201 protein-coding genes, 4 tRNA genes and 3 pseudogenes (1 of these 208 cut by a window edge) are annotated in these 230,686 nt (G+C 56.6%); 88 read left to right on the top strand and 120 right to left on the bottom strand.

Annotation, left to right across the window (positions count from 1 at the left end; genetic code table 11):
- Window positions 1–94: 94 nt before the first annotated feature.
- The 3 genes and pseudogenes from ACLIBF_RS18300 to ACLIBF_RS18310 all read right to left on the bottom strand — a co-directional run bounded on the left by ACLIBF_RS18300 (window position 95) and on the right by ACLIBF_RS18310 (window position 1,871).
- Window positions 95–1,124: pseudogene (locus ACLIBF_RS18300) on the bottom strand (IS3 family transposase).
- Window positions 1,125–1,282: 158 nt separating this feature from the next.
- Window positions 1,283–1,594 (bottom strand): P-loop NTPase fold protein, encoded by a 312-nt coding sequence (locus tag ACLIBF_RS18305; RefSeq protein WP_448310234.1) that lies wholly within the window; start codon window positions 1,592–1,594, stop codon window positions 1,283–1,285.
- 10 nt (window positions 1,595–1,604) lie between these two features.
- Window positions 1,605–1,871, bottom strand: coding sequence for a hypothetical protein (locus ACLIBF_RS18310; protein WP_448310235.1), 267 nt, complete (start codon window positions 1,869–1,871; stop codon window positions 1,605–1,607).
- 684 nt (window positions 1,872–2,555) lie between these two features.
- Between ACLIBF_RS18310 and ACLIBF_RS18315 the strand changes: the two genes are divergently transcribed.
- The gene (locus tag ACLIBF_RS18315) at window positions 2,556–3,161 is read left to right on the top strand and encodes a sce7726 family protein (RefSeq protein WP_448310236.1); all 606 of its coding nucleotides are present in this window, start codon (window positions 2,556–2,558) and stop codon (window positions 3,159–3,161) included.
- Here the strand turns inward: ACLIBF_RS18315 and ACLIBF_RS18320 are convergent.
- From ACLIBF_RS18320 to ACLIBF_RS18350, 7 genes and pseudogenes are all read right to left on the bottom strand, one after another.
- The gene (locus tag ACLIBF_RS18320) at window positions 3,147–4,217 is read right to left on the bottom strand and encodes a beta family protein (RefSeq protein ID WP_448310237.1); all 1,071 of its coding nucleotides are present in this window, start codon (window positions 4,215–4,217) and stop codon (window positions 3,147–3,149) included. The genes ACLIBF_RS18315 and ACLIBF_RS18320 overlap by 15 nt on opposite strands.
- On the bottom strand, window positions 4,207–4,752 hold the full coding sequence (locus tag ACLIBF_RS18325; RefSeq protein WP_448310239.1) for an ImmA/IrrE family metallo-endopeptidase: 546 nt from the start codon (window positions 4,750–4,752) through the stop codon (window positions 4,207–4,209). The genes ACLIBF_RS18320 and ACLIBF_RS18325 overlap by 11 nt, the downstream gene beginning before the upstream one ends.
- Window position 4,753: 1 nt before the next feature.
- The gene (locus ACLIBF_RS18330) at window positions 4,754–5,422 is read right to left on the bottom strand and encodes a hypothetical protein (RefSeq protein ID WP_448310241.1); all 669 of its coding nucleotides are present in this window, start codon (window positions 5,420–5,422) and stop codon (window positions 4,754–4,756) included.
- 324 nt (window positions 5,423–5,746) lie between these two features.
- A pseudogene (locus ACLIBF_RS18335) lies at window positions 5,747–7,010 on the bottom strand (tyrosine-type recombinase/integrase).
- 195 nt (window positions 7,011–7,205) lie between these two features.
- Window positions 7,206–7,290, bottom strand: a tRNA-Leu gene (locus ACLIBF_RS18340).
- Between the two features lie 424 nt (window positions 7,291–7,714).
- The gene (locus tag ACLIBF_RS18345; RefSeq protein ID WP_279809677.1) at window positions 7,715–8,743 is read right to left on the bottom strand and encodes a YsnF/AvaK domain-containing protein; all 1,029 of its coding nucleotides are present in this window, start codon (window positions 8,741–8,743) and stop codon (window positions 7,715–7,717) included.
- Window positions 8,744–8,771: 28 nt separating this feature from the next.
- Complete coding sequence (locus ACLIBF_RS18350) at window positions 8,772–9,167, bottom strand: DUF2382 domain-containing protein (protein WP_279809676.1); 396 nt, start codon at window positions 9,165–9,167, stop codon at window positions 8,772–8,774.
- A 561-nt stretch (window positions 9,168–9,728) separates the two neighbouring features.
- Between ACLIBF_RS18350 and ACLIBF_RS18355 the strand changes: the two genes are divergently transcribed.
- The 3 genes from ACLIBF_RS18355 to ACLIBF_RS18365 all read left to right on the top strand — a co-directional run bounded on the left by ACLIBF_RS18355 (window position 9,729) and on the right by ACLIBF_RS18365 (window position 11,731).
- The gene (locus ACLIBF_RS18355; protein ID WP_031375807.1) at window positions 9,729–10,250 is read left to right on the top strand and encodes a DUF2501 domain-containing protein; all 522 of its coding nucleotides are present in this window, start codon (window positions 9,729–9,731) and stop codon (window positions 10,248–10,250) included.
- A 156-nt stretch (window positions 10,251–10,406) separates the two neighbouring features.
- A complete protein-coding gene (locus tag ACLIBF_RS18360) occupies window positions 10,407–11,042 on the top strand; it encodes a hypothetical protein (protein ID WP_031375808.1) in 636 nt (211 codons plus the stop codon).
- A gap of 20 nt (window positions 11,043–11,062) precedes the next feature.
- Entirely contained in the window at window positions 11,063–11,731 is a 669-nt protein-coding gene (locus ACLIBF_RS18365; RefSeq protein WP_069728815.1) for a MarC family NAAT transporter, read from the top strand.
- Window positions 11,732–11,773: 42 nt separating this feature from the next.
- Here the strand turns inward: ACLIBF_RS18365 and ACLIBF_RS18370 are convergent, their stop codons facing one another.
- From ACLIBF_RS18370 to ACLIBF_RS18380, 3 genes are read right to left on the bottom strand one after another with little or no spacing between them, the layout of a single operon-like run.
- Window positions 11,774–13,036: a c-type cytochrome gene (locus tag ACLIBF_RS18370; protein WP_448310244.1), complete on the bottom strand. Its 1,263-nt coding sequence runs from the start codon at window positions 13,034–13,036 to the stop codon at window positions 11,774–11,776.
- A gap of 4 nt (window positions 13,037–13,040) precedes the next feature.
- The gene (locus ACLIBF_RS18375; protein WP_031375811.1) at window positions 13,041–14,810 is read right to left on the bottom strand and encodes a GMC family oxidoreductase; all 1,770 of its coding nucleotides are present in this window, start codon (window positions 14,808–14,810) and stop codon (window positions 13,041–13,043) included.
- A 37-nt stretch (window positions 14,811–14,847) separates the two neighbouring features.
- Window positions 14,848–15,576: a gluconate 2-dehydrogenase subunit 3 family protein gene (locus tag ACLIBF_RS18380; protein ID WP_031375812.1), complete on the bottom strand. Its 729-nt coding sequence runs from the start codon at window positions 15,574–15,576 to the stop codon at window positions 14,848–14,850.
- A gap of 703 nt (window positions 15,577–16,279) precedes the next feature.
- Between ACLIBF_RS18380 and ACLIBF_RS18385 the strand changes: the two genes are divergently transcribed.
- The 3 genes from ACLIBF_RS18385 (at window position 16,280) to ACLIBF_RS18395 (ending at window position 20,774) form a co-directional block, all read left to right on the top strand.
- Window positions 16,280–17,851 (top strand): ABC transporter substrate-binding protein, encoded by a 1,572-nt coding sequence (locus ACLIBF_RS18385; RefSeq protein ID WP_448310246.1) that lies wholly within the window; start codon window positions 16,280–16,282, stop codon window positions 17,849–17,851.
- 114 nt (window positions 17,852–17,965) lie between these two features.
- Window positions 17,966–19,468, top strand: coding sequence for a helicase HerA-like C-terminal domain-containing protein (locus ACLIBF_RS18390; RefSeq protein WP_279809672.1), 1,503 nt, complete (start codon window positions 17,966–17,968; stop codon window positions 19,466–19,468).
- Window positions 19,469–19,493: 25 nt separating this feature from the next.
- On the top strand, window positions 19,494–20,774 hold the full coding sequence (locus ACLIBF_RS18395; protein ID WP_069728811.1) for a DUF445 domain-containing protein: 1,281 nt from the start codon (window positions 19,494–19,496) through the stop codon (window positions 20,772–20,774).
- Here the strand turns inward: ACLIBF_RS18395 and ACLIBF_RS18400 are convergent.
- On the bottom strand, window positions 20,736–21,692 hold the full coding sequence (locus ACLIBF_RS18400) for a LysR family transcriptional regulator (protein ID WP_279809671.1): 957 nt from the start codon (window positions 21,690–21,692) through the stop codon (window positions 20,736–20,738). The genes ACLIBF_RS18395 and ACLIBF_RS18400 overlap by 39 nt on opposite strands.
- 101 nt (window positions 21,693–21,793) lie before the next feature.
- On the opposite strand from ACLIBF_RS18400, the gene ACLIBF_RS18405 reads away from it, so the two are divergent.
- Complete coding sequence (locus ACLIBF_RS18405; RefSeq protein WP_089561317.1) at window positions 21,794–22,423, top strand: NADPH-dependent F420 reductase; 630 nt, start codon at window positions 21,794–21,796, stop codon at window positions 22,421–22,423.
- A 780-nt stretch (window positions 22,424–23,203) separates the two neighbouring features.
- Here the strand turns inward: ACLIBF_RS18405 and lptG are convergent.
- Together lptG and lptF are read right to left on the bottom strand one after the other, a co-directional pair.
- Window positions 23,204–24,280: an LPS export ABC transporter permease LptG gene (gene lptG, locus ACLIBF_RS18410; protein WP_046289167.1), complete on the bottom strand. Its 1,077-nt coding sequence runs from the start codon at window positions 24,278–24,280 to the stop codon at window positions 23,204–23,206.
- Window positions 24,280–25,380, bottom strand: coding sequence for an LPS export ABC transporter permease LptF (gene lptF, locus ACLIBF_RS18415; protein WP_031375816.1), 1,101 nt, complete (start codon window positions 25,378–25,380; stop codon window positions 24,280–24,282). Before lptF ends, lptG begins: the two co-directional genes overlap by 1 nt.
- Window positions 25,381–25,648: 268 nt before the next feature.
- On the opposite strand from lptF, the gene pepA reads away from it, so the two are divergent.
- The 4 genes from pepA to ACLIBF_RS18435 all read left to right on the top strand — a co-directional run bounded on the left by pepA (window position 25,649) and on the right by ACLIBF_RS18435 (window position 31,133).
- Window positions 25,649–27,160, top strand: coding sequence for a leucyl aminopeptidase (pepA, locus tag ACLIBF_RS18420; protein WP_031375817.1), 1,512 nt, complete (start codon window positions 25,649–25,651; stop codon window positions 27,158–27,160).
- A 64-nt stretch (window positions 27,161–27,224) separates the two neighbouring features.
- Window positions 27,225–27,683, top strand: coding sequence for a DNA polymerase III subunit chi (locus tag ACLIBF_RS18425; protein WP_031375818.1), 459 nt, complete (start codon window positions 27,225–27,227; stop codon window positions 27,681–27,683).
- A 5-nt stretch (window positions 27,684–27,688) separates the two neighbouring features.
- Window positions 27,689–30,544 carry a valine--tRNA ligase gene (locus ACLIBF_RS18430; protein WP_031375819.1) on the top strand — a complete coding sequence of 952 codons (2,856 nt, stop codon included), beginning with the start codon at window positions 27,689–27,691 and terminating at the stop codon, window positions 30,542–30,544.
- A gap of 76 nt (window positions 30,545–30,620) precedes the next feature.
- A complete protein-coding gene (locus tag ACLIBF_RS18435) occupies window positions 30,621–31,133 on the top strand; it encodes a GNAT family N-acetyltransferase (RefSeq protein WP_371316231.1) in 513 nt (170 codons plus the stop codon).
- Here ACLIBF_RS18435 and ACLIBF_RS18440 read toward each other — a convergent pair.
- The 4 genes from ACLIBF_RS18440 to rraB form a co-directional block, all read right to left on the bottom strand.
- Complete coding sequence (locus ACLIBF_RS18440) at window positions 31,128–31,913, bottom strand: histidine phosphatase family protein (protein WP_031375821.1); 786 nt, start codon at window positions 31,911–31,913, stop codon at window positions 31,128–31,130. The genes ACLIBF_RS18435 and ACLIBF_RS18440 overlap by 6 nt on opposite strands.
- A gap of 10 nt (window positions 31,914–31,923) precedes the next feature.
- Entirely contained in the window at window positions 31,924–33,252 is a 1,329-nt protein-coding gene (locus ACLIBF_RS18445; protein ID WP_031375822.1) for an OprD family outer membrane porin, read from the bottom strand.
- A 372-nt stretch (window positions 33,253–33,624) separates the two neighbouring features.
- A complete protein-coding gene (gene miaE, locus ACLIBF_RS18450; protein WP_031375823.1) occupies window positions 33,625–34,386 on the bottom strand; it encodes a tRNA isopentenyl-2-thiomethyl-A-37 hydroxylase MiaE in 762 nt (253 codons plus the stop codon).
- A 57-nt stretch (window positions 34,387–34,443) separates the two neighbouring features.
- On the bottom strand, window positions 34,444–34,863 hold the full coding sequence (gene rraB / locus ACLIBF_RS18455; protein WP_069728807.1) for a ribonuclease E inhibitor RraB: 420 nt from the start codon (window positions 34,861–34,863) through the stop codon (window positions 34,444–34,446).
- Window positions 34,864–35,024: 161 nt separating this feature from the next.
- Here rraB and argF point away from each other — a divergent pair, with 161 nt between their 5' ends.
- The 4 genes from argF to ridA all read left to right on the top strand — a co-directional run bounded on the left by argF (window position 35,025) and on the right by ridA (window position 38,194).
- A complete protein-coding gene (gene argF, locus ACLIBF_RS18460) occupies window positions 35,025–36,032 on the top strand; it encodes an ornithine carbamoyltransferase (RefSeq protein WP_031375825.1) in 1,008 nt (335 codons plus the stop codon).
- Between the two features lie 290 nt (window positions 36,033–36,322).
- Window positions 36,323–37,258, top strand: coding sequence for an aspartate carbamoyltransferase (gene pyrB / locus ACLIBF_RS18465; protein WP_031375826.1), 936 nt, complete (start codon window positions 36,323–36,325; stop codon window positions 37,256–37,258).
- A gap of 12 nt (window positions 37,259–37,270) precedes the next feature.
- Entirely contained in the window at window positions 37,271–37,735 is a 465-nt protein-coding gene (gene pyrI / locus ACLIBF_RS18470; RefSeq protein ID WP_031375827.1) for an aspartate carbamoyltransferase regulatory subunit, read from the top strand.
- A 72-nt stretch (window positions 37,736–37,807) separates the two neighbouring features.
- A complete protein-coding gene (gene ridA, locus ACLIBF_RS18475; RefSeq protein ID WP_031375828.1) occupies window positions 37,808–38,194 on the top strand; it encodes a 2-iminobutanoate/2-iminopropanoate deaminase in 387 nt (128 codons plus the stop codon).
- Between the two features lie 57 nt (window positions 38,195–38,251).
- Here the strand turns inward: ridA and lplT are convergent, their stop codons facing one another.
- The 6 genes from lplT to ACLIBF_RS18505 form a co-directional block, all read right to left on the bottom strand.
- Window positions 38,252–39,442: a lysophospholipid transporter LplT gene (gene lplT, locus ACLIBF_RS18480; protein ID WP_279809670.1), complete on the bottom strand. Its 1,191-nt coding sequence runs from the start codon at window positions 39,440–39,442 to the stop codon at window positions 38,252–38,254.
- Window positions 39,439–41,589 (bottom strand): bifunctional acyl-ACP--phospholipid O-acyltransferase/long-chain-fatty-acid--ACP ligase, encoded by a 2,151-nt coding sequence (gene aas, locus ACLIBF_RS18485; RefSeq protein WP_448310251.1) that lies wholly within the window; start codon window positions 41,587–41,589, stop codon window positions 39,439–39,441. The genes lplT and aas overlap by 4 nt, the downstream gene beginning before the upstream one ends.
- Before the next feature lie 81 nt (window positions 41,590–41,670).
- Window positions 41,671–43,059 (bottom strand): efflux transporter outer membrane subunit, encoded by a 1,389-nt coding sequence (locus ACLIBF_RS18490; RefSeq protein WP_448310253.1) that lies wholly within the window; start codon window positions 43,057–43,059, stop codon window positions 41,671–41,673.
- Between the two features lie 3 nt (window positions 43,060–43,062).
- Entirely contained in the window at window positions 43,063–46,164 is a 3,102-nt protein-coding gene (locus tag ACLIBF_RS18495; protein WP_448310255.1) for a multidrug efflux RND transporter permease subunit, read from the bottom strand.
- On the bottom strand, window positions 46,161–49,361 hold the full coding sequence (locus ACLIBF_RS18500; RefSeq protein WP_069728805.1) for an efflux RND transporter permease subunit: 3,201 nt from the start codon (window positions 49,359–49,361) through the stop codon (window positions 46,161–46,163). The genes ACLIBF_RS18495 and ACLIBF_RS18500 overlap by 4 nt, the downstream gene beginning before the upstream one ends.
- Window positions 49,358–50,572 carry an efflux RND transporter periplasmic adaptor subunit gene (locus tag ACLIBF_RS18505; protein WP_159223201.1) on the bottom strand — a complete coding sequence of 405 codons (1,215 nt, stop codon included), beginning with the start codon at window positions 50,570–50,572 and terminating at the stop codon, window positions 49,358–49,360. The genes ACLIBF_RS18500 and ACLIBF_RS18505 overlap by 4 nt, the downstream gene beginning before the upstream one ends.
- 99 nt (window positions 50,573–50,671) lie before the next feature.
- Here ACLIBF_RS18505 and ACLIBF_RS18510 point away from each other — a divergent pair, with 99 nt between their 5' ends.
- Window positions 50,672–50,959 carry a hypothetical protein gene (locus ACLIBF_RS18510; RefSeq protein ID WP_279809666.1) on the top strand — a complete coding sequence of 96 codons (288 nt, stop codon included), beginning with the start codon at window positions 50,672–50,674 and terminating at the stop codon, window positions 50,957–50,959.
- Between the two features lie 89 nt (window positions 50,960–51,048).
- Here the strand turns inward: ACLIBF_RS18510 and ACLIBF_RS18515 are convergent, their stop codons facing one another.
- Window positions 51,049–52,776, bottom strand: coding sequence for a penicillin-binding transpeptidase domain-containing protein (locus ACLIBF_RS18515; RefSeq protein ID WP_031375393.1), 1,728 nt, complete (start codon window positions 52,774–52,776; stop codon window positions 51,049–51,051).
- A 279-nt stretch (window positions 52,777–53,055) separates the two neighbouring features.
- Window positions 53,056–55,329 carry a molybdopterin guanine dinucleotide-containing S/N-oxide reductase gene (locus ACLIBF_RS18520; RefSeq protein ID WP_448310258.1) on the bottom strand — a complete coding sequence of 758 codons (2,274 nt, stop codon included), beginning with the start codon at window positions 55,327–55,329 and terminating at the stop codon, window positions 53,056–53,058.
- 192 nt (window positions 55,330–55,521) lie between these two features.
- Between ACLIBF_RS18520 and galR the strand changes: the two genes are divergently transcribed.
- Window positions 55,522–56,526 (top strand): HTH-type transcriptional regulator GalR, encoded by a 1,005-nt coding sequence (galR, locus tag ACLIBF_RS18525; protein WP_069728801.1) that lies wholly within the window; start codon window positions 55,522–55,524, stop codon window positions 56,524–56,526.
- Between the two features lie 30 nt (window positions 56,527–56,556).
- On the opposite strand, the gene ACLIBF_RS18530 is transcribed toward galR, so the two are convergent.
- Window positions 56,557–58,962, bottom strand: coding sequence for a beta-N-acetylhexosaminidase (locus ACLIBF_RS18530; RefSeq protein WP_279809665.1), 2,406 nt, complete (start codon window positions 58,960–58,962; stop codon window positions 56,557–56,559).
- A 249-nt stretch (window positions 58,963–59,211) separates the two neighbouring features.
- Between ACLIBF_RS18530 and nrdD the strand changes: the two genes are divergently transcribed.
- Together nrdD and nrdG are read left to right on the top strand one after the other, a co-directional pair.
- Window positions 59,212–61,347, top strand: coding sequence for an anaerobic ribonucleoside-triphosphate reductase (gene nrdD / locus ACLIBF_RS18535; RefSeq protein ID WP_031375394.1), 2,136 nt, complete (start codon window positions 59,212–59,214; stop codon window positions 61,345–61,347).
- Window positions 61,344–61,811: an anaerobic ribonucleoside-triphosphate reductase-activating protein gene (nrdG, locus tag ACLIBF_RS18540; protein ID WP_046289161.1), complete on the top strand. Its 468-nt coding sequence runs from the start codon at window positions 61,344–61,346 to the stop codon at window positions 61,809–61,811. Before nrdD ends, nrdG begins: the two co-directional genes overlap by 4 nt.
- Here nrdG and ACLIBF_RS18545 read toward each other — a convergent pair.
- Window positions 61,803–62,438 carry an NAD-dependent epimerase/dehydratase family protein gene (locus ACLIBF_RS18545; RefSeq protein ID WP_089561311.1) on the bottom strand — a complete coding sequence of 212 codons (636 nt, stop codon included), beginning with the start codon at window positions 62,436–62,438 and terminating at the stop codon, window positions 61,803–61,805. The two genes, nrdG and ACLIBF_RS18545, sit on opposite strands and share 9 nt — an antisense overlap.
- 144 nt (window positions 62,439–62,582) lie before the next feature.
- Here ACLIBF_RS18545 and ACLIBF_RS18550 point away from each other — a divergent pair, with 144 nt between their 5' ends.
- A complete protein-coding gene (locus tag ACLIBF_RS18550) occupies window positions 62,583–63,104 on the top strand; it encodes a type 1 glutamine amidotransferase domain-containing protein (RefSeq protein ID WP_031375397.1) in 522 nt (173 codons plus the stop codon).
- A 34-nt stretch (window positions 63,105–63,138) separates the two neighbouring features.
- Here the strand turns inward: ACLIBF_RS18550 and ACLIBF_RS18555 are convergent, their stop codons facing one another.
- Window positions 63,139–63,579 carry a YhbP family protein gene (locus tag ACLIBF_RS18555; RefSeq protein WP_031375398.1) on the bottom strand — a complete coding sequence of 147 codons (441 nt, stop codon included), beginning with the start codon at window positions 63,577–63,579 and terminating at the stop codon, window positions 63,139–63,141.
- Between the two features lie 85 nt (window positions 63,580–63,664).
- Here ACLIBF_RS18555 and ACLIBF_RS18560 point away from each other — a divergent pair, with 85 nt between their 5' ends.
- Window positions 63,665–63,964 carry a GIY-YIG nuclease family protein gene (locus ACLIBF_RS18560; protein ID WP_031375399.1) on the top strand — a complete coding sequence of 100 codons (300 nt, stop codon included), beginning with the start codon at window positions 63,665–63,667 and terminating at the stop codon, window positions 63,962–63,964.
- On the opposite strand, the gene ACLIBF_RS18565 is transcribed toward ACLIBF_RS18560, so the two are convergent.
- Window positions 63,948–64,454 (bottom strand): GNAT family N-acetyltransferase, encoded by a 507-nt coding sequence (locus ACLIBF_RS18565; protein WP_031375400.1) that lies wholly within the window; start codon window positions 64,452–64,454, stop codon window positions 63,948–63,950. The two genes, ACLIBF_RS18560 and ACLIBF_RS18565, sit on opposite strands and share 17 nt — an antisense overlap.
- On the bottom strand, window positions 64,448–64,972 hold the full coding sequence (ubiT, locus tag ACLIBF_RS18570) for a ubiquinone anaerobic biosynthesis accessory factor UbiT (RefSeq protein ID WP_031375401.1): 525 nt from the start codon (window positions 64,970–64,972) through the stop codon (window positions 64,448–64,450). Before ubiT ends, ACLIBF_RS18565 begins: the two co-directional genes overlap by 7 nt.
- Before the next feature lie 204 nt (window positions 64,973–65,176).
- On the opposite strand from ubiT, the gene ubiU reads away from it, so the two are divergent.
- The 3 genes from ubiU to ACLIBF_RS18585 all read left to right on the top strand — a co-directional run bounded on the left by ubiU (window position 65,177) and on the right by ACLIBF_RS18585 (window position 68,186).
- Window positions 65,177–66,172 carry a ubiquinone anaerobic biosynthesis protein UbiU gene (gene ubiU / locus ACLIBF_RS18575; RefSeq protein WP_046289159.1) on the top strand — a complete coding sequence of 332 codons (996 nt, stop codon included), beginning with the start codon at window positions 65,177–65,179 and terminating at the stop codon, window positions 66,170–66,172.
- Between the two features lie 9 nt (window positions 66,173–66,181).
- Window positions 66,182–67,060 carry a U32 family peptidase gene (locus tag ACLIBF_RS18580; RefSeq protein ID WP_031375402.1) on the top strand — a complete coding sequence of 293 codons (879 nt, stop codon included), beginning with the start codon at window positions 66,182–66,184 and terminating at the stop codon, window positions 67,058–67,060.
- A gap of 115 nt (window positions 67,061–67,175) precedes the next feature.
- The gene (locus tag ACLIBF_RS18585) at window positions 67,176–68,186 is read left to right on the top strand and encodes a luciferase-like monooxygenase (protein ID WP_448310262.1); all 1,011 of its coding nucleotides are present in this window, start codon (window positions 67,176–67,178) and stop codon (window positions 68,184–68,186) included.
- Here the strand turns inward: ACLIBF_RS18585 and ACLIBF_RS18590 are convergent.
- Complete coding sequence (locus ACLIBF_RS18590; RefSeq protein WP_046289158.1) at window positions 68,148–69,107, bottom strand: AraC family transcriptional regulator; 960 nt, start codon at window positions 69,105–69,107, stop codon at window positions 68,148–68,150. The two genes, ACLIBF_RS18585 and ACLIBF_RS18590, sit on opposite strands and share 39 nt — an antisense overlap.
- Before the next feature lie 186 nt (window positions 69,108–69,293).
- Here ACLIBF_RS18590 and ACLIBF_RS18595 point away from each other — a divergent pair, with 186 nt between their 5' ends.
- The gene (locus ACLIBF_RS18595) at window positions 69,294–70,040 is read left to right on the top strand and encodes an SDR family NAD(P)-dependent oxidoreductase (RefSeq protein ID WP_031375405.1); all 747 of its coding nucleotides are present in this window, start codon (window positions 69,294–69,296) and stop codon (window positions 70,038–70,040) included.
- 57 nt (window positions 70,041–70,097) lie between these two features.
- Here the strand turns inward: ACLIBF_RS18595 and ACLIBF_RS18600 are convergent, their stop codons facing one another.
- From ACLIBF_RS18600 to rlmE, 17 genes are all read right to left on the bottom strand, one after another.
- On the bottom strand, window positions 70,098–72,011 hold the full coding sequence (locus ACLIBF_RS18600; RefSeq protein ID WP_031375406.1) for a DEAD/DEAH family ATP-dependent RNA helicase: 1,914 nt from the start codon (window positions 72,009–72,011) through the stop codon (window positions 70,098–70,100).
- Between the two features lie 16 nt (window positions 72,012–72,027).
- Window positions 72,028–72,084 carry a protein YrbN gene (yrbN, locus tag ACLIBF_RS18605; RefSeq protein ID WP_098053093.1) on the bottom strand — a complete coding sequence of 19 codons (57 nt, stop codon included), beginning with the start codon at window positions 72,082–72,084 and terminating at the stop codon, window positions 72,028–72,030.
- A gap of 105 nt (window positions 72,085–72,189) precedes the next feature.
- Window positions 72,190–73,074 carry a lipoprotein NlpI gene (gene nlpI / locus ACLIBF_RS18610; RefSeq protein WP_031375407.1) on the bottom strand — a complete coding sequence of 295 codons (885 nt, stop codon included), beginning with the start codon at window positions 73,072–73,074 and terminating at the stop codon, window positions 72,190–72,192.
- A 129-nt stretch (window positions 73,075–73,203) separates the two neighbouring features.
- On the bottom strand, window positions 73,204–75,339 hold the full coding sequence (gene pnp / locus ACLIBF_RS18615) for a polyribonucleotide nucleotidyltransferase (protein ID WP_069728795.1): 2,136 nt from the start codon (window positions 75,337–75,339) through the stop codon (window positions 73,204–73,206).
- 311 nt (window positions 75,340–75,650) lie between these two features.
- Entirely contained in the window at window positions 75,651–75,920 is a 270-nt protein-coding gene (gene rpsO, locus ACLIBF_RS18620) for a 30S ribosomal protein S15 (protein WP_003851063.1), read from the bottom strand.
- Between the two features lie 131 nt (window positions 75,921–76,051).
- Entirely contained in the window at window positions 76,052–76,996 is a 945-nt protein-coding gene (truB, locus tag ACLIBF_RS18625) for a tRNA pseudouridine(55) synthase TruB (protein ID WP_279809662.1), read from the bottom strand.
- Window positions 76,996–77,403, bottom strand: coding sequence for a 30S ribosome-binding factor RbfA (rbfA, locus tag ACLIBF_RS18630; protein ID WP_031375410.1), 408 nt, complete (start codon window positions 77,401–77,403; stop codon window positions 76,996–76,998). The genes truB and rbfA overlap by 1 nt, the downstream gene beginning before the upstream one ends.
- A 65-nt stretch (window positions 77,404–77,468) precedes the next feature.
- Window positions 77,469–80,162 (bottom strand): translation initiation factor IF-2, encoded by a 2,694-nt coding sequence (infB, locus tag ACLIBF_RS18635; protein WP_031375411.1) that lies wholly within the window; start codon window positions 80,160–80,162, stop codon window positions 77,469–77,471.
- Between the two features lie 17 nt (window positions 80,163–80,179).
- Window positions 80,180–81,667 (bottom strand): transcription termination factor NusA, encoded by a 1,488-nt coding sequence (gene nusA / locus ACLIBF_RS18640; RefSeq protein ID WP_031375412.1) that lies wholly within the window; start codon window positions 81,665–81,667, stop codon window positions 80,180–80,182.
- Window positions 81,668–81,691: 24 nt separating this feature from the next.
- The gene (gene rimP, locus ACLIBF_RS18645) at window positions 81,692–82,144 is read right to left on the bottom strand and encodes a ribosome maturation factor RimP (RefSeq protein WP_031375413.1); all 453 of its coding nucleotides are present in this window, start codon (window positions 82,142–82,144) and stop codon (window positions 81,692–81,694) included.
- A gap of 211 nt (window positions 82,145–82,355) precedes the next feature.
- Window positions 82,356–82,432 (bottom strand) — tRNA-Met (locus ACLIBF_RS18650).
- Window positions 82,433–82,491: 59 nt separating this feature from the next.
- Window positions 82,492–82,578: transfer RNA gene (locus ACLIBF_RS18655), tRNA-Leu, on the bottom strand.
- A gap of 37 nt (window positions 82,579–82,615) precedes the next feature.
- Window positions 82,616–82,954, bottom strand: a complete 339-nt coding sequence (gene secG / locus ACLIBF_RS18660) for a preprotein translocase subunit SecG (RefSeq protein WP_031375414.1) — start codon at window positions 82,952–82,954, stop codon at window positions 82,616–82,618.
- Window positions 82,955–83,171: 217 nt separating this feature from the next.
- A complete protein-coding gene (glmM, locus tag ACLIBF_RS18665) occupies window positions 83,172–84,506 on the bottom strand; it encodes a phosphoglucosamine mutase (protein ID WP_031375415.1) in 1,335 nt (444 codons plus the stop codon).
- Between the two features lie 2 nt (window positions 84,507–84,508).
- Window positions 84,509–85,342: a dihydropteroate synthase gene (folP, locus tag ACLIBF_RS18670; protein ID WP_031375416.1), complete on the bottom strand. Its 834-nt coding sequence runs from the start codon at window positions 85,340–85,342 to the stop codon at window positions 84,509–84,511.
- Between the two features lie 80 nt (window positions 85,343–85,422).
- On the bottom strand, window positions 85,423–87,351 hold the full coding sequence (ftsH, locus tag ACLIBF_RS18675) for an ATP-dependent zinc metalloprotease FtsH (protein ID WP_031375417.1): 1,929 nt from the start codon (window positions 87,349–87,351) through the stop codon (window positions 85,423–85,425).
- A 113-nt stretch (window positions 87,352–87,464) separates the two neighbouring features.
- Window positions 87,465–88,094, bottom strand: coding sequence for a 23S rRNA (uridine(2552)-2'-O)-methyltransferase RlmE (gene rlmE, locus ACLIBF_RS18680; protein WP_031375418.1), 630 nt, complete (start codon window positions 88,092–88,094; stop codon window positions 87,465–87,467).
- Window positions 88,095–88,221: 127 nt separating this feature from the next.
- Between rlmE and yhbY the strand changes: the two genes are divergently transcribed.
- Complete coding sequence (gene yhbY, locus ACLIBF_RS18685) at window positions 88,222–88,515, top strand: ribosome assembly RNA-binding protein YhbY (protein WP_010251809.1); 294 nt, start codon at window positions 88,222–88,224, stop codon at window positions 88,513–88,515.
- Window positions 88,516–88,621: 106 nt separating this feature from the next.
- Here yhbY and greA read toward each other — a convergent pair whose 3' ends face one another.
- Window positions 88,622–89,098: a transcription elongation factor GreA gene (greA, locus tag ACLIBF_RS18690; RefSeq protein WP_031375419.1), complete on the bottom strand. Its 477-nt coding sequence runs from the start codon at window positions 89,096–89,098 to the stop codon at window positions 88,622–88,624.
- Between the two features lie 248 nt (window positions 89,099–89,346).
- Here greA and dacB point away from each other — a divergent pair, with 248 nt between their 5' ends.
- On the top strand, window positions 89,347–90,780 hold the full coding sequence (gene dacB, locus ACLIBF_RS18695; RefSeq protein ID WP_031375420.1) for a serine-type D-Ala-D-Ala carboxypeptidase: 1,434 nt from the start codon (window positions 89,347–89,349) through the stop codon (window positions 90,778–90,780).
- 301 nt (window positions 90,781–91,081) lie between these two features.
- On the opposite strand, the gene ACLIBF_RS18700 is transcribed toward dacB, so the two are convergent.
- Complete coding sequence (locus ACLIBF_RS18700; protein WP_448310267.1) at window positions 91,082–93,343, bottom strand: TonB-dependent siderophore receptor; 2,262 nt, start codon at window positions 93,341–93,343, stop codon at window positions 91,082–91,084.
- 253 nt (window positions 93,344–93,596) lie between these two features.
- Here ACLIBF_RS18700 and fes point away from each other — a divergent pair, with 253 nt between their 5' ends.
- The 3 genes from fes to ACLIBF_RS18715 all read left to right on the top strand — a co-directional run bounded on the left by fes (window position 93,597) and on the right by ACLIBF_RS18715 (window position 99,064).
- Window positions 93,597–94,814: an enterochelin esterase gene (gene fes, locus ACLIBF_RS18705; RefSeq protein WP_279809660.1), complete on the top strand. Its 1,218-nt coding sequence runs from the start codon at window positions 93,597–93,599 to the stop codon at window positions 94,812–94,814.
- 103 nt (window positions 94,815–94,917) lie between these two features.
- Window positions 94,918–95,145 (top strand): MbtH family protein, encoded by a 228-nt coding sequence (locus ACLIBF_RS18710; protein ID WP_031375422.1) that lies wholly within the window; start codon window positions 94,918–94,920, stop codon window positions 95,143–95,145.
- Window positions 95,138–99,064, top strand: coding sequence for an enterobactin synthase subunit F (locus ACLIBF_RS18715; protein WP_279809659.1), 3,927 nt, complete (start codon window positions 95,138–95,140; stop codon window positions 99,062–99,064). Before ACLIBF_RS18710 ends, ACLIBF_RS18715 begins: the two co-directional genes overlap by 8 nt.
- 39 nt (window positions 99,065–99,103) lie before the next feature.
- On the opposite strand, the gene ACLIBF_RS18720 is transcribed toward ACLIBF_RS18715, so the two are convergent.
- From ACLIBF_RS18720 to fepD, 3 genes are read right to left on the bottom strand one after another with little or no spacing between them, the layout of a single operon-like run.
- The gene (locus ACLIBF_RS18720) at window positions 99,104–99,901 is read right to left on the bottom strand and encodes an ATP-binding cassette domain-containing protein (RefSeq protein ID WP_159223190.1); all 798 of its coding nucleotides are present in this window, start codon (window positions 99,899–99,901) and stop codon (window positions 99,104–99,106) included.
- Window positions 99,898–100,878, bottom strand: a complete 981-nt coding sequence (gene fepG, locus ACLIBF_RS18725; RefSeq protein WP_031375425.1) for an iron-enterobactin ABC transporter permease — start codon at window positions 100,876–100,878, stop codon at window positions 99,898–99,900. Before fepG ends, ACLIBF_RS18720 begins: the two co-directional genes overlap by 4 nt.
- Window positions 100,875–101,864 carry a Fe(3+)-siderophore ABC transporter permease gene (gene fepD / locus ACLIBF_RS18730; RefSeq protein ID WP_082097600.1) on the bottom strand — a complete coding sequence of 330 codons (990 nt, stop codon included), beginning with the start codon at window positions 101,862–101,864 and terminating at the stop codon, window positions 100,875–100,877. The genes fepG and fepD overlap by 4 nt, the downstream gene beginning before the upstream one ends.
- Window positions 101,865–102,009: 145 nt before the next feature.
- Here fepD and entS point away from each other — a divergent pair, with 145 nt between their 5' ends.
- Window positions 102,010–103,260 carry an enterobactin transporter EntS gene (gene entS / locus ACLIBF_RS18735; RefSeq protein WP_448310269.1) on the top strand — a complete coding sequence of 417 codons (1,251 nt, stop codon included), beginning with the start codon at window positions 102,010–102,012 and terminating at the stop codon, window positions 103,258–103,260.
- Here the strand turns inward: entS and fepB are convergent.
- Window positions 103,255–104,214: a Fe2+-enterobactin ABC transporter substrate-binding protein gene (gene fepB, locus ACLIBF_RS18740; protein WP_069728790.1), complete on the bottom strand. Its 960-nt coding sequence runs from the start codon at window positions 104,212–104,214 to the stop codon at window positions 103,255–103,257. The two genes, entS and fepB, sit on opposite strands and share 6 nt — an antisense overlap.
- A 177-nt stretch (window positions 104,215–104,391) precedes the next feature.
- Here fepB and ACLIBF_RS18745 point away from each other — a divergent pair, with 177 nt between their 5' ends.
- Genes ACLIBF_RS18745 through ACLIBF_RS18765 form a run of 5 tightly spaced genes read left to right on the top strand, consistent with a single transcriptional unit; the run spans window position 104,392 to window position 109,248 of the window.
- Window positions 104,392–105,570 carry an isochorismate synthase gene (locus ACLIBF_RS18745; RefSeq protein ID WP_031375429.1) on the top strand — a complete coding sequence of 393 codons (1,179 nt, stop codon included), beginning with the start codon at window positions 104,392–104,394 and terminating at the stop codon, window positions 105,568–105,570.
- A gap of 10 nt (window positions 105,571–105,580) precedes the next feature.
- Window positions 105,581–107,197, top strand: a complete 1,617-nt coding sequence (locus ACLIBF_RS18750) for a (2,3-dihydroxybenzoyl)adenylate synthase (protein WP_069728789.1) — start codon at window positions 105,581–105,583, stop codon at window positions 107,195–107,197.
- A 19-nt stretch (window positions 107,198–107,216) separates the two neighbouring features.
- A complete protein-coding gene (locus ACLIBF_RS18755; protein WP_031375431.1) occupies window positions 107,217–108,071 on the top strand; it encodes an isochorismatase family protein in 855 nt (284 codons plus the stop codon).
- Window positions 108,068–108,826, top strand: a complete 759-nt coding sequence (gene dhbA, locus ACLIBF_RS18760) for a 2,3-dihydro-2,3-dihydroxybenzoate dehydrogenase (RefSeq protein WP_031375432.1) — start codon at window positions 108,068–108,070, stop codon at window positions 108,824–108,826. Before ACLIBF_RS18755 ends, dhbA begins: the two co-directional genes overlap by 4 nt.
- Before the next feature lie 2 nt (window positions 108,827–108,828).
- On the top strand, window positions 108,829–109,248 hold the full coding sequence (locus ACLIBF_RS18765) for a hotdog fold thioesterase (protein ID WP_046289155.1): 420 nt from the start codon (window positions 108,829–108,831) through the stop codon (window positions 109,246–109,248).
- 78 nt (window positions 109,249–109,326) lie between these two features.
- Here ACLIBF_RS18765 and cgtA read toward each other — a convergent pair whose 3' ends face one another.
- The 3 genes from cgtA to rplU all read right to left on the bottom strand — a co-directional run bounded on the left by cgtA (window position 109,327) and on the right by rplU (window position 111,326).
- Window positions 109,327–110,499, bottom strand: a complete 1,173-nt coding sequence (gene cgtA, locus ACLIBF_RS18770) for an Obg family GTPase CgtA (protein WP_031375433.1) — start codon at window positions 110,497–110,499, stop codon at window positions 109,327–109,329.
- Between the two features lie 242 nt (window positions 110,500–110,741).
- The gene (rpmA, locus tag ACLIBF_RS18775) at window positions 110,742–110,999 is read right to left on the bottom strand and encodes a 50S ribosomal protein L27 (RefSeq protein ID WP_031375434.1); all 258 of its coding nucleotides are present in this window, start codon (window positions 110,997–110,999) and stop codon (window positions 110,742–110,744) included.
- A 15-nt stretch (window positions 111,000–111,014) separates the two neighbouring features.
- On the bottom strand, window positions 111,015–111,326 hold the full coding sequence (gene rplU, locus ACLIBF_RS18780) for a 50S ribosomal protein L21 (protein ID WP_031375435.1): 312 nt from the start codon (window positions 111,324–111,326) through the stop codon (window positions 111,015–111,017).
- A 256-nt stretch (window positions 111,327–111,582) separates the two neighbouring features.
- On the opposite strand from rplU, the gene ispB reads away from it, so the two are divergent.
- Both ispB and ACLIBF_RS18790 read left to right on the top strand, forming a co-directional pair.
- Window positions 111,583–112,554, top strand: a complete 972-nt coding sequence (gene ispB, locus ACLIBF_RS18785) for an octaprenyl diphosphate synthase (protein ID WP_031375436.1) — start codon at window positions 111,583–111,585, stop codon at window positions 112,552–112,554.
- A 242-nt stretch (window positions 112,555–112,796) separates the two neighbouring features.
- Window positions 112,797–113,090 (top strand): helix-turn-helix domain-containing protein, encoded by a 294-nt coding sequence (locus tag ACLIBF_RS18790; protein WP_031375437.1) that lies wholly within the window; start codon window positions 112,797–112,799, stop codon window positions 113,088–113,090.
- A 69-nt stretch (window positions 113,091–113,159) separates the two neighbouring features.
- Here ACLIBF_RS18790 and murA read toward each other — a convergent pair whose 3' ends face one another.
- From murA to mlaF, 7 genes are all read right to left on the bottom strand, one after another.
- Window positions 113,160–114,422: a UDP-N-acetylglucosamine 1-carboxyvinyltransferase gene (murA, locus tag ACLIBF_RS18795; RefSeq protein WP_031375438.1), complete on the bottom strand. Its 1,263-nt coding sequence runs from the start codon at window positions 114,420–114,422 to the stop codon at window positions 113,160–113,162.
- Between the two features lie 67 nt (window positions 114,423–114,489).
- Window positions 114,490–114,747: a BolA family iron metabolism protein IbaG gene (gene ibaG / locus ACLIBF_RS18800; RefSeq protein WP_010251880.1), complete on the bottom strand. Its 258-nt coding sequence runs from the start codon at window positions 114,745–114,747 to the stop codon at window positions 114,490–114,492.
- 113 nt (window positions 114,748–114,860) lie between these two features.
- A complete protein-coding gene (gene mlaB / locus ACLIBF_RS18805; protein ID WP_279809656.1) occupies window positions 114,861–115,166 on the bottom strand; it encodes a lipid asymmetry maintenance protein MlaB in 306 nt (101 codons plus the stop codon).
- Window positions 115,166–115,804 carry a phospholipid-binding protein MlaC gene (gene mlaC, locus ACLIBF_RS18810; protein ID WP_031375440.1) on the bottom strand — a complete coding sequence of 213 codons (639 nt, stop codon included), beginning with the start codon at window positions 115,802–115,804 and terminating at the stop codon, window positions 115,166–115,168. Before mlaC ends, mlaB begins: the two co-directional genes overlap by 1 nt.
- Before the next feature lie 16 nt (window positions 115,805–115,820).
- Window positions 115,821–116,366, bottom strand: a complete 546-nt coding sequence (gene mlaD / locus ACLIBF_RS18815) for an outer membrane lipid asymmetry maintenance protein MlaD (protein WP_031375441.1) — start codon at window positions 116,364–116,366, stop codon at window positions 115,821–115,823.
- Between the two features lie 4 nt (window positions 116,367–116,370).
- Complete coding sequence (gene mlaE, locus ACLIBF_RS18820; protein WP_031375442.1) at window positions 116,371–117,153, bottom strand: lipid asymmetry maintenance ABC transporter permease subunit MlaE; 783 nt, start codon at window positions 117,151–117,153, stop codon at window positions 116,371–116,373.
- Window positions 117,154–117,157: 4 nt separating this feature from the next.
- Window positions 117,158–117,973, bottom strand: coding sequence for a phospholipid ABC transporter ATP-binding protein MlaF (mlaF, locus tag ACLIBF_RS18825; protein WP_031375443.1), 816 nt, complete (start codon window positions 117,971–117,973; stop codon window positions 117,158–117,160).
- 227 nt (window positions 117,974–118,200) lie between these two features.
- Between mlaF and ACLIBF_RS18830 the strand changes: the two genes are divergently transcribed.
- The 11 genes from ACLIBF_RS18830 to npr all read left to right on the top strand — a co-directional run bounded on the left by ACLIBF_RS18830 (window position 118,201) and on the right by npr (window position 126,178).
- Window positions 118,201–119,181 carry a calcium/sodium antiporter gene (locus tag ACLIBF_RS18830; RefSeq protein WP_069728788.1) on the top strand — a complete coding sequence of 327 codons (981 nt, stop codon included), beginning with the start codon at window positions 118,201–118,203 and terminating at the stop codon, window positions 119,179–119,181.
- 16 nt (window positions 119,182–119,197) lie between these two features.
- Entirely contained in the window at window positions 119,198–120,181 is a 984-nt protein-coding gene (gene kdsD / locus ACLIBF_RS18835) for an arabinose-5-phosphate isomerase KdsD (protein ID WP_448310273.1), read from the top strand.
- A gap of 13 nt (window positions 120,182–120,194) precedes the next feature.
- Window positions 120,195–120,761: a 3-deoxy-manno-octulosonate-8-phosphatase KdsC gene (kdsC, locus tag ACLIBF_RS18840; protein ID WP_031375446.1), complete on the top strand. Its 567-nt coding sequence runs from the start codon at window positions 120,195–120,197 to the stop codon at window positions 120,759–120,761.
- Window positions 120,758–121,327: an LPS export ABC transporter periplasmic protein LptC gene (gene lptC / locus ACLIBF_RS18845; RefSeq protein WP_031375447.1), complete on the top strand. Its 570-nt coding sequence runs from the start codon at window positions 120,758–120,760 to the stop codon at window positions 121,325–121,327. Before kdsC ends, lptC begins: the two co-directional genes overlap by 4 nt.
- Window positions 121,302–121,853 (top strand): lipopolysaccharide ABC transporter substrate-binding protein LptA, encoded by a 552-nt coding sequence (lptA, locus tag ACLIBF_RS18850; protein WP_031375448.1) that lies wholly within the window; start codon window positions 121,302–121,304, stop codon window positions 121,851–121,853. The genes lptC and lptA overlap by 26 nt, the downstream gene beginning before the upstream one ends.
- A gap of 5 nt (window positions 121,854–121,858) precedes the next feature.
- On the top strand, window positions 121,859–122,584 hold the full coding sequence (lptB, locus tag ACLIBF_RS18855) for an LPS export ABC transporter ATP-binding protein (protein ID WP_031375449.1): 726 nt from the start codon (window positions 121,859–121,861) through the stop codon (window positions 122,582–122,584).
- 48 nt (window positions 122,585–122,632) lie between these two features.
- A complete protein-coding gene (gene rpoN / locus ACLIBF_RS18860) occupies window positions 122,633–124,066 on the top strand; it encodes an RNA polymerase factor sigma-54 (RefSeq protein WP_046289153.1) in 1,434 nt (477 codons plus the stop codon).
- A gap of 21 nt (window positions 124,067–124,087) precedes the next feature.
- On the top strand, window positions 124,088–124,375 hold the full coding sequence (gene hpf / locus ACLIBF_RS18865) for a ribosome hibernation promoting factor (protein ID WP_031375450.1): 288 nt from the start codon (window positions 124,088–124,090) through the stop codon (window positions 124,373–124,375).
- Between the two features lie 152 nt (window positions 124,376–124,527).
- Entirely contained in the window at window positions 124,528–125,007 is a 480-nt protein-coding gene (gene ptsN / locus ACLIBF_RS18870; protein WP_031375451.1) for a PTS IIA-like nitrogen regulatory protein PtsN, read from the top strand.
- Window positions 125,008–125,054: 47 nt separating this feature from the next.
- Window positions 125,055–125,909: an RNase adapter RapZ gene (gene rapZ, locus ACLIBF_RS18875; protein ID WP_003851114.1), complete on the top strand. Its 855-nt coding sequence runs from the start codon at window positions 125,055–125,057 to the stop codon at window positions 125,907–125,909.
- The gene (gene npr / locus ACLIBF_RS18880; protein ID WP_031375452.1) at window positions 125,906–126,178 is read left to right on the top strand and encodes a PTS phosphocarrier protein NPr; all 273 of its coding nucleotides are present in this window, start codon (window positions 125,906–125,908) and stop codon (window positions 126,176–126,178) included. Before rapZ ends, npr begins: the two co-directional genes overlap by 4 nt.
- Window positions 126,179–126,181: 3 nt before the next feature.
- Here npr and mtgA read toward each other — a convergent pair whose 3' ends face one another.
- Together mtgA and arcB are read right to left on the bottom strand one after the other, a co-directional pair.
- Window positions 126,182–126,901, bottom strand: a complete 720-nt coding sequence (gene mtgA, locus ACLIBF_RS18885; protein ID WP_089561298.1) for a monofunctional biosynthetic peptidoglycan transglycosylase — start codon at window positions 126,899–126,901, stop codon at window positions 126,182–126,184.
- A gap of 870 nt (window positions 126,902–127,771) precedes the next feature.
- Window positions 127,772–130,123, bottom strand: a complete 2,352-nt coding sequence (gene arcB, locus ACLIBF_RS18890) for an aerobic respiration two-component sensor histidine kinase ArcB (protein ID WP_031375454.1) — start codon at window positions 130,121–130,123, stop codon at window positions 127,772–127,774.
- Window positions 130,124–131,015: 892 nt separating this feature from the next.
- Here arcB and ACLIBF_RS18895 point away from each other — a divergent pair.
- Window positions 131,016–136,547, top strand: coding sequence for a glutamate synthase-related protein (locus tag ACLIBF_RS18895; RefSeq protein ID WP_448310277.1), 5,532 nt, complete (start codon window positions 131,016–131,018; stop codon window positions 136,545–136,547).
- A 184-nt stretch (window positions 136,548–136,731) separates the two neighbouring features.
- Window positions 136,732–138,489 carry a sulfite reductase subunit alpha gene (locus tag ACLIBF_RS18900; RefSeq protein ID WP_448310279.1) on the top strand — a complete coding sequence of 586 codons (1,758 nt, stop codon included), beginning with the start codon at window positions 136,732–136,734 and terminating at the stop codon, window positions 138,487–138,489.
- A 108-nt stretch (window positions 138,490–138,597) separates the two neighbouring features.
- Here ACLIBF_RS18900 and sspB read toward each other — a convergent pair whose 3' ends face one another.
- From sspB to zapE, 5 genes are all read right to left on the bottom strand, one after another.
- The gene (gene sspB, locus ACLIBF_RS18905) at window positions 138,598–139,083 is read right to left on the bottom strand and encodes a ClpXP protease specificity-enhancing factor (RefSeq protein WP_031375457.1); all 486 of its coding nucleotides are present in this window, start codon (window positions 139,081–139,083) and stop codon (window positions 138,598–138,600) included.
- A gap of 3 nt (window positions 139,084–139,086) precedes the next feature.
- Window positions 139,087–139,728 carry a stringent starvation protein SspA gene (sspA, locus tag ACLIBF_RS18910; protein WP_031375458.1) on the bottom strand — a complete coding sequence of 214 codons (642 nt, stop codon included), beginning with the start codon at window positions 139,726–139,728 and terminating at the stop codon, window positions 139,087–139,089.
- A 330-nt stretch (window positions 139,729–140,058) separates the two neighbouring features.
- Window positions 140,059–140,451: a 30S ribosomal protein S9 gene (gene rpsI, locus ACLIBF_RS18915; RefSeq protein WP_031375459.1), complete on the bottom strand. Its 393-nt coding sequence runs from the start codon at window positions 140,449–140,451 to the stop codon at window positions 140,059–140,061.
- A gap of 15 nt (window positions 140,452–140,466) precedes the next feature.
- On the bottom strand, window positions 140,467–140,895 hold the full coding sequence (gene rplM / locus ACLIBF_RS18920; RefSeq protein WP_008925400.1) for a 50S ribosomal protein L13: 429 nt from the start codon (window positions 140,893–140,895) through the stop codon (window positions 140,467–140,469).
- Between the two features lie 227 nt (window positions 140,896–141,122).
- Window positions 141,123–142,250 carry a cell division protein ZapE gene (gene zapE, locus ACLIBF_RS18925; RefSeq protein WP_448310282.1) on the bottom strand — a complete coding sequence of 376 codons (1,128 nt, stop codon included), beginning with the start codon at window positions 142,248–142,250 and terminating at the stop codon, window positions 141,123–141,125.
- A 178-nt stretch (window positions 142,251–142,428) separates the two neighbouring features.
- On the opposite strand from zapE, the gene zapG reads away from it, so the two are divergent.
- The 3 genes from zapG (at window position 142,429) to degS (ending at window position 145,465) form a co-directional block, all read left to right on the top strand.
- Window positions 142,429–142,830: a Z-ring associated protein ZapG gene (zapG, locus tag ACLIBF_RS18930; protein ID WP_031375461.1), complete on the top strand. Its 402-nt coding sequence runs from the start codon at window positions 142,429–142,431 to the stop codon at window positions 142,828–142,830.
- A 110-nt stretch (window positions 142,831–142,940) separates the two neighbouring features.
- Window positions 142,941–144,314, top strand: a complete 1,374-nt coding sequence (degQ, locus tag ACLIBF_RS18935) for a serine endoprotease DegQ (protein ID WP_031375462.1) — start codon at window positions 142,941–142,943, stop codon at window positions 144,312–144,314.
- Window positions 144,315–144,403: 89 nt separating this feature from the next.
- Entirely contained in the window at window positions 144,404–145,465 is a 1,062-nt protein-coding gene (gene degS, locus ACLIBF_RS18940; RefSeq protein ID WP_031375463.1) for an outer membrane-stress sensor serine endopeptidase DegS, read from the top strand.
- A gap of 170 nt (window positions 145,466–145,635) precedes the next feature.
- On the opposite strand, the gene epmA is transcribed toward degS, so the two are convergent.
- Window positions 145,636–146,613: an elongation factor P--(R)-beta-lysine ligase gene (gene epmA / locus ACLIBF_RS18945; RefSeq protein ID WP_031375464.1), complete on the bottom strand. Its 978-nt coding sequence runs from the start codon at window positions 146,611–146,613 to the stop codon at window positions 145,636–145,638.
- A gap of 135 nt (window positions 146,614–146,748) precedes the next feature.
- On the opposite strand from epmA, the gene ACLIBF_RS18950 reads away from it, so the two are divergent.
- Window positions 146,749–147,273: a lipocalin family protein gene (locus ACLIBF_RS18950; protein WP_031375465.1), complete on the top strand. Its 525-nt coding sequence runs from the start codon at window positions 146,749–146,751 to the stop codon at window positions 147,271–147,273.
- A gap of 54 nt (window positions 147,274–147,327) precedes the next feature.
- Here ACLIBF_RS18950 and ACLIBF_RS18955 read toward each other — a convergent pair whose 3' ends face one another.
- From ACLIBF_RS18955 to efp, 3 genes are all read right to left on the bottom strand, one after another.
- Window positions 147,328–147,462 carry an entericidin A/B family lipoprotein gene (locus tag ACLIBF_RS18955; protein ID WP_031375466.1) on the bottom strand — a complete coding sequence of 45 codons (135 nt, stop codon included), beginning with the start codon at window positions 147,460–147,462 and terminating at the stop codon, window positions 147,328–147,330.
- Window positions 147,463–147,565: 103 nt separating this feature from the next.
- A complete protein-coding gene (locus tag ACLIBF_RS18960; protein ID WP_031375467.1) occupies window positions 147,566–147,697 on the bottom strand; it encodes an entericidin A/B family lipoprotein in 132 nt (43 codons plus the stop codon).
- A gap of 49 nt (window positions 147,698–147,746) precedes the next feature.
- Window positions 147,747–148,313, bottom strand: coding sequence for an elongation factor P (gene efp, locus ACLIBF_RS18965; RefSeq protein WP_031375468.1), 567 nt, complete (start codon window positions 148,311–148,313; stop codon window positions 147,747–147,749).
- Between the two features lie 43 nt (window positions 148,314–148,356).
- Between efp and epmB the strand changes: the two genes are divergently transcribed.
- Entirely contained in the window at window positions 148,357–149,385 is a 1,029-nt protein-coding gene (gene epmB / locus ACLIBF_RS18970) for an EF-P beta-lysylation protein EpmB (protein ID WP_159223179.1), read from the top strand.
- 53 nt (window positions 149,386–149,438) lie between these two features.
- Here the strand turns inward: epmB and ACLIBF_RS18975 are convergent, their stop codons facing one another.
- The 4 genes from ACLIBF_RS18975 to ACLIBF_RS18990 all read right to left on the bottom strand — a co-directional run bounded on the left by ACLIBF_RS18975 (window position 149,439) and on the right by ACLIBF_RS18990 (window position 152,793).
- Window positions 149,439–149,786: a DUF4156 domain-containing protein gene (locus tag ACLIBF_RS18975; protein ID WP_031375470.1), complete on the bottom strand. Its 348-nt coding sequence runs from the start codon at window positions 149,784–149,786 to the stop codon at window positions 149,439–149,441.
- A 313-nt stretch (window positions 149,787–150,099) separates the two neighbouring features.
- On the bottom strand, window positions 150,100–151,749 hold the full coding sequence (gene groL, locus ACLIBF_RS18980) for a chaperonin GroEL (RefSeq protein ID WP_003848314.1): 1,650 nt from the start codon (window positions 151,747–151,749) through the stop codon (window positions 150,100–150,102).
- Window positions 151,750–151,797: 48 nt separating this feature from the next.
- The gene (locus ACLIBF_RS18985; protein ID WP_022625257.1) at window positions 151,798–152,091 is read right to left on the bottom strand and encodes a co-chaperone GroES; all 294 of its coding nucleotides are present in this window, start codon (window positions 152,089–152,091) and stop codon (window positions 151,798–151,800) included.
- 240 nt (window positions 152,092–152,331) lie between these two features.
- Entirely contained in the window at window positions 152,332–152,793 is a 462-nt protein-coding gene (locus ACLIBF_RS18990; RefSeq protein ID WP_031375471.1) for an FxsA family protein, read from the bottom strand.
- Window positions 152,794–153,121: 328 nt separating this feature from the next.
- On the opposite strand from ACLIBF_RS18990, the gene aspA reads away from it, so the two are divergent.
- The 6 genes from aspA to ACLIBF_RS19020 all read left to right on the top strand — a co-directional run bounded on the left by aspA (window position 153,122) and on the right by ACLIBF_RS19020 (window position 158,851).
- Complete coding sequence (gene aspA, locus ACLIBF_RS18995) at window positions 153,122–154,558, top strand: aspartate ammonia-lyase (RefSeq protein ID WP_031375472.1); 1,437 nt, start codon at window positions 153,122–153,124, stop codon at window positions 154,556–154,558.
- Window positions 154,559–154,669: 111 nt separating this feature from the next.
- Window positions 154,670–155,971 (top strand): anaerobic C4-dicarboxylate transporter, encoded by a 1,302-nt coding sequence (locus tag ACLIBF_RS19000; protein WP_031375473.1) that lies wholly within the window; start codon window positions 154,670–154,672, stop codon window positions 155,969–155,971.
- 64 nt (window positions 155,972–156,035) lie between these two features.
- The gene (cutA, locus tag ACLIBF_RS19005; protein WP_031375474.1) at window positions 156,036–156,350 is read left to right on the top strand and encodes a divalent cation tolerance protein CutA; all 315 of its coding nucleotides are present in this window, start codon (window positions 156,036–156,038) and stop codon (window positions 156,348–156,350) included.
- The gene (locus ACLIBF_RS19010) at window positions 156,326–158,026 is read left to right on the top strand and encodes a protein-disulfide reductase DsbD (protein ID WP_448310287.1); all 1,701 of its coding nucleotides are present in this window, start codon (window positions 156,326–156,328) and stop codon (window positions 158,024–158,026) included. Before cutA ends, ACLIBF_RS19010 begins: the two co-directional genes overlap by 25 nt.
- Window positions 158,027–158,089: 63 nt before the next feature.
- Entirely contained in the window at window positions 158,090–158,668 is a 579-nt protein-coding gene (dicD, locus tag ACLIBF_RS19015; RefSeq protein WP_448310288.1) for a division control transcriptional repressor DicD, read from the top strand.
- 107 nt (window positions 158,669–158,775) lie between these two features.
- A tRNA-Phe gene (locus ACLIBF_RS19020) sits at window positions 158,776–158,851 on the top strand.
- A 245-nt stretch (window positions 158,852–159,096) separates the two neighbouring features.
- On the opposite strand, the gene ACLIBF_RS19025 is transcribed toward ACLIBF_RS19020, so the two are convergent.
- From ACLIBF_RS19025 to ACLIBF_RS19035, 3 genes are all read right to left on the bottom strand, one after another.
- Window positions 159,097–160,266, bottom strand: a complete 1,170-nt coding sequence (locus ACLIBF_RS19025; RefSeq protein WP_448310290.1) for a Gfo/Idh/MocA family protein — start codon at window positions 160,264–160,266, stop codon at window positions 159,097–159,099.
- A 10-nt stretch (window positions 160,267–160,276) separates the two neighbouring features.
- Window positions 160,277–161,200 carry a TIM barrel protein gene (locus ACLIBF_RS19030; RefSeq protein ID WP_448310292.1) on the bottom strand — a complete coding sequence of 308 codons (924 nt, stop codon included), beginning with the start codon at window positions 161,198–161,200 and terminating at the stop codon, window positions 160,277–160,279.
- A 150-nt stretch (window positions 161,201–161,350) separates the two neighbouring features.
- On the bottom strand, window positions 161,351–162,376 hold the full coding sequence (locus ACLIBF_RS19035) for a LacI family DNA-binding transcriptional regulator (RefSeq protein ID WP_069728783.1): 1,026 nt from the start codon (window positions 162,374–162,376) through the stop codon (window positions 161,351–161,353).
- A 335-nt stretch (window positions 162,377–162,711) separates the two neighbouring features.
- Between ACLIBF_RS19035 and ACLIBF_RS19040 the strand changes: the two genes are divergently transcribed.
- From ACLIBF_RS19040 to ACLIBF_RS19055, 4 genes are all read left to right on the top strand, one after another.
- Entirely contained in the window at window positions 162,712–163,749 is a 1,038-nt protein-coding gene (locus ACLIBF_RS19040) for a Gfo/Idh/MocA family protein (protein ID WP_031375478.1), read from the top strand.
- Between the two features lie 24 nt (window positions 163,750–163,773).
- Entirely contained in the window at window positions 163,774–164,658 is an 885-nt protein-coding gene (locus ACLIBF_RS19045) for a sugar phosphate isomerase/epimerase family protein (RefSeq protein ID WP_031375479.1), read from the top strand.
- Between the two features lie 220 nt (window positions 164,659–164,878).
- Window positions 164,879–165,742: a glutathione-dependent disulfide-bond oxidoreductase gene (gene yghU, locus ACLIBF_RS19050; RefSeq protein ID WP_031375480.1), complete on the top strand. Its 864-nt coding sequence runs from the start codon at window positions 164,879–164,881 to the stop codon at window positions 165,740–165,742.
- Between the two features lie 11 nt (window positions 165,743–165,753).
- Window positions 165,754–166,047 carry a DUF1330 domain-containing protein gene (locus ACLIBF_RS19055; protein WP_069728781.1) on the top strand — a complete coding sequence of 98 codons (294 nt, stop codon included), beginning with the start codon at window positions 165,754–165,756 and terminating at the stop codon, window positions 166,045–166,047.
- 57 nt (window positions 166,048–166,104) lie between these two features.
- Here the strand turns inward: ACLIBF_RS19055 and ACLIBF_RS19060 are convergent, their stop codons facing one another.
- Together ACLIBF_RS19060 and ACLIBF_RS19065 are read right to left on the bottom strand one after the other, a co-directional pair.
- The gene (locus tag ACLIBF_RS19060) at window positions 166,105–167,199 is read right to left on the bottom strand and encodes a YncE family protein (RefSeq protein WP_069728780.1); all 1,095 of its coding nucleotides are present in this window, start codon (window positions 167,197–167,199) and stop codon (window positions 166,105–166,107) included.
- A gap of 184 nt (window positions 167,200–167,383) precedes the next feature.
- On the bottom strand, window positions 167,384–168,322 hold the full coding sequence (locus ACLIBF_RS19065) for a LysR family transcriptional regulator (protein WP_448310293.1): 939 nt from the start codon (window positions 168,320–168,322) through the stop codon (window positions 167,384–167,386).
- Between the two features lie 64 nt (window positions 168,323–168,386).
- On the opposite strand from ACLIBF_RS19065, the gene ACLIBF_RS19070 reads away from it, so the two are divergent.
- Entirely contained in the window at window positions 168,387–169,457 is a 1,071-nt protein-coding gene (locus ACLIBF_RS19070) for a tartrate dehydrogenase (RefSeq protein WP_031377778.1), read from the top strand.
- 1 nt (window position 169,458) lies between these two features.
- Here ACLIBF_RS19070 and ACLIBF_RS19075 read toward each other — a convergent pair whose 3' ends face one another.
- The 4 genes from ACLIBF_RS19075 to ACLIBF_RS19090 form a co-directional block, all read right to left on the bottom strand.
- Window positions 169,459–170,790, bottom strand: coding sequence for a glycoside hydrolase family 28 protein (locus ACLIBF_RS19075; protein WP_069728822.1), 1,332 nt, complete (start codon window positions 170,788–170,790; stop codon window positions 169,459–169,461).
- Between the two features lie 103 nt (window positions 170,791–170,893).
- A complete protein-coding gene (locus ACLIBF_RS19080) occupies window positions 170,894–171,709 on the bottom strand; it encodes a carbohydrate ABC transporter permease (RefSeq protein ID WP_031377780.1) in 816 nt (271 codons plus the stop codon).
- Window positions 171,709–172,581 (bottom strand): carbohydrate ABC transporter permease, encoded by an 873-nt coding sequence (locus ACLIBF_RS19085; protein ID WP_448310295.1) that lies wholly within the window; start codon window positions 172,579–172,581, stop codon window positions 171,709–171,711. The genes ACLIBF_RS19080 and ACLIBF_RS19085 overlap by 1 nt, the downstream gene beginning before the upstream one ends.
- Before the next feature lie 57 nt (window positions 172,582–172,638).
- The gene (locus tag ACLIBF_RS19090) at window positions 172,639–173,970 is read right to left on the bottom strand and encodes an extracellular solute-binding protein (protein ID WP_046288566.1); all 1,332 of its coding nucleotides are present in this window, start codon (window positions 173,968–173,970) and stop codon (window positions 172,639–172,641) included.
- 551 nt (window positions 173,971–174,521) lie between these two features.
- On the opposite strand from ACLIBF_RS19090, the gene ACLIBF_RS19095 reads away from it, so the two are divergent.
- Both ACLIBF_RS19095 and ACLIBF_RS19100 read left to right on the top strand, forming a co-directional pair.
- Window positions 174,522–175,121 (top strand): GNAT family N-acetyltransferase, encoded by a 600-nt coding sequence (locus ACLIBF_RS19095; RefSeq protein ID WP_031377783.1) that lies wholly within the window; start codon window positions 174,522–174,524, stop codon window positions 175,119–175,121.
- Window positions 175,122–175,134: 13 nt separating this feature from the next.
- Window positions 175,135–176,226 carry an ABC transporter ATP-binding protein gene (locus ACLIBF_RS19100; protein ID WP_279809648.1) on the top strand — a complete coding sequence of 364 codons (1,092 nt, stop codon included), beginning with the start codon at window positions 175,135–175,137 and terminating at the stop codon, window positions 176,224–176,226.
- A 56-nt stretch (window positions 176,227–176,282) separates the two neighbouring features.
- On the opposite strand, the gene ACLIBF_RS19105 is transcribed toward ACLIBF_RS19100, so the two are convergent.
- Both ACLIBF_RS19105 and ACLIBF_RS19110 read right to left on the bottom strand, forming a co-directional pair.
- Complete coding sequence (locus ACLIBF_RS19105; protein WP_448310297.1) at window positions 176,283–177,398, bottom strand: ROK family transcriptional regulator; 1,116 nt, start codon at window positions 177,396–177,398, stop codon at window positions 176,283–176,285.
- Window positions 177,399–177,443: 45 nt separating this feature from the next.
- Window positions 177,444–178,352, bottom strand: coding sequence for a BadF/BadG/BcrA/BcrD ATPase family protein (locus ACLIBF_RS19110; protein WP_069728775.1), 909 nt, complete (start codon window positions 178,350–178,352; stop codon window positions 177,444–177,446).
- Window positions 178,353–178,631: 279 nt separating this feature from the next.
- Here ACLIBF_RS19110 and ACLIBF_RS19115 point away from each other — a divergent pair, with 279 nt between their 5' ends.
- Complete coding sequence (locus ACLIBF_RS19115; RefSeq protein ID WP_046288564.1) at window positions 178,632–179,789, top strand: Gfo/Idh/MocA family protein; 1,158 nt, start codon at window positions 178,632–178,634, stop codon at window positions 179,787–179,789.
- Window positions 179,790–180,225: 436 nt separating this feature from the next.
- Here the strand turns inward: ACLIBF_RS19115 and ACLIBF_RS19120 are convergent, their stop codons facing one another.
- Complete coding sequence (locus ACLIBF_RS19120; protein ID WP_031377912.1) at window positions 180,226–181,467, bottom strand: MFS transporter; 1,242 nt, start codon at window positions 181,465–181,467, stop codon at window positions 180,226–180,228.
- 400 nt (window positions 181,468–181,867) lie between these two features.
- Between ACLIBF_RS19120 and ACLIBF_RS19125 the strand changes: the two genes are divergently transcribed.
- Entirely contained in the window at window positions 181,868–182,467 is a 600-nt protein-coding gene (locus tag ACLIBF_RS19125) for a hypothetical protein (RefSeq protein WP_279809645.1), read from the top strand.
- 276 nt (window positions 182,468–182,743) lie between these two features.
- Entirely contained in the window at window positions 182,744–185,134 is a 2,391-nt protein-coding gene (locus ACLIBF_RS19130) for a glucose/quinate/shikimate family membrane-bound PQQ-dependent dehydrogenase (protein ID WP_046288563.1), read from the top strand.
- 55 nt (window positions 185,135–185,189) lie between these two features.
- Here ACLIBF_RS19130 and ACLIBF_RS19135 read toward each other — a convergent pair whose 3' ends face one another.
- The 3 genes from ACLIBF_RS19135 to ACLIBF_RS19145 all read right to left on the bottom strand — a co-directional run bounded on the left by ACLIBF_RS19135 (window position 185,190) and on the right by ACLIBF_RS19145 (window position 187,932).
- Window positions 185,190–186,395, bottom strand: a complete 1,206-nt coding sequence (locus ACLIBF_RS19135) for an MFS transporter (protein WP_279809644.1) — start codon at window positions 186,393–186,395, stop codon at window positions 185,190–185,192.
- Between the two features lie 110 nt (window positions 186,396–186,505).
- Window positions 186,506–187,402 (bottom strand): LysR family transcriptional regulator, encoded by an 897-nt coding sequence (locus ACLIBF_RS19140; RefSeq protein ID WP_031377915.1) that lies wholly within the window; start codon window positions 187,400–187,402, stop codon window positions 186,506–186,508.
- A 161-nt stretch (window positions 187,403–187,563) separates the two neighbouring features.
- Window positions 187,564–187,932: a helix-turn-helix domain-containing protein gene (locus ACLIBF_RS19145; RefSeq protein ID WP_031377916.1), complete on the bottom strand. Its 369-nt coding sequence runs from the start codon at window positions 187,930–187,932 to the stop codon at window positions 187,564–187,566.
- Window positions 187,933–188,494: 562 nt separating this feature from the next.
- Here ACLIBF_RS19145 and ACLIBF_RS19150 point away from each other — a divergent pair.
- The 3 genes from ACLIBF_RS19150 (at window position 188,495) to ACLIBF_RS19160 (ending at window position 191,647) form a co-directional block, all read left to right on the top strand.
- Complete coding sequence (locus ACLIBF_RS19150) at window positions 188,495–189,154, top strand: response regulator (protein ID WP_046288562.1); 660 nt, start codon at window positions 188,495–188,497, stop codon at window positions 189,152–189,154.
- A complete protein-coding gene (locus ACLIBF_RS19155; RefSeq protein WP_069728772.1) occupies window positions 189,151–190,503 on the top strand; it encodes a sensor histidine kinase in 1,353 nt (450 codons plus the stop codon). The genes ACLIBF_RS19150 and ACLIBF_RS19155 overlap by 4 nt, the downstream gene beginning before the upstream one ends.
- A gap of 277 nt (window positions 190,504–190,780) precedes the next feature.
- Window positions 190,781–191,647 carry a nucleoside-specific channel-forming protein Tsx gene (locus ACLIBF_RS19160; RefSeq protein ID WP_031377761.1) on the top strand — a complete coding sequence of 289 codons (867 nt, stop codon included), beginning with the start codon at window positions 190,781–190,783 and terminating at the stop codon, window positions 191,645–191,647.
- Window positions 191,648–191,738: 91 nt separating this feature from the next.
- Here the strand turns inward: ACLIBF_RS19160 and yjdN are convergent, their stop codons facing one another.
- Both yjdN and ACLIBF_RS19170 read right to left on the bottom strand, forming a co-directional pair.
- Complete coding sequence (gene yjdN, locus ACLIBF_RS19165; RefSeq protein ID WP_031377762.1) at window positions 191,739–192,176, bottom strand: VOC family metalloprotein YjdN; 438 nt, start codon at window positions 192,174–192,176, stop codon at window positions 191,739–191,741.
- Window positions 192,177–192,251: 75 nt separating this feature from the next.
- On the bottom strand, window positions 192,252–193,151 hold the full coding sequence (locus ACLIBF_RS19170) for a LysR family transcriptional regulator (RefSeq protein WP_031377763.1): 900 nt from the start codon (window positions 193,149–193,151) through the stop codon (window positions 192,252–192,254).
- A gap of 115 nt (window positions 193,152–193,266) precedes the next feature.
- Here ACLIBF_RS19170 and ACLIBF_RS19175 point away from each other — a divergent pair, with 115 nt between their 5' ends.
- The 4 genes from ACLIBF_RS19175 to ACLIBF_RS19190 all read left to right on the top strand — a co-directional run bounded on the left by ACLIBF_RS19175 (window position 193,267) and on the right by ACLIBF_RS19190 (window position 199,294).
- Entirely contained in the window at window positions 193,267–194,580 is a 1,314-nt protein-coding gene (locus ACLIBF_RS19175) for an amidohydrolase (protein ID WP_279809643.1), read from the top strand.
- On the top strand, window positions 194,577–196,019 hold the full coding sequence (locus ACLIBF_RS19180; protein WP_279809642.1) for a M20 family metallopeptidase: 1,443 nt from the start codon (window positions 194,577–194,579) through the stop codon (window positions 196,017–196,019). Before ACLIBF_RS19175 ends, ACLIBF_RS19180 begins: the two co-directional genes overlap by 4 nt.
- 165 nt (window positions 196,020–196,184) lie before the next feature.
- Window positions 196,185–197,702, top strand: a complete 1,518-nt coding sequence (gene abgT / locus ACLIBF_RS19185; protein WP_031377434.1) for a p-aminobenzoyl-glutamate transporter — start codon at window positions 196,185–196,187, stop codon at window positions 197,700–197,702.
- A 179-nt stretch (window positions 197,703–197,881) separates the two neighbouring features.
- Window positions 197,882–199,294 (top strand): MFS transporter, encoded by a 1,413-nt coding sequence (locus ACLIBF_RS19190; RefSeq protein WP_448310303.1) that lies wholly within the window; start codon window positions 197,882–197,884, stop codon window positions 199,292–199,294.
- 51 nt (window positions 199,295–199,345) lie between these two features.
- Here ACLIBF_RS19190 and ACLIBF_RS19195 read toward each other — a convergent pair whose 3' ends face one another.
- Genes ACLIBF_RS19195 through ACLIBF_RS19205 form a run of 3 tightly spaced genes read right to left on the bottom strand, consistent with a single transcriptional unit; the run spans window position 199,346 to window position 203,189 of the window.
- A complete protein-coding gene (locus tag ACLIBF_RS19195; protein WP_031377436.1) occupies window positions 199,346–200,656 on the bottom strand; it encodes a c-type cytochrome in 1,311 nt (436 codons plus the stop codon).
- Between the two features lie 11 nt (window positions 200,657–200,667).
- Window positions 200,668–202,452 (bottom strand): GMC family oxidoreductase, encoded by a 1,785-nt coding sequence (locus ACLIBF_RS19200; RefSeq protein WP_031377437.1) that lies wholly within the window; start codon window positions 202,450–202,452, stop codon window positions 200,668–200,670.
- A gap of 2 nt (window positions 202,453–202,454) precedes the next feature.
- Window positions 202,455–203,189 carry a gluconate 2-dehydrogenase subunit 3 family protein gene (locus ACLIBF_RS19205; protein ID WP_046288559.1) on the bottom strand — a complete coding sequence of 245 codons (735 nt, stop codon included), beginning with the start codon at window positions 203,187–203,189 and terminating at the stop codon, window positions 202,455–202,457.
- A gap of 271 nt (window positions 203,190–203,460) precedes the next feature.
- Here ACLIBF_RS19205 and sbmA point away from each other — a divergent pair, with 271 nt between their 5' ends.
- The gene (sbmA, locus tag ACLIBF_RS19210; RefSeq protein ID WP_031375483.1) at window positions 203,461–204,702 is read left to right on the top strand and encodes a peptide antibiotic transporter SbmA; all 1,242 of its coding nucleotides are present in this window, start codon (window positions 203,461–203,463) and stop codon (window positions 204,700–204,702) included.
- 47 nt (window positions 204,703–204,749) lie between these two features.
- Here sbmA and ACLIBF_RS19215 read toward each other — a convergent pair whose 3' ends face one another.
- From ACLIBF_RS19215 to ACLIBF_RS19235, 5 genes and pseudogenes are all read right to left on the bottom strand, one after another.
- Complete coding sequence (locus ACLIBF_RS19215) at window positions 204,750–205,049, bottom strand: helix-turn-helix domain-containing protein (RefSeq protein WP_448310306.1); 300 nt, start codon at window positions 205,047–205,049, stop codon at window positions 204,750–204,752.
- A pseudogene (locus ACLIBF_RS19220) lies at window positions 205,042–205,394 on the bottom strand (type II toxin-antitoxin system RelE/ParE family toxin). Before ACLIBF_RS19220 ends, ACLIBF_RS19215 begins: the two are co-directional and overlap by 8 nt.
- A 182-nt stretch (window positions 205,395–205,576) precedes the next feature.
- On the bottom strand, window positions 205,577–206,629 hold the full coding sequence (gene yncE / locus ACLIBF_RS19225) for a 7-bladed beta-propeller protein YncE (RefSeq protein ID WP_031375485.1): 1,053 nt from the start codon (window positions 206,627–206,629) through the stop codon (window positions 205,577–205,579).
- 207 nt (window positions 206,630–206,836) lie between these two features.
- Window positions 206,837–207,046: a YdgH/BhsA/McbA family protein gene (locus tag ACLIBF_RS19230; protein ID WP_031375486.1), complete on the bottom strand. Its 210-nt coding sequence runs from the start codon at window positions 207,044–207,046 to the stop codon at window positions 206,837–206,839.
- 212 nt (window positions 207,047–207,258) lie between these two features.
- On the bottom strand, window positions 207,259–208,446 hold the full coding sequence (locus tag ACLIBF_RS19235; protein ID WP_031375487.1) for an MFS transporter: 1,188 nt from the start codon (window positions 208,444–208,446) through the stop codon (window positions 207,259–207,261).
- Between the two features lie 105 nt (window positions 208,447–208,551).
- Between ACLIBF_RS19235 and ACLIBF_RS19240 the strand changes: the two genes are divergently transcribed.
- Window positions 208,552–209,517 (top strand): AraC family transcriptional regulator, encoded by a 966-nt coding sequence (locus ACLIBF_RS19240; protein ID WP_069728763.1) that lies wholly within the window; start codon window positions 208,552–208,554, stop codon window positions 209,515–209,517.
- Here ACLIBF_RS19240 and ACLIBF_RS19245 read toward each other — a convergent pair.
- The 4 genes from ACLIBF_RS19245 to gltP all read right to left on the bottom strand — a co-directional run bounded on the left by ACLIBF_RS19245 (window position 209,514) and on the right by gltP (window position 215,471).
- Window positions 209,514–211,058, bottom strand: coding sequence for a methyl-accepting chemotaxis protein (locus ACLIBF_RS19245; RefSeq protein WP_031375489.1), 1,545 nt, complete (start codon window positions 211,056–211,058; stop codon window positions 209,514–209,516). The genes ACLIBF_RS19240 and ACLIBF_RS19245 overlap by 4 nt on opposite strands.
- 234 nt (window positions 211,059–211,292) lie before the next feature.
- A complete protein-coding gene (murP, locus tag ACLIBF_RS19250; RefSeq protein ID WP_316554510.1) occupies window positions 211,293–212,723 on the bottom strand; it encodes a PTS N-acetylmuramic acid transporter subunit IIBC in 1,431 nt (476 codons plus the stop codon).
- On the bottom strand, window positions 212,723–213,634 hold the full coding sequence (gene murQ / locus ACLIBF_RS19255; RefSeq protein WP_031375491.1) for an N-acetylmuramic acid 6-phosphate etherase: 912 nt from the start codon (window positions 213,632–213,634) through the stop codon (window positions 212,723–212,725). The genes murP and murQ overlap by 1 nt, the downstream gene beginning before the upstream one ends.
- 535 nt (window positions 213,635–214,169) lie before the next feature.
- Window positions 214,170–215,471, bottom strand: a complete 1,302-nt coding sequence (gene gltP, locus ACLIBF_RS19260; RefSeq protein ID WP_031375492.1) for a glutamate/aspartate:proton symporter GltP — start codon at window positions 215,469–215,471, stop codon at window positions 214,170–214,172.
- 585 nt (window positions 215,472–216,056) lie between these two features.
- Here gltP and acs point away from each other — a divergent pair.
- The 3 genes from acs (at window position 216,057) to actP (ending at window position 220,134) form a co-directional block, all read left to right on the top strand.
- A complete protein-coding gene (acs, locus tag ACLIBF_RS19265) occupies window positions 216,057–218,012 on the top strand; it encodes an acetate--CoA ligase (RefSeq protein WP_448310309.1) in 1,956 nt (651 codons plus the stop codon).
- Window positions 218,013–218,152: 140 nt separating this feature from the next.
- The gene (locus ACLIBF_RS19270; RefSeq protein ID WP_069729448.1) at window positions 218,153–218,482 is read left to right on the top strand and encodes a DUF485 domain-containing protein; all 330 of its coding nucleotides are present in this window, start codon (window positions 218,153–218,155) and stop codon (window positions 218,480–218,482) included.
- Window positions 218,479–220,134, top strand: a complete 1,656-nt coding sequence (gene actP / locus ACLIBF_RS19275; protein WP_122983640.1) for a cation/acetate symporter ActP — start codon at window positions 218,479–218,481, stop codon at window positions 220,132–220,134. The genes ACLIBF_RS19270 and actP overlap by 4 nt, the downstream gene beginning before the upstream one ends.
- A 73-nt stretch (window positions 220,135–220,207) precedes the next feature.
- Here actP and ACLIBF_RS19280 read toward each other — a convergent pair whose 3' ends face one another.
- The 3 genes from ACLIBF_RS19280 to ACLIBF_RS19290 all read right to left on the bottom strand — a co-directional run bounded on the left by ACLIBF_RS19280 (window position 220,208) and on the right by ACLIBF_RS19290 (window position 222,015).
- On the bottom strand, window positions 220,208–220,753 hold the full coding sequence (locus tag ACLIBF_RS19280) for a YfaZ family outer membrane protein (RefSeq protein WP_031375496.1): 546 nt from the start codon (window positions 220,751–220,753) through the stop codon (window positions 220,208–220,210).
- Between the two features lie 142 nt (window positions 220,754–220,895).
- Entirely contained in the window at window positions 220,896–221,597 is a 702-nt protein-coding gene (locus tag ACLIBF_RS19285; protein ID WP_031375497.1) for an LrgB family protein, read from the bottom strand.
- Window positions 221,590–222,015, bottom strand: a complete 426-nt coding sequence (locus ACLIBF_RS19290) for a CidA/LrgA family protein (protein WP_031375498.1) — start codon at window positions 222,013–222,015, stop codon at window positions 221,590–221,592. The genes ACLIBF_RS19285 and ACLIBF_RS19290 overlap by 8 nt, the downstream gene beginning before the upstream one ends.
- Before the next feature lie 103 nt (window positions 222,016–222,118).
- Here ACLIBF_RS19290 and ACLIBF_RS19295 point away from each other — a divergent pair, with 103 nt between their 5' ends.
- Window positions 222,119–223,021 carry a LysR family transcriptional regulator gene (locus tag ACLIBF_RS19295; RefSeq protein WP_031375499.1) on the top strand — a complete coding sequence of 301 codons (903 nt, stop codon included), beginning with the start codon at window positions 222,119–222,121 and terminating at the stop codon, window positions 223,019–223,021.
- A 44-nt stretch (window positions 223,022–223,065) separates the two neighbouring features.
- Here ACLIBF_RS19295 and ACLIBF_RS19300 read toward each other — a convergent pair whose 3' ends face one another.
- The 4 genes from ACLIBF_RS19300 to soxR form a co-directional block, all read right to left on the bottom strand.
- Window positions 223,066–224,715 carry a Na+/H+ antiporter gene (locus ACLIBF_RS19300; RefSeq protein ID WP_089561281.1) on the bottom strand — a complete coding sequence of 550 codons (1,650 nt, stop codon included), beginning with the start codon at window positions 224,713–224,715 and terminating at the stop codon, window positions 223,066–223,068.
- 147 nt (window positions 224,716–224,862) lie between these two features.
- Window positions 224,863–226,212 (bottom strand): NCS2 family permease, encoded by a 1,350-nt coding sequence (locus ACLIBF_RS19305; protein WP_069729447.1) that lies wholly within the window; start codon window positions 226,210–226,212, stop codon window positions 224,863–224,865.
- 361 nt (window positions 226,213–226,573) lie between these two features.
- On the bottom strand, window positions 226,574–227,239 hold the full coding sequence (locus ACLIBF_RS19310; protein WP_279810447.1) for a glutathione S-transferase family protein: 666 nt from the start codon (window positions 227,237–227,239) through the stop codon (window positions 226,574–226,576).
- 39 nt (window positions 227,240–227,278) lie between these two features.
- On the bottom strand, window positions 227,279–227,764 hold the full coding sequence (soxR, locus tag ACLIBF_RS19315; RefSeq protein WP_031375502.1) for a redox-sensitive transcriptional activator SoxR: 486 nt from the start codon (window positions 227,762–227,764) through the stop codon (window positions 227,279–227,281).
- A 100-nt stretch (window positions 227,765–227,864) separates the two neighbouring features.
- On the opposite strand from soxR, the gene soxS reads away from it, so the two are divergent.
- Window positions 227,865–228,290, top strand: coding sequence for a superoxide response transcriptional regulator SoxS (gene soxS, locus ACLIBF_RS19320; RefSeq protein ID WP_031375503.1), 426 nt, complete (start codon window positions 227,865–227,867; stop codon window positions 228,288–228,290).
- Window positions 228,291–228,543: 253 nt separating this feature from the next.
- Window positions 228,544–228,825: a YjcB family protein gene (locus ACLIBF_RS19325; protein WP_046288557.1), complete on the top strand. Its 282-nt coding sequence runs from the start codon at window positions 228,544–228,546 to the stop codon at window positions 228,823–228,825.
- Window positions 228,826–228,917: 92 nt separating this feature from the next.
- Here ACLIBF_RS19325 and ACLIBF_RS19330 read toward each other — a convergent pair whose 3' ends face one another.
- Together ACLIBF_RS19330 and ACLIBF_RS19335 are read right to left on the bottom strand one after the other, a co-directional pair.
- Window positions 228,918–229,868 carry an ATP-grasp fold amidoligase family protein gene (locus ACLIBF_RS19330; RefSeq protein ID WP_031375505.1) on the bottom strand — a complete coding sequence of 317 codons (951 nt, stop codon included), beginning with the start codon at window positions 229,866–229,868 and terminating at the stop codon, window positions 228,918–228,920.
- A gap of 8 nt (window positions 229,869–229,876) precedes the next feature.
- Window positions 229,877–230,686: the 3' portion of an oligosaccharide flippase family protein gene (locus tag ACLIBF_RS19335; RefSeq protein ID WP_031375506.1), read on the bottom strand. It continues 447 nt past the right edge of the window; 810 of the gene's 1,257 nt are visible here — the last part of the coding sequence; its start codon lies beyond the right edge, outside the window — the gene reads right to left on this strand; its stop codon occupies window positions 229,877–229,879.

A 230,686-nucleotide genomic window follows, 5' to 3' on the forward strand; every position in this document is an offset into this window, starting at 1 on the left:
GCTACTAAATTTTATTTTAGTGACCTACCCCCAGACTTAGATACAACGATTAGTTAGTAATGTCGGTTTGATTAACTTGTAATTTTCTATTTCTCTAGCCCGCTGCAAATTCAGATGGTGTCTGGTAATTCAGCGACGAATGTGGACGGCACTCGTTATAATACTGCCACCAGTTATTAATCGTTTTCATGGCGTGAACAATATCGCTGAACCAGTGCTCATTCAGGCATTCATCGCGAACGCGTCCGTTAAAACTCTCAATAAATCCGTTCTGTGTCGGCTTGCCGGGCTGGATAAGTCGCAGCTCCACTCCATGCTCAAAGGCCCACTGATCGAGCGCGCGGCAGGTAAACTCCGGGCCCTGATCGGTTCTTATCGTAGCCGGATAGCCGCGAAACAGCGCAATGCTGTCCAGAATACGCGTGACCTGCACGCCTGAAATCCCAAAGGCAACAGTGACAGTCAGGCATTCCTTTGTGAAATCATCCACGCAGGTCAAGCACTTGATCCTGCGACCGGTGGCCAGTGCGTCCATAATGAAATCCATCGACCAGGTCACATTCGGCGCATCCGGGCACAGAAGCGGAAACCGTTCGGTCGCCTACGTTTTACGCTTCGTCCGCTAACGTAGAAAAGGTGATATACCTGCTTGTGATTGACGTGAAGGCCCTTCTTACGCAGCAACTGCCAGATGCGCCGATAGCCAAAACGTCTGCGTTCAAGCGCCAGCTCAGTAATACGCCCTGACAAATGAGCATCAACAGATGGACGCTGAGCAGCATAACGGCAGGTCGACAGAGACAAATCGGTAAGTCTGCAGGCACGACGTTGCGACAGACCGATCGCATCACACATCAACACCACAACGTCCCCCTTCTGGTCTGTCGTCAGAACTTTCGACCCAGAGCCACCTGAAGCGCCTCCTTATCCAGCATGGCTTCAGCGAGCAGCTTCTAGAGTCTGGCGTTCTCTTCCTCAAGCGAATTCAAGCGCTTAACCTCAGGGACTTCCATGCCGCCAAACTTCTTGCGCCAGGTGTAGAAAGTAGCGTCTGAAATAGCATGCTTACGGCAGAGTTCCCAGGCAGAAACCTCGGCTTCAGCCTCGCGGAGAATATTGATGATCTGTTGGTCGGAAAACGCTTTTTCATAGGGTTGTCCTAATGTGGCTTATGAAGGCATTACTAAGATCGGGGTGTACTAATCAACGGGGAGCAGGTCAAATGAGCAATTTTGCCAAAGGTGAAGCCGGTGCCTTCCGGACTTTATGCCACATCTTTTGCTTAAATGTGTACGATCAGCAGCGCGGCGACCGATAACATTAGAGATTCCATCAACGGGCTACCCGGAGGGCTCAGCCACGGGGATATCGGCAGGATTTTAGTCTTCTCGCTTTTTCGTTCAGACAAGTGTTCCATTAGAAGGTTTAGGAGGCTGGTTTTACCTGCACCCCACCTGCCTTCAATACCGATAACGGTCCTATTCAGAGCTAGGATTCTTCTGGCAAGTCCAGCAGCCAGTGGTTCAAAACCATAGCGGTCATCTTGTCCTTCTTTTACTGGCCTATCATTTCCGGCGTGACTAACATTCTGCATGTTAATAATCTCAGAGCTCTCTGCACAGGTAGCGCAGGGTGTAAGTGGGGGCCGTGTCGAAGCTTTGACTAAGGGGCGGCTGTCGGTAAAGTTGCCCGATCGAAGCGTCCCTATCTCTGATCTGATCCAGATATTTATTCCCAGTAGTGGAGGTTTGCAGAGCGTCATCCAGAAAGCGCTCTGCCGGTGTGATGGAGGATAATTTTTCATCTGCCGCCCTGAGTTTGTGGGTTGCATTCTGTTTTTTTGAAAAGCGAAGAATCAACTCGCTAAACATAGTGATACATCCTGTATTTTATGTTTTTAGTATAATGCTAACGCAGCGTAAAAAATAAATGCAATTAGCCGAATTAAACCAAAGAAGAAAATTGCAACCAGATCACTGAATCTTGTACCTGCTTATAATTAAGATGAACACTTTCACTTCGTAGAAGTTAGCATGTATGTGTATCAACAACTGGGCACTGCGCTTCATAGCGGCTAGTTGAAACAGACAAATCTGTCATTTTACATGCCCGACGTTGGCATAGAGCACCTTCGTCTCACGCGTCTCATGTATCACGTATCACAACCATGGCTTTCTGTGCACGCTCGGTATTCTCTGGCAATACCCAGATTATTGGGCGCGGTTAAAAAACGTACAGATCATAAGAAACGGTAAACATGAAAATAGCGTGGCATTATGTTAAAGCGAATAATAACCATGTTATTATTCGCTTTATTTTTTACAGAGGATCTTTGAGTAAAGTGATTTGTATTTTTATATAGATGTCCCAGTGGTAACATGTATATAAATTTAATATGAAACCTTACATGGATGTAGAGTTAATTCATTTGTGCGCGTTTGCTAAACTATTTAAAATCATATAGTTAATTAAAAAATGGTGTTGCAGCCGTTGCTAGAACTGTATAAATAAACATGATATAATTGAGCTATTATTCTTAAATAGAAACACTAAAAATGGATGAGCTAAGTTTTAAAATAGAAATAATGAATTTTTTTGGGGGGACACCTCAGCGAATTATCAACTTCGAATTTCCCTTTGACTATAACAAAAGAAGATGTGATGTTCTCATATTAGATGATGAGGGCACAACCGCAATTGAGATAAAAAGTAATATTGATAAATTAACTAATTTGAAAGAGCAGCTTTTTTCTTATAATCAGGCATTTAACACAATTTATGTAGCCTGTGGGGAAAAACATATCAATGAAATAAAATCAATTAAAGGGCGGTTTGGGATTATTTTTGTTGATAAAATCAATACACGAATCGTTAGAAAGCCAAGATATAGAAAACTACTTAATAGCCACATGATATTAGATATGTTAGACAAGTCAATTTTGGAAAAAGAAACAGGTATCAAGCTTTTAAGCAAACAAGAACTAATAGACGATATTATAAAGAGGCTTTCACCATTAGAAATTCAAAGCATTTACTATAAGGTTTTAAGGAATAAGATTTCTCCCATCTACAATATTTTTTTGAAAGAGAAAGGAGCGCTTATAACTAGAGAAGATATAGCTCTCCTTACACTTAAAACAACTAAACTAACCATTAATTAATGCCATTCGTGACATGTGTATATTTGATCGCACGGAAATCCAATAGGATGGACTCTTACCTCCAGGGTCACCAATGCTTGTCTTTTTAATCTCGGTCATTCCCCAGCAACTAAGGTTATCACTCTTAAAACGACTAAGGGCACTAATTTTTTTTGCACACTCTATGTATCCTCCTTCTTCACGACGATTTCGCGAAAAATAGATTATATCTTGGGTAGGATAATCGATGCGTGGTATCCAGTTATATGCTTTGCTTTCATTCCTGTGAGGATGTATGCACGCATAATCACCAAAACAAATAGGGTTCTTTACTCCGGATATTATTAGTTCCTCTAAAACCCGTGTAAATAGAGGTAGTGTTTGAAGTCGAAAATTATTATCAAATTTATCCCCGGTTATTTTTTCTAAAGTAGATGCGGGGAATGATGATGAGGAAAATATAAGCTTTCCTTCATAATTTTGCGGGATCTCAGAATAAAAACTTGAGATAATCTGTACAAATGGTGATACATCAGTAATTTCATCGAAGATATATCCACTATCAAAAATGATATACCCTATATCATTATAGTTTTGTCTGATGAATTGACGAAGTATCGAAAATAGATCTTCAAGATCGGGTTCACATATTGGAATCCTCACTGCTATCTTTTTTGATACTGCGCATAATTGTTGTGATTCAAGTGTCAACTCCTCAATTCTGCTGTCTGGATAAGCGATAAGAACAGGAACAACATTAAGATTTTGATCACATACGTCAGAAATGAAATTACACCAATTTTCAAAACCATTTACATCGGATTGAAATGATTCAATTTGATCATTTGATAATGATTCAATACTCGTTAAATCTAAAATGAACTCATTTCCATTAACAATATCTTTTATCTCTTCTATTTTCCTATATACACAGCTTTCCTGGTTTTTTTTACTTTTTCTTGATTTCGTAAGCTCTAAGATTGGAGTAAAATAATTCCACGTTGAAGAATTCAAATTTTTCAACGCTCTCATTTCTGCTATTGTTGTTTTTAATATGGGGTAATAACTAGTAGGCATAATAATTCCTTTTTACCATCTCAACTCGGATTTTAGCAGCAAGAGCCGAAACATTAAAATGATCTGCAATAAAATCAATGTCGTTTGATTCATTCTTTAAGACAAGTAAAAGTGCATCTTTAGGCATTAATATCGCCCCAGCAAAGTTATTAGCCTCATATTCCATTGAGGACATTTCTTTACCACGGAAAAGAGCTTTGTCTGTAAAAATATTACTTTGATTTCTGTGCATAAAGTAATGCCCTAGCTCATGAGCTAGAGTGAATCGCTGTCTTCTTGGATGATGAAGAGCGTTAACACTAATTTCCCAAACCCCACTTTTATTCTTTTCTAATTTCCCTGATATCTCATTGTCCATAATTATTCTATTCAGAACAATTCCAAGCTTATGAATAAAAAGATCTAAATCAAATGGGACTGTCGTAATTCCCATGCTATTTGCTAATCTAATGACAGATTCAGGATTAGTTAAGTTAGCAGCCGCAATCGATTTTACATCATTAGGGTTAGCTGTTTTTCTTCTCAAAATAGCCATATTACCCCCTAGTTCCTGATTGATTATGTGCTTGAGCAATTTCATCTACAGTATTTTCTAGATCAGGATCGCTTTCAGGTGCCAATACTGAAACGGCCTCTTGTAAACTTTGTATTTGAGATATTAAAGACTCTATTTTCGTGTTTATCTCATTTTTAATATTTTCGATTGTTTCATCTAACATCATTGATTCTAATTCAGCGCTCACAGCATCTGTTGCAGATGAATTAGATACACGAGTCATTTCTTCAGAAAAACCCCGATCATTTGAGAAAAAATATGTGACCTTTTCTTTAATCGTTTGGTCAAATCGATCCTCAGTATTCATTTTTATATAAATAACTGCAAAAACACATGCGAAAGCGCAAAAGAAAATTAGTATGGTTATTGTGTTAGAGTAATAGCTTCCTACTCTTTCGAGAAGGTCGTTGCTACTAAAAATGTATCCTTTGGACATTAATTTTAATAGTAAACTCTTATCCTTGAGAGATGCAGAAGCTAAATTATCACTAAATAAAAAATGCTTACCAGCATTGAAATATTCCTTGAGAGGATTTTGGAATGCATAGGAGACAAGAAATAACACTATTGCAAAAATAAAAAAAACGACTAAAAATATACAGGAAAGTTTTAATCCTCTTTGAAATACGTCTTTAAACCAGTCGCTCATTTCAAACTCCAACACAAGATAAAAAAGCTCTTAAATTTTAACATGATATGTGAAATAATTCCATAAGATTTTTCGGACATTGATCATGATGTTTACCTGCATTCCTTTGTGAATTATAAAAGTCAAAACAACAAAAGTGTTTTGACTTCTTTTTCTAAGCGATCATAAGCGTTTTATTTAAATCGAGTTTTTCACGTTTAGAGTCAATATAATGGTGGTTTGACGCCGAATAAATCAGAACGATTGTTCTGGAAAAACTCTAAAGCGGTGGCCAATTTTAGTTGTCCACTACAATGTATACAATGCAGAAGAAAGCATGGTCGATCACTGCCTAAGCTTTGCAAAATCAAACGGACTAACCCCCTTCTCCCGATTCACATCCAGATAATCCGCCCACCACTGCACCATCAGCCTGCGCTCCCCTAGGTGCTCGGCCTTATGGATATAAGCCGCACGCACAGAGTTACGCTCCTGATGGCTCATCTGCCTTTTTACCGCATCCCTCGACCACAATCCTGACTCAATCAACGAACTACAAGCCATCGTTCTAAAACCATGACCACAAACTTTCGTATCGTAGCCCATCACTCGAAGTGCTTTATTCACCGTGTTCTCACTCATCGGCTTACGCGGATCGTGATCGCCAACGAAGATCAGCTCTCGGTTCCCATTCATGCTTTTGATCTTTTCCAGAATAGCTAAGGCCTGACGCGATAAGGGAACAAGATGGGGCGTCCGCATCTTTGAACCACGCTGCGAATGTTTAACACCGTCCAGCGGTTCACGCTCACCCGGAATCGTCCACATAGCAGTTTCGAAATCGACTTCTGATCAGCGCGCAAAACGCAGCTCGCTTGAACGGATGAAAACCAACAAAGTGAGTTCAACCGCCAGTCGGGTTAACGGCCTGCCAGAATAGCGATCGATGCGGTGAAGCAATTCAGGAATGCGATTAAGTTCCAGAGCCGCACGATGCTGTCTTTTCGCCGTAGCAACCGCACCGGCAATTTCTTGTGCAGGGTTGTAGTCGATTAAACCGCTCTGCACAGCAAAGCGCATAATCGCAGTAGTACGCTGCTGTAAACGGGCGGTGACTTCAAGACGCCCGGATGACTCCACAGCTTTGATGGGGACAACCAGATCTAGCGTCTTCAATTCAGCAATGTTCCGCTTATTAATAGCAGCGAAGAGATTATACTCCAGACTTTTCAATACACGAGCGCTATGCGATGCAGACCACTTCTGATTGCTGGCATGCCAATCTCTGGCGACTACTTCAAACGTTATCGCCTCTTGTTCCTGTTCTACCTTAACGGCTTTCTTGTTCTCACTGGGATCGATGCCATTAGCTATTAGCTATTAGCTATTAGCTTACGAGCTTCGTTCCGGCGCGCTCTGGCATCAGCCAGCGAAACTTCAGGATATTTTCCCAACGCCAGCATCTTCTCTTTGCCGCCAAAGCGATAACGAAGCCGCCAGTATTTAGAACCGCTAGGGTGAACCAGCAACACCATGTCTTAGCCATCAGTCAGTTTATAGGCTTTACTTCAGGTCTCTCAGAACGAATCTTCATATCACTTAGAGCCATGATGAGTATCCTTTCAAGGGTTCTTTGTGGGTACAAATACTATCGAACGGATATCAACTCGCAGACGCACGCACATCAGTCAGTTGATGCATATAGAATCAGGTTGGCTTAAATGACCGATTAAGTAAGCAGGCCCTGCAGACACCAAACCCCAGAAACAAAAAAAGCCACCCTTAGGTGACTTGATTGCATACTTGGTGCCGAAGGCCGGACTCGAACCGGCACATCTTTCGATGGTTGATTTTGAATCAACTGCGTCTACCGATTTCGCCACTTCGGCACTGAAGAGGATGCGGAAAACGTCGGGGATTATACCCTTACGGCCACCATGCGCAACACTATTCATCCGGGATGTGCATTAAGCGGCGAAAAAAACAGCGTAGCGTGACATGGCCGCGCGGTCAGACATCGGCCAGCGAGATGGTCTGCTCGCTGAACATTACTGCCCCCGCAGCTGCAACGCTGAATCATACTGAAACCGCTCCCGTCACATTCCTCTTGCTCACACACCTGTGTAATCCTTCTCCGACATTCTCCATACGAAAAACTCACAACAATCATTTAACCAGGCGTCCTGCTCCCGAACCCCGTTCTCAATCCCCGCCCAAAACAAAAGAGCCAACCTCACGGTTGACCCCTTTTGCATGCTCAGCATGGGGCATCAGCGATGCCCGTTAGCACTCATTGTTGACAGGATGAGCACCTCAATGCGAATGGTCGTAATCACGCTGTTTCAGCTTGTTCTCAACCTTGTCTTTCGCTTCGCTGGCTTTCTCACTCACCTTCTCAGTCAGGCCGGCTTTGTGATCGCGCTCGGTGGCTACGCCTGGCGACTGCGTGCCTACACCTGCTGCGGTAGCGGGTTTCACCCCTGCCGTTCCGGTTGGTGACAGTTCGTTATCCAGTCCAGCCCGCGCATGGTCGATGTCCACTTCCTGACGACGTACTGTGTCATTAATGGTCTCGGTACGTTCACTGCCGTCAGTACGCACCACCACTTCTTCTTTCACGTGGGTCGTTTTGTTGATCACCGGCTGCTCGTGGGTTTCAGCCACTTCGACGGTTTTCTCGGACCAGTCCACTTCACCTGCCAGCGCCGGTTCATTCACTGAACGACGGAAGATGTCAGCGTGCTGCTCGTGCAGCGAGATATCTTCAGAGACCTGATCCGTCACGGTGTAGCGGCGCACCCGGGTTGAGCCTTCACTCACCAGACGCTTACCGACTTCAATCTGTTCTTCCGCCAGACGCAGAATATCTTCTTCGCTCTCATCACCGGTCAGTGAGGTGCGTCGTGGCTCAACCTGTCGCTCGCTAACCAAACTATCGTTGGTCTCTCCGGCAAACTGCTTACCGGCAGTCGGATTAATACCTGCTGCAGGTGCGCCGTTCTCAACGGTGCTTTGCATCCGCGATGGCACATCCACCGAGTCATGCGAGTGCAGAATAGTCATGGCGCGCGCCAGCTTCTCTTCTTCAGTACGCAGCGTCAGTACCACGCCGCCTTTATCCATCGCTCTGGTGTAGACATCCGCCTGCTCTTTATCGACGGTGTGGCCAAACAGGCGCTGCCAGATGCTCGGGTGCTTAATCGACTGGCCTTCCTGCTGCAAACGTTCTCCACTGATAAGACTGATGTCCCGATCAGAAAAGCCTGCTTTCACGAGATTTCTTTTCGCGGCCTCTGCCTGAATCGCAGAATCGAACAGTGTTACGATTTTTTCTTGTGCCATGATAGATTCCTCTCTTGTTAGCTGTTTATTACCGATCGTCGTCTCTCTCTATTTTCACCTGCTGCTCACGTCGGGTAACCACATCCTGAAAAGGAACGCTGTCCTGCACTTTTCGGATGTGAATCTCCTCTTTAAGCACCAGTCTTCTGACTACTTCAATCTCTTCTTCTACTACCGGGATAATCAGTACACCGTTCTCTTCCCTGATTTCGGGCATCGTCTCGACGCGTTGTGCTTTCGCTACATGCTCAACCTCAACCTTCTCCCGGTAAAGCAGTGTACTGATCACCTCGTCATGCTCGGTTGTGGAACGGGTTACGCGGACATGTCCATCGACAACGGTTTGCTTTGTCAGCGCTATCTGCTCTTCAGCGAGCTTCAGCGTTACCTCAGCATCATTATTGTGTTCTGGCTGCCCCGCCATATATTCGCTCCCGTTAACTCAAGACTTTTAAATAATCGCCACAACTGCCTGACACAGTGATTAAGCATGAACACTCTCACGGATTTCGCAAGGCGGAATAAAACATTGATTGCAGTAAAAGTGATGATAAGGGCGTGCCGATCGGGTTATTTAACCGCATTCTCCGCCAGTCTCTGACATCAGATAAAAAATGAAAATAACCATAAAAACAGCATGTTGCCTGCATGCAACCTTCACCAAAAATAATAGCCTCACAAAAGCATTCAGCGTAAAAATAAAAATTTAAGCCCAGCGGTAAAATTTACGTTAACCAGGAATAATCCGGCGAAAAATAACAACGATATAAATAAATATTAAAGAATATTACAGAGAATGAAATGATATTATCTGAACCAGCCAGACTGGCAGATAAATAATCCATTCCTGTTTGTGAATTCTATTTAGACAGCAATTACAGAATATTCTCAAAGGTCTTATCAATGGATAAATTCAGGAACTTTCTCCTCGTCAGCTGCTCTTAGCAAGGCTGAATAAGCCATACAATTACAGACAGAGGTTGAGATGAAACTAGCACAACGCAGTGCGTGGGGATGGGGATTAGCGGCACTTCTGGTGGCGGGCAGTGCATCAGCCGCCAGCTGGCAGGATCAACTGAGCAGTGCAGCATCGCAGCTCAGCCAGCAGAACAACGGTAACACCTCCGGCACCACCACCGGGACCACCCAACAGAATGGCGGTCTGTCACTCTCTTCCCTGACCGGGTTGCTGAACGGTGGCGACAAAGCGGTCAGCGCTAACAGCATGACCAACGCGGCGGGCGTGATGCAGTATTGCGTCGAGCACAACGTGGTGAAAAACAATGTGCAGTCGGTTAAAGATCAGGTGCTGAGCAAACTCGGTCTGAACACCACCACCGCGCAGGAACAGAAGACTGACTACACCCAGGGTGTGGCGGGTCTGCTGAATACCGGCAACGGCCAGCAGCTCAACCTGCAGAGCCTGAGCAGCTCGCCGATGGGCGAGAAGCTGAAAACCAAAGCCTGTGACGTGGTATTAAAACAGGGCAAAAACTTTATCTCCTGATAAAGCCGTAACGCCGCTGCCTCCCCGCTTGAATCGACAAAGTGGGGAGCATTGGCCGGTCCAGTCCTCTCTGCACTTCACGCTGTGAACCCCGACACTCCCTTATCCGCACGTTGAGCGCTATAGTGTTGTTTTGATTTCTACAGGACAGCACGCATGAAAGGCATCAACATCGCACTTTACTTCGACCCCGATCGGATTCAGGCCTGCGTTCACGACCAGGACGACAGCTATTTCACCAAAAAATTCGAGTACGACGATGGCGTGATTGAGGAGATCTACCAGTGGCTGGATCAGTACGAGCCAAACCGCACTCATATCTGTCTGATTGAAAATGAAACCGCCGAGCTGCTGGCCGATGAGCTGGTCGACAGCGGCTTCCGCGTCCACCAGATCACCATGCACCAGCTGCTGAGCTGGTTTGCCGCCGAGCCACCGTCCACACCAGACGGCACCCCGATGCGCGCCATGCTGCGCTTCCTCGAAGATGAACATCCCCGTGAATATGAGTCACGCACGCCGCAAACCGAAGCGCTGATGGAGATGTTTGACGAGCTGGATGCGCTGGAGATGATCGACGATGCGGATGATGAAGATTCGCTGCCGGCTGATCTGCTGCGCGCGATGAAGAAACACAAAATCACCGCCAGCGCCGCGGCTCAGCGTCTGCTGCCGGACATCAACGAACGTATCCGCGAACATCTGATGCAGTACCCGGAACTGATGACGCCGGAAATCTTGCAGGATTTCTTCCCGGAATTAATCGAAGCGCTGGAGCGCCCGAAACACTAATCACTCACGGATGATTTAACATGCTGGAGTTAATCAAAGCGGTCAGTCTGGGGCTGGTGGTGCTGTTGCCGCTCGCCAATCCGCTCACCACCGTGGCGCTGTTTCTCGGCCTCGCAGGTGACATGAACTTTGAGGAGCGCAACCGCCAGTCCAGACAAGCCTCAATCTACGTCTTCGCCATCATGATGGTGGCGTGGTATGCCGGCAACGCGGTGCTGGATACCTTTGGCATCTCGATCCCTGGCCTGCGGATTGCCGGCGGGTTAATCGTGGCGTTTATTGGTTTTCGGATGCTGTTCCCGGTGAAGCCGGCCGGTCAGTCGGTGGAAGCAAAGCAAAAGCAGGATGAGCTGGATCACGCCAAAGAGCCGGTCAATATCGCTTTTGTGCCGCTGGCCATGCCGAGCACCGCCGGACCGGGCACCATCGCGATGATCATCTCTTCCGCCTCGACGGTGAGAAGCGGCATCGATTTTCCGGTCTGGGTGGTGAACACCGCGCCGGTGCTGACCTTTCTGCTGGTGAGCCTGATTTTATGGATTTCGCTGCGCAGTTCCGGGGCGATCATGAAAATCGTCGGCAAAAGCGGCATTGAAGCGATTTCGCGTTTGATGGGATTTTTGCTGGTCTGCATGGGCGTGCAGTTCGTGATTAATGGCGTGCTGGAAGTGGTACGCACTTTCCACTGAACATCAATAAAGGGTGCCCGTTGCGGGGTACCCTTTTCATTTTTACTTCAGCGTTTTCCGTACTTCAGCGACCTGATCTTTGCTCACTGCTGGCGCATTGTTGCTCCAGCCCTGACGGATAAAGGTTGCCAGCTGCGCCACCTCTTCGTCACTCAGACGCTGACCAAAGCCTGGCATCGCCAGTTTCGACGGCGCTTTCGCGGTCGAAGGCTGCTGCGCGCCGGCCAGGATGGTGTGGATCAATCCGGTTGGATCTTTGGCATTCACAATCGTCGCCTGATCCAGCTCCGGGAAGATCCCTGCTGCGCCCTTGCCGGTAACAAAGTGGCAGGCGCCACAGTTATCCAGATAGAGACGCTCGCCTTCGCTCAGGTTCTTCGCCGCGGTCAGCTTCGCTTCTGTTACCTGCTGGGCCTTAACGTCGTAGGCCTGCAACGGCGGGTTACCGCCGAGGAATTTCAGGTAGGCGGCAATCGCTTTCAGATCGACGTCGGTCATGTGCGAACTGCTGTGCTCAATCACCGAAGTCATCTCACCGCCGACCGCAGCTTTATCGTTGCGGCCGGTCTGCAGGTAATCCACCACTTCCTGCTCGCTCCAGCGCGGCAGACCGCGCAGTGACGGCACATCCCAGTTATTCAGGCTACCGCCCGCCAGGAATTTATCGTCACCGCTATCCAGCGCTTTCTCGTTCATGCCCAGACCGCGCGGCGTATGGCAGCTGCCGCAGTGGCCCAGACTTTCGACGATGTAAGCACCACGATTGATCTCGGCAGAGGCGCCGCCAATCGGCTGGAACGGTTTGTCCGAGGTGAACGCCCAGTTCCAGAAGCGCATGCCCCAGCGCTGGCTGAACGGGAAGCTCAGTTTGGTTTCCGGCGGCTGTTCCGCGCTCGGCTGGACGCCTTTCATAAAGTAGACATACAGCGCGTGCATATCGGCATCGCTGATTTTGGCGTAATCCGGGTATGGCATTGCCGGATAGAGCCGCGATCCGTCCGGTAATACCCCTTTACGCACTGCATCAGAGAACTGCTGTTCGCTGTAGTTGCCGATGCCGTGGGTTTTATCCGGCGTGATGTTGGTGGAGAAGATGGTGCCAAGATTCGACTCAATCGCCAGCCCGCCCGAATAATCCGGTTTGCCAGGTAACGAGTGGCACGCCATGCAATCGCCCAGCCGGGAGAGATATTCACCCTGCTTGATCAGTTGCGCCTCATCTTCAGCGTGCGCTGGCAGGGCAAAACCGCTGGCCAACAGCACTGCGTTGGCGAATAAAAAGGATGTCAGTTTCAGCTTGTTCATGCGCTTATGCCTGTACCAGTGGGCCGGGATTTTTCAGATACTGATCTTTGATCGCCTGTGCCGCCATCAGCGTAATGGCGCCGATGGTATCGGTCGGGTTCGCCTGGAAGTTCTGCGGGAAGGCGTTGCCGCCCGGCACAAACACGTTATGCACGTCCCAGCTCTGCAGGTACTTGTTCAGTGCCGAGGTTTTCGGGTTATCGCCCATCACCGCGCCGCCCACGTTGTGGGTAGAGACATATTTGGTCAGGTCGAAATCCGCGCCCATCGGCAGGAAGCTCATGCTCATGCTGTCCGGGTTCAGCTCTTTGGCGATGTTGCCGACAATGCCTTTCAGGTGCTGCTGTAGCTTCAACTCATTCTCTTTCCAGTTGAAGGTCATACGCAGCAGCGGCAGGCCACGGTGATCGTTATAGTTCGGATCGAGATCCAGATAGATATCGCGGTAAGACTGACAGGTGGTGGTGATGCTGATCTTCATCGAATGACCGTACCACTCTTCCAGCCCCTCTTTGTAACCCAGGCCCCAGGTTGGCGTGCCTTTTGGCAGCGCGGTGCTGATCGGCGTACCGGTCGCCTGTGAGCTGTGGATCTTCGCGCCGCCGAGGAAGCCGAGCGAGGGACCATCAAAGTTGCCTGGCGAGATATCGTTAAACATCTGGCCGGTCGCGCCAGCGGTGGCGTACGGGTTGAAGTTTTTATCCTTGAAGAACAGGGTCGCGCCGCCGTTCGACAGGAAGGCGTAGTTACGCCCTACCACACCTTCTTCGGTGATCGGGTTGTACGGTTTGCCAATGCCGGACAGCAGCATCAGGCGCACGTTGTAGAGCTGGAAGCTGCTCAGCACCACAATTTTGGCTGGCTGGAAGCACTCGTTGCCCTGTGCATCGATGTAGATCACCCCTTTGGCGGTTTTCTTATCATCGTTCAGCACTACCTTGATCACTTCCGCGTTCACTTCGTAAGAGAAGTTCGGCATACGCTTCAGCGAATCCATTACCGCGGTTTGTGGCGAGGCTTTGGAGTAGTTGAGGCACGGATATTTACTGCAGTAGCCGCAGTAGTTGCACGGCGCGATCTGGTTGCCGTACGGGTTTTTCCACGCGCGTGACACGCAGGCTGACGGGTTCGGGAACGGATGGTAACCGAGCTTTTTCGCCGCTTCTTTAAACATCACGTTGTTCAGCGTGTCATCCAGCGCCGGCAGCGGATAAGGCTCCGAACGCGGACCTTCAAACGGATCGCCGCCTTCGAGGATCTGGCCGCGCAGGTTGCCGGTGTTGCCCGACTGGCCGCAAATCAGTTCGAATTTATAGTAGTAAGGCTCGATCTCTTCCCAGCTGAACGGGAAGTCCATCACCCGCATATCATCCTGCAGAATGCCCGGCTTGTAAGCCTCATCGACATAGGTCTTCAGTTTGATATCGGTCGGTGTCGGACGGATCAGCACTGCCGTCCAGTGCAGGCCGGAACCGCCAACGCCGGTGCCGGGTGCAAACGCGCCCCATTTACGGGTTGGCAGCGCCGTCTGGCTGCTGTTGTAGCGGACGGTAACCGCCACTTCTGCCGGGGTAGCGAACACTTTGTTGCGCACCGCGTAGGCGTATTCATCCGCCGGTTTTGGATAGGCGAACTCGTCGTAATCACGATCGCCGCCGCGCTCCAGTGCGCGCACTTCAAGTCCTGCCAGTGCCAGTTCGATGCTCATCAGCGAGCCGGCCCAGCCGAGGCCGCAGACGACGACGTCGACTTCTTTTTTAGTAACCTGTGCCATGATAATCCTGTTTCAAAACCCTGATTCGGAATGCGTCTTACGCGCGCTCGCCTTTAACACTGACCGGACCCAGCGGATACGGAACGTTGTGCTGTTTCACCCATTCGGTGAAGCTGGCACGCGCGCCCGGGAAGCCGATGGCGATCCAGGCTTTCATGCCTTTATTGCCGCCGTACATCGGGTCCGCGAGGTAGCCGTGCTTGGTATCGGAAAGCAGCTGGCTGAAGAACTGAGACGCCTTCAGGTTGGGTTCGCCCAGTGCCGCAAAGTCGATGCCGTTTTTATTTACCTGAGTCAGCACCGCATCTTTCTCTTCCAGCGTCAGCGCATGGAACGCTTTCTGGTGAGTGCTCTGCGACCACTGATTAATCAGCCGGATACTGGTCTGATACATCTGTTGCGGACGGAACGGGATCTGATAGCCCATGGTGGCGGGCGCCTGGGTGTTGAACGGGCCCTGCAGGTAGATTTCGCTGCCAAACTCTTCGCTGTGCAGCTGCTGATCGATAAAGATCGGCACGTTGGTTTCCAGCGCGCCTGGCGCTTTACCTTTGCCGCCCGCCGGAATCAAACGATCGGTGGCCGCGAGGATAAACTGCCATTCATCGGCAGAGAAAAAGATCGGTTTATAGTCAGCTAATTCCGGGGCGGCCATCTCTGCGGCCTGCGCAGCAGTAATACCTTTAAAGACCAGCTCACTTAATGGCAGCGCCAGTAATGAGCCCAGCAAAAATTTACGCCTGGTGGTGGGTTTTTGTAACAGCATATCCGCACGACTCTCATCTGCTAAATACCCGACTGATACGCTATGCAACAGAAAGGCTGGCAGCGCGAGCGGCTGGCAGGTCACCAGTCACTTCAGAGAATTAACGCGCACAGCACAGACGCCTGCAGAACCTACGAGGTGGGTATAATAATTTTTATGTGAATAACGGAACATATCGGTTAATAACCTGGCAATCTTAGGGATATAAATGTGTCTGAATGTAAAAATTGAATTTAAGATGTGTTTTAGTGAAAATTTATCATGGTGTTGCGTTGAGGTTACAGGCAGGTAAAAGTTTTAGATCGAGGAAATTTATACTAAAACCACACAATCGTCGGGTAATAGCGGGTTTTTACCGCGTAACGACCGGCTATTATTTTCGGCTGGTCATCATCACGCCAAATAACCGATAAAAAAATATCATACTTCCATACAAGAGAATTATTCTCATTGGCAACATTATATTTACTTTCATTGCCAGACAATCAGCGCATGCGCAAATTGTGATCGGCAGCGCGTAAGCCGGATGATTTAAATAATGGACAAAATTACGCCAGAATAATCACGGCAGGTCATTATCGTTATTTGGTCATATGCCCGAGCTGGCGTGGCAATAATTGTGCAAAGCTCAGAACAAACCGGCATTTTGAGTTTTTACCGCGCCAGATAGAGTAGGTGAATCAACGACTCAGGATATCCTTTTATGCGCAAAACGCTCCTGTCACTGCTGACCGCAGTGGCGCTGGTTCACCCGGTGCACGCCGCCACGCCCGCCGATACGCTGGTGATTGCGGTGCCGCTCGATGGCATTATCAGCTTTGACCCGGCCGAAAGTTTTGAAACCATCAGCACCAGCAGCCTGCGTAACATTTATCAAACACTGCTGGAACCGAATCATCAGGATCCGCAGCAGTTATCTCCGCTGGCGGCCAGTCGCTGGCAGCCGGGCAATACCCCGCATAGCCTGGTATTCGATCTTAATCCGCAGGCCCGTTTCGCCAGCGGCAATCCGCTGACCGCCCAGGATGTGGTGTTTTCGTTAACCCGCGCGGTGAAGCTGAATAAAGCGCCCTCGTTTATTCTGGGCGAGTTTGGCTGGACGCCGGACAATATCGACCAGCAGTTTACGGTGATTAACGACCACCAGCTTGAGCTGCGCTGGCCGGCACAAATCGGCAGCGATCTGGCGCTACGGCTGCTCACCGCGCCGGTGGCGTCGCTGGTCGACAGCAAACTGGCGCAACAGCATGCCGCCAACAACGACTACGGCAATGGCTGGCTGAAAACGCATTCCGCCGGCAGTGCCGCCTATGCCATCAAACAGTTCGTGCCGCTGCAGGCGCTGGTGCTGGAAGCCAATCAGTACAGTACGCAACAGCCGCATCTGAAGCGGGTGCTGCTGAAAGGCGTCGCCGAACCGGGAACCCGCCGCCTGCTGATCCAGCAGGGGGATGTGGATGTCGCCTACCAGCTCGGGCCGGATCAGATCGCTGCCGTAAAAGGCGTGAAGGATGTCCGGGTCGATGCCTTCCCCTCCAGCCTGATCTACTACCTCGGCTTTAATACCCAAAGCCCGCAGCAACCGGCGCTGGCCAATCCGGCGTTATGGCAGGCAGCACGCTGGCTGGTCGATTATGACAGCCTGGCGAATCAGCTGTTAAAGGGGCAATACCGCATTCATCAGAGCTTCCTGCCGGAGGGCTTTGATGGCGCGATTACCCGCACGCCGTTCCATTACGATCTGAACAAAGCCCGGTCGATTCTGCAACAGGCCGGCATCAAGCCTGGCACCCACATTGCCCTGACGGTGGTCAATCAACCGCCGTATATCGACGTGGCGCAGGCGTTGCAGGCCAGCTTCGCGAAGGCGGAGGTGAATCTGGATATCCAGCCGGTGGCGGAATCGGAGCTGTGGAGCAAAATGCGCAGCCGTAACTTCCAGGCGATCTTCTCTTACTGGGGCGCGGACTACGTCGATCCTAATACCAACGCCAGCACCTTTGCCTATAACGTGCCGGGCGGCGGCAAAACGCTGGCGTGGCGCGTCGGCTGGACCATTCCTGAACTGAGCGCGGCCACCCGCGCTGCAGCCGGTGAGAGCGATGCGGTCAAACGCCGCAGCCGCTACCAACAGTTGCAAACCCAGCTGCAGCAGCAGTCGCCGTTTGTGGTGATGTTGCAGGGCGCCACTCAGGTGGCGGTGCGCAGCAACATCCGCAACGTGCAGCAGGGCATCGGTGTCAGCCTGCTCAATTTCGAAGAAGTGCAGAAGTAACCGGCTCCGTTGCTCTGCGGAGCAACGGGCTGCTTTTCGGTGAAATCTTCTCCGCTTTCCCCCGCCCCGCTTGCTATTCTTCAGGCATAACCCGTTGCCTGAGAGTGGAAAATCATGACTTCGCCCCTGTTGATTGCCCGGACGCCCGACGTTCAGCTCGATCTATTACCGCAAATGGCCAATCGCCACGGTCTGATTACCGGCGCGACCGGTACCGGTAAAACCGTCACCCTGCAAAAGCTGGCAGAATCGTTCTCGTCGATTGGCGTGCCGGTATTTATGGCCGATGTGAAAGGCGATTTGACCGGCGTCGCGATGGCAGGCGAGTCGGGCGAAAAGTTGCAGCAGCGGCTGGCGAAAATTGGCGTTACCGACTGGCAGCCGCAGGCCAATCCGGTGATGCTGTGGGATATCTTCGGTGAAAAAGGCCACCCGGTGCGGGCGACCATCTCCGATCTCGGCCCGCTGCTGCTGGCGCGCCTGCTGAACCTTAATGAAGTACAGAGCGGCGTGCTGCAGATCATTTTCCGCATCGCCGACGATCAGGGCTTACTGCTGCTGGATTTCAAAGATCTGCGCGCCATGACGCAGTACATCGGTGATAACGCCAAAAGCTTCCAGACCCAATACGGCAACATTAACAGCGCCTCGGTTGGGGCGATTCAGCGCGGACTGCTGGCGCTGGAGCAACAGGGCGCGGAGCACTTCTTCGGTGAACCGATGCTGGATATCGCCGACTGGATGCGGGTCGACGATCAGGGTAAAGGCTTCATCAATATTCTTTCGGCGGAGAAGCTCTACCAGATGCCGAAGCTCTACGCCACCAGCCTGCTGTGGCTGCTGTCTGAGCTGTATGAACATCTGCCGGAAGTCGGCGATCTCGATCAGCCGAAGCTGGTGTTTTTCTTCGATGAGGCACATCTGCTGTTTAACGACGCGCCGCCGGTGCTGCTGGAAAAAATCGAACAGGTGATGCGGCTGATTCGCTCCAAAGGCGTTGGCGTCTGGTTTGTCACCCAGAACCCGGCGGATATTCCGGATCGGGTGCTGGGACAGCTCGGTAACCGGGTGCAGCACGCCCTGCGCGCCTTCACGCCGAAAGATCAGAAAGCGGTCAAAACGGCGGCCGACACCCTGCGCGCCAATCCGGCGTTCAGCAGCGTGGAAGCGATTCAGGCGCTGGGCACTGGCGAAGCGCTGATCTCCTTTCTCGATGCTAAAGGCAGCCCGTCCGTGGTAGAGCGGGCGATGGTGATTGCGCCTGGCTCGCGCATGGGACCGGTGACCGCAGATGAACGCAACGGCCTGATTAACCACTCACCGCTGTACGGCAAATATGACAGCGGCGTCGATCGTGAATCGGCATTTGAACGGCTGCAACAGGGCTTTCAGGCCAGCAGCGAACAGAGCAACGCGCCGCCTGCCAAAGGCAACAGTGTGGCGGTCGACGAGGGAATTCTCGGTGGGCTGAAAGAGATTCTGTTTGGCCGCACCGGACCACGCGGCGGCAAGCACGATGGCGTGGTTCAGACCATGGCGAAAAGCGCGACCCGACAGATTACTCAACAGATCATTCGTGGCGTGCTCGGCAGCCTGCTGGGTGGCCGTCGCCGCTGATAACGCTCTCTGCTAAGATCAGGATATGGATAAACAACACGAACTGAAACGGACTAAACGTCTGGCGCTGCTGCTGCTGTTACTGGCTGCCGCGACCTTCATCATCACCCTGTTTCTGCCGCCCGGCTTTTGGGTCAGCGGCGTGAAAGCGATAGCGGAAGCGGCAATGGTCGGTGCGCTGGCTGACTGGTTCGCGGTAGTGGCGCTGTTTCGCCGGGTGCCGGTGCCCTTTATCTCGCGTCATACCGCGATTATCCCGCGTAACAAAGATCGTATCGGTGAGAATCTCGGCCGCTTCGTGCAGGAGAAGTTTCTCGATACCGATTCGCTGCTCAGCCTGATACGCCGTCACGATCCGTCGCACCTGCTGGCGCAATGGCTGAATGCGCCCGGCAATGCTGACCGAATCGGCCGACATCTGCTGCAGGTGATGCGCGGCTTCCTCGATCTGACCGATGACACGCGTATTCAGAACTTCATGCGCCGCGCAGTGCATCGCGCCATCGATAAGGTCGATCTGACGCAGACCAGCGCGCTGATCCTGGAGAGCCTGACCAAAAACAATCGGCATCAGGCGCTGCTGGACGCGGCGATCGAACAGTTGCTGGCGCTGCTGCATAAGCCCTCAACCCGCGAGTTCATTGCGCAGCAACTGGTGCGCTGGCTGAAGCGTGAACATCCGATCAAAGCCAAAATGCTGCCGACCGAGTGGCTGGGCGAGCACAGTGCTGAACTGGTGGCGAACGCGGTCGATTCGCTGCTGGATGATGTGGCGCTGGATCAGGGCCACGAGCTGCGTCTCGGCTTTAACCGGGCGGTGGATCGGCTGATCGTCAAACTGCAAACCGACCCGGAGATGGCGGAGCGCGCCGAGGTGATCAAGAGCTGGCTGAAAGAGGATGCCACGCTCAATCGCTACATCGGCGAGCTGTGGAACGATATGCGTAACTGGCTGAAAGCGGACCTCAGCAGCGACGATTCGCGGGTGCAGGAGAAAGTGCGCGGTGCGGCGCTGTGGCTGGGCGAAACCCTGGCCGCCGATCCGGCACTGCGCGACTCAATGAATCAGCACCTCGAACAGGCAGCGCGTAGCGTGGCACCGGAATTTGCTGGCTTCCTGACGCGCCATATCAGCGATACCGTGAAGAGCTGGGATGCACGCGATATGTCGCAGCAGATCGAATTGAATATCGGTAAAGACCTGCAGTTTATTCGCATCAACGGCACGCTGGTTGGCGGCACCATTGGCCTGATTCTCTATCTGCTGTCACAGCTGCCGCAGCTGATTCCGCTGCTGTCGCGCTGAGTCACCGGGCGAGCCGGCCGTCGGCGGGTAGCGGCCAAACTCAGCGAGGATGGCGTTCACAAAGCTGCGGATTTTCACCGTCTGCCGACGGCCAGCCGGGATCAGCAGATTCATCGGTCGCGCTGGCCCGGCATAATCGGGCAGCACCTGCACCAGCCGCCCCAGCCTGATCTCCTCAGCCAGAATGGTGGCCGGTCCGAGAGTAATGCCATAGCCTTCCAGCGCCGCATGCAGCAGCGCTTTCCAGTCATTCGATCGCATACGTCCCTGCGGATGCACCTCTTCGGTTTTACCCGCCCGGGTAAACACCCAGCGGCAGGGTTTCGACGGCGACCAGATGCCATACACCAGACAGGCATGTTTCACCAGTTCAGCCGGCGTGGCGGGCACCCCGTGCCGCGCCAGATAGGCCGGCGATGCGCAGGCAATCAGCTGATAAGGCTGCAACGGATGGGCGATGATCGAACTGTCGGCTAATTCACCAATCCGGATCACCACCTCATAGCCCTCTTCAAACGGATCAACCAGCCGATCGCTTAATTCAAGATCGACTTCCATCTCGGGAAACTGGCCCAGGTAGCGGGTGACAAACGGAGCGAGGCTAAAAGAACCAAAGGTGACCGGCGCGCTGACCTTCAGCGTCCCGGACGGTCGGCGCTGCATATCCAGCGCAATCGCATCGGCTTCCTGCGCTTCCGCCACCACAATTTTGCAGCGTTCGTAATAGTTGCGCCCTACATCCGTCAGGCTTTGTCGCCGGGTGGTGCGATGCAGCAGCAGCGTGCCGAGATGCTTTTCAAGCGTGGCGATGTGCTTTGCCACCATCTGCGGTGAGAGTTGCAACTGTCCGGCCGCGGCGGCGAAGGAGCCTGACTCGGCGACTTTGACAAACACGTTCATGCTGGTAAGCCGATCCATGATTCCCTCCTGTTGGTTGTTTATATTGCGTCTGTTTGTCGATTTATTCACCCATTGTTTTTAATTAAGGTCAGAGTGTGATCAACATTGAGGAGCACCCCATGAAAATAGGCATTATTGGCGCAGGCTTTGTTGGCCGGGCGATAGCGAAACTGGCGATTCAGGCGGGACATCAGGTGATGCTGAGCAATTCCCGCGATCCCCGTACGCTGTTCAGTCTGAAGCCGATGATTGGCTGCGAAACCGGCACCGCCGCTGAGGCTGCCCGCTTTGGCCAGGTGGTGGTGATTGCCGTGCCGCTCACCGCGCTTGAGCAGCTTCCGGCAGCGGAACTGCAGGGTAAAACCGTGCTGGATGCGGTCAATTACTATCCCGAACGCGATGGCGAAATTGAAGAACTGCTCACTGGCCGCATCAGCAGCAGCGAGCGGCTGGCTCGCCTGTTACCCAACAGCCGGATCACCAAGGCCTTCAATGCCATCCGTATGACCGATCTTGAAACCCAGGGCGTGCCCGCAGGCGATGCTCATCGTCGGGCGATACCGCTGGCAGGCGATGACCGCGAAGGCAAAGCCATCGCCATGGCGCTGTATGAAGCCTTTGGATTTGATGCGGTGGATGCAGGAGCCTTAGCGGAAGGCTGGCGTTTCGAGCGTGCCACCCCCGCCTACTGTGTCGCACTCAACAGAGAGCAACTCATCACGACACTGAAAGAGACTCCCCGGCCATAAGCCCTGAACAGACGGTCAGCGCGGCATAAAGTCGCTGCTACTGCCAGACCGCTGACAAACCTAAAGCGATGGCAGCATACGCCTGCAGCAAAGCATCGCGGGCCACGGATGGCCTGCGCTGAGCCCGCCACGGATGGCGTTTTTGTGTCTTTGCGAAAGGCGTATGTTCCCTGAGCCTGAGCCTGAGCCTGAGCCTGAGCCTGAGCCTGAGCCTGAGCCTGCAGGTTAAACAGATCAGCGCCGTAGCGTACAGGCAATCACAGCCGCTGAAACCGTAACATCCAGACCGCTGACAAACCTAAAGCGATGGCAGCATACGCCTGCAGCAAAGCATCGCGGGCCACGGATGGCCTGCGCTGAGCCCGCCACGGATGGCGTTTTTGTGTCTTTGCGAAAGGCGTATGTTCCCTGAGCCTGAGCCTGCAGGTTAAACAGATCAGCGCCGTAGCGTACAGGCAATTCCAGCCACTGAAACCGTAACGTCCAGACCGCTGACAAACCTAAATCGATGGGAACATACGCCGGTAGCAAAGCATCGCGGGCCACGGATGGCCTGCGCTGAGCCCGCCACGGATGGCGTTTTTGTGTCTTTGCGAAAGGCGTATGTTCCCTGAGCCTGAGCCTGCAGGTTAAACAGATCAGCGCCGTAGCGTACAGGCAATCACAGCCGCTGAAACCACTACTCCCAGACCGCTGAATCTAAAGCGATGGCAGCATTCGTCTGCAGCTTAAAAAACAAAAAAGGCCGCAAACGCGGCCTTTTTCAGTTGCGGTGCTCGCTTAGCGCCGCTTGATCAGCATAAACAAGCTGATGGCGAAGAAGGCGAAGCTCGGCAGAATTGCCCCCATGATCGGCGGCAGACCGTAAACCAGGCTCAGCGGGCCAAAGATCTGGTCGAGCACATAGAACAGAAAGCCAAAGCTGATGCCGGTTACCACCCGCACGCCCATCGACACACTGCGCAGCGGACCAAAGATAAACGACAGCGCCATCAGCATCATCACCGCCACCGACAGCGGCTGGAAGATTTTGCTCCACATATTCAGCAGATAACGCCCGGACTCCTGGCCGCTCTGCTTCAGATACTTGCTGTAGTTATACAAGCCGCGAATCGAAAGCGCATCCGGGTCGAGCGCCACCACGCCCAGCTTGTCCGGCGTCAGGTTGGTTTTCCACTCGCCGCCCAGGCTCTGCGAACCGGTGATTTGCTTCGGATCGGTCAGGTTCGACTCATCCACCTGTGACAGCGCCCAGTGCTTTTTCGCCGCATCCCAGGTCGCGGTCGCGGCATAGCGCACGCTCTGCAGCCGACGCTGATCGTTAAAGCTGTAGATGCTGACGCCATCAATCTCATTGTCGCCTTTGATGCGCTCAATGTAGATGAAGTTGTTGCCATCTTTCGCCCACAGGCCGTTTTGCGTCGACACCAGCGCCCCGCCATACAACTGCTGCGCCCGATAGTTACGCGCCAACTGCTCGCCCGACGGCGCAACAAATTCGCCAATCGCCATGGTCAGCAGCACCAGCGGAATCGCGGTTTTCATCACCGACAACGCCACCTGCATGCGGGTGAAACCGGCGGCCTGCATCACCACCAGCTCACTGCGCTGTGCCAGCGTCCCCAGCCCCAGCAGTGCGCCCAGCAGCGCCGCCATCGGGAAGAAGATCTCAATATCTTTCGGCACGCTGAGCAGGGTGTAATAACCGGCCGAGAGCGCGCTGTAGCTGCCCTGACCGGTTTTACGCAGCTGATCGACGAACTTGATGATGCCGGAGAGCGACACCAGCATGAACAGCGTCAGCATGATGGTATTGAAGATGGTTTTGCCGATATAGCGGTCAAGTACGCGAAACATCAGACCGATCCTCCGCGTGTGAAGCGGGCACGGACCCGACGCATCGGCACCGTATCCCACAGGTTAAGCAGCACCGCCAGCAGCAGATAGCCGATATTCACTACCCACATCCAGACCGCCGGATCGAGCCGCCCTTTCGCCCCGCTCGACTTCAGCGAGCTTTGCAGCAGGAAGAAGATCAGATAGAGCAGCATCGCGGGCAGCATCGACAACACCCGGCCCTGACGTGGATTGACCACGCTGAGCGGCACCACCATCAGCGCCATCACCAGCACCGAAAACACCAGCGTCATACGCCAGTGCAGTTCGGCGCGGAAAGTCGGCGAGTCGTTGCCGAACAGGCCGGTAAAGCTCGACTGTTCCGCATCGTTCGGGTCCAGCGTGGCCTCTTTGTAGCCCACCAGCGCCTGATAATTGGTGAAGTCAGTGATGCGGAAGTCGCGCAGCAGCGCGGTGCCCTCAAAGCGGGTACCTTTATCCAGCGTCACCACCTGCGAACCGTCTTTATGCTGTTCCATATGACCGCTGTCAGCCAGCACCACCGAAGGCCGCGCGTTGCCTTTCGGCCGTAACTGCGCCAGGAACACGTTGCCGAACTGGTTGCCTTTGACATCCTCAATGAACAGCACGGCGCTGCCATCGCTGGAGGTCTGGAACTGCCCGGCCGCCAGCGCCGCCGTGCCAGGGTTGGCTTTGGCGTTCTGGGTCACTTCATCCTGATAACGGGATGACCAGGGACCGAGCCAGATGACGTTCACCGCCGCCACCAGCGACGTAAACAGCATCAGGACCATCGCCGCCTTGACCAGCACCGCTTTACTCAGGCCGCAGGCGTGCATGACGGTAATTTCACTTTCCGTATAGAGTCGTCCCAGCGTCATCAGGATCGCCAGAAACAGACTTAAGGGCAGTATAAGTTGTGCCATTTCAGGCACGCCGAGTCCTAACAGTGTCAGAACGAGGTTTGTCGGCACTTCGCCATCCACCGCGGCTCCTAAAATCCTGACTAACTTCTGGCAAAAGAAGATCAATAGCAGGATGAAGAGGATAGCCAGCTGGCTTTTGAGCGTTTCCCGAACCAGATATCTAATGATGATCACGCTTAGTACGCCTGTGAAAACTTGTCTTTTTGCAGGAAAATCGCTAGTTTCAACGCTTATTTGCCATTTTTCTTCATCAATGGCCGTCATCGTAGCTAAAATTGTATGACAAACGCGCTTGGGTGGTGGAAAAACAACATCTTGTCACCCTGATTCATTATGACCTCCAGCGGCAGAATGTCATGCTGCCGTGATGAATAAATGGGTCATGAGCGCGCTACATTCTAGCGGCAGCAGCGGCCGTTGTCTTTAAGATTCAGGAGAGTGCATGGAGTTCAGTGTAAAAAGCGGAAGCCCGGAAAAACAGCGCAGTGCCTGCATTGTCGTTGGCGTTTTCGAACCGCGTCGTCTGTCACCGATTGCCGAACAGCTGGATAAAATCAGCGACGGCTATATCAGCGCCCTGCTGCGCCGTGGCGAGCTGGAAGGAAAAGTGGGCCAGACACTGCTGCTGCATCATGTGCCAAACATCCTGTCTGAGCGTATTCTGCTGATTGGCTGCGGCAAAGAGCGCGAGCTGGACGAGCGTCAGTACAAGCAGGTGATTCAGAAAACCATCAATACGCTGAACGATACCGGCTCAATGGAAGCGGTCTGCTTCCTGACTGAACTGCACGTCAAAGGCCGTAACACCTACTGGAAAGTGCGTCAGGCGGTCGAAACCTCAAAAGAGGCGCTGTATAACTTCGATCAGCTGAAGAGCAACAAGGCCGAGCCGCGCCGTCCGCTGCGTAAGCTGGTGTTTAACGTGCCGACCCGCCGTGAACTGACCAGCGGCGAGCGCGCCATTCAGCATGGCCTGGCGGTTGCTGCCGGCATGAAAGCGGCGAAAGATCTCGGCAATATGCCGCCAAACATCTGTAACGCCGCCTATCTTGCCTCGCAGGCGCGTCAGCTGGCGGATGCCTTCAGCAAAAATGTCACGACCCGCGTCATCGGCGAACAGCAGATGAAAGAGCTGGGCATGAATGCCTATCTGGCGGTAGGTGCCGGTTCGCAAAACGAATCGCTGATGTCGGTGATTGAGTACAAAGGCAACCCGGATGCCGACGCGCGGCCGATTGTGCTGGTCGGTAAAGGCCTGACCTTCGACTCCGGCGGCATCTCGATTAAGCCGTCCGACAGCATGGACGAAATGAAATATGATATGTGCGGCGCGGCCTCGGTGTATGGCGTGATGCGTATGGTCGCCGAGCTTAACCTGCCGCTCAACGTGGTCGGCGTGCTGGCCGGCTGTGAAAACATGCCGGATGGCCGGGCGATGCGTCCGGGCGACGTGCTGACCACCATGTCTGGCCAGACGGTGGAAGTGCTGAATACCGATGCCGAAGGCCGTCTGGTACTTTGCGATGCGCTGACCTACGTTGAACGTTTCGATCCGGAAGTGGTGATTGACGTCGCGACCCTGACCGGTGCCTGCGTGATTGCGCTGGGCCACCACGTCAGCGGTCTGCTGTCGAACCACAATCCGCTGGCGCATGAGCTGATCAGCGCCTCTGAGCAATCGGGCGACCGCGCCTGGCGTCTGCCGATGGCGGACGAGTATCAGGAGCAGCTGGAGTCCAACTTTGCCGACATGGCTAACATTGGCGGCCGGCCTGGCGGAGCGATTACCGCCGCCTGCTTCCTGGCGCGCTTTGCCCGCAAATATAACTGGGCGCACCTCGACATCGCGGGTACGGCCTGGCGTTCAGGCAAAGCCAAAGGCGCCACCGGCCGTCCGGTGCCGATGCTGTCGCAGTTTCTGTTGAATCGGGCAGGATTGAACGGCGACGACTGATCGCCGCAATGCTGACTACAAGGGCGGATGAGATTCCGCCCTTGATCTTCTGACGAGCAAGCTGATGAAAAACGCAACCTTCTACGTGCTGGAAACCGATGCACCGAGCGACGGCCTGAGCGCCATCGAAGCGCTGGTGTGCAATCTGGCGGAAACACGCTGGCGGGCCGGAAAGCGGGTGTTGATCGCCTGTGAAGATGAGCAGCAGGCGATTCGTCTCGACGAAGCGCTGTGGCAACGTCCGGCGAATGCCTTCGTGCCGCATAACCTCGCCGGTGAAGGCCCGCGCTACGGCGCGCCGGTTGAACTGGCCTGGCCGCAGCGTCGCGGCAGTTCGCCCCGCGACCTGTTAATTAGCCTGCTGCCACAGTTCGCAGATTTTGCTACTGCTTTCCATGAAGTGATAGACTTCGTTCCTTACGAAGAATCTCTCAAACAGCTGGCGCGCGACCGCTATAAAGCGTACCGCAGCGTTGGTTTCCAATTGAATACGGCAACGCCGCCACAGCCGCAAACGACATAGCAGAAATGGAAAAGACATATAACCCGCAAGATATCGAGCAGCCGCTTTACGAGCATTGGGAAAAGCAGGGCTACTTCAAACCGAATGGCGATACCAGCCAGGAAAGCTTTTGCATCATGATCCCGCCGCCGAACGTCACCGGTAGCTTGCACATGGGTCACGCCTTCCAGCAAACCATCATGGATACCATGATTCGCTACCAGCGCATGCAGGGGAAAAATACCCTGTGGCAGGCCGGTACCGACCACGCGGGCATCGCCACGCAGATGGTGGTTGAGCGCAAGATTGCGGCTGAAGAGGGCAAAACGCGCCAGGATTATGGCCGTGATGCGTTCATTGACAAAATCTGGCAGTGGAAAGCGGAATCCGGCGGCACCATCACCCGTCAGATGCGCCGTCTCGGCAACTCCGTTGACTGGGAGCGCGAGCGTTTCACCATGGACGAAGGTCTGTCCAACGCGGTGAAAGAGGTGTTCGTCCGCCTGTACAAAGAGAACCTGATTTACCGTGGCAAACGCCTGGTGAACTGGGATCCGAAGCTGCGCACTGCCATCTCTGACCTGGAAGTGGAAAACCGCGAGAGCAAAGGCTCTATGTGGCACATCCGCTATCCGCTGGCCGACGGTGCCAAAACGGCTGACGGTAAAGATTATCTGGTGGTCGCCACCACTCGTCCGGAAACCCTGCTGGGCGATACCGGCGTGGCGGTCAATCCGGAAGATCCGCGCTACAAAGATCTGATTGGCAAATTTGTCATGCTGCCGCTGGTTGGCCGTCTGATCCCGATTGTTGGCGATGAACATGCTGACATGGAAAAAGGCACCGGCTGCGTCAAGATCACCCCGGCACATGACTTTAACGACTACGAAGTCGGTCGTCGTCACAAGCTGCCGATGATCAACATTCTGACCTTTGACGGCGATATCCGCGAGCGCGCCCAGGTGTATGACACCAACGGCGAAGTCAGCGATGCCTGCTCAGATGAGATCCCGGCCGCGTTCCAGAAGATGGAGCGTTTTGCGGCACGTAAAGCGATCGTCGCTGCCGTCGATCAGCTTGGCCTGCTCGAAGAGATCAAACCGCACGACCTGACCGTACCTTATGGCGATCGGGGTGGCGTGGTGATTGAACCGATGCTGACTGACCAGTGGTACGTGCGCACCGCCCCGCTGGCGAAAGTGGCGGTCGAAGCGGTTGAAAACGGTGACATTCAGTTTGTGCCGAAGCAGTACGAAAACATGTACTTCTCCTGGATGCGTGATATTCAGGACTGGTGTATCTCTCGTCAGCTGTGGTGGGGTCACCGCATCCCGGCCTGGTACGACAACGACGGTCACGTCTATGTTGGCCGCACCGAAGATGAAGTCCGCGCTGAAAACAACCTGGCCGCCGATGTGGCGCTGCGTCAGGATGACGACGTGCTGGATACCTGGTTCTCCTCTGGCCTGTGGACGTTCTCCACTCTTGGCTGGCCGGAAAACACCGAAGCACTGCGCACCTTCCACCCGACCAGCGTGCTGGTGAGCGGCTTCGACATCATCTTCTTCTGGATTGCCCGCATGATCATGCTGACCATGCACTTCATCAAAGATGAAGATGGCAAACCGCAGGTGCCGTTTAAAACCGTCTACATGACCGGTCTGATTCGTGATGAAGAAGGCCAGAAGATGTCAAAATCCAAGGGCAACGTGATTGACCCGCTGGATATGGTTGACGGCATTTCGCTGGAAGCGCTGCTGGAAAAACGCACCGGCAACATGATGCAGCCGCAGCTGGCCGAGAAGATCCGCAAACGCACCGAGAAGCAGTTCCCGAACGGCATTGAGCCGTCAGGCACCGATGCGCTGCGTTTCACCCTCGCCGCCCTCGCCTCAACCGGTCGCGACATCAACTGGGACATGAAGCGCCTGGAAGGTTATCGCAACTTCTGTAACAAGCTGTGGAACGCCAGCCGCTTTGTGCTGATGAACACCGAAGATCAGGATTGCGGCCAGAACGGTGGCGAAATGACGCTGTCGCTGGCAGATCGCTGGATCCTGACCGAGTTCAACAGCACGGTGAAAGCCTACCGTGACGCGCTCGACAGCTACCGTTTCGATATCGCTGCTAACCTGCTGTATGACTTCACCTGGAACCAGTTCTGTGACTGGTACCTGGAGCTGACCAAGCCGGTGATGAACAGCGGTAACGAAGCGGAACTGCGTGGCACCCGCCATACGCTGGTAAACGTGCTGGAAGGCTTGCTGCGTCTGGCGCACCCGATTATTCCGTTTATCACTGAAACCATCTGGCAGCGCGTGAAGGGACTGAAAAACATCAGCGACGACACCATCATGCTGCAACCTTTCCCGCAGTTTGATGCGGCGAAAGAGGATGCCGAAGCGAAAGCGGATATTGAGTGGATGAAACAGGCGATCGTGGCGGTGCGTAATATTCGTGCCGAAATGAACATCGCGCTGAGTAAACCGCTGGATGTGTTGCTGCGTGACTGCTCACCAGCGGCACTGCGTCGGGTAGAAGCGAACCGTAACTTCCTGTCGCGCCTGGCGCGTCTGGAAAGCCTGACCATTCTGCCAGCTGGCGAGAAAGGCCCGGTCTCGGTGACCAAAATCGTTGAAGGCGCTGAGCTACTGATCCCGATGGCTGACCTGGTGGATAAAACTGCCGAACTGGAGCGACTGGCGAAAGAGCTGGTTAAACTGGAGGTCGAAATCGACAAGATTCAGGTCAAGCTGGCCAACGAAGGCTTTGTTTCCCGCGCGCCGGAAGCGGTAGTGGTGAAAGAGCGTGAACGCGTCGCCGAACTGCAACAATCAAAAGCAAAACTGATTGAACAGCAGGCAGTGATTGCGGCATTGTAAGCGTCGTAGCTGACAGCTTATTCATAAAGCCGGGCTCGCCCGGCTTTTTTATTGACCTCGTACAAATCCGGAAGAGATGATGACGACACCCACCACCACGCGCCTTGATCTGCAGGTGCGGCCGATTACTGCCGCCGACAATCCGCATATCGCCCAGGTCATCCGCGACGTTTCAGCGGAGTTCGGCCTGACGGCTGATAAGGGATACACCGTATCCGACCCGCAGCTCGACCACCTGTTCGAGTTGTACAGCGCCGAGCACAGCGCCTACTGGATTGTGGAGCATCAGGGTAAAGTGGTCGGTGGCGGCGGCGTCGCCCCGCTCGCCTGCAGCGCGCCCGATATCTGCGAGCTGCAGAAGATGTATTTCCTGCCAGAAGTGCGCGGCTTCGGCGTGGCGCGCGAACTGGCGCTAAGAGCGATGGAACATGCGCGCCAGCGCGGCTTCCGCCGCTGCTATCTGGAAACCACCAGTAGCCTGACGCGCGCCATCAGGCTCTATGAGTCGCTGGGCTTTGAGCTGATCGACAGCGCATTAGGCTGCACAGGCCATACAGACTGTGAAGTGCGCATGTTGCGAACGTTATGAGCCGCGCCCGACGTAACTCATGTCGTTGATGGATTCAATCACGAACTCCCCGCTGTCGGTATAGCGCAGCCGGGTCACGCTCGCATTTTGCAGCGGCTGGTTTAACGTGGTATCACCCAGCGCCATCAGCAGCGTCGCAATCGCCATGCCGTGCGTCACCACCAGAACGTTACCGCCGCCCTGCTGTTGTGCCTGCTGCGCTATCCGGGTCAGGCTATCCACCATACGCTTCGCCACCTGCTGATAGCTTTCGGCCATCCCTGCTGATTTAATGCCTGCCAGTGACGACGTGCCGGCTGCTTCCACCTGCCGGATCGTGTCGATCATCTGGTCGATATGAACCTTGCCTGCGGCAAATGCCTTCATTATTGCCGCTTCAGAGGCATAACCAGCCTGACGGGCGACGGCATCCCACATGTTCTTATCCAGATCGCCTTCATACAGTCCAAAGCCCACTTCCCGCAACCCTTTCAGCTCGTTTAACGGCAGCGGCGCTTTCCATCCGTGCATCACAAGCTGCGCGGTTTGTCTCGCCCTGCCTGCATCGCTGGACCAGACGGCGATAAACGGCACCGTCTGCAGGCCACGTCCCAGCTTTTCCGCTACCTCCACGCCCGCTGGCGTTAGCGGCGTATCTGCCCATCCCTGCACGCGCTGAACCGTGTTAAACATCGTTTTGCCATGCCGCGTAACAAAGATTGTCACATCGGCAGCGAAGGCTTCGCCTGCACCGGCCCCAATTGCCACAAAAATCAGCAATGCTTTAACTATTTTCTTCATGCTATTTTCCTTATTTGAACAGGTTTAATTTATACTCAATCGCGATTTCGGCCGAAAGACAGGGAGAACGCATAGCGTTTCCTTGCGCATTAAATAGCGGCGTTTCTTTATTATTCTTATATGACCAGCCATAACCGAACAGCGTAGAGATGGAGAGATTTTTCAGGGCTGGATGAGGTTCGATAAAGCGATTAATCAGCGCAATTTCTCCCGAACGTATATGCGCATTACGGTATTTAAACTGCCCATAGTTAATCTGAAACCCACTAAAAATGCCTTTTGAAATTTCAAACTCCGTCTGCGCCACCAGGGCCAGTTCTTTATCACGGGTATAATCTTTCCCGGCAGAGGTGAGTGAGGTAAAACGCCCGCGGGTATTTTTTGTCAGCGGCCGCGCATAATATCCCACCGCATTATGTTTGGGCGCCGAGGTCCAGGCGGCAGCCAGTTTTTGTGTCCATCCATCGTTAATCCAGTCAGCTTCGCCGACATAGTGCCAGGCACGATCGTCGAACGATCTTTTGCTGGCCGCCATATTTTTATAATTTTCCAGCCCCTGACTGCCATAAATTTGCGAGGAGAGACGCCAGTGCGGCGAGAGCGAGTAACTCGCTTCGATAACATGACGCCGCTGGTAATCCTGCGCTTCGCCAAATGCGTAGGCGAGCCGTCCACGGTCACCGGTATAGCTCAGTGCGCCAGTATAGATCGCCGCAATGGTTCGTTTATCCTGGGTTTGCAGGGCAATGCTGTCCGGCGAATCGTGGCGTATCGTTTTGGTCACATAAGCCAAATCCAGCCGCACATTCTGCAGGTTCAGCGCGCCGCTATAGCCTGAGTAACTGTTACGCGACAGGCGGTTAGTGTTGGTCAGCACGCCAATGTTTTTTAACTCCTGCCAGCCCGCTTTCCCTTCGAACCCCGCCTGCCTGTCGCCCAGTTTCACTTTCAGATAGCGCTGGCCAAACTTGCTAAAGCCGTGTGCGTCCGCTTTTTGCTGATTACCGCCGCTGTCGTAAAGCAGACCGCGCGAGGCAAAGTTGTCGCTGGCCCCCAGCCTGATTACGCGGGTATAGGTTGCATCGAAACCCAGCCAGTCCCACAGATAGCCGGAACGATAATCCAGACTTGCCGCCTGCCCCCAGGCGTTATGAACGGTGGTAGGGTGTGTTGCGTTTTCCTTGAGATATTTCCAGTAATTGCGCAGCCTGAGATCGAGCTGCGAATCGTGCAGGAAAGCATTGTCAGAGAGCGCAGGCGCATCGGAATAATCGGCCCACGCCACAGACGGCGGAAAAAACAGTGGAATAAATAACAGAATACAGGTCCTTCCCCTCATTTTAAGACTCCTTCCATTAAATGCGTGTTAGCAAAATTGGCAGTCCGGAATAAGGTGTCTGACCTGTTTTCCGTCTGTACCAGGCGCAAAAAAAAACCTGATTCACACTCCCTCTCTGGCAAAGAGAAAGTGTAAATCAGGTTTTGCTTAAAATAATAACAACCCTAATTCGGCAAGGGCAATATACTTATTCCGCAGAGAAAAAACAGCAGAGAAAAAACATTCTGTGAGGGATGACGCAAATAATATTTAGCGAAAGTTACTAAGCCGCATTAACTTAATAATTAACGTTTACATGATTATTATTAACTAAATCAAACCGGTTCAATTTAAAAAAATAAACGGCCGCCGTAACAGCGCCGTTTACTTTTATCAGAATGCCGGTAACCCGCTGTGAAAACGTAGTTCGCTGTCCGGTTCGCTGATTAAGCGCGCTTCGGTTGCCCCGATCGCCTGTACCCTGGGCGCGATATCCTTCGCGGATATTCGGGCCGCCAGGGTTAAATAGTCCTGATAGTGACGCGCTTCCGATCGCAGCAGTGAGATATAAAAGCTCTCCAGATCCGCATCCAGCCACGGCGCCAGACTGGCAAACCGCTCACAGGATCGCGCTTCAATATAGGCACCGCAAATCAGCTTATCCACCAGCGTCTCTGGCTCATGGGTGGTGACCTCACGCAGCAGCGATTTCGCGTAGCGGCTGGACGTGATCTTCTGATAGACCAGCCCGCGCGACTGCATAATTTCCCATACCTGATAAAAGTGATGCAGCTCTTCTTTAATCAGCAGCACCATCTTTTCCACCAGATCATCCGCCCACGGCAGTTCATTACGGACGATGATGCGTTTGGTGAGATTTTTATGCGCATTGATAAAGTCGCTGTCGCCATCTTCGCGGAAGATAAAATCTTCGTACGGTTTCAGCCAGCCGAGAATCGCCTCACCGCTGGGTTTGTCGGCCACATATTTGCGGATCAACCACACCGCGGTCTGCGCGGCTTTCAGCTCGCACACCAGGTGATCGGTTAATAACAGGGTCAGATTTTCCGGTTTACGCGCCTCATCAATCCAGGCCTGGGGCGTACGGCAGTGCAGAAACTGATAAATCGGTTCAAGTAACGGTGCGTAGTTCATGGTGTTAAAACGAGGCTGGAAAAGAAGAGAGGCGGAGAATTCCCCGCCCTGCGCGACTTAGTGGCGAATGCCGTTATCATCTTCATCGTCGATGGCGTCTTCGTCATCTTCATCTTCGGCGTCCGGGTCTTCGAAGTAGGTGCCCCAGCCGTCGTAGTCGACATTGTATTTACCGATCAGGTTCACCAGTTGCTCAACCTGCACATCAATCAGCTCTGGCTTGAGCGCCGATTCGCTGATGATGTCAACGCACATCACGGTGGTACCATCTTCCAGTTCCAGCTCTTCCGGCTCGGTCACTTCATAACCCAGCTTAAAGGCGTCAACCGCGGCCTTTTCCAGTGAATCGAAGTTGTTGCACGAGAGATGGTGCTCGATGGTATAAAGCGCATCGGGATCGCTGCCATCCTCCAGCAGCTCTTCAATGATCAGGCGCGTCTCTTCACGCTGCTCTTCCAATAATGCTTCATATGCCATGACGATGTCCTCTCTGAGTTCGGCAATAAACAATTATTTTCCCACACTGCCTGTCGCGCCACTACACAAAACGAAAAGTTTATTCTCATCGGGCTTGAAAATGCATATTCATACGGTTAGATTGAATTTTAATTCACTTTATATGGTTACCGGAGTGTTGTATGAGTCAGCTGTATCAGCGCCATTTCCTCAGGCTACTGGATTTTACCCCGGCCGAAATTGATTACCTGCTTAGCCTTGCGGCTGAATTAAAACACGCTAAAAAAAGTGGCAGTGAAGTCCCCTCCCTGAAAGGCAAAAACATCGCGCTCATCTTCGAAAAAGACTCGACCCGTACCCGATGCTCTTTCGAAGTTGCCGCTTACGATCAGGGCGCTAACGTTACTTATCTCGGCCCAAGCGGCAGCCAGATTGGCCATAAAGAGTCGATGCGCGATACCGCGCGGGTGCTGGGCCGGATGTACGATGGCATTCAGTATCGCGGTTACGGCCAGGCGCTGGTGGAAACCCTGGCTGAGCATGCTGGCGTGCCGGTGTGGAACGGCCTGACCACGGAGTTTCATCCGACCCAGTTACTGGCCGATCTGCTGACAATGCAGGAGCACCTGCCGGGTAAAAAGCTCAGCCAGATGACGCTGGTCTACGTCGGCGATGCGCGTAACAACATGGGCAACACCATGCTGGAAGCGGCGGCGCTGGTCGGGCTGGATCTGCGGCTGGTGGCACCGCAAAGCTGCTGGCCAGAGGCCGCGCTGGTAGAACAGTGTCGCAAAGTCGCGCAGCAGACCGGCGGTAAAATTACCCTCACCGATAATATTGCCGACGGCGTCAACGGCGCTGACTTCATCTACACCGACGTCTGGGTATCGATGGGCGAAGCCAAAGCAGTGTGGGAAGAGCGCATCGCCCTGCTGCGAAATTATCAGGTCAACCAGGCGATGCTCGATCTGACCCACAATCCTGAGGTGAAGTTCCTGCACTGTCTGCCCGCTTTCCATGACGATCAGACCACGCTGGGCCGGCAGATGGCGGAACAGTACGATCTGCATAATGGCATGGAAGTGAGCAACGAGGTGTTTGAGTCGCCGCACAGCATCGTGTTTGATCAGGCGGAAAACCGCATGCACACCATCAAAGCGGTGATGGTGGCGACGCTCGGTCAGCGCTGACCCGCTGCGTCAGATTGCCGGTCTGTCTGCGTGCCAGTCAGGCCGTGCCGGAGCGGGCGCAAACGATTCCCTCGGGCACGATTTTTCCTTGCTGCCCGGCCGCGAATGGGTATAATGCGCCACAATTTGCCGGAGGAAATATGCTACAGCGCAGCGGACAATTTGACGCTCAATCACGCCTGACCGCAGGCGGCGCCGCTGTTTCTTTCGGTCATCGACCCGATCATAAAAAAGCCCCTTAAGCAGGGGCTTTTTTTTGTCCGCAATCCGGCCGCGCAGAGGAGAAAGCTATGGCTAACCCGCTATATCGCAAGCACATTATTTCGATCAACGACCTCAGCCGTGACGAGCTGGAACTGGTGCTGCATACCGCTGCACAGCTCAAAGCGCATCCGCAGCCGGAACTGCTGAAGCACAACGTGATCGCCAGCTGCTTCTTTGAAGCCTCGACCCGCACCCGCTTGTCGTTTGAAACGGCGATTCATCGGCTCGGCGCATCGGCGGTAGGTTTTGCCGACGGCAGCAACACCTCGCTGGGGAAAAAGGGCGAAACTCTGGCCGACACCATTTCGGTGATCAGCACCTATGTCGATGCGATTGTGATGCGTCATCCGCAGGAGGGTGCGGCGCGGCTGGCGACCGAGTTCTCCGGCGGCGTGCCGGTTCTCAACGCCGGTGACGGTGCCAACCAGCATCCGACCCAGACGCTGCTCGATCTCTTCACCATTCAGGAGACCCAGAGTCGCCTGAACCAGCTGAATGTGGCGATGGTCGGCGACCTGAAATATGGCCGCACCGTCCATTCCCTGACCCAGGCGCTGGCGAAGTTTGACGGCAACCGCTTCTTCTTTATCGCCCCTGATGCGCTGGCGATGCCGGCTTACATCACCGATATGCTGGATGAGAAAAACATTGTCTGGTCACGGCACGACAGCTTTGAAGAGGTGATGCCGCAGCTCGACATTCTCTACATGACGCGGGTACAGAAAGAGCGTCTCGACCCGTCGGAATATGCCAACGTCAAAGCGCAGTTTATTCTGCGGGCGTCCGACCTGGCGACGGCACGTGACAACATGAAAGTGCTTCATCCGCTGCCGCGCATCGACGAAATCACTACCGATGTCGATAAAACCCCTTACGCCTGGTACTTCCAGCAGGCCGGGAACGGCATCTACGCCCGCCAGGCTCTGCTGGCGTTAGTATTAAACAGCGAACTCGCCCTGTAAGGAGATCCTCAGATGACACATGACAACAAATTGCAGGTCGAAGCGATCAAGCGCGGCACGGTCATCGACCATATCCCGGCGCAGGTCGGCTTTAAGCTGCTCTCCCTGTTCCGTCTGACCGAAACCGATCAGCGCATCACCATTGGCCTGAATCTGCCGTCAGGTGAGATGGGGCGTAAGGATCTGATCAAGATTGAAAACACCTTTCTGACCGACGATCAGGTCAATCAGCTGGCGGTCTATGCACCGCATGCCACGGTCAACCGCATCGACGATTATGAAGTGGTGGCGAAGATCGCCCCGACGCTGCCGGAGCACGTTGAGCGGGTGCTGACCTGCCCGAACAGCAACTGCATCAGCCGCAGCGAGCCGGTCTTCTCCAGTTTTGCGGTCAAGCAGCGCGCCGATGATGTCCACCTGAAGTGCAAATATTGTGAAAAAGAGTTCGCGCGCCATGTGGTGCTGGGTCACTGGTAATCGTTCCGGCCAACCCTATAATGGTCAGCACCGGCGGGCTCACCGCCCTACTGTCTTATTCAAGGAGCAATAATGTCTCGTGAAATCAGTACCGAAAAAGCCCCTGCCGCTATCGGCCCTTATGTTCAGGGTGTCGATCTCGGCAGCATGATCATCACCTCCGGCCAGATTCCGGTCGATCCCGCCACTGGCCTGGTGGCCGATGATGTGACCGCCCAGGCGCGTCAGTCACTGGATAACGTAAAAGCGATTGTTGAAGCGGCTGGCCTGCAGGTCGGAGATATCGTGAAAACCACGGTTTTCGTCAAGGATCTGAATGATTTCGCTACGGTGAATGCGGCCTATGAAGCGTTCTTCACCGAGCATCAGGCGGCGTTCCCGGCCCGGTCCTGTGTCGAAGTAGCGCGTCTGCCGAAAGATGTGAAGATTGAAATTGAGGCCATTGCCGTTCGTCGCTAACTGACAACGGCGGCGTAGCCGCCTCTCTGCCTGCGACGGCAGGAGGCGGCCAGCGGATTAGCGCTTAGCCGGTCGCCATAGCCACAACAGCGCGATGGCCAGCGCGAACAGCACGCCAAAACCGATACCGGTCGCCACCGCCGGCGCACCGGCTTTAATCGCCAGCGTATAGAGCCCCAGCATCAGCAGCATCGCGCTGTTCTCCCCGAGATTCTGCACCGCAATCGCATTTCCCGAGCCGACGCTCTCTTTACCGCGTGCCTGCAATAGCGCATTCAGCGGCACCACAAAGAAGCCCCCCAGCGCGCCAATCACCATCAGCAGCAGATAGGCATTCAGCAGGGTATGCTGCAGCGAGAAGACCACTACCATGACGCCAATCAGCACCCCGGCAGGCATACAGCGGCGCACCGTCTCCAGCGTCACCAGTTTTGCGGCCGCGGCCGCACCCAGCACGATACCGATCGCCACCATCGCATTCAGGGTGGTCGGCGTGGTGTTGTCATTGATGCCCAGCGCCACCGGCACCCACAGCACCAGCAGGAAACGCAGCGTGACGCCCGCGCCCCAGAACAGGCTGGTGCCGAGCAGTGAAAAGCGCGTTTCGGCGTCACGCCATAGCACCGCTGCCGCACGGAAAAAGCTGCGCAGCATGGCGGCGATCTGCCAGCTTTGCCCCGGACGCGCCGCCTGCAGTTTCGGGATAAACAGGTTGGCCACCACCGCGATGCCGTAGGTGACGGCGCAGAGTCCCAGCGCGGCCAGCAGGTGCCAGTCAGCCAGCATACCGCCCGCCACCGAGCCAAGCAGAATGGCGGCGATGGTTGAACCTTCCATCAGCCCGTTGGCTTTCACCAGCTTTCCGCCGTGGGTGATTTCACCGAGGATGCCATATTTCGCCGGTGAGTAGGCCGCAGCGCCGACTCCTACCAGGGTATAGCAAAGGAACGGGTTGAAGCCGAAGCAGATCGCCAGCGCGCCCAGCAGTTTCAGGCTGTTGGCGATCATCATCACCCGCCCTTTCGCCATGCTGTCGGCCATCTGCCCGACAAACGGGGCCAGCAGAATGTAGGTCGCGACAAACAGCATCTGCAACACCGGCTGGCTCCAGTCGGGATAGTACTGGCTTTTCAGCACCGCCAGCGTGGCAAACAGCAGCGCGTTATCGCCGAATGCCGAAAAGAACTGGGCTACGATCACCGCGATCATGCCGCGCGACATCAGCGGCGCATCCCGTTCGATGTTCATGCCTGCTCCTCTTCAGCCAGTTTTTTCAGCGTCACGTAATCCGGTTTGCCGCTGCCGAGCTGTGGCAACTGCTTCATCACGCGGATATCACGCGGCAATGCCAGCTCCGGCGCACCCAGCTCACGGGCGGCTTTTTGCAGGCCATCACGCGCCAGTTCGCTGTCGGTGGTAAACAGCACCAGCGCCTCGCCACGCTGACCATCCGGCCGCAGCGAGGCGGCATGTTGTTTGTCCGGCGACGCTTTCAGGGCGATCTGCTCGACGATCTCCAGCGACACCATCTCGCCAGCGATCTTGGCGAAGCGTTTGGCGCGTCCCTGAATCTGGCAGAAGCCCGCCTCATCAAAGCTGACGATATCGCCGGTGTCATACCAGCCCGCTTCCTGATTGCCTTCACCATCGTCGGCGACCGGCACTTCCAGCACGCCGGGATTTTCAACCCGCAGATAGCCTTTCATTACGTTCGGGCCGCGCAGCTGCAGCCGTCCGCCCTGCTCAATGCCCGGCACCGACATCAGTCGCGAATCCATCCCCGGCAGAATGCGTCCCACGGTGTGCGCTTTCGCCGCCATCGGCACGTTAATCGCCACCACTGGCGCGCATTCGGTTACCCCATAGCCTTCGAGGATGCGAATGCCATATTTTTCCATGTAGAGCTGGCGGGTGTTTTCCTGCAGCTTCTCGGCTCCGGCCACCACATAGCGCAGGCGGGCAAAGTCGTAAGGGGCAGCAAAGCGGGCATAGTTGCCAAGGAAGGTCGAAGTACCAAACAGTACGGTGCAGTTTCGGTCATAGACCAGCTCCGGCACGATGCGGTAGTGCAGCGGACTGGGATAGAGAAACACCTGCGCGCCGGTCATCAGCGGCGTAAACAGGCCGACGGTCAGGCCAAAGGCGTGGAACAGCGGCAGCGCCGACATAAAGCGGTCACGCGGGGTAAAGTCGGCCACGGTGCGAATCTGTTCGACGTTCGCCAGCAGGCTTTTATGCGAATGCACCACCCCTTTAGGGTTGCCTTCTGAGCCAGAGGTGAACAGCACCATCGCCGCGTCTTCCGGCTGCTGGGACAGCTGAGCGCGATGAGGCATCAGCAGATGGCCGACAATCCACAGTTTGTCCTGTAGCGTCACCGTATCTTTCAGATCTTCCAGATAGATCCACTGCACCTCGTCGAGTCCCTGCGGCAGATGCCACAAATTACCTTTGTCGAGGAACTGACGCGAGGTGAAGACGGTTTTAATCTGCGCCGCAGTCAGGGCAGCCCGCATGCCGTTGACGCCCGCGGTGTAGTTGAGCATCGCCGGTACCCGGCCACGCAGCGAGGCACCGAAAATCGCCGCCGCGGTGACGGTGGTGTTTGGCAGCAGCAACCCGACCACTTCGCGCGGCTGGCTGTAGCGTTCAAGAATACGGCCGACGCCGAGCGATTTCTTCAGCAAGCCGTTATAGCTGTCGGGCTTGAAATTGACATCTTCGATGCAGCGCCTGAAGGCACCGTAGCGTGAACGGGCCGCGAGAAAGGCTTCAAACAGAGTTTCACGCGGGCGTACCGCCATGCGGGCTTCCATCATCACATGATGCAGATGTTCGCCCGCCAGTATCCGCCGATCGCGGGCGCGTTTCGCTTCCGGCATCGGGATACGGGTCGCCGGCAGAATGCTGAGGGTGATGCGCGGAAACAGGCGGCGTTTGAATATACCCGCCAGCCGGCCAAACGGCGTAAACTCCGCCCCTTCAATCCGCATCGGTACCACGTTAGCGCCAGATCGCGCCGCGACAAATCCGGCCCCGCTGTAGATTTTCATCAGCGATCCGGTCACGGTGATCCGTCCTTCCGGGAAGATCACCACCGGGCGGCCGCTGTCGATCAGCCGCACCAGCTGTTTCAGCGCCATCGGCTTAGTGGGATCGAGCGGCACATAGTCGATAAAGGGTTTAACCAGCCGCATAAACCAGCTTTCGCTGATGGTTGAATAGACCGCGTAAACCGGCTTAATCGGCAAAAATAACGCCAGCAATATGCCGTCGAGAAACGACATATGGTTCGGCGTGATCAATACCTTCTGCTTATGCAGTTCGGCAACGTCGCCGCGCAGTTCGACCCGCCATAACAGGCGGAATACCAGACGCAATAATGTGAATACCATGCCTGCTCCTTAGCATCGTGAAAAATAGCCCCTCACGATGCAGGATTTGACGCAGTTCGACAACAGAATTATCCGCCGCAATCAGGGTGTCTGCCAGCCACCGCCCAGCGCGGCAATCAGCGCCACGCTGCTGACCCACTGGGTGCTTTGCAGCGTCAGTAAACTCTGTTGTTCGGTCAGGCTGCTGTTTTCGGTGGTGGCCACGTCGAGATAGTCGATCATCCCGGCCTCATACTGATTGCGCGTCACCCGCGCTGATGTCTGAGCCGCCACGGCTGCGCGCTGCTGGGCCGCAATCTCGCCCTGCAGGGTGTTGAGTTCCACCAGCTGATCTTCCACCTCCTGTAACGCTGCTAATACCGTCTGACGATAGCTGGCGACGCTGGCATCCCAGCTGGCACGTGCCTGATCAACCTGCGCCGAGGTGGCGCCAAAGTCGAGCAGCGTGCCGCTTAGCTCCGGCCCCAGCGACCAGACGCGGTTGGGCAATGAGAACAGCGAATGCAGTGCCGATGAACTGACGCCGCCGCTGGCGCTGAGGGTGAGATCCGGATAGTAACCAGCCACCGCCACGCCAACCGCGGCGTTAGCGGCCGCCATGTTACGTTCGGCATAGGCGATATCAGGACGGCGTTGCAACAGCTGGCTCGGCAGCCCGGCCGGCACCGTGGGCAGCGTGGCGTGCAACGGCGCGGCAGGCAGGCTGAAGTCCGCCGGCGCTTTGCCCACCAGCAGCGCGATGGCGTGTTCCATCTGGGCACGCTGCCACTGATAATCCTGCGCCGAGGCGCTGGCGCTCTCCAGCTGCATCTGCGCCTGTGCCTGGGTAGCGAGCGACGCCGTGCCAGCCTGATACTGGTTAGTGATCACCTTTAGGTAGCGCTGGTAGGCCGCCACGCTCTGCTGATAGAGCGCAATTTTCTGGTCGATAAAACGCAGCTGGAAATAGTCCTGCGCCAGTTCAGACTGGGCGCTAAGGGTGATATTGGCCAGTTCCGCCGCGCTGGCCGCCGCGCTGGCGCGATTCTCTTCCAGCGTGCGACGCAGTTTGCCCCACAGATCCAGCTCCCAGCTGGCACTCAGTTCGGCCTGATGGCTGCTGCTGGTGGTGCGGGCGCTGCTGCTGGTGGCGTGGCTGCCGCTGCGCGTCACGCTGCTGTCATAACCCAGTGACGGAAACAGCGCGGCGCGTGACTCGCTCGCCAGCGCCTGCGCCTGACGGTACTGCGCCGCATAATTGGCGACGTTCTGGTTCGAGATACTCACCTGGCTAAGCAGGCCGCTCAGGGTGGCGTCGTGATAAACCGCCCACCATTCGCCTTTGCCCTGCTGATCGCGCGGCGTCGCCTGCTGCCAGCCTTTGGCCTCTTTATAGTGAATCGGTATCGCCATCGCGGGGCGCTGGTAGTCGGGACCAACAGTACAGCCGCTCAGCAGCAGCATCAGAACAAGCGGGATAACGGGTTTCATCAATCAGGATTCCGCATGGCGCAGACGACGCCATTGACGTTGAGTGGCACGGCTCAGACGATCGAGCCACAGATAAATAACCGGGGTGGTGAACAGCGTCAGCAGCTGGCTGAGCGCCAGACCACCCGCGATAGCGATCCCGAGCGGACTGCGCAGATCGGCATCGCCGCCGCTGCCAAGTGCCAGCGGTAAGGCACCAAAAAAGGCCGCCAGCGTGGTCATCATGATCGGCCGGAAGCGCATCAGACAGGCCTGGGTAATCGCCTGCTGCGGCGTCATGCCCTGCTCTCTTTCGGCGCTGATGGCGAAGTCGATCATCATGATGGCGTTCTTTTTGACGATGCCGATCAGCAGAATGATGCCAATCAGCGCGATCACCGTCAGCTGGGTGTTAGTCAGCAGCAGCAGTAACAGCGCGCCGACGCCCGCTGACGGCAGGGTCGACAGAATGGTCAGCGGATGGATATAGCTCTCATACAGCACGCCGAGCACGATATAGACCGCCGCCAGCGCCGCCAGAATCAGCCACGGCATGGTGGCCGTGAGCTGAGAAAAGGCGGCGGCCGTCCCGGCAAAACCGGCCTGGATGGTGGCGGGCAGGCCCAGCTTCGCCATCGCCTGCTTGATCAACCCCTGCGCCTGCTCGAGCGAGACGCCATCATTGAGGTTAAAAGCCACGGTGCTGGTGGCGGACTGGCCCTGATGCGTCACGGCCAGCGGGGCGTTGCCGCCGCTGAAGCGGGTAAAGGCCGACAGCGGAATACGATCGCCGCTGTCGTTAATCACATACAGCTGTTGCAGCATCGCCGGATTGGCGGTGTCGCTATCCTGCAACGACATCACCACGTGATACTGATTCAGGGTGTGATAGAGCGTGGCGATCTGCCGCTGGCTGAAGGCATTATTCAGCAGCGTATCCAGCATCTGCACGTTGACCCCAAGCCGGGTGGCGCGATCACGATCGATGGTCAGTTCCACTTCCTGGCCGCCGGTCTGCGAATCCGAATCAACGCTGTTGAGCTGGGGGATCGCCGCCAGCGCCGCCTGCACTTTCGGCGTCCAGCTGCGCAGCAGATCGAGATCGTCAGCCTGTAAGCTGTACTGATAAGTGGCGTTGGCGCTGCGTCCGCCAATGTGCAGGTCCTGCGCCGCCATCAGGAACATCTGTGCGCCAGCCAGCTGGCTGGTTTTACGGCTCAGCCGGTTCGCCACTTCGGTGGCGGTGGCATCACGCTGATCGAAATCTTTCAGCCGGACAAAGAAGTTGGCGCTGTTGCGCGCACCGAACATCCCGCTGCCCATCGACGACATGACGCTCTCTACCGCCGGATCGGCCTCGATGATTTTGGTGAACATCTGCATCTTCGGCTTCATCGCCTGGAATGAGATGTTCTGGTCGGCGCGCAGTGCGCCCATCAACAGCCCGGTATCCTGATTCGGAAAGAAGCCCTTCTGTACCACCGAATAGAGAAACAGGTTGAGCAGCACGGTCAGCAGCAGGCTGAGCAGCGTCAGTTTCTGATGACGCATCACCCATGCCAGCCCGCGCGCGTAGGCGGCCAGCAGGCGATTCAGCAGGTTCTCAATCGCCTGGTAGAGCGGGTGCGGCCGCTGGCTGAGCGGCGGTTTCGGCTTCAGCAGCCGGGCACAGAGCATCGGGGTCAGGCTGAGTGAGACAAATAGCGAGATCAGCAGCGACACGGTGAGGGTAACGGCGAATTCGCGGAACAGTCGTCCGACGATGCTGCCCATCAGCAGGATCGGAATAAACACCGCGATCAGTGAGATGGTCATCGACAGTACGGTGAAACTCACCTCCTGCGCCCCACGCAACGCCGCCCGCAGCGGACTCAACCCGCGCTCAATGTGGCGGGTAATGTTCTCCAGCACCACGATCGCATCGTCAACCACGAAACCGGTGGCGATAATCAGCGCCATCAGCGACAGGTTATCGAGGCTGTAGCCAAGCAGATACATCACCGCGCAGGTGCCGATCAGCGATACCGGCAAGGCCAGCGCCGGAATGATCACCGCCTGCAGATTGCGCAGAAAAACAAACACCACCGCGATCACCAGCAATACCGCAATCAGCAGCGTCTCTTCGGTGTCATACAGCGAGGCGCGCACGCCGGGCGAGCGGTCGACGACGATGCGCAGTTGCGTATCCGCCGGCAGATCTTTTTCCAGCTGCGGCAACTGCGCTTTTATGGCGTCGATGGTGTCGAGCATGTTGGCGCCTGCCTGACGCTTGATGCCGATCATCACCGAGGGCGTGGCATTGAGAAAACCGGCCTGATAGCGATCTTCCACCGAGTCGTAAACCGTGGCGACATCGTGCAGCCGCACCGCTTTGCCCTGCTGATAGCTAACGATCAGATCGCGATAGCTGGCCGCCTTATCCAGTTGACCATTGCTGTCGACCAGCCATGACTGCCCGCTGCCCTGCAGCACGCCTTTGGGCAGATTGGTGGTGCTGTTCGCCACCGCGCTGCGCACCGTATCCAGCGAAATACCATAGTGGGTCAGCTTCAGCGGTTGCAGATCAATCCGCACCGCCGGCAGGGCACTGCCCATCAGCGAGACTTCGCCCACGCCGTTAACCTGGCCCATCGCCTGTTCGATTTTGCTCTCGGCCAGATCGTAGAGTTCACCGGGCGTGCGGGTGGCAGAGGTCAGCGCCAGCATCACAATCGGCGCATCGGACGGATTGGCTTTGCGGTAGGTCGGCAATGACGCCATCGCACTCGGCAGCAGGCTGCGCGCCGCGTTGATCGCCGCCTGCACGTCACGCGCCGCGCCGTTGATATCGCGATCCATTTCAAACTGCAGAATGATGCTGCTGGAACCCTGCGAGCTGCTGGAGGTCATCTCGGTGATACCGGCAATCTGTCCGAGTGAACGCTCCAGCGGCGTGGCGACGGTCGCCGCCATGGTTTCCGGACTGGCACCGGCCAGGCTGGCGCTGACCATGATGGTCGGGAAATCGACCTGCGGCAGCGGCGCGACCGGCAGCAGACGATAGCCGAGTACGCCGAGCAGCAGAATCGCCAGCGTCAGCAGCAGCGTCGCCACCGGGCGGAAGATAAACAGCCGGGTCAGATTCATTGTCCGCTCCGCGCCGGTTGCTGACGACGTTTCACCCAGCGCTTGCCGCGCTGTGCCAGCGCATCAAACCACAGGTAGATCACCGGCGTGGAGAACAGCGTCAGCACCTGACTGACGATCAGTCCGCCGACAATCACCAGCCCCAGCGGCTGACGCAGTTCTGCGCCAGACCCGGACGCCAGCATCAGCGGCAGTGCGCCGAGCAGCGCCGCCATGGTGGTCATCAGAATCGGCCGGAAGCGCAGCAGGCAGGCCTGGTGGATCGCCTCGCGCGGGCTGAGATGCTGCTGATGTTCCGCCTCCAGCGCAAAGTCGATCATCATAATCGCGTTCTTTTTGACGATGCCGATCAGCAGGATCACGCCAATCAGCGCAATCAGGCTGAATTCGGTGCCGGCCAGCAGCAGCGTCAACAGCGCCCCGACCGCCGCCGACGGCAGCGTCGAGAGGATGGTGACCGGATGGATAAAGCTTTCATACAGAATGCCGAGCACCACATACATGGTGATCAGCGCCGCCAGAATCAGCCACAGCGTGTTGCTGGTGGCACTCTGGAACGCCGAGGTTTCGCCCTGATAGCGCAGCGTAATGCTCTGCGGCAGCGCAAGCTGCTGCCGCACTGCCGCGATCGCCTGTTGCCCCTGCTCCAGCGAATAGCCGGGATTGAGGTTGAAGGAGATCATCACCGCCGGGAACTGGTTCAGCCGCATGTGCATCAGCGCGCCGGTTCGCTGGTGAATCGTGGCAATTGAGGTCAGTTTTACCATCCCGCTGCTGGCCGTGGTGCTGGTGGTCGAAGCGGTGCTGCTGCCGGAGGTTGTCGTGCTGCTGTCCGAACTATCCGAACTGTCCGAACTGTCCGTGCTGTCGGACGGTTGCAGATAGATATCATCAAACGATGCCGGACCCTGCTGCCAGGCGGGCGCGACTTCCAGCACCACCCGATATTGATTCGACTGGGTGAAGATGGTCGACACCAGCCGCTGACCGAAGGCGTTGTAAAGCGCAGTGTCCACGTCCGCCGCCGTGATGCCGTAGCGCGCCGCTTTGTCGCGGTTCAGCTCCACAAAGGCGACACGTCCCTGATCCTGCAGGTTGCTCACTACACCGTTAAACTCTGGCCGCTGCTGCAGGGCCGCCACCAGCGCAGGTGACCATTTCACCAGGTTCTCGCTGTCGGCGTCGTCAAGTGTGAACTGATACTGGCTCGGTGAGACCTGATCGTTAACCGTCAGATCCTGCGCCGGTTGCAGATAGAGCTGAATCCCGGTCACACCGGCGGTGGCCTGCTGCAGTTGTTTAATCACCTCATCCGCCTTGACGTCACGCGCGGCAAACGGCTTGAGGTTGATCTGCAGGCGGCCACTGTTAAGGCTGCTGTTGGTGCCATCAATGCCGATGATCGAGGAGACGCTTTCCACCGCCGGGTTTTTCATGATCAGCGCCGACAGCGCCTGCTGCCGGGTGGCCATCGCGCTGAAAGAGACATCCTGCGACGCGACGGTCACTCCCTGAATCAGACCGGTATCCTGAGTCGGGAAGAAGCCCTTCGGCACCACCAGATAGAGCAGTGCGGTCAGGGCTACCGTCGCCAGCGCCACCAGCAGCGTCAGTTTCTGGTGGTTCAGCACCACCGTCAGCAGCCGGTCATAGCCGCCAATCAGGCGATCAAACAGCACGCCGCCTTTGCGGGCAAAAGTGGACTGCCGCTCTGGTGGAATGTGGCGCAGCAGATAAGCACACAGCATCGGCGTCAGGGTCAGCGATACCACCATCGACACCAGAATCGCCACTGCCAGGGTGATGGCAAACTCGCGGAACAGCCGCCCGACCACGTCACCCATAAACAGCAGCGGGATCAGCACCGCAATCAGCGAAAAGGTCAGCGAGATGATGGTAAAACCAATCTGCTGTGATCCTTTCAGCGCCGCTTCCAGCGGGGATTCGCCCTGCTCCAGCCGCCGGGAGATGTTCTCGACCACCACAATCGCATCGTCGATGACAAAACCGGTGGCGATGGTCAGCGCCATCAGCGACAGATTGTTGAGGCTGAAGCCCGCCAGATACATCACGCCGAAGGTCCCAATCAGCGACAGCGGCACCGCCACGCTGGGGATCAGCGTCGCCGCCACGTTGCGCAGGAACAGGAATGTCACCATCACCACCAGCGCAATCGACAGCATCAATTCAAACTGCACGTCGCTGATCGAGGCGCGAATGGTCTGGGTACGATCGGACAGGATAGTCATCTTCACCCCATCCGGCAGCGCCGCCTGCAGCACCGGCAGCTGCGCCTTGATGTTGTCCACCACCTGAATCACGTTCGCGCCGGGCTGACGCTGCACGTTGATCACAATCGCTGGCCGATTATTGGCCCACGCCGACTGAAAACTGTTCTCCGGCCCCTGCTCAATGAGGGCAATATCCTTCAGCCGCAGCGCCGCGCCATTCTCATAGCTGAGGATCAGGTTGCCGTACTCAGCGGCGGTGCGCAGCTGATCGTTGGCATCAATGGTTACCGAGTGATATTTGCCGTCAAAGCCGCCTTTGGAGCCGTTGACGTTGCTGTTGCCAATCAGTGTGTTGACCGCTTCCAGCGTCAGATGGTGGGCAGCGAGCGCTTTCGGGTTGATCCGGACCCGAATCGCCGGCTGTTGTCCGCCCGCCAGCGTCACCATCCCGACGCCAGAAATCTGCGACAGCTTGAGCGCCACCCGGGTATTTACCAGATCCTGCACCTGCGTCAGCGGCAGCGTGTCGGAACTGGCCGCCAGCGTAATCACCGCGCTGTCCGCCGGGTTAACCTTTTTATAGGTTGGCGGATTGGGCAGATCGTCAGGCAGCAGGCTATCGGCGGCATTAATCGCAGCCTGCACCTCCTGCTCGGCGACATCCAGTGACAGATCGAGGCTGAATTTCAGCGTAATCACCGACGAGCCGCTGGCGCTGGCGGAGGTCATCTGACTCAGTCCGGCCATCTGGCCCAGCTGGCGCTCAAGCGGCGCGGTCACCGACGACGCCATCACATCCGGACTGGCACCGGGATAGAGCGTGGTGACCTGAATGGTCGGATAGTCGACCTGCGGCAGCGCCGAGGTGGAGAGAAACTTATAGGCAAAAATGCCGGCAATCAGCACGCCGACCATCAGCAGGATGGTGGCGACCGGACGCAGTATAAACAGCCGTGACGGATTCATTTGGCCTCAGCGCTTGCCGGTGCAGGCGTCTCATCCGCCAGTGAAACCTTGCTGCCGTTAGTCAGCCGATCGATTCCTTCGGTGACCAGCCGATCGCCCGGCGCAACGCCGCTGAGGATCGCCTGATGATCGTCGTCAACCGCCGGACCGGTGGTGACCGCTTTACGCGTGACGCTGTTGTCCTGATTGATGACGAAGACAAAGCTGCCATCGCTGCTTAACTGCAGTGCCTGGGCCGGGATCACCGTTACGCCTTTCAGCACCCGGGTCTGCAGCCGCAGATTGACGAACTGGTTGGCAAACAGCGACTCATCCTGGTTGGCGAACAGCGCTTTCAGTTCTACGGTGCCGGTGGCGGTATCGATCTGGTTACTGATGTACTTCACCTCGCCATTGGCGAGCAGATGCTGGTTATCCTGGTCAAACAGCGTAGCGGGCAGGCTCTGGCTCTGATGCAGGGCGCTCACCAGCGTCGGGATTTCGCTCTGCGGCACGCTAAAGGTGACCGCCGCTGGCTGCATCTGGGTGATGGTTACCAGGCCGGTGCTGCTGGAGGTCTGTACCATGTTGCCCGGGTCGACCTGACGCAGTCCGACCCGACCAGCGATCGGCGCGGTGATGCGGGCATATTCGATACTCAGTCTGGCGCTGGCGATCTGCGCCTGATCGGCGGCGACTGCCCCGCGATACTGCCCTACCGTGGCGATCTGGCTATCCAGATCCTGGCGCGACAGCGAGTCCTGCGCCGCCAGCTTGCGGTAGCGTGCCAGCGTCAGTTCGGCGCTTTTCAGCAGCGCCTGGTTCTGATTAAGTTCGCCCTGATACTGATTCAGCGTCGCCTGGTAGCTGCGCGGATCGATCTGCGCCAGCAGCTGACCAGCGCTGACCTTCTGACCTTCGGTGAAGAAGACCTGTTGCAGCTGACCATCGACCCGGCTGGTGACCGTCACGCTGGCGTTGGGGATCACCGTGCCGAGCGCATTCAGCCAGACCGGCACATCGGCACGGGTCGCGACGCCGCTGTGTACCAGGGTCGCGCCGCCGCCCATTCTGCCGGGCGCACCGCGTCCGCCAGGCGGCATCGCCCCGCCCGGTGCTTTGCCGAGGGGCAACAGACGCCAGGCCACGCCAGCGATGGTCGCCGCCACAATCAATAAAAGCAGCCATTTCAGCCAGCCGGAACGCGCGGAGCGTGAGTGGTGAGTCATCATCGAACTCTTCAGATAAACAGAAAATGAACATCCCGGAGGGTGCGGAATATGAAGTGAGCCACCTGCAGTGGCTGATGGCGCTGCCGCGAATTCGCCAGCATGAAAACCACCAGCCGGGGCTTCACGGCGGGCATTATCGGCGAAATGTTACGCGCCTTTCTATCGGCAAAAGGTAAGGGTTTCGTTAAGAACAATGATGATGTTGACGGCACGCGCAGGCGGGAAAATACGGACGACGCGCGCGGCCTGACGCAGGCAAAAAAAAACCCACGCATCTGCGTGGGTTGGTGCAATAACAGGGTAATCACTGCCGAAGCGGTGTTGTTTTCACACCCATCAATACCTCTGGGACCTCTATCCTCGCACTGTTTCGTGCCGCAGCAATAGAGGGAAAACGCAACCGAATTCGGGGAAATGCAACGAGGTGTGAATATCTCCCTCGCCGCACTTACACTCTGATTTGTCTAAGATTTATCTTAGTTGTTCGCTGCGGTAGCGCTGTAAATGGCATCCGGCGCGATGTTCATGTGCTTTAGTACCGGCCCCATGATGTTGCCGAATACCGGCGCCGCTACCGAGCCACCAAAGTGATCGCCAGCGGTCGGATGGTTAATCATCACCACCAGCGCCACTTCCGGATGACTGGCAGGCGCGATACCGGCGGTATAGTTGACGTAGCCGCCATCATATTTGCCGCTGTTGCCCATCTTCTCAGCGGTACCGGTTTTGGTCGCCAGACGATAGCCCGGCACCGCAGCTTTCACCCCGGTCCCGCCCGGCAACACGTCGCTCTCCAGCATGTGTACCACCTCTTTCACCGTTTCCGGATTCGCTACCTGCTTGCCCAGCACCGGCGGGGTGACCCGGGTAATCGACAGCGGACGGTAGACGCCGTAAGAGCCGAGGGTGGCGTATTCACGTGCAATCTGCAGCGGCGTGACGCGCAGGCCGTAACCAAAGGAGAAGGTCGCCCGTTCGATGTCCGCCCAGCGGGTGCGGTGCAGCGGGAAGTAACCGACGCTCTCGCCGGTTAAGCCCAGGCCGGTCGGTTTACCGAGGCCAAACGCATGATAGGTATTCACCAGCGCTTCAGCCGGCATGGCCAGCGCAATGTGCGACACGCCGATGTCACTCGACTTCTGCAGGATGCCGGTCATGGTCAGGCGCGGCCAGTGGCCAACGTCGCGGATCAGGTGGCCGTTGACCCGGTACGGCGTGGTATCAATCACCGAGTCCGGCCGCACCAGATGACGCTCCAGCCCTTCCATCACCACCAGCGGCTTCACCGTCGAACCGGGTTCGTAACTGTCGTTAATCGCCGCGTTTCGCATCTGGGCGGGCGTGGCGCCATCGTAGTTATTGGGGTTGAACGACGGATAGGAAGCCATCGCCAGAATCTCGCCGGTGTCGATTTTCACCAGCACCGCCGCACCGGAGTCCGCCTTGTTGATCAGCACGCCGTCGCGCAGTTTGCTGTACAGGGTGTATTGATCGTATTTGTCGATGCTGAGCTGCACCGTCGGCGGCTGCGTCGGCGGCTGATAGTTGATCATCGCGATGATATTGCCGGCAGCGTCCTGGCGATAAACCTCTTTACCCGGCTCGCCCTGCAACACCTTGTCAAAGCCCTTCTCCAGCCCGTTCAGGCCGACATTATCGGCACCGACGATGCCAATCAGCGGCGCAGACGCTTCACTCATCGGATAGAAACGGCTGTCGTCGTAGACCTCACTGATGCCTTTCAGCTTCAGCTCTTTAATATCTTTGGCGATACCCAGTTCGATTTTACGTCCCAGATAGAGGAAGCGGCGTTTTGGATTGGCGGTGATCTGCGCCGCCAGTAACTCCGGCCGGGTATTCAGGGCGGCAGCCAGATAGGCCCATTTTGCACTGGTGAAGTCGGGGTTGCTCTCCAGCACACGTAACGGATCGGCGATCACGTCGCGTGACGGTACGCTGAGCGCCAGTGCTTCGCCGTTGCGATCCAGCAATGTGCCACGGCTGGTTGGCAGCGTGACGGTGCGCAGCGAGCGCTGATCGGCTTCGTGCTCCAGCATCGGCTGGTTGAGAAATTGCAGGTCCGCGACGCGCGCCAGCAATACCACCATGCAGGCCAGCACACCAAGGCAGATAAGACGGAAGCGAAAAGGGTTAAACGGGGCTTTAATCTGGTCTTTTCCCAGTAGTTTTTTAATCCGGGGCATGGCAATCCGCTGCGCTAAAGAGATAAAAGAGGGCTTAATTGAGCAGTTATAAAGAAAGCGCTGACCGGTTAACAGGAAAACTGTGTATCAGTTCGTTATCGGCCGCTAAATGCCGGGCAAAAAAAACCTGCGCATCTGCGCAGGTTGGTGTAATCAAGAAAATCTATTGATGTTCACCCATCAATACCTCTGGGACCCTGACTGTAGCAAGCGGGCTCGATCGGCTGCCATCGCTCAAACGCAACAGTTACCGGCAAAGTGTAACCAGCCATGAGATCCTTACGCTATTTTGCAATCCGGATGTTTTTTGATTTCTACCAGACAACTCATGGCGTTAGGTCCCTGGGTCAGTGACGAAGTGCCGATATCGAGCGTCAGGACGTTGGGATTACCGGCGCGATCGTAGGGCTGCCATGCCTGACCGAAACCGGGATCAAACCAGGCGCCGGTGGCGATAATCACCACGCCCTGGGTCAGCCCCTCGGTCAGCCGGACGCCGGCCAGCATCACGCCGCGTGCATTGCTCACCTCAATTTCGTCACCGTCCACGATGCCACGCGCCGCCGCATCCAGCGGATGCATATACAGCGTTTCGTGACCGGCGGTTTTATTGCCTTGTACGGTGCCGGTGCCATCCAGCTGGCTGTGCAGCCGGTCAGCAGGCTGGATCGAGATCATATGCAGCGGATAGTCGCGGCTGATCGGCGCACCCAGCCACTCCTGCGGCTCGCGCCACTCCGGATGGCCGGCAAAATCGTCAAGCTGGTAGTCGGCAATCGTCTGGCTGAACAGCTCGATTTTGCCGCTGGCGGTGTTGATCGAATTGGCCTGCGGATCGGCGCGGAAAGCATCCATAAACACGTAAGGTTTGCCGCCCTCGGGGATCTCAACAAAGCCGCGCTGCCAGAACGCCTCAAACTCAGGGAAGCGGATGCCTTTGCGCTGGTGCGCCACGGCACATTGCTGATAGAGATGCGCAATCCACTGCATCTCGTTGCGTCCTTCGGTAAAGGTGTCGCGGTAGCCAAGACGCTCCGCCAGATCGGCAAAGATATCGAAGTCGTTGCGCGCCTGATGTTGCGGTTTGATCGCCTGATGCATCGCCAGCACAAAGCGGTCGCGTGACGATCCACCAATGTCGTTGCGCTCCAGCGTCGTGGTGGCGGGCAGCACGATATCGGCCATCTGCGCCGCCGGGGTCCAGACAATGTCCTGCACCACTACGGTGTCAGGCCGCTGCCAGCCCGCCACCAGCCGGTTGAGCTGCTGATGGTGATGGAACGGATTCCCGCCCGCCCAGTGCACCATATGGATGTCAGGATAGTGCAGCGTCTCGCCCTGGAAGGTGTAAGGCTGGCCGGGATTGAGCAGCATATCGCTGATACGCGCCACCGGAATCGACAGGCCGGACGGGTTGGGTCCGGTACTCATCATCGGTGCCGGGCCGTCCTGGCGCGGATTGCCAACGCTGTTCATCGACCCGTGACCGAAGGAGAAGCCCGCGCCCGGCAGCCCTGGCTGACCAAGCATCGATGACAGGGCGATCATCATCCAGTACGGCTGCTCACCGCGATGGGCGCGCTGAACCGAATAGGAACAGGTGATAAAGCTGCGTTTACCGATCAGCTGCTGCGCCAGTTGCACGATGCGATCGGCCGGGATGCCGGTGATACGGCTGGCCCAGCCGGCGGTTTTCGCCACGCCATCCGCTTCGCCCAGCAGGTAAGCGCGCAGTTGCGGCCAGCCGGTGCAGTGGCTGGCGAGAAACGCCTCGTCCACCGCGCCGCGCTGGGTAATCTCATAACCCAGCGCCAGCATCAGCGCCACGTCGGTATTCGGGCGAATCGGGATCCACTCGGCGTTGAGGAAGGCCGGGCAGTCATCGCGCATCGGGCTGATATTAATCACCGGCGTGCCTTTGGCCGCCAGTTGCTGCAGCGCCGGTTTCAGGCTGTGCTGCCCGGCTCCGCCCGACGCGACCTGGGCGTTCTTCAGCGCCAGTCCGCCAAAGGCGACAAAAATCTCTGCATGTTCCACCACTTCCGGCCAGTCAGTAACGCGACCGGTCAGCGGCATATAGGTGCCAATGACATAAGGCAGGAAAAATTGTGCCGCGCCCCAGCTGTAGTTGCCCTGCTGGTCGACGCCGCCACCGCCCTGAAAATAGAAGCGGCGGATCAGGGTGCGGGCATGGTTAACCCGTCCGGCTGATGACCAGCCGTATGAGCCATTGAAAATGCCCGATGCGCCGTAGCGCTCGCGGATACGGCGGTTTTCATCCGCCACCAGGTCGAGCGCGGTGTCCCAGTCGACCGCCACAAAATCTTCCCGGCCCCGCAGCGTGCGATCGCTGTTTTCACGTGACTTCAGCCACGAGCGACGCACCATCGGCTGGCGGATACGCTTATCGGAGTAGACCAGTTCAGGAAGGGTGTGGATCATCGGGGACGGATCGGCATCGGCGAAAAAAGGCTCGCAGCCAATCAGGCGATCGTTTTCAGTGACGGCGGTGAAGGCGCCCCAGTGCGCCAGGTGTGGCACTTTGGTTTTCATCGTTGTTTTTCACGGCAGAGATTTGGGGATAATCAGCATAGCATGGCGTGCCACTTCAGCAGAAGGCGTGCCGGACGGCCCGATTTCGCCCTCTTTTGCGACGACGCTGGCATTCTGCTGGCTTGATGTGGCGGCCCTTTTCCGTAACACTGATGCGATGTGTAAACGTTTTCCCCGGAAGCAGGTAAACGCATGGCTACCATAAAGGATGTTGCCCGACTGGCTGGCGTTTCTGTCGCCACAGTCTCCCGTGTAATCAATAATTCTCCCAAGGCCAGCGACAGCTCGCGCCAGGCCGTCGGCCAGGCAATGGAGCAACTTCAGTATCATCCAAACGCCAATGCACGCGCGCTGGCGCAGCAGTCGACCGAAACCCTCGGGCTGATTGTCGGTGATGTGTCGGACCCGTTTTTTGGCGCGATGGTCAAAGCGGTCGATGAAGTTGCAGGAAAAACCGGCAACTTTTTGCTGATTGGTAACGGTTACCACAATGAGCAAAAAGAGCGGCAGGCGATTGAACAACTGATGCGCCACCGTTGCGCAGCGCTGGTGGTGCACGCCAAGAAAATCCCGGATGCAGAACTGGAACTGTTAATGAAACAGGTGCCAGGTATGGTGCTGCTTAACCGGCTGATCAAAGGCTTCGAAAAGCGCTGTATTGCGCTCGACGATCGCTACGGCGCCTGGCTGGCGACCCGCCATCTGATCCAACTGGGTCACCAGAATATCGCCTTTATCTGCTCGACCCACACCATTTCCGATGCCGAAGATCGCCTGCAGGGTTACTACGATGCGCTGAAAGAGCACGGCCTGCCGTGCAGCGATCGGCTGGTGACCTGGGGTGAACCGGATGAGGTGGGCGGCGAAACCGCGATGACCGAACTGCTGGGACGCGGTAAAAATTTCACTGCGGTCGCCTGCTACAACGACTCAATGGCCGCCGGCGCGCTGGCGGTGCTGAGCGATAATGGCGTCCGCGTGCCAGAGGAGATGTCGCTGATCGGTTTCGACGATGTGCTGGTATCACGCTACGTGCGTCCGCGCCTTACCACCGTGCGCTATCCCATCGTCACCATGGCGCAGCAGGCCGCCGAACTGGCGCTGGCGCTGGCCAATGACCAGCCACTGCCGGAAGTAACCCACATGTTCAGCCCGACGCTGGTGCGCCGCCATTCGGTCAGCGGTCCGGCATCATAATGGGTCGCGGCCGGTTCAGGCCGCGCCCGTCTACTTAAAGGCGCGCAGCAGCGTTTCCAGCGGCCTGACCAGCGCAATCACCGTCTCATCCTGCACCTCTGCCGCCGCGTCCAGCGTGGCGTGCATCTGTGCCACTTCGCTGGCCCCAAAGGCCTGGTTGCGGGCCCAGGCATTCACCAGCGAAATCCCCATCCGACTCAACGCGTCCACCTGTTGCGCACTGTGGGCCAGCGGCTTCAGCAGGTAGTTAGCATTAAGCAGTGGCATCACCTGGGCGGTATTAGCCTGCCAGCGCTGGAGCTGATGTTGAATCGCCGCTGCCGCCGTTGGATCGGTGCGATTGGCGATCAGCGCGGTAACCTGATGTTCCAGCTGACGCACCGCCTCACTCTCGGCGGGCAACACATCCGCTAGCCGGTTTAACGGCTCATGGTAATCATAATGGCCGGCCTGAAACTTCAAATGCTGGCGGGTATAGTACTGCGCCGGTTCCAGCACCTCGGCCAGCACCTGCAGCGGCGCGATATCACTGCGGTTGGCCAGCCGCATCATCTGACGTTCCGCCTGGGCGTGTTGCTGAGTGCCGACAGAGACGCTGCTCCAGCGATCCATCGCCGCCAGCCGCTGATACATCTCATCGCTATCGGTAACATCCTGAGCGGACCACAAACGCTCGGCGACCACAAAGGCGCGCGGCCACAGTTTGGTATCGATAATCTGGCTGTTGATATTCTCGGCCCACAGCGCCGCCTCACCGCCCAGCAGGTTTTGCTGCATCTGCTGCGGTGTCGGCAGCGTGGGCGCAATCCCGGCCGGTGCCTGCGCCAGCTTTTTGCCGCTGACCGGATACCGCACGTTCCCCACCAGCACATAGCCGCTGAGCGCCTGCGTATGCGGTTGCAGCGTCACCACCGGCTGCAACGGCCCCATCCAGCTGTCGACCTGAAAACGCACCTGTTGCGTCGATAGCCAGTCGATCTGGCTGACCATCCGCCGCGCTTTGCCGGCAAAGTCGATAAAGCCACGCCAGCCCTGCTGCCCCTCAATCAGGGTAAAACTGCCCTGCACCGGACTGCCTTTCAGTCGCGGCAGAGTGAATGCCCAGCTTTGCGCCTGCTCGCCCGGCTGCAGCTTATCCTGGCCGTTGAGTCCCTGCGGATAGATTTCGTTGCGGTAGTGATAGCTGGCGGGCTGCGGCTGATCGAGATAGAAGCCGGTGGAAAGGATGCCGCGCATGTTCTCTTTGGCGACCTCGCTCAACGCATCCTGGCCCTGCCACGACTGGATCAGAATGCTGCGCGGCAGATCGGGATGGGCGATCTCATCCCAGCCGACCATCTGACGCTGGTGCTTCTCAAGGATCTTCTCAACCCGCTGGTTGAACCAGGCCTGCAGAGCATGGGCATCTTTCAGCCCGCGATCGCGCATAAATTGCTGGATGTGCGGAGACTGGTTCCACTGGGTCGGATCGACCTCATCGCCGCCAATATGCAGCCACGGATCGGGAAAGATCGCCGCCATTTCGCCCACCAGGGTGTCGATCACCTGATAGACCTGCTCATTGCTGGGATCGAGCAGCGGTTTAAACACCCCCCAGCCACGCTCCATCTGATAGGGACCCGGCGCGCTGATCAGTTCCGGCATCGCCACCGCCAGCGCCGAGGCGTGGCCCGGCAGATCCAGCTCCGGCACCACCCGCACGCCGCGATCGGCGGCATACTGCACCAGTTCACGCATCTGTTGCTGGCTGTAATAGCGGCCATCGCTGGCTTTTTGCTGGAGCTGGGGATAGTGGCTGGAAGCAAAGCGCCAGCCCTGATCGTCGGTCAGATGCCAGTGAAAGACGTTCATCCGGGCGGCAGCGATGCCATCGATTTGCCGCCTGAGGGTTTCAATCGGCATAAAGTGACGAGCACTGTCGATTAATATTCCACGCCAGGGGAATCGCGGCTGATCATCAATGGTCACGTAAGGAAGGGTGGTGCCCCGATCGCCGTTCTGAATCAGCTGCAACAGGGTTTCCATGCCGCGCATCGCGCCGAACCGGCTGGGGGCGCTGAGCAGCACGCCGTTGCCATCAATTTGCAGGTGATAACGTTCATCACTGTCGGGCTGCGGCAGCGGATCGACCGCTTTATCAATCACGATACGGATGGTTGGCTGTGCCACCGGCTGGCGGGCGGGCAACAGCGGCCAGCCGGTCTGATTAGCGATGCGTTCCAGCCAGCGCGCCTCGGCCCCCGCCAGATGATCGCCGGTAATCTGCAGTGTCAGCTGCGGCGTCAGGCTCAGCGTCCCGCCGCTGGCTGGCTGTTCAACCCGCTGCGGCCAGGGCATTAAGGGAAGCTTTTCAGCCAGCGCGGGTGAGACCAGCGCCACACTCATCACGCAACTTATCGCACCATAACCAGCAATCAGAGAACGGCGTAACCACATTGGCGGGCATCCTTGTAGAGTCAATGACTTATCACGGACAAACCCTGATTAAAGTTGTTTCGCGCAGTTAAGCAAGTTAATCCGTTAAGAAATTTGAACTGAAGGCGAAATAGTTAACATCCGACGCTTTTTTCTGCCCGCTTCGCCCTTCCTTGTTTCAGGTCAAAATTCGGTGGAATAATTCGCAACAATCACTACATGTAGGGATTAGAATCCTTCAAATACCCATATGTAGTCTCTGGAGGGATAATGGCGACGGTAGTGATTAAGCGTGATGGATGCCGGACAGGCTTTGATGCACAACGTATTCAGCAAGCTGTGGCCGCTGCCGCGCGCGCGGCAGAGGTGGACGATGCGGCCTGGTGCGCGCAGGTGGCGCAGCGCGTCAGTACGCTGCTGGCCGACCGTCAGGAAGTCGACATCCGCGAGATCCAGTGTGCGGTTGAAGAGACGCTGATGGCCGGTCCCTATCCGCAGCTGGCCCGGACCTATATCGAATATCGCCACGATCGTGACGTCGCACGCGATCGCCAGAGCCAGTTGCATCACGCCATTCGCGGGCTGGTCGATCAGACCAATGCTGCTCTGCTGAACGAAAATGCCAATAAAGACAGCAAAGTGATCCCGACCCAGCGCGATCTGCTGGCCGGGATCGTGGCGAAGCACTATGCACAGCAGCAGATCCTGCCGCGTGATGTGGTGCTGGCCCACGAGCGCGGCGAGATCCACTATCACGATCTCGACTATTCACCCTTCTTCCCGATGTTTAACTGCATGCTGATCGATCTGAAAGGGATGCTGACCAACGGCTTTAAAATGGGCAATGCCGAGATTGAGCCGCCAAAATCGATCGCCACCGCGACCGCCGTTACTGCGCAGATCATCGCTCAGGTCGCCAGCCATATCTACGGCGGCACCACCATTAACCGGATTGATGAGGTGCTCGCCCCGTTTGTTGAACTGAGCTACCGCCGGCATCACGCCATCGCCGTGGAGTGGCAGATCGCTGAGGCGGAGCAATACGCGCAGCAGCGCACCGAAAAAGAGTGTTACGACGCCTTCCAGTCGCTGGAGTACGAGGTCAATACCCTGCATACCGCCAACGGTCAGACGCCGTTTGTCACCTTTGGCTTTGGGCTGGGCACGGACTGGGCGGCCCGGCTGATCCAGCAGTCGATTCTGCGTAACCGGCTGGCCGGTCTGGGCAAGAACCGCAAAACCGCGGTGTTCCCTAAACTGGTGTTCAGCATTCGTGAAGGGGTCAACCGGCGCGCAGGCGACATTAACTACGACATCAAGCAGCTGGCACTGGAATGCGCCAGTAAGCGCATGTATCCCGATATTCTCAATTACGATCAGGTAGTAAAGGTCACCGGTTCATTCAAGACGCCAATGGGCTGCCGCAGCTTCCTCGGCGTGTATGAAGAGGATGGCGAGCAAATCCATGAAGGCCGCAACAATATCGGGGTAATCAGCCTCAATCTGCCGCGTATCGCCCTGGAGGCGGCGGGTGACGAGACGCGCTTCTGGTCACTGCTGGATCAACGTCTGCTGCTGGCGAAACGGGCATTAATGACCCGCGTGGCGCGCCTGGAGAAAACCAAAGCGCGGGTGGCACCGATCCTTTATATGGAAGGGGCCTGTGGCGTTCGCCTGAACGCCGATGATGAAATCGGACCGATTTTCCGCAACGGCCGCGCCTCACTGTCGCTGGGTTATATCGGCCTGCATGAAACCCTGAACGCGCTAAGCGGCGGCCAGCATCATCCGTATGATGATGCGGCTCTGCGCGCCAAAGGGGTGGAGATTATCGCCCATCTGCGCGCCGCGACCGATCGCTGGAAAGACGAGACCGGTTACGGCTTCAGCCTCTACAGCACCCCAAGTGAAAATCTGTGCGATCGCTTCTGCCGGCTTGATGCAGCGGAATTTGGCGTGGTGCCCGGCGTCACCGACAAAGGCTACTACACCAACAGCTTTCATCTCGACGTCGAGAAGAAGGTGAATCCGTACGACAAAATTGACTTTGAAGCGCCCTATCCGCCGCTGGCGAATGGCGGTTTCATCTGTTACGGCGAATACCCCAACATCCAGCACAACCTGAAGGCGCTGGAAGATGTCTGGGATTACAGTTATGACCGCGTGCCCTATTACGGCACCAACACCCCGATTGACGAGTGCTACGACTGCGGGTTCAACGGCGAGTTTACCTGCACCAGCCGCGGCTTTACCTGTCCGCAGTGCGGCAACCACGATCCGGCCCGCGTCTCGGTCACCCGCCGGGTCTGCGGCTATCTCGGCAGCCCGGACGCGCGACCTTTCAACGCCGGTAAACAGCAGGAAGTGCAGCGCCGGGTGAAACATCTCGAGGGCCCGCTGGGATGATGCGTATCCATCGCTATTACGATGTGGATATTGTGAACGGGCCGGGCACGCGCTGTACCCTGTTTGTCGCAGGCTGCGAACATCAGTGTCGCGGCTGCTACAACCAGAGTACCTGGCGGCTCGATTCGGGCGTTCCCTTTACCCTGGCGATGGAAGAGCAACTGCTGGCAGATTTGCAGGATACCCGCATCCCGCGTCAGGGACTGTCCCTGAGCGGCGGCGATCCGCTGCATCCGCATAACGTGCCGCACATTCGCCGGCTGGTGAAACGGGTGCGGCAGGCGTGCCCCGATAAAGATATCTGGCTGTGGACCGGTTACCGGATGCAGGAGCTGAATGGTGCCCAGCGCGAGGTGCTGGACTATCTCGACGTGCTGATTGATGGCCGCTTTGTCGAGGCCGAAAAAGATCTCCGGCTGCTGTGGCGTGGCAGCCGCAATCAGCGTATCTGGCAGCTACGCTGAGTGACGTGGAATATCTCCTGACTCGATGATAGTCACGCTGTCGCCGCCCGGCGTAAAGGCCTGCTGATGCAGACAGCGCGCCACGTCACGCGCGGTGACTGAGCGCCAGTTGCCCGGCAGCAGGCCAAACAGCGGCGCCATCAGACTCTCTCCTCGGCGCGTCTGCGCCCGATCGCCCAGCAGTAACGAGGGCCGCACCAGCGTCAGCCGCGGCCAGCCCTGATGCCGCAGTGCATTTTCCATCTCACCCTTGACCCGATTGTAAAAAAACGGCGAGTGACGACTGGCACCGTGCGCACTGATCGCCAGCATCTGCTTCGCCCCTAAACGTAGTCCGCTCAGGCCACTGTCGACCACCAGCGTGTAATCGACGTGGATAAAGGCCTGCTTGCTGCCCGCCTGCTTGCGGGTAGTGCCCAGACAGCAGAACACCGTATCCAGCGAGGTTTGTAATGGCCCGAGCACGTCGGTGAGATCCGCTTCAACCGGATTAACCACCTTGCGCATCGCGGGTAACGCCCGCCGGGTCGGCGCAATAATTTCATCAACCCGCGGGTCCTCAATCAGTAAGCGCAGCAGATGCGATCCGACTAATCCGGTGGCCCCAGTCAGTAATACGCGATTCATTTCAGATTCGTCCTTATTTCACTGCTCACAGGTTAAAAGATAGCTGATCTACGCGGCCTGGCTTGCGTTCTGACATGGAGCGGCCAGGCTTAATACATTAATCAGGAAAGCGCATCCCGCGCTCCACCGTTTAAGGAGGAAAAGATGAGCAAGAAAGTTGCGGTTTTGATTACCGATGAATTTGAAGACTCAGAATTTACCTCACCGGCCGAAAGTTACAAAGGCGCTGGCTTTGAGGTAATCACCATCGAGAAGCAAGCGGGTAACGTGGTCAAAGGGAAACAAGGCGAAGCGGAAGTGACCATCGATCGCAGCATCGATGATGTCAGCCCGGCCGAATTTGATGCGTTGCTGCTGCCCGGCGGTCATTCACCGGATGCCCTGCGCGGCGACGATCGCTTTGTCGCGTTTACCAAAGAATTCGTCGCCAGCGGCAAACCTATCTTTGCGATTTGCCATGGCCCACAGCTGCTGATCAGTGCCAATGGCGTACGTGGCCGCAAGATGACCAGCGTGAAGGCGATTGCCATTGACCTGGTAAACGCGGGTGCTGACTTCCACGATAAAGAAGTGGTGGTTGACGACGATAAGCTGGTCACCAGCCGGACGCCTGACGATCTGCCGGCGTTTAATCGCGAATCTCTGCGGATCCTCGAAGCGATTTAACCCGCTGCGCCCCTTTCCTGCCGGAGAGGGGCCGCTAATCCTGCCTTACCTCTTGCCGTACCCAGGCAATTTTCTTGCCGAAGCCCAGCGCATTATCGGTCATCTTCACTTCATCCAGCTGAATCTCCCACAGCGGTGCGGACACCTTACGCGCAATCGGAAATCGCTTGTGGTAGGCGCTGCGCGCCACGTGCTCTGCCTCGTCGCTTAGCCGCACGATATGGCCGCGATACTGCACGCCTTTGATCAGCAACACGCTTCTGGGCTGGCCGTTCACCGTGCCCGCCACCTGCGGATTTTTCATCACCAGCAGGCCGTGACGGGTATCCGGCTCCGTCATGATCCAGAACGCCATGCGTGCTTCGTCGAAGACGTAATAACAGTTGGCGCACCACAGCTCATCATCGGCGGTGCAGCAGAGGGAAAGGACGTGCTGTTTTCTGAGGTAGCGAACCAGATGGGCATGGTCGGACAAGGTGATCTCCTGACGGCGCACCGGATGGCGACAGGCGGCGAAGCGCGCTAGACTGCCCGGCACTGTTTTTATGGAATCCATTACGATGAGTCAGCGCTGGCAACTCTACATCGTCCGCACGGCGAAAGGGAGCCTCTACACCGGCATCACCACCGACGTTCCGCGCCGGGTGGATCAGCATCAGCGTGGACGCGGCGCCCGGTCGCTGCGCGGCAAAGGCCCGCTGGATCTGGTGTTTCACTGTGAGGCGGGCGATCGCGCCAGCGCCTCCAGACTGGAGTATCAGGTGAAGCAACTGACCCGCCAGCAGAAATTACTGTTGGTGGCGAGCCAGCCGGTTAGTCTGGAAAGCTGGCTGGGTACGCCGGTTAAGGCTGACGGTTAAAGGGTTCAGCGTATTCGATGCGCCCTTCGGCACCGTCGAAGGCATTATCCGCCAGACGGTAGACCTGGAAAGCGGCTTCGCTACCGGGCCAGCGGCTGTGCAGGCCATAGCGGGCAGCAGGCTCAAAGCCAAAGCGGTTAAACAGCGCCGGATCGCCCAGTACCACGACTGCGCTATAGCCGAACTCATTCAGCGTATCCAGCCCTTCATAAATCAGCTGTTTCGCAATGCCCTGACCGCGCAGGCTTTCGTCCACCGCCAGCGGGGCCAGTCCGACCCAGTTGCGATCGTCGCCCTGTACGCTAACCGGACTGAATGCGGCATAGCCCAGCACCTGTCCTTCCTCGTCGGTCGCTACCACGCCCAGCGTCAGCAGGCCATCTTCACGTAACGCCTGGGTCAGTTCAGCTTCGGCTGAGGTGCTGAAACAGCGCCTCAGCAAACTGTCGATGCCCGCGGCATCAACGCCAATCTCGGTACGTATTAACATGCAACACCCGCGCGCGCCTGTGTGGCCTTCGCGTCCTGTTTCATTCCGGCTTCAACAAAATTCGCCATCTGCTGAATTGCCGTGCGTAATGCGGTGGGCATGGCGTCGAGTTCAATAGCATCCATTACGTTCTTCACCTCCAGTCCCAGCTCGGTGTCGCCTTCAATCGCCAGACGGCGCTGAAAGAACAGCATGTCGGGATCTGCTTTGCGTGCTGCCACCAGCAACAAGTCATTGGCATTGCCCCGAAACCAGACATCCGCTTCGGCGTGCTGCAATACCGCCAGTCGGCCATCCTGCATCGTCGTGATCCATTGCAGACTGACATCCGCAATGTCTATCCCCAGCAGGCGTCCTTCGAGAAAGTCTAACTCACCTTCGGCCAAAGCATGGCGAAATTGCCAGTTTAGGAGTTGTTGCAAAAGCAACTTTTTAACCGGGAATGGGGTTAGCGCTGCGGGTAAGCCTAAGATTTCAGGCGCCTTTTTCACAATATGGGCATGTAACCGCTCTAACACTTTCTTCACTCCCTTCAGAAAATTTTACGTATATTGCCACATCCTTTTCTGCGCGCCTCCTCTGAGATCAATAAAAACCGCTGACGGTCGATTAAAAAAACATCATCGGCGATGATCAATTGGAATTTCACTGCCCCAAATCAACGTTTGCCCGTCGGCAGATGCCTAGACTCGTTGCCCATCTGCATGTCGAGAGGATTACCGATGGAACTGCTCTGCCCGGCAGGAAATTTACCCGCAGTGCGCATCGCCGTAGAGAATGGCGCCGATGCCGTATATGTGGGACTGAAAGATGACACCAATGCGCGCCACTTTGCGGGCCTGAACTTCACCGATAAAAAGCTGGCTGAGGCCGCGCGCTATCTGCATCAGCATCAGCGTAAACTGCATGTGGCGATCAATACCTTTGCCCATCCGGACGGCATGGGACGCTGGCAGCGGGCGATTGACGTGGCGGCACAAAACGGTGCAGATGCGCTGATTCTGGCGGATATTGCCACACTGGAATATGCCGCATCCCGCTATCCGCAGGTTGAACGCCATCTGTCGGTGCAGGCCTCCGCCACCAATCTTGAGGCGGTTCGTTTTTACCATCGACACTTCAACTTACACCGCGTGGTGCTGCCGCGCGTGCTGTCAATTCATCAGGTAAAACAGCTCGCCCGCTCAACCCCGGTGCCGCTGGAAGTGTTTGCTTTCGGCAGCCTGTGCATTATGGCTGAAGGACGTTGCTACCTCTCTTCATGGCTGACCGGTGAATCGCCCAACAGCGCCGGTGCCTGTTCGCCAGCGAAGTTCGTGCGCTGGCAGCAGACGCCACAGGGCATGGAGTCACGTCTGAATGAGGTGCTGATCGATCGCTATGCGCCTGACGAAAGCGCGGGCTATCCCACCTTGTGCAAAGGTCGCTATCAGGTTAACGATCAGCGCTATCACGTGCTGGAAGAGCCCACCAGCCTCAATACGCTGGAGCTGCTGCCGGAGCTGCTGCGTGCCGGCATCGCCTCGGTGAAGATTGAAGGCCGCCAGCGCAGCCCGGCTTACGTGGCTGACGTGGCGCGCGTCTGGCGTCAGGCAATCGATCGCTGTAAGGCACAGCCGGAACATTTCGGCGTGACGCCAGAGTGGATGAAGACGCTGGGCGATCTCTCAGAAGGAACACAGACCACGCTGGGTGCCTATCACCGTGAATGGCAATAAGGAGTCATGATGCAATATGCCCTGGGACCGGTGCTCTGGTACTGGCCAACCGAAACACTGGAAAACTTTTATCAGCAGGCAGCCCGCAGCAGTGCGGATATCATCTACCTCGGCGAAGCGGTGTGCAGCAAACGACGCGCCACCAGTTATGCCGACTGGATGACGCTGGCCCGCGAACTGGCTGCCAGTGGCAAACAGGTCGTGCTTAGCACCCTGGCGCTGCTGCAATCGCCGTCGGAACTGAAAGAACTGAAGCGCTACGTTGAAAATGGCGAGTTTCTGATTGAAGCCAATGATATCGGCACGGTGAATATGGCCGCCGAGCGCCATCTGCCGTTTGTTGCCGGGCCGACGCTGAATGTCTATAACGCCGAGACGCTGCAGCTGCTGGTAAAAGAAGGCATGACGCGCTGGTGCATGCCGGTTGAGATGTCGCGCGACTGGCTACTGCAGTTGCTGCAACAGTGCGAAGAACGGGGTATCCGGCAGCAGTTTCAGGTCGAAGTGCTGGGCTATGGCCATCTGCCGCTGGCGTTATCTGCGCGCTGCTTTACCGCGCGTTCAGAAAACCGTGCCAAAGACGCCTGTGAAACCTGCTGCATCAAGTATCCAGAAGGACGTCGCGTGCTGTCGCAGGAAGGTCAGCAGGTATTCGTGCTTAACGGTATTCAGACCATGAGCGGCTACTGCTATAACCTCGGCAACGATTTGCCAGGTATGCATCGCTGGGTCGACTGCGTGCGGCTCTCACCGCAGGATAGTGGAACCCTGGCGGAGATCGATCGCTTCCGCGCCAATGAAAACGGTCAGGCACCGCTGATGGTGGCGAAAGGCAACGATTGTAATGGCTACTGGCGCAAACTGGCGGGCATGACGCTGGCATCCTGAGTAAAAGCACATACCGGCTATATTCCTGCTGAGGTTAGCAGTTTTAATATAAGGAATGATGCGTAATACTAAAAGGTGCAGAATCTGACGTCTGCGCCATATAACGGGAGTAGCCATGTCTGAGAAAAAACCTCTTCGTCTGTCCGTGCTGGATCTGGCGCCGATCCCCCAGGGCGCGACCGCACGTGAGGCGTTCCACACGTCGCTGGCGCTGGCGCGTCAGGCTGAAAAGCTGGGCTACCAGCGCTACTGGCTGGCTGAACATCACAACATGACCGGCATTGCCAGTGCCGCTACCTCGGTGCTGATTGGTTATCTGGCGGCGAATACCGACACGCTACAGCTCGGGTCCGGCGGCATTATGCTGCCTAACCATGCGCCGCTGGTGATTGCCGAGCAGTTTGGCACCCTGGCCTCGCTGTATCCCGGCCGTATTGATTTAGGCCTGGGCCGCGCGCCCGGTTCCGATCAGCGTACGATGGTGGCGCTGCGCCGCCATCTCTCCAGCATGCACGCCGATACCTTTCCGGATGATGTCGCTGAACTGATTGGCTGGTTCGATGCCGATCCGGGCGAACAGCCGGCGGTACAACCGGTGCCCGGTCTGGGGCTGAAAATTCCGGTCTGGCTGCTTGGTTCCAGCCTCTACAGCGCCCAGCTGTCAGCCAAATTGGGTCTGCCGTTCGCCTTTGCTTCGCATTTCGCGCCCGACCAGCTGTTCCAGGCGCTGCACGTCTACCGTGAAAACTTCCAGCCGTCGGCGCGTCTTGAAAAACCTTACGCCATGGTCTGTATCAACGTGGTGGCTGCCGACAGCGAACGTGATGCGCGCTTCCTGTTTACCTCGCAGCAACAGCAGTTTATTAACCTGCGCCGCGGTAAGCCGGGCCCGTTACCCGCACCGGTTGAGAACATGGATAATCTCTGGTCGCCGTCAGAACAGTATGGCGTGCAGCAGGCCTTGAGCATGTCGCTGGTCGGCGATAGCGACAAAGTGCGTCACGGTCTGGCTTCGCTGATGCGCGAAACTCAGGCTGACGAGATCATGGTCAACGGCCAGATTTTCGATACCGAGGCGCGTCTGCGTTCATTCGCCATTGCGATGGAAGCGGCCCGCAGTCTGTAATTCTGCCGGCGGTGGGGGCAAGCCATCGGCACCCACCGCCAGCTGCCGACTGTCACGCGCCGGCGATCGGCCATAAAAGCGGCTGTACTCCCGGCTGAACTGCGAAGCGCTCTGATACCCTACCCGATAGCCCGCCGTCCCTGCATCCAGCTTTTCCACCCGCATCAGCCGTCTCGCCTCATTCAGCCGTAGCTGCTTCTGGTATTGCATCGGCGTCATCGCCGTCACCGCTTTGAAGTGATGATGCAGCGACGAGACGCTCATCCCGACGTTGCTGGCGAGCTGATCAATTTTCAGCGGTCGGTGGAAGTTTTCCCTTAGCCAGCGCGCCGCCTGCGCCACCCGGTTGCCGGGGCGCTCTGCCAGCGCCATATTCAGAATGCGCGGTCCTTCCGGCCCGGTCAGCAGTCGATAGAAAATCTCCTGTTCAATCAACGGCGCCAGCGCGGCGATATCCTGCGGATGATCGAGCAAGCGCACCAGCCGTATCACCGCATCGACCAGCAGCGGTGACATCTTATGCACCGTAATGCCCCGCTCGCTGCGTGCCTGCGACAGCGGCAGCACGGGCGGAAACTGCTCGAGGTAACGCATTAACCGGGTTTCATTGATGGTGATGCCGATACCCAGATTGGGCTTTTCCGGCGTGGCAACGGTGACGCAGCCGCGGACCGGCATATCCAGCGTCACTAATAGCAAATCACCCGGCCCGTAATGCAGGATCTCATCCCCGATATGCAGCGCTTTACCGCCCTGCGCCACCAGCGCAAAGCTGGCCCATTGGGCAATGTGCACCGGCTCGCTGGGGGCTGAACTACGGCCAAAAAACAGACAATCTATGGCGCTGGTGTGCCGGCCATCACTCGGCGCGTGACGATCGATCAGCTGCGCCAGCGCTTGCCACTCAGGGGCTTCTGTCATCACTCCTCCCGTCTCCGTCCGCTCTGTATTCAGATGCGGCAGATCTTAACGTAAGTTAATCCCGACACCCGCCTTGCCCGGTCATCTTTGCAGGATCGTGCAAAAAGCTTGCAGGATTGCGCTACCCACATCCGGCACCAGCGCGCATAGTCTACCGACGCAATCATTACGACAGAGAACAATATTATGAAAGCTCTGGAAAACAAAATAGCGCTGGTGACGGGCGCGTCAAAAGGTATTGGCGCGGCGATTGCCATCGCTTTTGCCACCGCTGGCGCGCGCGTGGTGGTCAACTATCGCCAGGACGAGCCGGGTGCGGCCGATGTGGTGAGCGATATTCTGTCGCTGGGCAGCGAAGCGGTGGCGGTACAGGCGGATATCTCACAACCTCACGAGGTTGAGCGGCTGTTTGCCACCACCGTGGCGGAGTTCGGGGCACCGGATATCGTGGTCAATAATGCCGGCAGTTTCCATCACGGTGACTTTGCAGCCCTGACGCTGGAGGTAATGCGCCAGCAGATCGACGTTAATCTGCTCGGCACCATGCTGGTGTGTCAGCAGGCGATTCACCACTTTCCGCCGCACGGTGGCAGCATCATTAACCTTAGCGCCCTCAACAGCAAAAACAGTACTCCTGGCTCGGTGCTGTGGGCCGCCACCAAAGGGGCGATTGATACCCTGACCCAGGGTCTGGCACGGGAGCTGGGGGCAAAAAATATTCGGGTCAATGCATTAGCGCCGGGGATGATCCTGACCGAGGGTTTGCTGGCAGCCAAGAAGATCAGCCCGCAGCTCAAGGCGCAACTGCTGGCGGCTACACCGCTGGGACGGTTTGGCCTGCCGGAAGATGTCGCCCAGGTGGCGCTCTTTCTCGCCTCTGAGGAGTCAGCCTACGTCAGCGGCGAGCGCGTGATGATCAGCGGCGGCGCCTGACAGGCATAAAAAAAGGGAAGCCCGAAGGCTTCCCTTTTTATCACGATTTAACGGCTGTTATGCGTCACGACGACGTGGTGCTGCGGCAGCGCCATCTTCACGACGTGGACCACGACCGCCTTCACGGTTGAAGCTACGTCCGCCTTCACGACCACCTTCACGGCGTTCAGAAGAGAAGCGACGACCACCTTCACGGTTTGCGCCCGCGCCTGCACCAGCAGGACCACGACGCTCACCACCGGCTGGACGACGATCGCCACGGCCTTCGTTCGGCTGTGCATCACCCAGCAGCTGCATATTCATCGGTTTGTTCAGAATACGCGTACGGGTGAAGTGCTGCAGCACATCGCCTGGCATGCCTTTCGGCAGCTCGATGGTTGAGTGAGTGCCGAACAGCTTGATATTACCAATGTAACGGCTGCTGATGTCGCCTTCGTTAGCAATCGCACCAACAATGTGACGAACTTCAACACCATCATCGCGACCCACTTCGATGCGATACAGCTGCATTTCGCCAACGTCACGACGCTCGCGACGTGGACGGTCGCCATCACGGCTTTCACGTGGACCACGTGAGTCACGCGCTTCGCGGCTGTCACGACGGCCATCACGCTCATCACGATCGCGGAATTCGCGACGTGCCGGACGCGGTGCTTCTGGTGGCAGAATCAGAGGACGTTCGCCCTGTGCCATCTTCAGCAGTGCAGCTGCCAGTGTTTCCAGATCCATCTCTTCTTCTGGCTGCATCTTAGCCAGCAGCGCACGGTACTGATCCAGATCGCTGCTTTCCAGCTGCTGCTGGACTTTAGCCGCAAATTTAGCCAGACGACGCTGACCCAGCAGTTCTGCGTTTGGCAGCTCTACTTCAGGAATAGTCAGCTTCATCGTACGTTCGATGTTGCGCAGCAGACGACGCTCGCGGTTCTCAACGAACAGCAGGGCGCGACCGGCACGGCCCGCACGACCGGTACGGCCGATACGGTGAACGTAAGATTCTGCGTCCATCGGAATGTCGTAGTTCACCACCAGGCTGATACGCTCAACGTCAAGGCCACGGGCCGCAACGTCAGTCGCGATCAGGATGTCAAGACGACCATCTTTCAGGCGCTCCAGCGTCTGCTCACGCAGAGCCTGGTTCATATCACCGTTCAGCGCGGCGCTGTTATAGCCACTACGTTCCAGCGCTTCTGCCACTTCCATGGTTGCGTTTTTGGTACGCACGAAGATGATGGCAGCATCAAAGTCTTCAGCTTCAAGGAAGCGAACCAGTGCGTCTGTTTTACGACCGTAAGCGGTCCAGTAGCTCTGGCTGATATCAGGACGTGTGGTCAGGCTTGACTGAATACGCACTTCCTGTGGATCTTTCATGAAGCGTTTGGTGATGCGACGAATCGCTTCCGGCATGGTTGCAGAGAACAGCGCGGTCTGATGATCGGCTGGAATTTGCGCCATGATGGTTTCAACGTCTTCGATGAAGCCCATGCGCAGCATTTCATCTGCTTCATCCAGCACCAGGCCACGCAGGTTAGAAAGGTCTAACGTGCCGCGTTTCAGGTGGTCAAGCAGACGGCCAGGCGTACCCACAACAACCTGTGGTCCCTGACGCAGTGCGCGCAGCTGCACGTCATAACGCTGGCCGCCGTACAGGGCAACCACGTTCAGGCCACGCATATGTTTAGAGAATTCGGTAACTGCTTCAGCAACCTGTACCGCCAGTTCGCGGGTCGGTGCCAGCACCAGGATTTGTGGCGCTTTAACAGTAGGATCAATGTTGTGTAACAGCGGCAGAGAGAACGCCGCGGTTTTACCACTCCCGGTCTGCGCCATGCCTAACACGTCACGGCCCGCCAGCAGGTGAGGAATACACTCAGCCTGGATTGGGGATGGCTTAACGTAGCCCATGCCATTCAGTGATTCAAGGATGTCGGCGTTCAGGCCAAGGTCAGCAAAAGTGGTTTGAATATCAGTCATGTAGTACACGTGCCTCTTAGATTGCGGCGGCCAGTCTACATAACTCGTCGTGAAAACTTTCAGTCATTTTCATCAAAAAGTGTGAACCGGCTCAAATTAGAAGTTTTGACGAACAGAAAAGCCCTCATCCCTGAAGATGATGACTTGACAGGTTTTACAGGCAATTAAAGTTCGTCAGCTATTGCTGGTCAGATTCTGATAAATCGTCTTGTGCCTGGCCGAGTTGCGCCAGTTCCAACAATGCGTATCGGTGTTCAACAAAGTTATTGACGTTGTTGGCCACCGCCAGTTTGAACAACGCTTTCGCGTCGTCCTTCTCCCCCAGACTTAGGTAGTACTTACCTAAATAGAAGTTGGTTTCACTGAGATGTTCAGCGAGCGAGGTGTTATCCGTTGCGTCCGCCTGGAGACTTTCCATCAACGACTTTTCGCTGATGTCACCCAGGTAGAACTCGACAATATTCCATCCCCATTGGTCTCTGACCGCTTTGTCGTGACGCTGTTGAAGCGCGACTTTTGCCTTGTCGACATCCATCTCACGTTCAACGAGATAGAGCCACAGACTGCGGAAAGGATCGTTAGGATCGTCTTGATAAAACGCCAGCAGATCATCTTGCGCTAACTTGTATCGACCGCCGTAATAGAGGGCGATACCACGGTTTAAATGCGCATAGTTGTAAGTTGGATCAAGCTCAAGTACAGAATCAAACGCTTCATAGGCGGCATCAAAGTTGCCCGCCTGCGTTAAATATATGCCTAAGTAGTTAAACACTTCTGGCATATCTGGTCTTATAGACAGCGCTTGCGAAAAATCGTTCCGCGCTAATGCCCGCAGACCTAAACTATCATACAACACTCCGCGCTCATATAACAGCTGTGCGCGTTCATCATCGGTGAGGGCACGACTGGCAAGAATTTGTTCCATGCGCGCCAGAATCACTTCCTGCTGCAGTGTGGGCTGTAAAGGTACTGCAAGAACTTCGTTCTTACGCCAATTGGAGTTGCTGCATCCTGCCAGCGTCAAAGCTGTCGCAACAAAACACCAGCGCAGAAAAGGCTTCATTTCCCACTCCCGAATACAAACATTGGGATAACCATCCTGTCATCCGCCTGCTGTGCACAAGGATTCCCGCCCTCGCGATGACACAAACGCCCCTCCCTGCCAGGCAAGGAGGGGCAAATCAGCAACGACTTATTCAGCGTCAGGTGTGCTCACCGCTGCAGCTTCTTCAGTCTGCGGCTTAGATTCTGTCGCTTCTTTGATGCTCAGACGAACGCGGCCCTGGCGATCAACTTCCATCACCTTAACCGGAACTTCCTGACCCATCTGCAGATAGTCAGTCACTTTCTCAACGCGCTTATCGGCGATTTGAGAAATGTGCACCAGACCTTCTTTACCACCGCCGATAGCGACGAAGGCGCCGAAGTCAACGATGCGGGTCACTTTACCACTGTAAATGCGGCCCACTTCGATCTCTGCGGTGATCTCTTCGATACGACGAATCGCTTCTTTCGCTTTCAGACCATCGGTCGCGGCAATTTTCACCGTGCCATCATCTTCGATTTCAATCGTGGTGCCAGTCTCTTCGGTCAGTGCACGAATCACTGAGCCGCCTTTACCGATCACATCTTTGATCTTATCAGAGCTGATTTTGATGGTGTAAATGCGCGGTGCGAATTCAGAAATCTCAGTACGCGGGGTGCTGATAGCCTGTTCCATGACGCCCAGAATGTGCAGACGCGCACCCTTGGCCTGGTTCAGCGCTTCCTGCATGATTTCACGCGTGATGCCTTCGATTTTGATGTCCATCTGCAGCGCGGTGATACCTTCACGGCTACCAGCTACTTTGAAGTCCATGTCGCCCAGGTGATCTTCGTCGCCCAGGATGTCAGACAGAACAACAAACTTCTCGTTTTCTTTCACCAGACCCATCGCGATACCGGCAACAGCAGCCTTGATCGGTACGCCTGCATCCATCAGTGCCAGTGAGGCACCACAGACAGAAGCCATTGATGAAGAACCGTTAGATTCGGTGATTTCCGACACTACGCGGACGGTGTACGGGAATTCTTCCGCTTTTGGCATCACGGCCAACACGCCGCGCTTCGCCAGACGACCGTGACCAATTTCACGACGCTTAGGCGAACCGACCATGCCGGTTTCACCGACAGAGTACGGAGGGAAGTTGTAGTGGAACAGGAAGCTGTCGGTACGTTCGCCCATCAGCTCATCCAGATTCTGCGCATCGCGGGTGGTACCCAGCGTCGCGGTTACCAGCGCCTGCGTTTCACCACGGGTGAACAGCGAAGAACCGTGAGTACGTGGCAGCACGCCAGTACGCACATCCAGACCACGGATCATGTCTTTCTCACGACCATCGATGCGCGGTTCGCCGTTCAGAATGCGGGTACGAACCACATTCTTTTCAAGGCTGTGAACGATATCGCCAATTTCAGCGCTATCCAGCGTTTCATCTTCAGCCAGCAGCGCAGCGATGGTTTCATCTTTGATCACGCCAACCTGGGTGTAACGTTCCTGCTTATCAGTGATGCGGTAAGCATCGCTGATGCGCGCTTCAGCCAGCGCAGCCACGCGAGAAATCAGCGCGGTGTTTGCGGCTTCTGGCTGCCAGTCCCAGCGAGGTTTGCCCGCTTCGGCGACCAGCGCGTTGATGTTTTCGATCACAACCTGCTGCTGATCGTGGCCAAATACCACCGCACCCAGCATCTGCTCTTCTGACAGGATCTCAGCTTCAGATTCCACCATCAGAACGGCATTCTGCGTACCGGCAACCACCAGATCCAGACGAGACTGTTTCAGCTCATCGGCCGTTGGGTTCAGCACGTATTGATCGTTGATGTAGCCGACGCGCGCGGAGCCAATTGGGCCGTTGAATGGCAGGCCAGAAAGAGCCAGCGCAGCAGAAGCACCAATCATTGCCACGATGTCCGGGTGAACCTGTGGGTTCACGGAAACCACGGTCGCAATGACCTGGACTTCGTTAACAAAGCCTTCCGGGAACAGCGGACGAATCGGGCGGTCAATCAGACGCGCAATCAGGGTTTCGCCTTCGCTTGGGCGTCCTTCACGACGGAAGAAGCTGCCTGGGATACGACCAGCAGCGTAGGTACGCTCCTGATAGTTAACGGTCAGAGGGAAAAAGTCCTGACCTGGTTTCGCTTTTTTCTGGCCGACAACGGTAACGAATACCGCGGTATCGTCCATGCTCACCATCACAGCGGCAGTCGCCTGGCGAGCCATCATGCCGGTTTCCAGCGTGACGGTATGTTGACCATATTGGAATTTGCGTACGATCGGATTCAGCAAAATCAAAGTCCTTAACTTCGGGGCACGGCTATCTGTAGCCTGCCATTGATTACCGATCTTTAGTTGCATCCCTCGCGACTAATGACAACCCTTAACCGCCCCTGCGGTAAAGCCTCTCATTAGCCGCGCGAAACTCTGCAAACAAAGATCACACTAAGCAACAATACATGAGTTTGGTCCGGATTGCTGCCGATTGCTCGAAAAAAGGGGCCATAAAGGCCCCCTTTTCGCGAAACTCGCACAAATCCGATCGCAGGTCACGTACGGTGCAAAAACGCTGCATGACGCGCCGACGACCCGATTTTTCAGACTTAGCGACGCAGACCGAGGCTTTCGATCAGGCTGCTGTAGCGTGCAACGTCTTTACGCTTCAGGTAGTCCAGCAGCTTACGACGCTGAGATACCATGCGCAGCAGACCGCGGCGGCTGTGGTGGTCTTTTTTGTGCTCAGAGAAGTGACCCTGCAGATGAGTAATCTGCGCAGTCAACAGGGCAACCTGAACTTCGGTTGAACCGCTGTCGTTAGCACCACGGCCATATTTAGCAACGATCTCTGCTTTAGCTTCTACGCTTAGAGACATAATAAACTCCAGTAAAAAATGAATGTATGGGTGCCGATCTCTAATTCAGCATCCCGCTTTAAAGCCGCGCTATTCTACTCTTCGCCCGATAGCAACGCAATTGCGCTATCAGCGAAAAAACATCACGCCACTTAATCCTGATACTCAACCACTAAACGCCGGGGCGCCACGCGGCCATCGTCGGCGATTTCCGCCATGCCGATAAATTTACGCGCCTCGCCTTCGGTGACCCGGACCAGTCCCTGCGCCGGCACGTTGCTGGCCTGCACGGGCTGTCCCTGTTTGAAGTACGCCGCCACGGTAGACAACAAATTCACTTCAGGGAAATCCGCAGCGGGACTGTCCATCGGCAGCAGCAGCGGATCGAGCTGGGTTTCCAGCGGAAGACCGGCTTCGGTCGCGGCAGTCAGCAAACCATTGAGCTGTTCCAGCGTGACCATGCGCTCATACGGGTAGCGTGCAACCTGCACCCGACGCAGCATGATAACGTGCGCACCACAGCCGAGCTTTTCGCCCAGATCATCGATGATAGTGCGGATATAGGTCCCTTTGGAGCAGTGGATTTCCAGCTCCAGTTCATCACCTTCCCAGCGAATAAATTGCAATTCGTAGACGGTGATCGGACGCGGCTCGCGCGCAATCTCAATGCCCTGACGCGCATATTCATACAGCGGTCGGCCCTGATGCTTTAACGCAGAAAACATCGACGGCACCTGCAGCGTTTCGCCGCGGAAGCTGTCCAGTGCCGCATCCAGTTCTGCCTGACTGAAGCTCACCGGGCGCGTCTGCACCACGTTGCCATCGGCATCGGAGGTATCAGTGCGCTCCCCGAGGCGAGCAATCACCCGATAACGCTTATCGGAGTCCAGCAGATACTGTGAAAACTTCGTCGCTTCACCCAGGCAAATCGGCAGCATGCCGGTCGCCAGCGGATCAAGCGCGCCGGTGTGTCCTGCGCGGTTGGCGTTAAAAATACGCTTCACTTTCTGCAGCACATCATTCGACGAGACGCCTTGTGGCTTATCCAGCAACAACACGCCATGGACGTCGCGACCGCGACGACGCGGACGACTCATTACGCCTCCTCGTCTTCACCGGTGGCGTCAGGGCCACGGCGCTCAGCATCGTTTTTCACGACGCTGCTGACGAGGTTAGACATGCGCATCCCTTCGATCAACGAGTTGTCGTAGAAGAAGGTCAGCTCCGGCACGATACGCAGGCGCATCGCTTTGCCGAGCAGAATACGGATATAACCTGAGGCTTCTTTCAGCGCTTTCAGGCCATTTTTTACCGCTTCTTCATCTTTATCATTCAGGAAGGTCACGAACACTTTGGCGTAAGCCAGATCACGTGAGACTTCAACACCGGAGACGGTGACCATCATGCCAAGACGCGGATCTTTAATCTCGCGCTGCAGGATCATCGCAATCTCTTTTTGCAGCTCTTGTGAAACGCGCTGCGGGCGACCAAATTCTTTCGCCATCATTATTTCTCCCAAATAATTCGGGAGGCCAGTGGCCTCCCAAATTGCATCACATCAGCAGTGACTTACGCGATGGTGCGTTTAACTTCAATCACTTCAAAGACTTCAATCATATCGCCGACACGGACGTCATTGTAGTTCTTCACGCCGATACCGCACTCCATGCCGTTACGCACTTCGTTGACGTCATCTTTAAAGCGACGCAGAGATTCCAGCTCGCCTTCGTAAATCACCACGTTGTCACGCAGGACGCGGATTGGATTGTGACGTTTGATGTTGCCTTCGGTCACCATACAACCTGCCACTGCACCGAATTTCGGTGATTTGAACACGTCGCGGACTTCAGCCAGACCAATGATCTGCTGTTTGTATTCCGGAGCCAGCATACCACTCATCGCCGCTTTCACTTCGTCAATCAGGTTATAGATGACGGAGTAGTAGCGCAGATCCAGGCTTTCTGCATCGATGACGCGACGCGCAGAGGCATCGGCACGGACGTTGAAGCCAAGGATGATGGCGTTAGAGGCCGCAGCCAGCGTCGCATCGGTTTCGGTGATCCCGCCCACGCCTGAACCGACAATCTTCACCTTCACTTCGTCAGTGGAGAGTTTCAGCAGGGAGTCGGAGATCGCTTCCACAGAACCCTGAACGTCCGCTTTCAGCACGATGTTCAGTTCAGACACTTCGCCTTCGGTCATGTTAGCAAACATGTTCTCCAGCTTAGATTTCTGCTGGCGAGCCAGTTTAACTTCGCGGAATTTGCCCTGACGATAAAGTGCCACTTCACGCGCTTTCTTCTCGTCACGGACCACGGTCGCTTCATCACCGGCAGCCGGCACACCGGACAGACCCAGAATCTCAACCGGGATAGACGGACCCGCTTCTGTTACTTCGCGACCCAGTTCGTCACGCATTGCACGAACGCGGCCATATTCGAAGCCACACAGCACGATGTCGCCTTTGTTCAGCGTACCTTCACGTACCAGCACGGTTGCAACCGGACCACGACCTTTATCGAGGAACGATTCGATTACCACGCCGCTCGCCATACCTTCACGGATAGCGGTCAGTTCCAGCACTTCCGCCTGCAGCAGGATAGCGTTAAGCAGATCGTCAATGCCGGTACCCGCTTTCGCAGACACGTTGACGAACATGTTTTCGCCGCCCCACTCTTCCGGAATGATACCGTACTGAGTCAGTTCGTTTTTAACGCGATCCGGATCGGCTTCTGGCTTATCGCACTTATTCACCGCAACCACAACCGGCACTTTGGCCGCTTTGGCGTGCTGAATAGCTTCGACAGTCTGTGGCATCACGCCATCGTCTGCTGCTACCACCAGGATAACGATGTCAGTCGCCTGCGCACCACGTGCACGCATTGCGGTAAACGCGGCGTGGCCTGGGGTGTCGAGGAAGGTGACCATGCCGTTATCGGTTTCAACGTGGTATGCACCGATGTGCTGAGTAATGCCGCCCGCTTCGCCAGAGGCGATTTTGGTGGAGCGGATGTAGTCCAGCAGTGAGGTTTTACCGTGGTCGACGTGGCCCATGATGGTCACAACCGGTGCGCGAGATTCCTGCGCTGCATCGGTATCACGATCGTCCATTACCGCTTCTTCCAGCTCGTTTTCACGACGCAGGGTCACTTTGTGGCCCATCTCTTCGGCAACGAGTTGTGCAGTTTCCTGGTCGATAACCTGGTTGATGGTCGCCATGGCGCCCATCTTCATCATCGCTTTGATGACCAGAGAACCTTTCACCGCCATTTTGTTAGCCAGTTCGGCTACGGTGATGGTTTCACCAATCACAACATCGCGGTTAACCGCCTGGGCTGGCTTGTTAAAGCCCTGCTGCAAGGCGCTTGGTTTGCGATGCTTACCGCCTTTACCACCACGAATCTGCGCACGCGCTTCTTCACGGTCAGTTTTGGCTTCAGAATGTTTGTTGCCTTTTTTCGCCGGACGCGCAGCTTTAGCAGTAGTACGCGCACGCGCACGACCCGCTTCAACCTGACGGTCATTTTCGTCTTCAGCCTGACGGGCATGGGTCGAAGTGGTGACGTGATAGTCGCCTTTATCCTCTTCTTCCGGTTTTTCCCATTCAGCTGACTTCTCTTCGGCCAGACGGCGGGCTTCTTCTGCTACGAGGCGGGCAGCCTCTTCAAGCTTACGGCGGGCTTCTTCTTCAGCTTTACGCTTCAGTTCGGCAGCTTCAGCTTCGCGACGGGCTTTATCGGACTGCGCAGCCTTGGTCACTTCGTCGGTAGGTTGATTTGTCACTTTCTCATTTTCCGCTGCTGCACGTTTGGCCTTGTCAGCGGCTTCGCGCTTGGCTTTCTCTTCGGCTTCACGTTGCGCTTTCTGTTCAGCTTCGCGACGGGCTTTTTCTTCAGCCTCGCGTTGCGCCTGCTCTTCCGCTTCACGCTGCGCCTCGGCTTCTGCTTCGGCCTGAGCTTGCTCAGACTCTGCATCACCTTTCACGTATGTGCGCTTTTTGCGGACTTCGATTTGCACCGACTTACTTTTACCCCCGGTGCCTGGAATATTCAAGGTGCTGCGCGTTTTACGCTGCAGCGTCAGCTTAGCTGAACCGACCTGACCGTGCTCACGATTCAGGTGAGACAATAAGGTTTCTTTCTCGTGCTGGGTCACTGCGTCATTTTCAGACTTAGGGATCCCCGCATCAGCAAATTGCTGTACCAGGCGATCGACCGGAGTCTGAATTTCTGCGGCCAGCGATTTTACGGTTACATCTGTCATGCTGTTCCTTCCTGTTATTACGCGTCATCGCCGAACCAGCAGATATTACGGGCGGCCATAATCAGCGCGCCGGCTTGCTCATCAGACATGCCTTCAATATCCGTCAGATCGTCAACACCTTGCTCAGCGAGATCTTCCAGCGTGCAAACGCCTTTCGACGCCAGGCGGAAAGCCAGAGCACGATCCAGACCTTCAAGATTCAGAAGATCCTCAGCGGGCTGCTGGTTACCAAGGCTCTCTTCTTTCGCCAGTGCCAGGGTGGTTAACGCATTTTTTGCTCGTTCACGCAGGGCTTCAATGGTCTCTTCGTCGAGGCCGTCAATTTCCAACAGCTCGTTGATTGGCACGTATGCCAGTTCTTCCAGCGAAGAGAAGCCCTCTTCCACCAGTACGGTGGCGAACTCTTCGTCGATGTCGAGATGTTTGGTGAACATATCGATTGCTGCGTGTGCTTCAGCCTGATGTTTGGCCTGCAGATCATCGACGGTCATTACGTTCAGCTCCCAGCCACTCAGCTGTGAAGCGAGACGCACGTTTTGGCCGTTACGGCCGATCGCCTGAGCCAGATTGCCAGCTTCTACAGCGATATCCATGGTGTGGTTATCTTCATCAACCACGATTGACGCCACATCAGCCGGAGCCATGGCGTTGATAACAAACTGCGCCGGGTTGTCGTCCCACAGCACGATATCGATACGCTCGCCGCCCAGTTCACTGGAAACCGCCTGAACACGCGCGCCACGCATGCCCACACAGGCACCCACCGGATCGATACGTTTGTCGTTGGTCTTGACTGCAATTTTAGCGCGCGAGCCCGGATCACGAGCAGCGGCTTTAATTTCAATCACTTCTTCGCCAATTTCTGGCACTTCAATGCGGAACAGTTCAATCAGCATTTCCGGTTTGGAACGCGTCACGAACAGCTGCGCGCCACGTGCTTCCGGGCGAACGGAGTAGAGCACGCCACGAATACGGTCGCCTGGGCGGAAGTTTTCACGCGGCAGCATATCTTCACGCAGGATAACCGCTTCGGCATTGCTGCCTAAATCGAGGGAAATATTGTCGCGGTTAACTTTCTTCACCACGCCAGTAATAATTTCGCCTTCCTGCTCACGGAACTGATCAACCACCATCGCGCGCTCAGCTTCGCGCACTTTTTGCACGATAACCTGCTTAGCGGTCTGGGTGGTGATACGGTCAAAGGTGACCGATTCAATCTGATCTTCGACATATTCGCCCAGATTGAATGCTTCATCTTCGAAGCGGGCCGCATCCAGCGTGATCTCGCGCGTCGGCTGCGTCACCTCTTCTACGATTTCCCAACGGCGGAAAGTATCGAAATCGCCACTTCGGCGATCAATGCTGACGCGTACGTCAATTTCTTGCTCGTACTTTTTCTTGGTCGCAGTCGCCAGCGCGCTCTCCAGCGCTTCGAAGATTTTCTCACGCGGCAGGGCTTTTTCGTTAGAAACGGCTTCTACAACAGCTAAGATCTCTTTGTTCATCCTGGTTAGCCTCAATCCGGACTTTTAAAAGTGGGGGACCAGGTTCGCTTTCTGAATATTACTCAGCGCGAACACTTCATCGTTACCCTCAACGTTCACCGTGATCATCTCGCCATCAACGGACTTGATGATACCCTGCCATTTACGGCGGTTCTGAACGGCCATACGCAGCACCAGACTCACTTCATCGCCCATAAAACGGACATAGTGTTCTGCAGTGAACAGAGGACGATCGAGTCCCGGTGAGGACACTTCTAGGTTGTAAGGCACGGTAATGGGATCTTCGACATCCATTACGGCACTTACCTGGTGGCTGACATCGGCGCAATCATCGACATTGATGCCATCTTCACTATCAATATAGATGCGCAGGGTTGATGTGCGACCACGAACGAATTCAATTCCAACCAGTTCGTAGCCCAGCGCTTCTACCGGAGCCGATACCAACTCTGTCAATTTTTGCTCTAATGTGGACAAGCCCACCCCCAAGACATAAAAAAAGGGCCTATAGCCCAGTATTACGATTCGCTAATAACAAAAAACCCCGAATATTCGGGGCTTTTAATCACTGGACCCTGTACGCCGCAATGCGGCTCGGACTCCATCCAAAGAATTTTCTTTCAAAAATGAGCCGTGAATGCGTCCGTCGATGCACACAGTATATTTGAAAAACAACTCAAAGGGAAAGTGGTTGCGGGGGCCGGATTTGAACCGACGACCTTCGGGTTATGAGCCCGACGAGCTACCAGGCTGCTCCACCCCGCGTCCGAAAACGTGGCGAATAATACGCCAAACCTGCATAAAATGCAAGTAATACTAAGATTTGGTACCGAGGACGGGACTTGAACCCGTAAGCCCAATCGGGCACTACCACCTCAAGGTAGCGTGTCTACCAATTCCACCACCACGGCACTACACTGACCACAACGATTCGTTGTGTTGACGAACTTACTTAGGAATATCGCTGCCCGGCGTGGCCGGTTGAGCTGGCTTTTCAGTCTGTTGAGAAGACTGCGCCGGCGCAGAAAGATTTTCCCACTCGCTTCCTTTCGAGGCTTTATTACTGTTCAGGTTACCGAGAACCAGGCTGATGATGAAGAACAGTGCCGCTAAGATGCCGGTTGTACGTGTCATGAAATTACCTGAACCCGTAGAACCAAACAGCGTACCGGATGCGCCTGCACCGAATGAGGCTCCCATATCAGCGCCTTTGCCTTGCTGCAGCATGATCATACCCACGAGGGCGATAGCTACAATAAGGAAAACAACTAAAAGAGCTTCGTACATATTCAACCTGTTCCTTGCACGATAATCGTACAGTTAAAGCTTCAACCAGTATTGATGGGGAGTCTCGTCATCACCCATCAGAAGCGGGTGTGAATACTAACCAAAGGCGGATACCTCTGCAAGCGCAATTTTCATCACCCAAACTAATTGCAGAAAAAAACGCCATCCCGGTGATTTTACAGGCGGTTCGGTAACCTGCGAACCGCCTGTCAGCCGATTAAAACGCCTTTACCTGATCGGCGATGCGGTTTGCCAACTCGGTTACCTGCGCCTCATTCTCGCCTTCCACCATCACCCGAATCAACGGCTCGGTGCCCGACTTGCGCAGCAACACCCGCCCCCGGCCGGCCAGCGCTTTTTCCACCTCTGCCGTCACGGTTTTCACCGCGTCGCTCTGTAACGGATCGTGCTCACCGGTAAAGCGGACGTTGACCAGTACCTGAGGCAGCATTTTCATGCCGCTGCACAGATCGTGCAGGCTCATGTGGTTGCGCACCATTGCAGTAAGTACTTGCAAACTTGCCACGATGCCGTCACCGGTGGTGGTTTTATCCAGCAGGATCACATGGCCTGAGTTCTCTGCCCCCAGACGCCAGCCCTTCTCCTGCATCTTCTCCAGCACGTAGCGGTCACCCACTTTTGCCCGGGCAAACGGAATACCGAGCTGCTTAAGCGCCAACTCCAGGCCCATATTGCTCATCAGCGTGCCGACTACGCCGCCGCGCAACTGGCCCTGACGCAGCCCTTCGCGCGCAATGATGTAGAGAATCTGGTCGCCATCCACCTTTTCGCCCAGATGGTCAATCATCATGATGCGATCGCCGTCGCCATCGTAGGCCAGACCGATATCCGCTTTCTCCGCCAGCACCCGCTGTTGCAGCATCTTCAGATCGGTAGCGCCACACTCTTTGTTGATGTTCATCCCATCCGGCTGGGTGGCAATGGCAATCACCGTAGCGCCCAGTTCACGCAATACATTCGGTGCAATGTGGTAGGTGGCCCCGTTAGCGCAGTCGACCACGATTTTCAGGCCGTTAAGGTTTAGCTCGCTTGGGAAGGTGCCCTTGCAGAATTCGATGTAACGTCCGGCGGCATCAACAATACGGCTGGCACGGCCCAGTAAGGCGGATTCAACACAGGTAATCGGTTTTTCCATCTCCAGTTCGATCGCTTCTTCAACGTCGTCCGGCAATTTGGTGCCTTCGGATGAGAAGAATTTGATACCGTTATCGTCGAACGGGTTATGCGACGCCGAAATCACAATCCCCGCTTCGGCGCGGAATGTACGGGTCAGGTAAGCGATGGCCGGGGTCGGCATCGGTCCGGTAAAGGCGGCGGTCAGGCCCGCGGCCGCCAGACCGGCTTCTAAGGCTGACTCCAGCATATAGCCGGAGATGCGGGTGTCCTTACCGATAATGATCTTTTTCGAACCGTGACGCGCCAGCACTTTCCCTGCGGCCCAGCCCAGCTTCAGGACGAAATCAGGGGTGATTGGCGCTTCACCGACTTTGCCACGAATGCCATCTGTACCGAAATATTTACGATTACTCATGATTATCCTTTTGCTCTTCGGGTCGCTTCGACCACGCGCATCGCTTCGGCCGTCTCTTTGACATCATGGGCGCGAATAATCTGTGCACCCTGCATCGCGGCGATGACCGCACAGCTCAGGCTGCCGGTTAAACGCTGTGACGGACCGACATTCAACAACTGACCTATCATCGATTTGCGCGACATGCCCACCAGCAGTGGCAGGCCGAAATGGTGAAAATCGCTGAGATGAGCCAGCAGTTCATAGTTGTGGCTAAGATTTTTACCGAAACCGAAGCCCGGGTCGAGTATCAGCCGCTCTTTTTTGATTCCCGCCGCTTCGCAACGCGCGATCTGCTGCGCGAAGTAAGTGTCCACTTCGTGCAGGATGTTTTCATAGTGTGGCGCCTGCTGCATGGTGCGTGGTTCGCCCTGCATATGCATTAAACAGACCGGCAGGCCGGTCGCTGCCGCCGCTTCCAGCGCACCTGGCTCTGAGAGCGAGCGCACATCGTTGATGATGTGAGCGCCCACTCGCGCTGATTCCCGGATCACTTCGGCTTTAGAGGTATCGACCGAAATCCAGACCTCAAAACGCTGGGCAATCGCTTCGACCACCGGGATGACCCGCTCCAGCTCCTGCTCGACGCTGACCTCATCGGCCCCCGGACGGGTCGATTCACCGCCGACATCGATAATGGTCGCGCCAGCATTGACCATCTCATTGGTGTGGGTGAGCGCATCGACCAGCGCGTTATGCTTACCGCCATCGGAAAAGGAGTCGGGCGTGACATTCAAAATACCCATCACATGGGGAAATGATAAATCGAGATGGGAATCACCGGCGAACAACTTCATGGCGAATCACTCCTTGCTGATCAATATCTGGATGTAAAAAACCCCGGACCAGCCGGGGTTTTGTCTGACGAGGTGACGTCTTATTTATCGAACTGTTCTGACATGGTGTTGCCTGGGTTTGGCGTACGCGGTTCATCGACCGGACGCGGCGCCTTTGGCGTGCCGTTGCTGTCAGAGTTGCTGCTGCCTGGATCTTCCCAGCCGGCTGGCGGACGCACTTCGCGGCGCGCCATCAGGTCGTCGATCTGCGGTGCATCAATGGTTTCATACTTCATCAGCGCGTCTTTCATCGCGTGAAGGATGTCCATGTTCTCACCCAGAATGCGGCGAGCACGCTGGTAGTTGCTGTCGATCAGGTGTTTAACTTCCTGGTCGATAATGCGGGCTGTTTCATCGGACATATGTTTCGCTTTCGCGACTGAACGTCCGAGGAACACTTCACCCTCTTCTTCGGCATACAGCAGTGGACCCAGTTTTTCTGAGAAGCCCCACTGCGTCACCATGTTACGTGCCAGGTTGGTCGCGACTTTAATGTCATTCGACGCACCGGTAGAAACATGTTCAGCACCGTAGATGATCTCTTCTGCCAGGCGGCCGCCGTACAGCGTTGAAATCTGACTTTCCAGTTTCTGACGGCTGGCGCTGATCGCGTCGCCTTCAGGCAGGAAGAAGGTCACACCCAGCGCACGGCCGCGCGGAATGATGGTCACTTTGTGCACCGGATCGTGCTCAGGCACCAGACGACCAATGATCGCGTGACCCGCTTCGTGATAGGCGGTTGACTCTTTCTGCGCTTCCGTCATCACCATGGAGCGACGTTCCGCACCCATCATGATTTTGTCTTTCGCTTTCTCAAACTCAACCATCGACACTACACGCTTGTTCGAACGGGCAGCAAACAGCGCCGCTTCGTTGACAAGGTTAGCCAGGTCGGCACCGGAGAAGCCAGGCGTACCGCGCGCAATGATTGCCGCGTCAATATCGGTCGCCAGCGGAACACGGCGCATATGCACTTTCAGAATCTGCTCACGGCCACGCACGTCTGGCAAGCCCACCACCACCTGACGGTCGAAGCGGCCTGGACGCAGCAGCGCCGGGTCAAGCACGTCAGGACGGTTAGTCGCGGCGATAACGATAATACCTTCGTTACCTTCGAAACCATCCATCTCAACCAGCATCTGGTTCAGTGTCTGCTCACGCTCATCATGACCACCGCCTAAACCCGCGCCACGCTGACGGCCCACCGCATCGATTTCATCGATGAAGATGATGCACGGTGCCGCTTTTTTGGCCTGTTCGAACATGTCACGCACACGAGATGCACCGACACCAACAAACATTTCAACGAAGTCAGAACCGGAGATAGTAAAGAAAGGCACTTTCGCTTCACCGGCAATCGCTTTCGCCAGCAAGGTTTTACCGGTACCCGGAGGACCGACCATCAGCACGCCTTTCGGAATCTTACCGCCCAGCTTCTGGAAGCGGCTCGGTTCACGCAGATATTCCACCAGCTCGGCGACTTCCTCTTTCGCTTCGTCACACCCGGCAACGTCGGCGAAAGTGGTTTTAATCTGGTCTTCCGTCAGCATGCGGGCTTTACTCTTGCCGAAGGACATCGCGCCCTTGCCGCCGCCGCCCTGCATCTGGCGCATAAAGAAGATCCACACCCCGATCAGCAGCAGCATCGGGAACCACGAGATGAAGATCGACGCCAGCAGGCTTGGCTCTTCCGGTGGTTCGCCAACCACTTTGACGTTTTTGGTCAAGAGGTTATCGAGCAACTTGGGATCATTGACAGGAATGTAGGTGGTGTATTTATTGCTGTCTTTTTTAATAACGTTAATTTCACGCCCGTTAATACGTGCCTCGCGGACCTGATCCTGGTTCACTTCCGACAGGAAGGTTGAATAATCAACCCTACGGCCATTCGACTCGCTGGGCCCAAAGCTCTGGAATACTGACATCAGCACGACCGCGATGACTAACCAGAGAATCAGGTTTTTCGCCATGTCACTCAAGGGATTAACCTCATATTACAACGGTGTTAACAGATAGCGTAGGGTACTATAGATCCTTCATACATGGAATCGCAGCAAAACTGCGGACTACTCCAGCAATTTGGTTATAGTTTGCGCCCAGTCGCCACAATGTACACTTCACGTGAACGTGACCGTGAAGCGTCCGGCTTACGAATTTTCACTTTCGTAAACAGGGAGCGAATTTCCCGCAGGTATTCATCGAAGCCATCTCCCTGAAACACTTTCACTACAAAACTGCCGCCGGGTGCCAGGATATCCCGACACATTTCCAGCGCCAGTTCGACTAAATACATCGACCGGGGAATATCTACGGCAGGTGTACCACTCATATTCGGTGCCATATCGGACATGACAACCTGAACTTTCTGATCGCCAACGCGCTCAAGCAGCGCATTGATCACCGATTCTTCACGAAAATCACCCTGAAGGAAATCGACACCGACAATCGGATCCATAGGCAGGATATCACAGGCAATAACGCGCCCTTTGTTCCCAATTTGCTGTACGACATATTGTGACCAGCCACCGGGTGCAGCACCCAGATCTACCACGGTCATGCCGGGTTTGAAAAGCTTGTCACCCTGTTGTATTTCATCAAGTTTAAACCAGGCGCGCGAACGCAACCCTTTTTTCTGCGCCTGAAGCACATATTTATCGCTAAAGTGTTCCTGGAGCCAGCGGCTGGAGCTGGCCGAACGCTTTTTACCCGTCATAATATTTCCAACTAAATCGTCATCGTAGCGATAAACCTGCACGCAATGGGTTGCGTCGATTTGGTGATATACCCGAGATGGCGGTAGAATGAACCGTTTTCAATCCCTGAGTAAGTAAAAAACTACGATGAATCTAAGTACCAAACAAAAACAGCACCTCAAGGGCCTCGCCCATCCGCTCAAGCCGGTGGTTATGCTGGGTGGCAATGGCCTGACTGAAGGCGTGCTGGCCGAAATCGAGCAGGCTCTGTCGCATCACGAACTGATTAAGGTGAAAATTGCCTCAGAAGATCGTGAAACAAAGCAGCTGATCGTTGAGGCGATCGTGCGTGAAACCGGTGCCAGCAACGTACAGGTGATCGGCAAAACGCTGGTGCTGTATCGCCCGTCTAAAGAGAGCAAGATTTCTCTGCCACGTTAAGTGGGCAAAGAAAGTGCCATGCTCTTACCTCAGATAAAAGGCCGCAATGCGGCCTTTTTCCTTTCTTTACATTGTGCTTTAACGCATTTCAAAGCGTAGCAACATCTTAAAGGTATTCCACCTTCAGGATTTCATATTCAACATCGCCGCCAGGGGTTTTGATAATCGCCACATCATCTGCCTCTTTACCCACCAGGCCACGCGCCATCGGTGAATTTACAGAAATCAGATTTTGCTTAAAGTCAGCTTCGTCATCACCCACGATACGATAGGTCGACTCTTCGTCGGTATCGATGTTCAGTACGGTTACCGTCGCGCCAAAAATGACCCGGCCGGTTTTGGGCATCTGGGTGACGTCAATCACCTGGGCATTGGAGAGTTTGGCTTCAATCTCCTGTATGCGGCCCTCACAAAAACCCTGCTCTTCACGTGCGGCATGATATTCCGCGTTCTCTTTCAGGTCGCCATGCTCGCGCGCGTCAGCGATAGAGGCAATAATGCGCGGACGCTTCACGGTTTTCAGCTCGTTCAGCTCTTCGCGCAATCTTTCTGCGCCTCTTAACGTCATCGGAATCTGATTCATTTAAGCTCCTCGTCATCTATCCTGTTTAACGGTGTCATCCTGACCGGTGACTGCAGAAAAAAGCGTTCTGCGACGCATTAGCCGGTTTTGCAAACAAAAGAATCCTGACCCGGACAGTATTCCAGGCCAGAAAAGGGTTTTGCAATTTGATACGTATTTTACCCCAGAGTTCCCTGCGGGTCATCGTTTACTTTCCACCACCCAGCGACGTAGTATTGACGGCTTCACCTGCCAGTTACCGCGAGATTATGCGATTTTCACGACTTGTTACCGGATTAACCTGTGCATTTATGCTGCAGGCACAAGCAGCGCCAGTTGATGAATACATGCAGTATCTGCCAGACGGCGCCAATCTGGCGCTGATGGTGCAGAAAGTGGGTGCATCAACGCCGATCATTGATTACCACGGAAAACAGATGGCGTTGCCCGCCAGTACCATGAAGGTAGTGACGGCGTTGGCGGCATTACTGGAACTGGGCGGAGACTACCGTTTTCAGACCACCTTTGAGACCAAAGGCGCGCTGGTTGATGGCACGCTGAACGGCGATTTAGTGGCACGTTTTGCCGGCGATCCCACCTTAAGCCGGCAGGATCTGCGCAACATGGTGGCAGCGTTAAAGAAGCAGGGCATCACCCATATCAAAGGCAATCTGGTGATTGATACCTCGGTGTTTGCCAGTCATGACATGGCACCGGGCTGGCCGTGGAACGACCTGACCCAGTGCTTCAGCGCCCCGCCGGGTGCGGCGATCGTCGACAAAAACTGTTTCTCCGTTTCGCTCTACAGTGCTAACACGCCGGGCGAGAATGCGTTTGTGCGTATCGCCTCCTATTACCCGGCGCATATGTACAGCCAGGTGCGCACCATCGGCCGCAACAGCGGCGAAGGGCAATATTGCGAACTGGACGTGGTGCCGGGCGAACTGAACCGTTACACCCTGACCGGCTGCATGCGTCAACGTGCCGAACCGCTGCCGCTGGCGTTTGCGGTTCAGGATGACGCCGCCTGGGCTGGCGAGATTCTGAAAGCGGAGCTGCGTGCCGCGGATATCGATTACAGCGGGCATCTGGTGCGTCAGTCTCTGGTCACCGAGCCTGGCACGGTACTGGCCTCAACCCAGTCGGCACCGCTGCATACGCTGCTGCATACCATGCTGAAGAAGTCTGACAACATGATTGCCGACACGGTGTTTCGCACCATTGGCCATCATTACTTCAACGTGCCGGGAACCTTCCGCGCCGGTCAGGATGCAGTTCGCCGGATCCTGAAAGCCAAAGCCAATATCGACATGGGCAACAGCATTCAGGTCGACGGTTCCGGCCTGTCGCGTCATGACCTGATTTCGCCGCAAACCATGATGCAGGTACTGCAGTACATTGCGAAGAATGACAGCACGCTGGACTACATCTCGATGCTGCCGCTGGCTGGTTATGACGGCACGCTGCAGTACCGTGGCGGGCTGCATGAGGCGGGACTGGATGGCAAAGTGTCGGCAAAAACCGGCTCACTGCAGGGGGTCTACAACCTGGCGGGCTTTATCACCACCTCGAGTGGTGCCCGGGTCGCCTTTGTGCAGTTCCTCTCCGGCTATGCGGTTCCACCGGAAGATCAGCGTACCCGCCGTATTCCGCTGGTGCGTTTTGAGAGCCGGCTCTACCGCGATATTAACCAGAACAACTGATTAAGTAGCGAAAAAAAACGCAGCAGGCGATCAACCTGCTGCGTTTGTTAATAAAGTCTGGCCCCGTCAGCGATGAGACCGAGCCTGCACTGGAAACAGAGGCAGCTCAGAAAAACGCTTAAGCCAATCCCTGGTCGTCCGGCCCGCGCGATTACGCACCTCATCTCTGAGGTACGCCCGAAGTCGGGACACCGCCTGGCGTTTTTGTCCATGGTGTGGAACGCTTTCCTCCCCTGCTCCCTGCGCGTTGAGCTTATCAATTGCGGCCAGATTCATCCGGATCGGGTTATGGCTAACCCCATCAGAAGTGGGTATTCACACTCATATAGTAAGTGCGGCCCGACTCGTTAAAGGTGTTAGCACCGGCACCGTACAAATACGCGCCGGTAGTGGCGTTACCGGTGGTCTGCGCATTGCCTTCGCGGAAGTGGCGCTTATCGAACAGGTTGTCGATCCCCACAGTGACGCTGGCATATTTGTTGACGTCATAGGTACCGCTCATGCCGACCACTGAGTATGGACTAACCTCATCGGTGGCGCTGCCCGTGACCGGATTGCCTTTATAGTCATACTTTTTCGGCACCTGTTTGCCGTACCAGGTCAGCGTGGTTTGCAGTGACAGATCCTGTGTCGCCTGCCAGCTCAGCGTCGAGTTCAGGGTGTATTCCGGGATAACCGACAGGCGATCGCCGGTCTCTTTGTTCTTACTCTGCAGCATGTAGGTGAAGTTATTGTTCCAGCTCACGCTGTCTGAGAACGGCACGTTAACCGTCCCTTCCAGCCCTTCCACCACCGCTTTCGGCACGTTTTCCCACTTATAGATGTCGGTTTTACCGTTCGAGGCGGTACCGGTTGGCAGCGTGCCTGCCTCAATCTTATTGCGGTAATCATTGCGGAACCAGGTCAGACCGGCCTGATAACCCTCATGTTTCCACTCCAGCCCCACCTCTTTGTTGATGCTGTTTTCCGCTTTCAAATCGTCGTTGCCCATCAGATAACAGGCACCGGCGCTAGAGGCGCAGCCCTGGCCGTTACTGTAAAGCAGATAGTTCGGGTTGGTCTGATACAGGCTCGGCGCTTTGTAGGCGCGGGCGATGCCCATTTTCAGCGTGAAGTCATCGCCTAATCCCTGTGACAGGTTGAGCGACGGGCTCCAGTTGTTACCTGCGATGGAGTGATGATCGAAACGCAGGCCTGGCGTCAGCATGGTGCTGTCAGTCAGTTCAATGTTGTCTTCAGCAAACAGTGAGAAGATTTCAGCCTGAGAATAAGGGCTGCGACCGGTGGTGGCGATGCCCGGAATGGAACCGTAGCTAGCCGCCTGAGTGGTCGATGACGGATCCTTCATCCGCTGCTGGTTCCACTCGGTGCCGAGGGTAGCCGTCTGATTGACCAGCCATTCAAACGGAATACTGACCTCACTGTGCAGCAGCACATCGTCCAGCTGAATGGTGTTGAAGTCGCTGTTGGAGAAGATCCCTTCGGTGCCGCCCGCCAGCCCTTCATTCAGGCGCGAGTTGCGGGTGTTCTCATATTGCGCATAGGTATTGGTACTGATGCCATTATCCCAGGCGCCGGTCCACTTCAGCGAGAAGCTCTGCCGATAAAGGCGATTAGTTTCATCACCATATTTGCTTTTCACCAGCGCGTTGGTGTTGGTGTTCTGTGTATCACCGGCATACAGGTTGCCCTGCCGACTGTAACCGGCGCCAAACTCCAGTGCCTGCATTGGCGCAAAAGCCCAGCGCAGTAAGGCATGAACATCTTTATTGACCGAGCCTTCACGGCCGGCCGGATAGGATCCGGCATAGGTACCGGTTCGCTGGGCAGCATGTCCTTCATTAATGTCGTACGCATCGGCCTGAGTTTTTGCCAGTCCGCCATACAGCCGGAAGCTGGAGTCGTCGCCTAACGGCCCTTCGAGGCTAAAGTTAGTGCGTCGGGTTGCCCCTTCATCTTTATGCTGCGGCACGTTGTAGTAGGCGCTCCACGAGCCGTGCCACTGATTATCCAGCTCTTTTTTGGTGATGATATTTACCACCCCGCCAGCAGCACCATTACCGTAACGGGCCGCCGCCGGACCACGGATCACTTCAATATGATCAATCATCTCAGGCGGAACCCAGTTGCTGTCGCCGCGCGTATCACGCTCGCCACGCCAGCCCAGACGCACCGAGTTGCGGCTGGTCACTGGCAAGCCATCAACGAGGATCAGGGTGTTTTCCGGCCCCATGCCGCGGATATCGATCTGTCGGTTATTACCGCGCTGGCCGCTGGTGGAGTTACCGGTCAGGTTAACGCCGGGCATGGTACGAATGATTTCAGAGACGTCGCGAGCAGGCGGATGTTTTTTGATTTCGTCGGCGGTGATGGTCGACACACCGGGTGCCTGAAGCGTTTGCTCGGCGGCGGTGACCATCATGGTGCTGTCGCTGGCGGTATCGGATGAGTTGCTGGTGATGCCCGGGTCAGTAGCGGCAGCTACTGACCCGGTAGAAATGAGAGAGGTGGTGACGCCAAGTTCAATCATAATGGCTAACGAAAGCCGGGATAACTTTTTCATTTTTTTATTCCTGGATTGCCAGCGAAAGGCCACTGCCGGCGCGCCGGTGAAAAGGTAAGTACCTTGCCTGCAACGCATTCCAGTTCTCTCCGGACCATCTTCAACAGACCCTCGTCCCGGTCTGAAGCCCGATACGGCAGAGAGGATGCGTGCGCTCCCTGTAGAGCGGAAACACCCTATTGCAAATGAAAATAATTATCAATAGTATTATTCATAACATGCATCACCCCTAATCAAGTGTAGTGATCGACTGATGGCGCGTATGACGTGGTTAAATGAAGTGACCGGCAGTGACGCCTGGTGGCAACAGCAGCAGCAACAGGGCATTCCCTTGATTGAACCCGGCGAAGAGGGAACCTGTCAGGTCACCTTCTTCTGGCGTGATCCCCACGGCGATGAGTCCCACTCGGCGATCCGCCGCGTCTGGATCAACATCACCGGCGTGACCGATCACCATCAGTCCGCCGCCCCCTCCTCCTTAACACGCGTTCCCCATACCGATGTCTGGTGGTGGCAAACCACCCTGCCCGCTGACTGGCGCGGCAGCTACTGCCTGATACCCGATCGCCAGGCAGAGAAATTTGACGGCCAGACTGATATGCAGACGCTGCGCCAATGGTGGAGCGGCAAATTCCCGTCAGCGCAGGCAGACCCGCTCAACCCATTGCGCGGCTGGGCCGGCGGACGCGGCATGCGGGTATCACCGCTGCACCTGCCGCAGGCGCCCGATCAATCGGTGTGGCACGAGGTTGATCGCGGCCAGCCGGCGGCTATCCCGCTGCAACCGCTGCTGTGGCGCAGCGAACGACTGGGTAATCAGCGCACGGTGTGGCTTTACTGCAGTGGCGAGGCCTCTTCCGCCGCACGTCCGCTGGCGTTATTGCTGGATGGACAGTTCTGGGCGCAGACCATGCCGATTGCCGGTCCGCTGCGGCAGCTCACCGCCGCAGGCGAACTGCCACCGGCGGTCTATGCGATGATCGACATTATCGACCGGGAACACCGCAGCCGGGAGCTGACCTGTAATCCTGAATTCTGGCTGGCGGTGCAGCACGAACTCCTGCCGCTGATTCAGCAAACCGTCGCCTGCCGGGTGCAGGGCGACAGCACGCTGGTGGCGGGACAGAGTTTTGGCGGACTTTCCGCAGCTTACGCCACCTTAAGCTGGCCAGAGACCTTTGGTGCCGCCATCAGCCTTTCCGGCTCCTTCTGGTGGCCGGCGCGCGGTAACCCCAACGGCTGGCTACCGCAACAACTACAACAAGGTTTGCTGCAGGCGCCGCCGCGCCGCTTTTATCTCGAAGCTGGACGGCGTGAGCGGCTGATTCTGGCAGCGAATCAACAATTTGAGCGTGATTTAATCGCGGCCGGGCATCAGGTTAGCTATCAACCGTTTGAAGGCGGTCACGACGCGCTCTGCTGGCGCGGCGGCCTGCTGGCCGGATTAAAAGCAATGTGGCAATACCCGTAATTCGCTTATCGGCCCTCTTTCACGCCCGAGGTCGCTCGCGGTCAGCGGCGGCGCGCAGGATGAGGGCGATATCTCGCCTGGATATCACGGGCAGGAGACCAATATGCAACATCTCAATCCGTTCGACGATCCGCAGCAGGATTGTCATGTACTGATCAATAACCAGCAACAGTACAGTTTATGGCCCGCCTTCCGGGCGATTCCGTCTGGCTGGCAGCCGGTATTTGGTCCCCAGCCACAGGCGATCTGCCTCAGCTGGCTGAATGAAAACTGGCACGATATTCGTCCGGTCACCGCCAGCGCTAGCACCAGCCGGAGCGACGATGTCTGAGATCATCATGAACCCGAACCTGACTGAACAGAAAACGTTGCCGCTGGTTGCCGCTCAGCCCGGCATCTGGATCGCAGACCAGTTATCCCCGCACGCTAATGCTTACGCGGTGGCGCATTTTGTTGAACTGCGCGGCGCGCTCAACAGCACGCTGCTGGCCAAAGCAATCGTTGCCGGCATGCAGGAAGCGGATACGCTGAATATGACGTTTGGCGAGCAGGACGGTGAACCACAGCAGTGGTCTGCACCGCAGCGCTTTGCTACGCCGCAGGTGATTGACCTGCGCAATTCAGCCGATCCGGTCGCCGCGGCTCGTGCGCTGATGCAGCAGGATATGTCTGGTGACCTGCGGGTGATAAGCGGCGCGCCGCTGTACCACCACAGCCTGTTGCGGCTGGGTGATGAGCACTGGTACTGGTATCAGCGTTATCATCATCTGGTGGTCGATGGCTTCAGCTTTACCGCCCTGACCCGCCGTATTGCCAATCTTTATAGCGCCTGGCAGCGTGATGAAACGCCCGAGCCGACGCCCTTTACGCCGTTCAGCGAGGTGGTCGAAGAGTACCAGCGCTACCAGCAATCTGCTGGCTGGCAGCGTGATGCGCAGTTCTGGCGCGAAAAAGGCGCGCAGCTTCCCGCGCCTGCGTCGCTCTCCGACCAGCCGCTGGCGGGCCAGAGTGCCAGTACCGATCTGCTGCGCCATCGCTTTGCGCTGGACAGCAATAACTTTCAGGCCCTGCTGGCGCATACCCAACAGCTGCAGCTCAGCGCGGCTGACACCGCGATTGCGCTGGTCTCGCTGTGGCTGGCACGTCTCAGCGGACAAAACGACTTTGCCGCCGGTTTTATCTTTATGCGCCGCATCGGTTCAGCCGCGCTGTGTGCCACCGGTCCGGTGATCAATGTGCTGCCGATGGCGGTGCACAACGATCCGGCCCAGCCGCTCGGCGCGCTGGCGGCGCGACTGGCGGGCGAAATAAAAAAAATGCGTCGACATCAGCGCTACGATGCCGAGCAGGTACAGCGTGATCTGGGCCGTTCCGGCGACAGCGATCCGCTCTACGGACCGGTGATCAACCTCAAGATGTTTGATTACCAGCTCGATTTTGCCGGCATTAAAGGCGTGACGCATCAGCTCGCCTCCGGCCCGGTACGCGATCTGGAGATTGCCATCTACCTCAGCGAACAGGGTGACCTGACGCTGGAACTGCTGGCGAACGCGCAGCGTTACAGCGAAGTAACCCTCAGACAACACGCCAGCCGCGTTGATCTGCTGCTGTCGCAGCTGGCCGCCGATCCCGATCGCCCGTGTGGCGAGCTGGATATGCTGACGCCGGCTGAACATCAGCAGTTAGCCACCCTTAACCAGACGGCAATGCCGCTACCGGCAGAGACGCTGAGCAGCCTGCTGTTAAGCCAGGCGCAGCGTACTCCGCAGGCCCCGGCGCTGGCGGATGAGGCCCATCAGCTTACTTATCAACAGATGCAGCAGCAGGTGGCGGCGCTGGCGCAGCAGCTGATTGCACAGGGTGTGAAGCCGGGCGATATCGTCGCCGTCGCCCTGCCGCGATCGGTGTTCCTGTCGCTGGCGCTGCAGGCTATCGTTAGCGCGGGTGCCACTTACCTGCCGCTCGATACCGGCTATCCTGACGATCGTCTGCAGATGATGCTGGAAGATGCCGCGCCGAAAACGCTGATCACCTGTCATCAGCTGGCCGGACGACTGGCCGCCCTTACGCCGGTCACCCCGCTGTTTTATGACGCACTGTTAACCCCGAACACGTCAGAGATCAGCCAGCAGCCACGCCCGCAGGATGGCGCTTACATTATCTATACCTCCGGCTCAACCGGTCGGCCGAAAGGGGTGCTGGTCAGCCATCAGGCGATCGTTAACCGCCTGCTGTGGATGCAGGATCACTATCCACTCGGCAGCAGTGATGTGGTATTGCAGAAAACCCCGAGCAGCTTCGACGTGTCCGTCTGGGAGTTCTTCTGGCCGCTGATGGTCGGCGCACAGCTGGTGATGGCCCCGCCGGATGCCCATCGCGATCCGGAAGCGTTGCAACAGCTGTTTGCCCGCCATCGCGTTACCACGACCCATTTTGTGCCGTCGATGCTGGCGGCCTTTGTCGCCACGCTGCAGGATGCGGACGCCGTGGCGCGTTGCGCTACCCTGCGCCAGGTGTTCTGCAGCGGCGAAGCGTTACCGGCTGAGCTGTCACGCCAGTGGCAAAAGCTGACCCATGTCGCGCTGCACAATCTCTATGGTCCGACCGAAGCAGCGGTCGACGTCAGCTATTACCCGGCCTCGGGTGAAGAACTGGCGGCGGTCGAAGGTGCCAGCGTGCCAATTGGCTTCCCGGTCTGGAACACCGGCTTACGGATTCTGGATGCCCGTCTGCAACCGGTGCCGCCTGGCGTGGCTGGCGATCTCTATCTGACCGGCGTACAGCTGGCGCATGGCTATCTTGATCGCCCTGACCTGACCGCCAGTCGTTTTGTCGCTGATCCCTATGGCGACGGCAGCCGGATGTACCGTACCGGCGATGTTGCGCGCTGGCTGGCCAATGGCGCAGTCGAATATCTCGGCCGCAGCGACGATCAGCTTAAAATTCGCGGACAGCGGATTGAACTGAATGAGATCGACCACGCCCTGGCTGCCCTGCCCGGCGTGGAGCAGGCGGTGACGCATGCACTGGTGCTGGGTGGCGCAGACCCTCAGCAGGGAGATGCGCGCCAGCTGGTGGGCTATGTGGTGGCGGATCAGCCGATTGATGCCGTGGCGATGCGTCAGGCGCTGGCGACTCAACTGCCTGCGCACATGGTACCGGTCGCTATCGTGCAGCTGGCGGCGTTACCGCTCAGCAGCAACGGCAAGCTGGATCGTAAAGCGTTGCCGCTGCCGCAGACGCAGACAGCGGAAGCGGGCCGGGACCCGCATCCGGGACTGGAAACCACCCTGGCACAGGCGTTCGCCACGCTGCTGGAGCGGGAGTCGATCAGCGCTCAGGATGATTTCTTCGCCCTCGGCGGCCACTCGTTACTGGCGATGCGGCTGGCGGCACAGCTGCGCCGCCGCCTCAATCAGCCGGTGTCGGTCGGCCAGATTATGGTCGCTTCCACGGTGGAAAAACTGGCAGCCTTGCTGAGCAGTGAATCGGCTGAGGCCAGCCGTGCCGGCTTTGAAGCGGTGCTGCCGCTGCGGCGCGGCAGCGGGCCGACGCTGTTCTGCTTCCATCCGGCTTCAGGTTTTGCCTGGCAGTTCAGCGTACTGCAACGCTATCTCGATGCACGCTGGTCGCTGCTTGGCATTCAGTCACCGGATCTCACCAGCCCACTCAATCAGGCATCGCATCTCGATGCGGTGTGTGAGGCGCACCTGGCGACGATACGCCAGCAGCAGCCGCACGGTCCTTACTATTTCCTCGGCTATTCGCTGGGCGGGACGCTGGCGCAGGGTATTGCGGCGCGGCTGGAAGCCGCAGGTGAAACCGTTGCCTTCCTCGGCCTGCTGGATACCTGGCCACCAGAGACGCAGAACTGGGATGAGAAGCGCGGGGAAAACGTACTGGATCCGGCGGTACTGGAAGAGGTTAACCGGGAGCGCGAGCAGTTTATTGCGGCGCAGCGCCAGCAGGCGGGAGAAGGGATGGAGGCGCTGTTTACCACCATCGAAGCCAACTACGCCAGCTCAGTGCGACTGCTGGCCACGGCCCGCAGCGCGCGCTTCAACGGCCGGGCGACCCTGTTCCTGGCGGAACAGACGCAGCAACCCGGTCAGGATGCCGGTCGCGCCTGGTCACCTTACGTTGCCGAACTGGACATATGGCCGCTGGATTGCGCCCACGTCGAGATCATTTCGCCGCGGATGTTTGAACAGATTGGGCCACGCCTGCAGCAACTGCTGGCGGCGTTTTAATCCCCGACCGACTCGCGCCTTCCCGCAGGGGAGGCCGAATCAGCTGGCTGCACGCCCCAGCGGCACAATCATCGGGGTGTGGGCCACCGGATCGTCAACAATCATGCAGCGCAGGCCGTAAATGGTTTCAATCAGCGCCGGCGTCACGATGTCGGCCGGTTTACCTTGCGCAATAATCTTACCGTCCCGCATGGCAATCAAATGGCTGGCGTAGCGGCATGCCTGATTGAGGTCGTGCAGCACCACCACCAGCGTACGGCCATGCTGCCGATTCAGATCCTGCATTAACTCCAGCAGTTCAATCTGATGCGCGATATCCAGCCAGGTCGTCGGTTCATCGAGCAACAGCAGTGGCGTTTGCTGCGCCAGCACCATCGCAATCCAGACCCGCTGCCGCTGACCGCCGGACAAGGTATCGACCTGCTGCTGTGCCAGATCGGCCACGCCGGTCGCCAGCATCGCCTGCTGCACTGCCACTTCATCTTCCTGCCGCCAGCGACCAAACAGCGGCTGGTGAGGATAACGTCCGCGCGCCACCAGCTCACTGACGCTGATGCCGGCGGGTGCATTGGAGCTTTGCGGCAACAGCCCGAGCCGACGCGCCACCTCTTTGGTGGAGTAGTGGGCAATCGCATTGCCATCCAGCAGCACCTCGCCCTGTAACGGCCGGGCCAGCCGGCTCAGGGTACGCAGCAGCGTCGATTTACCACAGGCGTTGGGGCCAATGATCACCGTCAGCTCACCGTCAGGGATCGCCACTGAGAGATTCTCCGCCACGATTTTTTTGTCATAACCGAGCGTCAGCGCGTTGCCCTGCAAACGTGTTGTTACTGTCATTGGCGTCGCGCCTCCCGCACCAGTAGAGCAATCAGATAAAGTCCGCCCAGGCTTACGGTAATCACGCCAACCGGCAGTTGATAGGGCAGGAAAAAGTGCTGCGCGGCGTAGTCAGCGGCGGTTAACAGCAGCGCGCCACATAATGCCGCCAGCGGTAATGCGCCTTTGATTCCGCCGCACAGTCGACGGGCGATCTGCGGTGCCAGCAGCGCAATAAATGAGATCGGCCCGACCAGCGCAGTCGAGGCCGCCGTCAGGATCACCCCGGTCAGCATCAGCAGGATGCGGCTGCGCTCAACCGCTACGCCAAGCGCGCAGGCGGTATCATCGCCCATCTCCAGCAGCCGCATCCGCCGCGCCAGCAGTGCGGTTGCCAGCAGCGCCAGCAGCAGCACGCTGATTACCGGCGTGGTTTTCGCCCAGCTGATGCCGTTCAGCGAGCCGGCGCTCCACAGGCCAGCGCTCAGTGCTGCCTCGAGTGAGGCGCTGATGATAAGCCAGCTGTTAAGCGCCATCAGCAGCGCCCGCACGCTGATACCGACAATGATCAGCCGAAAAGTCTCGACGCCGTTGCGCCAGCTAAACAGCCAGACCACACCCGCCGTCAGCAATCCGCCGATCAGCGCCGCCAGCGTCATGCCTTCCATGTTCTGCTGGAACAGCACCAGCGCCACCAGCACACCGCTGTAGGCGCCGGTGTTGAAGCCCAGAATGTCCGGGCTACCGAGCGGATTTCGCAGCAGCGATTGAAAGATAGCGCCGCTCACGCCGAGCGCCGCCCCGATCAGCAGCGCCATCATCACCCGCGGCAGACGCCACTCCACCACAATCAGCTGAATATTGCGCGCCGCCTCGCCGTTAATCACCTGCCACAGCTGCGCAGCCGTGATCGGCAAGGTGCCGCGCGTCACGCCGAGAAAAGCCAGCGCCAGACACGCCAGCAGCAGCCAGACGCCGTTGAAGGTTACACGCTTCATACTGCACCTCTGCCAGCCTTACGGCGCACCAGCACAATCAGCATTGGCGCGCCGAGGATTGCGGTCACAATCGATACGCGCAGCTCGCCCGGTACCAGCACGCGGCCGAGAATATCAGCCGCCAGCAGCAGACAGGGCGTAATGAGAATGGTGCCAGGCAGCATCCAGCGATGATCGTTACCGAACAGCCAGCGTGCCAGGTGCGGCGTCATTAATCCGACAAAGGCAATCGGCCCCACCGCGGCGGTGGCGGCCCCGCTCAGCAGGGCAATCGCCAGCAGCCCAATAAGCTGGGTGCGGGCAACGCGGGTACCGAGCGCGGTTGCCATATCACCGCCCATGCTGAGACTGTTGAGCGAGCGTGCCAGCAGCAGCGCCAGCAGGCAACCGATCGCCACGGCAGGAAAGGTCGTGCGCAGCATGGTGAAATTACGGATATCCAGCGAACCGCTGTGCCAGAAACGCAGATGATCATAGATGTCAGGGTTGAGCAGCGATAAGCCAGAGGTTAAGCCCTCTAACACCGCGCCCAGCGCCACCCCGGCCAGCGTCAGACGCACCGGATTAACCCGTCCACCACCGATAGCGCCGGTCAGCGCCACCAGCAACGACGCCAGCAGCGCCCCGCTAAAGGCAAAGCCCAGCCAGTCGGCCGGTGAATCGGCACCGAACAGCGCAATGCCCAGCACCACCGCGAAGCCGGCCCCGGCATTGATGCCCAGAATACCGGGATCGGCCAGCGGATTGCGCGTCAGGCTTTGCATCAGCGCGCCCGCCACGCCGAGGCCAACGCCCGCCAGCAGCCCGGCCAGGGTGCGTGGCAATCGGGCGTCACGCACAATGATGCAGTCAGCGCTGGAGCAGTCGGTCAGCAGCGCCTGAGTGACATCATGAAAGGCAATGGATTTGGCACCCAGCATCAGACTGAGCGCGAGGAGCAGCAACAGCAGCATCCCTGAACCTGCTATTACATGGAATTGACGCATAACGTTTAAACCTTCACGAATTCAATGGCATCGCGGTGGATACCTTTATGATAATGATACTTGTTATCGTTCTTACGCGTTTTTTGTATGTTACCATGACTCGTAAACTCAATGATGAGGAAAATGGGTGCAAAAAGGCGACGTTATGAACAAACCCTCCCACTTTATCGATCTCAGCCTGCTGAAAACCCATCCCGCCTTCCGCGCCGTGTTTATCGCCCGATTTATCTCAATCGTCGCGCTTGGCATGCTGGCGGTCGCGGTACCGGTACAGATTCAACAGCTGACACAATCCCCGCTGCTGGTCGGACTGGCGGTCACGCTGGCCGGTGCCGGCATGTTTATCGGCCTGCTGACCGGCGGCGTACTGGCCGATCGCTACGAACGCCGACGCCTGATTTTGTTTGCCCGTTCCACCTGCGGCCTCGGTTTTGTCGCGTTGTGCATCAATGCCCTGCTGCCCGCGCCCTCGGTGATCGCGGTGTTTGTGCTGGGCCTGTGGGATGGCTTTTTTGGCGCGATTGGCGTCACCGCGCTACTGGCCGCCACCCCGGCGCTGGTGGGGCGCGAAAATATCATGAAAGCGGGCGCTATCACCATGCTGACGGTCCGCTTTGGTGCGATCCTGTCGCCGGCGATTGCCGGACTGGTGATCGCCCATGCTGGCGTGGTCTGGAACTACGGTCTGGCGGCGATCGGCACCTTACTGACGGTGCTCACCCTGCTGCGACTGCCAACGCTTGCCCCGCCACCACAACCGCGTGAACATCCGCTGACCGCGTTATCCGCCGGGATCGGGTTTCTGTTCGCCAGCCCGATCGTCGGCATGGCCGCGCTGGTTGGCGCGCTGGTGACCTTAGCCAGTGCGGTGCGGGTACTCTACCCGGCGCTGGCTCCGCACTGGCAGGTCGGGCTGGAGCAACTGGGGCTGATGTATGCCGCCGTGCCACTCGGGGCGGCGGTCGGTGCCTTAACCAGCGGCCGGCTGGCACAGTCGTCGCAGCCGGGTCGATTGATCCTGGCCAGCGCCATTGCCGCCTTTGTGGCGCTGGGCCTGTTCAGCCTGATGCCGTGGTTCAGCCTGAGTCTGGTCTGCCTCTCCGCGTTTGGTTATTTCAGTGCTATCAACAGCCTGGTGCAATATGCCCTGATCCAGACGCTAACGCCGGATGCGCTGCTTGGGCGGATCAACAGCCTGTGGACGGCGCAGAATGTTACCGGTGATGCGCTTGGCGCGGCGATGATCGGGGCGATGGGGTCACTATTGCTGCCGCAGCAGGCGGCAGGCCTGCTGGGTCTGGCCGCCACCGTGCTGGGCGTTGTGATGTGGCTGCTGATGGCGCGTTTGCGCCGTTATCAACCGCCTGCACATGGGCAGGCGGAAACAGCATCATGATTTAGCGAACAGCGCCTCCAGCCGGTTCAGCAGATTGGTGGCGCTGTAGTAATCCAGACGGAAGGTATCCAGCCCCAGCGCATAGACCGCTTTGCTACGCACCGCGGGCGTCTGGGCCAGGAAAGGATTCTTCATCACCTGCTCTGCTGTTTGCGGCTCGGCGGCAAACAGCAGATACGAGTGGCCATTCAGCCCGGCGGCCAGATTTTCCCCTGACAACTGAATAATGTCTTTACGCTGCCCCATGCTGTGACCATGCTGCATGTCGGCAGGTGGCGTAGCCAGGGTGAACCCCAGCTGCTGCAGCAATTTGCCCTGCGCGGATGCCTCAGTCCACAGATTAACTGCGCGACCGTCGCCGTTCCAGACCATGGCGGAGACCGGCTGCGGCGGCAGCGTCAGCGCTGAGCGGAGCGCTTTTTCACGTGCATCGAATGCGCTTACCCGGGCAGCGGCTTGTGCTTCATGGCCGGTTGCTTCACCCAGCAGCGTTACCAGCTGCTGCCAGCTTTTATCGTCGTAGTTGATCACCAGCACCGGCGCGATGGCGGACAGCTGATCGACCAGTTTGATCGCTGAGTCATTGCCGGTGGCACTGACCACAATCAGGTCCGGCGCTTCCGCCGCAATCGCTTCGGCACTCGGCTCGCCAATATAAAGGCGTTTTACGCCGCGCTGTTTTGCCACCTCACCCCACTGACGGAAGAAACCCTGCCCATCGGCCAGCCGGCTGTTGGGTGCCGTTGCGCCGCTGGCGATCACCGGCGCATCTATCGCCAGAAGCGAACCGGTCAGGGTGACGCTGGTCGAGACAATGCGGGTCGGCGCCTGGGATAACGTCACACTGCCTTTTGCGCCCGCCACCGTGCGCGGCCAGCCGTTCTGTGCCGTCGCCGCGAAACTGATACAGAAGAAAAACAGCGCTATCGCCGCCTTTACACCACGTTTAGTCATAAATTTCAGTCCACTTTTATACTGGCTATTTGCCCTGCTGTTTGTGCTGATTTAGCAGGAAAACGCAGCCGAAACACCGCGTATTTATTGACACTTCCGGCTAATCAACGTAGGTTACTGGGCCACAATACAAATGATAATCATTATTAATTATCTTATCATTTATAGGTGAAAATTATGGTGGAATCGTTGACGTTTGAACATCCCTTGTTGCAGGATTTCTCCGCGTTGTGCCGCGGCTTCCTGTTTACTTCTCCCTGGAAAAGCCTGACCACGCAGGGCTGCTTCACCACGCTGACCACCCCGGTAACTGCGGGTGATGTGCTGACAGGGGATTTTCAGCAACAATTGCAGCACCATTTCGCCTCAGCCAGAAAACAGGGTATTACCCACCCTATTCTGGTCGGCGCGATCCCGTTTGACGTCAATCAGCCATCGGCGCTGTTTATCCCCGAATCGTATCAGACCTTTAACCGCGCCGATCTGCATGCGGTCACCTCACCGCCCGACTCTGCCTTGCCGCAGGTGCGTCGCCGTACGGCGGTGCCGGATCATGACATTTTCACCGATATGGTGGCGCAGGCGGTAGCCGCAACGCAGCGTGGCGATCTGGATAAAGTGGTGCTGTCGCGACTGATGGATATCACCGCTGAACAGCCGGTGGATACCGCGGCGCTGATGCAGCGCATCGTGGCGCAGAACCCTAACAGCTATCACTTTCATCTGCCGCTGCCGGAAGGGGGTTCGCTGGTCGGGGCCAGCCCGGAATTAATGATCCGCAAACAGGGTCGGGATTTCAGCTCCTGTCCGCTGGCCGGATCGGCCCGCCGTGATGCCGATCCGATCCGTGACCAGGCCGCAGGCCAGAGCCTGATGCGCTCGGACAAAGATCGCCATGAACATAAGCTGGTGACCGATGCGATGCGCCACACGCTGCAACCGCGCAGCCGGACGCTGTCGGTGCCGGAGGTGCCGTCGCTGATCACCACCGCAACCTTATGGCATCTCGCCACTCTGATTGAGGGTGAAGTGCTCGACCCACGCGAAAATGCACTGTCGCTGGCCTGCCTGCTGCATCCGACGCCGGCACTGAGCGGCTTCCCGCATCAGCGCGCCCAGCAGCTGATACAGCAACTCGAACCGTTTGAGCGTCAGCTGTTTGGCGGCATCGTCGGCTGGTGCGATGACCAGGGCAATGGCGAATGGGTTGTGACGATTCGCTGCGGCACGGTCAATGGGCCACGCGTGCGGCTGTTTGCTGGCGCGGGTATCGTTGCTGACTCACAACCAGAATCAGAATGGCGTGAAACTGGCGTCAAACTTGACACCATGCTTCGCGCTTTTGGACTGCAATAAAGGAACCTGTATGACCATTTCCTACAGCCGCTGGCCTGACGATCTGGCCGCGCGTTACCGCGAAAAAGGCTACTGGCTGGATTTGCCGATGACCGATATCCTCGAACGCCACCAACAGAGCGACAGCGTGGCGGTGATTGATGGCGATCGGCAGTTCAGCTATCGTCAGCTGGCCCGCTTAAGTGACAACCTGGCGGCGGCGTTGCAGCGTCGTGGCCTCAAACCGGGTGATACCGCGCTGGTGCAGCTCGGCAACGTGGCCGAATTTTACCTGACGCTGTTTGCGCTGTTTAAAATTGGCGTCGCGCCGGTTAATGCGCTGTTCAGCCATCAGCGTACTGAGCTGACGGCTTACGCCAGCCAGATTGCGCCCCGCCTGCTGATTGCCGATCGCAGCCATACGCTGTTTGCCGATGACAGTTTTATCAGCCAGCTGTGCCGCGATCATGACTCGCTGCAGCAGGTGATCCTGCGCGGTGACGGTCAGGCTGAAAACAGCCTTGAGGCGCTGCTGGCGGAAACGGCGGGCGATTTCGTTGCTACGCCGACCGCCGGTGATGAAGTGGCCTTTTTCCAGCTTTCAGGCGGCAGCACCGGCACGCCGAAACTGATCCCGCGCACCCATAACGATTACTATTACAGCATCCGCGAAAGTGACGTTATCTGTGGAGTGACTGCCGACACCCGTTATCTGATCGCCCTGCCCGCTGCGCATAATTTTCCGATGAGCTCACCGGGCGCACTGGGGGTCTTCTACGCGGGCGGACAGGTTATTCTGGCGGCCGATCCCAGCGCTACGCTCTGCTTCCCGCTGATTGAAAAGCATCAGGTAACCGATACCGGTCTGGTCCCGCCAGCCGTCAGTCTGTGGCTGCAGGCGATTCAGGAATGGGGCAGCAATGCCGCACTGGCTTCGCTGCAACGCATTCAGGTCGGTGGCGCGAAGCTGGGCGAAACCCTGGCGGCGCGCATTCAGTCAGAGATAGGCTGCAAACTGCAGCAGGTGTTCGGCATGGCTGAAGGTCTGGTGAACTACACCCGGCTCGATGATGATGAAACCACCATTCTGACCACGCAGGGCCGTCCGATCTCGCCGGATGATGAAGTGTGGGTGGCCGATGAACAGGGCAATCCGCTGCCGACCGGCACCATTGGCCGTCTGATGACGCGCGGACCTTATACCTTCCGCGGCTACTACAACAGCCCGGAACATAATGCCGCCAGCTTCGATTCACAGGGCTTTTACTGCTCTGGCGATCTGATTGAGATCACCCCGCAGGGCAACATCATTGTTCAGGGGCGTGAGAAAGATCAGATCAACCGCGGGGGCGAAAAGATCGCGGCGGAAGAGATCGAGAACCTGCTGCAACGCCATCCTGATGTGATCCACGCAGCACTGGTGTCGATGAACGATGAGCTGATGGGTGAGAAGAGCTGCGCCTTTATCGTGGCCCGTCAGCCGGTGAAACCGGTGGCGCTACGTCGTCACCTGCGTGAACTCGGGGTAGCGGAATTCAAACTCCCCGACCGTATTACCTGCGTAGATGCCCTGCCGCTGACCCATGTCGGCAAGGTGGATAAAAAACGTCTGCGCCAACAACTTGCCGATCAACAAGCGCAAGCCTGATCTGTCCGGAGATTTTTCTATGGCTATTCCAAAACTGACCTCTTATCCGCTGCCAGCCGCCACTGAGTTGCCGACCAACAAGGTAAAATGGGCGCTGGAGTCGGGCCGTGCGGCACTGCTGATCCACGATATGCAGCGTTATTTCCTCAACTTCTGGGGCGAGAATAGCCCGCTGGTGGAGCAGGTAGTCGACAACATTGCCCGCCTGCGCCGCTACTGCAAAGCGCAGGGGATTCCGGTGTTCTATACCGCGCAGCCGAATGCGCAGAGCGATGAAGATCGTGCGTTGCTCAACGACATGTGGGGCCCGGGCCTGAATAAGCATCCCGATCAGCAGAAGATCGTGGACGCGCTGGCACCGGATGCCGACGATCATGTGCTGACCAAATGGCGCTACAGCGCCTTCCATCGCTCGCCGCTTGAGTCGATCCTGCAGGAGATGGGCCGCGATCAGCTGATCATCACCGGCGTCTATGCCCATATCGGTTGCCTGACCACCGCCACCGACGCGTTTATGCGCAACATCCAGCCGTTTATGGTGGCGGATGCACTGGCGGATTTCAGCCGCGACGAGCATATGATGGCGCTGACCTACACCGCTGGCCGCAGTGGCAAAGTAGTAATGACCGCCGACCTGATGCCGCTGCCGCTGAGCAAAGACGATCTGCGTGCGCTGATTCTGCCGCTGCTGGAAGATGACGACGTGCCGGAAGATGATGAAAACCTGATCGATTACGGTCTGGATTCGGTGCGGGTGATGGCGCTGGCGGCGCGCTGGCGTCAGGTGCACGGCGACATCGACTTTGTCAGCCTGGCCAAAAATCCGAGCATTGATGGCTGGTGGGCATTGCTGTCACGGGAGCCTGCGCAATGAGCCATTCGTTCGACTTCAGCGGAAAAATTGTCTGGATAACCGGTGCCGGCCAGGGAATTGGCTATCATACCGCGCTGGCGTTTCATCAGGCAGGTGCGCAGGTTGAAGCTTTCGATCAGCGTTTTCACGGCCACGACTATCCGTTTCCCTGCCATACGCTGGACGTGTCCGATCCTGACCAGGTGAAGACGCTCTGTCAGCGACTGCTGGCGACGCAGCCGCGTATTGATGTGCTGGTGAACGCGGCCGGTATTCTGCGGATTGGCGCGACCGATGAGCTGTCGTTTACCGACTGGCAGGCCTGCCTTAACGTCAATGCCGGTGGCGCGTTCAACCTGTTTCAGCAAACCCTGCCGGTGTTCCGGCAGCAGCGGGCGGGCGCAATTGTCACTATCGCCTCCAACTCAGCGCACGCGCCGCGTATTGGCATGTCCGCCTATGGCGCCTCAAAAGCCGCCCTGCGCAGCCTCTGTTTGACGGTGGGTCTGGAGATGGCACCGTATGGCGTTCGCTGCAATATCGTCTCGCCCGGTTCAACCGATACCGATATGCAGCGCAGCCTGTGGCATACGCCGACCGGTGAGCAGGAGATGATCGCGGGCTTCCCGGATCAGTTCAAACTCGGTATCCCGCTAGGAAAGATCGCACAGCCGCAGGAAATTGCCGCTAACGTGCTGTTCCTCGCCTCCGATCTTGCCAGCCACGTCACCTTACAGGATATCGTGGTGGATGGCGGCGCAACCCTGGGAGCCTGATCATGTCAACGATCTGGAAACGATCTATCGATCTTGATGCCCTGAATGCGTTGGGGGAGAACTCGCTGGTGGCACATCTGGGGATCATTTTTACCGTAATCGGCGAGGATTATCTGGAAGCGACCATGCCGGTCGATGCCCGAACGCATCAGCCTTTTGGCCTGCTGCACGGTGGCGCATCTGTGGTACTGGCGGAGTCGATGGGATCGATTGCGGGCTATCTGGCCGTTGAGGAAGGCAGCAGCGTGGTGGGCGTGGAAGTGAATGCCAGCCATCATCGTGCGGTATCAAGCGGGTTGGTACGCGGCATTTGTCGTCCGCTGCATCTGGGCAAGCGCAGCCAGAGCTGGCAGATTGAGATTCGTAACGGTCGCGATCAGCTGTGTTGCAGTGCCCGGCTGGGCGTGGCGGTAATGAGCTAACGCCGGTGTGATGCTCCCCTTTCAGGGCGAAAAGGGAGCATCGCGCATCAGCCGTGATTCGGTGATGCGCGCAGAGCGTTAGCGCTGATAGATAATTTCGACGCCTTCGTCGTCTTCATCATCCCAGTCTTCATCCCACTCTTCATCTTCCACTTCAACCGCGTTTTCAATGGCTTCTTTGTGGTAATCATCCCACATGAACTCCACTTTCTCCGGCTGTTTCTCTTCGAGCTCGGCTTCTTTCGGGTTGGCGTTGATGAAGCTCATCACGTCCCAGCAGAGTTCGTTGACACCGGTACGGCTGGCTGCCGAGATCAGGTAATACTTCCCTTCCCAGCCCAGCGCGTCAGCGATCGCTTTGGCGCGTGACTGCGCTTCTTCTTCGCTCAGCAGGTCAATTTTATTGAACACCAGCCAGCGCGGCTTGTTGAACAGCTTATCGCTGTATTTTTCCAGCTCGCCGAGAATGATGCGCGCGTTTTCAATCGGATCGCTTTCATCGATAGGATCGATGTCGATCAGGTGCAACAGCACGCGGCAACGCTCAAGGTGTTTCAGGAAGCGAATACCCAGACCCGCGCCTTCGGCTGCGCCTTCGATCAGGCCAGGAATATCGGCCACCACAAAGCTCTGTTCGCTGTCCATACGGACCACGCCAAGGCTCGGGACCAGAGTGGTAAACGGATAGTCCGCCACTTTCGGTTTGGCTGCCGAGACGGCACGGATAAAGGTCGATTTACCGGCATTCGGCAAGCCCAGCATCCCGACGTCGGCCAGCAGCATCAGCTCCAGCTGCAGATCGCGTTTTTCACCGGGCGTACCCATGGTTTTCTGACGCGGACTGCGGTTAACCGACGATTTGAAGCGGGTATTGCCCAGGCCATGCCAGCCGCCTTTGCCGACCATCAGTTTCTGGCCGTGGCGCGTCATGTCGCCTAAGGTCTCACCGGTACCCTGGTCGATGACCCGGGTGCCGACCGGCACTTTCACCACGATATCTTTGCCACGTTTGCCGGTACAGTCACGGCTCTGGCCGTTCTGCCCACGCTCGGCGCGGAAAGACTTTTCGAAACGATAATCGATCAGGGTGTTAAGGTTTTCGTCAGCGATCAGGTAAACGTCACCGCCGTCACCACCATCACCCCCGTCCGGGCCGCCTTTCGGGATATATTTTTCGCGGCGGAAGCTGACGCAACCATTACCGCCATCGCCGGCGACGACCAAAATTGTCGCTTCATCAACAAACTTCATTTTCTATCTCCGTCACACAATCGTCTGCAGCACTCTGCAAACGGGTCCGCCAGGGTCTTCTGCGCTGACCAGCGGCGGATAAATCAGGATTGGCTTTCGCCAGTGCGTACATAAAGTGTACAGCAATCTTTTGTGATGCGTTGCCTTTACGGCAACCGAGCGCAGAATGTAAAAAGCCCCGCAGCAGTTGCGGGGCCTTTAATTCGTGCGTTCAGACGTTAAACGTCTGCGTCACGACAACCTTACTCAGCAACGATGCTGATGTATTTACGGTTGTTCGGACCTTTGATTTCGAATTTTACTTTGCCGTCTGCGGTAGCAAACAGGGTGTGGTCACGACCACAACCTACGTTGTTACCGGCGTGGAATTTGGTGCCACGCTGACGAACGATGATGCTACCCGCCAGAACGGATTCACCACCAAAACGTTTTACACCCAGACGTTTTGCGTTGGAGTCACGACCATTTCGAGTCGAACCACCAGCCTTTTTATGTGCCATTTGTCAGATCTCCTCTTAGGCAGTGATGCCAGTGATTTTCACATCAGTGAACCACTGACGGTGGCCTTGCTGCTTACGGTAGTGTTTACGACGACGAAACTTAACGATCTTAATTTTCTCGCCACGACCATGAGCAACAACTTCCGCCTTGATCATACCGCCTGAAACCAGTGGCGCGCCGATTTTCACGTCTTCGCCATTGGCAATCATCAGAACCTGGTCAAACTCAATGGTTTCACCGGTTGCGATGTCCAGCTTTTCCAGGCGAACGGTCTGACCTTCGCTTACTCGGTGTTGTTTACCACCACTTTGGAAAACCGCGTACATATAAAACTCCGCTTCTGCGCTTGCCTTTTAGTTCATCAGGCGGCGCGCTAAATATTCACAATAGGGCGCGAATTCTACGCAAAACTCCAGGAGAAGACAAGAGCACTTTGCACTCTCTTGCAGAAAAAAAACACAGGCCGAACGCAAACGTTCCTCAACCAGAAAATTCAAGTACAATCAGTAACAGATTACCTGAACGCTGGCTGGGTAAAAGCACTTACCATGGCAGAGAAACGAGTCATAGCTGAAAAGACGAATGAACTTAGAACAGATTAATGAATTAACCGCACAGGATATGGCTGCCGTTAACCAGACCATCCTCGACCAGCTGAATTCAGATGTCTCGCTCATCAACCAGTTGGGCTATTACATCATCAGTGGTGGGGGCAAGCGTATCCGCCCCATGATCGCCGTGCTATCCGCACGCGCCATGGGTTACAAGGGCGATCTGCACGTTACCAATGCGGCGCTGATCGAATTTATCCATACCGCCACGCTGTTGCATGACGATGTGGTGGATGAATCCGATATGCGTCGTGGCAAAGCCACCGCCAATGCGGCGTTCGGCAATGCGGCGAGCGTGCTGGTCGGTGATTTTATTTACACCCGCGCCTTCCAGATGATGACCAGCATGGGCTCATTGCGCATTCTGGCGCTGATGTCGGAAGCGGTGAACGTGATTGCTGAAGGCGAAGTGCTGCAGCTGATGAACGTGAACGATCCTGACATCACGGAAGAGAGCTACATGCGCGTGATTTACAGCAAGACTGCGCGCCTGTTCGAAGCCGCATCGCAGGCGTCCGCGATTCTGGCTGAAGCCACACCGGAAGAGGAAAAAGCGCTGCAGGATTATGGACGCTATCTGGGTACCGCTTTCCAGTTAATTGACGATTTACTGGATTACAGTGCCGACGGTGAAACGCTGGGTAAAAATACCGGCGACGATCTGAGCGAAGGGAAACCGACGCTGCCGTTACTGCATGCGATGCAGCACGGATCGCCGGATCAGGCGAAAATGATCAGAGAAGCGATTGAGCAAGGCAATGGCCGGCATCTGCTGGAGCCGGTGCTGGAAGCGATGAATCAGTGCGGCTCGCTGGAATGGACGCGCAAGCGTGCGGAACAGGAAGCGGATAAGGCCATTGAAGCATTGAAAATCCTGCCGGAAACGCCGTGGCGCAGCGCACTGGAGTCGCTGGCGCACATGTCCGTTCAACGCGACTTCTAATCCCTGACGGAGCCAGCCCTGGCTCCGTTTTTGTTTATCTGCTCCCACTTCTTTCACGCTTCTTTCTCTGGTTGCACCTCTTTTGCGCGGGTTCACGCAGATCTGGCTTAAGATCCAAATTTTACTGGAAACATATGGAATCTATTTGCTATAAATCCCACTAACTTTCCAGATAACATTGCAAAAAGGAAAGCCGTCGCCCGTGTGGGTGACGCAATAACACGGAAAAGGAGAACAGGTTTATGCAGAAAAGGATTGAAGACTGGCATCCCGCCGACATTATCGCCGCCTTACACAAGCGCGGCACGACTCTGGCCGCTCTGTCACGCTCGGCAGGCCTGAGTTCATCTACCCTGGCCAATGCGCTGTCGCGACCGTGGCCCAAGGGTGAGTGGCTGATTGCCGAGGCGATTGCTATCCATCCCGCGGAGATCTGGCCCAGCCGCTACTACGATGCCGATACGCATTGCCTGCTGGATCGTAAGAAACGGATCCGATCGCTGCCCGATCAACCTACCGATCACAGCGATCTTTAGTTCTTACCCGGCGAAAAAAAACCAGCTCCGGATGCCGGAGCTGGCTCATGGTCTTGCCGCGAAGCGGGATTACTCGTCGCCGCTCACGCGCTCAATGTTTGCACCCATCGCTTTCAGTTTATCTTCGATGTGTTCATAGCCACGATCGATATGATAGATACGATCGACCAGCGTGGTGCCTTCCGCGATGCAACCCGCCAATACCAGGCTGGCAGACGCACGTAAATCGGTGGCCATTACCTGCGCGCCAGACAGCGTTTCAACGCCGTGGCAAATCGCGGTATTGCTCTCAATTTCCGCGTGCGCACCCATACGAATTAATTCCGGGATGTGCATGAAGCGGTTTTCAAAGATGGTTTCGGTGATCAGGCCGGTGCCTTCCGCGACCAGGTTAAGCAGCGTGAACTGCGCCTGCATATCGGTTGGGAAACCCGGATGCGGTGCGGTGCGGACGTTAACCGCTTTTGGCCGCTTGCCGTGCATATCCAGACTGATCCAGTCTTCACCGGTTTCGATATCCGCACCCGCGTCACGCAGTTTCGCCAGTACGGCATCCAGCGTATCGGGCTGCGTTTTATGACACACCACTTTGCCACCTGAAATGGCGGCCGCTACCAGGAAGGTGCCGGTTTCAATACGGTCCGGCAGTACGCGGTAAACTCCGCCACCCAGACGTTCAACGCCTTCGATGGTGATTTTATCGGTGCCTGCGCCGCTGATTTTTGCGCCAAGGGTATTCAGGAAGTTGGCGGTATCGACAATTTCTGGCTCACGGGCGGCATTCTCAATCACCGTCGTGCCGGTCGCCAGCGTCGCGGCGCTCATGATAGTGACGGTCGCACCGACGCTGATTTTGTCCATCACGATCAGCGCGCCTTTCAGACGGCCGTTGACTGACGCTTTAACGTAGCCCTCTTCCAGTTTGATCTCGGCACCCAGCTGCTCAAGGCCGGTAATATGCAGGTCGACCGGACGCGCGCCAATCGCGCAGCCACCCGGCAGGGAAACCTGTCCCTGACCAAAACGCGCCACCAGCGGACCCAGCGCCCAGATCGAGGCGCGCATGGTTTTCACCAGATCGTAAGGGGCACAGAATACGTCCACCGCGCTGGCATCGACATGCACAGAACCGTTGCGCTCCACCTTCGCACCCAGCTGGCTCAGCAGTTTCATGGTGGTATCGATATCGCGCAGCTTCGGCACATTCTGGATCTCGACCGGCTCTTCAGCCAGCAGGGCAGCAAACAGAATAGGCAGCGCGGCGTTCTTCGCCCCGGAAATGGTTACTTCACCACTTAAGCGGGTGGGGCCTTGCACACGAAATTTGTCCATTAACACGGCTCTCAATTAACTAGCTAAAGGTCGGACTCGCGCACGGCGAGTTCACCAGGCTGACGGATCAGAAACCGTTGAGTTTACGGTCACGCGCCCATTCAGCGGGAGTATAGGTTTTGATGGAGACAGCATGAATGCGGTTATCCGCGATGAACTCCATCAGCGGCGCGTAAACAGCCTGCTGCTTCTTAACGCGGCTCAGCTCACCAAACAGTTCGCCGACGGCGATAACCTGAAAGTGGCTGCCATCATTGCTCATCACATGCACTTCATCTAAAGGCAATGCTGCCATCAGCACGGCCTGAATTTCACTGTTTTCCATTGCGCTTAACTTCACCTGATAATAATAAGGGAGACATCTTAGAGGAAAGCGGCTGACTCTTAAATACGCAAAAGCCCCTGTGTAAAACAGGGGCTTAGCGTAACGACCGGAAATCAGGCGCTTTTATCCGCAGAAACAATAATCTGTTGCAGATTGTAAAGGGTAATCAGCGACTGCAGTTTGTCGCTGATGCCGGCGAACCGGGGAGTAATGCCCTGGGTCCGGGCGATTTCACGCAGATGCACCAGCAGCGCCAGCCCGGAGGAATCGACCCGCTCCAGCGCGGCGACATCAATAATATCAACATCTTTGATCAGCGTGTCGCGCTGCTGCCACAGGCTGAGCAGCGTATCGCGGTCCAGCTCGCCTTTCAGTAATAGCGTGCTGGCTTCACGCTGCCAGCTTAACGATTCGCGCATTATTGCTGTTTATCCAGCGTAATCGGCTGCGCCGCGGATGATTTCAGCTGCGCGGTCAGGCCATCAATGCCTTTGGTACGTAACAGATCGCTCCACTCATTTTGCTTGGTGGTGATCATGCTGACACCTTCGGCGATCATGTCATACGCCTGCCAGTTGCCGGTCTGACTGTTCTTGCGCCACTGGAAGTCGAGGCGAACCGGAGGACGGCCATTCGGGTCGATAATCGAAACGCGGATTGCGACAATTTTAGCGTCGCCTAACGGCTGTTCAGGCTGAATCTGGTAGGTCTGACCGTGATACAACGCTAAGGCCTGGCCGTAAGCCTGTGCCAGATAATCACCAAAGGCGCTGAAGTAGGCTTCACGCTGTGCAGGAGTAGAGTCGCGGTAGTAGCGGCCCAGCACCAGTGCGCCGGCATATTTAATCTGCACATACGGCAGCAGTTCCTGACGTACGATGTCGCGCAGGTAGTTCGGGTCCTGCTTGATTTTCGGCTGCTCATTCTTAAGACGGGTAAAGGTCTTCTGCGCCGCTTCGTTCATCAGTTTGTAGGGATTGCTCTGGTCGGCTGCCGCATTGGCCGTCAGCGGCACCGCCACCACCAGCATGGCAATCATCAGTAAACGTTTAAACATAGTATACCCTCTTGTTTTAAGGTTGAGCCGGTACCGCAGGTGCGGCATTCTCGCTGCCCTGCGCATCCTTACTGTCATTATTTTGTTTGTTGTCGCCGCTCTTGTAGAGGAACTGACCAATCAGGTCTTCCAGTACCATCGCCGACTTGGTATCACGTAACGTGTCGCCATCTTTCAGCATCGACGAACCCAGTTCAGGATCGTCAAAGCCTAAGTTAAGCGCCAGAAATTGTTCCCCCAGCAATCCTTGTGTCCGGATCGCCAGCGAACTGGTGTCTGAAATTTTATTAGCGTACTGATCGCTGATGTCCATGGTGACACGCGGCAGCAGCGTTTTCGGTTCCAGTTCAATATCGGTTACCCGGCCAATCACCACGCCGCCAATTTTTACCGGCGAACTGGCTTTCAGGCCGCCAATATTGTCAAAGGTCGCGTAGAGCTTCCACGTCGGCTCGGTGCCCATCGACTTTAAATCGGCGACGCGCAACGCAAGAAACAGCGCAGCCAGTAACGCCATGATCATGAAAATGCCAACCCAGATTTCGCTTTTTTTGCTTTGCATTGCATCAATTCCCAAACATCAGTGCTGTCAGCACAAAATCCAATCCGAGCACCGCCAGTGACGCGTGCACCACGGTGCGCGTCGTCGCGCGACTGATCCCTTCAGAGGTTGGAATCGCATCATAGCCGTTAAACAGCGCTATCCACGTTACGGTGATAGCAAACACCGCGCTTTTAATCAGGCAGTTAACGACATCGGTACGAAAATCAACGGCATTCTGCATCGCCGACCAGAAGAAACCAGGATCAATCCCTTTCCAGCTCACGCCGACCAGCGCCCCACCGGCGATACCCACCGCGGTGAAAATCAGCGTCAGCAGCGGCATGCTGATAAAACCGGCCCAGAAACGCGGCGACACCACCCGTCGTAACGGGTCAACCGCCATCATCTCCATACTGGAGAGCTGTTCGGTGGCTTTCATCAGGCCGATTTCGGCGGTCAGCGCGGACCCGGCCCGTCCGGCGAACAGCAGCGCGGTCACCACCGGTCCCAGTTCACGCAGCAATGACAGCGCCACCAGCATACCGAGACTGGTTTCTGCGCCGTAAGTGGTTAAGACCAGGTAACCCTGAAGGCCAAGCACCATGCCGATAAACAGACCGGAAACCACGATGATCAGCAGCGACAGCACGCCGACGCTATACAGTTGCTTAATCAGTAGCGGCGTGTGTCTGCGGAACGCTGGTTTGCCCACCAGCGCATGAAACAGCATTAATCCTGCGCGGCCAAAACTGGCGCACGTTTCAATTCCCTGACGTCCAAATGTCGCCAGCGCCTTCAACACCATCAGTTTAGTTACTCCCTGAGCCGGTTAAATCAGCGAGATAGTCGCCGGCAGGAAAACGGAATGGAACCGGACCATCCGCTTCTCCATCAATAAACTGGCGGACACGCGGATCGTTGTTTTCTCGCAGTTCCGGCGTGGTGCCGTGTGCGATAATTTTCTGTCCGGCCACGATATAGGCGTAGTCCGCAATACTTAATACTTCCGGTACGTCGTGCGACACCACAATACAGGTCAGTCCCAGCGCGTGGTTAAGTTCATCAATCAGCTTAACCAGCACGCCCATGGTAATCGGGTCCTGTCCGACAAAGGGTTCGTCGAACATAATCAGTTCAGGTTCTAAGGCAATGGCACGCGCCAGCGCAACGCGCCGCGCCATTCCGCCCGACAGCTCAGCCGGTTTCAGCTGGGCGGCGCCACGCAGACCGACCGCTTCCAGCTTCATTAATACCGTACTGTGCAGTAACGGAGCCGGCAGGCGGGTGTGTTCACGCAGCGGCCAGGCGACATTTTCATACACCGTTAAGTCGGTAAACAGCGCGCCTGACTGGAACAGCATGCTCATTTTTTTACGCGCCTCATACAACTTAGCGCGAGATAATGACGGGATGTTTTCGCCACGGAAATAGATTTCGCCACGGGTCGGCTGAAGCTGACCCCCAATCAAGCGTAGCAGAGTGGTTTTACCGATCCCCGAAGGTCCCATTATCGCTGTCACTTTGCCTTTCGGTACGGTCAGCGAAATGTCATCGAAGATTTGGCGATCTCCGCGCGAAAAACTCACGCCACGAACCTCGACCAGATTCGTCTGCTGCTGGATCATTATTACCTCTTGTAAGGATCGGGCGTAAACATGGGTTACGATGGTAGCCTGTTCGGTCCTGATTCACGATAGCTTTACAGAAACTTATCGCTAACATTTGGCGAAAACGGCCATTAAATTTACTTTTGCCTTTCAGACGGTCAAAATCAGCGCCTGTTATATCGCACAGAACCTGAAACCCGCCGGACAAGGCGTGCCGGGCTGGGGTTTTTACGCAAGGATTTTTCATGTTCGTAGCTTCTGCACTGCTGATTATCGGTTTGCTTTTACTGGCTTATGGTGCCGATCGTCTGGTGTTTAGCGCCTCGATACTCTGTCGATCGTTTGGTATTCCACCCTTGATCATTGGCATGACCGTCGTCAGCATCGGCACCTCGTTGCCCGAGATGATTCTCTCCTTCTCGGCCGCGCAGCATGGCCAGATGGATCTTGCTGTCGGTACCGCGCTGGGCTCGAATATTACCAACATTTTACTGATCCTGGGTGCCGCTGCGTTAATGCATCCACTCAGCGTACACTCTAATCTGATTCGTCGTGAACTCCCTTTAATGCTGCTGGTGACGTTGCTCAGCGGTTTTATGCTGTTTGATAACCAGCTTAGCCGACTGGATGGCATTGGATTGATCGCCATCGCCGCGGTTTATCTGATGGTGGTGATCCGCATTGCGCGTAAAGCGGAGCGTGATAACAACGACACCCTGACCCGTGAACAGCTGGCGGAATTACCGCGCGAAGAGAGCGGCAACACGGTGGCGTTTCTCTGGCTGGCCGTCGCCCTGATTATCCTGCCGATGTCGACCCGGATGGTGATCGACAACGCCACGGTGTTTGCCGACTATTTTGGCGTCAGTGAACTGGTGATGGGTCTGACGCTGATTGCCGTCGGCACCAGCCTGCCCGAGCTGGCGACGGTGATTGCTGGTGCGCTGAAAGGCGAAGATGATATCGCGATCGGTAACCTGATCGGCGCCAACATTTATAATATTGCTATCGTACTCGGCCTGCCGGCGCTGATGCATCCTGGCAGCATCGATTACCACGCGTTCGCCCGTGATTACTGGGTGATGCTCGGCGTCAGCGTACTGTTCGCCCTGCTCTGCCTGTTACGTCGCCGACGCGTTGGCCGTACGGCAGGCGCACTTTTACTCTGTGGTTTCTTCGTCTGGGTGACGCTGCTGTGGGTACAGCCAGCGTTCATGGACGGCTAACAAGGACAGACTGACCATGTCATATCAGCAACCGGCAGTTTTTGATTTCCAGCGCGCAGGCAAAGCGGTATTGCGCATCGAGCGCGAAGGTCTGGAGCAGCTCGATCAGTACATTAACGACGATTTTGCCCGCGCCTGCGCCCGGATTTACGCCTGCCAGGGTAAAGTGGTGGTGATGGGGATGGGCAAGTCAGGCCACATTGGCAAAAAAATGGCCGCCACCTTTGCCAGCACCGGCACGCCAGCCTTTTTCGTTCATCCGGCGGAAGCCAGCCATGGCGATCTCGGCATGGTCAGCAAGAATGACGTGGTGATTGCCATCTCCAACAGCGGCGAGTCGAATGAAATTCTCGCGCTGATTCCGGTGCTAAAGCGGCAGAATATCACCCTGATCTGCATGACCGGCCGGCCAGAAAGTGCGATGGCCCGGGCTGCCGATGTGCATCTGTGCGTCAGTGTCCCGCAGGAGGCGTGCCCGCTCGGTCTGGCTCCCACCAGCAGCACTACCGCCACGCTGGTAATGGGCGATGCGCTGGCCGTTTCACTGCTGGAAGCGCGCGGCTTCACCGCCGAAGACTTTGCGCTCTCCCACCCCGGCGGCGCACTCGGACGTAAACTGCTGCTGCACGTGGCCGATATCATGCACAGCGGCGATGAACTGCCGCACGTCACGCGCGATGCCTCGCTGCGTGATGCGCTGCTGGAAATTACCCGCAAAAACCTCGGGTTGACGGTGATTGTTGACGATCTGATGAAGATTGAAGGCATCTTTACCGATGGTGACCTGCGCCGCATCTTCGATATGGGTGTCGATTTCCAGCGCGCCACCATCGGTGAAGTGATGACGCCAGGCGGCATTCGCGTGCGGCCGAACATGCTGGCGGTTGAAGCGCTCAACCTGATGCAAACCAAAAACATTACCTCGATCCTGGTCGCCGATGACGACCATCTGCTCGGTGTGGTACATATGCATGACATGCTGCGCGCTGGCGTAGTCTGAACAGGAAAAGACAATGCAACTGGCAACTCCCCCGATTGATACCTGCTATGGCCCGGTCAGCGCCGAGGTGATGGCTCGCGCCAGCCAGATTCGCCTGCTGATTTGCGACGTCGATGGCGTGATGTCCGACGGGGTGATCTACATGGGCAATAATGGTGAAGAGCTGAAGGCGTTTAATGTGCGCGACGGCTACGGTATTCGTTGCCTGCTGACCTCAGATGTGGAAGTGGCTATTATTACCGGCCGGAATGCCCGCCTGATGGAAGATCGCTGTAAAACGCTCGGCATTCGTCATCTTTATCAGGGACAATCGGATAAGCTTTTGGCCTATGGCGAACTTCTGGATAAACTGTCTCTTTCCGATCAACAGGTCGCCTATATTGGTGACGACCTGATCGACTGGCCGGTGATGGCAAAAGTGGGATTAAGCGTGGCGGTTGCGGATGCACATCCGGTGCTGTTGCCGCGCGCGCACTACGTGACGCGCATTGCGGGCGGACGTGGCGCGGTACGTGAAGTTTGCGACCTGATCTTAATGTCGCAGGACAAATTTGAGGATGCCAAAGGGCAATCAGTATGAGTAAAAGCAGGCGTTGGATGACGCTGATTCTGACCTTGATTGCACTGGTTTTAATCGGCTGGAATCTTACCAACCAGGATGAGAATACGCCGGTTGCCACCGATAACCAGGCACCGACCTATACCAGTGCGGATTCCCACACCGTGGTTTATAACCCACAGGGTGCACTGTCGTATAAGCTGGTTTCCGATAAAGTGACCTACTTTTCGGATCAGGAACTGAGCTGGTTCGATAATCCGGTGATGACCACCTACGACGAAAATAAAGTGCCGACCTGGACACTCCGTGCCGACAAAGCAAAGCTTACCAAAGATCGTATGCTTTATCTGTATGGTCATGTGGAACTGAATACGCTGACACAGGATTCCCAGCTTGACCGGGTCAAAACCGACAATGCGCAGGTTAACCTTGTCACTCAGGACGTTACCTCTGACGACCAGGTGACGCTGTATGGCCGCAGTTTTAACTCCACCGGCATGAAAATGCGCGGCAATTTACGGACAAAAAACGCCGAGTTAATCGAAAAGGTCAAAACTTCTTATGAAATTCAAAATGAACAAAAATAGCCTTAAGCTTTTACTCGCCAGCATGCTGCTGGCGAGCAGCGTGCCTGCGCTGGCCCTGACCGGTGACTCGGATAAGCCCGTCAATATTGACTCGCAGAACCAGGCGCTGGATCTGCAGGGCAATGTCGCGACCTTTACCGGCAACGTTATCGTCACTCAGGGTTCGATCAAAATCACCGCTGATAAAGTGGTGGTGACCCGTCCGGGCGGCGACAGCAAGAAAACCATCGTCGATGCGTACGGCAATCCTGCCACCTTCTACCAGATGCAGGACAGCGGCAAACCGGTGCAGGGCCATGCGGCAAAACTGCACTATGAACTGGCTAACGACTTTGTTGAACTGACCGGCAACGCCTTCATTGAGCAGCAGGACAGCAACATCAAGGGCGATCGCATTACCTATCTGGTGAAAGAGCAGAAAATGCAGGCTTACAGCCAGGGCCAGAATAAGCGCGTCACCACCGTGCTGGTGCCGTCGCAACTGCAGGATAAAGGTTCGTCCAACAGCGGAAAGAAGAGTAACTGATAGCTATGGCCACATTAATCGCAGAAAACTTGGCGAAGGCATATAAAGGCCGTCGCGTGGTAGAAGATGTCAGTCTGCAGGTAAAGTCAGGCGAGATTGTCGGCCTGCTGGGTCCCAACGGTGCCGGTAAAACCACCACCTTTTACATGGTGGTCGGCATTGTGCCGCGCGATGCGGGACGCATTATTATCGATGACGAAGATATCAGTATCCTGCCGCTGCATGCCCGTGCGCGTCGCGGTATCGGCTATCTGCCGCAGGAGGCCTCTATTTTCCGTCGCCTCAGCGTCTACGATAACCTGATGGCGGTTCTGCAAATCCGTGACGACCTCACCGAAGAGCAGCGTCAGGATCGCGCCAACGAGCTGATGGAAGAGTTTCACATTGAGCACCTGCGCGACAGCATGGGTCAGGCGCTCTCCGGCGGTGAACGTCGCCGGGTCGAGATCGCCCGCGCGCTGGCCGCCAACCCTAAATTTATCCTGCTGGATGAACCGTTTGCGGGTGTCGACCCGATCTCGGTCATCGACATCAAGAAAATCATTGAGCATTTGCGTGACAGCGGCCTTGGCGTGTTGATTACCGACCATAACGTGCGCGAAACCTTAGCGGTGTGCGAACGGGCATATATCGTCAGTCAGGGCCACCTGATCGCGCACGGTACGCCGAATGAAATTCTGGCAGATGAGCAGGTTAAGCGGGTTTATTTGGGTGAAGAGTTCAGACTCTGATAAGGTGTCGTAAATACTGATGTTTACCTGGGAACTACCATCCTGTCTATGAAGCAAGGTTTGCAACTCAGGCTCAGCCAACAGCTGGCGATGACACCGCAGTTGCAGCAGGCGATTCGTCTGCTGCAACTCTCTACGCTTGAACTCCAGCAGGAGTTACAGCTGGCACTGGAAAGTAATCCGCTGCTTGAACAAACCGACCTGCATGATGAAATCGACTCTCGTGAGGCTCCCGAAGGCGAAGCGCTGGATACCCGTGAAGCGCTTGAGCAGAAAGAGATGCCTGACGAGCTGCCGCTGGACGCGACCTGGGATGAAATCTACACCGCCGGCACGCCATCCGGGACCGGTACCGATTATCAGGATGATGAGTTACCGGTTTATCAGGGCGAAACCACCCAGTCACTGCAGGATTACCTGATGTGGCAGGTTGAGCTAACGCCATTTAGCGATACTGACCGCGCCATTGCCACTTCGATCGTGGATGCGATCGACGATACCGGATACCTCACCGTTTCGCTTGACGAGATCCTCGACAGCATCGGCAACGATGAGCTTGAGGCCGATGAAGTCGAAGCGGTGCTGAAACGCATTCAGCGCTTTGATCCGGTTGGCGTCGGTGCGCGCGATCTGCGCGACTGTCTGCTGGTGCAGCTGTCGCAATATGCGCCCGAGACGCCGATGCTGGCGGAAGCCCGCCTGATCGTCAGTGAACATCTGGATCTGCTGGCCAACCACGATTTTCGCAGCCTGATGCGGGTGACGCGCCTCAAAGAAGAGGTGCTGAAAGAGGCGATGATGTTAATTCAGTCGCTGGACCCGCGTCCCGGTCAGTCAATTAATACCGGTGAACCGGAATATGTGATCCCCGACGTGCTGGTGCGGAAAGTCGGCAGCCGCTGGACGGTTGAACTGAACGCCGACAGCGTCCCGCGCCTCAAGATCAACCAGCAGTATGCCGCCATGAGCGGGGCGACGCGTAACGACAGCGACAGTCAGTTCATTCGCAGCAACCTGCAGGAAGCGCGCTGGCTGATTAAAAGCCTGGAAAGCCGCAACGATACGCTGCTGAAAGTGACACGCTGTATTGTCGAGCAGCAGCAGGCCTTCTTTGAACAGGGCGAAGAGTTTATGCGCCCGATGGTGCTGGCCGATATCGCCCAGGCGGTTGAGATGCACGAATCGACCATTTCCCGCGTCACTACGCAAAAGTATCTGCACAGTCCGCGAGGCATTTTTGAACTGAAGTACTTTTTCTCCAGTCACGTGAATACTGAAGGTGGCGGCGAAGCCTCATCGACAGCCATTCGCGCACTGGTGAAAAAATTAATCTCGGCGGAAAATCCAGCCAAACCCTTGAGCGACAGTAAACTCACCTCCATGTTATCTGATCAAGGGATCATGGTGGCACGTCGTACCGTCGCCAAATACCGCGAGTCTTTATCCATCCCGCCATCGAACCAGCGCAAACAGCTGGTTTGACAGAAATGAGAAGGAAGACCTATGCAGCTGAACCTTACCGGGCAAAATGTTGAAATCACCGCACCACTGCGCGATTTCGTCAGCGGTAAATTTGCCAAACTGGAACACTATTTCGAACATATCAATCAGGTTTATATTGTGCTGAAAGTTGAGAAAGTCACCCAGGTGGCTGACGCAACGCTGCACATAAACGGTGGCGAGCTGCACGCCACGTCCGAAGCGGAAGATATGTATGCGGCGATTGACGGGTTGATCGACAAGCTCGCCCGTCAGCTGACCAAACACAAAGATAAACTGAAAAAACACTAACCTTCACGCTAGCTACGCGCGCCTGCCGCGCAGAGCCGACAGGATGGGGCGGATAATCCGCCCCGTTTTGTCATCTAAGCAAGCGCCATTTACCGCCAGCATCATGATACGCTGGTGGCTGATGGCCAGGTTAACTCGCAAGTGAAACGATAATGAACAACGATCTAACACTGGAATTGAGCACAGTGCTTTCGCCTGACTGCACCCGCAGCGGCGTACACTGCCAGAGCAAAAAACGCGCGCTGGAAATCATCAGCGAACTGGCCGCTAAGCAGCTCAACCTGCCGCACCAGACGCTTTTTGAAGCGATCCTCACCCGTGAACGCATGGGCAGTACCGGTATTGGCAACGGCATTGCCATTCCACACGGTAAACTAGAAGAGGATACGCTACGTGCTGTCGGGGTGTTTATCAGCCTTGAACAGCCGATCGCGTTTGATGCCGTTGATAATCAGCCGGTCGATCTGTTGTTTGCCCTGCTGGTACCGGCTGACCAGTGCAAAACTCACCTGCACACCCTTTCACTGGTGGCGAAGCGTCTGGCGGATAAAACCGTCTGTCGCCGTTTGCGCGCCGCGCAAAGTGATGAAGAGCTCTATGCCATTATCACAGAAGGCCAGTCAGAGCAGTAAAGCGTCTTTACCGGCCGCGTGCCGGTTTTAAAACGGGAGAGAAGGTCATGGTGCTGATGATCGTGAGCGGTCGGTCAGGCTCGGGGAAGTCAGTGGCGCTACGCGCGCTGGAAGATATGGGTTTTTACTGCGTCGATAACCTGCCGGTGGTGCTATTGCCCGAGTTGGCCAACTCGCTGGCGGAGCGCAACATCTCGGCAGCGGTGAGCATCGACGTACGCAACATGCCTGAATCCCCTGAGATTTTTGAAACCGCGCTGAATAACCTGCCCGACTCATTTTCACCCCAGTTGCTGTTTCTTGATGCCGATCGTAATACCCTGATTCGCCGCTACAGCGACACCCGCCGTCTGCATCCGCTCTCCAGTAAAAATCTGTCGCTGGAAAGTGCCATTGATGAAGAGAGTGATTTGCTGGAGCCACTGCGTTCACGGGCCGATCTGATCATCGATACCTCAGAAATGTCGGTCCACGAACTGGCAGAGATGCTGCGTACCCGGCTGCTGGGCAAGCGTGAACGTGAGCTGACGATGGTGTTTGAGTCGTTTGGCTTCAAGCACGGCATCCCGATTGATGCCGATTATGTGTTTGACGTGCGCTTCCTGCCGAATCCGCACTGGGACCCTAAGCTGCGCCCGATGACCGGCCTCGATCGTCCGGTGGCTGCCTTTCTCGATCGCCATACCGAAGTGCACAACTTCATCTATCAGACCCGCAGTTATCTGGAACTGTGGTTGCCGATGCTGGAAACCAATAACCGCAGTTATCTGACTGTCGCTATCGGCTGTACCGGCGGGAAACATCGTTCGGTCTATATTGCAGAACAGCTGGCGGACTACTTCCGTTCACGCGGCAAGAATGTACAGTCACGTCACCGTACGTTGGAAAAGCGTAAATCATGACCGTTAAGCAAACTGTCGAAATCAAAAATAAACTGGGTATGCATGCCCGACCGGCAATGAAGCTGTTTGAACTGGTACAGAGCTTTGACGCTGAAGTGCTGCTGCGCAATGAAGCCGGCACCGAAGCCGAAGCCAGCAGCGTGATTGCGCTGCTGATGCTCGATTCAGCTCAGGGCGGCCACATTGAAATCGAAGCCAGCGGTCCGGAAGAGATCCCGGCGCTGGCAGCGGTCATTGAGCTGTTTGAAGCGGGTTTCGACGAGGATTAACCCTCAGTCCAGCCGGTTACGCTGTAAAAATCCTTCCCCGCCCAGCTGGCGCATCTGACGCAGGATCCACTGCTGCCGCTGCCGTACATAGCCAGACGGCGTTGCAGCACGGAAGCGGATAGGATTAGGCAGCACCGCGGCCAGCAACGCCGCTTCGCCAGCCGTCAATCGGCTGGCTGGCTTGTGGAAATAGCGCTGTGACGCCGCCTCCACACCAAACACCCCAGGCCCGAATTCGGCGATATTCAGATAGACGGTCAGAATACGTCGCTTAGTCCAGACGGTCTCAATGCCCACCGTCAGGCCCGCCTCCAGCCCTTTACGCACCCAGCTCCGCCCATCCCACAGAAACAGGTTCTTGGCCGTCTGCTGCGACAGGGTAGATGCACCACGCATCCGGCTATCGCTGTTATCCAGCACCGACTCGATCGCCGCGACGTCAAATCCCCAGTGGGTCGGAAACTTTTGATCTTCAGACGCAATCACCGCCAGGCCCATCCACGGCGAAATTTCATCGTGTCCGACCCAATCCGAATGGGCAACATAGCTGAAGTCGCCGCGAAGCCAGGCACCGAGCTGGCGCTCAACCATAACCGCGGAGAACGGCACCGGTAAAAATGAAAACAGCAAAATCCCTGCCAGCCAGATGCCCAGCCACGCCAGAATAATACGCACAGCAATCCGTTTAATACGTTGTCCGGCGCTTCCTTTATGCTTACTCATGCAATCTTCCCATACTTGTTTCAGGCGTTAATCAATTACTCGCGTAATCAGTGCGCAAAAAAACCTTTTATTGCCTTTATCGGTGAAAATGACCGTGCAGTTTCCAGACATCAGGTCGACATTTTGCATTAAAAAGCTGCAACAGATCGAAATAGTTCAAGCACTTCCGTCAGAAAGGAATCGGTTCCATTCGCCGCGACCGTTAATTACCTTTCCAGATAAACACTTAATAATTAGTAATAAGCACTAATTTGAATGGTTTGCATTGCTTAACTATACTGTTTTTATGTCTTCGGTATTTTTCACTAATTGGCCGAAATCATGCCGATAACCGGTAAATTTCTTGCCAGAATAGCGCGGTCATTGACCGTCTGTCGCTTAAGCTTTCGCCACCGGTTAAGGTCCGACCTGATGGGTGGAAGCGTAAATAAGCGAAATCTTTTTTCTCTTTCCAAAACGTTTTGGATAAATCACACCATTTTGCGCCGGTGGCGAGCAATATCAGCGCGTTAGCAGCATTAATGGCCCAGATTCGTCCGCCGCTTCGCTTTAAGGGGTGACAGGGCCAGCAACCCGGCTATCGCCGGGTTAAAAGCGCGCAAAAAGTGGGATAACTGATTAAAATAACCGCAATACAACGCAGAAAATGATTCCTTGCTTGACTGTGTTGCCAAATTAATGTTTTCTGTATTTAAACGCTGCTCAACATCACACATTTTAATGAATCTTCTAACACGTTAAGATGAATTTGCTAAGGTGAAGGCAGTGTTAACCAATACCATGCGGCTGCGTTTATTACTCAAAGCATAGCAACCGCTACTTTTTCCCTGGTGTTGGCGCAGTATTCGCGCACCCCGGCCTCGGCTGGGGTCATTTTTTTCTGGCGGACGACGCTTCCTGCTCCGCAACCCAGTCGCGCAATACCTGCACATCGTGTCGCCACTCGTGCTTCAGCTCATCAATCCATTCAACCACGTTATCCCACCAGGCTGGCAGTTCCGGGCTCTGGATCTGTTTCGCCAGCTGCTGCAGATGTTGTAACCCTACCGATCCCGCCGCACCCTTGATTTTGTGCCCCTCTTCGGCGATGCCTTTTTGATCGCGCGCCATCAGATTAGATTCGAGCACTTCAAGATAGCCTGGCATCATCTTTTCAAACATCGTCAGGCTTTGGGTAATCAGGCTCGGCCCGACCAGATCGAGATACTGCTCCAGCATCGGGATATCCAGCAGCGTCTGGCTTTTATCTGCGGCTTCGTGCGGCAACGCCTCCTCCGGCTCCGCCTGATAATCCCAGAACTTTTTGATGATGGCGGTCAGCGCCGGTACCGCCAGTGGCTTGCTGAGCACATCATCCATTCCGGCATCGAAATACTCTTTTTTGTCCTTCAGCACATTGGCGGTCAATGCTACCAGCGGCGGCAGATGGATGCCCTGGTGCTGCTGGCGGATCGCCCGCGACACATCCAGACCGGTCATGTCTGGTAACTGAATATCCAGCAGCACCAGATCGAACTCCAGCGGGTCAAACATCGCCAGCGCGTCGCTGCCGGTCATCGCCACCTCGACGCTGCAGCCCAGCTTCTCCAGCACCGAGCGCGCCACAATCACGTTCAGTTCGATATCTTCCACCAGCAGCACGTGCAGCGCCGGCAGAGGCAGGCTGTCATCCACGCCTTCATCTTCCACCTCTTCAGCAATGCGTGGCGCTTTGATCTCAACGGTGAAGCAGGAGCCCTGCCCCGGCGCGCTTTGCACCCGGATATCGCCGCCCATCGCCTGTGCCAGCCGGCGGGATACCGCCAGGCCAATGCCGGTGCCGGTAGCCGGTTTGCCGCCGTGCTGATCCTTCACCTGATAGTACATGGCGAAGATTTTGTCCTGCTCCTCCTGGCGGATGCCCATACCGGAATCCTGTACCTCAAAGCGCAGCGTTTCATCCTGCTGATACGCCACCCGCACTACGATCTCGCCGTGCTGGGTGAACTTGACGGCATTGCCAATCAGGTTCCACAAAATCTGCCGCAGACGGGTGCCGTCGGTGGAGATCATGTGCGGCAACGGTAACTGTGGTGCGAGGACAAACTTCAGCCCTTTTGGCTGCGCCAGCAGGCCGGACAGGTTTTCTAAATCGGCGAGGAAGCTGGTGAAGTCGAGCGGCTGATTATCCAGCTGCACCTTACGCCGCTCAATCTTGTCCACTTCAATCACATCATTGAAGATGTTGCCCAGCGTGATGGCAGAGACGTGGATGGTTTTCAGGTATTTCAGCTGTTCCTGATTCAGATCGGTATCGAGCAGAATACGGCTCAGTCCGACAATGCCGTTAAGCGGCGTACGCAGCTCGTGGCTGATAGTAGAGATAAAGGTGGTCTTCTCCCGGCTGGCGTTCTCTAACGCGTCCTGGTAGCGCTTACGCTCGGTTATATCGCGGCCAAATCCCATCAGCCCGCTGCGTTTGCCGACGCGGTCGTAATAAGGCACTTTGCGGATTTCAAAACAGGCTTTGCGCCCGTCCGGATATTGCAGCCACTGTTCATAAGTCAGGGAGACGTTGTGGCGGAACACTTTCTCATCGGTTTCCAGCACTTTAGTGGCCGCTTCATCATCGTAGATATCGCGTGGCGTCAGGCCGATAAGCTGTTTTTCACTTTTACCGGTCAGCAGTTCCATCGCGCGGTTACAGCCGGAGAACTGTTTGTCGATGTTGCGATAGAACACCAGATCCGGCGACGCATCAAGAAACGAACGCAGGAAGGAGGATTGCTGCTCCAGTTCAATCTGCGCCTGTTCGCGCCGCGTCACTTCTTCACGCAGCTTATCCATCACCTGCTCACGCGCCTGCTCCGCCTTTTTACGGTCGGTGATCTCCTGATTCAGCTGGGTGATGGTCTCTTTCATCTGCTGATTCAGTTCCAGGTCGCGGGTGCGCATCTCTTCCAGTTTATCCACCAGCCTCGCCAGCCGCTGTCGCGATTCCTCCAGCTGATCGACCACCACCGACAGGAAATAGACCGCCCACGGGGTGATCAACAGCCCGAAGAACACCGATCGCACCATGTCGATGCTCTCGACATGCCCACGCAGTACCATGGTGACCGCCATCTGGACAATCATCGCCAGCACCACCAGCGCCGAGGCCAGCAGCAGCGAGAACCGCACCAGTCCAAGCTTCACCATCAAATCCACGTAATATTGTGCCAACAGCCGAATTTGTTTCATAAAAACTCCCTGGAAGAGAAACAGCCTCATGATAGCGTAATTAACCGGCCGACGTCGCAACGCCGCAGCGGAAGATAAGCGATGTAGTGCGCTTTTATGGTGCATCGGCCCGGTTGTTCGGCGACGTTTATGACAACCGGCTTAAAACCCTTGACTGCGTGTGCCAAATGAATAATCTGTAAGGCCGCTGCTAAAAACGGCGCATCCTTTGCCCGGTGTTTTTTCAATATCCTGTCGACGTTCTGTTGCGCAGGCTCATTCCTTTTTATGAATACTCATTCATCTTTAATGCTGTTTTAAGCACATCCAGCCCGATTAATTTTTCTTATAACCCCCGGCTGTTTCATTCAAATAATCGGACATAAGAAAAACAGATACATGCTGTGCAACAGCGGTGCGGAACAGCATTAAATGCTGTTAAAGCCCTACTCACCAGCATGGTGCAGAGATCTGACGGCTGCACTACAGTGAGTCAGTTCACATTTATCAGGCGATCGCCACCGGCTAAAGCACCATAATTTAAACCTCTTTATCTTTTTAATTCATAAGCTTAGCATCAAAAACAGCACAATAACCTCGGCTAAGGCCCTCATTTGACCTGATTACGCTTTCCCGATAAGTTGGAAATCCGCTGAAAGCTTTCCTGACGGGCCAGTGTCTCGGCATATCTATGCAACAAGAAGACTCCCGCGTGGTTTAAGTCATCTCCTTTAAGAGACCGGAAATCGAAGAGCAGCTCAATTAAGGACGTTTCACCGATGTCTGGAGAGAAATGCTCAGGGCTATGACGCGCGCTCGACAGAGCATGGCGATGAAAATGAAGTGCGCCTCAGTTGCGCTCAGACCCTGAAACAGTGCAGGTAATGTCAAAAGCAGTTTAAGGAGACCCTCAATGTCCACTAACAAACCTCATTCCTATGGCTTGTATGATCCAACAGCAGGCAGTGATAGCTGTGGTGTAGGTTTCATAACGCGTAAGGACGGCGAGCAGACCCATGAGATTTTGCAGATGGCGCACAGCGCCCTGTGCACCGTACCGCATCGTGGCGGCATGTCGGCTGAAGGCGTGGGCGACGGCGCCGGGGTCAACGTTGATCTCTCCCTGCACTTCTTCCGTAAAATTACCGGCCAGCCGCTGGAAGCGGGCCGCTTCGGCGTCGGCAACTTCTTCGTGCCGAAAGATGCCGACCTGCGCGCTAACGCAGAACGTCTGGTCGATGAAACGCTGAGCAGCTTTAATCTGCCGGTGATCATGAAACGTGACATGCCGCTCGACAGCAGCGTGACGCGTCCGGCGGCAGTGCAGTTCCAGTTACCGATTCTGCAGTGGATTTTCACTGCGCCGCAGGACGTGGCCGACCAAAACGACTTCGAACAACGCATTTATCGCGCCCTGTTAACCATCGAAGCCCGGGCTTTTACCGAGAGTGAATTTGGCGGTCTCTATCCGCTGTCGCTCTCTTCACGCACCCAGGTTTTTAAAGCTCGTCTGAATTCCAATGAAGTAATCCCTTACTTCAGGGATCTGACCGACCCCGATCATCAGGTGCGCGGGCTGTTTTTCCATACCCGCTTCTCAACCAACACCGATCCGCACACCACCATGGCGCAGCCGTTCCGCCTGATGGCGCACAACGGTGAACTGAATACCGACCGTAAGAACCGCATCGCCGAATCGGCGCTAGCGCTGGCGCGCGGCAAGAAAATTGTGCGGCCGAAAGGCCAGTCGGACAGCTCACGTCTCGATCAGAGCATCCATAGCCGTCTGATGGAAGATAACCTCGATCTGATCACCGCAGTGGTCTCGATGATGCCGCCTGCCTGGGAAAACGACAGTGCGTTATCGCCGGAAGTGCGCGCTATGCTGGAGTACTTCTCGCTGTATGAAGAGAAGAACGACGGTCCGGCTGCGTTAATCTTTGGTAATGGCGAAGTGATTGGGGCGCGTCTTGACCGTCTCGGCCTGCGTCCGCTGCGTTCAGTAGAAACTGCAGAGTATATCGGTGCGATGTCCGAAGCGGGCCAGATTGCCTTCCCGCCGGAAAGTGTGCTGCGTCGCGGCCGTATTGAGGCCGGTGGCATGCTCTACTTCGATCATCGCGAAAAACGCAGCTACACCACGGTACAGGCGCTGGAAAAACTGGCTGCCGAAAAAGATTATCCAGCTCTGCTGCGCGAGGCGCGCGTCGGACTGGAAGACCTGCCCGCCATTCCGGCTGAGCAGCAAGGTTCACCGCTGCGCTATCGCGGTGACCTGAAAACCTATCAGCGCTTTGTGGCCTACTACTACAACCAGGAAAGCTTCAAGTTCATGATGGACCCGATGCTGAACACCGGCGCAGAGAAAATCTCCGCCATGGGTTACGGCAACGCAATTAACGGTCTGTCCGATCATGAAGGCGGCATGGCGCACTATTTCTCTCAGCGCTTCGCCCAGGTGACTAACCCGCCGCTGGACTCTATCCGTGAAGTGGATGGCATGACGCTGCGGGTCGCGCTGGGTGCCAAACCGCATCTCGGTCGCAGCAAAGGCCGCCAGATTGTGGTGCCTTCGCCGATCCTGAGCCATCTCGATATGCTGCGTTTACGTGAGCAGGATGTCGCACCGTACGCCCGCTTTGAGATGCTGTATGAGCCGGTTATTGGCAAAGATCTGTTGAGCACCACCGCTAACGCCAACGCGCTGGAGAAGGCGATTGACGATCTGGCACAGCAGGTGGTTGATTTTGCCCGCAGCCAGGGCGGCATCGCGGTGCTGACCGATCGCCACATCTCCTCTAAACAGGCAGCAATTCCGATGCTGCTGGTGGTCTCTGCCATCAACCAGCGTCTGGTGCAGGAAGGTCTGCGTCTGGATGTGTCGCTGGTGGTGGAAAGTGGTCAGAGCATTTCATCGCACCACATTGCCGCCACGCTGGGCTTTGGTGCCTCCGCTATCTATCCGCTCGGCGTGCAGATGCGTGCAGAAGAGAAGTTCGGTGAAGGCGAAGAAGGCAACAAAGCCTTTAAACGCTATGCCAAAGCGGCTGAAAAAGCGTTAATGAAAACCATGGGCAAAGTGGGTCTCTGCACCGTTGAAAGCTACAGCAGCGGCGAATTCTTTGAGCCAAACTTCCTCAACACCGACGATCCGGTGCTGAAAAAGTACTTCCCGAATATCAAAACGCCGGTGGGCGGCGCCGGTTTTGCCACCATCGCGCAGATGGCGGTCGACTGGCATCAGAGCGCCCTGAAAATTCAGGGTGAATCTGAAGTGCCGTTGCTCGGTCTGTTTAAAGAACGTGCCGAAGGCGCCGGTCACTCGTACGGCACCATTGCGGTACGCACCTTTATTGATATGACTGAGGAGCCGATCCGCTTCGCCGATAAAGCGCGTGAAGAGGATAACTTTATCCGCCTGATGACGCTGGCGAAGCTCGATAACGCCTTTGGCATCAAGCCAGAAACCTTTAAAGACAGCAGCTTCGAGCGCATTCCGGATGAGGTGATCAACAATTTCACTATCACCGCCGATTACCGTCAGTTCTCAAGCCTGATGTATGAAGAGCGTAAACGTCGCCCGGCGGCGCTGCGCGATATTCTGACCTTCCCGGCTGACCTGACCCACATCGACAGTGAAGCGGAGTTTCGCCGTAAGCTGGGACGCTACTCGCTGACCAACAACGGCTTTGCGATCCGCGGCCTGGTCTGTGAAGCGATGGATGGCAGCCTGAATCACTTTATGCTGCGCCTGACCGATGCGATTGCTGGCCTGAAGCCAGAGCATGAGCGTCTGCAGAACCTGTCACGCGCACTGAAGTTGCGGTTTAACGACGATATCGAGAGCAGTGAAGTGGTCGATGGCGGCCTGAAAGTGACCGCTTACGGCAAAGCGGCCGATTATCTGTCGCGTATTTTCACCACCCTGCCCTCACTGCCGCTCAGCGAGGTTCAGCCCGCCTGTGAAATCACCCGCACCTTTGCTTCCGGTGCGATGAGTCACGGTGCGCTGGTGGCACCTGCTCATGAGGCGGTGGCACACGGTACCAATATGGTCGGCGGCATGAGCAACTGCGGTGAAGGTGGCGAACACTACTCGCGTCACGGCACCATCCGTGCATCGCGCATCAAACAGCTGGCTTCGGGTCGCTTCGGCGTCTGGGCGGCCTACCTTGCTGATCCGATGCTGGAAGAGCTGGAAATTAAAATTGGTCAGGGTGCCAAGCCTGGCGAAGGTGGCCAGTTACCGGCCGCTAAAGTCACGGTGGAAATTGCCGCGGCCCGTGGCGGTACGCCTGGCGTTGAGCTGGTCTCACCGCCACCGCATCACGATACTTACTCGATTGAAGATCTGGCGCAGCTGATCCATGACTGTAAAGCCGCGCGGGTACGGGTGATCGTCAAGCTGGTTTCGTCGGAAGGCATTGGCACCATCGCGGTTGGCGTTGCCAAAGCGGGTGCTGACGTCATCAACGTAGCCGGCAACACCGGCGGCACCGGCGCGGCCTCCGTTACCAGCCTGAAATACACCGGCCGCGTAGCGGAAATCGGCATCGCAGAAGTGCATCAGGCGCTGTGCGCCAACGGCCTGCGTGACAAAGTGCTGCTGCGCTGTTCAGGCGCTCAGCAAACCGGCAGCGACGTGGTGAAATCAGCGCTGCTGGGCGGCGACAGTTTTGAATTCGGTACGACCGCCCTGATGATGCTGAAATGCGTGATGGCGAAAAACTGTAACGTCAAATGCCCGGCGGGCTTAACCACCAATGCCGAAGCCTTTGATGGCGATCCACGCCAGCTGGCACAGTACTTCCTCAATGTCGCGCATGAAGTCCGTGAGATTCTGGCGCGGATGGGATTACGTTCGCTGCGTGAAGCACGCGGCCGCGCTGATCTGCTGCACCTGATGGATCACCCACTGGAAGTCGGCAAACTCGATTTGCGCGCCATGCTGACCGTGGTACCGGAGCTGAAAATCGAACATCCGGTTTACCTCGAAAAAGATTTCGAGCTGGATGATGGCTGGGTAGAACAACTGAAACTGGCGCTGGTTGAACAGCGTAAGCCTGACATCACGCTGGGCGATAACGTGGTACTCAACAACCGCAACAAGAGCGTCGGCGGCCAGCTGGCGATCGATATTGAGCGGATGCTGAACCATCAACTGAGCGCAGAACAACTGCAGGCGATGCCGGCGGTGCTGGCCGACGACCGTGGCCGTCACTATCTGGCACCGGAGAGCGTGAAAATTTCCACCTCCGGTTCCGCCGGTCAGTCGTTTGGCGCATTTTGCAACGATGGTATGCAGATGCGTCACTACGGCACCTGTAACGACGGCGTTGGCAAAGGACAGTGTGGCGGTGAACTGGTGGTGATGTCGCCAGGCGGCGGCGCACAGGACGGCGATGGCAACGTGCTGATCGGTAACTTCGCACTGTTCGGTGCCACCGGTGGACGCCTGTTTGTGCAGGGGCAGGCCGGTGACCGTTTCGCGGTGCGTAACTCCGGTGCCACGGCGGTGGTTGAAGGGGTCGGCGATTTCTGCTGCGAGTACATGACCAACGGCGCCATTCTTAACCTCGGCACCTTCGGTAAAGGGTTTGGTAATGGCATGAGCGGCGGCTTTGCCTATCAGTACGATCCCTATGGTTCACTGGCCAGCCATGCTGCCGGCGATTCCGTGCTGTTCGGTTCAATCGCCGATCAGGATGAGATGGCGCAGGTCCATAAGCAGGCAGTGCTGACCATGCTGAACTGGCATCTGGAGGCAACGCAGTCCCCGCGTGCGGCGTGGCTGCTGGAGAACTGGGAAACCGAGTGTCACCACTTTGTCTACGTCATGCCGCGCTCGCTGCTGCTTTACCAGGATGGGGGAGAAATCCTGAAGGCCAAAACCCGCAAAGATTTGCTGGAAGAGCTGTCTACTGCGCTGGCGGGCCATCAGGTGGCGAAGTTTAAAGCTGCCTGGCGTCAGGGTAAAACCATCGCCAACGGCGCGGTACCGGCTTACGGTGCGACCGACACGCTGGAGATGTTTGTCCTGCTCAACAACTACACCGTGCTGAGCTTCGCGCAGCAGCTGGCATTGGGCAAACTGCCAAAAGGCACGCCGGTTGAAGATCCGGCCGTAGAAAAAGCGGTTCGCAACCTGCTGATGACCGAAGATTTTTCGCTGGTCAGCAAGCTGCAACGTCATGCCCGCTCAGCGATTGAAAGCTACAGCGATGATGAACTGGCCAGCCTGATCGGCACCAAACGGATGTCCGATTACAAAGCTGCGCTGACGCAACGCAACATCCGCTCGATGGACAGCCTGGCGACGTATGGCTGGATCATGTATCAGGACGCCTGTAACCGCGAAGTGCTGGGACATCTGCCTGATTTTGAAGAGCTGTTTGCGCGTGCAGCGTTACCTGAAATTGCCGCGGCGGTGGGAAAACTGTCCTGACAGGGCGACTGACCTGATTGAACGTGAATATTATTAATTGATATTACCCGGATTAAGCGTGGTAACACGCAGCGTAAGCTTCACGTTTCCCGCCACCACGTCAGGCGGTGCGGAAGGTGAAGCGGCTCTCTGCGATGGCGGCGTCGCTTATGACGGGTGAGAACGGGATTGAGTAAAAGTACCCATGAAAATTCCTTATATTCCAGAAGATGCACCCTTTAATGGCGATCAGAAATACTGGCTGGCGGGCTTCCTCGCCGGTCTTCACTCCCGTTTACTGGTGTTAGAAGACAAGCAGCAGCCTGCGGCAGGTACCGGCGCCGCCGCCACCACCCAACTGCATATTCTCTACGGTTCGCAAACCGGCAACGCGGAAGCGCTGGCGCAAACCGCCGCCAAATCAGCACGTGCTAAAGGACTGGTGCCGGTAGTTCAGGCGCTGGGCGATGTGGATCTCGACGTGTTCGCGACCATGCGTCACGTACTGATCGTCACGTCTACCTATGGCGAAGGCGAAATGCCAGACAACGCCCAGTTATTCTGGGATGCCATCTCCGCCAGCACCGCCCCGCGTCTGGAGCAGATGCACTTTGCCGTGCTGGCGATTGGTGATACTGGTTACGATGGCTTCTGCCAGGCGGGTAAATTCATTGATATGCGGCTGGAGCAGCTGGGCGCGAAACGCGTAGTCGATCGTATTGATTGCGACATCGACTACGAAGAGCCGTCCAGCGAATGGCTGAACAGTTCGATGCCGCAGTTTGCCGCCAGCGCGGGCAGCAGCGGCACGGTGCTGGAAAGCGCACCAGAAGCGCCGGTGATCCCGGGCAGCAACAAGTCCAATCCTTACGCTGCGGCGCTGATCACCAACAAGCGTCTGTCAGGCGAGCAGTCGGCGAAGGATATTCGTCACTTCGAGTTTGATCTGACCGACAGTGGCCTGAAATATGAAGCGGGCGATGCGCTGGGCGTTATCCCGGTCAACGAACCGTCGCTGGTCAGCCTGCTGCTGACGCAGCTGAATGCCGATTACCAGACGCCGGTGCCCGGCTTTGACCGCAGCCTCGGCGATCTGCTGACCTATCAGTTTGAAATCTCAGAACCGTCGCGCAAGCTGATTGAGTGGGTCGGACAGAACACCACCAACCAGGAACTGCGTCACGTGTTGCAGCACGACGATAAAGATGCGCTCGGCGTGTGGCTTTGGGGCAAAGATACGCTTGACCTGCTGCAGCTTGAGCTGACCCGCTCGCTGCCGGTACCGGAATTTGTCGCGCTGCTGCGCCCGTTGCAGCATCGTGCCTACTCCATCTCGTCAAGCTCGAAGGCGCATCCTAACCAGGTACACCTGACCGTCGCCTCCGTCCGTTATCACAGTGGTGGCCGTAACCGTGGCGGTGTCTGTTCAACCTATCTGGCCGAACGCGTGCGTCGTGGTGAGAAGCCCGCTATCTTCATTTCGCCAAACAAAGCATTTCGCGTGCCGGCTAATAACAGCGCCCCGCTGATCATGGTGGGTCCAGGCACCGGTATCGCCCCGTTCCGCGCCTTTTTGCAGGAGCGTCAGGCAACCGGCGCACAGGGAAAAAACTGGCTGTTCTTTGGCGATCAGCATCAGGAACATGATTTCATCTATCGCGAAGAGCTGACCGGCTGGCACGACAGCGGCTTGCTGACCCGGCTGGATCTGGCGTTCTCACGCGATCAGGAGAAGAAGATTTACGTGCAAACCCGCATGCTGGAACAGGGCGCAGAGCTTTATGCCTGGCTGCAGGAAGGTGCCTATTTCTACGTCTGTGGTGATGCGTCACGCATGGCGAAAGATGTCGACAGCGCGCTGCATGAAGTGGTGCGTCAGTTCGGCGGGCTTTCCAGTGAACGTGCGGCGGATTACATCGATCAGCTGAAGAAAGAGAAGCGTTACCTGCGCGACGTCTATTAATTCGCGCGCGTCAACGTAACAACACATCCGGCTTGCGCAGGCAGCCGGATTTTTTATTGCCTTAACAACCGGCAAAAAAATACCCGTCGTGAGGACGGGTATTGGATGTTATTTCACGACGCGCAATGAAGGGCGTCCGCCACGCGGTGGTGGATCGTCATCAGGCGGTGTCTCGTCATCGCTGGCATCGTCAGGACGATCGCCATCAATCACGGACATCATGGTCTCTTCCTGACCGTCTGACGTCTCCTGAGAGGCCAGTTCGTAGGCCGGCTCAGGTTCGAACATCGTTCCAGCGCCATTTTCACGCGCATAGATCGCCAGAATCGCCGCCATCGGCACGTTAACCTGACGCGGAACGCCGCCGAAACGGGCGTTGAACGACACCTGATCGTTAGCCAGATCGAGATTGCCCACGGCGCGCGGCGCAATGTTCAACACAATCTGACCATCGCGCGCATACTCGAGCGGCACCTGCACACCAGGCAGATTAATGTCGACCACCAGGTGCGGCGTTAACTGGTTGTCGAGCAACCAGTCGTAGAAGGCGCGCAGCAGATAGGGGCGACGTGCGGTAAGTTGCGACATTTCCATAAATCAGCCCCGGGCTTGCAGGCGCATTTCACGTTCAGCTTCAGTTAATGAAGCGAGGAAAGAGTCACGCTCGAAGACACGATTCATGTAGCCTTTCAGCTCTTTTGAACCGGAGCCGATCAAATCGATGCCCATTGACGGCAGACGCCATAACAGCGGTGCCAGATAGCAATCGACCAGGCTGAATTCTTCGCTCATGAAGAACGGTGTGCGACCAAACAGCGGCGCAATCGCCAGCAGCTCTTCACGCAGTTGTTTGCGTGCGGCTTCGGCTTCCTGACCGCTGCTGTTCTCAACGGTTCTCATCAGGCTGTACCAGTCCTGCTCGATGCGGTGCATCATCAGACGGCTTTCACCACGGGCAACCGGATAAACCGGCATCAGCGGTGGATGCGGGAAACGCTCATCTAAATATTCCATGATGATGCGTGATTCATACAGCGTCAGCTCACGATCTACCAGCGTCGGCACCGTGCGATACGGGTTGAGGTCAATCAGATCCTGCGGCAGGTTATCCATTTCGACCTGCTCGATCTCTACGCTGACACCCTTCTCCGCCAGGACAATACGTACCTGATGGCTGAAAATGTCAGTAGGACCAGAAAACAGCGTCATTACCGAACGTTTGTTGGCAGCGACAGCCATGAAAACCTCCAAGTTTGTTCACAAAAAGTTACTGCGAATAGCCAACCATCCGGCGACTCACTTGCTCATAGAACTCGCACGCAACCCACGTTAGCTGCGTCGTATACTAATATCCCGACGGCGGGGAGACGCATAACGCACCGGCCTGCGGGCGCAAAGTGACACAGAGTTTACCAGATTTTAGGCAGCTTGTGGGCGTGGAATGAATCTTTGCGGGGAAATTGGGAGCGCCGTTAACGTTTTTCCGCCTGCATCGGCGGTGCAGCAGAAAGCAAAAAACCCGCCGAAGCGGGTTTTTTGTGCCAATTGTCTCTGCCGAAGCAGCAACAATTAACGCTTGGAGAACTGAGGACGACGACGTGCTTTACGCAGGCCGACTTTCTTACGTTCAACCTGACGCGCATCACGGGTAACGAAGCCAGCTTTACGCAGCTCCGCACGCAGAGATTCGTCATATTCCATCAGAGCGCGGGTGATACCGTGACGGATCGCACCAGCCTGACCAGAAATACCACCACCTTTAACGGTGACGTACAGATCGAATTTACCAACCAGGTCCAGCAGCTCAAGCGGCTGACGAACTACCATGCGGGCAGTTTCGCGACCGAAGTACTGTTCCAGAGAACGTTGGTTAATAACGATGTTACCGCTACCCGGCTTAATAAATACGCGAGCGGTAGAGCTTTTGCGGCGACCAGTGCCGTAGTTTTGAGTTTCAGCCATTGCCTTTAATCCCGATTAAATGTCAAGAACTTGCGGTTGCTGTGCCGCATGGGTGTGCTCGTTGCCTGCGTAAACTTTCAGTTTACGGTACATAGCACGACCCAGCGGGCCCTTCGGCAGCATGCCTTTAACCGCGATCTCAATCACACGCTCAGGACGGCGAGCAATCATCTCTTCAAAGGTCGCCTGTTTGATACCACCGATGTGACCAGTGTGGTGATAGTAAATCTTGTCAGTACGCTTGTTGCCGGTTACAGCAACTTTTTCTGCGTTCAGAACGATGATGTAATCACCAGTATCAACGTGCGGAGTGTATTCCGCTTTATGCTTACCACGCAGACGGCGCGCCAGTTCAGTCGCCAGGCGACCCAAAGTTTTGCCCGTTGCGTCAACTACAAACCAGTCACGTTGGACGGTTTCTGGTTTAGCTGTAAAAGTTTTCATCGAAAAGCTTACCCAAATTAAGTTACACGTTGGTGAAATCCCAAACGCTTAAGTAAACGATTGAGGCTCACACGACCATTTTGACCAGCAAGCCACCCCTTCGGATAGAGTTACTGGAACACAGAGGATTTGGGAAAAAAATCCTTTGCTGTAACGTGGGGTCGCAAGATTATAGAGAAGTCAGTTACAAAAATCGAACCCTATTTCACTATTTATCTGCTTTATTCTCACGGCAGGTGCGGCAGGCGCAGATACTCCTCGCTCTGCATCTCCTGCAGACGTGATAAGCAGCGCTGATACTCAAATTTCAGCCGCGTGCCCTGATAAATCTCGGTCAGCGAGGTTTCCGCTGCCACCACCAGTTTCACATGGCGTTCGTAGAATTCATCGACCAGCGCCAGAAAACGACGCGCCTGATCCTCGGTCTTATAAATCATCACCGGCACATCATGCAGCAAGACGCTGTGGAAGCGACGCGAGAGCGCAATATAGTCATGCTGGCTGCGTCCTTCCCCGCACAGCGTGGTGAAGTTGATCGCCAGTACCCCGTCACTGACGCCGAGCGTCGGCATCTGGCGATGGTTGATCTCCAGGACCGGTGCCTGTTCCGGTTTGCCGCCCGCCAGCGCCTGAAACATCCGCCCCATTTCAGCGTGGGTCTTGTCATTCAGCGGGTAGTTCCACAGATGGGCCGAGGTCAGCGTCCGCAACCGGTAATCGATGCCGGCATCGACGTTCATCACATCACAGTGGGTTTTGATCTGCTCAATCGCCGGCATGAAACGCGCACGCTGTAACCCGTTGCGATAGAGATCGTCTGGCGGAATATTTGAGGTGGCAACCAGCGCGATACCACGTTCAAACAGCGCTTCCATCAGGGTGCCAAGCAGCATCGCATCGGTGATGTCAGAAACGAAAAACTCGTCGAAACAGAGGATATCGGTTTCGGCTTTAAACCGGTCGGCGATGATCAGCAGCGGATCGCTCTGTCCCTGCAGTTGCGTCAGCTCTTCGTGTACCCGCAACATAAAGCGATGAAAGTGCAGCCGCAGTTTGCGATTGCCAGGAATAGACTGAAAAAACAGATCCATTACCCAGGTTTTCCCGCGACCCACACCGCCCCACATATATAAACCGCGTAGCGGTGGCAGGGGTTCGTTTTTCTCTTTGCCGATCAGTTTCGACAGGCGTCCCAGCAGGCCAGATGTCGCAGGCGCAGCAGTTTGCTGACGTGCGGCCAGTGCTTGCTGGAGCGCGTCTAAACGGGTAATGGCTTCACGTTGTACGTCATCGGGCTTGAATTCGCCCTGCGACAGCGCCTGCTCATAGCGGGCAAGCGGAGATGAGGTTTGCATTGTTCTCTCAGAGTCCCTGAATTTTGTCTGATTCATACAGCTGTTGTCGAAAAAAAGGCCGTTCTACACTAAGCCATGCCGCTCCAGAGTTCCACATCCATAAGATTAACGGGTATAGTGACTACTATTGGAATGGTGCAATGCCCTACGGAACAACGGAAATAACACGGGAGTCATTATGACCTGGGAATACGGGCTAATTGGTTTAGTGGTAGGCATTATTGTCGGCGCAGTAGCCATGCGTTTTGGCAACAGGAAATTGCGTGAGCAGCGCAGCATGCAGTACGAACTGGAAAAATCGAAAGCGGAACTGGCGGATTACCGTCAGGAACTGACTAACCACTTCGCGCAAAGCGCGGAATTGCTGGACAACATGGCGCGTGACTATCGTCAGCTCTATCAGCATATGGCGAAAGGGTCGAATGACCTGCTGCCCGATCTGCCGGGTGAAAAGAACCCGTTTGCTTATCAGTTAACCGAAGCTGAAGCCGATAACGATCAGGTCCCGGTACAGATGCCGCGCGACTACTCTGAAGGGGCATCCGGTTTACTGCGCGGCGAGCGCCCTGCCCGCGACTAATCTTTTTGGGGCGCAGCCCGTCTGCGCCCACGGTTTTTGCGAACCCTGACCTCAAACGACTGTCACACTGAGTAATTTCCCCCACTTTTTGCAGCGAGAGCGTTGTAGCAATGAAAAAACAAGCACGACTGTTTAGCGCATTAGCCTTGAGTATTGGGATGAGCCTTGCCGCCGCGCCAGACGCGATGGCGACGCTGCCAGCACAAATTGCCGGCCAGCCGCTGCCAAGCCTGGCGCCAATGCTGGAGAAAGTGCTGCCCGCCGTGGTCAGCGTTCACGTTGAAGGTACCGAATCGGCCGATCAGGCGCAGGATATTCCTGAGCCGCTGAAACGCTTCTTTGGCCAGATGCCCGGCGGCAATAATCAGCCACAGCCGTTTGAAGGTCTGGGGTCGGGCGTAATCATTGATGCGGCCAAAGGATACGTGCTGACCAATAACCACGTGGTCAACGGCGCGGATAAGATCAATGTGCAGTTGGGCGACGGCAGTGAATATGAAGCCAAACTGATCGGTCATGATGAGCAGACCGACATCGCACTGATTCAGATCCAGGGCGCAAAAAACCTGACGCAGGTAAAAGTAGCCGATTCCGACCAGCTAAAAGTGGGCGATTTTGCGGTAGCGATCGGCAACCCGTTTGGTCTGGGTCAGACTGCGACCTCCGGTATCATCTCTGCATTGGGCCGTAGCGGCCTGAATCTGGAAGGACTGGAAAACTTTATCCAGACCGATGCGGCGATAAACCGCGGCAACTCAGGCGGCGCGCTGGTTAATCTCAACGGCGAGCTGATCGGGATTAATACCGCGATTCTGGCCTCAAGCGGCGGCAATATCGGCATCGGCTTCGCCATTCCCAGCGACATGGCGATCAATCTTGCCCAGCAGCTGATCAAATATGGTGAAGTGAAGCGTGGCCAGCTCGGTATTAAAGGCACCGAAATGACTGCTGACATGGCCAAAGCGTTTAACGTTGATGCGCAGCGCGGCGCGTTTGTCTCTGAAGTATTGCCGCAGTCAGCAGCCCAGAAAGCGGGTGTGAAATCTGGCGATATCATCACCTCAGTGAATGACAAACCGATTACCAGCTTTGCCGAACTGCGGGTGAAAATCGGCACCACCGCGCCAGGCGAGCAGGTCAAACTTGGTTTGCTGCGTGAAGGTAAACCGATCACCGTCACCGTTACGCTGGAGCAAAGCGCACAAACCACCGCCAGTGCCCAGTTGATGTCGCCTGCGCTGCAGGGTGCCACCCTGAGTGATGGCCAGACCAAAACCGGTGACAAAGGGGTTAAGGTCGACACCATCGAGAAAGGCACGCCAGCTGAACAGGTTGGTCTGCAAAAAGATGATGTGATTGTTGGCGTTAACCGCAATCGCGTTCAGTCGATCGCTGAAATGCGTAAAGTGCTGGAAGGGAAACCGCCGGTACTGGCGCTGAATGTGGTCCGCGGTGATGAAAGTATCTATCTGTTGTTGAGATAAACCTCGCATTATGGCGGACACAAGCACGTGTGTGTCCGCCGCTCTCATGCTATTCTGCCCAGCGATCTCCCCTGGCGTGATTTAACACCATGTTTCTTAAACTTTTGCGTGCCGTGGTGCTGGGCCTGATTGTGGCGGGTATTTTGCTCGCAGCACTGCCTGCACTGCGTATGGGCAGCGACGCCCTCTATAACCACGATGACAGTAACGACGAAACACCCTTTAGCTTTAATCAGGGGGTGCGCCGCGCCGTGCCTGCGGTCGTCAACGTCTACAACCGTAGCGCACACGGTAATAACAATCGTGGCATCACTACCCTGGGTTCCGGGGTGATCATGAACGCAAAAGGTTACATCCTGACCAATAAGCACGTCATCAACAATGCTGACCAGATTATTGTGGCGTTACAGGATGGCCGTTTCTTCGAAGCGACGCTGGTTGGTTCAGACGCAATGACCGATTTGGCGGTGCTGAAAATTACCGCCTCCAGCCTGCCGGTAATCCCGATCAATCCTAAACGTCTGGCCCATATCGGCGATGTGGTAATGGCGATCGGCAATCCCTACAACCTCGGCCAGACGGTTACCCAGGGCATTATCAGCGCCACCGGACGGGTCGGCTTAAGTTCATCAGGCCGGCAGAACTTCCTGCAAACCGATGCCTCTATCAACCAGGGTAACTCTGGCGGCGCGCTGATCAACTCGCTGGGCGAATTGATGGGCATCAACACCCTGACCTTCGACAAAAGCAATGACGGCGAAACGCCGGAAGGCATTGGATTCGCTATTCCGACCGCGCTGGCCTCAAAAATTATGGATAAGCTGATTCGTGATGGCCGGGTGATTCGCGGCTACATCGGCATTACCGGCCGCGAACTGCCGCCGCTGCACGGTCAGGGCAGCAATCTGGATCGGGTTCAGGGCATTATCGTTAGCGTGGTGACCCCGGACGGTCCGGCCGATAAAGCCGGTATTCAGGCCAATGATGTGTTGCTGAGCGTCAACGGCAAGCCCGCAGTGTCCGCCCAGGAAACGATGGACCAGGTGGCTGAGATTCGCCCGGGTTCAGTGATTGATGTGCGGGTACTGCGAAATGATCAGAAGCTGACGCTGCCGGTAACGATTCAGGAATTTCCGGACAGTAGCCAGTAGCACAGCACGCGGCATACCAGCCGCCATGATTTAGCCTGACAGGCAGGGCTGGCCCAGCTGAAGAGCAAAGCGTCCGAGCCAGGAAGGCGAGGCCGACCTACAGGGAAATAGGTCTCCTTTGCGATCGGCTGGGCCATCCCTGCCCTTTCCACCGTTTTCCCGCCAGATGGTTAACAGCGATCGACCGGGAAGGCGATCACTTCACTCAGTGATTCCGCTTTCAGCGCCAGCATAATCAACCGATCTACACCCAGCGCCACCCCGGAACAGGCTGGCATACCGTGCGCCAGTGCATCCAGCAGGTTGGTATCAATCGGATGCTGTGGCAGGCCGCGCGCCGCGCGCCGACGGTTATCCTGCTCGAAGCGCTGACGCTGTTCGCGGCTGTCAGTCAGCTCACGGAAACCGTTCGCCAGTTCGATGCCCTTGTAGTAGACCTCGAAACGTTCTGCCACACGGTGATCCTCGGTGCTGATCTCCGCCAGCGCCGCCTGGCTGGCCGGGAAGTGATAAACGAAGCAAGGCTTATCCTGACCAATCTTCGGTTCCACGCCCAGCATAAACAGCAGCATCAGCAGGGTATCGCGATCCTCTTCCGCCCGCGCCAGTTCGCCTTCACCCAGCTTTTCCGCCGCTTCACGCAGCTGGGCCTTGTCTGCCGACAGCGGATCAATCTCCAGATGACGAATAAACGCCTGCTGATAAGAGAGTGATTCTGCGCTGTCGCACTCCAGCACCTGCTGCATCAGATCGTCGACTTCGTTCATCAGACGATACATGTCGTAGTGCGGCCGGTACCACTCCAGCATGGTGAATTCCGGGTTATGGTGACGCCCCGCTTCTTCATTGCGGAAGCTGCGCGCCATCTGGTAAATCGGCCCGCTGCCGGCGGCCAGCAGGCGTTTCATGTGGTATTCCGGGCTGGTCATCAGCCAGAGATCGCGCCCTTGTGCGGCACCCGGCCCGACAAACCGCGTCTGGAACGGCACCAGATGAATATCGGTGATGGTCGCCTGACTCATCGCTGGCGTATCGACTTCCAGTACGCCACGATCGGCAAAGAAACGACGCACTTCGGCTAAAATCGCCGCGCGTTTTAACAAATTGGCGATGGATGCGCTTGGTTGCCAGCTTGCCGTTTCGCTCATGGTGATGACTCCTGATACAAATAAGGGGTGGAAGTCTACCTGCAATGCCTGCGGCAAACAATCTCGCGCCCGCGCTGCCAAAAACAGCGTTTCGGCTTCTATACTTAAGCAGTTAAATCACAAAGGAATCCCACTATGTCTCCATGGAAAACTGTTGTTGCCAGCCTGAGCGCTTTTCTCTCCGTCGCCTGTAGCACCACGCCGCCAAAGAACGTCACCGTAATCGAAAACTTTGACAGCCAGCGCTATCTCGGTCAGTGGTATGAGATTGCCCGCCTGAATCACCCTTTCGAACGCGGCCTTGAACAGGTGACGGCGAACTATAGCCCGCGTGAAGATGGCGGCCTGAAAGTGATCAATCGTGGCTACAACGTGAAGAAACAGCGCTGGCAGGAGAGCATCGGCAAGGCCTACTTTACCGGCGACCCGCAGCGTGCGGCGTTGAAAGTCTCCTTCTTCGGCCCCTTCTACGGCGGCTATAACGTGATTGCTCTCGATCCGGACTACCGCTATGCGCTGGTATGTGGACCGAATCGCCACTATCTGTGGATTCTGTCGCGCACTCCGCAGCTGGAGCCGGGCGTGAAAGAGAAGCTGGTCGATCAGGCGCGTCGGGATGGCTTCCCGGTTGACGAGTTAATCTGGGTAAAACAGAAATAGTGCGGAAGCGAACAGCCGGTACGAAAAAGGTTTCGTACCGGTTGGAATAACGGGTTACTTCGTGCTGTTTTGAATCGCCTGACCACCCGCTTCTACGTCTTCGCCCACGCCACGTGTGGTATTACAAGCCGTCAGCAGTGAAGAGAGCACCAGTACAGAGAAGAAAGTGACAATACTTTTCTTTAACATAACAATGTCCTTTTTGATGGATGTAAAAGTACAGCGTTTTAAGCATAGCCGGATTTCCGACGACTGCCGCTGACGATTCCACAAAATAGACGAAGGTTAACAGTCAGTTTGCCGCACGTGAAATGGCACCACCTAAGTGGGAGACATCTTCGCCAAAACCGTGGAAAGTGTTGCAGGCGCTCAGCGCAGAGGAGACCAGCAACGCGAATGCGATTAATTTTGCCAGTTTTTTCATTTTTTCACTCACACAAGAAAAAGGCGCATCTGAGATGCGCCTGCGGCACTTATTTTACGCGTGACACGTATTCGCCAGAGCGGGTGTCAACTTTGACCACTTCGCCCTCTTGCACGAACAATGGCACTTTCACCACTGCGCCGGTAGACAGCTTGGCTGGCTTACCGCCTGTACCCGCGGTGTCACCTTTCAGACCAGGATCGGTTTCAACGATTTCGGCTTCGATAAAGTTCGGCGGCTGAACGGCGATTGGACGGCCATTCCACAGCGTAACGATACATTCAGCGTTATCCTGCAGCCATTTTGCGGCATCGCTGACGGTTTTCTCTTCAACCTGGAACTGCTCGAAGCTTTCCGGGTGCATGAAGTGATAGAACTCACCGTCGTTGTACAGGTAGTTCAGGTTGGTATCCATAACGTCTGCGCCTTCGGCGGAGTCGGTGGATTTGAAAGTTTTCTCAACGCGAGAACCCGTCAGCAGGCGACGCATTTTAACGCGCGCGAATGCCTGACCTTTACCCGGTTTAACGAACTCACTGGATTCGATGGCATACGGCTCGCCTTCGAACATGATTTTAAGACCGGGACGGAAATCGTTGCTAGAATAAGTCGCCATGAAGGCCCTCTACGAAAATTGATACTGGTACTAAGCCAAAAAAATGGCACACATTGTAACCCTAAAAACACCTTCCAGAGAAGATTGGTTGCAGCAACTTGCTGATGTTGTCACTGAACCTGATGAATTACTGCGGATTTTAGCCCTGGATCAGCACACTGAGCTGGCCGACGGGGCGGATGCGCGGCGTCTTTTCGCCTTGCGCGTTCCCCGTGCATTCATCAACCGGATGAAGAAAGGTGATGCGCACGACCCGCTGCTGCTTCAGGTACTGACTCAACGCCAGGAATTCATCGATGCGCCAGGTTATAGCACCGATCCGCTGGATGAACAAAGCAACGTTGTCCCTGGTTTGCTGCATAAATACCAAAACCGCGCCTTATTGCTGGTGAAAGGCGGCTGTGCGGTCAACTGTCGCTACTGCTTCCGCCGTCATTTTCCTTACCAGGATAATCAGGGAAATAAGCGTAACTGGCAGGCGGCACTGGACTATATCGCCGATCATCCGGAGCTGGATGAGATCATCTTCTCCGGCGGCGATCCGCTGATGGCGAAAGATCATGAACTCGCCTGGCTGATTGCGGCGCTGGAGAAAATCCCGCACCTGAAACGACTGCGTATCCATAGCCGTTTACCGGTGGTGATCCCGACGCGGATTACCACCGCACTTTGTCAGATGCTCAGTGAAACGCGGCTGCAGGTGCTGATGGTGACGCACATCAACCATGCGCAGGAGATTGACGACGCACTGCGTGAGGCGATGAGAGAGCTGAAGCGTGCAGGCGTGACGCTGCTCAATCAGAGCGTGCTGCTGCGCGGCGTCAACGACAATGCCCGGACGCTGGCAACGCTGAGCAATGCGCTGTTCGATGCGGGCATTCTGCCCTACTACCTGCACGTGCTGGACAAGGTGCAGGGTGCCGCCCATTTCTACGTATCAGACGACGACGCACGGCAACTGGTGCGGGCGCTGCTGTCGCAGGTTTCGGGTTATCTGGTGCCTAAGCTGGCGCGGGAAATTGGCGGAGAGCCGAGTAAAACGCCGCTCGATCTGCAACTGCGGCAGGAATAAAAACGGCCGGCGCAAGGCCGGCCGTCTGAAGAAGGCATGATGCCGGATTCACCTTACGGGCACTTGTAAACCTGACCGGACATTTTACTGTCGAGTGGTGCGAATGCGGACAGCAGGTTCTGCGTCGGACTGGTTGCGCCGTAAATCACGTTGCCGCCCATTTCCGCTGCACGGTTGCGCAGGTCATTTGCTGCACCGCGCAGGGCGCTGGTTTCCCCGCCTGCCCCGCTCAGCCAGTTACTCTGTGAGCCGGTAAGATTCCCCAGAAGCTGACACTCACTGCCGGGCTGCTGATCGGTAAAAGTCACGCGCTGGCCTGCCGAGGACAGTTGAGTAGAGCTGCTACAGCCCGCCAGCAATAACGCGCCAGCCGTCAGTCCGAGCAAGAGGTTAATCCGCATTGTAATCCCCATTTATTATCATCAGTGTCGGGTGGCAGCGTAGCAGAAAAATGTTTTTTCTTTCTGCACATTCATTGCCCTTATCCCGTTATATCGTCTCAATATTTCATGCCGCTTGCAGGCTGGCAAGCATGCCGATCCTGATGGTCTGGTTTAAGCCAGTGGATCCGGCGGCGCAGCAGCAGACAGCGTGACATATCAAGAGGAAAGACGAACGATTGCGCCACTACTTATACTATTTTCCGTCCCAAAAGAAAAACCCCCGACCGTTTCCGATCGGGGGTTCCAGATGACTTAAGCAGTCAACGGCAGATTACATCATGCCGCCCATACCGCCCATGCCACCCATACCGCCAGCGCCGCCGCCTAAATCAGGTGCGTCGCCTTTTGGCAGGTCAGTGACCATACATTCGGTGGTGATCATCAGACCCGCAACAGAAGCCGCGTACTGCAGAGCAGAACGGGTCACTTTGGTTGGGTCCAGGATACCGAAGTCGATCATGTTGCCGTACTCTTCAGTCTGCGCGTTGTAACCGTAGTTACCGTCGCCCGCTTTCACGTTGTTAGCGACCACTGATGGTTCTTCACCGGCGTTAGAAACGATCTGACGCAGTGGAGATTCCATTGCGCGCAGCGCAACTTTGATACCGACGTTCTGATCTTCGTTCTGACCACGCAGATCGGCCAGCTGGGCTGCAACGCGAACCAGCGCCACACCACCACCAGCAACCACACCTTCTTCTACCGCAGCACGGGTTGCATGCAGGGCATCTTCAACGCGGGCTTTCTTCTCTTTCATTTCAACTTCAGTTGCTGCGCCCACTTTCAGAACGGCAACGCCGCCTGCCAGTTTAGCGACACGCTCCTGCAGTTTTTCTTTGTCGTAGTCAGAAGTGGCTTCTTCGATCTGCTGACGAATCTGGGTAACACGTCCCTGAATCGTCGCTTCTTCACCCACACCGTCGATGATGGTGGTGGTGTCTTTGTTGATCACAACGCGTTTTGCCTGACCCAGATCTTCCAGAGCTGCTTTTTCCAGCTCCATGCCGATCTCTTCAGAAATCACAGTACCACCGGTCAGGATAGCGATATCCTGCAGCATGGCTTTACGACGGTCGCCGAAGCCTGGTGCTTTAACCGCAGCTACTTTCACGATGCCGCGCATGGTGTTAACCACCAGGGTAGCCAGCGCTTCGCCTTCTACGTCTTCCGCGATGATCAGCAGTGGTTTGCCGGCTTTCGCCACGGCTTCCAGCACTGGCAGCATTTCACGGATGTTAGAAATTTTCTTGTCAGCCAGCAGGATGAACGGAGATTCCAGTTCAATCGCACCGGTTTCTGGTTTGTTGATGAAGTAAGGTGACAGGTAACCGCGATCGAACTGCATACCTTCTACCACATCCAGCTCGTCCTGCAGGCCGGTGCCTTCTTCAACGGTGATCACGCCTTCTTTACCGACTTTCTCCATCGCCTGAGCAATCAGCTGGCCCACGGTTTCATCGGAGTTAGCAGAGATGGTACCTACCTGCGCAATCGCTTTAGAGTCTGAGCACGGTACAGACAGCGCTTTCAGTTTCTCAACCGCAGCGATAACTGCCTGGTCGATACCGCGCTTCAGATCCATCGGGTTCATACCCGCGGCAACGGCTTTCAGGCCTTCGGTGATGATAGACTGCGCCAGTACGGTAGCGGTGGTGGTACCGTCGCCCGCAGCGTCGTTCGCTTTAGAGGCAACTTCTTTCACCATCTGCGCGCCCATGTTCTCGAACTTGTCTTCCAGTTCGATTTCACGTGCCACAGAAACACCATCTTTAGTGATGGTCGGTGCACCAAAAGATTTATCCAGAACCACGTTACGGCCTTTTGGGCCCAGGGTAACTTTTACTGCATCTGCCAGTACATTCACGCCACGCAGCATTTTTACGCGTGCGTCATTACCGAATTTTACGTCTTTAGCTGCCATTTTAAATATCCCTTAAATTCGTTTCGTTCAGTGAATTACGCGAAAAAATTACGCTTCAACAACCGCCAGGATGTCGCTCTCAGAGATGATCAGCACCTCTTCGTTATCGATTTTCTCGGTTTTCGCGCCGTAACCTTCGCTGAAGATCACGATGTCGCCAACCTTCACGTCCAGCGGCTTAACGTCACCACTCTCAAGGATGCGGCCGTTGCCGACAGCCAGCACTTCACCACGGGTGGATTTGCCGGCTGCAGAACCGGTCAGCACGATGCCGCCAGCTGATTTAGCTTCAACTTCTTTACGCTTGACGATAACGCGATCGTGCAATGGACGAATTTTCATTTGATAGCTCTCCTTTGAGAAGTCCAATCATTCAGTTTTGGGGTTGAACACCGGGCTGCATGGCTTCCGGCCTCGTGACCTGAGAGATAGGGCCGCGACCACGCCCTTTCAAGGGGGCAGACAACAAATTTTTTACGCAGATGTGATAACTGATGGCTTTTTGAGCAACCGGCAGAAAGATCGCCAGCGGAAATAAAAAACGCAACCCGAAGGTTGCGTTTTACTGTGGCGATGACACCGTCAGCGATCTTTCGGATCGTCATGGTGCTCAAGGCGATCGCTGTTTTTGCGCTCGAACTCGCCATCCATGGTATAGCCGCTGTCAGGGCCGGCACCCGGACCGCGCCAGACGCGCAGATGCGGCATCAGCTTCAGCGTCAGATGCTTCTGCACCGGCGGCAGCAACAGCAACAGGCCCAGCAGGTCGGTAAAGAAGCCGGGCAGCAGCAGCAGAAAACCGGCGATGATCAGCGACACGCTCTTGATCATCTCTTTCGCCGGGCTTTCATTACGCGCCAGCTTCTCCTGCATCAGCATGAAATTCTTCATGCCCTGATTTTTGACCAGCGACACCCCGATGCAGGAGGTGAAGACCACCAGCAGCATGGTGAGCAGCACGCCCATGACGTGGGCGACCTGAATAAACAGTGAAATTTCAATCCAGGCCAGGACAAAAAAGACTAATAACGGTATCCAGCGCACCGTACTCTCCTGTAAGTGTGGGCTGACCGGCAGCGTGCCGTTCAGCAGAAAGCGTTCATCTTAGTGATGATAAGAAAAGAGATGGGCACCCGTGCCGCCATTTTCAACCGATCCTGTCAAATTTATCCCGCAGGGTTAATTTTGTAACCTGTTTCACATATCGTTAACCTGACGGCAGCATTAAGTGATCTGCATGCGTACTTTTCTGATGCATCAGAATATGATCGTGCTCACCAGTATGAAGACGGATAAAATGTCGTTACGGGTACACCACGACAAAATAAACACATCATCTGTGATGGTTAGCGGCAACAACAAGAAGGTTATCATGGCGAACAACATTCGTATCGAAGAAGACCTGTTAGGTATGCGCGAAGTACCGGCGGATGCCTATTATGGCGTTCATACTCTGCGTGCGATTGAAAATTTTTACATCAGCAACAGTAAAATCAGCGACATACCCGAATTTGTCCGCGGGATGGTGATGGTAAAAAAAGCGGCGGCGATGGCCAACAAAGAGCTGCAAACGATCCCCCGCAACATTGCCGATACCATCATTCAGGCCTGCGATGAAGTGCTCAATAAAGGCCGCTGCATGGATCAGTTTCCGGTGGATGTCTATCAGGGCGGTGCTGGCACCTCGGTCAACATGAACACCAATGAGGTGCTGGCAAACATCGGTCTGGAACTGATGGGCCACCAGAAAGGTGAATATCAGTACCTCAACCCTAACGATCACGTGAACAAATGTCAGTCGACCAATGACGCCTACCCGACCGGTTTCCGCATCGCGGTTTACAGTTCGCTGCTGAAGCTGCTGGATGGCATCAGCCAGCTGGCCGACGGTTTTGAGCGTAAGGCCGACGAGTTCCAGACCATCCTCAAAATGGGCCGAACCCAGTTACAGGATGCGGTGCCGATGACGCTGGGTCAGGAATTTCACGCCTTCAGCGTGCTGCTGAATGAAGAGACCAAAAGCATTCTGCGCACCGGCGAGCTGCTGCTGGAAGTGAACCTCGGCGCGACCGCCATCGGTACCCGCCTGAATACGCCGGACGGTTATCAGCACCTTGCCGTGCAGCGTCTGGCGGAAGTCAGCAACCTGCCGGTGGTGCCGGCGGAAGATCTGATCGAAGCGACCTCAGACTGCGGTGCCTACGTGATGGTGCACTCGTCACTGAAACGCCTGGCGGTGAAGCTCTCTAAGATCTGTAACGACCTGCGCCTGCTCTCTTCCGGTCCGCGCGCTGGCCTGAATGAAATCAACCTGCCGGAGTTACAGGCCGGTTCGTCGATCATGCCAGCCAAAGTCAATCCGGTAGTGCCGGAAGTGGTTAATCAGGTCTGCTTCAAAGTGATCGGCAACGACATCACCGTCACTATGGCTTCCGAAGCCGGTCAGCTGCAGCTGAACGTAATGGAGCCGGTGATTGGCCAGGCGCTGTTTGAATCGATCAGCATCCTGACCAACGCCTGCTACAACCTGCTGGAGAAGTGCGTCAACGGCATTACCGCCAACCGCGCGGTGTGCGAAGCCTACGTCTTTAACTCAATCGGTATCGTCACCTACCTTAACCCGTATATCGGCCACCATAACGGCGATATTGTCGGCAAAATCTGCGCCGAAACCGGTAAAAGCGTACGTGAAGTGGTGCTGGAGCGCGGCTTGCTGACCGAAAGCGAGCTGGACGATATTTTCTCGGTCCAGAACCTGATGTATCCGGTTTATAAAGCGAAACGTTATACCGACGAAAATGAGCAGTAAGGTTTAACCGACGCTGGTTTACTAAAGGCACACCGCGATCAACACGGTGTGCCTTTTTCTTTGGTAAACAGCACAACTGATAATCTCAGGTTAAATTCTCAGGAGTGATGCATGTTTGTGGTTGAGCTGCTGGTCGTCTTACTGGCGATCTGGTTGGGTGCGCGCCTTGGCGGCATTGGCATTGGGTTCGCTGGCGGCATGGGCGTGCTGATCCTGACGCTGGGCTTTGGCCTGCCGCCGGGCATGATCCCGTTCGACGTGATCGAAATTATTATGGCGGTCATTGCGGCTATCGCGGCCATGCAGGTCGCCGGCGGAATGGATTATCTGGTCAGCCTCGCCGAACGGCTGCTGCGCCGTCATCCGCGTCACGTCACGCTACTGGCACCGCTGGTAACCTATCTGATGACGCTGCTGGCGGGTACCGGTCATACGGCCTTCTCGACGCTGCCGGTAATCGCTGAAGTGGCGAAAGAGCAAGGCGTCCGCCCTTCGCGCCCGCTGTCGATCGCCGTGGTCGCTTCGCAGATCGCCATTACCGCCTCGCCCATTTCTGCGGCGGTGGTATTCTTCGCTACCCTGCTTGAGCCGCGTGGCATCAGCTACATTACGCTGCTGGCTATCGCGATCCCCTCGACCATGGTCGGCCTGTTTCTGGCCGCGCTGGTGACCAACTTCCTCGGTAAAGAGCTGAAGGATGATGAGGTCTACCAGGCGCGACTGGCGAAAGGCGACGTTACGCTGCGCGGTGCCAGCGTCTACCAGCCCAAACCGGGCGCGAAAAAATCGGTGCTGCTGTTTCTGCTCGGTATCATCGCCGTGGTGGTCTACGCCACGCTCACCAGTGCCAGTCTTGGCCTGATCGCCAACCCGCTGCTGCCGCGTAATGAAGCGATTGTGGTGTTTATGCTGACTATCGCCACCCTGATCAGCCTGACCTGTAAACTGGATACCAGCGAGATCCTCAGCGCCAGCACCTTTAAGTCCGGCATGAGTGCCTGTATCTGCGTGATGGGTGTCGCCTGGCTGGGCGATACCTTTGTTAAAGCCCACCTGGCAGAGATCCAGATGGTGGCCGGCGATATGCTGAAAACCTACCCGTGGATGCTGGCGCTGGTGCTGTTCTTCGCCTCAATGCTGCTCTACTCGCAGGCGGCAACCACTAAGGCGCTGATGCCTGCCGCCTTGCTGCTGGGCGTGTCGCCGCTTACCGCCATCGCCTCGTTTGCCGCGGTTTCGGCGCTGTTCGTCCTGCCGACCTACCCGACTTTACTGGCGGCCGTGGAGATGGATGACACCGGATCGACCCGGATTGGCAAGTTTGTTTTCAACCATGCCTTTATCATTCCCGGCGTGATCGCCATTACGCTGTCGGTGATGGCGGGCTTTGTCTTTGGCGGGTTGCTGTTATAGCCCGATAATCGCGTCGCTGACTGAGCGTGCTATCATCGGGGCTCTTTTAAACAGGAGCATTACGATGAACGCCATCGTTGTCCTTTGCACTGCACCCGATCAGGCGACGGCGCAACGTCTGGCCGCCCTGGCGCTTGAGGCCAGACTGGCGGCCTGCGTCACGCTGCTGCCGGGTGCTACCTCGTATTACGTCTGGCAGGGTCAGCTCGAACAGAGCAGCGAAGTGCAGATGCTGCTGAAATGCGATAGCGATCACCAGCAGGCACTGTTCGATCTGCTCAGGCAGGCGCATCCCTACGATGTGCCTGAACTGCTGGCGCTTCCGGTTCAACATGGAGACAGTGAATACTTGTCATGGCTGCACGCATCTCTCGCTTAATTACGCTGCTGCTGGTGCTGTTTATCAGCCTGCAGGCGCACGCATCGCTTTTTTCCAACCCCGCCAGCAGCCGCTTTGTCCCGGTCGATCAGGCGTTTGGTTTTGATTTCGACCAGCAGGGAGCGCAGCTCAACCTGCACTGGAAAGTAAAAACGGGCTACTACCTCTATCGTCAGCAGATCCACGTCACGCCGGCCAACGCCACGCTGGCACCGCTGACGCTGCCCGCCGGTCAGCCGCACGAAGATGAATTCTACGGCAAGAGCCAGATCTATCGGCAGGATCTGACGGTGCCGGTAACGCTACAACAGGCCGCCCGTGGGGCCACGCTTAGCGTCACCTATCAGGGCTGTGCCGCCGCCGGATTCTGTTATCCCCCCGAAACCCGCACCGTGCCGCTGAGTCCGGTAGCGGCCAGCACTGCTGCTGCGCCGGTTAATACCGCGCCTGCACCAGCCACGCCGCTGCCGTTTTCACCGCTGTGGGCGTTGCTGATCGGCATTGGCGTCGCCTTCACGCCCTGCGTGCTGCCGATGTATCCGCTGATTTCCGGCATTATTCTTGGCGGCCAGCGCCACTATTCGTTTGGCCGACTGTTTGCGCTGGCGATGGTCTATGTCCAGGGCATGGCGCTGACCTACACTCTGCTGGGTCTGATCGTGGCGGCTGCCGGGCTGCGTTTCCAGGCAGCCCTGCAACATCCGTGGGTGCTGTCGGCACTGTCGGCGCTGTTTATCGTGCTGGCGCTGTCGATGTTTGGTCTGTTTACGCTGCAACTGCCGGCCAGCCTGCAAACCCGCTTAACCCTGTGGAGCAATCGCCAGCAGGGCGGCTCGCTGCCAGGCGTATTTTTGATGGGCGCGCTGGCCGGTTTAATCTGCTCGCCCTGCACCACCGCGCCGCTCAGCGCTATTCTGCTCTATATCGCCCAGAGCGGTAATTTATGGGCCGGCGCCGGTACTCTCTGGCTCTATGCGGTCGGGATGGGCTTACCGCTGATCGCCGTGACCCTGTTTGGCAATAAGCTGCTGCCGAAGAGCGGACCGTGGATGCAGACGGTAAAAGAGGGCTTTGGTTTCGTTATCCTGGCGCTGCCGGTTTTCCTGATGGAGCGGGTGCTGGGCGACCTGTGGGGACTGCGGCTGTGGAGCCTGCTGGGCGTGGCCTTTTTTGGCTGGGCGTTCAGCGTCAGCCTGCGCGCCAGCAGTGGCAAGTGGCGCGTCGTACAGATTATCGTGCTGGCCGCCGCACTGATCAGCGCCCGTCCGCTACAGGACTGGGCCTTTGGCGGCCCGGCGCAGCAGCAGGCTGTCGCCCACCTGTCATTCCAGACCGTCCAGACGCCGCAACAGTTGCAGACGGCGCTGCAACAGGCCAACGGCCGCATCACCATGGTCGATCTGTATGCCGACTGGTGTGTTGCCTGTAAAGAGTTTGAAAAATACACCTTTAGCGACAGCGCGGTACGCGATAGCCTGAGCCGGGTGCAGCTGCTACAGGCCAACGTGACCGCCAATAGCGCCAGCGATAATGCGCTGTTGCAGCATCTTCAGGTGCTGGGATTACCGACCATTTTATTCTTTGATGCGCAAGGCCACGAGATCGCTGACTCGCGCATCACCGGGTTTCTCAATGCCGCCGATTTCCGGGCACATTTGCAGAAACTCACCCCGTAAACAACACTGGAGTCAGGCTTGTGTCCGGCGAACAGCCGGGCCTGCATACCAGAGGAGAGTCACTTGCAGCGTGAACAAATACTCGAGCATGCACTGAATGTGCTTGAACAGAACGGCCTCGCCGCCACCCTCTCATTGGAAACCCTGGCGGGCCAGACCGGCCTTTCTCTCGATCAGCTCCGGCTGTTCTGGCCCGATCGTGACGCCCTGCTCTATGATGCGCTGCGTTATCACGCTCAGCAGATTGATACCTGGCGGCGTCAGATCATGCTGGATGAGACGCTGTCGCCGGACCAGAAGCTGATGGCGCGTTATGAAGTGCTAAGAGAACACGTCAGCAAAGGCCGCTTCCCCGGCTGTCTGTTTATTGCCGCCTGTAGTTTCTATCCGCAGCCGGATCAGCCAATTCATCAACTGGCGGAACAGCAGAAGCGCGCGTCATGGCAGTTTACGCATGAGATTCTGCTAGACCAGGCGCTGGACAACCCGAGCATGGTGGCCGATCAGATGGAGCTGATTCTGGAAGGTTGCCTGAGTAAACTGCTGGTGAAGCGCAACGTGCAGGATGTCGCCACGGCTCAGCGGCTGGCGGAAGATGTTTACAGCATTGCGTTGTGCCGTAAAAACGGCGCGCTGGCCTGAGGTTTTACCCGCTTTGACTGAAAATCAGGCAATCAGTCACGTTTCCCGTGGTTTTTTGGTGAAAGCCGTTGACGCCCAGCGGCCTTTACGGTTTAATGCGCCCCGTTGCCCGAATAGCTCAGTCGGTAGAGCAGGGGATTGAAAATCCCCGTGTCCCTGGTTCGATTCCGGGTTCGGGCACCATATTTAAAGAACCCGCCTCTGGCGGGTTTTTGCTTTTCAGCGCGGCAAACCCGGCTCCGAAGGTTCGATGTACTCGCCACTTCCCTGTGGCTCGCCCTGCGGGTCTGCACGCCAGCGTGCGATGAAAAAATGCTCCCGGCATTTTTTTCCGGGTTCGGGCACCATTTTTAAAGAACCCGCCTCTGGCGGGTTTTTGCATTTCAGAGCAACGAACCCGGCTTCGAAGGCTCACGCCACGCCTTGCCTCAGCATTCGACCCATACCGCACCGGCATCCGCTGATTTCACGCATTGCGCCACCCAGCGCACGCCCATCAATCCGGCATGCACATCGGGATACCAGAAATCCTGCAGGAAGGCGCTGTCGCCACGATCGCTGGCGTCCATTGCAAGCGCGAAGCGACGGTAAAGGTTCGACCAGGCTTCGAACAGCCCTTCGGAATGACCGCCGCCGATACGGTCCTCCTCCAGTGCGCGCGGGCTGAGATACCCCATGCCACGCTCCAGAATCCGCACCGGTTCGCCCTGCACTTCATAACGCAGCTGATTTGGCTGTTCATCCCACCACTCCAGGCTGGCTTTAGCGCCCACCACCCGAATCTTCTGGCCGTGCATTGAGCCAGCATTCACCGCCGAGGCCCACAGCGTGCCAACCGCGCCGTTGTCATACTCCATCATCACAAAGGCGTTATCTTCCAGCGGCGCGCGGGTGGCGACAAAACTCTGACGAGAACAGAGCAGCCGCGTCACTTTCAGCTGTGGCAGCATCGTTTCTGCAATAAACAGCGGATGCGTAGCGAGATCGCCCAGCACATAACTCGGGCCGACAAAGCGCGGATCGACCCGCCAGCGGGTGCTTTCACTCTGTAACTCCACCGCCTCGTTGTGGAAGCCGTGAGCAAACTGCATATTGACGATGCGGATCTCACCCAGCGCACCGGCAGCGATCATCTCACGCGCCTGATGGACCAGCTGATGTCCGGCATAGCCGTAGGTCACGCCGACCACCTTCTGCTTCTCCCGGCTCAGCTGTTCCAGCTCATCCGCCTCTTCGACGGTGAAGCAGAGCGGCTTCTCACACACCACATGCAGTCCGGCGTTCAACGCTGCCCGACAGATGGCGAAATGGGTATTGTTGGGCGTGGCGATCGAGACCGCTTCTATCCCGTCTTCCCGTTCGGCTTCTGCGGCAAACAGGCTGGCGTAATCGGGATAACAGCGGTCTGACGCCACGCCAAGCGCATTGCCAAATTCACGCCCGCGTGCGGCATCAATATCAAACGCGCCCGCCAGCAACGAAAAGTTGCCGTCACGCAGCGCCGCTGAACGGTGGATATACCCAATCTGGCTGGTCCCGCCGCCGCCAACCATGCCCCAGCGCAACGAGCGATTCAGTGCTTTTTTACCGTTAATCATGATGTTGTCCTCAGAATCCGATTGAGCGCAGGTAGTGCAGGCTGGCGGTAACATCAGCCAGGCTGGTGTCGGCCTGGCGCGGGTCACGCTCCTGTTCGATGGTGATCCAGCCCTGATAGTCACGTTCTGCCAGCAGAGCACGCACCGCCGGATAGTCGATCGCGCCCTGCCCCAGCGGACACAGTACGCCTTCAGCGCAGGCGCTAAAGAAGTCGAGTCCACGCGTAATGGCGTCGCGCCACCGCTGATGATGAACGTCTTTGAAATGCAGATAGTCGATGCGCGCCCAGTAACGTTGCAGCGCGTCAATCGGGTCCATCCCGGCATAGTAGAGATGGCCGGTGTCGAGACATAAACCGGCCACCTGATGCGGAATATCGTTCACCAGCCGCGCCAGTTCATCGGCGAACTCAATACAGCCACCCGCATGCGGATGGATCACCGCTCGCACGCCATACTCCTGCCAGGCGATCTGACTCAGAATGGTGATGTGCCGCATCATGCGATGCCACGCCTCATCGTCGAGCCGCGGCGATTTTTCCGACTGACCGGCATATTTCGCCCGCTGCGGATTGCCAAAATCGATGATCACCAGATAAGGCGGCGGCGCGTTAACACCTGCGGTTTTTGTTGCAGTCGGGACCTGCGCCAGGTTGCGGCACAGGTTGTGGGTCAGCGTCACCAGCGCCGGAAAATTCGCTTCACTGACTAAATCATCAAAAATGGTGCCCGCCACCAGCGACAGGCCATGATGATTAAGCTGCCGGGTCAGCTCATCGGGATCGGTTGGCAGGTAGCCCCAGGGACCCAGCTCGATACTTTGGTAGCCCGCCTGCGCGGCCTCCGTCAGTACTTTCTGGCAGGGCGGCAGCCATGGATTATTCGGATCGTCTACGCCCCAGCTGCAGGGCGCATTTGCAATGTGTAGGGTCATGATATCTGCCTGTGCGATGAGAACAGCTGGCAGTATCAAATAAAAATTTCATCACAGACAACAATGAAAGTTTCATTTTTTGATAGCGATCGCATTTAATAACTTCATTTTATGATAGTTTTCTATCATAAATGCGTTAAAACCGCTGTTTTACAGGTTTTCGCGCGTCACCAGTTCGAACGGTACGGTCACCTGGGCAAAGTTACCGCGTTGCTCGCTCCCGCCGCTCAGGCAGGTGGCGATCACCGCATCGGCCATCACATCAATCCGGTGCCGCAGCATCAGTGATATCGTGCCGTCAATCAGCGCCAGCTCATCGCCGGGCAGCGGACCGTGGCACAGCAAATCAATCTGACGGCGGCCGCTGTCTCGCAGGGCCTGCACCACACCTTCAATGCCACCGCAGGGCGCATAAATCATCACCAGATCATCATGCTGCTCCAGCAACTGGCGGGTGGCCTGATAGCCGCCTTCATTTGATTCATGGGTTTTTAACGGCTCAAGCACCCGCTGGCTGACGCCCGATTCACGCAGATAGGAACGGAAGCTGATCTCGCTGCTCTCCTGACAGGTAAAGCGATGGTCGCCAAGCAACACGCCGACGCAGCCCGGCTGACGCAGCAGATGTTGCGCCATCCAGGCGGCGGTTCGCCCCGCCTTCTGATTATCAATGCCAATAAAACCGGCGTGCTCGCAGGGCGAAAAATCTGACAACAGAGCGTAGACCCGCACGCCCAGCCGCGACACATCCTGGATAGCGTGACGGATTAAGGGATGATCCAGCGCCACCAGGCCAATCACATCGTTACGCTGCGCGAGCTGGCGCAGAGAGCTGGCGACCGCCTCCACTTCATGAATGTCGTGCCAGCGAAATTCAGTTTCGCTGCCTGCCGGCTGATGCCCGCGCGCCCGCTGTTGCAGCGCCTCACTCAGCTGCTGATAAAACGAATAACGGGCCGGCAGCAGGATAAAACCAAAACGCAGCTGAGCCGCAGCGGGTTGCGTCTCAGGCAGGCTGTACGCCGCAGGCAGCCGATAGCCGAGCTGTCGGGCCGCCGCCAGCACCTTCTGCTCGGTTACGCTGCGCACCGGTGCCCGGCGGTTCAGTACCCGATCGACCGTCGCCACCCCTACGCCTGCCGCGTCTGCAATTGCCGTCATGGTTACTTTTGACATCATCCTTCTCCCGCTGTCGATCCTCATTTGCCGAAATGGGCAGTTTCCCTTCAGCGTTTTCTCTGCCGTTGCGCGGCAGCAGTTAATCCTGTCATGACCAGGCACATTTTCTCTCATTTTTTTGATAGAAAATACGTCATTACTTTGATCACCTTCGCAAAATGAAATTTTCATTTCTTTTTTGATTCTTTTTAAAACGGGCATTTGCTAAAACGGGTAAAAATCTGGCGTTAACTTCCCTGATGGAATCGCATCATCAAATGATTAGAGCGGTGGCAACAGGCTTTCTATAGTGGGGTTCTGACTGGACCCTGCACGCAAAAGAAGGAATGGGTATGTTTCCCTCAACGCTTCCCACCCCACGCTTACCCGATGCCCGAACTCTGCCGTCGCTGCGCTGGGGAATTATCGGTCCCGGCTGGATTGCCGACCATTTTGCGCATGCGCTACGCCACCATACCGACCAGCAACTGACAGCCGTGGCGGCGCGTAATCCGGCCAAAGCTCAGGCGTTTGCCGAAAAGTGGTCAATTGCGTATGCCGCCAGCAGCATGGATGCGCTGCTGGCGCGTGAGGATGTCGACGCGGTCTATATCGCCACGCCGCATAATCACCATTTTCCGGATGGCCTGCGCGCTATCGCGGCCGGAAAGCACCTGCTGATTGAGAAGCCGCTGGCGCTGAATGCGCAGCAGGCAACGCAGCTGAAGCAGGCGGCCGCAGCCTGCAACCTGCTGTGTATGGAAGCGATGTGGTGCAACTTCGCAGCGAAATATGACGTAATCCGGCAGTTACTGGCAGATGGTGTGCTCGGCGAGGTTCACACCCTGATTGCCGATCACGGCGAATTTTTTACCGCGGATCACCGCATCTTTAACCACGATCTGGCAGGCGGGCCGATGCTCGATCTCGGCAGTTACCTGGTGGCACTCAGCGTGTTTATCGGCGGTGGCGCGCCCGACAGCATCATCGCCAGAGGCCAGCCGGTGCCCGGTGGCAGCGTAAACGGTCAGACGTCAATGCTGCTGACGCATCGCCACGGCATGCATTCGCTGCTGAATACCACACTGTTCAGCAACACGCCTGGCGCCGCGGTGATTGCCGGCAGTGATGCCAGCCTGGTGCTGGAGGGGCAGTTCTATGCGCCAGGCAATTTTCGCCTCACCTCCAGCGAGGGTCGCCACAGCCTGTACTGGGAAGAACCCGCCAACCGCTATCTGCAGCTGTGTCATGAAATCAACCACTTCGCCTGGTGTATCGGGCAGAACCTGACTGATTCGCCGATCCACTCGCTCGACCAGGCGATTACTACCCTGGCCACCATCGACAGCGTCAGGCAGCAGATCGGCGTCACCTTTAATGAAGAACAGTAACGTTAATGTTTCCGGAGCAGACAGATGAAAATCGCTTTTGATGTGGATGTGATTAAAGACCTGGGCATCACCCGCATGGTCCATCAGGTGGCTGACTGGGGGTATAAATATATCGAACAGTCGCCGCATCCGCAGATCAACCCGTTTTATAAGCATCCCAAAGCCAGCCGCGAAATCATGACTGAATATAAAAACGCGCTGCGCGCCACCGGACTGGAGATCTCCTCTTTTATTGTGGTCTATCGCTGGTCCGGTCCGGACGAGCTGCGCCGCCAGGCGGCAGTGAAAAACTGGAAACGGATGATTGAGATTGCGGTTGAGATGGGCGTGCAGGTGATCAACACCGAACTCTCCGGCACGCCTAATGAGCCGGAGATCTGTGAAGAGATGTTTTATCGTTCGATGGAGGAGCTGCTGCCGATTATCGAACGTGAAGGGATCCGGGTCGAGATTCAGGCGCACCCGTGGGATTTCTGCGAAGAGAACAACGAAACGGTGGATATCGTGAAGTCGTTCCGCAGCGATAACGTCAAGTACATCTACAGTGCGCCGCATACCTTCTTCTACGACAAAGGCAAAGGCGATGTAAAACCGATGCTGGAGTATGCCGGAGACGATCTGTCGCACATGCTGATCGCTGACACCATGAACCACACCAAACATTGCCGCTACATCGTTAACCCGCCCGGCGTTGATGCCACGATTCACCAGCACGTCGGCGTTGGCGAAGGCGAAGTCGATTTCGATACCCTGTTCCAGACGCTGCGCGACACTAACTTTGCCACACGCAGTTACAAAGTGGGTGGTGAGCCGATCATCGCCGCCTCGCTGTTTGGTTACCCGGAAAAGATGAAGGTTCAGGCAGTGCAGACCCGCGAACTGATCGAGCGCGAGTTACTCAGCAAATAACCTCACCCGGCCGCAGCCAGTCGCGCTTTGCCGCCTTTCTGCCCGCCTCGCCATCCGCGCGGCGGGCACGGTTTGCCCTTCATCTCTCGCGTCGCCCTCAGCCGATAACCCATACGGCAGGCAACGGGCCAGGCCGCGATCACCGCCAGCAGAGTTAAACCGGCTTTTATTCACCTGCTACACTCCAGACAAACATCACACCACAAGGCGAACCTTCACTATGTCGGAAAATGCATATCAGCCCGCAAAAGTCTGGAGCTGGGATCCCGAAGCAAAAGGCAACGGCGCTAAAACCAATCGCCCGTTCGCTGGCCCTACCCATGAAAAAGCGCTGCCGGTCGGCAAGCATCCTTTGCAGCTCTATTCGCTCGGCACGCCGAACGGCCAGAAAGTGACCATCCTGCTGGAAGAGCTGCTGGCGCTTAACGTGATTGATGCCGAATATGATGCCTGGCTGATCCGCATCGGCGAAGGCGATCAATTCTCCAGTGGTTTTGTTGAGGTTAACCCTAACTCCAAAATTCCGGCGCTGAGTGACCACTCCGCCACGCCGCCGATTCGGGTCTTTGAATCGGGCAATATCCTGCTCTATCTGGCAGAAAAATTTGGCTACTTCCTGCCAAAAGATCTGGCGCAACGCACCGAAACGCTGAACTGGCTGTTCTGGCTGCAAGGCTCTGCGCCTTATCTCGGCGGCGGTTTTGGCCATTTCTATCACTACGCGCCAGAGAAAATTGAATACGCCATCAACCGCTTTACCCTTGAAGCCAAACGTCAGCTCGACGTGCTGGATCGTCAGCTGGCCGATAATCGCTATCTCGCCGGTGAGGATTACACCATCGCCGACATCGCGACCTGGCCGTGGTACGGCAATCTGGTGCTGAATGACCAGTATGGCGGCGCCGAATTCCTCGATGTGCAGTCCTATAAAAATGTGGTGCGCTGGGCGAAAGAGATTGCTCAGCGTCCTGCCGTGATCCGTGGCCGCAAGGTTAACCGTGTAATGGGCGACCCGGCCGATCAGCTGCATGAGCGTCATGATGCATCTGACTTTGATACCCAGACCCAGGATAAAAAAGCTTAAGGAGACACCCTGTGAGTGCTTATGTTGTATTTATTCGTGATAACACCCTGAACGAAGATGAAATGGCGATCTACGCCGAGAAAGCGGGCCAGGCACGCGGCGATCACCCGATCAACCCGCTGGCCTTTTATGGCGAACTGGAAACGCTGGAAGGCCAGGAAGCGGAAGGGGTAGTTATTCTGGAATTCCCGAGCCGTGAAGCGGCACATGCGTGGTATGACAGCCCGGAATATCAGGCGGCCAAAGTGCATCGTCTGAAAGGGGCGAACTATCGCGCGATCCTGGTTCAGGGTATTGAAAAATAAAAAAGGGACGCTGCGGCGTCCCTGAATTTTCAGGCGGCAACCTGCCGCCTGCGTCCGTCATTCCAGCCCGATCCGCACCACGCTGTCCGGCCCCTGGCTGCTGTGATCCGGATTAAAGCCCTGCTTCACCGTCACATACAGGGTCTGACCATCGGGTGATACCAGCAGGCTGTTTGGATGACTGTCAAATGACCAGCTATTTTTCACCGCATAGGTGGTGCCATCCAGCTGCAGCACTTTCTTCGACTCACGCTGACTGATGTAGATCTCATTGCGCTTGCCGTTAAATTTAATCCCCAGTGAATCCCCGAGATCCAGTCGCTTAATCACCTTGCCGCTGCGTTCATCAAACACCAGCGTATTTTTAGCTTTTGAATTATCGGTGACGAACAGCCGGCCAGTCGCCGGATCTTCGGCCATATTGAGGAACAGATACTCTTTGCCATCGCCCGCGGTCAGGCGCTGTTCAATTTTGTTATTGCGCGGATTGATCACCAGGATTTCGCCGCTGCCGTTGGCCGCATAAATCCGATCGCTGACCGGAGAATAGATGATGCCGGTGACCCATTTGCCGGCGTTTTTAATCCGGGTTTTCAGCGTCAGGGTTTTCGCATCCACCACCCAGATCAGACCGGGATCGCCGACGCCGCCGACATACAGCAGCCCGTCGTGCAGGAAAATTTCACGTGGCCCGAACGGCAGACCTTTTTCATTCTTCTCGGTGAACATCAGGCGCTTCAGCACCTTACCGCTTTCCGGATCGATAGCAGAGATGCCGCCATCCAGCGAATTAGTGGCGTAAAGTGCGCTGCCATCAGGCGCGCTGGCCAGCCCGAAGTTCTTCAGGTCGTAATGCCCTTCGCCGGTGGTCTTCAGCGTGGTGGCATCCAGCCGATAGATCATGCCGCCGCTGACATCTTTAAAACCCTGGGCGCTGGCCACATACAGCGCATTTTTTGCCGGCAGGTAAGCCATTTCATACAGACCTTCGCCCAGTTCACGCTGGGTCAGATGGCCCTGGCCGGTGGTTTCTACCGTAACCGGCGTGCTGGCATCTGCTTTTCGGGCTGGCAGCTGACATGCCGTCAGGCTGAAAGTGGTGACAATCGCCAGGGCGAGTGCCGCTTTGCGCGGGCTGAATAAGGTTTTCATTCTTAACTCCAGTAAGGGGCGAACGGCTTCCATCAGGCCGCAGCACGGCGGGAAGACACAGAATAAAAAGAATGAGAATCATACTCATTAGTAAAAAAGATGTAAACGCAGCGGTGGATTGAGGGCTGCTCAGCGCCGCGTGTCGCAGGCTATCTCCGGCCGTCGACGACAACCCCGTCAGGGTTCACGGCCCGACCTGCAAATGCTGTTGCAGAAACGTGACGAAGGCGCTGATGCGCGCAGGCAATTGCCGTTGCGCCTGCCAGACGGCAAAAATATCGCCATCCGGTGCCTGCCAGTCCGGCAGTACCGGCAGCAGATCGCCCGCGGCAATGCTGTGCTGCGCATCCCACCACGAACGCAGCAGAATGCCGTGTCCATCCATCGCCAGCCGCATCGCCACTTCACCATCATTGGTAATCAGACTGCCGCGCACCTTCTGGCTGACACTCTGCTCACCGCACGTCAGCCGCCACAGGGTGAAATCGCTGTCGTGCTGGCGCAGCAGAATGCAGTTGTGCTGCGCCAGATCGCGCACCGTCTCCGGCAGGCCATGCCGCGCCGCGTAGGCCGGAGAGCAACAGAGAATACGCGGATTGGTGCGTAACTTGCGCGCCACCAACCGGGAGTCAGGCGGTTCGCCGACGCGGATATCGATATCCATGCGCGCGTCCAGGAAATTGAGCGGCTGACTGGTGAGCTGCAGTGACAGGGAAAGCTGCGGATGCAGCGCGGCAAATGCCGACACACAGGGCGCAATATGACGACGGCCAAAACCAAACGAGGCGTTAATGTTAAGCGTGCCGCGCAGCTGCGCAGTTTCGCCGCTCACCGCCTCTTCCAGTGCCGCCAGCTGGTCCAGCAGCGGACGCGCCCCCGCCAGATAGCGCCGCCCTTCCGGCGTCAGCTCCAGCCGACGGGTGGTGCGGCGCAGCAGCTGCACGCCGAGCCGCTGCTCCAGCTGGCTCAGTCGTTTGCTGACGGCCGCCAGCGACAGCCCGAGTTCAAGGGCGGCGGCGGTCAGGCTGTCCAGCGCCGCAAGCCGTACGAAGAAAGCGAGGTCGTCGGTTGAGGTGCGGGATTCTCTACTTTGATTCAACACTGGATTGCGCTTCAGGCTCATTATTTCCCCGGAATCGACAGTTATACTGCGTACACAATTCGAACATCAACCGGAAAGGTGCCCTGTGACTGACAAAATCCATCGTATTGCGGTAATTCCTGGCGACGGTATCGGCAAAGAAGTGATGCCGGAAGGCGTGCGCGTGATGAATGCGGCGGCTGAAAAATTCAATATTCCGCTGCGCTGGGAGTGGTTTGATTACGCCAGCGCCGACTACTGGCAGCAGCATGGCAAGATGCTGCCTGACGACTGGTTTCCGCAGCTGAAAGCGTTTGATGCCATCTACTTTGGTGCGGTTGGCTGGCCGGACGTGGTACCCGACCACGTTTCCCTGTGGGGATCGCTGTTGCAGTTCCGCCGCGAGTTCGATCAATACGTCAATTTGCGTCCGGTACGCCTGATGCCCGGTGTTAAAGCGCCGCTGGCCAACCGTCAGCCGGGTGATATCGACTTCTATGTGGTACGCGAAAATACCGAAGGCGAATACTCCAGCGTTGGCGGAACCATGTTCCCCGGCACCGATCGCGAGGTGGTGATCCAGGAAACGGTGATGACCCGCACCGGTGTCGATCGCATCCTGAAATTTGCTTACCAGCTGGCGCAGAGCCGCCCGAAAAAACACCTGACCTCCGCCACTAAATCGAACGGTATTGCGATCACCATGCCTTACTGGGATAGCCGGGTTGAGGCGATGGCTGGTCAGTTCCCCGAGGTGAAAGTCGACAAGTATCACATCGATATTCTCACGGCCAATTTTGTGCTGCACCCGGACTGGTTTGATGTGGTGGTCGCCAGTAACCTGTTTGGCGATATCCTGTCGGATCTCGGTCCGGCCTGTACCGGCACCATCGGCATCGCGCCCTCCGCCAATATCAACCCGGAAGGCCACTTCCCAAGCCTGTTTGAACCGGTGCACGGCTCAGCGCCAGATATTGCCGGTAAAGGCATCGCCAACCCGATTGGACAGATCTGGTGCGGCGCGATGATGCTGGAGCATCTGGGCTATAAAGCGGCGGGTGATGCGGTATTAGCGGCGATTGAGCGTACGCTGGCCGCAGGTGAGCACCTGACACGCGACCTCGGCGGCAGCGCCAGCACCGAACAGCTCGGTAGTGCCATCGCCGCCGCGCTCTGAGTTATTCCGGCAGCTCTACCACGCTGTCGGGGTGCCAGCCTGGCGGTAACGGCTCCGGCCGCACGATCGCCAGGTTGTGCAGTTGCAGATTCTCCACGCCGCGCGCAAACAGTCCCGGCAATCCGCCGGGATAGCGCTCAACCCCGAACGCCTCTCCGGTTTTCGGATCGAGCTTATAGGCGTTATCCAGTCCCATGCCGGTCGGTGAGTCAGGGTTACACGGCGGCCGGACGTCATACTGCCCCTGCGCCACCGACGCCACACTTTGCCGCAGCTGCACCTGACTGATTAACACATCGCGGATCGCGCCCGGCTGCGCCGCATGCAGGTTAATCGCCCCTTCCGCTACGCCCGTCACGTTAGTGAACTGCACCTGCTCCACGCGGCCCGGCACAATCGCCGGATCGCGACTGCGCACCGAGATAAACAGCGGATCGGCTTTGCCCCAATGGCACGGTGGTGCATGGTGGCAGGCAAAGGTCAGATTGCTGAACAGCAGCCGCCGCATCGCCCCGCCATCGCGTGACAGAATGCCAATTGCGCGGTTGGAATCGAAAATGGTGCAGCCGGTCACCGTCACATCTTCCACATCATCCCAGGTTTCGGTGCCGATTTTAAAGGCACAGCTGTAACTGCGCAGCAGACAGTTGGTGATCATAATCTGGCGGGCCGGACGTCGCAGCGCCGCAGGCTTGTGGGTGGTTTTAATGCAGATGGCATCATCCGCGGCGCTGAGGTAGCAGTTACTGACAAACACCGCCTCGCAGCTGTCGATATCCAGCGCATCGGTGTTCGGCATGGTCATGGCGTTATCGATGGTGAGATGGTCGATATGCACATGGCGGCAGCTCACCAGATGCACGGTCCACATCGGCGCCTGCACGATGGTGAAATCTTCCAGCCTGACCTGCTCGCAATCTTCAAAAACGATGATGCGCGGGCGGTCGGCGCGCGGCAGACGATAGCCCTGCTCATCACGTTCGGTGGCAAACCAGGCTTCGCCCTCGCCATCAATCCGGCCGGTGCCGCTCAGGGTGATATTGCGCTGGCCAAGGGCGTAAAGCAGCACGTTGTGTGACTTCTCGGCGCTGCTCAGCGCCTGTACCGGCTGGTAATCGGCCAGCTGCTGGCTGGCGATCAACACCGCACCCGCCTCCAGGTGCAGTTCAAAATCAGAGGGCAGATTCAGGCAGCCGCTGCGGTAGCGCCCGGCAGGCAGCGTCAGGCGGCCACCGCCGGCGGCGGCAATCTGATCCATCGCGCGTTGCAGCACCGCGGTATCCAGGGTTTCGCCGTCGGCGGCAGGATGAAAATCGGCAAGGGAAAGGTGCATCATGCGTCTCCCGCAAGAGTGAGGAGGAAGAATTGCAGCACGTTCCGGTGCCGCAAACCTTTGTCTGGTCGCCACTGCCCCGTTCCGTGCCGGCGATCACAGATTACTTCACGGCGCCTTCGGTCACGCCGCTGATAAACTTGCGCTGGAAAATCAGGAACACCGCCACCAGCGGCAGGATGACAATCATCGCACCCGCCATCAGCACCGGAATGTCGATAGTGTTTTTATTCTGAAAGAACATCATGCCGATCGGTAAGGTACGCAGCTCATCTTTATTGACCAGAATCAGCGGGATTAAAAACTCATTCCAGGTCCAGATAAACAGCAGCAGCCCGAGCGTCGAGAGCGTCGGCCAGATGGCCGGCACCAGGATGCCCCACAAAATTTTGACCCGCGAGGCACCATCCATCACCGCCGCTTCCACCAGCTCTTTGGGCACCTGCTGAAAGGCACTGGCGATCATCAGGGTTGTAAACGGCAGCGACAGGGCAATCTGCGGCAAAATCAGCGCCAGATAGGTATTGGTCAGCCCCATCCAGCGCAGCTCGTGGTAGAGCGGGATGATAAACGCCTCGCTCGGCAACACCATGCCGAGCGCCAGCATCGCCGCGATCGCTTTTTTACCGGGGATCTTCAGCCAGGCGAAGCCAAATCCGGCCAGAATCCCCAGCAGCACGCTGCACAGCACCACCGGGATGACCACCAGCACCGAGTTGAGGAAGTAGACGTTAAAATGTCCCTGCTGCCAGGCGGTGAGGTAGTTTTTAAAATTCAGCGAGGCGGGCAGCGTGAATACCCCCTGGAACAGCTCCATCTGGGTTTTGAACGAGGTCATCAGCGCCATCAGAAACGGCAGAATAGTCATCAGCGCCACGATCCAGATCAGCGTGCGTGAAATCACCGGCGTACTACGCATCAGTACCGCTCCTTTAAGGCCAGGTGAATCAGGTAGTTAATCCCTAACACAATCAGCATGCTGAACACCGCCACTGACGACGCATAGCCAAAGTAGTGCAGGTCAAAACCCTGCTTATACATAAAGATATTGGTCACCATGGTGGACGTGCCCGGCCCGCCCTGGGTCATCACATAGACCAGGTCAAAGGCTTTCAGGCTGGCAATCACCGTCAGCAGCAGCGCAATCCGCACCTCAGGCCGCAGGGCCGGCAGGGTAATGCGCATAAACTTCTGGCGACGCGACGATCCATCCAGGTCGGCCGCTTCCAGCAGCGAGGGATCCATTCGCTGCAGGCCCGCCATAAACAGCACCAGACAGAAGCCGAAGAAGTACCAGGTGGCGACTAAGCCGACAGCCGGCAGTGCCCAGGTAAAATCGCCCAGCCATGACATCGCCAGCTGCGGTAAGCCAATGGCACGCAGCAGCTGGTCGATCGGGCCAAACGCCGGGTTATATAACCAGCGCCACACCACGCCCAGCACCGCCATCGGCATGATATAGGGCAGAAAGAAGAGAATGCGCAGCACGCTGCGTTCGCTGTTGTTGCGCGTGTCATACAAAAAGCTGCACAGCAGCAGGCCAATGCTAATCGGCAGCAGGGTATAGAACAGCATCAGGGTGGCGTTATTGCCCAGCGCGATCCAGAACACCGGATCGCTGAACATCCGCAGATAGTTGCTGACGCCGCTGAATACCGGCAGTGAGGTGCCGTCCCATTCGGTAAAGCTGATACCGAGCGAGGCCAGCAGCGGCAACAGCAGAAATACCGCATACACCAGCACCGCCGGCAGAACATAGAGAAAATTACGCCAACCGCTTAAATTCAACATAACCGTACTCGTGGCTCAGAACGACGCTCAGGCCCGGCGATGCGCCGGGCCACCGGCTTAATGTTTCAGGGTTTTCAGGTAACGCTGATAGTTGTTGTCGAAATTGGCGACCATCTGATCGGCAGTCTGACGGCCGGCCAGCAGCAACTGGACGTTCTGATTCAGTTCGGCATTCATGGTCGGCGTTGCCCAGTCTACGTAGTGGCCTAAACCGTCATAGTCATTGAGCGTCAGCCACACCTGCCAGGCTTCGGCCAGCAGCGGATTGTCCGTCGGCATTTTCGCCGCTTTGTTGGTGCTGGCCGGCAGGAAGCCGACCTTCAGCCAGCGGTCAGCCATCGCATCTGACACCATATAGTTGATGAACTTCGCCGCCGCATCCTGCTGCTCTTTGCTCTTCGCGGTGCTGGTCACCGAGAAGGCCAGATCGGTGCCACCGACCATCAGCGGTTGTTTCACCCCCTCACCGGCAGGCATCGCGGCAAAATGGATATCTTTATTATCTTTAAACTGGCCGAGATACCAGGTACCGCTCACCAGGAACGCCGCCTGATTGTTCTGGAACAGCGTGGCGGCATCATCATGACCGATGCCCTGGAAGCCAGGGAAGAAGTAGCCTTTATCGGTCCAGCTCTTCATCATGCTGGCGGCCTTAACCAGTTTGTCATCTTTGAAGCTGCCGCCGACGTCGTAGATCAGATTATCCAGCGTCTTGCGGTCATGACTTTCAATCTGCGCCTGCCACAGCGTACTGAGCAGTTGCTGGCCCATGTTGCCATCCAGCAGGCCGAGCATCATCGGTGCGGTGCCCTGCTGCTTCAGCTTCGCCATGGCGCTCTCCAGCTCGGCCAGCGTTTTGGGTACCGCAATGCCCGCTTTATCCAGCAGGGCCTTGTTGTAGTAAAGCCCGACCATCTCGCCGAGGCTGGCAACGCCGTACAGTTTGCCGCTGCCGAACTCACCGCTGTCTGACCAGCGGTTACGCTTGAGGACCGAGTCAGGGAAGCGCGTGGTCCAGCCATCAGCGCTGGCGTAGCTATCAAGCGGTAGCAGCAGCTTATCTTTTACCAGCGATCCCATATCGCCACCGCCCTGATTCACCTGGGCGATCTGCGGACCGTCGCCCGCGGTCAGTGCCAGCTTGAGCGGAATACGCGTATCTTCAAACGAGTGAACCGAGCGATTAATCACGATGCCCGGATTCTGCTGCGTAAACTCTTTGATACCCTCATCCACCGCCGCGGTCTGCTGTGGATAGTTATAGATATCCCACTCATTCAGGGTAACGGCAGCCTGCGCGGCGTGGGCAACGCTGCCCGCCAGCAAGCCCGCCGCCAAAAGCCGACCCAGACTGCGAACCCGGAACGAACCAACTGAGGAAACAGACATTATGATCACCTTCTCCAGACCAGGATCGGCATCCCTTCATCTCACCGCCTGCATCCCGCAGACTGAAGCCGCATAGAAAACGCGCTCACCCATACTTACTTTAATAAAAAAATAAAGTCAAACAGCCCGCCGGTGAAATTACAACGCTGTGAGCACGCGCAAATAAACAGCGACCTGGCGGTAAAAACAGCAGACTCCGCTGGACAGATGGCCGGTTGCCGCGGCAGCACAGCCTGAACCAGCGCTTCCGTAGCACGATCTGCCAGCGCGATTGTCGCAAAATAACTCGCTGATAAAACATATGAAAATCCTATCACGCTCACAGTTTGCCGTTTTTCCCGCGGGTCAGGAGAGAGACAAGCGCCGTGCGCCGGGCGTGTTGGCGATCACAGTTGTGAAGCGAGAAACCGGTAAAGATTGCTGAACCGCCGGCGTTAGTGCGATAAGGTAATTATTCTATCTTGAAAACTAAGTCCACTTTCATTAACGTAACTTTTCATCGGCGGACCGCGTCAGTGACGGTCCCCTTCATCCACTCACGAGAAATCACCATGGCGAATCAAGGTGTCATTCGTCCGGCGACCCCGGCGGACTATCCGGCGCTCTACCGCATCTGCCTGGAAACGGCGGATGCCGGCGGGGATGCGCGTGCGCTCTACTCTGATCCTGACTATCCCGGCCAGCGGTTTGCCGTGCCCTATGCGCGTTTCGCACCGGATTTTGCTTTTGTGCTGGAGATCGAGGGTGAAGTGCTGGGCTATGTGGTGGCCGCACCGGATACCCGCGCCTTTGAAGCGCAGTTAGCCGCGCAATGGTGGCCACAGTTACAGCAGAAATATCAGCAACGCAGCGCCGACGCGCCGCTTGACGACAAGATACTTGACGCCATTCGCCATCCTGACGCTGCGGCTGAGGCGCTGGTGAGCCGCTGGCCGGCTCATCTGCATATCAACCTGCTCCCGGCGGCGCAAAAAGGAGGCTGGGGCCGCAAAATGATTGAGCACCAACTGGCGGCGCTGCGGGCAGCGGGCGTCAGCGGCGTTCACCTTGGCGTCAGCCTGCAAAACGAGCAGGTCTGCGCCTTTTATCAGCGCATGGGATTCAGCCCAATCCTGCGCAGCAACGCCATTTACATGGGCCAGTTACTCTGAGTGAGGTAGTCCGATGACCAGCCTGCGCTTGCAGAATGTGAAGAAGTCTTACGAGCACGTTAACGTGATTCATGGCATCGATCTGACGATTAACAGCGGGGAATTCGTGGTATTTGTCGGGCCATCCGGCTGCGGCAAATCGACGCTGCTGCGGATGATCGCCGGGCTGGAGGAGATCAGCAGCGGACAGTTGCTGATTGAGGAGCAGGACATGACCCGGCAGCCCGCCACCGAGCGCGGCATTGCCATGGTGTTTCAGTCCTATGCGCTCTACCCCAACATGACGGTGCGCGGTAACCTCGCCTATCCGCTGGAGGTGATGAAGAAGTCGAAGGCGGAGATCGCCCAGGCGATCGAGCAGACGGCCGCCCGCCTGCATCTGACCGAACTGCTTGACCGGCTGCCGCGCGCGCTGTCCGGCGGGCAGCGCCAGCGCGTGGCGATTGGCCGGGCAATTATCCGTCATCCGCGCATCTTCCTGTTCGATGAACCGCTCTCTAACCTTGATGCCGAGCTGCGCCTGCAGATGCGGATTGAGATTGCCCGACTGCACGCCTCGCTGGGTAATACCATGATCTATGTGACCCACGATCAGCTGGAAGCGATGACGCTGGCGGACCGGATTGTGGTGCTGCGGCAGGGCCGGATTGAGCAGGTTGGCGCGCCGCTGACGCTGTATCACGATCCGGATAACCTGTTTGTTGCCGGTTTTATCGGCTCGCCGAAGATGAATTTTCTGCAGGCGGAGATCGCCGCGATCGGTGAAGGTGAAGTGCAGCTGCGGCTGCCGGAGCTGAAGATTGATGGCCTGGTGCTGAAAATTGCCGCCCCGTGCCACGAGGGACAGACCGTGACGCTCGGCATCCGCCCGGAACACTTCCAGTCCGCCGCCCAGACGCCGGAGGCGCTGCGTTTTCAGGGTGAGCTGTCGTTTGGCGAAATGCTCGGCCACACTAACTATCTCTATCTCGATATTGGCCGGGAGCAGATGCTGGTGGTGGAAGAGCGTGAGGCGCATCAGCGTGAACTGGGGGCGCAGGTCGAACTGGGGATTTCCGCCGCGCACTGCCTGCTGTTTGATCAGCAGGGATTACGCCTGCGTTAAGGCGCGGAGGGTAAGGTCAGCGGGCGCTTCGGCGCCCGTTTTGCTGGCAGGAGAACTCAGGTGACCGGCTCTTCATCTGCCTGGGCAGCCAGCAGGTCGAGCAGACGGTTAACCGCAAAGCCCGCTGCACCGAGTGCCCACATCCGGTTTGATTCGGTCAGAAACTGCAACGGCGTCATGTGCGGCGTCAGTTTCAGCCGGTAAGCCTGGAAACTCTGGGTAATGTGATCAAGCAGAATGCGTGACGCCATATGTGGCTCCATCGCCAGATAGACCACGTCCGGATCGTAGGCCACCGACAGGTTGGCCAGCGAGATGCCCAGTTCACGGCCCGCCTCTTCCAGCGCCGCCAGCACCTCAGGCGTCGGACGTTGATCCAGCGCCTGTAAGGTCAGCGTTGTCGGTTCGCCTTCTGCCACCCGCTGCAAAATAGCACGCGAAGAAGCGACATCTTCCAGCAGGCGCAGCGAGCCATCACCGACCAGCCCGTTGCCAATCTCACCCGCTTTGCCGTGGCGACCGCGATAGAGCTGGCGATTGAGGATAATCCCGGCGCCGATCCCTTTACCGTAGGTGGCAATCACCGCCGACTGCGCGGTACCAAGCTGGCCAAACACCAGCGCCGCCATCGCCATCGCGTTGGCATCATTTTCGATAAACACCGGCAGCGAGAAGCGTTCCTCCAGCTGGCGGGCAATCGAAACGTTATCCCAGTCGAGCACCTTCGAGCGGATGCAGTAGCCATTTTCGGCATCCACCAGCCCCGATAATGCCAGCCCGATAGCTCCGACCCGCTTCTCTTCCACGCCGCGCAGGAATTTCGCCAGCGCATCGCCAAGCTGGCGTGGCGTCATGGTGCCCGGCGGCATCTGCTGTTCACCCAGCAGGTTGCCACTGAGATCGGTCATGACGATCAGGTTGCGTTCAGCGTTGAGCTGGATGCCGATCACGCTGGCGCGATCGGGATTGAGTCCGAGCAGAGTTTTTGGCCGCCCCATCGACACGCGACGCAGTCCCAGCTCCTGCACAATCTCTTGTGCCAGCAGCCGATTGGTCGCTTGCGAAACCGTCGACATGCTCAGTCCGCTGCGTACTTTCAAATCGGACTGGCTAATCGGCGCGTTTTCAACAATCAACCGCAGAATGCGCGCGGTCACGTTGGGAGCGGTCATAAATTCCTCAGGTTGACGCACTGACGCTGGGCAACAGGCTTCAGGTCAGTGACGGGATAAAGGGATCGGGCGGGGCTCCGGCACACCGCTAGCCTGCGTCCGGGCGAGCGTAAGTGCCCCGCTCAGCGCGTCACCCAGCGGCGTGACCAGCCGGGTCTGAATATCGGCTGCCAGCCAGCGGTAAATCGGCACGGCCAGTCCGCCCATCAGCGCCACGCGTCCACTGCTCAGCGCGGTCAGACGACGCACCATCATGCCAATATCAGCCGCGGTCTGTTGCAGCAGCGTCTGCGCATGGCCGTCACCGGCGTCGGCCGCAGCAAACACCTGCGGCACCACGCGCGCCCAGTCAGCAGGCGCGGCGGTGCGGGTCCACAGCAGCATGGTTTCCGGGCTGTGATCAAACTGCGCCATGAGCTGATGCGTCAGAGGGCTGTGTTCGACCATCGCTTCATGGGCCAGCAGCGCCAGACGCAGCGCCCGGCGGCCCAGCTCAGCGCCCGATCCCTGATCGGAAAGCGCAAAGCCCCAGCCGCCCAGCAGAGTAAAGCGCTCGCCATCCCAGGCCGCGCCCTGACTGCCGGTGCCGATGATAAATACCGCACCAGGCTGGCCCGCGTGCGCACCTGCGCAGGCGATTTCCACATCGCTGACCACCTGCAACGCGGCACAGGCCGGTTGCCAGTCAGACAGGCGCGCCTGCACCGACGCGACGTTGGCACCGGCTAATCCGGCCACCAGCGAGGTCTGCGCCAGCGCCTGTGGCGCTAAGCCGGCCTGTAAAAATACCTGATCGATCAGCTGCGTGACGCAGCTCAGCGCCGCCTCATACTGCGACCAGACGTTGGCGGGTCCGCCAGTGGCTTCCGCCAGCACCGTACCGTGAAGGTCGGTTAACCGCGCACGGCACTGGGTGCCGCCGCCATCAATACCAAGGAGATAGTGTGAGTGCACGCGCTTCCTCCCGCCTCCACAGATTCAGAGTTGTCGCCATAATCAGCGAACGATAGGGGAAAAAAACTTAAATCGCAATAACAAATAAATATGGTAATTAAAGATAGCCTGTTTTGCTTTGTTTTACATAAGGATAACAAAAAAGACCTTCGCAAAACATGCAGGCCGATATTGACATTAGTTTTTCTGTCGTAATAAGTTGATGGTCAGATTATCAACAGCCACGCCTGGCTTTGGGCGGGTTCTGCGTTATCCGATTTCAGGATCAGGGGTTTAAACATGAAAGTAGGCATTATCGGTCTTGGCTTTCGTCTGTCCCACGTTATCAAAGAGTTCAACAACGCCGACGACGCCTTCTCCGTGGTAGGTTATTACGATCCGGCCCCCGCCGGACTGCCCAATCTGCACAGTTTTGCTATCGATCCCGGCCAGTCGTTCGATTCGATTGAAGCCCTGCTGCAGCACGGCGGGATGGATGTGGTGCTGGTCGGCTCGCCCAACTTTTTGCATCTTGAGCATGTCGGCCAGGCGCTGGCTGCGGGCTACACCGTGTTTACTGAAAAACCGGTGGTGATCAACGAACAGCAGACCATGGAGATGGCGAAGCTGGTGCGTCAGTATGGCGAGGCGCGCATTCTGGTCGGTCTGGTACTGCGCTATTCACCGCTCTATCACGATCTGCTGGCGGCGCGTGACGCCGGTCGGCTGGGCGAGATCACCTCAATTGAAGCCACAGAACATATCAAGCCTTATCACGGTGCCTTCTTCCAGCGCGACTGGCGGCGGCTGGAAAAATATGCCGGCCCTTATATTCTGGAAAAGTGCTGCCACGACATCGACCTCTATCAGGGCTTAATGCAGCAGCGCCCGGTGCGGGTCGCCAGCTTTGGCGGCCGCAAATCCTTCACGCCAGCCCATGCGCCACAGGGCGCGGTGACCGCCGACTCAGAGGTCTATCACATTAAGCCCAGCGGCTGGTCCAGTACCGACGCAGTATTCAACAGCGATGCCGACATTGTCGATTACCAGACCGCGCTGATTGAGTATGCCGGTGGCGCCACCCTTGCCTTTCACGCCAACCTTAACGTGCCGGATGAGTTCCGTCGCTTCTGCGTGATCGGCACTGACGGCATGGCTGAGGGCGATTTCGTCCGTAACTACTTCCGCGTTCACAATGCGCGCAGCGGCGAGAAAGAGGTCGATACCGCCTACAGCGGCAATGCGTACGATGGCCACTACGGCGCTGACGCGCTGATGGCGGAAGAGATCGTGAAACACATTAAACAGGGAACACCGCTGAAAGTTTCAGTGGTGGACGCGCTGGAAGCGGGCCTCACCGCCATAAAAATCGATGAGGCCCGCAAAACCCGCAGCGTAGTGGATATGCGTGAAAGCTGGCTAACATTTGACGCCAACCTGGGAAAAACCGGGGCCTGATGGCCCCACCTGCGGGTCAGCTTCCCCCTCTGGCCCCGGGATTTGAATGGCAGTATGACTGGTCGCTTCCTGAACTGGCCTTCGGGCCAGTTACCACTTCGCTTACGAAGATCATCTTACCTCCAGATTTTCCTGCCTTATTACAGGACTCTCAAGGGCCGCAGATAGGCTCTGGACACAAACAAACTAAAGCGAGGGGAACATACGCCTGCAGCAAAGCATCGCGGGCCGGGGACAAAAACGCCGGGAGCGTTTTTGAACAACGCAACGCGTTGGCCCGGCTACGGGCGCACCTCAGGGATGAGGTGCGTAATCGCCCGCGCTGAGCCTGCCAGGGATGGCGTTTTTTGCGTCTTTGCGCAAGCCGTATGTTCCCTGAGCCTGCGTCGTGGTCCACTGCCGCACAAATCCCCTCACCTAATCCCAACGCCGGTTATTAAACCGGATCGACCTCATTCTCCAGCTTCTGACGCCGGCGTAAATGCGGGAACAGTTTCATCCACAGCGCCACCACCACCAGCGTACCGATACCACCAATCGCCACCGCCGGTACTGCACCCAGCCAGGCCGCCAGCAGCCCCGACTCAAATTCGCCCAGCTGATTAGAAGTGTTGATGAAAATGGCGTTAACCGCATTGACCCGCCCGCGCATCGCATCGGGCGTATCGAGCTGCACCAGCGCACCGCGGATCACCATGCTGACCATATCAAACCCGCCCAGCGCAGCCAGCGCCAGCAGCGACAGCCACAGCTGGCTGGAGAGCGCGAACACCAGCGTAGCGACACCAAACCCGGCCACCGACCCGAACATAATCATCCCGACATGCTTATCCAGCTTGTGACGACTCAGCCAGATACCCACCAGCAGCGCACCCACAGAGGGTGCACCGCGCAGCATGCCTAATCCCCACGGCCCGGTATGCAGAATATCTTTAGCAAAGATCGGCAGCAGCGCGGTGGCTCCGCCCAGCAGCACCGCAAACAGGTCAAGCGAGATCACCCCCAGCACATCTTTGCGCTCACGGATGAAGTGAATACCTGCAAACAGGTTCTTCATGTTCATCGGCAGCCGTGGCTGACTGGGACGCTGATAGCGCAGCAGGCTGACCAGCGTTAGCGAGATAAAGTAGAACAGCCCGGAGACGCCATACACCACTTCCGGGCCTGCCACGTAGAGCAGGCCGCCAAGGGTCGGTCCGACAATTACCGCCGCCTGTCCGCCGACTGAATTCATCGCCATAGCGCGCGCTAGAATGCCGGGCGGCACCAGCGACGGCAGCATCGAGGACATGGCGGGCCACTCCAGCGCTTTGGCGACGGCGATCATAAACACCAGTCCCCACAGGGCGGTTTTATCGACTGAATGGAACAGCGTCAGCACCACCAGCGCCAGCAGGGCGGCAAACTCGACCAGCTGGCCGAACAGCACGATGCGACGTCGATCGTACTGATCGGCCAGGTGTCCGGCAGGTAATGCCAGTAGCACCGAGGGCATAAACTGCATCAATCCGATCATGCCTAACGCCAGCGCACTGTTGGTCAGGGCGTAAATCTGCCAGCTGATCGCCACTGAAAACATCTGAAATCCAAACGACGAGCAGGTGCGGGCCAGCCAGAACGCGACAAACGTCCGGTGTCGCCACAGCGACTCTTCTGCTGCAGGTGCCATAAATCCCATGTTTTGTTCCATTTAAAGTGATGATTCCCGCGTCGTTGCGCGGTGTTGAGAGTGCCGTCAACCTGGCCTGACTGCGCGATGGGCTTCAGGATGCGGAAACTGGCGGTGCCGGTCGACGCCGCCGGTGCGGCCAAAGGGTTCAGCCTGGCAGCAGTCGGCGGATACGGGCCGGATAATTACCCGCCTATTGGTCCTGACTGATGAATATATTCCAGGTAATCATCAGATGCCAAAGGAATAATTTTCTCTTTCATCGCGGATTTATTTACTTTTTCGGCGGATAAAGGGGGTGATTTAGAATATGCAGTTGATCTATATTTATTCACGCATTCAGAAAAGTGCGACGTTTTATATCAATAATTATCAACGACACCTTTTATATTGCATTTCATAGAGATAAATGAAAAACAGTTTATATAACCCCTATGTTACTGAACCTATCCATCATGTTGAGCGACACGTCGCTGGCATATGCTATAGCGTTCCCTATCTTCAACACCACCAGGACAGCAGCAATATACTTAATAGTCACAACATTATTTCACTGCACAATCAAATTGCCACTGAAGCAGCATTAATGGTTATTCCGGTTGAGGATATTCGATTACAGGGAATGATTGCGGTGCCGGATGCCTATTTGCATTTACAGGATGCGCGGGTGCGGGTCGGGATTAATTATCCCAGTTTAGTCAGGCATGGCGCGGCATTGCTTGAATTAGCAGAGAAATTTAGTTTCTGGCTGTATGACTTTGCCCCACCCGGCGCCGACTGGCGATTAATGGAATCGTTCCCATTTTCCGGTATTGTTTTAAGCGAACCGTTCTTCAACGACAATTATCAAAAATTCACCTTCCCTTATTTTATGGCTGCGTTTCGGGCCAAAGGTGCCGAAGTGATCGTACGAAGTCAGTCGCCTTGTTTAACTACGGAACAATTTGCTGAGATAAATATCAGCGGCTGGCAACAACAACGCTCGGATGGCGAACTTATTAGCTGCTGATTCACAAATCCTGCCTTCCGGCGTTAAGGGCACATGGCGGTGCGCTTAACGTCTCATAAACCCTCATAAAATGTCGTATTACTTCATTTGTGAAGCGCTTTGAGCTAAAAAAATCAAAACTTGATCTAATTTTGCTATAACATTTAACACAAAGGGATCGTCTGACTTAGTGGAAGAGTGATTTAAGAACACCCTTCATCATTTGTACTTGATAACTGAGAACAACCTATCTGGTTGTTTTCGTGTGTTTTATGGCAACGAAACGAGGTCGATATTATGGGGAAAAACTCCTCATCTTTTGGCGTAATTCGTTTCCTGACGGTGCTGTTCGCAGTGCTGACGGGCGCGTTTATGCTGATTGGCGGTATTTGGTTAGCCGCCATTGGTGGTTCCTGGTATTACATCGTCGGCGGTGCAGCGATGCTGATCACCGCTTTCCTGCTGTGGCGTCGTAACAGCGCCGCGCTGGTAGTTTACGCCCTGCTGCTGCTGGCTACGCTGGCATGGGGTGTCTGGGAAGTCGGTACTGACTTCTGGGCACTGGCACCGCGTACCGATGTACTGGTGATCTTTGGCGTCTGGCTGGTGCTGCCGTTTGTCTGGCGCAGCCTGCACAACGTTGGCAAAGGCCCACTGGGTGCAATGGCCGTGGCGCTGGTTGCCAGTGCTATCGTGCTGGCTTACGCGGTGTTTAACGATCCGCAGGTCATCAACGGTACGCTGCCAGAAACCGCTGACAACGCACCGCAGGCCCAGCCGCTGAGCAACATTCCGGACGGTGACTGGCCAGCTTATGCTCGCGATCAGCAAGGGACCCGTTTCTCTCCGCTCAAACAGATTAATCACCAGAACGTTAAAGAGCTGCAGGTCGCCTGGCAGTTCCAGACCGGCGACTTAAAAACCGCTAACGATCCGGGTGAAATCACCGATGAAGTGACGCCGATTAAGATCCGCGACACGCTCTACCTCTGTTCGCCACACCAGATCCTGTTTGCACTGGACGCGGCCACCGGCAAGCAGAAGTGGAAATTTGATCCAGGCATGAAGGTCAACCCGACGTTCCAGCACGTTACCTGTCGCGGTGTCTCTTATCATGAAGTTCCGGCCGCCGCCGATGCAGCTAACAGCCAGCCTGCGCTGTGCTCACGCCGCATCTACCTGCCGGTCAACGATGGTCGTCTGTTTGCTCTTGATGCGGAAACCGGCGAACGTTGCCCGTCTTTCGGCGTTAACGGCGAGCTGGATCTGCAGCATAAACAGCCGGTGACCACTCCAGGTCAGTATGAGCCGACGTCACCGCCGGTGATTACTAACACCACCATCGTGATGGCGGGCGCCGTTACCGATAACTACTCAACCCGCGAGCCGTCAGGCGTGATCCGTGGCTTTGATGTGAATACCGGTAAACTGCTGTGGGTGTTCGATCCGGGCGCGAAAGATCCGAACGCGATTCCGGCCGATGAGCACACCTTCACCATGAATTCCCCGAACTCATGGGCACCGGCGGTCTACGATCCGAAACTGGATACGGTCTATCTGCCGATGGGCGTCACTACGCCGGATATCTGGGGCGGTAACCGCACGCCAGAACAGGAACGTTATGCCAGCAGCGTGCTGGCGCTGAACGCCACTACCGGCAAGCTGGTATGGGCTTATCAGACCGTTCACCACGACCTGTGGGATATGGACCTGCCGTCGCAGCCGACACTGGCTGATATCACCGACAAAGATGGCAATACCGTACCGGTGATTTATGCGCCGGCGAAAACCGGTAACATCTTTGTGCTGGATCGTCGTACCGGCAAACCGGTTGTCCCGGCACCTGAAACGCCAGTCCCACAGGGTGCGGCGAAAGGTGACCACGTCTCTGCTACCCAGCCTTACTCTGAGCTGACCTTCCGTCCGAAACAGAATCTGACGGACAAGGACATGTGGGGCGCGACGATGTATGACCAGCTGGTGTGCCGCGTGATCTTCAAGCGCCTGCGCTATGAAGGTCCGTTCACGCCGCCGTCTGAGCAGGGTACGCTGGTATTCCCGGGTAACCTCGGTATGTTCGAATGGGGCGGCATCGCTGTCGATCCACATCGTCAGATCGCGATTGCTAACCCGATGGCGCTGCCGTTTGTCTCGAAGCTGGTACCACGCGGTCCAGGCAACCCGATCGAACCGCCGAAAGGCGCTGAGGGTGGTTCAGGTACTGAAACCGGTATTCAGCCGCAGTACGGCGTACCGTACGGTGTTGAGCTGAATCCGTTCCTGTCACCGTTTGGTCTGCCGTGTAAACAGCCAGCGTGGGGTTACATCTCTGCGGTGGATCTGAAGACCAACGACGTGGTGTGGAAACAGCGTATTGGTACGGTACGTGACAGTGCGCCAGTGCCACTGCCGTTCAAAATGGGTATGCCAATGCTGGGTGGTCCTATTACCACCGCCGGTAAAGTGTTCTTTATCGGAGCGACCGCTGACAACTACCTGCGTGCTTTCAGCACCGATACCGGTGAGCTGTTATGGCAAGCCCGTCTGCCAGCCGGTGGCCAGGCAACGCCAATGACCTATGAAGTGAATGGCAAGCAGTACGTTGTCATCGCAGCCGGTGGTCACGGTTCGTTTGGCACCAAACTGGGCGATTATGTGATCGCCTACGCCCTGCCAGATCAGAAATAACCCCGTCCTCAGGGACTGACATCAGGCGGACTTCGGTCCGCCTTTTTTGATCGCGCTACTTTTTCATCACGCGCCAGTTGAGCCATCCGCACAGCAGCATTACCGCGCTGGTCGCCAGAAATACCGGCCTCATGCCAAACGTTCCCCCGACCAGGCCGCCGAACAGCGGGCCCGTTACCTGGCCGATATACTGGGCCGACGTCGAATAGCCCAGCATCCGACCGACCTGCGATCCCGGTACGCTATGCCGGATAATGGCGGTAATGCACGGCAGCAGCCCACCCAGCGCCATCCCCATCAGAAAACGCAGCAGCACCAGTTGCCAGGCGGCGGTAATAAACGCCTGCGGGATCAGCAGCAGCGCACTCAGCAATAAACCTGCCGTCAGCACCCGCCAGTGACCAATGCGGTCCGCCAGCCGTCCGAGACGCGGTGCGGCGATCACCGTTCCCAGCGCGGCAGCCGACATCGCCAGTCCGGCGATCAGCGTAATCTGATGGTTGCCCTGCACAAACTCGCCGACGTAGAGGGTGATAATCGGTTCAATCGACATACTGGCGAAGATCAGCAGCATGCCTGACAGCCACATCAGCCGCACCAGTCGCTGGTTCACCGGCGGTGTCGCGGGTGCTGAGGCTGGATTTTCACCGGGCGAGGCAGCAGCACGCGGCTGCTCTTTCAGCAGAAAGGTGGTCGCCAGGAAGGCGAGAAAAATAACCGCGCCGGTTAACCAGAAGGTCTGACGTATACCGATCAGCGGCGGCAGCACGCCGCCCAGCAGCGGCCCGACCACGTTGCCGGCCATAATACCGGAGGACAATACACCCAGCGCCCAGCCGGTCTGCCCTTTGGGGGTTTGCGCCGCCACCAGGATGGTCGAGCCGGAGGCGTAACCGCCCAGCAGGCCCGCCAGCAGACGCAGCGCCACCAGCTGCCAGGGCGCAGTTGCCATACCGATCAGCGACATGGCGATGGCCATACCGAGACTGGCGCGGATCAGCATCAGCTTACGGCCATAGCGGTCAGCCAGCCTGCCCCACAGCGGCGCGGTCAACGCCGCACTAAAGAAGGTGGCACCGTAGGCCAGCCCCGACCAGCGCGCGATGGCGGCTGGCTGCTGCACGCCAAGTTGCTGAACATAGAGCGGTAAAAACGGCAGCAGCAGCGTCATGGCCACAATGGTGCTGAAAGAGCCCAGCACACAGACCCATAAGTTGCGCTTCCAGTGCTGAAATTCTGCGTTTTCTGCTGACTGTTGCATAAAGATATCCCGTCATTAATCAGGGATACAGGCTAACCAGGCGCGTCAGATAACAACAGTGGTAGCGCGATAGTTACTTTGTGGCGCTGATTGTTGCTGTATTGCAACAATCAGGCGCTGGCCAGCGCCGCGATCAGCGTATCGCATAATAAACTGACCGGCGAAGCGGGTTGCAGCGTCTCACGCAGCAGCAGATAGCTCTGAAGCCGATCCATCTGCCATTCCGGCAGCAGCTGCTGAATATCACCCCGGCTCACCGCCTCCTGCGCCATATAGGAAGGCAGATAGGCGATGCCGCTGCCCGCCAGCGCCGCGTTCAGCAGCGCCATGCTGTTGTTGGCGCGAAAACGGCTGCGGACATCCAGCGCCAGCCGCTGCTTGTCACGCCGGAACGGCAGCGCGGCGGTGTGTGCCGGCCCGTGAAACAGCAGCAGATCGTGGCGCGGCAACATCTCAGGATGTTCGATGGCAGGCCGCTGCGCCAGATAACCCGGTGCCGCATACAGGCCCCACTCAATATCGCTTAGCACGCGGAAATTGCCCTGCTGCGGGGGCCGGGATCGAATGACGATCGCCACATCGATCTGACCGTCCAGCGTATCGCGATTACGATCGGTCAGATCCAGATCAACGTTGATATGCAGGTGACGACGCAGAAAGCGATTAAGCACCGGCACCACACACTGACAGCCGTAAGTCACCGGGGCCTGCAGCCGCACATTACCGGCCGGTTGCTGATGCAGCTGCTGAACAAACGCATCGGCCCGCTGCACTTCCGCCAGCATGCGTACGCAGTAGGGATAGTAAGCCTGGCCGAGTTCGGTCAGTGCCAGCCGCCGGGTGGTGCGCTGCAACAGCCGGATGCCCAGCCGCAGCTCCAGTCGGGCAATTTCCCGGCTGACATGGGATTTGGACCAGCCGAGTGCCCGCGCCGCCTCACTGAAACTCTGGAGTTCCACCACCCGCGCAAACACCAGCATGGCGGTTAAATTGGCACTGTTTTCCATGCGTTACCGCTCCGATAGCCTGAGGATTCTGGCATCAAACTAGCATGTTCGGGGCAGCTTACGGCGACGGATCGGCAAAAAAGAAGGGGGAAATCAGACAGCGGCGCGACGCGCATCGACCTTCCCGCGCTTTTCACCTGGCGGGAAGGTCATCGCGGGCCTCAACTGGCCATGGCCAGTGGAAACAGTAACCGATCCGGCTCCACCCGCCGCTGGCGGCGCAACTGGCCTGGCGTCACCATAAAATAGTTTTTGAAGGTGCGGGTATAGGCTTGCTGGGTATCGAACCCGTAGTTCATGGCGACCTGCAATATCGCTTCATTGCTGCTCAGCAACGTCAGCGCAGATTCAGTTAATCGCCGCTGGCGAATATATTCAGCCAGTGAAAATCCGGTATGCTGGCGAAACAGCCGTTGCAGGTGCCAGCGGGAATAGCCAGAGCGGCGCGCCACCTCATCCAGATGCAGATCGTGTCCTAGATTGTTCTCTATCCATTCCAGCAAACTGCGAATAAACTCGCGCTGATTCATGGGTTCCTCCTGGTTTACGCTGATGTGCAGTGAACCCACTTTACCCGGTTAAATTTATCCCTTAATTAGCAGAAAATTAGCGCAGAATTAGCAACCGTCAGATTCGGGCCTGCGGCTAGCGTTTATCCACCAGGTAACAACAGCAACCCGCCTGAATAATAAGCGTTAAGTAACACCGGCCTTCCGGTAAAATAATTTGTGTTAAATCACGCCAGCGTCGATTTAACTATTCTTCGTTAAGCCATAGCGGCCAGAATTTAAATAATTTGCGTTAAGTCACGCCCGGGTCCGTCAGGCAAATTTGTGTTAAATAACGCCAGAGTAATTCACGTTGCAGCAAGCCGACCAATGCAGCCACGCTGCTATAGCGCGAAGTACGAAGGCGGAAGTGACTGAGGTGAGTAAATGCAGCCAACGCGGCTGTAGTACGAAGTATGACGGCGGAAGTGACCAGGGCGAAAAAGTGCAGCCAACGCCGCTGTGGCGCGAAGTATGACGGCGGATAATTCTGTGCTAACTATCCGGGCATAAACTGCTCCCATCTTTCCAGAGGAGATCAGCCATGCGCGTGTTATTGGTTGAAGATGATGAAATGATCGGCGCGAACCTGCAGCAGGCTTTAGAGGGCGCGGGCTGGTCGGTGGATTGGGTACGCGATGGCGTTTATGCCCATAACGCCTGGAGCGAAGGCGGCTACAGCTGCGTGTTGCTGGATCTCGGCTTGCCGCGTGATGATGGATTGCAGGTGCTGCGCCGGGCGCGCGGGCGCGGCGATTCCACGCCGGTACTGATTCTGACGGCGCGCGATACTGTGGCGCAGCGGGTGCAGGGGCTCGACAGCGGTGCTGACGATTACCTGCTTAAACCGTTCGATTTACAGGAAGTGCTGGCCCGGATGCGGGCGATTACCCGACGTCGCCACGGTGCGGCTGACTCGCTTCTCGGCAGTGGCGACGTACAGCTGGATATGATGACGCGCGAAGTGCTCTATAAGGGCCAGCGCGAGCAGCTGACCGCACGTGAATACGCCCTGCTGTATGCTTTGCTGGAGCGTCCGGGTGCCATTCTTTCTCGCGAGCAGCTGGAGAATCGCATTTACGGCTGGGGCGACGAAGTGAGCAGCAACGCGGTCGATGTGCTGATCCACGGGATGCGGCGCAAACTGGATAACGACGCGATTCGTAACGTCCGCGGGCTGGGCTGGCGGGTGCCGGCGATATGAAATCGTTCCCCTTTATGCGCTCATTGCGCAATAAATTACTCAGTACGCTGCTGATTATTCATCTGCTGATGATCGGCGGCGTCACCTGGTATTTCTTCAGCTGCTACGGCGACATGGTAGGCACCATGAAGGACGATCAGCTGTCAAAAATCGCTGATGCCTGGTCTACCAACAAACAGATGCCGGCGCTGTCACCGATGATTACGCCTGACAAAGCGAAAAGCGCCTTTGTGGTTCAGCTGTGGGATAGCCAGGGCCGACTGCGCGCCAGCTCGTGGCCGGAACTGCACGCGCCGCTGCAAACTCAGCGCGGTTATCGTGATGTCGACGTAGGACACTGTGATGACTGTGAGTGGCGTATCTACACCCGTCCGGGCCAGCCTGGCAGTGAGATCAAGACTATTCAGGTGATGCACAACCTCAGCTACATGAAAGCGCTGATGGTAAAACGGGCGCTGTCGGCGATCATTCCGTTGATCCTGATGATGCCGCTGTCGCTGCTGGTGATCTGGCTGGTGGTCCGCAAGATCACTCGCGATCTGCAGGTCGCCTCGCGGCAGATTGCAGCGCAGGAGACGCATCATCCGCACAATGTCTCACCCGAAGGGCTGCCGGATGAGATCCTGCCGCTGGTCGCCGCGTATAACTCGTTGCTGAACAAGCTGCGTGAAGCCTGGTCATCCCAGCGGCAGTTCCTGGAAGATGCCGCCCACGAACTGCGTACGCCGGTCACCGCTGTCACATTGCAGCTGGAGAACCTGCGGCAGCATATTCAGCCTGGCGAGGCCAGCCGGCAGTTCAGTCAGCTCGAAGCAGGCGTGACGCGCACCCGCCATCTGGTGACCCAGTTGCTGAATGTGTCTCGTCAGGAAGATCAAAGCGTGGTCGCCAGCATTGAGCAGATTGAACTGGAAGATCTGCTGAAAGAGAGCATCGAGCAGCTAATGGTGGTAGCGGATAAACGCGGCATTGATATCGGCTTTAATGGCTCGACCCAGTATCGTCTGCAGGCCAGCCGATCTGAGCTGCGCAGCCTGTTTGATAACCTGATTGGTAACGCCATGTTGCACACCCCGGAGGGGAGCCTGGTGGATGTTCTGCTGCATCGGGTCGCGGGCCGGACGGTGGTCGATATCGTCGATAACGGACCGGGAATGCCGGAGGCGTTTATTGAACGCGCCTTTGACCGTTTCACCCGTTCGCCTGACGTTAAAGCGCAGGGCAGCGGCCTCGGCTTATCGATTGTGCGCAGCGTCGCGCAGAAGCATCAGATTCAGGTCGCCCTCTCCAATTGTCTGACGCCACAGGGTGCTATTTGTGGTTTGCAGGTCCGCGTCACTTTTCCCTGATCCCGCCCATTTGATCACGAACCAGACAACGTAAACGGTTGCCTGGTTCCGTTCGATCATCGCCATTATTGTGAATCACGTCACATTTTCACTGAATTGTAATGCAACACTTTTTGACAAACGTGAGCAAAATCTATTTTCTATCGCTGTGTTGCAGGCACGCTACGCGAGCTGAAAACCGGCTGTTTTGTCCTGACTAACTCACTCCCCACCCAGGGATCGACTTCTCTCTGACTGCGCCTGCTGTGCAGCGGTCAAAAGCATGTGGTTAATGATAATGAAATTCAAAACGTTGATAGCAGGTGCCGTGCTGGCATGTTCCTGGACAGGTGTTGCGCAAGCCGCTGATAGCGATCCGCAATACCTGTCCGACTGGTGGCATCAGAGCGTAAACGTGGTGGGCAGCTACCACACGCGCTTTGGACCACAGTTCAACAACGACGTTTATCTGGAATATGAAGCGTTTGCCAAAAAAGACTGGTTCGATTTTTACGGTTATCTCGATCTGACCAACTTCTTCGGCGTAGGTAACAGCAACGCCAACGGGATTTTTGACCACGGTTCCCCGATGTTTATGGAGATTGAACCGCGCTTCTCAATCGACAAACTGACCGGCACCAGTCTGGCGTTTGGTCCGTTCAAAGAGTGGTACTTCGCCAACAACTACATCTACGACATGGGCCGCAACAGCGATAACCGCCAGAACACCTGGTATATGGGCCTGGGTACCGATATCGATACCCACAGCGATGTCGGCCTGTCACTGAACGTCTATGCCAAATACCAGTGGGAAAACTACGGCGCCGCGAATGAAAACAGCTGGGATGGCTATCGCTTCAAGGTGAAATATTTCGTGCCGATCACCACGCTGTGGGGCGGTAATCTTGGCTATGTGGGCTTCACCAACTTTGACTGGGGCTCCGATCTCAACGAGAAAGGCGGGTCGTCGCGCACCAGCAACTCCATCGCCTCCAGCCACATTCTGTCACTGGGTTACGATCACTGGCACTTCTCTGCCGTGGCGCGTTACTTCCACAATGGCGGTCAGTGGGCGGATGGGCAGGAGCTGAACTTCGGCAACGGTCCGTTTGAAGTGAAATCGACCGGCTGGGGTTACTACCTGGTGGCGGGTTACAACTTCTGATGAGCACGCGGCTGGCTGCAAAGCTGGCCGTTGTGACTGTGAGCTGAAAACGGCGCCGCTGTTGCCGGCGCCGATCGGCTAAACCACACCATTATTCCTGCGGTTTCACCACGTTGATGCGCCATGGAATGCCGAACTTATCAATAAACATCGCAAAGCCATTCGACCAGAACGTCTCCTGCCACGGGGTCGTCACGTTACCGCCCACTGACAGTTTCTCAAACCAGGCTTTACCCTGTTCCGCGTCAGTAGTGGCGAGGCTGACCGCGTAACCGGCATGATCGGACGCAGGCGGCTTCTGCGTGTTTCCGTCGCTCAGCATCAACTCTCCCTGACCGATGCGCAGATGTGCGTGCATGATTTTTTCCGGCGGCTGTGGCGGCGCAGATTGATCGCCTACCTGCTCGCCCTGCTCTGGCATGTCGCCAAAGGTCATTTTCTCCAGCAGTTTCCCGCCTGTGGCCTGCAGGTAAAACTCAATTGCCTCTTCACAGCGACCATAGAGAAACAGATATGGACAGACTTGCATCGTCACCTCCGATTGTGGGTTGAACTCACGTTTACGCGAATACACCAAGTGTAGACGATGAAAGAACGCTGCCGGTCAGCGCTGGCAATAACGGCGAAATAACTGCGCCATATAACTGCTCATCGGGGTCAGCGCGGTATCCTTACGCTGAATCAGATAGAAGACCGCTTTGGGCAGCGGCTCATCCAGCGTCAGTGCCACCAGTGACCGGCCGAGAATCGGATCGTCGATCACATCCACCGATAAAATACTGATGAAATCGCTTTGCGCCACCAGGCTGGTACAGGCCATAAAGGTCTCGCAGGTCACCACGATTTTCGGTGCCATGCCGCGTTCGTCGAACAGATCGTGCAACAGGCGGTAGTAGCTGCCTTTGGGCGTCGGCATGGTCCAGTCAGCCTGCTGCAACGCCGCCAGCGACCGGGCTTTTTCCAGCGGATGACCCTTACGCACCACCACTTTGTACTCACGCTCCATCATTCGCTCATACATCAGCTCCTGATCGAGGTGGCTTTGATCGTAAGTATTGATGGTGAAATCGAGCGCGCCCTGCCGCAGTTCATGCACCATCGACACCAGTTGCCCTTCAACGATGCGCACCTTCACCAGCGGGTATTCGCGATGAAACTGGTTAATCACCTGCGGCATGATGGTGCGTGCCACGCTGCCGCCAACGCCAATGTTCACCTGACCGCCACCCAGCCCCAGCCGCTGCTGAATATCCTCCTGCGCCACCCGCAGCTCGGCCAGTACCAGACTGGCATGACGAAAAAAGTTATCACCGATATCGGTTAAGACCACGCCCTGCTGACGGCGGATAAACAGCCGCGCGCCAAGTTCACGCTCCAGCTCCTGGATCGCTTTGGTTAATGCTGGCTGAGAAAGCCCGGAAAGACGGCTCGCCGCGCGGATACTGCCCTGACGCGCCACATCGACAAAGGCGCGCAGCTGGTGAAGCTTGAGGTTGGCAGACATAGATTTTGTGATAACCGTTGTTTATCAGTCACAAGATATTCGCATCTTATGCCGGTTATTACCATTGTGTAGATTCGAGACAGTGCGTAAAAAACCAACAGTAAGGATCGTGCCGATGAATACTCTTTCCGACCATATCAGTGCCCGGCTGGCGCAGTTAAAAAGCTGGCGACGGGAGTTCCACCATTATGCCGAATCTGGCTGGGTCGAGTTCCGCACCGCCACCCGGGTGGCCGACGAACTGCACAAGCTGGGTTATCAACTGCAACTGGGCCGTGAGGTGATCGATGCCGACGCGCGCATGGGCTTACCCAGCGAAGACGTGCTGAAGCAGCAGGAAACCCGGGCGCTGCAACAGGGGGCTTTACCGCAGTGGATTAGCCACTTCTCCGGCGGATTTTGCGGCATCGTGGCGACGCTGGATACCGGCCGTCCCGGTCCGGTTATCGGCTTTCGGGTAGATATGGACGCACTCGATCTCAACGAGAGCCAGGCCGCAGATCACCTGCCACAGCGTGAAGGCTTCGCCTCCTGCAATCCCGGCATGATGCACGCCTGCGGTCATGACGGTCACACCACCATCGGCCTCGGCCTGGCGTCGGTATTAATGGCGATGAAAGATCAGCTGAGCGGCACGATTAAATTAATTTTCCAGCCGGCCGAAGAGGGTGTGCGCGGCGCCAAAGCGATGGTGGCGGCAGGCGTGGTGGATGATGTGGATCTGTTTACTGCCATTCACCTCGGCACCGGCGTGCCGGCGGGTGAACTGGTGTGCGGCAGCGACAGCTTCCTCGCCACCACCAAGCTCGACGTCAATTTTACCGGCGTCGGCGCGCATGCCGGTGGCCGCCCGGAAGAGGGTCGCAATGCCCTGCTGGCGGCGGCCCAGGCCACGCTGGCGCTGCACGGTCTTACCCAGCACAGCGGCGGGGTGGCCCGGGTTAACGTTGGCGTATTGCAGGCCGGTACCGGTCGTAACGTGGTACCTGACTGTGCGCTGCTGAAAGTCGAAACCCGCGGCATTACCAATCAGGTTAACGATGACATTTACCAGCAGGCGCTGCGGGTCATTGCCGGCGCGGCGGCGATGTATGGCGTTGAACATCAGGTGCAGCTGATGGGGGCTGCCCGCAGCTCCACGCCGACCCAGCCGTGGGTGGACTTCATCCACCAGCAGGCAGATGCGCTCGGGATTTTCGATTCGGTGGTCGATCGCAAAGCCCAGGCGGCCGGTTCGGAAGATGCCACCTACATGATGGAGCGGGTCAAGCAGCACGGCGGTCAGGCCTCGTACGCCATTTTCGGCTGCGATCTGGCGGCGGGACACCACAACGCGAAGTTCGACTTTGATGAGCAGGTGATGCCCGTGGCGATCACCCTGCTGGCAACCCTGGCGCTGAATCAGGCGCAGTTTGGCGGTGGCCGATGATGGAAACCTTCATTGCTGATTATATCGACCGTCATCAGGCACGCTTCAGCGCCCTCAGCGATGCCATCTGGGACACACCGGAAACCCGCTTTGCCGAAACCCGCTCGTCCGCCCTGCTGGCCGATGCGCTGGCAGATGAGGGCTTCACCGTGGCGCACGGCGTCGGCGGCCTTGATACCGCCTTTATCGCCAGCTTCGGCAGCGGTAAACCGGTGATCGCCATCCTCGGGGAGTTTGATGCGCTGGCGGGTCTGAGCCAGCAGGCCGGATGCGCCCGACCGCAACCGCTGGAGGCCAACGGCAACGGCCACGGCTGCGGCCATAACCTGCTCGGCACCGCTGGCGTGGCGGCGGCCAGCGCGGTAAAAGCCTGGATGCAGCAGCATGCCACTGGCGGAACGGTACGGTTTTACGGCTGTCCCGGCGAAGAAGGCGGCTCCGGCAAAACCTTTATGGTGCGTGAAGGGCTGTTTGATGATGTCGATGCTGCGGTGACCTGGCATCCCGAAGGCTTCAGCGGGATGTTTAACCTACGCACCCTCGCCAATATCCAGGCGGCGTTCAGCTTCAAAGGGGTGGCGGCGCACGCTGCTAACTCACCGCACCTCGGTCGCAGCGCGCTGGATGCGGTCACCCTGATGAACACCGGCGCCAACTTTCTGCGTGAGCACATCGTGCAGGAAGCGCGGCTGCACTATGCGGTCACCAACAGCGGCGGCGTCTCGCCGAACGTGGTGCAGGCCGACGCGGAAGTGCTCTACCTGATCCGCGCGCCGGAACTGCAGCAGGCGCAGGATATCTATCAGCGGGTAATCAACGTCGCCCGCGGGGCCGCGCTGATGACCGACACCACGCTGACGGTGCGTTTTGACAAAGCCTGCTCTGACTACGTGCCTAATCGCGCGCTGGAAGCGGTGATGGAGCGTTATTTGCATCAGTTTGGTCTGCCCGCTTACAGCGACGAGGAGCGGGCGTTCGCAGCAGAGATACGCGCCACCCTGACCGACGACGATCTGCGCAATGCGCGGCTCAACGCAGCCCGTACCGGCGGCGAAGCAGGCCAGGCCTGGGTTGAGCAACTGGGTGACAAGCTGTTTATGGATCAGGTGGCGCCCTATGCAGTGACCCGTGAACTGCTGTATGGCTCGACTGATGTCGGGGATGTCAGCTGGGTGACGCCGACCGCACAGTGCTTTGCGCCCTGCTTCACCTTCGGTACGCCGCTGCATACCTGGCAGTTGGTGGCGCAGGGTCGCACCAGCATTGGGCACAAGGGGATGCTGCTGGCGGGCAAAGTGATGGCCGCCACCGTCGTCACGCTGTTGCAGGATCCGGCGGCGCTGGCTCGCTGTCAGGCCGAGTTCAACCGGGTCCGCGCCACACAACCTTATCACTGCCCGATCCCTGCCGGGATCACACCAACAAAACTGGCCGAATGAGCCAACGGCCGCGTCACCGGCGCGGACCGCTATAAAAAATATTATTGCAAACACCTTCTCTGATTCCGCCGTGCCGCAGGTGAATGTATTGCCGGACGCCTTACTCAACGTCCGGTATCGCGCGCGCTGCCGTGGATGACGGGACACAAGACGAGACCAGAAACGATGGAAGCAACATCAGAGAACCGCAGCCCTGGACGACTTTTTAGCTGGGTTGAGCGGGTGGGAAATAAAGTCCCCAATCCGTTTTTACTGTTTGTCTATTTGATTGTGGTGCTGATGGTGGCCACCGCCATTATCAGTGCGCTGGATCTGGCGGTAAAAAATCCCAGCAACGGCGAAATGGTGCGGGTAAATAACCTGCTGAGCGTCGCCGGTATTCAGTGGATCCTGCCGAATATCATCAAGAACTTCAGCAGCTTTACTCCGCTGGGATCGATTCTGGCGCTGGTGATTGGGGCCGGTCTGGCGGAAAAAGTCGGCCTGTTGCAGTCGCTGATGGTGAAGATGGCGTCGCGCGTCAGCCGTCGCTACGCCAGTTACATGGTGCTGTTTATTGCCTTCTTCAGCCATATCTCGTCGGATGCGGCGCTGGTGGTGATGCCGCCGCTCGGTGCGCTGATCTTCCTGGCAGTCGGCCGTCACCCGGTAGCGGGACTGCTGGCGGCGATTGCTGGGGTGGCGTCGGGTTTTACTGCCAATCTGCTGATCGTCACCACTGACGTGCTGCTCTCCGGCATCAGTACCGAAGCGGCCAAAGCGGTCAGCGATACGGTGCACGTCAGCGTCATCGATAACTGGTTTTTTATGGCGACCTCGGTGATTGTCCTGACCTTTGTCGGGGCGCTGCTGACCGATAAATTTGTCGAGCCGCGCCTGCCACAGTGGCAGGGCAACGGTGAAAGGCTGGCCCCGCTCACGCCGCTGGAGAACCGTGGCCTGCGGGCCGCCGGGATTGCTGCGCTGCTGTTTATCGCCCTGATGGCACTGCTGGTGGTGCCGGAGAATGCCCCGCTGCGTAACCCCACCAGCGGGGCCATCATTCCCTCGCCGTTTATTCAGGGGATCGTACCGATCATCATCCTGTTCTTCTTTGTGGTGGCGATTGCCTATGGCGTGGTCACCCGCCAGATCCGCCGCCCGGACGATATTCCGCAGCTGCTGGTCGATCCGATGAAAGGGATGGCGGGCTTTATCGTGATGGTGTTTCCGCTGTCGCAGTTCGTGGCGTTCTTTAACTGGAGCAACATGGGCAAGTTTATGGCGATTGGCCTGACAGATGTGCTGGAAAGCGCGGGTATCAGCGGCGCGCCGGCGTTTCTCGGACTGATGTTCCTGTCGGCGTTTCTCTGTATGTTTATCGCCAGCGGCTCGGCGATCTGGTCAATTCTGGCCCCGGTGTTTGTGCCGATGTTTATGCTGCTCGGCTTTCATCCCGCCTTTGCGCAGATGATTTTCCGTATTGCTGATTCAGCGGTGCTGCCGCTGGCGCCGATGTCGCCGTTCCTGCCGCTGTTTCTCGCCTTTTTGCAGCGATACCAGAAAGATGCGCAGCTCGGCACCTATTACGTGTTGATCTTTCCCTACCCGCTGGTGTTTTTTATCAGCTGGATAGCGCTGCTGGTGGTGTGGTACTGGCTGGGACTGCCGATCGGTCCGGGCGTCTGGCCGCATCTGCCGTAAGGCACAACGCCACGGACGGCGAAAAGTGCAACGTACGTTGCTAAAAACTCACCATCATCCCTCTCGGCAACCGCAGGCGAATTGATTATTCTGCTATTTCTTCGCGTGCTAAGGGTTAACTATTTTAATAAGCATCAGCCCTGCGACACCTGCAAACACTGCCCGAGGTTTAGCCTGACATGACAACCACCTGTACCACCGGGATTACGCCGATTGCCACCGCAGCGGCTGCCCGTTCCAGCTTAGCCGGCCGCATTGATGCGCTGCCCTCCTCCGCCGGATTATGGCGGTTTATCACGCTGCTGGCGCTGGGCGGCTTTTTCGAACTCTACGATCTGTTTGAAACCGGCTATATCAGCTCCGGCCTGCTGGCGGCCGGACTGTTTCACACCGGCGGCGCTGGCGTGTTCGGGTTTTCCGATCAGGCGGCGTTTGCTTCCGCCACCTTTCTTGGTCTGTTTATTGGTGCCAGCCTGCTGGCCCCTTATGCCGACCGGTTTGGCCGCCGTCTGACCTTTATGTGCGCGCTGCTGTGGTACGGCCTGTTTTCACTGCTGATGGCGTTTCAGCAGAGCGCGGAGATGATTATCCTGTTTCGCCTGCTGGTCGGTATTGGCCTCGGGGTCGAACTGGTGACTATCGATACCTATCTGTCGGAGTGGGTTCCCAGCCATCTGCGCAGCCGGGCGTTCGCCTTCTCCTTTTTTGTGCAGTTTCTGTCGGTGCCCAGCGTGGCCCTGATGTCGTGGTGGCTGGTGCCACAAACGCTGCTGAACCTTGAAGGCTGGCGCTGGGTGGTAATCGCCGGTGCCGTCTGTTCGCTGGTGATCTGGTTTATCCGTAAGAACCTGCCCGAATCGGCGCGCTGGCTGGCGCAGCAGGGCCGTCATCAGCAGGCACATCAGGTATTATCCACCATGGAACAACGCTGCGGCCTGACGCCTGGCGCGCTCTTTCCGCCCGATGACGCCGCTGCACAGTTACCAAAACGGGGCAGTTTCCGTGAGATCTGGTCACCGGCCTGGCGCCAGCGCACCCTGATGCTGGTGGTAATGAACTTCTTCCAGGCGATCGGCTTTTTTGGTTTCGGTAACTGGCTGCCTGCGTTGCTGTCGGGCAGCGGCACCACGGTGACCCACAGTTTGCTGTATGCCTTTTTTATCACCCTGGCCTACCCGCTTGGTTCGCTGATCTGTAGCCGCTACGCGGATAAGCTGGAGAATAAATGGCAGATCGTTCTGTCGTCGCTGATGACCGTGGTGTTCGGTACGCTGTTCGCCTTCCAGACCAATCCGCTGTTGTTGATCGCCTGTGGTTTCCTGATCACCTGGTCTAACGCCTGGCTGACCTTCAGCTATCACGCCTATCAGACCGAGATTTTCCCGACCCATATTCGCGCCCGCGCCGTGGGCTTCTGCTATTCGTTCAGCCGTCTCTCTACGGTATTCAGCAGTATTCTGATCGGGGTAATTTTGCAGTACGCCGGTACGCCAGGCGTGATCGCCTTTATCGTCCTGAGCATGGTGATCGTGATGCTGTCGGTGGGCTTTTACGGGCCGAAAACCCGCGGCATCGATCTGGAGAATATTTAGCAGAAAAGAAGCGGCCGGCACCGCCAGGGGACCGGCCCGCTTTATGGCAGATTACTGACCTTCCAGCACCCGGATATCGGCGCTGCCCAGCCGATCTTTCTCATCTTTACGCAGCGCAGCGACCTGCTTCGCGCTGACCGGTTCAGACGCCTTGTTGCCCCAGCTGTTACGCACGAAGTTGACCACATCGGCAACCTGCTGATCGTTCAGACGCCAGCCAAACGCCGGCATGGTGATGGTCGACGGCGCGCCCTGTACGCCAGGCAACTGTCCGCCCACCAGCACGATATGGATCAGCGAGGTCGGATCATCGGCCTGCACCACCGGGTTGCCACGCAGCGCCGGGAAGAAGCGCTGATAGCCACTGCCGTCGGTTTTATGACAGGCGGCACAGCTGTCGACATAGGTGGCTGCGCCGGTCGCACTGTCGTCACCTTTCCACAACGCTTTGGCGGTGGCGTCATCGACGCTGAACACCGTCTGATGCGGATCTTTCGCGCCGAGCGACTTCAGATAACGCGCAATGGCGGTGATATCGGCGTCGCTCAGATGCTGCAGACTGTGCTCAACCACCTCGGTCATGCCACCAAATGCGGCGGTCTGATCGTTGCGGCCATAGCGCAGGAACTGCCGCAGATCGTCTTCACTCCAGCGGCCCAGCCCATCGCGGTTATCGCCGCGCAGGTTGCTGGCGGTCCAGCCATCAATCGGCGCGCTGCTGCCAGCCAGATAGTCACTGCCTTCCTGGTTGGTCAGCGCCTTCTCCTGCATGGTGACGCTGCGCGGCGTGTGGCAGGCGCCACAGTGGCCCAGACCTTCCACCAGGTAGCGGCCGCGCGCCAGCACCGGATCTTCCTGTGCGGCAGGCTGGAACGCCTTCACCTCAGGAGCAAACACCGTACGCCAGATCGCCAGCGGCCAGCGCATCGACAGCGGCCACGGAATGTCGCTCTCTTTATTCGGTTGCTTCACCGCCGCCACGCCGTGCATGAAGTAAGCATAAAGCGCCTTCATGTCCTCATCGCTGACCACCGCGTAAGAGGGAAACGGCATCGCCGGATAGAGCGTATCGCCATTTTTCGCCACGCCATGACGAACCGCCTTCTGGAAGTCGTCGTAGCTGTAGTCGCCAATGCCGGTTGCCGGATCGGGCGTGATGTTGGTGGAATAGATGGTGCCAATCGGCGTAGCCATCGGCAGGCCGCCAGCAAACGCCGCGCCGTCTTTCGCGGTGTGACAGGCAACACAGTCACCGGCCCGCGCCAGATACTCGCCCCGTTTCACCAGCTCGTCACGGTTGTCGTCCGCCAGCGCGGCGAAGGTCAGGGTGCCCAAAATCAGGGCCAGAATGCCATTTTTCATCGCCATGTTCCTTATGCCTGCACCAGTGGACCTGGGTTCTTCAGGTACTGCTCACGAATCGCTTTGGCTGACCAGTACGTCAGCGCCGCCACCATGCCGGTCGGGTTGTAGCCCAGTCCCTGCGGGAAGGCGGAAGCGCCTGGCACAAACACATTCGGCACATCCCAGCTCTGCAGATAGCGGTTTACCGCGCTGGTTTTCGGATCGTCGCCCATGATCGCCCCACCACTGATGTGGGTGGTCTGATAAACGGTCGAATCGAAATGGCTGCCCGGCTTTTTCGCGCCACCAATGATCATTTTCGGGTTCATGGCTTCAGCGATTTTATGCATCTTGCCGACCATGAACTGCGCCATTTTGATGTCGTTCTCCTGCCAGTCAAAGGTCATACGCAGCAGAGGCTGGCCGTAGGCATCTTTGTAGTTCGGATCGAGATCAAGGTAGTTAGCGCGATAGGACTGGTGCGCACCGTGGGCATCCATCGACAGGTGATGGGTATAGGTGTCGGCCACTGCGGCTTTCCACTGGCTGCCCCAGTTTGGCGTACCCGCCGGCACCGGCAGGCCAGAGATCGGTTTGGTGCCCGCCTGGTTAACCCAGAATGGCGATCCCCCGACAAAGCCGTGCGGACCGTGATCGAAGTTATCGGCATTGAAATCATCAATCCCGACGCCCGCGCCACCCGCACCGATAAATGGGTTGGTGGTGGTGTTTTTGTCGAACAGCGCCTTCAGCGTCGAGAGGTTCTGATAGGCGAAGTTACGGCCGACGGTGCCTTCGTTGGTGATCGGGTTGTAAGGTTTGCCAATGCCCGACAGCAGCATCAGGTGCACGTTGTGGAACTGGAAGGCGGAGAGGATCACCAGATCTGCAGGCTGAATCTGCTCGCGGCCCTGACCATCAACATAGGTCACGCCGGTGGCGCGCTTTTTGTCGTCGCTGAGGTTAACCCGCAGCACGTAGGCGTTGTTGCGCAGCTCAAACTTCGGTTCCTGACGCAGCGCAGGCAGAATATTGACGTTTGGCGACGCCTTGGAGTACATGTAGCAAGCATAACCACTGCAGAAACCGCAGAAGTTGCACGGGCCCATCTGTGCGCCGTAGGGATTAGTGTACGGGCCGGAGGTGTTAGCGGACGGCAGATCGTAAGGGTGATAGCCCACCGACTCTGCTGCCTGGGCGAACAGCTGCGCTGAATAAGTGCGCTTCTGCGCGGGCAGCGGGAAGTTATCTGAACGATCGGGCGCAAACGGGTTACCGCCCTTGTCTTTCCCCACCACCTGACCTTTGATGCTCCAGGCGCTGCCTGAGGTACCAAACACCTTTTCCGCCTTGTCGAAGAACGGCTCCAGTTCGTCATAGCTGACGCCAAAGTCCTGAATCGTCATACCCTGCGGAATGAAGTTCTTGCCGTAACGCTCTTCGTAATGGCTGCGCATCCGCAGTTCAATCGGATCGACGCGGAAATGGACGCCAGACCAGTGCAGACCCGCGCCGCCGGTGCCGGTGCCCGGCAGAAACGCGGCCAGCTGGCGATAAGGTACCGCGGTCTGCGAAGCATCATGACGAATGGTGACGGTGCTTTTAGAGAGATCCTGGAACAGTTTTTTGCGGACGTTGTAGGTCAGCTCATCAATTGACTGCGGGTAAGAGCCGTCAGGATAGGTATCGCGATGCGGTCCGCGTTCCAGCGCCAGCACGTTGAGACCCGCTTCGGTCAACTCTTTCGCCATGATCGCGCCTGCCCAGCCGAAACCGACGATCACCGCATCCACTTTTTTCATTTCGTTTGCCATGCTTACGCTCTCTCCCCGCGAATCGACACTGACGGGAACGGATAACGTTCGCCGCGCTCTACCCAGTCCATAAAGTCGGCGCGTGCGCCAGGGAAGTTGATCAGCTTCCAGCCCACCATTCCCTGATTACCGCCGTGGATAGGATCGCTGAAGAAGCCTTCGCGGGTGTTTTGCAGCAGAAACGCAAAGAAGGTTTTGGCTGGCAACTGGCTGAATTCAGCGCTGCCACTCTCCATCGCCTGCAGTAAAGCATCCTGCTGCTCGCCGCTCAGCTGCGCAAACACCTTGCCATGTTGCTGTTTGCTGTAGCCATCGGCATCGGCAATGCCCAGGCGGTAAATCTGCTGCGGCACCAGCGGCAGCTGATAGCCCAGCTCTTTTGGCAGGTCGGGATTAAACGGTCCCTGCATATACCAGTTAGAGCCGGTGGCATATGGGGTATTCATCTGGCGATCAATGAACTCCGGCACGCCGGCTTCCAGCGCGCCAGGGCCGCGCTCATCGCGCGGGATCAGGCGTGCAACCGCGGCGGAGATAAACGCGAACTCTTCGGCGGTGAACCAGGCGGGCTGGTAGTCACGCGCCTGCTGGGGCGCGGCCGGGGTCTCAGCCGCCTGTGCCGCCAGCGGCAGCGACAGTGCGCCCATCGCCGTACTGCCTACCGCCATTGCTGGCGCCAGGGTGATAGTCTTCAGCAAAAAATCCCTGCGTGAATGACCCTTTTTTTGTTCTGACATGACATTGCCTCATTCCCGCCAGTCGGCGGTATGAAAGGGTAAATGGTTGCGTTGTTATGATTTTTATTAGCGGATTAAGGGTTACAGCTTCATTGTTACCGGTAACAATGCGCGCTAGTGTAACACCACTGTCGATAAAGATTTAGTTCCTGGAAACAAAACCGCACAATTTCATTAACATCCACCCCGGCTGTCATCAGCAGAAACAACAGACTACAGACATCAGGCAGGCAAAACGTTATAACAGGCAACACACAACAGCGGAGTGCCTATGTTTAAGTCTTTTTTCCCGCGGCCAGCGCTGTTTTTCAGCTCAGCGGCCCTCTGGAGCTTATTAGCGATTTTTGCCTGGTTTGGCTTTGCCGCGCATCTGCCCGGCATGTGGCCCACCCTCGACGCAGCGATGAAACAGCCATTACCCACCAGTGCCGCGCGGTTTATTGCCGCCAGCCAGCTGTGGTTTTATCTCTACTACTGGATAATGGTGGCCGTTTTTGCCCTCGCCTGGCGGCTGATTGACAATCATCCGTGGCAGCGCTGGTCAGTCTGGGGATCGGCGCTGATTATTTTTGTCACCTGGTTTGGTGTGCAGGTCGGCGTGGCGGTCAACGCCTGGTATGGTCCGTTTTATGACTTAATTCAGAAGGCGCTGACGAAAGCAGGATCGGTGCAGATCGTTGAGTTTTATCACGAAGTGCGTGCTTTTCTCGGCATCGCGTTGATCGCGGTAGTGATTGGCGTGCTCAATTCGTTCTTTATCAGCCACTGGGTTTTCCGCTGGCGTACCGCCATGAACAACTACTATATGCATAACTGGCAGCGACTGCGTCATGTCGAAGGCGCCGCGCAGCGTGTGCAGGAAGACACCATGCGGTTTGCCTCTACGCTGGAAGACTGGGGCGTCAGTTTTATTCAGGCGATCATGACCTTAGTGGCCTTTTTGCCGGTGCTGGTGGCGCTGTCGCACCATGTCAAAGATGTGCCGTTCCTTGGCAATATTCCGTATGCGCTGGTGATTGCCGCCGTGCTGTGGTCGGTATTCGGCACCGGTTTACTGGCGATAGTCGGCATTAAATTACCCGGCCTGGAGTTTCGTAATCAGCGGGTGGAAGCGGCTTACCGTAAAGAGCTGGTGTATGGCGAGGATAATGCTGACCGCGCCCGGCCACAGACGGTGCAGGAGCTGTTCGGTCGGGTACGGTTCAACTACTTCCGTCTCTACTTTCACTATCTCTACTTCAACATCACCCGCATTCTCTATCTGCAGGTGGATAATGTGTTTGGCCTGTTTCTGCTGTTTCCGTCGATTGTGGCCGGCACCATCACGCTGGGCCTGCTGAACCAGATTACAAACGTATTTGACCAGGTGCGTGGTTCATTCCAGTACCTGATCGCTTCATGGTCAACGCTGGTTGAACTGATGTCGATCTACAAACGTCTGCGCAGCTTTGAGCAGATTCTGGATGATATCCCGCACGATGAGATGATGCGCGAAGCGTCAGAAGAGGTATAACGGGCTGGAAAGAGAGAAGCCGCAATAATGTGGCTTCTTTTTTTTAATCACAGATCAAACGCTATTCTTTTGCCTGTCGGCAATTTGAAATCGATACTTATCTCGCCTCCCAGAGCGGTAACATAACGCTTCAGCGTAGAAAGGCGGGGATCGTTATCAGCCTGTTCCATTCTGGCGATAGTTGGCTGTTTCACACCCATTGCGTGTGCCATCTCTGTCTGTGAAAGGTTGAGTTCTTCCCGCAACATGTTTAGCGCGACAACCTGCCGCATTGCATCAACTTTTTCGGCAATGCGCTCGCGACTTTCCGAGCTTTGTTTTGCTATCAGCTCTTTTAAATTAGCCATTATCCGCTCCATTCAGGTACTTACAGAATTCAGCATCTGCCAGTTTGATCATGTCTTTATAGAATTTCTTTTCCTTAACCCCGGTTTTATCGCCTGCACACAACACAATGCGGCGGCGAGAAGGGTCAAAAGCAAAGAAGGCTCGTATCGGTTTGCCTTGATGCTGCACTCTTAGTTCTTTCATATTCGGAAAATCAGAGTCGTCTACGGTATCAGCAAACGGCCTCCCTAACTGCGGCCCATACTCAGACAGGATAACCCTCGCTGCAAGCATATCCTCTTCAGTTCCTCGGTCTGAGTCTTAAACCACTCATCAAATCTATTAGTTGTATTCTCATCCCACATCGCAACATCCTTATAGCGAATAGGCTATAAAGACAAGTGTCTCGCGAGCGACCAGGGCAAAAGGATCTCCCAGACCGCAAACCGGCTCTGTAAATAATAAAGCCACTCTGATGAGTGGCTTTATTATTTACAGAGGCTGGAGGTGAAAGAACGCCCCCGCGCCGGTAAGTGGCAATCACCTTTTACAAGGCAATACGCATGACGCTGTCGGGATCTTTTGGCGGCGCTTTACGCGAACCCGGTTGCTTGACGCTGACATAGAGCGTATTACCGTCGGCGGACAAAGCGAGGCTGTTCGGCAGACCTGGGGTTTTCACGCTCCGTTTCACGCGGTAGTTGCTGGCGTCAATGATGCTGACTTCGCCCGCTTTACGGTGAGTAACATACAGCTCATTGCGATCCTGATTGAACAGCACCGCCAGTGATTCCGGCACGTCAATTCGCTGGATCACCTGCTGAGTGCGCAAATCGACCACCAGCACCTGAGCCTGCTTCGAATCGCTGAGGAAGGCACGCTGACCGCGCGTATCCAGCGCAATGTTGAGGAAAAAGTGCTCTTTATCGCCGTCGATCTTCTGCTTCTTCTCAATCGCATTAGTGCGGGCGTTGAGGGTAACCAGCTCACCGTCGCCATTGGTGACGTAAACTTTCTGCGCCGCTGAATCTACCGCCAGCCCGGTCGCCATTTTGCCGGTATTCGGCACGGTACTGATCAGCTGCAGCGTGCTGCCATCCACCACCCAGACCACGCTCTGCGGTCCCAGACCGGTAACATAAACGCGATTGGTTTTCACATCGACGGCCACCTGACGCGGCTGCAGCGGACGTACCGTTTCACTGCGCTTGCGGCCATCGAGTAGCAGGCTGTTGAGCACTTTGCCGCTGCTGGCGTCAATGGCGGTCAGTGAACCCTCAACGGTATTGCCGACGTAAAGCACGTTAGTCTGCGGGTTGATCGCTGCGCCAAACGCTTTCAGGTCACTGTTAATCGACTGCTGCACCGCCAGCGTGGTGGGATCGAGACGGAAAACCGTGCCACCGTTTCCGTTGCTGTTCTGTGACGTGGCGACAAAAACCGCGTTATCTTTCGGGCTGAAGGCCAGTTCGTACACGCCTTTGCCGATCGGCTGGTTGAGTTCATCTGCCTGCACCGCCAGTAAGCCTGACGCAGAAAACAGTGCTGTCGCCAGCATCATAGGACGCAGCGCCCAGCGCGTATTGATTATCGCTTTCATAACTTCTCCATAGTAAATCCACCGCAGACACGGTGAAAAGAAAGCCCGACATTGCAACCAGAAAGCATCTGACCCGCGATCAGATGAGAATGTTTTTGAGAATAATAATTATTTCGGTGGGAAAGTGACAGGATTATTATTGGTCAGCAACCAACGCCGCCAGGACGCCCGGGGGCGTCCTGTCAGCACAAGCGGAGAATGCGCAGCTTATTTCAGCAGCTCAGCGGTCATGTGAACGCCGTTGTTGGTGTAGGCTTCGGTGATTTTATATGAAGCACCGTGTTCCTGCGCCTGAGCAGCGATTTTCGCTTCAGCGCCGTCCAGCGTAGAGTCGACAGCGGTCACAGACTGGGCAAAGCTGGCGAATGGCAGAACAGAAAGCGCGATAACTGCTGCAAAAGTTTTGATAGATTTCATGGTCAATTCCTCGATTAAGTTTTATCAGGTAAGGCGTGTTGCCTTGTTGATAGATATACTAGGCCGAATCTTGATCAGTAAAAAGCGGAGACTTTTGCTTATCTCTTTCAATAAAACTGATGATGAAAAGCACATTTCGCACAGTTATTGCTCAAAAGGTTAATAATCCACAGTCAATAAAAAAGGCAGCACAAATGGCTGCCTTTGATCGATTAACCGTGATGCCGCACCCGGCTGAAGATAGTCAGCGCCGCCAGCAGCATCAGTACCCCGCTGGCGAGGAATACGCCACCCGCACCGCGCAGGTCAAACATCCAGCCCCCCGCTGCGGCACCGACGGTGATCGCCAGCTGGATAGTCGCCACCAGTAAACCCCCGCCTGATTCGGCATCATCCGGTACCGCGCGCGAAATCCAGGTTGACCAGCCGGTTGGCATCGAACCAAACGCCATGCCCCATACCGCCACGCCCACGCCAACCAGCCAGCTGACGTCGCCGAAGCTCACCAGCAGCAGCGCGGTGAGGCTCATCAGCAGCGCCATGCCACTGAGGGTCAGCGATACGCTGCGGGTCACCAGGTAGCCAGCCAGCGAAGTCCCGAAAAAGTTCGCTACACCAAACGCCAGCAGCGCCAGCGATAGCTGATTGAGATTCAGCTGAGCAACGCCTTCAAGGAACGGGCGCAGATAGGTAAAGAAGGCGAAGTGGCCGGTAAACATCATGATGACGGCCAGCATGCCCCAGCGCATCACGCCGATCCGCAGCAGATCCAGCACCCCGCCGCTACGCGCCTTATTCTCTGCCGGCATCGCGGGCAGGGTGAAAAATTGCCACAACAGCGCCACGGCCCCCAGTCCGGCGGTCAGCATAAAGATGTTGCGCCAGCCGACCAGCCCACCGAGATAACTGCCGAGCGGCGTGGCGATAATGGTCGCCAGCGAGATACCGCTAAAGACGATGGAGAGCGCGCGCGGCACCTGATCGGCCGGCACCAGCCGCATGGTAATCGCGGTCGACAGCGTCCAGAAGCCACCAATCGCCATGCCCAGCAGCACGCGCGCCAGCAGGATGGTCGTCAGGTTCCCCGCCAGCGCCACCATCAGCGCTGAAGCAATCAGCAGCAGCGAAAACACCAGCATCACGATGCGGCGGTCAATCCGTCGGGTGATGCTGGCGGTGATCAGGCTGGTAAACAGCGCGACCAGTGCAGTAATGGTTACGGTCTGACCCGCCTGACCTTCGGAGACGCCAAGACTCTGAGCCATCGGCGTCAGTAAACTGACCGGTAAAAATTCGGCGGTGATCAGGCTGAATACGCCAAACGCCATTGCAAATACCGCGCCCCACGCGGGACGGGCGGGCGAGGAAACCTCATCAGCCACTTCGGTTGTCAGACTCATGCTGCTTCTCCGGATGCAAAAAAAAGTAAGTGTGATGATAGTGGGCAGCCGCAAGACGATCTATGATGCTTACACCGTCATTTTTGATAATTCGTCTGGAATCGTATGAGCCATTATGAAGACCTGACCAGTGAACTGCTGATGGGAATGCGGCTGTATGGGGTTAACTATCAGCGCATCGCCGTCAGCGCCCCGTTCGGATTGCGCTTTGATAACGCGCCAGGACGGGCACAGTTTCACTTTGTCGGACGCGGCACGTTGCAGGTGCGCAGCGCCTCAGGCGAGGTGTTTCAGCTTAACAGTGGCGATGCGCTGTTAGTGCCGCATGGCAAACCGCACAGCCTGATCTCCAGCGAAGAGGTGGAGTGTCAGTGTGTCGCCAATATGGCGAGCAAACCGATCTGCGACAGCGTCTGCGCCATCACCGCCCCGGCCGATGCCTGTGACGACGAACACAGCGTGCTGTTGTTCAGCGCCTGTATGGCGTTTGAACTCGGCGGCATGCAGCCGCTGATTAATACCATGCCGGATGTGATGCTGGTGAGTACCCTGCTGTCGCAGTACCCGGAGATCCGGCCGATTCTGGAGGCGATGGAACGCGAGTCGCGTACCCGGCAGGCGGGCTTCGCTGGCATCCTTTCACGTCTGGCGGATGTGGTAGCGGCGCTGATTGTGCGTGGCTGGGTGGAGAATGGCTGCGGTAAAAGCAGCGGACTGGTACAGGCGATGCGCGATCCGCGGCTCAGTCAGGCAATTGCCGCCATGCACCGCGAACCGGGCGAGAACTGGACGGTGGCGCGGCTGGCCCGCGTGGCGGGCTGCTCACGTTCGGTATTTGCCGAGCGCTTTCTTAACGCCACCGGCATGACGCCGCTGCGTTATCTGACCGAGCTGCGGATGCGGCTGGCGGTGCAGCGCATTGTGAATAACGGTGAGGCGGTGGAAGCCGTCGCCTTTCATCTCGGCTACGGCTCAATTGCGGCTTTTAGTCGCGCCTTTAAGCGCATTGTCGGTCAGTCACCTGGCGCGCTGCGTGCCGGACGCGACAGCAGCCAGGCGCTGGCCTCTTAGCGAAATACGCTGATCGCTTCCACCAGGCGGTTGGCCTGATGCGTCATGCGGCCGGATGCTTCGGCGCTTTCGGCTACCCGGGCAGCGTTCTGGTGGGTGATGTCATCCAGATCTTCTACCGCGCTACTGACTTCGCTCAGCGCCGTAGCCTGTTCAGCGGTGGCCGCACTGATCTGTGCAATCAGTGTGGTGACGTTCTGCACCTGCGAGACGATATCCTGCATGGTGCGGCCCGCTGCGCTGGCGTGCTGATTGCCGGAACTGACCCGGCTGGCGCTGGTCTCTACCAGCATTTTAATCTCGCTGGCGGCTTTGGCGCTACGCTGCGCCAGGCTGCGGACTTCACCTGCCACCACTGCAAACCCCTTGCCCTGCTCGCCCGCCCGCGCTGCTTCAACCGCCGCGTTAAGCGCCAGAATATTGGTCTGGAAAGCAATACCGTCGATCACGCTGGTGATGTTGGCGATGCGCTTTGAACTGTCAGCAATTTCGCCCATCATCTCCATCATCTCTTTCATTACGTCGCCGCCTTTCATCGCCGCGCTGCTGGTATCTGACGACAGGGTATTCACTTCATGGGCGGTTTCGGTGTTGCTTTTCACCGTTGCGGTCATCTCATTCATGGTGGCGGCGGTTTGCTGTACGTTAGCGGCCGCCTGCTCGGTGCGGCGACTCAGCTCGTTGTTACTGCGGGCGATGGCGTCGCTGGCGCTGAGTACGTTTATCGCCTGTCCGCTGACATCATCCACCAGCCAGCGGAACATTAACCCGAGCTGGCCGATGGCGCGCAGCGTGACGCCGACTTCATCAACCCGATCCATCTGATCAACTTTATGGCTGGCACCGGTCGCCACGCTCAGCGCCTGTTTGCACATCCGCTCGATAGGCCGTGAGATCTGCTGCTCCAGCCACAGGCTGGCCAGCGTCAGCAGTGCCGTCATTCCCACCGTGAAGCCGCCCAGTGCCGCCGGCGTGACGCCTGCGGCCCAGACGCCCGCCACCGACAGCGGCAGTAAGGTCAACAGGGTGCTGCGGATACGCCAGCGAAGCGGCAGCGTTTTCAGGATAGAAGCAGGTCGCCGCCAGCCGCTGCGCACCACCAGGCCTTTATAAAAGCGTCGTCCTTTCGTACGCCCTGCCTGAAAATCCTGATACAGCGCCTCCGCCTGACGTACTTCTTCCGCGCCCGGTTTGGTGCGCACCGACATATAGCCCTGCACCTTCCCGTCGCGCACCACCGGTATGGCATTGGCGCGTACCCAGTAATGATCGCCATTTTTACGGCGGTTTTTCACCAGTGCTGTCCAGGGTTCGCCCTGTTTCAGCGTGGCCCACATATCGGCAAAGGCTTCTGCCGGCATATCCGGGTGACGCACCATATTGTGTGGCTGGCCGTTGATCTCTTCGGTAGAGAAGCCGCTCGCCTCAATAAACGCATCGTTAGCATAGGTGATGTAACTGTTGAGATCGGTAGTCGACATCAGGGTCGCGTGATCGTCGAACAGATATTCACGCTGGGAAACGGGCTGGTTATTACGCATCTCAAAAGTCCTTGAAGACCCATTATCCTGCACGCTGGGGTGATGTTGTCAGCGTGGAAGCGTTGGGCAAATAAATAACGATTACCTTTTTTTATGTTTTCGGCATGCTTTCCTACTCTCTTTAGCGTTTCCGTTAAATTAGTGGCAATAAAAAAGCCGCTTTGCAGCGGCTTTCACATTTTTCCGTCATGTCATTCGTTAGCGCCACTGGAGAATGGCTGCATTACGCTGGCGTCAGCTGAGATCGACATTGCGGGTGCCAAACCACCAGGTGAGGAAAAAGCCGCCGACCCAGGCCACCATCAGTCCGGCCAGATAGACCGCCATGCCAGCAAAAATGCCCTGGCTGGAGGTCATTAGCGGCAGCGTCACCAGTCCCGACGGGCCAAACACGGTATTCATGCCGATCGGTAAGCCCAGCCACGCCACCAGGCCGATAAAGAAACCGCCCAGCGCCCCGCCGCCACAGGCGGTGATAAACGGCTTGAGTCGCGGCAGCGTGACGCCGTAAATCAGCGGTTCGCCCACCCCGAGCAGCCCCGGCACAATCGCACCTTTGATTTGCGCCCGCAGCAGCGCCCCTTTTTCTGCCTTACACCACAGCGCCAGCGAAGCGCCAACCTGGCCTGCACCGGCCATCGCCAGAATCGGAAACAGTGAGTTGAAGCCCTGGGTTTCCATCAGCGCGAAGTAGACCGGAATAAAGCCCTGATGAATGCCAAACATCACCGCGATCAGGAACAGTCCGGCCAGCAGCGCACAGCCAAAGGGGTTGTTATTCAGGTGGATGAACAACCAGGACATGCCTTTAAACAGTTCGCCACCCAGCGGCATGATCAGCAGGTAAGTAATCGCACCGGTGATCAGCAGGGTAAACATCGAGGTGAGGATCATATCCAGATTATCCGGGATGATTTTGCGGATCTGCTTTTCAATCCACGCCCCGATAATGGCCGCCAGCAGCACGCCGATAATATTGCCGCGCGGGTCGATAGTCAGGCCGAAAAAGCTTTCCATCCCGCTGTAGTAGCCGACCGTGGCGGTCGGGACGTAGCCGAGAACAAACAGTGAGGCGATGATCGCGCCATTCACCCCGCTGCCGCCAAAGGCTTTCTGGGCGTTATAGCCGATCAGGATGCTGAGGAAGGTGAACAGTCCTTTGCCGAACACCTTCATGTACGCCACGCTGTGCAGCAGCCAGGGCGCGTGCTCGCCCGGCGCATTCAGGTGCAGGCTCTGTTCAAGCAGAGTGGCAAATCCCAGCAGTAATCCTGCGCCGATAAAGCCGGGAATGAGTGGGGTAAATATAGTGGCGAAGCGCGACAGAAACTGATGCAGGCCGCTGGTCTGTTTTGCCTTCATCTGTTGCTTGTGCTGCGCGGCCAGCTCGCTGAGCACCGGTGCTTCACCCTGTGCCAGTAAGGACTGCATCCCCTCTGCTGCGGTCTGCGCTTTGCCGGGGCCGAGCACAATCTGCAACTGGGCATCACTGTCGATCACTCCCAGCACGCCCGGCAGGCTTTTCAGCCGGGTGAGATCAACCCGTTCGGGCTGATTGAGCGTCAGCCGCAGCCGCGTCATGCAGTTGCCGCAGTTAGCGATATTTTGCCCCCCGCCGACCGCCTGCAGAATGTCGCGTAATAGTGCGTCGGTAATTTTCGCCATCAGCGTGCTCCCGCTGCCTGCAGCGCCTGACGAATAAAGCCCTGATGTTGTGCGAGTAGCGTCTGCGCTTCATCAGCGGTCAGTCCGGCCAGCACCATCAGGATGGCCGTTTTGCAGTGGCCGCCGCAGGCGCTCAGTGCGGCACTGGCGGTGGCGTCATCGCAATCGGTCGCCTGCCTGACGATGTTCACCTGGCGCTGGACCAGCTTCTGATTGGTCGCTTCAACATCCACCATCAGGTTGCCGTAGACTTTACCGCTGCGGATCATCGCCCCGGTGGTCAGCATGTTAAGCACCAGCTTCTGGGCGGTACCCGCTTTCATGCGTGACGAGCCGGTGACCACTTCTGGCCCCACGACCGGCGTCAGGGCAATCGCTGCGGCCTGAGACATCGGACTGCCGGGGTTACAGGTCAGGGCGACGGTGGTAGCACCGAGCTGACCGGCATACTCCAGCGCGCCAAGGACGTAAGGCGTGCGGCCACTGGCTGCGATGCCGACCAGCACATCCTCGCGGCTGAAGTTGATATCCCGCAGATCCTGCGCGCCCTGTGCCCGGTTATCTTCAGCATTTTCCACCGCCTGTAGAATCGCCCGATGGCCACCGGCGATCAGTCCTACCACCTGTTCCCGCGGAGTACCAAAGGTGGGCGGACACTCGCTGGCATCCAGAATACCCAGTCGCCCGGACGTTCCTGCACCGCAATAGATCAGGCGTCCACCGGCCTGAAACGCAGCGCTGATAGCATCAACCGCTTCGGCTATCTGCGGGACAATCGCTTCAACCGCCAGCGCCACCTTCTTATCCTCGTCATTAATGACGCGCAACATCGCTTCGGTCGATAGCTCGTCGATGTTCTGACTGGCAGGATTACGGCCTTCGGTGATCATCTGGCTGAGGTCAATTTTCATAACAGGCTCCGCATAGGAATAAATTATTCAATATATGACTCATCATAACGAATGATTAATTCATCGGTGAGATCTTTTTTGCATGGATGCGAAGAGGGATCAAATAAAGCGGGGATTCTGGCTGGCGGGTGTTCGCTTCAGGTTGGGTGATGGGATTTAGTGATGCATCTGACCCTGAAGGTGTGAGCCAGAAGCGCGCGTGCTTCACGCCGGGTGCAGGGGAAGAGAAGATTCAGCCGATCGTGCCAAGACGCGCTTGCTTCACGCCGGGTGCAGGGGCAGAGAAGATTCACCCGATCGTAAAGACGCATTCGTCATCCCTGACGCTCGGCCCACGCCTTCCCTGGCGTGGGACGCTTTACTCTTCGGGTGAACCTGCTCTTCCCGCGGACTTTTGTGTCGCTTTTGAAAAGAGACAAGGTCAGGTGTCAGGTGTCAGGTGTCAGGTAAGGTGTGCGGTTGAACCGGTCACAGTCATTTGCCGGAAACAAAAAAGGCCCAACTTTCGTTGAGCCTTTTTTATTAAGCAGTGCGATTAACTGGCGGTCTGAGTGCGCAGTTGCAGTTCATACTCTTTCGCCTGTTCGGCGTCGAACTGGTTTTCCCAGCGGGCGATGACCAGCACCGCCAGAGCGTTACCAATGACGTTCAGGGCAGTACGCGCCATGTCCATTATACGGTCAACACCGGCGATGAATGCCAGCCCTTCCAGCGGAATACCGACGCTGCCCAGCGTCGCCAGCAGCACCACGAAAGAGACGCCTGGCACGCCAGCAATGCCTTTCGAGGTCACCATCAGCGTCAGCACCAGGATAATCTCGTCGCTCAGCGACAGATCGATGCCATACAGCTGGGCGATAAAGATGGCGGCGATACTCTGATACAGGGTTGAGCCATCAAGGTTAAACGAATAACCGGTCGGCACCACGAAGCTGGTGATTGCTTTCGGCGCGCCGTAGGCTTCCATCTTCTGCATGATGCGTGGCAATACCGTCTCTGAGCTGGAGGTGGAGTAAGAGAGAATCAGCTCATCTTTGAGGATACGCATCAGCGTGGTGATACGCAGCTTACAGAAGCGCGCAACGCCACCCAGCACCACAAAGGCGAAGAACAGAATCGCCGCATAGACCAGCAGCACCAGCTTAGCCAGCGGCCACAGCGAGGCGAAGCCGAAGTTAGCGATGGTGACGGCAATCAGGGCGAACACACCGACCGGCGCATAGCGCATGATCATGTGCGTCACTTTGAACATGGTTTCAGAGATGCCACGGAACAGATTCACCAGCGGATCGCGCTGTTCTGACGGCAGAGATGACAGGCCTAAGCCAAACAGCACCGAGAAGAAGATAATCGGCAGCATGTCACCTTTCACCATCGAGGCGAAAATGTTCTGCGGGATCAGCGACAGAATGGTGGCGACGAGGCTGTGCGGACCGCCCTGCACTTCCGCCGTGGTGGCTTCATATTTAGAGATGTCCACCGTTGCCAGCGTTGACATATCGATGCCGGTGCCGGGTTGAAATACGTTGGCCAGGGTAATCCCGACCACAATGGCAAGGGTGGTGATCACTTCAAAGTAGAGAATCGTTTTGACGCCGATGCGTCCCAACTTTTTGGCATCGCCGACGCCGGCAATCCCGACGATCAGTGATGAGATCACGATCGGTACCACAATCATCTTAATCAGGTGGATAAAGATGTCGCCCGCCGGGCTGAGAATATTGGTGACTAACCATTCACGATTGTCTGGCTGATTATGCAGCACGGCACCCACAACGATGCCAAGCACCAGGGCTATCAGAATCTGCCAGGCCAGGCTGATTTTAAAACCTTTCATAACGCGTAATTTCCTCAGTCAAAACCCGTTTCTCTCTACTGCGAAGGTGCAGAAGACAATACACACAGGGAAGTGAGCAAAAAGCCCGGTAAATTAGAGGGTGTTTGGAGACAGCGCCTCGCACGAAAATCTGATGATTCCCATACCCATTTTCAGACGCGGTCTGAGTTGATACCTGCAGAACAGGGGCGAGATAAGTACCATTTTCGCTGTGGTAAATGCAACCCTTGGCGTCTTCGTTTAAAAGTTCACCATCTAAGTAGCATAAAATGCTGCGCCAGCCGTAAATCCCTAACCTGCTGTTATGAAAAGTATTAGTTCGATGAATTAACGCATAGCTATGCAGAATTGCGCAAAAACTCACCCGACGCGTTTGCTCGCTTTTTAAACACGCCTGAACACAAAAAGTTACACCTTTATTCCTTATTGCCAGCAGGGACTTATCACCAATTGCCGCTTCATCAGCCCTTTATCGCGCGCGGTGTTGAGGGCGTGATCTACGGCGCAAAAAAGAAACAAAGCCTCAGTGCGGGCTTCAATTAACCATTGGTTGACATATCATTAACAACTTCAAGGAGATCCGCCATGAGCCAAATACATAAACATCCCGTTCCAGAGAATATTGCAGCAAACACGCTGATCACCGCTGAACAGTATCAGACGATGTATCAGCAATCTGTCGCTGATCCGGATACGTTCTGGGGCGAACAGGGCAAAATCCTCGACTGGATCAAGCCCTACAGCAAAGTGAAAAACTGCTCGTTTGCGCCGGGCAACATTGACATTCGCTGGTACGAAGATGGCACGCTCAATCTGGCGGCAAACTGCCTTGACCGGCATTTGCAGACCCGCGGCGACCACCCGGCGATTATCTGGGAAGGCGACGACGCCAGTGAGAGCAAAACCCTGACCTTCCGCCAGCTGCATGCTGAAGTCTGTCGCTTCGCCAACGTGCTGGAATTGATCAAGGTGAAGAAAGGCGATGTGGTGGCGATCTATATGCCGATGGTGCCGGAAGCCGCCGTGGCGATGCTGGCCTGTGCGCGTATCGGTGCCGTCCATTCGGTAATTTTTGGTGGTTTTTCGCCGGAAGCCGTGGCCGGCAGGATCGTCGATTCCAGCGCTTCGCTGGTGATTACCGCCGATGAAGGTGTCCGTGCCGGACGCAGCATCCCGCTGAAGAAAAATGTCGATGATGCGTTAAAAAATCCTAACGTCACCAGCGTGAAAAACGTGGTGGTGTTCCAGCGTACCGGCAACGATATCGGCTGGATCGAAGGTCGCGACCGCTGGTGGCATGAGCTGATGCTGAATGCCAGCACCAACCATTCTCCGGCCGAAGTCGGAGCGGAAGATCCGCTGTTTATCCTTTATACCTCCGGCTCGACCGGTAAGCCGAAAGGGGTGTTGCACACCACCGGCGGTTATCTGGTCTACGCGGCGACCACTTTTAAATTTGTCTTCGATTACCATCAGGACGACGTCTACTGGTGTACCGCCGACGTCGGCTGGATCACCGGCCACAGCTACCTGCTATACGGTCCGCTGGCCTGTGGCGCGACCACCCTGATGTTTGAAGGGGTGCCGAACTGGCCAACGCCGAGCCGCATGGCGGAAGTGGTGGATAAACATAAGGTGACGCTGCTCTATACCGCCCCTACCGCGATCCGCGCCCTGATGGCTGAAGGTGATAAAGCGATCCAGGGAACCGACCGTAGCAGCCTGCGCATCATGGGGTCAGTCGGTGAACCGATTAACCCGGAAGCCTGGGAGTGGTACTACAAGAAAATCGGCAACAGCCGCTGCCCAATCGTCGATACCTGGTGGCAGACTGAAACCGGCGGCTTCATGATCACCCCGCTGCCGGGTGCGACCGAACTCAAAGCGGGATCGGCCACTAAACCGTTCTTCGGGGTACAACCGGCGCTGGTGGATAATGAAGGCCAGCCGCAGCAAGGCGCCTGTGAAGGCAATCTGGTGATCACCGAATCCTGGCCGGGTCAGGCCCGTACGCTGTATGGCGACCACGATCGCTTTGAGCAGACCTACTTCTCTACCTTTAAAAATGTCTACTTCAGCGGCGACGGTGCGCGTCGTGATGAGGATGGCTATTACTGGATCACCGGCCGTGTGGATGACGTGCTCAACGTCTCCGGCCACCGTCTTGGCACCGCCGAGATTGAGTCGGCACTGGTGTCACATCCGAAAATTGCTGAAGCCGCAGTGGTCGGCATTCCGCACAGCATCAAGGGCCAGGCGATTTATGCTTACATCACCCTGAACCACGGTGAGGAGCCGTCGCCCGAACTCTATACCGAAGTGCGTAACTGGGTACGTAAAGAGATCGGCCCGATTGCCACCCCGGATGTGCTGCACTGGACCGACTCGCTACCGAAAACCCGCTCCGGCAAGATCATGCGTCGTATTCTGCGCAAAATCGCCACCGGCGATACCAGCAATCTCGGCGATACCTCCACCCTCGCCGATCCTGGCGTAGTGGAAAAACTGCTTGAGGAGAAACAGTCGATCAAAATGCCTTAAGCGCACCTTATCCGGCGGGAAGATCATTTCCCGCCATGCCCGCCCTACGCAGTGTGTTTCTGTAGTCACAAATAAAATTACCAGCCGAACCCGCGCCCTGGCGTGAGGTTTACGCCTGCAAGACCTCTGGAGAAAATGTGATGAATGACGCCCTTTCGAAACAGGATGCAATCTACCAACAGATTGAACGTAATCCCCGCTTTCATGAATTAGTCCGTAAGCGCCAGGCGTTCGCCACGCTGCTGTCGCTGATTATGCTGGTGCTGTATGTCGGTTTTATCCTGCTGATCGCCTTTGCGCCAGGCTGGCTCGGCACACCGCTGCATCCGGGAACCAACGTCACCCGCGGTATTCCCATCGGTGTCGGACTGATCGTGATGTCGTTTGTGCTGACCGGCATTTACGTCTGGCGTGCCAACGGCGAGTTTGACCGGCTGACCAAAGCGATCCTGAGCGAGGTGAAATCATGATGCGTCTCTGCTTATGGATGCTGGCGGCGCTGCTGCCGTTTTCGGCGCTGGCCGCCGATGCGATTACCGGCGCAGTGCAGCGTCAGGCGGTTAACTATCAGGCGATCGTCATGTTTGTGATTTTCGTCGGGGCCACGCTGGGCATTACCTACTGGGCGTCTAAGCGCACCCGTTCGCGCAGCGACTACTACACCGCTGGCGGCAATATTACCGGCTTCCAGAATGGGCTGGCGATGGCGGGCGACTTTATGTCTGCCGCCTCGTTCCTTGGCATCTCGGCGCTGGTTTACACCTCCGGTTATGACGGGCTGATCTACTCGCTCGGCTTTTTAGTCGGCTGGCCGATGATTCTGTTCCTGATCGCCGAACGGCTGCGTAATCTGGGCCGCTACACCTTCGCCGACGTCGCCTCGTATCGCCTGAAGCAGAAACCGATCCGTACCCTCTCCGCCTGCGGCTCACTGGTGGTGGTGGCGCTCTATCTGATTGCCCAGATGGTCGGTGCCGGTAAACTGATTCAGCTGCTGTTTGGCCTCAACTATCACGTAGCGGTGGTGCTGGTCGGCATTCTGATGGTGATGTATGTGCTGTTTGGCGGCATGCTCGCCACCACCTGGGTACAGATTATCAAGGCAGTGCTGCTGCTGTTTGGTGCCACCTTTATGGCGGTGATGGTCATGAAGACCACCGGCTTTAGCTTCAACACGCTGTTTACCGAAGCGATGGCGGTCCACCCGAAAGGGATCGCGATTATGCAACCGGGCGGGCTGGTAAAAGATCCGATTTCGGCACTGTCACTCGGGCTGGGATTGATGTTTGGTACCGCTGGTCTGCCGCATATTCTGATGCGCTTCTTTACCGTGGCCGATGCCAAAGAGGCGCGTAAAAGCGTGTTCTGGGCCACCGGCTTTATGGGCTACTTCTACTTCCTGACCTTTATTATCGGCTTCGGTGCGATCTTGCTGGTTGGCGCGAATCCGGCCTTTAAAGATGCCAGCGGCGCGCTGATTGGCGGCACCAATATGGCAGCGGTACATCTGGCTAACGCGGTGGGTGGCAGTACCTTCCTCGGCTTTATTTCGGCGGTGGCCTTTGCCACCATTCTGGCGGTGGTAGCGGGCTTAACGCTGGCCGGTGCCTCGGCGGTCTCGCATGACCTCTACGCCAGCGTCTACCGTAAAGGTCAGGCAAGCGAACGTGATGAGCTGCGGGTCTCTAAAATCACCGTGCTGGTATTAGGTGTGGTGGCGATTGCGCTGGGCATTCTGTTTGAGAAGCAGAACATCGCATTCATGGTCGGACTGGCCTTCTCGATTGCCGCCAGCTGTAACTTCCCGATCATTCTGCTGTCGATGTACTGGTCAAAGCTGACCACGCGCGGCGCGATGGTCGGTGGCTGGCTGGGGCTGATTACCGCCGTGGTGCTGATGATCCTCGGCCCGACGGTCTGGGTACAGGTGCTGGGTCATGCTAAGCCAATCTATCCGTACGAGTATCCGGCGCTGTTCTCCATGGCGATTGCGTTTATCGGCACCTGGCTGTTCTCGGTTACCGATCATTCGCAGCAGGGCGCGGAGGAGCGTTCACGCTTCCGGATGCAGTTTATCCGTTCGCAGACCGGCTCCGGCATCGACCAGGGCAGAGCGCATTAGTTTTCAGCTAAGCGCGAGATAAAAAAAGGGCGGCACCCCACAGGGTACCGCCCTTTTTTCAGGATCGGCAGAATCAGAAACGCAGCGATGCGCCGACGTATGGACCGTCGACCAGCACGTTATCTTTACGGCCATCTTTGTTGTTCAGCTCGATGTACTGATAACCGACGCGCAGGTTAAGCAGTGAAATCGGGGTGAAACTCAGGCCACCGCCCGCTTCCTGGTAGCTGTCGAGCTGATCGGTGAAGGATTCTGGCGCGTAATAATATTCGCCATACAGACCCCACATGCTGTTGAAGTTGTATTGCGCTGCGCCACCCAGCGCCACCGCAAATCCATCTTTTCCATCTTCAGGATGGGTGAAGATCGCTTTTGCGGTCGGCGCCAGACGCAGAGGTCCGAAGTCAACGTTGTAACCCAGACCGGCACCGTAGGTGCTGCCGTCATGGTCGCTGCGCAGCCAGTTGCCTTTCAGAAACAGGCCAGGGGTTGTGGTGCCGAGACCCACATTCAGGTTGGTGTTGTGCTCGCTGACGTCAACACTGCCTTCGATTGCCTGAGCGGCACCGCTCAGTAAAACGAGGCCAAGTGCGCTCCCGGTAACAAGTTGCTTAAACATGATTCCACTCCGTGAAGGACAATTAATTCGGCCGCAAGGTTAACAGTCTGAAACGCGGAGACAACATTATTTAGCAAGCTTTACGTAAAAATACGTGTCACCGGTCCGGTGTCGCGCCACGGCTGGCAGCACGACGCGCCGGTTACGCCGGTATCGCCCACATCAGGTGGCCAATCAGCGGGGCCAGTACCACGGTAACAACGCCGGACAGCATCATCACCAGGCTGGCCACCACACCCTCCTGTGGGCCCATCTGATACGCGCGTGCCGTACCGGCACCGTGCGAGGCGGCACCTAATCCTGCCCCTTTTGCCACGCCCTGCTTAATCGCGATCCGCAGAAACAGCACATCGCCGACCGCCATGCCAAACACGCCGGTGATCACCACGAACAGCGCCACCAGATCTGGCTGGCCACCAATCGGCCCGGCCGCCGCCAGCGCAAACGGCGTGGTAATGGAGCGCACCGCCAGGCTGCGCTGAATCGACTCCGGCAGCGTTAACAGACGCGCCAGCCATACTGAGCTGCACACCGCGACCACCGTGGCGGTAAGCACCCCGGCGCTGAGCGACAGCCAGTGGCGTTTGATGATTGCCACGTTCTCATACACCGGCACCGCAAACGCCAGCGTCGCCGGACCCAGCAGCCAGAGTAACCAGTGATTTTCGGCAATGTAGTCCTGCCAGCTGATGTGAGTCAGCAGCAGCAGCGCCACCAGCACCACCGGCGTCATGACCAGCGGCATCAGCAGCAGCGTGCGCCAGCGGCGATAAAGCCGTTTATTCAGTGCGTAGACCAGCAGCGTCACCACCACGCACAACAGGCTGATTATCAGATCACGCATCGCCGGCCTGCTTACGCGCAGCGCGCGCGATTTCATAGCGGTAGAGTCGATCAACCACCAGCGCCGTCGAGGCCAGCACCAGCATCGTACTGACGCCAATCACCACGCAGATGCGCCAGCCGTCCACCCGCAACAGGTCGCCGTAGTTCACCACCGCCACCACCGCCGGAATAAAGAACAGCAGCATCTCGGCCAGTAACCAGCGGGAGCCCGCTTTAACCCAGCTCAGCGGCACTATCCGGGTGACGATGAGCACCAGCATCAGCACCATGCCGACAATATTGGCGGGCAGCGGCAGGTGCAGCCAGTTGACCAGTTGCTCGCAGGCGACAAAGACGCCGATATATAACCCCAGCTGGAGCGGCAGGCTGAGCCATTGCAGCCGGCTGGGTCTGCGTGAACTGATTGCGAATGCCATCGCCTTTTCTCCCCGATTAAATTCAGGAGGACAGTATAAATCGCCGACAGAAGGTGAAAAAAATGAATTAATATTATTGGAATCATGCCGAAAAGGAATAGTTATGGACGTTCGTGCCCTGCGTTACTTTACCGAAGTGGTACGCCAGCAGAGTTTCACCCGCGCGGCGCAAAAACTGTTCGTCACCCAGCCGACCATCAGCAAGATGTTACGCCAGCTGGAGGAAGAGCTGGGCTGTACCCTGATCCTGCGTGATGGCCGTCGCCTGCATCTGACCGACAGCGGCCAGGCGGTCTATCAGCGTGGCGTGGCGATTTTGCAGGAATTCCATCAGCTTGAAGCGGAGATCGGCGATATTAACCAGCTGAAGACCGGAGAACTGCGGCTCGGCATTCCGCCGATGGTCGGTATGCAGATTGCCGGATCGATCTCTGCCTTTCGCCGTCGTTATCCTGGCGTGAAGCTGAAAATTTCTGAGTTCGGCGGCCTGACCGTGCAGCAGGCGGTGCTGGCCGGCAGCCTTGATATTGCTCTGACGGCGCTGCCGGTTGATGCGGAGCTGCCGCTGAATACCCTGCCGCTGATGCATCACCCGCTGTGCGTGCTGCTGCCGCGCCGGCCGGAGTGGCTGAGTCGCAGCCAGATTGGGCTGGCCGAACTGGCGCAGCATCCGCTGCTGATTTTTAATGAGGAGTTTTCACTGAACCGGCAGTTGATGCAGGCGTTCCAGCGACAGAACCTGACGCCAACGGTAGCGGTACGCAGCGGCCAGTGGGATTTTCTGGCGGCGATGGTGCAGGCGGAAATGGGGCTGGCGATTCTGCCGGAGCCAATCTGTCAGCGGCTGGATAAACAGTCGTTGCTGTGGCTACCGCTGGAATCGGAGCTGAAGTGGAGTCTGGGTTTGATCTGGCGTGAAGGTAACTATCTGTCGCGCAGCGCTCAGGCGTGGATCGCCTGCTGCCGCGAACACTGGCCAGACCAGGCACCGCGCCTGTCGGTCTGAACCGGCGGCACGCTGCACTGGCGGTGCAGCGTGCCGGCAGAGGCTTACTCTTCTTTTTCGATCAGTAATGCTTCAAGCAGGTCGAGATCGTGCAGCAGTTTCTGCATCGTCTCATTGGAGATCTGCTGGGTCGCGCGCAGATGGTAGACCTCGGCCCGTTCGGCACGCAGGCCGGTCAGGCGGAAGCGGCGCTCCAGGTTCTCAGCGAACAGCGCGTGCTCAAGGTCATTTTTCCCTTCAGCGCGGCGGCGTAAGTTGCCGATCACCCGCAGACTCACCTCTTTCAGCAGTTCCGGATCGATGTTCTGGTCCGACTCTTTTTCCAGTCGCGCTTCCATCTTATGCAGGCTCTCAATCGCCACGCTGGCCATTACTGCGCGGGCATTTTGCAGCTCACGACGATGCGCACCTTTATCAATGGTATCGATACCACGCAGCAGAATCGGCAGGATCACCACTCCGACCAGCAGCGAGAACAGGATCACCCCGGTGGCGATAAACACCAGCTCATAACGCGCCGGGAACGGATCACCGTTGCTGAGGAACAGCGGAATCGACAGCACACCAGCGAGGGTAATCGCCCCGCGGACGCCGGCAAAGGAAGCGATCAGCAGTTCACGCAGCGAGTAGTTGGAGAACTCCAGCGGCTTCTTCTTCAGCAGGCGTTTGCTGAAGCGCTGCATGATAAACAGCCAGCCAAAACGCACCAGCATCAGCGCCAGATAGACCAGCCCGATATCGGCGAACAGCATCCACAGCTCAACGTTTGGATCAGCATTAGCCTGATCCACCGAGGTTTGCAGAATGTCCGGCAGCTGCAGGCCCAGCATCAGGAACACCATGCCGTTGAACACGAACTCCAGCATCTGCCAGACGCTATTGGCGCGCAAACGCATCGCCAGCGGTGCCTGACGGATAATGCCGGAACGGGTGATGGTCATCCCCGCCGCGACGGCCGCGAGGATACCCGATACGCCGAGGTGTTCCGCAATCAGGTAAGAGGCGAACGGCAGCAGCAGCAGCAGCACGGTCTGGGTGGCCGGATCGTCACCGCTCCAGCGGCTGAGTATGCGCAGCGATTTACCGTACAGCCAGCAGACCGCCACACCGGCGATCAGACCACCAATCGCCACTTTCAGGAATTCGACGCTGGCACCGCCCCAGGTAAATACCATGGTGCCCATCGCGACGGCGACGGCGAATTTCAGCGACACCAGACCTGACGCGTCGTTCATCAGGGCTTCGCCCTGCACAATCGACATGATTTTCTTCGGGATACGCCCTTCGCCGACAATCCCGGAGAGCGCCACGGCATCGGTCGGAGACAGCACCGCCGCCAGCGCAAAGGCCGGGATCAGCGGAATGCCGGGCACCATCCAGTAGATCAGATAGCCAATGCCGACCACGGTAATCAATACCAGCGCCAGCGCTAAGCCAATAATCTCGCGACCATGATGCAGGAACTCGCTGATTGGCGTTTTCCAGCCGTCAGCAAACAGCAGCGGCGGGATAAACAGCACCAGAAACAGTTCCGGGTCAAAATCTACATGCAGACCAAAAGTGGGCCAGGCCAGCAGTGCGCCAGCGGCGATCTGCACCAGCGGCAGCGGGATCTGAAAGGGCAAAATACGGGCAGCGACGCCAGAGAGCGACACCACCAGCGTCATGATGAGAATAGTAAAAAAGATTTCCATGCTTTCCTTAGGCGCGTCGTTATCTTTCAATCATTGTTGAGCGCTAAAGTGTAAAACAAACCGAAGCCTGAAGGGTCAGCTACGCGTGCGGCTGGCGGGAAAAAAGTGAAAAATTCCGGACGCACCGCTGCGCGCCCGGTTGATCAGTCAGATCGCCCAGCCGCCGGCGTAAAACGCCACCAGCGCTACGGCGATCAGCACCGTCCCAAGGTTCAGCTTGCGCCATTCACCCGCAAAAACGCGGCCGACCACCAGCGAGGCAAAGCCGATCATGATGCCGGTGACGATGTTGCAGGTCAGCACGATAATCACCGCGGTCAACAGGCCGGACATCGCATCGACGAAGTCATTAAAGTCGATTTTCGCCACGTTACTCAGCATCAGCAGACCGACATACATCAGCGCGGGTGCGGTAGCGTAAGCCGGTACCAGCCAGGCCAGCGGTGACATAAACAGGATCACCATAAACAGCAGGCCGACCACAATGGCGGTCAGGCCGGTTTTGCCGCCCGCCGCAGTACCGGCCGCTGACTCGATATACACCGCCGCAGGTGACGCGCCGACCAGGCCCGCAAACAGGCTGCTGACCGAATCGGTCGTCAGGGCGCGACCGCCATTGATAATCTGGCCCTGCTTATCCAGCAGATTGGCCTGCCCCGCCACCGCGCGAATGGTGCCGGTGGCGTCAAATACTGCGGTCATTACCAGTGCCAGCACGCTCGGCAGCACCACCGGCTGCAACGCGCCCATGATGTCGAGGCTGAACACCAGCGACTGACCGCTGGCGTCACGCAGGCTCGGCAGAGCAAACAATCCTTTGTAGCTCACCGCCGGATCGAAGATCAGCCCGAGCAGCGAAATGGCGATAATCGTCATCAGAATGCCGCCCGGTACCCGCCGTTTTTCCAGGCCAAAAATCGCCGCCAGTCCCAGCAGCGTCATGATCACCGGGAAAGTAGCAAACTGACCCAGCGCAACCGGCAAACCCGGTGCCGGGTTTTTTACCACCAGACCGACGCCATCCGCCGCGATCAGCAGCAGGAACAATCCAATTCCGACGCCGGTGCCATGCGCCACGCCCATTGGCAGGTTGCGCAGGATCCACGCCCGAATGCCGGTCACCGAGATCAGGGTAAACAGCAACCCCATCAGGAATACCGCACCGAGCGCGACCGGTACGCTGATGTGCTGGCCCAGCACCAGGCTAAAGGCGGTAAAGGCGGTCAGCGAAATGGCGCAGCCAATCGCCATCGGCAAATTGGCCCACAGCCCCATCAGGATGGAGCCGAAACTGGCTACCAGGCAGGTGGCGACAAATACCGCGGTTGGCGGAAAACCGGCTTTACCGAGCATGCCCGGTACCACAATGACCGAATAGACCATCGCCAGAAAGGTAGTCAGTCCGGCCAGAATTTCCTGACGCACACTGCTGCCGCGCGCCGAGATCGCGAACCAGGCGTCCAGTTTTCCACTGGCCGGGCGTGATTCAATTGACATAGTTGAGCCTCAAAGATTTTTTGTAGTGTGGATCGCTCTGCGACCGTCGCTGTCCCTGAAATAAGCGGGTAATCCGGCTGCGCTGATGGAGTAATTCCGCCAGGCAAACGTTTACCTTGCCGCAGATAGTTGGCAGTCAAAGGACCGCCAGATAAAAAGGCAAACGATTATCCGGCGTTTACCGGCACATTTTCAACTGGCGGAAGGACATTAATCAGCATAAAGATCAGGTGGTGAGCGCCGTTTTCGGCCAGGCAGCGGCTGACCGCATCGGCTGAGGCGTTGAAGTTACAGACATTTTTAAACGCTGAACAACTGGCAGCGCCGCACGAAAAAAAACGGTACGCCAGCAGAGAGAGGATTAACCTGGCAGAGAGAGTTCGCCGCCCTGATCGATAGCCCGCTGCCAGGCAGCACGCTGCTGAACGGTTTGCAGCCATTTCTGACTGGCCGGCATCTGCTCCATCCCGACACGTTGCGCCAGGGCCAGCAGCGGAAAGCTCATCTGAATGTCGGCGATACCGAAGCGCTGACCCGCGAACCACGGATTAGCCGCCAGATGCTGCTCAATCATTTTCATATGCGGTTGCAGCTGTTTATCGAGCCAGGCCTTCTGCACCCCTTTGCCAAACGCCGCGCCAACCGGGCGCAGCAGCCAGGGCACCGGCGCTTTCCCCATCTGTCCGAAGATCAGCTTCATCACCAGCAGCGGCATCAGCGAACCCTCGGCGTAGTGCAGCCAGTAGCGCGACTGCAACAGCGACTCTTCATCACTCAGCTTCAGCCGGAATTCGTGATCATATTTCTGTTCCAGATACTCGAGAATCGCCCCGGATTCCGCCACCACCCGGTTTTCATCGGTAATCACCGGTGATTTTCCCAGCGGATGCACTTTTTTCAGCGCCTCGGGCGCCAGCATGGTTGGCTCGCGTTGATAACGTTTGATCTGATACGGCACTTCCAGCTCTTCCAGCAGCCATAGCACCCGATGTGAACGTGATTGCTCGAGATGGTGAACGGTGATCATCATGATTCCCTGTGTGTTGACCTCCCACCAGTATAGACGTCACTCCGCGTCCGGATGGTTACCGTCCTGTTCCGGGTCGAGCAGCACCGCTCCTGACCCTTGCTGACCCAGCCGATCGCCCGGATTGCGCAGCGGACAATCGCGCATCGACAGACAGCCGCAGCCGATACAGCCATCAAGGTCGTTGCGCAACCGGGTCAGGGTTTCGATGCGCTTATCCAGCTCTTCGCGCCAGTGCTGAGTCAGGGCGTCCCACTCCGGGGCCGACATCCGCTTATTGGCCGGAATATGCTCAAGGCTGTCGCTGACGGTCGCCAGCGGAATACCGATGCGTTGCGCAATTTTGATGATAGCCACGCGTCGCAGCACATCACGGCTGTAACGCCGCTGATTACCGCCGTTACGGGTACTGAATATCAGCCCTTTGGTTTCATAGAAGTGCAGCGCTGACACCGCGACGCCGCTGCGGCGCGCCACTTCGCCCGGCGTTAATACCGGTTTGGGGTAGTTGCGATCTTTTTTCATCTGGCTCTTTACCTCAAGTTAACTTGAGGAATTATACTCGCTTCCCATCAAAACGACTAAACTCCCATTACCGCTTATTAAGCACCAGAAGGATGAGGCCATGATGCAAGAAGAGATCATTCATTCCCTGACGCACTGGATTGACCAGAATCTGGACAAAAGTTTGTCCATTGATGAAGTGGCAGCAAAATCGGGTTATTCGAAATGGCACCTGCAGCGGATGTTCCGTACCGTCACCAAACAGACGCTTGGCGGCTATATCCGTGAACGCCGTCTGACGCTGGCAGCCGAAGCGCTGTCTCAGACCCAGCGCCCGGTGTTTGATATCGCGATGCAGTACGGCTATGACTCGCAGCAGACCTTCTCGCGGGTGTTTCGCCGCCAGTTCTCGCAAACCCCTACCGCCTACCGTCACACCATGCGCCGTCAGGCGATTCAGCGCCCTCGCCTGCTGAGCTTCGGCTGCAATGACAGCATGGCCAGCTTTACCCAGCGCACCACCGGCGAGTGCTGCCCGGTCCGTTAACTGTCAGGACGCCCGTCTTCGGGCGTGCCTGATCGCCTCTCTGATTTGCCCTTCCCGCTGTTCATATCTGCAACAATTTCCTGCCATACCAGTGTCAAATTTTGTTCAAAATTTCAAATCGGGTGATATAATGTGACTCAAGTCACACTATGAACTTGGGTTGACGGCGCTAAAGCACTTCCTGACACGCTTTTCCGCCGCCGGTGATGTCCGCAAATTGTCAGGAATACTAACTGATATTGAGGTCCGGCCGATGGCTACGTTAACCACCAGTCTGCTTGTTATGCGTTGGGAATTGTTGAGCGCAGTAATGATGTTTTTCGCCAGCACCCTGAAAACCAAATTGCGTCAGGATAGTCATCATGTGATGGCATTCATGTGTGGCGGGATTGGTTTAGGCATGACCTGCTGGTTCGTTACCGGTCTGATGGGAATTACCCTGAGCATGGAAAACGTGCACAACTTCATGGAAATCTCTAAGCACGCCTTTATCGACGTGATGAGTCAGGCGCCTGCTGAATGGCCGATGCCCTGATCGAGTGATACGCTGAGACTGTCGCGTCGATAGCCTGATTTTTGCCAATAAAAAACCCCGCCAGGCGGGGTTTTTTACATTGCTGTGTGTGCTTAAACTTTCTTCAACATGGCAGGGATATTAACATCCTGCACTGTGACGCCCGGTCTCTGCGTTCCGCGGCGGTCCTGAATCCACATATCTCCCATCATCTGGTTTAAACCCCGATCCAATCCGGTCACCAGGCCTGCACCCGGCGTGAAAGTGAGTTCACCGAAATAGATCTGTTCTTCATGGATATACCAATCGACCCGCACGTAATCGAAATCACTGGCCAGCTTTTTGCTCAGATCGAGCGCATGTTGCAGTGACGGCAGAATCGGCGAGACATCCAGACCGGTATCGCGAATCTTGTGAAACGCCTCGTTGAGGTTATTCACGTAGAAGTTCATCGACAGCAGCGGCTGGCAGCGGTTGTAGATCACCTGCAGCACATATTCGAACTTGCCATCACGCTTGTTGAACATGTGAAACTTGTAATCAATCGGCGCGCTTTTGCCATCACCGATGTATTTCTCCACCAGGATGCGCGGCTTGATGTAGCGATAGTGGATCTCACGTGCTTCGTTAGCGAAGTCGGTCTTCAGCCAGCGGTAGCAGTCGTGAATAATCTGCTGTTTGCGCAGCGCGTCTGGCTCTTCCAGCAGAATCTCCACCATGTTGGAGGCGTGGTTCGGCTTAATCACCGTCCCTTTCCAGCACGGTAAGCTGTTCAGCGTGGTCGGGTCAGTGGTTTCGTGTACCAGCGGAATCAGATATTCATTACCGATTTTTTCGGCAATAAATTCACGCACCGAATATTTGTCCGACAGGCGGCCATAGTTCTGGTAATCGCCATAGACAAATTTACGGTACAACACCTTTTCGTTGAACACTTTCGGCTGACGCAGATTGGGCAGCTTTCTGAACTTGTGGAAGTAGTAGATGCGGTCCTGGTACGCCCAGGGCATCTTCTTAATAAAGTACTGCACACTTCTTCTGAGTTCTTCTTTCAACTTGAGCATATCGGACCTCATTTGTAGGTTTTGTAGTTGAGTGAGGAAACTTGAATCTTTTGAATGACGCCGTTTTTAAAGAAGTAATTCATGACGGTCAGGGACAAAAGCTCTGAAAGGAAAACGCTCCACGCGGCTCCCATGATGCCGTGGCCCTGAATCAACCACCATGAGAGCGGCAAACTGATGACCATCAGACAAATGATTTTCTTCAGCAGATAGTTAAACCCTCCCTCCTTAACCATGTAGCGATAAGCTACTGTCCCCATTGCCGAAAAGCTGGTCGCTATCGACAGCAACGTTATGAGACTTCCTGACTGTGTAAATTCCGGACCATACAACGCGATAATGATCTGCTCGCCGAATAACGAGATGACCAGCAGCATCAGCAATGAAACACCCATAACGTAACCATTGAGCCGGGCCGCCAGCTTGATGGCCACCTCGCCACGCTCTCTGAAGATTTCAGTGAAGCAGGAGGTAATCAGCGCCACCGGGATAAAAATCCACGAGGCAGAAATGGTATTAGCCGCGGCAAACAGGCCAAGGTCGCGCGCCGGGGCGGTGCCCGCCAGGAACATCTGCGCCGCTTTGACCTGGACAGAAATAAAGATGCTGGAGATCGCCAGCGGCAGACCGGCATACATCAGGTAACGCAGATAGGCAGTCCGCTTTTCACGCGGCGGCATCTGATCCTGGTGTTCCTGATAAAAGTTGTGCCGCTTGATCAGGTAAGGCACCAGCGTCACCGCCACAATCGACAGCGTCAGCCACAGCGGATTCAGCCGCAGCCAGGCGATGGTGAAGCTGATAGCGAAACTCAGCAG

The sequence above is a fragment of the Pantoea sp. PGP6 genome, assembly GCF_053474785.1.

Coding starts and splice junctions, on each gene's coding strand:
- ACLIBF_RS18305 (WP_448310234.1), bottom strand. CDS start 1,594: ATGCAGAATGTTAGTCACGCCGGAAATGATAGGCCAGTAAAAGAAGGA.
- ACLIBF_RS18310 (WP_448310235.1), bottom strand. CDS start 1,871: ATGTTTAGCGAGTTGATTCTTCGCTTTTCAAAAAAACAGAATGCAACC.
- ACLIBF_RS18315 (WP_448310236.1), top strand. CDS start 2,556: ATGGATGAGCTAAGTTTTAAAATAGAAATAATGAATTTTTTTGGGGGG.
- ACLIBF_RS18320 (WP_448310237.1), bottom strand. CDS start 4,217: ATGCCTACTAGTTATTACCCCATATTAAAAACAACAATAGCAGAAATG.
- ACLIBF_RS18325 (WP_448310239.1), bottom strand. CDS start 4,752: ATGGCTATTTTGAGAAGAAAAACAGCTAACCCTAATGATGTAAAATCG.
- ACLIBF_RS18330 (WP_448310241.1), bottom strand. CDS start 5,422: ATGAGCGACTGGTTTAAAGACGTATTTCAAAGAGGATTAAAACTTTCC.
- ACLIBF_RS18345 (WP_279809677.1), bottom strand. CDS start 8,743: ATGGCACAAGAAAAAATCGTAACACTGTTCGATTCTGCGATTCAGGCA.
- ACLIBF_RS18350 (WP_279809676.1), bottom strand. CDS start 9,167: ATGGCGGGGCAGCCAGAACACAATAATGATGCTGAGGTAACGCTGAAG.
- ACLIBF_RS18355 (WP_031375807.1), top strand. CDS start 9,729: ATGAAACTAGCACAACGCAGTGCGTGGGGATGGGGATTAGCGGCACTT.
- ACLIBF_RS18360 (WP_031375808.1), top strand. CDS start 10,407: ATGAAAGGCATCAACATCGCACTTTACTTCGACCCCGATCGGATTCAG.
- ACLIBF_RS18365 (WP_069728815.1), top strand. CDS start 11,063: ATGCTGGAGTTAATCAAAGCGGTCAGTCTGGGGCTGGTGGTGCTGTTG.
- ACLIBF_RS18370 (WP_448310244.1), bottom strand. CDS start 13,036: ATGAACAAGCTGAAACTGACATCCTTTTTATTCGCCAACGCAGTGCTG.
- ACLIBF_RS18375 (WP_031375811.1), bottom strand. CDS start 14,810: ATGGCACAGGTTACTAAAAAAGAAGTCGACGTCGTCGTCTGCGGCCTC.
- ACLIBF_RS18380 (WP_031375812.1), bottom strand. CDS start 15,576: ATGCTGTTACAAAAACCCACCACCAGGCGTAAATTTTTGCTGGGCTCA.
- ACLIBF_RS18385 (WP_448310246.1), top strand. CDS start 16,280: ATGCGCAAAACGCTCCTGTCACTGCTGACCGCAGTGGCGCTGGTTCAC.
- ACLIBF_RS18390 (WP_279809672.1), top strand. CDS start 17,966: ATGACTTCGCCCCTGTTGATTGCCCGGACGCCCGACGTTCAGCTCGAT.
- ACLIBF_RS18395 (WP_069728811.1), top strand. CDS start 19,494: ATGGATAAACAACACGAACTGAAACGGACTAAACGTCTGGCGCTGCTG.
- ACLIBF_RS18400 (WP_279809671.1), bottom strand. CDS start 21,692: ATGGATCGGCTTACCAGCATGAACGTGTTTGTCAAAGTCGCCGAGTCA.
- ACLIBF_RS18405 (WP_089561317.1), top strand. CDS start 21,794: ATGAAAATAGGCATTATTGGCGCAGGCTTTGTTGGCCGGGCGATAGCG.
- lptG (WP_046289167.1), bottom strand. CDS start 24,280: ATGTTTCGCGTACTTGACCGCTATATCGGCAAAACCATCTTCAATACC.
- pepA (WP_031375817.1), top strand. CDS start 25,649: ATGGAGTTCAGTGTAAAAAGCGGAAGCCCGGAAAAACAGCGCAGTGCC.
- ACLIBF_RS18425 (WP_031375818.1), top strand. CDS start 27,225: ATGAAAAACGCAACCTTCTACGTGCTGGAAACCGATGCACCGAGCGAC.
- ACLIBF_RS18430 (WP_031375819.1), top strand. CDS start 27,689: ATGGAAAAGACATATAACCCGCAAGATATCGAGCAGCCGCTTTACGAG.
- ACLIBF_RS18435 (WP_371316231.1), top strand. CDS start 30,621: ATGATGACGACACCCACCACCACGCGCCTTGATCTGCAGGTGCGGCCG.
- ACLIBF_RS18440 (WP_031375821.1), bottom strand. CDS start 31,913: ATGAAGAAAATAGTTAAAGCATTGCTGATTTTTGTGGCAATTGGGGCC.
- ACLIBF_RS18445 (WP_031375822.1), bottom strand. CDS start 33,252: ATGAGGGGAAGGACCTGTATTCTGTTATTTATTCCACTGTTTTTTCCG.
- miaE (WP_031375823.1), bottom strand. CDS start 34,386: ATGAACTACGCACCGTTACTTGAACCGATTTATCAGTTTCTGCACTGC.
- rraB (WP_069728807.1), bottom strand. CDS start 34,863: ATGGCATATGAAGCATTATTGGAAGAGCAGCGTGAAGAGACGCGCCTG.
- argF (WP_031375825.1), top strand. CDS start 35,025: ATGAGTCAGCTGTATCAGCGCCATTTCCTCAGGCTACTGGATTTTACC.
- pyrB (WP_031375826.1), top strand. CDS start 36,323: ATGGCTAACCCGCTATATCGCAAGCACATTATTTCGATCAACGACCTC.
- pyrI (WP_031375827.1), top strand. CDS start 37,271: ATGACACATGACAACAAATTGCAGGTCGAAGCGATCAAGCGCGGCACG.
- ridA (WP_031375828.1), top strand. CDS start 37,808: ATGTCTCGTGAAATCAGTACCGAAAAAGCCCCTGCCGCTATCGGCCCT.
- lplT (WP_279809670.1), bottom strand. CDS start 39,442: ATGAACATCGAACGGGATGCGCCGCTGATGTCGCGCGGCATGATCGCG.
- aas (WP_448310251.1), bottom strand. CDS start 41,589: ATGGTATTCACATTATTGCGTCTGGTATTCCGCCTGTTATGGCGGGTC.
- ACLIBF_RS18490 (WP_448310253.1), bottom strand. CDS start 43,059: ATGAAACCCGTTATCCCGCTTGTTCTGATGCTGCTGCTGAGCGGCTGT.
- ACLIBF_RS18495 (WP_448310255.1), bottom strand. CDS start 46,164: ATGAATCTGACCCGGCTGTTTATCTTCCGCCCGGTGGCGACGCTGCTG.
- ACLIBF_RS18500 (WP_069728805.1), bottom strand. CDS start 49,361: ATGAATCCGTCACGGCTGTTTATACTGCGTCCGGTCGCCACCATCCTG.
- ACLIBF_RS18505 (WP_159223201.1), bottom strand. CDS start 50,572: ATGATGACTCACCACTCACGCTCCGCGCGTTCCGGCTGGCTGAAATGG.
- ACLIBF_RS18510 (WP_279809666.1), top strand. CDS start 50,672: ATGAAAACCACCAGCCGGGGCTTCACGGCGGGCATTATCGGCGAAATG.
- ACLIBF_RS18515 (WP_031375393.1), bottom strand. CDS start 52,776: ATGCCCCGGATTAAAAAACTACTGGGAAAAGACCAGATTAAAGCCCCG.
- ACLIBF_RS18520 (WP_448310258.1), bottom strand. CDS start 55,329: ATGAAAACCAAAGTGCCACACCTGGCGCACTGGGGCGCCTTCACCGCC.
- galR (WP_069728801.1), top strand. CDS start 55,522: ATGGCTACCATAAAGGATGTTGCCCGACTGGCTGGCGTTTCTGTCGCC.
- ACLIBF_RS18530 (WP_279809665.1), bottom strand. CDS start 58,962: ATGTGGTTACGCCGTTCTCTGATTGCTGGTTATGGTGCGATAAGTTGC.
- nrdD (WP_031375394.1), top strand. CDS start 59,212: ATGGCGACGGTAGTGATTAAGCGTGATGGATGCCGGACAGGCTTTGAT.
- nrdG (WP_046289161.1), top strand. CDS start 61,344: ATGATGCGTATCCATCGCTATTACGATGTGGATATTGTGAACGGGCCG.
- ACLIBF_RS18545 (WP_089561311.1), bottom strand. CDS start 62,438: ATGAATCGCGTATTACTGACTGGGGCCACCGGATTAGTCGGATCGCAT.
- ACLIBF_RS18550 (WP_031375397.1), top strand. CDS start 62,583: ATGAGCAAGAAAGTTGCGGTTTTGATTACCGATGAATTTGAAGACTCA.
- ACLIBF_RS18560 (WP_031375399.1), top strand. CDS start 63,665: ATGAGTCAGCGCTGGCAACTCTACATCGTCCGCACGGCGAAAGGGAGC.
- ACLIBF_RS18565 (WP_031375400.1), bottom strand. CDS start 64,454: ATGTTAATACGTACCGAGATTGGCGTTGATGCCGCGGGCATCGACAGT.
- ubiU (WP_046289159.1), top strand. CDS start 65,177: ATGGAACTGCTCTGCCCGGCAGGAAATTTACCCGCAGTGCGCATCGCC.
- ACLIBF_RS18580 (WP_031375402.1), top strand. CDS start 66,182: ATGCAATATGCCCTGGGACCGGTGCTCTGGTACTGGCCAACCGAAACA.
- ACLIBF_RS18585 (WP_448310262.1), top strand. CDS start 67,176: ATGTCTGAGAAAAAACCTCTTCGTCTGTCCGTGCTGGATCTGGCGCCG.
- ACLIBF_RS18590 (WP_046289158.1), bottom strand. CDS start 69,107: ATGACAGAAGCCCCTGAGTGGCAAGCGCTGGCGCAGCTGATCGATCGT.
- ACLIBF_RS18595 (WP_031375405.1), top strand. CDS start 69,294: ATGAAAGCTCTGGAAAACAAAATAGCGCTGGTGACGGGCGCGTCAAAA.
- ACLIBF_RS18600 (WP_031375406.1), bottom strand. CDS start 72,011: ATGACTGATATTCAAACCACTTTTGCTGACCTTGGCCTGAACGCCGAC.
- nlpI (WP_031375407.1), bottom strand. CDS start 73,074: ATGAAGCCTTTTCTGCGCTGGTGTTTTGTTGCGACAGCTTTGACGCTG.
- rpsO (WP_003851063.1), bottom strand. CDS start 75,920: ATGTCTCTAAGCGTAGAAGCTAAAGCAGAGATCGTTGCTAAATATGGC.
- truB (WP_279809662.1), bottom strand. CDS start 76,996: ATGAGTCGTCCGCGTCGTCGCGGTCGCGACGTCCATGGCGTGTTGTTG.
- rbfA (WP_031375410.1), bottom strand. CDS start 77,403: ATGGCGAAAGAATTTGGTCGCCCGCAGCGCGTTTCACAAGAGCTGCAA.
- infB (WP_031375411.1), bottom strand. CDS start 80,162: ATGACAGATGTAACCGTAAAATCGCTGGCCGCAGAAATTCAGACTCCG.
- nusA (WP_031375412.1), bottom strand. CDS start 81,667: ATGAACAAAGAGATCTTAGCTGTTGTAGAAGCCGTTTCTAACGAAAAA.
- secG (WP_031375414.1), bottom strand. CDS start 82,954: ATGTACGAAGCTCTTTTAGTTGTTTTCCTTATTGTAGCTATCGCCCTC.
- glmM (WP_031375415.1), bottom strand. CDS start 84,506: ATGAGTAATCGTAAATATTTCGGTACAGATGGCATTCGTGGCAAAGTC.
- folP (WP_031375416.1), bottom strand. CDS start 85,342: ATGAAGTTGTTCGCCGGTGATTCCCATCTCGATTTATCATTTCCCCAT.
- ftsH (WP_031375417.1), bottom strand. CDS start 87,351: ATGGCGAAAAACCTGATTCTCTGGTTAGTCATCGCGGTCGTGCTGATG.
- rlmE (WP_031375418.1), bottom strand. CDS start 88,094: ATGACGGGTAAAAAGCGTTCGGCCAGCTCCAGCCGCTGGCTCCAGGAA.
- yhbY (WP_010251809.1), top strand. CDS start 88,222: ATGAATCTAAGTACCAAACAAAAACAGCACCTCAAGGGCCTCGCCCAT.
- greA (WP_031375419.1), bottom strand. CDS start 89,098: ATGAATCAGATTCCGATGACGTTAAGAGGCGCAGAAAGATTGCGCGAA.
- dacB (WP_031375420.1), top strand. CDS start 89,347: ATGCGATTTTCACGACTTGTTACCGGATTAACCTGTGCATTTATGCTG.
- ACLIBF_RS18700 (WP_448310267.1), bottom strand. CDS start 93,343: ATGAAAAAGTTATCCCGGCTTTCGTTAGCCATTATGATTGAACTTGGC.
- fes (WP_279809660.1), top strand. CDS start 93,597: ATGGCGCGTATGACGTGGTTAAATGAAGTGACCGGCAGTGACGCCTGG.
- ACLIBF_RS18710 (WP_031375422.1), top strand. CDS start 94,918: ATGCAACATCTCAATCCGTTCGACGATCCGCAGCAGGATTGTCATGTA.
- ACLIBF_RS18715 (WP_279809659.1), top strand. CDS start 95,138: ATGTCTGAGATCATCATGAACCCGAACCTGACTGAACAGAAAACGTTG.
- ACLIBF_RS18720 (WP_159223190.1), bottom strand. CDS start 99,901: ATGACAGTAACAACACGTTTGCAGGGCAACGCGCTGACGCTCGGTTAT.
- fepG (WP_031375425.1), bottom strand. CDS start 100,878: ATGAAGCGTGTAACCTTCAACGGCGTCTGGCTGCTGCTGGCGTGTCTG.
- fepD (WP_082097600.1), bottom strand. CDS start 101,864: ATGCGTCAATTCCATGTAATAGCAGGTTCAGGGATGCTGCTGTTGCTG.
- entS (WP_448310269.1), top strand. CDS start 102,010: ATGAACAAACCCTCCCACTTTATCGATCTCAGCCTGCTGAAAACCCAT.
- fepB (WP_069728790.1), bottom strand. CDS start 104,214: ATGACTAAACGTGGTGTAAAGGCGGCGATAGCGCTGTTTTTCTTCTGT.
- ACLIBF_RS18745 (WP_031375429.1), top strand. CDS start 104,392: ATGGTGGAATCGTTGACGTTTGAACATCCCTTGTTGCAGGATTTCTCC.
- ACLIBF_RS18750 (WP_069728789.1), top strand. CDS start 105,581: ATGACCATTTCCTACAGCCGCTGGCCTGACGATCTGGCCGCGCGTTAC.
- ACLIBF_RS18755 (WP_031375431.1), top strand. CDS start 107,217: ATGGCTATTCCAAAACTGACCTCTTATCCGCTGCCAGCCGCCACTGAG.
- dhbA (WP_031375432.1), top strand. CDS start 108,068: ATGAGCCATTCGTTCGACTTCAGCGGAAAAATTGTCTGGATAACCGGT.
- ACLIBF_RS18765 (WP_046289155.1), top strand. CDS start 108,829: ATGTCAACGATCTGGAAACGATCTATCGATCTTGATGCCCTGAATGCG.
- cgtA (WP_031375433.1), bottom strand. CDS start 110,499: ATGAAGTTTGTTGATGAAGCGACAATTTTGGTCGTCGCCGGCGATGGC.
- rpmA (WP_031375434.1), bottom strand. CDS start 110,999: ATGGCACATAAAAAGGCTGGTGGTTCGACTCGAAATGGTCGTGACTCC.
- rplU (WP_031375435.1), bottom strand. CDS start 111,326: ATGTACGCGGTTTTCCAAAGTGGTGGTAAACAACACCGAGTAAGCGAA.
- ispB (WP_031375436.1), top strand. CDS start 111,583: ATGAACTTAGAACAGATTAATGAATTAACCGCACAGGATATGGCTGCC.
- ACLIBF_RS18790 (WP_031375437.1), top strand. CDS start 112,797: ATGCAGAAAAGGATTGAAGACTGGCATCCCGCCGACATTATCGCCGCC.
- murA (WP_031375438.1), bottom strand. CDS start 114,422: ATGGACAAATTTCGTGTGCAAGGCCCCACCCGCTTAAGTGGTGAAGTA.
- ibaG (WP_010251880.1), bottom strand. CDS start 114,747: ATGGAAAACAGTGAAATTCAGGCCGTGCTGATGGCAGCATTGCCTTTA.
- mlaB (WP_279809656.1), bottom strand. CDS start 115,166: ATGCGCGAATCGTTAAGCTGGCAGCGTGAAGCCAGCACGCTATTACTG.
- mlaC (WP_031375440.1), bottom strand. CDS start 115,804: ATGTTTAAACGTTTACTGATGATTGCCATGCTGGTGGTGGCGGTGCCG.
- mlaD (WP_031375441.1), bottom strand. CDS start 116,366: ATGCAAAGCAAAAAAAGCGAAATCTGGGTTGGCATTTTCATGATCATG.
- mlaE (WP_031375442.1), bottom strand. CDS start 117,153: ATGGTGTTGAAGGCGCTGGCGACATTTGGACGTCAGGGAATTGAAACG.
- mlaF (WP_031375443.1), bottom strand. CDS start 117,973: ATGATCCAGCAGCAGACGAATCTGGTCGAGGTTCGTGGCGTGAGTTTT.
- ACLIBF_RS18830 (WP_069728788.1), top strand. CDS start 118,201: ATGTTCGTAGCTTCTGCACTGCTGATTATCGGTTTGCTTTTACTGGCT.
- kdsD (WP_448310273.1), top strand. CDS start 119,198: ATGTCATATCAGCAACCGGCAGTTTTTGATTTCCAGCGCGCAGGCAAA.
- kdsC (WP_031375446.1), top strand. CDS start 120,195: ATGCAACTGGCAACTCCCCCGATTGATACCTGCTATGGCCCGGTCAGC.
- lptC (WP_031375447.1), top strand. CDS start 120,758: ATGAGTAAAAGCAGGCGTTGGATGACGCTGATTCTGACCTTGATTGCA.
- lptA (WP_031375448.1), top strand. CDS start 121,302: ATGAAATTCAAAATGAACAAAAATAGCCTTAAGCTTTTACTCGCCAGC.
- lptB (WP_031375449.1), top strand. CDS start 121,859: ATGGCCACATTAATCGCAGAAAACTTGGCGAAGGCATATAAAGGCCGT.
- rpoN (WP_046289153.1), top strand. CDS start 122,633: ATGAAGCAAGGTTTGCAACTCAGGCTCAGCCAACAGCTGGCGATGACA.
- hpf (WP_031375450.1), top strand. CDS start 124,088: ATGCAGCTGAACCTTACCGGGCAAAATGTTGAAATCACCGCACCACTG.
- ptsN (WP_031375451.1), top strand. CDS start 124,528: ATGAACAACGATCTAACACTGGAATTGAGCACAGTGCTTTCGCCTGAC.
- rapZ (WP_003851114.1), top strand. CDS start 125,055: ATGGTGCTGATGATCGTGAGCGGTCGGTCAGGCTCGGGGAAGTCAGTG.
- npr (WP_031375452.1), top strand. CDS start 125,906: ATGACCGTTAAGCAAACTGTCGAAATCAAAAATAAACTGGGTATGCAT.
- mtgA (WP_089561298.1), bottom strand. CDS start 126,901: ATGAGTAAGCATAAAGGAAGCGCCGGACAACGTATTAAACGGATTGCT.
- arcB (WP_031375454.1), bottom strand. CDS start 130,123: ATGAAACAAATTCGGCTGTTGGCACAATATTACGTGGATTTGATGGTG.
- ACLIBF_RS18895 (WP_448310277.1), top strand. CDS start 131,016: ATGTCCACTAACAAACCTCATTCCTATGGCTTGTATGATCCAACAGCA.
- ACLIBF_RS18900 (WP_448310279.1), top strand. CDS start 136,732: ATGAAAATTCCTTATATTCCAGAAGATGCACCCTTTAATGGCGATCAG.
- sspB (WP_031375457.1), bottom strand. CDS start 139,083: ATGGAAATGTCGCAACTTACCGCACGTCGCCCCTATCTGCTGCGCGCC.
- sspA (WP_031375458.1), bottom strand. CDS start 139,728: ATGGCTGTCGCTGCCAACAAACGTTCGGTAATGACGCTGTTTTCTGGT.
- rpsI (WP_031375459.1), bottom strand. CDS start 140,451: ATGGCTGAAACTCAAAACTACGGCACTGGTCGCCGCAAAAGCTCTACC.
- rplM (WP_008925400.1), bottom strand. CDS start 140,895: ATGAAAACTTTTACAGCTAAACCAGAAACCGTCCAACGTGACTGGTTT.
- zapE (WP_448310282.1), bottom strand. CDS start 142,250: ATGCAAACCTCATCTCCGCTTGCCCGCTATGAGCAGGCGCTGTCGCAG.
- zapG (WP_031375461.1), top strand. CDS start 142,429: ATGACCTGGGAATACGGGCTAATTGGTTTAGTGGTAGGCATTATTGTC.
- degQ (WP_031375462.1), top strand. CDS start 142,941: ATGAAAAAACAAGCACGACTGTTTAGCGCATTAGCCTTGAGTATTGGG.
- degS (WP_031375463.1), top strand. CDS start 144,404: ATGTTTCTTAAACTTTTGCGTGCCGTGGTGCTGGGCCTGATTGTGGCG.
- epmA (WP_031375464.1), bottom strand. CDS start 146,613: ATGAGCGAAACGGCAAGCTGGCAACCAAGCGCATCCATCGCCAATTTG.
- ACLIBF_RS18950 (WP_031375465.1), top strand. CDS start 146,749: ATGTCTCCATGGAAAACTGTTGTTGCCAGCCTGAGCGCTTTTCTCTCC.
- ACLIBF_RS18955 (WP_031375466.1), bottom strand. CDS start 147,462: ATGTTAAAGAAAAGTATTGTCACTTTCTTCTCTGTACTGGTGCTCTCT.
- ACLIBF_RS18960 (WP_031375467.1), bottom strand. CDS start 147,697: ATGAAAAAACTGGCAAAATTAATCGCATTCGCGTTGCTGGTCTCCTCT.
- efp (WP_031375468.1), bottom strand. CDS start 148,313: ATGGCGACTTATTCTAGCAACGATTTCCGTCCCGGTCTTAAAATCATG.
- epmB (WP_159223179.1), top strand. CDS start 148,357: ATGGCACACATTGTAACCCTAAAAACACCTTCCAGAGAAGATTGGTTG.
- ACLIBF_RS18975 (WP_031375470.1), bottom strand. CDS start 149,786: ATGCGGATTAACCTCTTGCTCGGACTGACGGCTGGCGCGTTATTGCTG.
- groL (WP_003848314.1), bottom strand. CDS start 151,749: ATGGCAGCTAAAGACGTAAAATTCGGTAATGACGCACGCGTAAAAATG.
- ACLIBF_RS18985 (WP_022625257.1), bottom strand. CDS start 152,091: ATGAAAATTCGTCCATTGCACGATCGCGTTATCGTCAAGCGTAAAGAA.
- aspA (WP_031375472.1), top strand. CDS start 153,122: ATGGCGAACAACATTCGTATCGAAGAAGACCTGTTAGGTATGCGCGAA.
- ACLIBF_RS19000 (WP_031375473.1), top strand. CDS start 154,670: ATGTTTGTGGTTGAGCTGCTGGTCGTCTTACTGGCGATCTGGTTGGGT.
- cutA (WP_031375474.1), top strand. CDS start 156,036: ATGAACGCCATCGTTGTCCTTTGCACTGCACCCGATCAGGCGACGGCG.
- ACLIBF_RS19010 (WP_448310287.1), top strand. CDS start 156,326: ATGGCTGCACGCATCTCTCGCTTAATTACGCTGCTGCTGGTGCTGTTT.
- ACLIBF_RS19025 (WP_448310290.1), bottom strand. CDS start 160,266: ATGATTAACGGTAAAAAAGCACTGAATCGCTCGTTGCGCTGGGGCATG.
- ACLIBF_RS19030 (WP_448310292.1), bottom strand. CDS start 161,200: ATGACCCTACACATTGCAAATGCGCCCTGCAGCTGGGGCGTAGACGAT.
- ACLIBF_RS19035 (WP_069728783.1), bottom strand. CDS start 162,376: ATGTCAAAAGTAACCATGACGGCAATTGCAGACGCGGCAGGCGTAGGG.
- ACLIBF_RS19040 (WP_031375478.1), top strand. CDS start 162,712: ATGTTTCCCTCAACGCTTCCCACCCCACGCTTACCCGATGCCCGAACT.
- ACLIBF_RS19045 (WP_031375479.1), top strand. CDS start 163,774: ATGAAAATCGCTTTTGATGTGGATGTGATTAAAGACCTGGGCATCACC.
- yghU (WP_031375480.1), top strand. CDS start 164,879: ATGTCGGAAAATGCATATCAGCCCGCAAAAGTCTGGAGCTGGGATCCC.
- ACLIBF_RS19060 (WP_069728780.1), bottom strand. CDS start 167,199: ATGAAAACCTTATTCAGCCCGCGCAAAGCGGCACTCGCCCTGGCGATT.
- ACLIBF_RS19065 (WP_448310293.1), bottom strand. CDS start 168,322: ATGAGCCTGAAGCGCAATCCAGTGTTGAATCAAAGTAGAGAATCCCGC.
- ACLIBF_RS19075 (WP_069728822.1), bottom strand. CDS start 170,790: ATGCACCTTTCCCTTGCCGATTTTCATCCTGCCGCCGACGGCGAAACC.
- ACLIBF_RS19080 (WP_031377780.1), bottom strand. CDS start 171,709: ATGCGTAGTACGCCGGTGATTTCACGCACGCTGATCTGGATCGTGGCG.
- ACLIBF_RS19085 (WP_448310295.1), bottom strand. CDS start 172,581: ATGTTGAATTTAAGCGGTTGGCGTAATTTTCTCTATGTTCTGCCGGCG.
- ACLIBF_RS19090 (WP_046288566.1), bottom strand. CDS start 173,970: ATGTCTGTTTCCTCAGTTGGTTCGTTCCGGGTTCGCAGTCTGGGTCGG.
- ACLIBF_RS19095 (WP_031377783.1), top strand. CDS start 174,522: ATGGCGAATCAAGGTGTCATTCGTCCGGCGACCCCGGCGGACTATCCG.
- ACLIBF_RS19100 (WP_279809648.1), top strand. CDS start 175,135: ATGACCAGCCTGCGCTTGCAGAATGTGAAGAAGTCTTACGAGCACGTT.
- ACLIBF_RS19105 (WP_448310297.1), bottom strand. CDS start 177,398: ATGACCGCTCCCAACGTGACCGCGCGCATTCTGCGGTTGATTGTTGAA.
- ACLIBF_RS19115 (WP_046288564.1), top strand. CDS start 178,632: ATGAAAGTAGGCATTATCGGTCTTGGCTTTCGTCTGTCCCACGTTATC.
- ACLIBF_RS19120 (WP_031377912.1), bottom strand. CDS start 181,467: ATGGGATTTATGGCACCTGCAGCAGAAGAGTCGCTGTGGCGACACCGG.
- ACLIBF_RS19125 (WP_279809645.1), top strand. CDS start 181,868: ATGAAAAACAGTTTATATAACCCCTATGTTACTGAACCTATCCATCAT.
- ACLIBF_RS19130 (WP_046288563.1), top strand. CDS start 182,744: ATGGGGAAAAACTCCTCATCTTTTGGCGTAATTCGTTTCCTGACGGTG.
- ACLIBF_RS19135 (WP_279809644.1), bottom strand. CDS start 186,395: ATGCAACAGTCAGCAGAAAACGCAGAATTTCAGCACTGGAAGCGCAAC.
- ACLIBF_RS19140 (WP_031377915.1), bottom strand. CDS start 187,402: ATGGAAAACAGTGCCAATTTAACCGCCATGCTGGTGTTTGCGCGGGTG.
- ACLIBF_RS19145 (WP_031377916.1), bottom strand. CDS start 187,932: ATGAATCAGCGCGAGTTTATTCGCAGTTTGCTGGAATGGATAGAGAAC.
- ACLIBF_RS19150 (WP_046288562.1), top strand. CDS start 188,495: ATGCGCGTGTTATTGGTTGAAGATGATGAAATGATCGGCGCGAACCTG.
- ACLIBF_RS19155 (WP_069728772.1), top strand. CDS start 189,151: ATGAAATCGTTCCCCTTTATGCGCTCATTGCGCAATAAATTACTCAGT.
- ACLIBF_RS19160 (WP_031377761.1), top strand. CDS start 190,781: ATGAAATTCAAAACGTTGATAGCAGGTGCCGTGCTGGCATGTTCCTGG.
- yjdN (WP_031377762.1), bottom strand. CDS start 192,176: ATGCAAGTCTGTCCATATCTGTTTCTCTATGGTCGCTGTGAAGAGGCA.
- ACLIBF_RS19170 (WP_031377763.1), bottom strand. CDS start 193,151: ATGTCTGCCAACCTCAAGCTTCACCAGCTGCGCGCCTTTGTCGATGTG.
- ACLIBF_RS19175 (WP_279809643.1), top strand. CDS start 193,267: ATGAATACTCTTTCCGACCATATCAGTGCCCGGCTGGCGCAGTTAAAA.
- ACLIBF_RS19180 (WP_279809642.1), top strand. CDS start 194,577: ATGATGGAAACCTTCATTGCTGATTATATCGACCGTCATCAGGCACGC.
- abgT (WP_031377434.1), top strand. CDS start 196,185: ATGGAAGCAACATCAGAGAACCGCAGCCCTGGACGACTTTTTAGCTGG.
- ACLIBF_RS19190 (WP_448310303.1), top strand. CDS start 197,882: ATGACAACCACCTGTACCACCGGGATTACGCCGATTGCCACCGCAGCG.
- ACLIBF_RS19195 (WP_031377436.1), bottom strand. CDS start 200,656: ATGAAAAATGGCATTCTGGCCCTGATTTTGGGCACCCTGACCTTCGCC.
- ACLIBF_RS19200 (WP_031377437.1), bottom strand. CDS start 202,452: ATGGCAAACGAAATGAAAAAAGTGGATGCGGTGATCGTCGGTTTCGGC.
- ACLIBF_RS19205 (WP_046288559.1), bottom strand. CDS start 203,189: ATGTCAGAACAAAAAAAGGGTCATTCACGCAGGGATTTTTTGCTGAAG.
- sbmA (WP_031375483.1), top strand. CDS start 203,461: ATGTTTAAGTCTTTTTTCCCGCGGCCAGCGCTGTTTTTCAGCTCAGCG.
- ACLIBF_RS19215 (WP_448310306.1), bottom strand. CDS start 205,049: ATGGCTAATTTAAAAGAGCTGATAGCAAAACAAAGCTCGGAAAGTCGC.
- yncE (WP_031375485.1), bottom strand. CDS start 206,629: ATGAAAGCGATAATCAATACGCGCTGGGCGCTGCGTCCTATGATGCTG.
- ACLIBF_RS19230 (WP_031375486.1), bottom strand. CDS start 207,046: ATGAAATCTATCAAAACTTTTGCAGCAGTTATCGCGCTTTCTGTTCTG.
- ACLIBF_RS19235 (WP_031375487.1), bottom strand. CDS start 208,446: ATGAGTCTGACAACCGAAGTGGCTGATGAGGTTTCCTCGCCCGCCCGT.
- ACLIBF_RS19240 (WP_069728763.1), top strand. CDS start 208,552: ATGAGCCATTATGAAGACCTGACCAGTGAACTGCTGATGGGAATGCGG.
- ACLIBF_RS19245 (WP_031375489.1), bottom strand. CDS start 211,058: ATGCGTAATAACCAGCCCGTTTCCCAGCGTGAATATCTGTTCGACGAT.
- murP (WP_316554510.1), bottom strand. CDS start 212,723: ATGGCGAAAATTACCGACGCACTATTACGCGACATTCTGCAGGCGGTC.
- murQ (WP_031375491.1), bottom strand. CDS start 213,634: ATGAAAATTGACCTCAGCCAGATGATCACCGAAGGCCGTAATCCTGCC.
- gltP (WP_031375492.1), bottom strand. CDS start 215,471: ATGAAAGGTTTTAAAATCAGCCTGGCCTGGCAGATTCTGATAGCCCTG.
- acs (WP_448310309.1), top strand. CDS start 216,057: ATGAGCCAAATACATAAACATCCCGTTCCAGAGAATATTGCAGCAAAC.
- ACLIBF_RS19270 (WP_069729448.1), top strand. CDS start 218,153: ATGAATGACGCCCTTTCGAAACAGGATGCAATCTACCAACAGATTGAA.
- actP (WP_122983640.1), top strand. CDS start 218,479: ATGATGCGTCTCTGCTTATGGATGCTGGCGGCGCTGCTGCCGTTTTCG.
- ACLIBF_RS19280 (WP_031375496.1), bottom strand. CDS start 220,753: ATGTTTAAGCAACTTGTTACCGGGAGCGCACTTGGCCTCGTTTTACTG.
- ACLIBF_RS19285 (WP_031375497.1), bottom strand. CDS start 221,597: ATGCGTGATCTGATAATCAGCCTGTTGTGCGTGGTGGTGACGCTGCTG.
- ACLIBF_RS19290 (WP_031375498.1), bottom strand. CDS start 222,015: ATGGCATTCGCAATCAGTTCACGCAGACCCAGCCGGCTGCAATGGCTC.
- ACLIBF_RS19295 (WP_031375499.1), top strand. CDS start 222,119: ATGGACGTTCGTGCCCTGCGTTACTTTACCGAAGTGGTACGCCAGCAG.
- ACLIBF_RS19300 (WP_089561281.1), bottom strand. CDS start 224,715: ATGGAAATCTTTTTTACTATTCTCATCATGACGCTGGTGGTGTCGCTC.
- ACLIBF_RS19305 (WP_069729447.1), bottom strand. CDS start 226,212: ATGTCAATTGAATCACGCCCGGCCAGTGGAAAACTGGACGCCTGGTTC.
- ACLIBF_RS19310 (WP_279810447.1), bottom strand. CDS start 227,239: ATGATCACCGTTCACCATCTCGAGCAATCACGTTCACATCGGGTGCTA.
- soxR (WP_031375502.1), bottom strand. CDS start 227,764: ATGAAAAAAGATCGCAACTACCCCAAACCGGTATTAACGCCGGGCGAA.
- soxS (WP_031375503.1), top strand. CDS start 227,865: ATGATGCAAGAAGAGATCATTCATTCCCTGACGCACTGGATTGACCAG.
- ACLIBF_RS19325 (WP_046288557.1), top strand. CDS start 228,544: ATGGCTACGTTAACCACCAGTCTGCTTGTTATGCGTTGGGAATTGTTG.
- ACLIBF_RS19330 (WP_031375505.1), bottom strand. CDS start 229,868: ATGCTCAAGTTGAAAGAAGAACTCAGAAGAAGTGTGCAGTACTTTATT.